Source organism: Salinicoccus sesuvii (genome assembly GCF_042648145.1).
Classification (GTDB): domain Bacteria; phylum Bacillota; class Bacilli; order Staphylococcales; family Salinicoccaceae; genus Salinicoccus; species Salinicoccus sesuvii.
This window is the reverse complement of the sequence record NZ_JBHRWV010000007.1, coordinates 114,443-345,128: the sequence shown is the minus strand read 5'-3', so window position 1 is coordinate 345,128 and position 230,686 is coordinate 114,443. Positions and strand designations below refer to the sequence as shown.

The window sequence follows — 230,686 nt, the reverse complement described above, 5'->3', positions numbered from 1 at the left end:
TTCTTACCGATGGGAGTATTCTGGATTACACTGAGCTTGTGATCAATACAGAGAAATATCAGTATCAATCCATTAGACAAAAATAAAAGAATCCTAAAATGCGGGCCGACATCGGTCCGCATTTTATTATAAATGATAATACAAATTATAATTTGTATTGACAAATTAATGTGCTCTGATATGATGATTTATATGAAAACGCTCACAGCATTTTTCATTACTAAATGATCAATATGTCCATAAGGGATGAAAGGGGATTAATATGAAAGACAAGTTTATGGGTTTTGCACAACAGCTTGGTAAAGCGATTCTTCTACCAGTTGCGATACTGCCGGTAGCCGGATTGCTACTTGGTGTATCAGCAGCACTGTCCGGCACTGCTGTCATCGAGACATATCCGGTTCTCGACAATACAATCTTGCAAGCCATTCTGACCATTATGAATGCAGCTGGTTCCGGCGTATTTGATGCGTTGCCGCTGATTTTTGCTGTAGGTATCACGATTGGACTGGCAAAAAGAGAAAAAGGCCCGGCTGCTTTAGCTGCTGTAGTCGGATACTTCGTGATGATCATTACCGTTAGTTCACTTCTTGAAATTACTGGCCAGCTTGCGCCTGAAGGTGTAGATCCGAGAACACTTGGCCAAGGAGCTCAATTTGGTGTACCGACACTTCAGATGGGTGTCTTCGGCGGTATACTGACAGGTATTGTCACCGGATTAGTACATAACAAATTCTATAACATTAAACTACCGGAATTCCTTGCTTTCTTCGGTGGTTCGAGATTCGTTCCGATTATCAATACTTTCATCTTCCTCATCGTTGGCGCGCTCATGTTCCTCATCTGGCCAGCTATTGGAAATGGCATCGCAAACTTCGGAGAATTTGCAACTGGGCTTGGTACACTTGGTGCTTTCCTTTATGGTCTTCTGCTGCGAATGCTCTACTTGTTCGGTCTGCATCACGTCTTCTATCTTCCTTTTTGGACGACGGCCGCCGGGGGAACAATGGAAGTCAATGGACAAATGGTGGAAGGATTCCAGACAATATTCTTAGCACAGTTGTCTGACCCTGAGACAACAAAGTTCTACAGTAATCTGGCTCTCTTCAACAGTGGGCGCTATCTGCACTTTATGTTTGGTATGATTGGTATTGTTTTGGCAATGTATTCGACCATACCTAAAGGTCCGAGACGTAAGGCGACTTCAGGTTTTCTGATCTCCATAGGGCTTACGGCCTTCATTACTGGTGTCACAGAACCGATATCCTTTGCGCTACTATTTGCATCCCCAATTCTGTTCGTCGCAGAAGCTCTGCTATTTGCCCTATGTTTTGTTGTGGCGAGTCTATTCAATATTACAATCGGTTCGACATTCGCAGCAGGGGTTACCGAATTCCTTCTTTTTGGTGTCTTCCAAGGGAACGAAAAAACGAACTACATCTGGGTACTGGTGCTCGCTATTCCGGTCATACTCGTATATTATTTCGTCTTCAGGACGTTGATTTTGAAACTCAATGCTAAAACACCTGGACGTGATGAAGAGGATGTCGAAGAAGCAGAAAACAATCATAAAGCTTCCTATGATTCCGGAAAGGCGGAAACAATTCTTGCAGGACTTGGCGGTCTTGATAACATCACGGATATTGATAACTGCGCAACGCGGTTGCGTGTCACTGTCAAAAAACCGGACATGATTAATTCCGATACGCTTAAAAGTACTGGTGCCATGAACACGGTCGTCCGTGGGAAATCAATTCAAGTCATCTATGGACCGAAAGTCAACATGGTAAGAAGCGATATCGACGAATACCTCGATAACTCAAACCAACAGATAAAGTAAGGTGCTTCAAAGCATCGCTGAAAGGAGATCCAAATTGAAGAAAAATATCATCTATATCCATACGCACGATAGCGGGAAGGTGTTGAGTCCTTATGGCTATGACGTACCAACCCCGTCACTGCAGTCGTTTGCTGAAGAGTCGACACTCTTCAGGCAGGCTTACTGCGTCGGACCGACATGCTCACCAAGCCGTGCAGGGTTGTTGACAGGCATGTATCCGCACAGCAATGGCATGTACGGGCTATCACAGCGGGGATTCCAACTGCATGACTACAATCAGCACCTTGTGAATTTCTTGAAATCAGAGGATTATTATACCGTGCTATGCGGAATCCAGCACGAAGCAGGTAAATATACTGATCATGCGGAAGCGGCACAAATTATCGGTTATGATCAAAATATCTCAGTTGATAACACGGACATGACAGAGCAGGAACTGGTAGAGTGGGATTATGAAAACGCACATAGTGTCAGCGATTGGTTGAAGAGTGTGGATGACGATAAGCCGTTCTTTTTGTCCTATGGACTTTTCGCAACACACAGGAAGTTCCCGGAGGAAGGATTCGAGGGTCAGCAGTTTGATTCGAAATACGTAATGCCGCCAGCGCCTCTCCCAGAAACCCAAACAATCAGAGAGGACTATACCGGGTATTTGCGCTCTGCCTCATGGTTCGACCGTTCTTTTGAAGTCGTCATAGATACTTTGAAAGCCGAAGGCCTCTATGAAAACTCCATCATCATCTTTACAACCGATCATGGACTTGCCTTCCCATTTGGCAAATGTACATTGTTCGATTCCGGTATCGGTGTTTCACTCATCATGCGCGTACCGGGCAGTGAGATGAATGGTGAGGTGGTGGAGGGTATGGTTTCCCAGGTCGATATATTCCCAACACTCTGCGAACTAATCGGTGCAGATGAGCCTTCCTACCTTCAGGGCGTCTCTTTTGCTGATATGTTCGAGACAAAGGATCTCGAAATACGAAAAGAAGTGTTTTCAGAAATCAACTACCATACTTCCTATGAGCCGGCGAGGAGTATACGAACGAAGCGATATAAATATATTAGATTTTTTGACGAAGACTACTTGAAAGTTAACCGAACAAACATCGATAATTCCACAAGCAAGGTCTTCTTTCATGAAAATGGACTGGATCAGGTTGTGAAACCAAAGGAAGGGCTTTATGATTTGCTCTACGATACAGGTGAGAGAAACAATCTTGCGGATGATCCTGAATATCTGGAAGTGCTTGAGGATATGAGGCGTCGCCTCGATGCTTATCAGAAAAAAACAGATGATCCGATTCTGAGTGGTCATTTCGATGTTAGACCGGGGTGGAAAATCAATAGGAAGGAAACGTACAATCCGAGTTCGAAGAATCCTGAGGACTATGAGGTCAGTGAAAAGAAATGATATAAAGTAATGACAGAAGATCATGGAAACTAATGTGCAATGGATGTGTAAATTCCTTAACCTTATCAATAACAAAAGCAGTGCTCGCTACAAATGGCGAGCACTGCTTTTATCATATAGGTAGATCGAAACTGTTACTGCCTCTCGTACTGGTAGGCCTCGAGTAGAGTGACGACAATATCCAACACAGGAGTTTCGAGATTTCCCTTTTGCCCATGCAAATACTTCTGGATAAATTCGTACTCAGTTCTAGTACCTGAGGTGGCATCATAAAACATGCTTGTTCCCATATCACGATCATAACTCGCATAGATGGATAGCGCCGTGTCGATGAATGCTGGCTCTATGATTTGCTCATCGTGGTTAATGATGGCCAATCCTTCCTCAAGTAGCGATCGGGTCAAATGTATGATTGTATCAAGGTCGAAAATTTTTGCGGTATTTTTGGCCAATGCGGTAACTGAATTGATTCCGAGATTAATCAAAAGTTTTTCATACCGATGGCGAAGGAAGTCATTAGATCTTTCTATTATCAGTTCTGCATCGACACTTCTCTCTAAATCTTCGATAAGTGTAGCCAAGTAAATATAAGATTTGTCTTCCACAAGTAGGCGAGCGTCTTGAAAATGATGAATCATGTGATCATGCTTTTGTCCGCTGATGTAGACGACTGCAGGTATGGGATTATGGAAGAAATGATCGAATCCCATTCCATTCTCGCAAAGGATGATTTCCGTGTTTTTATGGCACATCTTAGAAATGTGTGGACTCAAAGCTTCAAGGGCAGTCGCCTTGGTGGCGACGAAAATGATGTCGAATGATGATCCCTCATATTCATGAAGGTCTAGAATCTGGTAAGGGTAGTAGGTTTTCTGATCATTTTCCAGTATGGTGAACCCTTCTTTTATAGACTTGCCGAAAAGTGTGGTATTATGATTGAGCTTTTTAAGTTCTCGTGCAATGACGCTACCGACAGCGCCGATGCCGATGACTGCAATTTTCATAGATAAGCCTCCTTGAGGTGTATGTAGCGTGTGTAGATAATATGATAGACTAATTATAATATATAACTTCCGAATGGAAAGGAGCAGCATCATGAAAGTGACAAGTGATTGGAAAAAGATGAAAAAAGAAGGTGAGAAGATCACCATGGTCACAGCATATGACTACCCAAGTGCAAAACAGAGCGAAGCGGCAGGTATGGACACGCTGTTGGTCGGTGACTCACTTGGCATGACGGTGCTCGGATATAACAGTACTGTTCAAGTGACAATGGATGATATGGTTCATCATGCCAAGGCAGTCCGCCGGGGCGCCCCTGACACGTACATTGTCGTGGATATGCCTTTTGGGACGTACCACGCCAATGTAGACGATGGTGTGGGTAATGCCATCACTCTCTATCAGAAGACAGATGCCAATGCCATCAAATTGGAAGGTTCTGAATGCATAGACATTATCCGTCGTGCGGTGGGTGCTGGTGTGCCTGTAGTCGGTCATCTTGGACTGACACCACAGTCGGTTGGGGTTACAGGATTCAGGATGCAGGCGTCAGATGAAGCCGCTGCATTGCAGTTGATAGAAGATGCCAAAGCAGTCGAGGCCGCTGGGGCTTCGATGATTGTGCTAGAAGCCATTCCTTCGGACCTTGCGCGTAAGGTCACTTCGGTTCTTGAGATCCCGACAATTGGGATCGGTGCGGGCGTCGATGTAGATGGTCAGGTGCTTGTCTATCACGATGTACTGCAGTACGGCAGTGAGCGCCTGCCGAAATTTGTCAGACCTTTTGCAGATTTCAACACAACCGGCGTAGAGGGATTAAAATCTTACGCTGAAGCGGTCAAAGCAGGAACGTTCCCGGATGCGTCGACAACATATAAGAGAAAGGTTTTTGAAGAATAATGAAAACAGCAAGTACGATAAAAGAAGTACGCAGTATACTCGGTGCAGCAGAAGGACAAACTATCGCCTTGGTACCGACTATGGGATATTTGCACGAGGGTCATATGGCACTGGTCGAGGCTGCTCGGCATAAGGGTGACATTGTAGTCGTGAGCATATTTGTCAATCCGCTGCAGTTCGGCCCGGACGAAGATTTAGACAACTATCCTAGAGATATCGAACGCGACCTTGAAATCTGTCGTAGACATAACGTGGATGTCGTCTTCCATCCATCAGAAACGGAGATGTATCCGAAAAGGCCGGAACTTCTTCTAAGTCTTGAGACCATGGCCTCTATTCTTGATGGTGTCAGAAGGCCCGGCCATTTTGAAGGTGTGGTGACGGTGGTTAATAAGCTGTTTAATATTATTCGTCCTGATTACGCTGTATTTGGAGAGAAGGATCGCCAGCAACTGATGATTATTAAACGGATGACCGAGGACTTCAATCATGACATAAAAATCATTGGTGTACCGACTGAGCGTGAATCTGATGGTCTGGCAAAGAGTAGCCGGAACGTCAACTTATCCGAGGCAGAGCGCAAAGAGGCTGCCGCGATTAATCAGGCACTGCTTTTGGGGAGAGATCTGATTCAGGAAGGTACAACTGATGCTAAAGCTGTTAAATCCCACATTGAAGCGCATATCATGGATCATACTTCAGGGACGATTGACGACTTGCAGATTTTTACGCACCCCGATCTTAATCCTGTTCAAATCATAGCGGGAGATGCTATAATATTCATTGCTGTTAAGTTTGAAAGAACACGGTTAATAGATAATGTGATGGTGATGAAAAATGATCAGAACAATGATGAACGGTAAAATACACCGTGCAGTCGTGACTGAAGCCAACTTGAATTACGTTGGCAGCATTACGATTGATCCGGTACTTCTTGAAGCAGCGAACATTCTGCCAAATGAGAAGGTTCAAATCGTCAATAACAACAACGGGGAACGGCTTGAAACCTACGTCATCGAAGGTGAGAGAGGTTCGAACGAAATATGTTTGAATGGTGCCGCCGCTAGAAAAGTGCAGGTTGGAGATGTCATTATCATTATCAGCTATGTGCAGGTCGAGGAAGCAGAGCTTGCCGGCTTTGAACCAAATGTAGTAATTGTGGACGCGCAGAACAATATTGTAGATCCCCAGTACTTTGAAAAAAGACAAACCGAATATACACATCATGGAAGTAATTAGACATCTGTTTAATTGCTTTTTTTGAACTTTTCTAATGGAGGTGCATTCATGCTCGGCAAACTTTTCTTTATTATTTTCATATATATCGCTTCTACGTTTCTTGCGCCGGTAGTACAGTCCTATGATTTTGAGGATGGGTTCAACCGCAGCTATCTCAGTGGCTGGCTTGAGGAAAACATCTACCCGACGTATGATATGAGCGAAATACAAGAAGTTAATAGTGAACAAACACAAGAAGTGGCAATTAATCTCGGCACCCAATACGAAGTGGAAGATCAGGAAGTGCTGGAGAGCGAATATGCAGGGCAATTTGTGGTTGAGAACGATTACGGTATGTTCCGAATGGTGCTTATCAATGACGGTAAGGTCACAGGTGCCTATACGAACAGCGATGATGTTTCGATTGATACAATCAATATGGAAGGCATGGATCGTGAAAGTGTCAGAGAGATTTACGGAGAGCCGGTGGAGTCGATAAAAAAAGGCTGGAAACGCCTCAGGGTCACAAATGAGGAATACGAAGTCTATGACCTTAAGGACCGTTACGTTTACTTTTTCTATGATTTACACGACTCAGAGAAGGTGAATGGGGTTCTGATGCTTTCAAAAGATGAAATACGTGAAACCGAAACACTTTATAACCATCCTCCTACTGAAGATAATTCCAGAATGAACCACTTGCTGATTAATGCAACGAGATACGAATATGGATTTAACCCTCTGGAAGTAGACCAGCAGGCTGCGGATGCAGCACTTGGGCATAGTGAAGATATGGCTGAGCGGGATTATTTTAATCATGACTCCCCTGATGGAGAGACACTGAAAGATCGTATAGAAGCAGCGGATGTATCTTATAGAATGGCCGGGGAGAATATCGCGATGGGGCACACGTCTACGATCTTTTCTCACCATAGTCTAATGAACTCCTTAGACCATCGTGTCAATACGCTAAAACCTGAATTTACACATCTTGGTGTTGGCACAGCTTATAATGATGACGATATTCCTTACTATACTGAAAACTATGTATATAGGTGATGTGACACCAATGGGGTAAAAGTACTCCATTAAATGCGTTTCGAAATGCGCCCAAGGGGAATCTATCAGTAGACACTGCAGGTGTAATGGAAATGGTTATTACCTTCCTACTACCCATCCTGATAGATCGAGAGAACGAGGGGATGCAATTGAACACTAAAACGCAAGAAAACAATACAAAAGATTCCACAGATATTTTAGAACAAGTCAAAATAATACTTGGTAGATAGAAATCAGCAGTAAAAAACAATTACAGGATGGCATTGGAAGGACATAATAAAAAGGGCGCACAAGCGCCCTTTTAATATGTCCATTTTTATTGCTAGAATGAGCGGAACAGTCCAACGACTTTACCGAGTACCGTGACACTCTCGACAATGATCGGTTCCATGGATGCATTCTCAGGTTGAAGCCTATAATATCCATTTTCTTTATAGAAACGTTTGACTGTAGCTTCATCTTCTTCAGTCATGGCGACAATGATATCGCCGTTATGGGCGATATTTTGTTTGCGCACAATAACGCGATCACCATCATGGATGCCGGCTTCAATCATACTGTCGCCGGATACATTAAGCAGGAAGATTTCGCTATTGTGGTTGGCTGTGAAGTGTTCCGGTAAAGGAAAGTATTCATCAATATTCTCCACAGCTGTGATTGGAAGTCCTGCTGTGACTTTGCCGAGTACAGGGACTTGAATGACTGCGCTGTACTGGTCGTTTTCTTCTGTAATAATTTCAATTGCTCTTGGCTTAGTTGGATCTCTCTTGATGTAGCCCTTTTCTTGTAGTTTCGCGAGATGTCCGTGAACTGTTGAACTTGACTGAAGACCCACTGCGTTTCCAATCTCTCTCACACTTGGCGGATAGCCTTTTTCTTGAACGGTAGTTTTTATAAATTGATATATTTGCTTTTGTCTATCTGTTAGCGCCTTCATATATATACCTCCGACTCATTATATATACGATTTTAACATATCCATCCCCAGGTTACAAACGTTTGTTCGTAATTCTATTGACCCGGAACACGCGTTCTGTTATTATGTTTATACAAACATATGTTCTGGAGGGAATTTTATGACAATGAAGGAATTAAAGCTATTGAGTGCGATTTTTGCATTTGCGCTAGTTGCCGGTCTTATATTCATGTTCGACTCCCATAAAATAGAGAACACACATTCCAATGTAGTGTATATAGATGAGTTTGAAGTAATCACTGAAGAATCGCCTATGGTGGCTGAAGAGGAAACGGATGTTCTGGAAGAACACTATAAGGAACGGACCCCAATCGACCAGATGATGGAATTGATCGGACTAATAGAATAAACCGCCAAGTATGAGAATGGTCTCATACTTTTTTTTATGGTAAATTATAAGGGAGTGGACAGGAGGTTTCAGCATGTTGGAAAAAGAAAAATTACAGCGTATCAACACTTTAGCTGCCAAAAAGAAAACAGGTAGCATTGAAAAGAACGAACTGGAAGAATTGAAGGGCCTAAGGGGAGAATATTTGAAAAACTTCAGGTCATCTTTCAGGGCGCAGGTCGAGAACACGAAAGTGATCGATCCTGAAGGAAACGATGTAACACCTGAAAAACTCAAGCGAATTCAAGAAGATAAAAAACAGTGACTAAAGGAGCATATGAAATGACATTCGATAAAACGGATCAGCTAGCAGTCAATACAATCAGAACACTTTCAATCGATGCGATCGAAAAGGCGAATTCCGGACACCCGGGTCTACCGATGGGTGCAGCACCGATGGCCTATACCCTATGGAGTCGTCACCTGAATTTCAATCCTAACTCAATGGCATGGTTCAACAGGGACCGTTTCGTACTTAGTGCTGGACATGGCTCAATGCTCATATACAGTCTGCTGCATCTGAGCGGTGCGCTTGAAATGGATGAAATCAAGAATTTCAGGCAGTATGAGTCTAAAACACCAGGACACCCTGAGTTTAAACACACAGAAGGTGTAGAAATCACGACCGGACCACTTGGACAGGGATTCGCAATGAGCGTGGGTATGGCAATGGCCGAGAAACACCTGGCTGCCAGATTCAATCGTGAAAACTATGATGTTGTAGACCACTACACTTATGTTGTAGCAAGTGACGGTGATCTGATGGAAGGTATCTCTCATGAAGCGGCTTCATTAGCTGGGCACCTCGCTCTCGACAAATTGATTGTGCTTTACGACTCCAATGACATTTCTCTTGATGGGGATCTTGATAAGAGTTTCTCTGAAGATATTAAAAAGCGTTTTGAAGGATATAACTGGAATTATATTAAAGTAGATGATGGTAACGATGTGGAACAAATCGATCAAGCCATCACAGAAGCAAAATCAGCCAATCAGCCGACGATGATCGAAGTGAAAACAATCATCGGGTATGGTGCGCCTAACAAACAAGGTAAAAGTGCTTCCCACGGCGCGCCACTTGGTGCAGATGAACGCAAAGCAGCGTTCGAATACTATGGTTTTGATCCTGAAGAAACTTTCAAGGTTGATGCTTCCGTCTACGATCGTTTCAGCGAAACGATGAAACAGAGAAGCAATGAGAAGGAAGAAGCTTGGAATAAGATGATGGAAGCATACCAGGAGGAGCATGGTGAGCTCTATAAAGAACTAGATGATGCGATCAATCACCGTCTGCAGGAAGATTATGATAAGGACATGCCTTTCTATGAAGCAGGTGACTCAAAAGCGACACGTGCCACTTCAAGTGAAATGATTCAGGCTCTCTCTAGGAGTGTGCCGACATTGTTTGGCGGTGCGGCCGATCTTGCAAGCAGTAACAAGACAAATGTAGTAGACCAAGAGGACTTCGACCACAATAACTACGGTGGACGCAATGTATGGTTCGGTGTGAGAGAATTTGGTATGGCGGCAGCGCTCAATGGTATGGCGGCACACGGCGGTATCTATCCATATGGCGGTACATTCTTTGTATTCAGTGACTATATGAAGCCGGCAATTCGTCTTAGTGCCCTGATGAAACTGCCAGTGACCTATGTGTTGACACATGATTCTATCGCAGTAGGTGAAGATGGTCCAACACACGAGCCAATCGAACAGCTAGCGGGATTGAGAGCCATTCCGAATCTGAATACAATTCGTCCAGCAGAAGGTAACGAAACTCGTGCAGCATGGAAAGTGGCTATGGAAGCAGAAGATGCACCGACAGCACTCGTGCTCACACGTCAAAATGTCGAAGCACTCGACCTTCCTTACGAGACCATAGAGACAGGTGTCAAAAAGGGCGGCTATCTTGTGTACGACAAAGGTGATGATGCCATTCTTTTCGCATCCGGTAGTGAAGTGCCGTTGGCAGTTAAAGCAGCGGAGCAACTCGAGGCGCAAAATGTGAATGTCAAAGTCGCTTCCATTCCTAACATGCAGCAGTTCTTAAAACAAGATGCAGAGTATATCGAAAGCGTATTGAACACCCATATTGAAAATCGTACAGCGATAGAAATGGCAGCAAGTCTCGGCTGGCATCGCTTCATCGGCATGAACGGTAAAATCCACGCAATCGACACTTACGGTGCCAGTGCACCAGGAGATGTTGTGATTGAGAAGTACGGATTCACCGTCGAGCGTGTATTGGGTACGGTCCTCGATAAATAATCTGTTGAAAACCACCTGCTTTTAATGTAAACTTTATTATGGTCTACGAAGAAAGAGGTGAGCAGTTTGGCTACTTGGATTTGGATAGTAATTGTTACAGTTGCGCTCATCGGTGGCGTTGCCCTTGGATTCTTTTTAGCAAGAAAGTACATGATGGACTATCTTGAAAAGAACCCGCCGATTAATGAGGAAATGCTCAGAATGATGATGATGCAAATGGGACAGAAGCCTTCCCAGAAGAAGATAAACCAGATGATGTCAATGATGAACAAGTCAGCGACAGATACAAAATCGGCTAAAGATCGTATGAAAGCTTCAAAAAAATAAAATTTGACCCGTCTGCATCTGCAGGCGGGTTATTTTTATATGAAGTAATAGATATTATTGTTACTTCATTATGCTAAAAATTCTCATTATTTCGAATAATTATTGAAGCAAGACTGTGGTTCATATATACTTAAATCAGAATAACAAAGGGGGAACTTGAATGACCAGAAGATTTTCAATGATGTTTTTTGTATTAATATTCACCATGCTACTGGCCGCATGTACAAATGATTCAGACGTTGACGATGCAGTGGAGGAGAGTTCGAGTGGCGGAGAAGCTTCCGATAATGCAGAGGGAGAAGAGCAGGGGGCAAGCGGCGATTTGACCATCGCAATGATGGATGACGCTGTCACACTGGACCCTCATGGCAGTAACGATTCAGCATCTGCACAAGTCAGAAGAAATATTTATGAGACGCTGGTACACCAGGGGGTAGATATGGTGCTTGAGCCGGGTCTCGCCGAAGACTGGGAAGCGACAGAAGATGACGTGTGGACGTTCACTTTACGGGAAGGGACAACTTTCCATAACGGTTCCGACTTTACAGCCAACGATGTGAAGGCAACTCTAGATCGTGTTAGAGATACTGCTGTTGCTTCTCAAGTGGCATTTCTCTTCGAAATGATTTCTGAAGTCGAAGTGGTCGGAGATTACGAAGTAAATCTGCGCACCGAATATCCGTTTGCGCCACTCCCAAGTCATTTGGCACATAATACTGCAGGTATTATCAGCAAAGAACTGATTGATGCAGATTACCAAGCGGCATTAGATGCAGGTGGCGTGGATATGACGGCAGATGAGTACTATGAACTGCGTGAAGAAGGCGGTTCTGAATACGAGGAAGTTGCTGAGAGTATCGCTGGGGAAACAGGTAGTGTCATCGGTTCAGAAGCGGACGGTACTAACCACCTAGTATTCGAATCACGGTCACCGGGAGACGAGACAGTACTTCAGAAGTTTGAAGACTTCCAAGGGGGCGACCGCAATTTTGAAACAGTAACGTTCCGTGTCGTTCCTGAGAACGGACCACGCATAGCCGACCTCGAAAGAGGCAATGTTCAGATTGCAGGCGATATCGATTCTACGAGTGCTACAAGAATAGAAGAAGGGGCAGATACTGAACTCGTTGAACAAGAATCTGTCAGAATGTCCTACCTTGGTTTCAATACTGAAAAAGAACCATTTGATGATATCAGAGTCAGGCAGGCCATTTCATATGCTATCGACCGGGATGAGATCATTTCCGGTGTGTATGATGATATGGGAATCAAAGCAGAAGGACCACTGGCGCCTGATGTATGGGGATTTGACGAAAACCTTGAGGGTGTCGAATACGACATGGACCGTGCCAAAGAAATTCTGGCAGAAACGGATGTAGCAGATGGTTTCCAGACCACAATATGGGTCGATGAAGACCCACAGATCAACGATACCGCCGTATATATCCAAGAAAAATTGTCTGAGCTAAACATTGATGTTCAAATTGAGCAGTACGAATGGGGCACATACCTCGATCGCACCTCGCAAGGAGATCATGAGATGTTCATCCTTGGCTGGACAACTGTGACTGCGGACGCGGACTATGGTCTCTATGCGCTCTTCCATTCTGATAGTCACGGTTCAACAGGGAACCGTTCCTTCTACACCAACGAAGAAGTCGACAGACTACTCGATGAAGGACGTACAGAACCAGATGAAGATACTAGATTCGAAGCATACAGCCAAGCACAGGAAATTCTGATTGAAGAAGCACCGGCAGCTTATCTGTTCCATACGAACTTCGCTATCGGTGTCAACTCTAGTGAAGTAAGTGGTGTTGACCTTGATCCAGTCGGCAATATCAGAATTGAGAATGTATCATTCAACTAGTTTAGCAGTAAACAAAGTAAAACCCTTGAGAGAAAATCTCAAGGGTTTTTTAGTCTTATACCTTTTCAACTATATAAGTGCGTTTTTCTTGATAATTGCCACCTTCAAAGCATCCTTTGAACTGATGAACCACTTTATATTCGCGCTTCAAATCGGTAAACAGTTCCTCCTCATTTGAAGAGAGTACCGCAGCATCCGATGTATTGAGAAAGTCTTTAAGCGCTTGTGCTGTATAATGGCTGCCTTGTTCGAGTGAACTCAAGTTGGAATCTGACATGAAAAAGCCTCCTGACTCTAATGTAGTTATTAATTTATTCCCATATTTGAATGTCATAAACACTATTTATTTTTTTCATCCAATACCTTGCTATATTCAGTACCGGGTGTTAATCTATAATTGCTACTGAATATAACACACTAGTTGAGAGGGGAGGAAAAAATGAATACACAACTAAAGAAAGGATCACTTGAGATGTGTGTGTTACGGTTCATTCATAAAGAAGATCAATATGGCTATCAGCTTGCACAGAACGTTTCCGCGTACTTCAGCATCGCAGAAGGTACCTTGTATCCTTTATTGAGAAGACTTGTGAAAATAGGCTATTTAAACACTTACTTTCAAGAATCGAACGAAGGTCCTGCACGCAAATACTACACGTTGACAGAAAGTGGCATAGAACGCATGCATGCACTTGTCGAAGAATGGCAGATATACTCTGCTGCGGTGAATAATATTTTGGCAGACACTAAATAGATGGAGGGATATGGATGGATAAATTTGATTTCATGAGAATACTTGAAAAGCAGCTCGGATCCATGGGGTTCGAGACTAGGAAAGAGATTATGGATGAATACGATCGGCACATTGAAGAAGCGCTAGAAGAGGGTCATGACGAACATGAAATAATTGCTAGACTCGGAGACCCAAAGGAGATTGGCCGTGAAATCATTGAGATGGAAACAGAAGAATCCTCACCGCCTGGACGCTCCCTTACAGATTCGAAGCAATTTAGTGAAATTCGTCCCGAAGAAATAAATTCATTCGATATTAAAGGCAACGATCTCAATATCTATATTGAAAAGGGGAATCACTTCGATATGAATTACCATGGGCAAGATAAACAGGGAGATTTTGATTTCTACCAGCAAGGTAATACATTTGTAATCAAACATTCCAGATCGCAAAGGCGAACATTCAAATCGTTTATTATCAATAGGAAAGTGACGAGCGACTCGGTTCATATTATTTGGCCCTACAGTATCGAAACCCTTCACATTGATACCGATCAAGGCAAGCTATCAGTCAGTGGCATGGATATTGAACATTTGAAGCTCGAATCCGATATGGGGCGTATCAGTGGCAAACATCTCAACTGCAGACAAGCAGACTTTAAATCGCAGATGGGGAGCATACAAATCGAAGACAGCGCCATGAGCCGTATAAGCGCCAATACACAGATGGGCGCCATTACTCTCAAGCGATGCATGGCTGACGAATATGTACTCGATACCCAGATGGGCCGTATCTCAGTTGTGGATATGAACCCAGAAAGTGATGTCAATGCTTCAAGTCAGATGGGTGCAGTGAAAGTACAATATAAAGCACATCCTGTAGAAACACTTGTTTTGGCAAAAGCGAACTTCGGTACTGTAGTAAATGCCTTCGAAGAAAATCGAGTAATGAGTGTCAAGCATACGGCTAAGTTTTCAAGTGAGATGGGTAGCGTTAAAGTGACATGAGTGCATTTTTTAGATCTGTCGTCATGGCAGATCTTTTTTATTTAAATTATTTCATAATTCGAAACATATGGTAGAATTTAAAAGGACTGAGACAACAAGGAGGATCGCAATGAAAGTTTTTAAGAAAATGGGATGGTTTTTCAAGCAGGAATGGCGCAGCTATACGATTGGCGTGATCATGCTAGTGCTTGTGGCATTGATGGAACTTATTCCGCCGCAGGTCATCGGCTGGGTCATCGATCGCATCACCCAAGAAACACTGACCGGCAATCTGCTTATGCAGTATATTCTGCTACTTATCGCTGTCGCTATATTCACATACATATTCAGGTACTTCTGGCGCATCATGATTTTTGGTGCCAGCTATCGACTCGGCAGGATACTACGTTCAAGGCTGTACAAGAAATATGCCGAAATGAGTCCAGCATTCTACCAGAAGCGCCGAACCGGGGATTTGATGGCGCACGCAACGAATGATATCCAAGCAGTACAAGCGACTGCGGGGGCAGGTATCCTAACTATTGCGGATTCTCTAATCACAGGTGGGGCAGTGCTAATTACAATGGCAGTTACAATCAGCCCCAAACTGACACTGCTCGCCATGATTCCACTGCCGTTCATGGTCATACTAACAAGCTACTACGGTAAACTTCTGAATCGGGGGTTCAAAAAAGCACAAGCTGCATTCAGTATGCTGAACGACAAGACGCAAGAGAGCATCTCTGGTATTAAAGTAACGAAAACTTTCGGCTACGAGCAAAGCGACCAGGCGGACTTTCGCAAGATGAGCGATGATGTGGTCGAGAAGAACCTCAAAGTATCGAAAGTGGATGCACTGTTTGATCCAACGATCATGACAATCATTGGCGCAAGTTATTTCATATCCATCTTCTTTGGTGCAAGGATGGTACTGGATAATACGATTTCCATCGGTGAACTTGTCACTTTCACTACCTATCTTGGCATGATGGTATGGCCTCTGCTTGCGCTTGGCTGGTTCTTCAACCTTGTGCAACGGGGCAGTGCGTCCTATGACCGGATCCAGGAGATTATGGATACCAAAAATCAAGTTGGTATCGACTATAAGGTAGAAGGACAGCCAGAAGGCAACATTACATTTAATCTTGGAGCCTTCAACTTCCCTGACGATGAATCGGACGGCTTGAGAGATGTCCGCTTTACCATTAAAAAGGGCACGACTGTTGGTATTGTCGGCAGGACAGGTTCAGGCAAAAGTGCCCTGATCAGACTGCTTTTGCGCGAATTCGATACAGTAAATCCTGAGGACATCATGTATGGTAAACATCCACTGCGTGATTATGAAATCGGTAATTTGAGAAATCGATTCGGTTATGTGCCGCAGGATCATTTCCTATTCTCGACATCCATCCAGAACAACATTGCTTTTAGTAATCCTGAAATAGAAAAAGAAGCAATATATCATGCAGCGAGACTAAGCCATGTCCATGCAGATATTGAAGGGTTCACTGACGGCTACGAAACGGTAGTCGGAGAAAGAGGCGTCTCCGTTTCCGGTGGACAAAAGCAGCGTATCTCGATTGCTCGTGCACTGATTATGGATCCCGAAGTATTAATTCTCGACGATTCATTGTCTGCGGTCGATGCTGAAACAGAGGAGCAGATTCTTGCAAATCTGCAAAACAGCCGAGCAGGCAAAACAAATATCATTACAGCCCACCGGATGAGTGCGGTCAGTCATGCGGACCTTATCATTGTCATGGATAACGGCACCGTCATCGAGCATGGCACTCATCGTGAATTGATGGCAAAAGGTGGCTGGTATCATGATACCTACAATACTCAAGCCTTACGTGAAGCACTCGAGAGTACCCTCGATGACCTTGTCATGAAGGAGGATAAATAAATGGAAAACAACCAATTCAATCTCTCTTTCAATGATCAGAAGAATGTACTTCTGAGACTGATGAAATACACCCTGCCCTTTAAAGGTATATTAGCAATCGGGTTTATCATGTTAATTATTTCAACCATCGCCGGAGTCGCAACCCCATACCTCGTCATGATATTTATCGACGACTACTTGACGCCTGGGGTGTTTCCAGAGAATGAAATCATCTGGCTAGTCGTTGCCTTCCTGTCAGTCCAGCTGATTGGTGCCATCACAACCTATATGCAGATCTATCTGTTTCAGTATCTTGCATTCAAGGTGATCCAACAGCTCAGAATCGATGCTTTCGATAAGATTGGCAGGCTTGGCATGCGATACTTTGATAAAGTGCCAGGCGGCAGTGTTGTATCACGTATCACGAACGACACAGAAGCCATCGTTGAAATGTTCATCGGCGTGCTTGCGACTTTCCTGATGGCGTTTTTTATGATCATATCGAGTTTCATTATGATGTTTGTGCTGAATGTGCGCTTGGCATTCCTAGCACTCATATTCATGCCGGTCATTGTAGTGGTACTTGCCGTATACCGTAGATACTCGGCAAACTTCTTCTCCCATGCCAGGCAGCTGCTTAGTGACCTCAATGCCAAACTTGCAGAATCGATTGAGGGTATGAAAATCATCCAGGTCTTCAACCAGGAGAACCGCCTGAGCCAAGAGTTCAATGAAATCAATGAAATGCATTATAAATATAATATGAAGAACGTCAGGCTGGACGGTCTGTTGCTCAGGCCAGCCATTAGCATGATTTCTGTACTGGCCATAGCGCTTATTCTTGGATATTTTGGGTTGCTCAGTTTTGAATCGACGGTCACTGCCGGTGTAATATTCGCGTTCATTCAGTATATGGAGCGTTTTTTCGAACCGCTCAGTCAAGTCAGTCAGAACTTGAACATCTTTCAGCAGGCATTGGTTTCAGCGAGTCGGGTCTTCGCCTTGATGGATGACGATCGCATGGAACCTACGCAGTCTGAAGATGAGACGTCAAAAGTGGTGGATGGGCAGATCGAGTTCCGGGATGTCACTTTCAGCTACGATGATAAAACAGATGTTCTAAAAAATATCTCCTTTACGGCGAAACCCGGGGAGACCGTGGCACTTGTCGGCCATACGGGCTCAGGAAAAAGTTCGATTATCAACCTGTTCATGCGATTCTACGAATTTTCAAAAGGAGATATTTTGGTGGATGGACATTCTATCAAACAAATTCCAAAGCAAGAACTAAAAGAGAAGGTCGGTCTCGTGCTGCAAGACCCGTTCATCTTCTACGGAACGATCGAGTCCAATATCAGGCTCTACCATCCTACAATGACCTTCGAACAAGTTAAAGCAGCAGCGGAATTTGTATTCGCCGATAAATTTATTTCAAAACTGCCAGATACGTACGAACATAAAGTGCTTGAAAAGGGAAGTGCTTTCTCAAGTGGTGAGCGCCAGCTTTTGGCATTTGCCAGGACCATGGCTATTGACCCGAAGGTGCTGATTCTTGATGAAGCCACGGCCAATATCGATTCCGAGACGGAAGAGCAAATCCAGCGTTCCCTTGAGAGGATGCGCAGGGGCAGAACGACACTTGCCATCGCGCACCGACTATCGACCATCCAAGACGCCGACCAGATACTCGTCCTTAATAAGGGTGAGATCGTGGAGCAGGGTACGCATGATTCGCTGATCCGCTACGGCGGTATTTATCACAAAATGTATCAGCTCCAGAACGGTCAGCAGTAAATGTCATAGAAAGTTCTAAAATAAAGGTTCAAAGAGTGCATCTACCTCCATCATGTCTGTTAAAATGACATCTGAATGGAGGTATTCTTATGGGCAGCGAAGTTACTTTTCTTCTCGCTTTTGGAGCTGGCGTACTGAGTTTTGTCTCACCCTGCGTCCTCCCGGTCTTCCCAGCGTTCATCTCCTATATAACGGGAATGAGCTACAATGAAGTTGAAAGTCAAAAATTCAATTTCCGTGCAATTCTTCATACACTATTCTTTCTCATCGGTTTCAGTCTTATCTACATTGCGCTCGGTTTCGGCACGGCATTCTTTGGCGGACTGCTCATTGAACACTCGAATCTGATTCGTCAACTTGGAGCAATTCTGATTGTTATATTCGGCCTGATTGTCACAGGTGTGCTCAACTTTGATTTTCTGATGAAGGATAGAAAAGTCCAATTTAAAAATAGACCTTCCGGATTCTTTGGCTCGATTTTGATCGGTATGGCATTCGGTGCCGGATGGACTCCGTGCAATGGTCCGATCATCGGGGCTATATTTGCGATGAGTGCAACCGAGCCGAATAATGCGCTGATGCTGATGGTCGTGTACTGCCTCGGGTTTGGTGTACCATTCTTCACGTTGAGCTTCTTCGTATCCAGAACAAGATGGATGCTCAAGTATTCAAATGCCATTATGAAGACAGGTGGCGTTGTCATGATACTGATGGGAATATTGCTCTATTTTGATGGTCTAACGCAAATTATTATATGGATGCAGCCATTCTTTGGCGATTTCCAGGGGTTCTAGCAATGAGTATTGAAACTATACTGTTTACTTTGGCTTCGATCATGGCAGTTGTCATGGGCTTTGTGGCAATCTTCGTCAGACAGAAGGCGGCTAAACGGCCCCTGACGTTGCCAAAGATCGTTATACCCCCAGTCATGATGTCAACTGGTGCACTGATGTATGTATTCCCATACTTCAGACTGACCCCTTTTGAAATTGCGGAGGCCGTTGTTATCGGCCTGATATTTTCAAGCGTACTTATTTATACCACCCGCTACGAAGAAAAAGGTGGGAAGCTCTATGTCAGACAATCCAGAATGTTTCCAGTCATTCTAGTCGGGCTTCTCGTTCTCAGAATCATCTTAAAAGCCATACTATCGATGAGCATTTCACCGGGAGAGATTGGCGGTATGTTCTTCCTTTTGGCATTCGTTATGATTGTTGTGTGGAGAATATCTATGTTCCTCCACTTGCAGACATTTAATAAGCAGCAGATCAAGTCATTTTGATCTGCTGCTTATTTTTTCTGTCTGTTCAAATATGGAGAATTTCTGCTTCTCATCATCTGCATACTGGAAGAGATCCTCATACGGCTTATAGTCGATATCAAGCGCATTCAGTTTCTTCTTCATGAATTTATGGTCTCTTTTTGGTGTTGCGATGATGTAGCCTTTCATGATGTGGTCGAGTGTAATATCATTTGCTCCTTCGTCAAGCGCAATTTTAGATATGCGGCCGGCAATCCGTTCCTTAGCGACATCCCTAAACAGTTCCGGCACCGGTGTGACTAGCTCGTTCAGCAGGTTTCTTGCATCCTTATTCCATAAGGGTAGTGCGCGGTCGATATAGTGCCCCTGCCAATCGAGTTCACTGTAGCCATCTTCTTTTGGCATGCGTTTTAGGAACTTTCTGAACATGAAATAACCGCCGATGAACATAAGACCCACCATGACGAAAGTCCATAGAGCAATAAGCCACATGATTATATCGTTCATTCCCTCACCTCCCAGTCATTATAGAAAATTTATATTCGATTGTCCATTGAATCATTTGTGACGATATATAGAGTGAAGGAGGTGAAAGCTATGCTGAAGAGTACAAACGCAAAGTTCTATTTCTTCGAAGCGGATGAGAGTGGCAAAGAGAAACTCCGTTTCAGATCTGTAAGAAACTTGGACACGACTTCTACAGATGAAGCCATCAACACACTGGCAAGCATCTATCAGAATCTGACAAATGATGTGTACCCGATTGTTGAGAAAGAGCAGACTTACGTTATCAACTAATAGTGAAAAGGAGGAAGGACAATGACTAAAAAACTCGTAATCGTATTCGACACGGATTTGAACCGTCGCTTTACGTTGACACTCAATAATCCGAAGACAGATTTGACCGAAGCGGCACTTATGGCTGAGGCGGAGCGGCTCATAGAGCTGGGTGTCTTAGCACCGATGCAGGGTAGACCGGTATCCGTGTATTCGGCGAAAATCGTAGAGCAGAACGTTACAGAGATCATCTAGCATGGAATGGGTGACCCTAGTCAGCGATGTTGGGTTTCCGGCTGTGATCACGTTCTTTTTGCTCTATCGAATGGAGCAAAAACTGGACGATCTCATCATCTCCATCAGAGAGCTGCACTGAAAGAACCATCCCCAAATTTACTTGGGGATGGTTTTTCTTGTATAATTGGATTCAATGAGGTGGTTTAAATGAAAATTTTACATACAGGAGACTGGCATATCGGAAAGCGTCTAAACGGTGTGGATATGATAGAGGACCAGCGATATATATTGGATCAATTACTTGAGCAAATCGACACATCGTCGGCTGATTTGGTCGTTTTGGCAGGGGATGTCTTCGATAGAAGCAATCCTTCGCAATCAGCATTGAAGCTCGTTAATGAGTACCTTTACAGAATCAATATTGAAAAAGGTGTTCCAGTGCTTGCCATCAGTGGCAACCATGACAGTCGCTCGCGACTTGACTACGGCAGCTATTGGTTTGAAAAAAGCAACTACCATATGCGGACTTCGCTTAAAGACATAACGACCCCTGTCATAATTGACAATCATCATTTCTACATGGTGCCGCATATGGATGTGCTTGAAGCAAAGGTGTTTTATGATGATGAATCAATCAAAAATCACCACGATGTATATCAAAGAATTACAAAAGAGATAGACAAGGTCATGGATAGGGATGCTTATAATGTCTTGATTGGGCATATGTTTATTTCAAACGGTACGGCATCTGACTCCGAGCGTCCGTTATCAATCGGATTGTCAGAGGAAGTGGGAGCAGATCTGTTCGAAGCCTTCGATCTAGTCTTGCTCGGACATCTGCACCATCCGTTTGCGATTTCACACGAGCGTATATTTTACAGCGGTTCACTTATGAAGTATTCCTTTTCAGAAGTGACGCAACCCAAAGGCTTCCGTATAGTAGAGACTGATGTAGCTACGAAATGTACATTCATTCCACTCCAGCAGCAACGGGATCTAGTGCATTACCAAGGGACATTCGAGGAAGTAATTAATGAGACAGTGGTCTTCGAGGACAAAGAAGCCTACTTTAAATTCGAGCTATCCGGCATGTCTCATATCAATGATCCCATGGCCAAGCTCAAGATGATTTACCCGAATGTCATGGAACTGCGACCGCTTGTTGAAAAACGAGACTATGTCCCGACACAAGTTAATGCGCATCAATCGAATGATCGCGAAATATTCGAATCTTTCATTGAAAGCATACGGGGTGAGCCACTGACGGAGTACCAGGGACAGATATTCAATACTTATTTCAAAGGTGATGCAGATGAAGCCGATTCAGATTAATATGAAGTATTTTGGACCCTTCGAGAATCAAACGATAGATTTCGAAGATGTATCTGACAGCATGTTCCTAATCAGTGGTCGGACGGGGTCTGGCAAGACGATGATTTTTGATGCGATCACCTATGCGCTTTATGGCACCCTCTCGACAAGCGATCGGTCAGAAGGCTCGGTCAGAAGTCAATTTGCGACAGACGATGATATCAGCAGTATTCGTCTGTCTTTCGAAATACGCGGTAGAAAATATACAATCGAACGGACATTGTCTTATCAAAAGGCTGGGCGGAAGACCCCTGTACCACCGAAAGCAGTCCTCTACGATAAAGACGGCGAAGTGCTTGAAGGCAGCATCAACGGGGTAAAGTCGATGATCCTTGAGATACTTCAGCTGAACGCTGACCAGTTTAGGCAAATTCTGATTCTGCCTCAAGGTGAATTCAAGCGATTATTGACGTCTTCGAGTGAACAAAAGCAGGAAATACTGAGAACTTTGTTTCGAACAGAGCGTTTTGTTAAGTTCGAACAGAAGCTTAATGAACTGAAAAAGGAGAAGCTAAAGGGCAGTGAGACGGTTGAGACCAAGATTTCTGAACGCTTCAATATGATCACTGGTGAGGAATATCCGGAAGTGGCTGAATTGCTTGAAATAGAATTTCCAACTTTCGCTAGAAGAATGGAGACTATCGATAAGGTTCAGGAAATCATCAGCGAAAAGCAACAAGCAGTGGACGATGTACTTGATGCAAATAAAAATCGGGTAGAGGTACTAAAGAACCAGATTAAACTTAAAGAAGATAATAATGCACGAGTGGAAGAAGTGGAACAGATCAAAGCAGAACTCGCTTCCATCGCTGATAACGCTAAAGATATTCAGAAGCTCGAAACAGAAATTGAGTCTTATCGTGCTATAAAGGAAATGGAGTATGCACTGCGAACTGAGTCTAGTGCTCAGCAGCAGAAGATTCGTATCGAAGCGGAGTTGTCGAACTTTAAGAGTCAAGTTTCCACTGTCAGTGCGTCACTTGATGAAATCGAACAAAGGCAAACCGAACTTCAGGAGAAGCAGGAGTTTTATCAGCGGGCCGAAACGTGGTTGAATGCAACGGAACGCTTTATGCACAATAGCGATGTCGCCAATATTGATGAAACGATGGCTAACCTTAATAAGCGTAAGGCGGATATATCGGAAGAAAACAATACGCTAACAAAAAGAGTTGAATCAATCACCCAGTCACTTGCTACCGAAGGATGGGAGCGTACACAGGCAGACCGCTTAAGGCATGAGCGATATACTATCGATAATGAGATCACCTCACTTGAACAGTCCATCGATGCGGAACGTGAGCTGAGTCAACACGATGCAGAGAAATTAGAGCTAACCAATGCATTACAAGCACTTGATCAGGAATATTCACGTATCGAATCGGAACGTAAGGAGAAAAAAGAGGTGCTCAAGAATCGCTATTCCGTAGAGGATAGTGCACATATCGAACATTTAATCACGCATCTAGAAGTGGGCAAGGCGTGTCCGGTCTGTCAACAGACCGTGCAAGTGCTTCCTGAGTCCCATCAATATCTTTCAGAGGAGGAAGAGGCCGTATTCGAAGCCTTCGAATCGGAGCTCCAAGCCATCGATGCAGATAGAAAAAGTAAGGCGCGTCGCCTAGATGTCTTGGAAGCACTACTTGCCGGAAAGATACGTAAGAATCTAGATGCACTCGAAGCATCACTTAAAACATCGAGCGACCAGCAAAAGGTAATCAAGCAACATATCGAAGAAGAACAGCAGCGTTTTGAAACGCAGCAGGGTCTTCTTAAAGAGCAGAACGATTTGAATACTAAGCTGAATGATAACAAATTGGAAGAAAACAATGTAGATCACGCGCTCAAGCAAGCCGAGACGCTGCTGTCCGAGTTTAAGTCGCACACAAGCTATGATGAATATGGAACGTTCGCTGCCATGCATGATAAGTGCCAAAAGTCTCTTGAAGACTATAAAACACAAGTAAAAGATCAAGAGAACGTCCATCTTGATAAGCGTGAACAGAAATCCAGACTGGAAGAGAAGATATCTTATTCCAACAAACAATTGGATGAAATAGCAAGCCAGCTTGAGAGTCTCTCACCTAAGGTCGATGCTTTCGTTGAGAAGAGCGGAAAAGATCGAGAACAAATGTTAACCCTGCTTGAAGACGCCGATGTAGAGGCCAAAGAAGAGAAAGTAAAGGCCCATCATAACCGGAAGACATTGCTCGAAACACGCTATAACACGCTAGTAGAGACGCTCCAAAGTGAAACGATGCAGGATACCGCATCGGAGCAAGCAGAGATGGAAGAGCTTAATTCAAAGAATGAAATGTTGACAAATCAGAATGCCAAGCTCGCGACTCAATTCGAACACAATCAGAAGACAGCTGACTCGATTGGCAAATTGATTACCGAGTACGAAGCATCACTTGGCGAAATTCAGTCGTTGATTGCACTGGTCGATGCCGTATCCGGCAGAAATGAACAGAAAGTTTCGCTTGAGCGTTACGTACTCACCTACTATCTGGACCGCATCCTCGATATCGCCAATATCAGGCTGCTCGAAATGACGAACCACCGTTATGAACTGAGACGCAGCGTTAATAAAAGTAACCGTAAGACCGGGCTTGATATTGAAGTGTTCGACTTCTACAACAATCGATCGCGTCATATCACTTCACTATCTGGTGGAGAATCCTTTCAAGCTGCGCTGACGCTGGCACTTGCCATGAACGAAGCACTGCAGCAAGAATCTGGCGGCATCAGTCTGGATACGATGTTGATTGATGAAGGCTTCGGTACACTCGATCCAGAGACCCTCGATATGGCGGTAAATACTCTGATTGAGCTTCAGACAAGTGGGAAGATGGTCGGCATCATCTCGCACGTCGAAGAATTAAAAGAGCGAATGGAGAACATACTTGAAGTCAGGGGAGTCAACGAACGGAGTACAGCACGGTTCAAATAATACAATGGGCAACCATGAGGAAGTAGTGAAACGATGCAAATTAAAATGGCCTATAAACCGAGCCAGAAATCAGTACTGATTGCCACATTGATGATAGGATCATTTCTTGTTCTGCTCAATCAGATGTTGCTTGTCACAGTTGTCCCGCCCATTATGGCTGCTTTTGATATTCCCTTTAGTACAGCCCAATGGCTGACGACTGGTTTTTTTCTTGTCAACGGCATAATGATTCCGGTATCGGCGTTTCTGATTCATAAATTCACATCAAGACGACTATATTTGTTTGGCATGATGATATTTATCGTCGGTACCATACTGGCGGCCGTAGCTCCTATCTATCCTTTATTGCTCTCAGGAAGAATATTGCAGGGCGTAGCAGCAGGCATTATGATGCCACTCACTCAAGTCATCCTATTGACACAATTTCCACTGGAGCAAAGAGGTCGGGCGATGGGGTACTACGGTCTTGTGATCGGAGTGGCCCCCGCAATCGGCCCGCCACTTGCAGGATATATTGTCGGTTTTTGGTCGTGGCGTACGCTATTTCTCATTGTTCTGCCTCTTGTCATTGCGAACTTCATCCTAGCTTACTTCTCAATGCGCAATGTCACTCATCAGACGGATCCCAAGGTTGATATCGTTTCGATCGTTTTATCTACGCTCGGTTTCGGTGGACTTTTATACGGATTCTCTGTAGCGGGTACAAGAGGCTGGGTGGACCCACTTGTCCTTACCTCAATTATTGTCGGCATGTTATTGGTGCTTATATTCGCTAGGCGTCAGCTCGGACTAAGCCAGCCAATTCTTGAGATGAGTGTGTTTAAAAACCGTTACTTCCTTATCAGTTCCCTAATTGGGGTTATTGTCTTTACTTCCATGGTCAGTGCCAATAATATCCTGCCGGTCCTAATGCAGGATATGCTCGGGTATACGCCATTTGAATCAGGACTCGCACTTTTGCCCGGAGCACTTATAATGGGTGCAACCATGCCGATTGCTGGAGTATTATTTGACAAGTTTGGCATCAGGCGTCTTACATTCCTTGGTATGGCACTGATTCTTATCACATCAATTTTAATGTCATTTTTAGATCAAGAAACGACTTTCACCTATCTCGCGATTGTTTACACGTTTAGATTACTAGGTACGGGGCTGACACTGATGCCACTTACGACGTTTGCGATGAACGCACTCCACGATGATCTCATCCCGGACGGGACCGCAATGAACAACACCATGCGTCAGATTGGGGGTTCGATATTTACAGCTGTCATGGTTACCATTATGACTGGCGTAGCATTGAACCTATCTTCTGGGACACCTTCAGTTTCCGAAGAAATTACTGGTGTGAACATGTCTTTTGTTTTCTCTGCAGTGATGGCTGGTGTTGGACTTATTCTGACACTTTTCATGAAAGAGCAGGGTAAGTTAGGAGAAGGGTAAGGAAGTACGCCATACTCTTTTCACAAAATAAGCGTTTTTCCGTATTGTTCTCTGAAAATTATTTGTTATAGTTGAAGTCAGAGAACAAGCGGAGGGTTTTAAATGAGAAAGTCGATTGGTATTATACTTATATTAATACTCGCATTATCAGCATGTAATTCCTCCGGAGTCGAAGTCATGTCCCGCTACGGGAACACGATTGATGATTTCGAAGTGACTAACCAGGATACAGAAACTTTCAAGAGGGCAGATATGGAAGGCAAAGTTTGGCTGCTCGATTTCATTTTCACAAATTGTGCAACAGTATGCCCTCCGATGACTGCCAATATGACTCAAGTTGTCAATGAACTTGAATCAAAAGGCATTGAGGACTACGGAGTTCTAAGTTTCTCAGTCGATCCAGAAACAGACTCTCCGGAAGTAATGAGAGACTATCTGTCGTATTACGATGTGCCAGAAGGCACTGAGTGGCAGATGCTCACAGGATACGACTACGATTTTATTCGAGGATTCGCAGAGAATAATTTTAAAACCATCGTAGCGCCACCGCCAAAAGGCAGCAATCAAGTGACCCATGGCACCAGTTTCTATCTAATCGATCAGAATGGTAAGATTATTAAGGACTATTATGGTATTGATAGGGGAGATACGGATTTTGCCCTTGATGAGATCGTTTCAGACGTAGAGACACTTTTAGAGCAATCATCACAGTAGAATATAGTAAATACCTATATAAACGAACGTAAAAAGTACCAAAGCCGTATTATGGCTCTGGTACTTTTTAGTTTGTCTAACATGTATCATATGTTTCCTAAAATAATCCAAGCAGCTACAAAAATAAGAATTATACCTGCCGATGATAGTTTGCTCTTAACACTTCTTTAATTCTTTTTAGGTCTGCGACTTCTATAGGTCTCGTGACCATCAAAAATTAAGCTGCCAATACCTACAATAAGAAAAGCGTTTGCTATTAAAGAAAATCATAAATCTGTCATGATTCTTCTTCTCTAATATACTCAGTTTAATTTATTATTTTTAGAAAAATAAAGTCACCCTTGCGGCTACACATTAAGAGTAAGAAGAAATCCAGAAAGAGCAGGGACCAATACGACGTATCCAATAAGTAGTGCCGGTATAAACATCGCTATATACTTTCTTCTTCCACCTTCACCAATTTTCAGCGCAAAAATGCTTAGAATAAAGCTCAAAAGTATAGAAAGCATTGAAAGAGTGAATAAAGTTGTCACTAAGTGATACAGAAAGCCCTGTGGATTTCCGAGATAAACTAAAAAGCATAGTACCGCTATGATTAGTCCAGGTATGCCTAACAGAACTGACCAACCGCTGAAGCTTTTATTTAATACGATTCTATAACCTCTCCTTGTTTCAGTTTTTTGATGATATCTTACGCATTATAACATTCTTGAAATTCATTTACAGTTACGACGATATACATCCAATTTTTAGGGAAGAGAGGAAGTAAGTTCTTAATTCGAGATTAAAACATCTTAGCAAGGAGTGTTTTCATGCGATTATTTCTATTTTCAGTAATGACTATCTTCGTATTAACAAGCTGCCAATCTAATGAAGCGCCAGAAAATTCATCGGATCACACATCAACTGACGTAGGAGAGGAAGCAGTTCAATCTTCAGGTGACAGTTCAGATATTGATATACCAGAAAACGACAGTGATGATGTATCGTCAGCATCTTCAATAGAAAACACTGACGACAGTACATCCAGTGAGAATGACGCTTCTGAGGTGTCATCTGACGAATCTTCGAGTGAGGATACGAATGATCGTAATCCGACCGCGTTTGACATTCAATCCGAAGACGTTCAAGAAACCTTGTTTGATCCAGCAGGTGTTGAAACAGAAAATCCGACATTTTCACAGGACGCAATTACTCTAGGGATGTCGCAAAGTGAAGTTGAAGCACAGTACGGTGAACCCGATTTTGTGTACCCAGGCCACGGAGGTCCAGTAATCAATTACGGTAACTTAGGACTTAATTATGAAGATTCCAGTGCTTTTCTATCAAACGACAATCGAGAGAGAGACGCTCCGGACCCGGATGAAAATACCGTGATCAATGTCATGTTTTATGCCAATCTTCCTTATGACGAAGTAGTTGATGCGCTTGGATCTCCAGATGTGGATGTATACGAAACAGAGGGCGGTCCAGTGGAAGGGTTGCAGCAGATGAAATATATTATCGAAGAAAGAGAAGAGACAACAATTGAGGGTACATTCTGGTTATATGATAATGAAGAAGGTGAAAAAATCGTTGCAGTAATGACTATGGACGAAGTACCAGACGATGCAGAATCTGTATCAAACAGAGGAATTGAAGGGGACGAAGAGGACAGTGAAGAAGACGAAACTTCTAGCTCCTCCCAAGAGACGGAAGATGTGAGTGAGAGTGAAAAAGAGCGAATAACTGCGTTTATCAACAGCTACGCTGAAGAGCTGACAAACTACTATAACGACGAAGACGAAGTTATAAACACTTTTACAGTGGAAGGATCACCAAATTATGAAAAAATATCAGCCAACAAAGCTACTGGCAACTATCGTAATCATGAAACGTACGATGTCGATGTGACTGATATCGACATTGATGCCCCAGATTACACTGTAACTGTGAGTCGCGACTACGAACACATCTCTTCCAATGGAAGAAGGACCACGGTAGTTGAATATACAATTATTAACACGCCTCGAGGGTTTAGAATCTTCGATTATGAAGAAATTGATAATAGGTCCGCAGAATAGATTTTACTCTGCAACATGCCACAATAGATAATTTAACGAGAAGAATAAACAGAGCGCTAGTTATTACTAGCGCTCTGTTTATGTCTAATTATACAAATTATTGAACCAAGTAAGATGCTAAGAACATTAGATATGGGCTGGTGATAAGCAAAAGGCTTAAAATAATTAAATGTCTCTTTCCTAAGTGCCAAACCATTATTAAACTTGTTATGCCACAAGTTAAAGTGATAGTTGGTGTGTACATATTTCCATATTCTATATTGAAAGTAAATATAAAAAAAAGATCACCTAAAATTAAGAAGGTTTAATAGAATGATTCTAAAACCTTTCTTTTCACATAAATGTCTCCCTTCAGTCGATCAGAAACTTATCCCAAAAGTATCTTACCGAATAGTGAACTAAGAACCATTGCGACTATGACGCCTAACAAGAAGATTAAAACCAATTTTAGAACTCTTGACATTTCGCTACATCCCCTCTGTTGTATTTAATAAAATACTATCAATATCCTACATTTAATGCAAAAAATTGTAAGTGATACAATCATTTGATAAGCCGAACAAAACCAACGAATTCAATGATTCACTAAGCTAATACTCGCAACATCGATCTATCACAACCATATATCTAACCAGCTTAGTCTCTTTAGCGAATACTTCTACTGAATAACAAAGTAAAGAGATAGTAAACGCAGATGACCAATTCTTTTTCCAAATCATTGGTTTCAAACACTTGTATGTAATCTATCTTTCTTACTCCGTCCCGTACTCTCCTAAAATGGGCGAGCTCTTCTTCACGCTCATTTTTCAATACTGTGCTTGAGCCTAAAATGGGATTTTTCATTATGTATGTCTTGTCGTTGTAGCATAGCTGCAAAACTGCCTGCGTTACAGTTGCGTGACCTTCTATCCTCCCGATCCACTCATCGTTATAAAGAACGTCATACTGTTTTCGCCAAAAAGTTTCTCGAAGTGGACGTTGCTGTATATTAAATCTGCACAGTGCACTTTCTATTTGGACATTATTATAGAAATTGCGGTCGATCTCAGAAAGGATCTTTTGGAATCGAGAGCGGTAATACAATTTTAGATGGGCGTATGGAATTTCGTTTTCTTTGTAAACTTGAATTGTGCCTGCACTATTTAAGACAAAAGGTGTTATATAGTGTAGTTGCAAATATATTTCCTCCTACCTATGCAATGCAATTGTGACATTGAAATGATTTGAATAATAGAAGCTTCAGTTCTTTTTCTTTTCAATTTTGTTGGTGACTATTTCACTTAAAGTCGACACGATTAATATTCCAAAACCTACCCACACCGTACTTGAAATATTTTGACTAAAAAAATAAAAGATCAGCATTATCACTAAAGTAGTCACTAGTATATAAATGGTCCTTTTCACTGTCTCGGTCCTCCTTCGTCTATTGATAGAACACTCTACCCCTGACTATCTAAAGTGATACCATAAATCCGTACTTGAATGATAGGGGTGACTTAAATTGAAATAGATATTTTTAAACTCGTCTAATCATTTTGGTTATTGTGTTCTAGGGGTCCCATGGCATAGAATTAATCGGGAGGTGATCATATCAATCAATTAAAAAAAGACTCCGTATTACATAATCCTACCGGCAAAAAACGGTTGGGGCTTGCGTTCCTTTTGGGTTTGCTTGCTATTATGGGCCCATTGAATATTGATATGTACCTACCGAGTTTTCCTGGCATTGCTGAGGATCTCGGCACGAGCACATCCCTGGTTCAGGTCAGTCTGACAGCATGTCTGCTTGGTTTGGCTTTTGGTCAGATCGTTATAGGCCCGATCAGCGATTCAACTGGTAGAAAACGACCGCTCATCATCTACACTTCGCTATTCGTTGTCTCCTCTATTTTCTGTGCACTGTCACCGAACATCTATGTGCTGATCGCAGCAAGGTTCCTCCAGGGGTTCACGGCTGCCGCTGGGGTTGTGTTATCGCGTGCAGTGGTGCGCGATGTATTTAGCGGCAGGGAACTGACAAAGTTCTTCTCACTATTGATGGTCATCAATTCAACTGCTCCGATGGCTGCCCCGATAGCAGGCGGCGCCATACTGTTGTTGCCTTTTGCGAGCTGGCACACTATATTTTTGTTCCTCGGGATTCTTGGTATCATCATTGTCGTCATCATCGGTACGAGCTTAAAAGAAACACTGCCGCCTGAGAAGCGCATTCCGCGCTCGACAAAAGCATCCGTCCGCACGATGGGAGGTCTGTTCACTGACCGTTCCTTTATCGGCTACGCCGTAATTGTCGGTTTTGTACATGGGGGAAGCTTTGCCTACGTGTCTGGTACCCCATTCGTTTATCAGGAAATCTACGGTGTTTCCCCGCAGACGTTCAGTGTACTATTTGGTATAAACGGTATTGCTATCATCATTGGGAGTTTCCTAATTGGTCGTCTGGGCGGAGTCATCCATGAAAGACAACTGCTTAAAACTGCGGTTATGACCGCAGTTGGCGCGACATTACTCTTACTAATCATGACGGTAATCGAAGGACCTCTGGCAATCATCGTCATCCTGATATTTATTTATATGACGACAATGGGCATGACGCTAACAAGCACTTTCACCCTCGGCATGGCAAGACAAGGTCAGCAAGCGGGCAGTGCAAGCGCCGTTTTAGGAATGCTTCCGCTACTGCTTGGTGCTTTATTTTCACCACTCGCCGGTATCAATGAAGCTTCTGCGGTACCGATGGGAGCAATTCTCTTTATTACCTCATCTATCGGTTTAATTGCATTTTTTAAACTGACAGATTAGCAAAATGTAATAAAAATGGCCTCTACATCATTGCTTCAGCTATTCATATATGCAATTTCTATGACACTACGAGTGCTACCATTGAATCTTTAAGTTCAACCTTTATGATGAATATAGAGGTAGGTTCTTATAAGAAATTAGTGGCAGACACTCTGGTGTTTTTTTCCTTTGAGCGCACCTCTGCCAGCCTGCACCCGTACAAAAGCTTTTTAATCGTATCGACACAGCGAGTTTGTTGTATATCTTGCTTTAAGATGTGTGTCTATTAAATGGAAAAGCCGCTTTCTGTTCATTAAAATACAAAAGCCTGTTAAAATGAATTGAAAACTCATGTAAAAGAGGGCTGAAAATGAGCAATAGATATAAGAAGGCACAGATCGCAACGGTCATCGGTATCGTTGTCAATCTGTTACTTGCGGTGTTGAAAACATTCGGCGGAATCTTGGGCAATAGTCGGGCGTTAATTGCCGATGCGGTCCATTCAGCGTCAGATGTTATTAGTTCTATCGCTGTACTCGTCGGCATACGCGCGGCCCAGAAGCCGCCAGATAGTGAGCACCCATATGGTCACGGTAAATCTGAGAATGTTGCGACACTCATTGTGGCCATACTGCTTGTGATTGTTGGTTTTGAGATTATATATAATGCCATCCTGTCGGTGGTCAATGGCACTGTCGAGAGCAACACGTCAATGATTGCGCTTTATATCATCATATTTTCGATTGTAGTCAAAGAAGCCTTGTTCCAGTATAAATTCAGACTGGGCACTAGAATAAAGAGTCCAGCGCTAGTTGCCGATGCTTGGCATCACCGATCCGATGCGATTTCATCCATTGTTGCGCTCTTTGGTATCGGCTTATCCATCATTGGTGCATCTTTTGGCATCCCATACCTTGGCTACCTAGATCCGGCGGCCAGTGCCATTATCGCACTGATCATCATGTACATGGGATATAAGCTTGCCAAGGAAGCGGTCAGCATGAGTCTTGAAGTGGTGCTGAACGACAGCGAGACCGAAACAATGCATGAAACGGTCCTCGCTGTGGATAAAGTACGACAAATCGATCGTCTGATTGCACGCTCGCATGGCTCTTATGTCATCGTCGATATCAAGATTAGCGTTGATGCCGACATTTCGGTTGAAGAAGGCCACCATATTGCACGCGTTGTCAAACAGATGCTGCTTAGAAACCACGAAGAAGTCAAAGATGTGAATGTTCATGTCAACCCATACTGATAATAGGAGAGATTTATCATGACAACTAGAAAAGTAATCTTAGATTGTGACCCTGGACACGACGACGCCATATCCATCATCATCGCTGCTTCCAAGTTGAGTCATCTCGAAATACTTGGAATTACCACAGTGGCTGGCAATGTTGAAGTTGAAAAGAACACCGTCAATGCATTGAAAGTCAAAGACCTTATTGGACTTGATGTTCCTGTAATCCAAGGTGCTAAGAGACCACTCATCAATAAAATGGAAATTGCGACTGAAATACATGGGGAATCCGGTATGGACGGACCTACGCTACCACATCCGAAAAGTACAGCTGACAGTGGCCATGCAGTCGACTTCATCATTGAACAGCTGTCTACAGTAAAAGGCAAAGTAACGCTCGTGCCGACTGGGCCGTTGACAAACATCGCATTAGCTTTGATGAAAGCACCTGAAATCAAGCACAAGATTGATGAGATCGTTCTTATGGGCGGGGGTACTTTCGGCAACTGGACACCAACTGCCGAGTTCAATATATTTGTCGATGCAGAAGCGGCGAAGGTAGTATTTGAGAGTGGTGTGCATGTTACGATGTTCGGTTTGGATGCGACACACCAAGTTATTGCCACAAAAGAAGTGCAGCAACGATTGGCTAAAGTAGACAATAAAGTGGCGAAGTTTGTTTCCGAACTGCTCGTATTCTTTGGTGAGATGTATGAAGACTATTTCGGTTTCGAAGGTGGACCCATTCATGACGCATGTACGACGATGTATTTGCTGAAACCAGAACTGTTCGATTTCAAACATGTCAATGTGGCAGTAGAGACAAAAGGTGAGCTTACCTACGGGGTAACATCGGTCGATCTGCTCAAAGTAACGGGAAAGATTCCGAATACGCATTTTGCATATAAAGTCGATCAAGAAGAATTCTGGAATCTTTTCGAGTCCGTGCTTCAATCATACGATGAGGTGGAGTAGTGTGGACAAATCAAAAATTACAGTAATCGGCAGCATCAATATGGATCTTGTCACTGTTGCCGCAGAGATGCCGGAGCAAGGTGAAACCGTCAGAGGGGAGAGCTTTGAAACATTGCCCGGCGGTAAAGGTGCTAACCAAGCAGTGGCCGCAGCCCGCCTCGGTGGCGATGTTAGATTGATCGGCAAAGTGGGCGACGATCCATTCGGTGCAACGCTTAAAGCAGGTCTCGTGAGCCAAGGGGTGTATACACAAGCCATTACCGTAGCGCCTGGTGTTTCTTCCGGGCTGGCTAACATCATCGTCTCCGATAGCGATAACCGGATTATCATTATCGGCGGGGCAAATGAAGAACTGGACACACTTTATGTGGATAAATTTCGAAGATTGATCGGTGAAAGTAAGTATGTGCTTCTACAGTTCGAGGTACCGAAAGCGACGATTGAGCACGTGCTTACTGTATGCGAGACACTCGGCGTCCCAGTCATTATAAATCCTGCACCAGCGATGCAGCTAGAGGATAAATATTGGGAGAAGGCGGCTTATATTACACCGAACGATCACGAAGCAAAAGCACTTTTCGCCTATGACGGTTATGATTTGCCAAAGTTTCATGAAAAGCTGATCATCACAAACGGTTCAGGGGGCGCAACTTTTTTTAAAAAAGGGGAGCGGATAAACGTCCCTGCCCATAGAGCAGAGGTGAAAGATACTACGGGTGCTGGCGATACATTCAATGGTGCGCTTGCCGTTGCTTTGTCAGAAGAGCAGTCTTTAGAAGAAGCGGTGGCTTTTGCCAATCGCGCAGCATCACTCTCCATCCAGAAGCTCGGTGCACAGAGTGGCATGCCAAATAGAGAGGCAATGAATCAATAATGGTAGCAATGCCTAATTAATTTATAGGAGGAGATAACTTGGCTTTAATACCCCTAGGTGTTGGAACAATAGCTGGATTTATTTTGCTTTTTGTTTCGTTGCTAATTCGTCAATGGCATGGATATTCGGTTTTAGCAAAACTCCCAAGTTATCTGGGCATCTTCGCAAGCTCATCATTGGCTATTATTACATAAGGGGTTTTGAGGGCGCCGCTTATATAATGTGTGCTATTCCAGTATTTATACTAGCGGTTGTTGCATTTTTTAAAACAAGCGAATTACCAAAATGATTTGATTCTTATTTTAGATACTATTTGCGGTTGGAGATCAACTTATTAAGCAGGTAGTTAGTCTATAATTTCTGTTTACGAAAAAACCCATGAATATGGGTTTTTTAATTGTTATCTATATATGTATCCAAGCCTTTTACTATTAGAAAAATTGCCATAACAGCGATGATAGTACGTCCAACGTACTCACTGCTACCGTCTACAGCATAATGATTCGCATTGACTAAAATATCTGGACTGATAAGAAAAATAATTCCAACGAGCAATAGAGCAATACCATATGTGTTTTTCAGCAATAAAGTCATCCTCCATTTTCTTATTAAGTTTATTATCACCCATAAAAGAGATAAGTAAAGAAAAATGTTAAAACCTGAAAACATCGATATTTTATGGATTATCTGCCATAGAAAGATATTTTAATCTTAAGTATATAAAGTTAACATGTCTGGTCTATAAAAGATTCTGTAGTTACTGTAAGAGTCGAAACTAAACAGCTGTAACTACTTAGAGACCGATGTAGTATTTACATTCAGATGTTTCATAGAAAGTTTAATAAATCAGTAGTTTATTAATTTCAGATATTTAAAATTTGTATATGGAAGAAGAGATAAAATCATGAATCAAGAACAAAAAGCCACCAAGTACTGGATCATCATCCTATTCGGCATGCTCACTGCGATCGGACCGTTATCTTTGGACATGTATCTACCAGCACTGCCCATTGTGACAGCAGATTTGGACACGACAGCTTCACTCGCTCAATTGAGTTTGACGGCTTGTCTGATTGGACTCGCAATAGGGCAGCTTGTATTCGGGCCGCTTAGTGATATAAAAGGCAGAAAAGGTCCTTTGTTGTATACGCTAGCCATCTACGCAATCGTCTCGGTATTATGTGCCTTTACAGAAAACATTTGGATTTTCATTGCTTTACGTTTCATTCAAGGCTTCACCGGTGCCGCAGGCATCGTTATTGCGAGAGCGGCAGCACGCGATATGTTTTCAGGAAAAGAACTCACTAAAGCGTTCGCGCTATTGGCCCTCGTCAATGGAGCTGCGCCAATATTAGCACCGATATCCGGCGGGTTTGTCTTAAATTTCGGCAGTTGGCCGGTAGTCTTCCTAATTATAGGCGCAATCGGGCTGCTTCTTTTAGTACTGGTCGCATTACTTTTCAAAGAAACATTGCACTTTGAAAATCGTTCAGAAGGGGACGTATTCGCAGTAGTGAAATCATTCGATGTGCTGTTTAAGGACAAGAGTTTCATGAGCATCGCTTTCGTTCAGGCATTGATTCTGTCGAGCATGTTTGCCTATATAGCCGGTTCCCCCTTCGTACTTCAAAATATATATGAAGTGACGCCTCAGCAGTTCTCGCTCATCTTTGCCTTAAATGGAGTAGGGATTATTATCGCCGCACAAGTAGCAGGAAAACTATCGAGTTACATGGACGAATCCAGAATTCTTCTGATTGGTGTTCTGGTTTCAGTTTTGGGTAGCATCGGACTGATCATTACAATCATACTCAATCTGCCTCTCGCTATGATTATACTGGCGCTCTTCCTTGTCGTCTCCAGTGTCGGTCTCGTTTCCACTACAGCATTTTCTATGGGAATGCAAAATCAGAAAAAATCTGCAGGTAGTGCATCGGCACTGCTTGGACTACTACCCTTTATAGGTGGCGCGCTGGTCTCTCCTTTAGTTGGCTTGGCTGGTGAGCAAGTGGCTTGGCCGATGGGATTGGTCATCATCACATGCAGCATTGGCGCATTGCTGATTTTCACTTTCGGTATCGGAACGAAACACAAACAACAGGTATAGTTTCTATCCAAATGATAGTTCACTTATAGGAGGATGGAAATGTTTCAAGCAATCATACATGGATTCATTTTGGCGCTGGGCCTGATTCTACCGCTTGGTGCTCAGAATGTTTTTATATTCAATCAAGGTGCAAATCATCAAAGTTTCAAGCATACGCTACCTGTCGTCATCACTGCCGGTTTTTGCGATACCCTTTTGATTACTATAGCGGTCCTTGGGGTATCGATCATCCTACTTTCTTTCCCGATGCTGCAGGTTGTACTGTTTACGATTGGCTTGGCATTCTTGCTTTATATGTCATGGTCACTCTGGCGGGAGAGGCCAGATAACATTGAATCCCATCGCACAATGGGTCCGTTGAAACAGATCAGCTTTGCCTTTTCTGTATCCATTTTGAACCCCCATGCCATCATGGATATCATCGGTGTCATTGGGACGAGTGCCACAGCCTATGATGGAATCGATAAATTGGCCTTCACACTGACAACGATAGCTGTGTCTTGGATATGGTTTATCGGACTGGCGATTACAGGGAAACTAGTCGGAAAAATTGATACCAGTGGTAGACTTATCATCTTACTTAACAAAATATCAAGCATTATCATTCTGGTGGTTGCAGTAATCATTCTAAAAAATATCTTTGATTTGCTTCATTAGAGTTAAATGTAAATTAAAAAAGCCATGTACATGATATGATTAGATATCATGTACATGGCCTTTTTATTGAACACAAGTTATAGATTCTTGTCACCTTCGTACAGCTGATCGAATTCTTCCTTCAGTCCAGTGAATTTGCTTTCTAGGAATTCAATCCGTCTGAATGTAATGAAGTTCAGACACCCGATCAGCAGAAGCTGAAAAATAATTAGTCCCATCAAGGTTTTCTTCTCTATAATCCCCATCTCATTCTCCTTCCTCAACGAGTTTCCTCGACTTAGTTCTTGATAGAGCAAGTTTACTATAAAAAATATAAATCGTATATTTCTTTGACGTTCATTTGTCCTCTTTAGGATGGCAAGGGGAGAAGTGAGGCCCATACCGCAAGGCACAAGGCAATGTAGACAGGAGAAAGCGGATTATATTATAGATCAGGAAATGGTTTTCCATACCATACAGGCTGTAAAGGCAACAAAACAATAATTAGCCGAACACTGCATAATAAGCTGACATAACGAGTTTGCTTTTTTAATCTTGATAATTAAAAACTCCTGCAAGCCAGATCAGGGGTCTGAGCCACAGGAGTATGCGTCCATTTAATCACTATTGATAAATTTTTATTTTTTTCCGTTGAACTCGGCAGGATCCGAACCGATACGTTGATCTTTGTTCAAGGCGTTGATTCGCTTCACCTGTGCATCAGTTAAGGCAAAGTCGAAAACGTCGATATTTTCTTCGATTCTTTCAGGTGTCACAGATTTCGGGATAGTGACCAGACCGTTTTCTATATTCCACCTGATAACGACCTGTGCCGGTGTCTTGTTGACTTCTTTGGCAATTTCCTTAATGGTTTCATCTTCCAGGATTTGTGCGTTCATCAGAGGTGACCAGGATTCCATGATGATTTTGCGGGACTCCAGATACAATTTCAATTCGCTTTGAACAAGGTAGGGGTGGAATTCAACCTGATTGATAACCGGTTTGACATCTGTCTTCTGGGAAAGTCTCTCTAGGTGCGAAATGTTGAAGTTACTGACACCAATATTCTTTACCTTATCATCATTAAATAGATGTTCCATTTCATGCCACGTTTCAATCATCAGTTCTTCATCTGTACCTGGCCAATGGATAAGATAAAGATCCAAGTAGTCAAGGTCCAGTTTCTCGAGTGACGTGTTGTAAGCTTTTTCAACATTGCCGTGACCAAAGTCATCCAACCATAGCTTGGAAGTGATAAAGAGGTCGGAACGCTCTATATCTGCATGTTTCATACCTTCCTTGATGCCTTCACCGACACTTTCTTCGTTTTTGTATATCATCGCTGTATCAATACTGCGGTAACCGTTGATAATAGCATGGGCGACCGCATCTTTACATCCTTCTCCGTCTTCTACTCTAAATACGCCAAGTCCGATTTGTGGCATGGTGTTTCCATTATGAAATTCAACTGTATTCATATATTTAATCTCCTTGTTCCTGAGGTTTGGCCTTTTTGGCATGATTCGCTGCTTTTACAGGCTCAGGTGTTCTCTTATTTTCCTCTGCTTGCTGCTTTGTTTCTTCATCACCACAGATGATGTGGTCGAGTCCATTCATCAACGCATCGTAGCCTTGCTTCGCAACTTCTGTTTTTTCATTCTTAATGCTGTCGTCACCAAAATACGTGGAATCCATCCCCGCATTGTGGTGAAAGTCAGTATTCGTCGCACCAGGAAGCATAGCTGTTACATTGACGCCGGTATCTTTAAGTTCCTCTCTGAGTGCTTCTGCAAACATAAAACCAAATGCTTTTGACGGACCATAGACTGTTTCATATGGTGTAGGCAATGTGGCTGACAGAGACGAAACTATAAGAATGTTCCCCTCACCATTTGGGACCATATGATTCACTACTCTCTTGGCAGTGTGAACAGTACCTGAGATATTGATATCGATAAGTTTCAATTCTTCTTCGAGATCATTATCCATAAATGCACCACCAAGGCTGACACCGACATTCAATACAGCAGCATGTAGCTTACGGTTTTTACCCTCTACAAACTTCCAGAATGCTTCGACCCCTTCATAAGTAGATGCGTCAGCCTGAAACGGATAGGCTTCGACACCCAGCTCCTCGATTTCTTTAGCAGACTCATAGATTTTTTCACTAGAACCAGACATCGCTACATCGTAATTGTCTTTTGCGAATAGTTTTGCCAGTTCAAAGCCGATACCAGAAGTGGATCCAGTGATCATTACAAATTTATTTTGAGGCATGATAAAACTCCTTCATAGACGAATAATATCTAAATTCAAAATGCATATTTAATATTACCCACTAGAAGGGAGTTCTAAATAATTAATTGTATATCTTGAGCAGTGAAGATAAATTCTTCAACTGGAAATGGAAGAACAATCGGAACAATTTGTCCGCCTACTTTGTTTATCACGAGAGTCCAGAGGGGATTGATTGAAGATTCCTAGGGTTTGCCTAGAATGATTGACTGGCCAAGGAGTTGGTTAAAACCGTTCATAATGAATTAATTGGATTCATCGCTGTAAGAAGAGATTACATACTAAGTGAACTATTGAACTATTGAACCATCGTCTACCTTTGGAAACTCCTTTAAGTTCATGGATGAGCACGAATGTTTAGCTTATTAGTCCTGCAATAATTGTTAACTGTATAAGATATTGATATTGTTATCTTGAGTATGGTTAATGTTTTACTTCGCTTTACTTGTAAATAGAAGTTTTAATATAGAGTTTAGATTTTTATATTTTTAAGTTGGGAGTTTTCGATATTAAATTGTTAAACTTGCTTTTATACAGTCTGTTATTAAGCATTATATTTACGTTAAGTGCTCAACTACTACTGAATAGCTACAGAATACCAAGAGTATTAGATATGGACGGAAGCACTTATAATGAGTTTCTTTATATTACGATTTTAATATCACCAATTTTGTGTATTCTGCTCACAGTTTACTTTAGTAGAGTACTAGATTGGCAAATATACTTCTCAGTAATTTTATGGCTCCCTTTTTATTTCGCCCACACCTTCTTAATTAGAACTTTTTTTCCGATGGTGCAACACCAAGATGTCTCGCCACCAGTAACAGGACTTCTACTAGTTTTTGGGTCCATTACTATCCAATGTATATTCTTTTAGTAATTATTAGCATAAAGTTTATATATAGATATTTTCATAAAAAGCATTCATTACTACGTTAGTGATTTAAACATACTCTATAAAGTTCTGAGTAATCGTCTTGTAGGCAGGCAATTGTACCAAAGTAATCCACCGCCATTCTATTTTACCTCAGAAGCTTGTAGTAGACGTGCCCGTCCTTATACTCACCGAAGGCATCCTGTGAATAAGCAGGCACTTCACCCACGAGTTGGTAACCTTCTGATAAGTACAAAGCATTTGCGGGACCTTCTTTTTCAGTGTCCAGCATAAGCAACCATCTCTGTTCTTCTATAGCCGCTTGTTCCGCGTGTCTTAATAGTGATCTGGCAACACCTTTTCTCTGTGCTTTAGGATGTGTCATCAGCTTGGCTATCTCCGCACGATGCTGTCCATTCTCTTTATCGCTTAAATGAAGTTGGACAGTTCCTACAATTTCACCATCCAATACCGCAACGAATAAACGATTATAATCGGATAGTACACCGGCCCAGTAGTTCATTGCCGTCTCATAATGCATCGGATGATAGTAGTTCATCGGTGCCCCGGTGGCAACAACAGCTTGGAAAAGCCTTGATAGTGCCGCCTGATCATTATGTATTTCTTGTAATTCTCTAATCTTCATAGTTTTAGCTCCTTTCGTCTCTTTCCATTATAAAGTAAAACAACAATTAAATAACACAGGTTTAGCTTTATGATGATGTGGTAGGTATAAGATAAGTTAAAAATATGTAGGAGGCATTCAAATGAGTGAACTTGATAAGCAGACGTTGATGTCTGACGGTGTAGAACCACAGACTCAGGAAAAGCAACCAGGAGTAGAAAGCGAAATGACACCGGAGCCCGTCTATGAGCTCGAAAGTCATGTTGGGTCCGGCAAGCTGAAAGATAAAGTCGCATTGATTACAGGCGGAGATAGTGGTATTGGTAGAGCGGTCGCAATTGGTTATGCGAAAGAGGGCGCCCATGTTGCAATCGCCTATCTTGATGAACATGAAGACGCTGAGAAGACTAAAGAGCGCATCGAGCAAGAAGGTGTTACATGCACACTACATGCCGGTGACATTGCTGATGAATCATTCTGTTTCAATGTTGTAGAAGAAGTCGTCGAAAAGCACGGCAAGCTTAATATCCTAGTCAACAATGCCGCCCGTCAAGAAGTAAGAGAGAGCGTCGTCGACATCAGTGCAGAACAGTTGAAACGTACATTTGACGTCAACTTCTTCGCGATGGTGCATTTCACAAAAGCAGCGATTCCGCATATGCAGTCAGGCGACACTCTGATTTATACGTCTTCCATCAATGCGTATGTCGGTAATCCATCACTGATAGATTACACATCTACTAAAGGTGCCATAGTCGCATTTGTGCGTTCAGTAGCATTGGAACTTGCAAGCAAAGGCATCCGTGTAAATGGCGTAGCACCAGGTCCAATCTGGACGCCACTGATTCCAGCGACGCTGCCTGAAGATATGCAGGAGTCCTTCGGTGTATCCTCGCCACTCGGACGTCCGGGTCAGCCAGCAGATCACGTTGAACCATACGTCTTGTTGGCGTCTGAAGGATCTGCCTATATGACTGGGCAGTTCATCCACATTAACGGTGGCATGTACACATCCTCATAATCAGTATAAGTAATATAAGTACACCTGCATAAAAGTGGAGCAATCACTTTTATGCAGGTTTTATCATTTTTTTGGAGGAGATCCATATGGAGCAATCAGAGTATAAATCTATAAATTTTAGAGACGAAGCAGAACTTAAGGCACAGATATTCAAGATTCTCAATTTCTATTATCCCGCTTGCATAGACCACGATAAGGGAGGATACATCAACGGATTCCTAAATGACGGTTCAATTAACGATACGTCGACGAAACATCTGGTGGCGACAAATCGCTATATTTATATTTTCAGTGTTGGGGCCATGCTCGGCGGACCTGAGTGGTGCCTTGAATCAGCAAGACACGGCATACGTTTTCTAAAGGAACACCATCAGGATCACATAAATAACGGCTACTTCTTTGAACTCAATGGAGCCGAAGTAGAGAATGATTCAAAGATGGCTTACGGGCATGCATTTACGCTGCTTGCTTCAGCCATTGCGTATGAAGCGGGCATCGAAGAAGCAAAAGAAGTTTTGGATGATGTATATGAAGTACTGGAGACACATTTCTGGGATCCGGACCATGCGCTCTACAAAGATGAGTGGGATGCAGAATGGACATCACTGTCCGCATACCGTGGACAAAATCCGAATATGCATTTGTGCGAAGCAATGTTGACAGCGTATGAAGCCACTGGCGAAGAGAAATACCTGGATCGGGCGCATACTCTAGCGAAGTCTGTAACGCAGAAGTTGGCGGGACGTTCCGGTGGTATGGTTTGGGAGAACTACACACCAGACTGGCAGCCGGACTACGAGTTCAACAAAGGCAATACAAAGGCTGAATTCCGTCCGTATGGCTTTGTACCTGGACATCAGCTCGAGTGGAGCAAACTTCTGATGTGGCTCGATCGCCATCGATCGGAAGAGTGGATGCTCGAGACATCTGAAGATCTCTTCCGTAAGGGATGGGAGCTGGGGCACGATTCCGAATATGGCGGCATTTTGTTTGCGCTCTCTCCACAAAAGGAAGTCATCAATAACGATAAGAACTACTGGGTGGTGGCAGAAGCCATATCCGCAGCTTCTCTCCTGGCTGCAAAGACAGATAACGGTTTTTACTGGGATACCTACGATCAGCTTTGCCAGTATGCTGCAGAACACCTGATGGATCATAAGAATGGTGGTTGGTATGAGCTGCTGAACAGAGAGAATAAACCTTATAGTGATGTGAAAACCTCGCCGCCTAAAACAGACTACCATCCAGTGGCTGCTTATTATCAGACGATATTGGCATTCAGCTAAAACTCAGAATATATCTTTAATCAAACAAAATGCCCTCTAAAGTAGACACTTAAAAAGTGGAAACTTTGAGGGCGTTTTTTAGACATATGGGTTAGATGTCATTCCAATGTTTTCGTTTAATTGAAATTCCGTATCTACTGTACGGAATGAAGTTTTGGAGATTTTTAGGTGCGGATTTCTAGCTAATCTTATTTCATTCAATGATCCGGTTATTTCATCTTCTCTTTAAAAGCAGATGGTTCACAACTATCTTCCGTCAGTAGAATTATAAAATGTCGGGTTATCAGGGAGTTCAACAGGTGTTTCTTTTGCTGTCCCTAATTCTTCCTCTTCAGGCACATCGGCAGCGCCTGCTGTTCCAATTTCTCTATCTTCATCCCATATACCTCGAGGGTCCATTAAAGTAATATACTGCCATGCGGTGGAGGCTACGGCAGGCCATACATGTAGTTTATAAGGGAGAGGGGCATAACCTTGATTGGTATAGGCCAAGCCGCCTTCCGGGTCCGCATTCTGCATGGCGAACATTGAATTTACTAGATGACTCGTATCCTTCCCTTGTCGCATGAATAGGTTGATGACGCCCCAGGTGCCTTCTGTCCAGACGACATCCGGAGCACCGGGATACCCTGCACCATAAGGCTTATAGCCGAAAAGTGGAGCAGAAGTCTGATAAGACATATTATATGAATTCGCATCTCCACTGAGTCGCATGGATGCATTGTTGACTTCAAACCGATCGAGATAAGCTGTAGCTGTTTCGGATAGATCAAATCGTCCTATCGCTTCAAGGAATATTGCGCCCCACGAATTGGTGTCCAGTGCAGCGGATGGATCACCGATTCCCTGATTAAATCGCTCTTCATCGTGGTTCCAATGATGAATCAATAAAGCATTTTGTATTTCATTTGCCGTGTTCATATAGTTTTCATTTCCAGTAAGATAACCAAGATTTCTGAAAAAGAAGTAGGCATCGATGTTGTGCTCGGTGGAATACCACCCAACGTCTGGGCCGCCCCTGATGCTTCCTGTTGTGGGATCCTGCTGCTTCAGCAAGTAATCGGCAATACGAGTCGCCAGTCCCCTGTAAGAAGCATCTCCGAAAGTCTCTTCGTATTTAACAACAGCGTCTCCGACCCATGCGATTGAACCACTTCTTTTTGTCGTATCCGACGGGCCGGAGTAGATATCATAGGAAAAGGCGAGAGAGCCATCTGGATTCTGCAACTGTGTGAGTGAAGAGAGTATGCCAGATGCTCTGCCATAGTCTCCTGACATGGAAAAGGCCATGACCGCCAAAGCATCATCGTAGATCCAGCTTCTGCTGTCTATGCCCGCTGTATTGTCGGGGTCATCCAACGGCACGTGATAGGAGCGGATCAATTGGTATTTAGGCAGTGCCGTTGTTCCGAATACTTTTTCATCTGCAACCCGAACAACTCTCGCAATCTTTTCACCTGCATTGACACCATAGAAAACACCATTTTCCCAGTTATTCGATAGCGTTTCGGTTGAGAAGTTCCCGTTCATCTCAATTGGAACTTTTGCCTGAATGTATGGCATATCCGATACTGAGTAGATCCATACTTCATATTCATTGATGATTTGTTCCTTAGGATTTGAATTTGCGTATGCGATGATATTGTCTTCAGAGTCAACAAGCACAATAGTAGGCTTACCATTGATTCTCAACTTTCCTGTGTTCCAAGTGCCATCGCTCTTCAGTCCGACTCTGGCGATCTCATAATCTATATCCGTCTTATCGTAGACGATGACCGAATAGTTTTCTGGTAACTCGACATTCGCCCAAACACCACTTATTTTCCCTTTATAGCCAGTACTGTAGTTCTGATTAGTCCGTATGAGCGGGACATCCTCTGACATATAATTAGGCAAAGAAGATAGATCAACAGTGCCTGTAACGTGTCCCGTGTAATCGTAACTATAATTTTGCGCAAGTGACAACTGTACCGGATAAGAGGGGGGATCGGTTTGTTTCTGAAGCCAATTGAGGGATTTATAAACATTGCCTTCATTGGCAGAAGCTACAGGTACTGTATAAACAGGCAACAAAGACATAAGCAAGGTGACAATTGGAATTGCAATGATAAATCGCTTATTAATTTTTACTTTCAAGTCGTGTACTCCTCATTTAAGTTTTGACCTCTTAAATTATATACATTTTACATGAAAAAGCATTAAGTTAGTAGATTTATTTTATTGATTCTCCCAAAATATTTAATTATCGGCATTAAAGCTATCACTCTATTAGTATATAGTCTTTGAAATAATCGCTTCTGCCGTAAGGTATTACACTTCTAATAGTTCGAGCGTTACTATAACTACTGCACTCATTATTGGAGTAGATACGTTTATAGTACAAAACATTAAGAATAGTAGGTTACAAAAACGAGAAAGAGAGGAGCGGAATGCTCCTCTCTTTCTCGCTTTCATAACGCAATTGTATGTTCTAATTTATTTAGGTAAGCCTTTGACTTTTTTGGTTTCTTATTAAATCCGTACAATGTGTCAAACAGTAGTACAAAAACCCCCGCTAATTTTACTAACAATATACATAGATAATTATACGTGTTTTTATACTTAAAAACTATATAAAAGTTACTAAAAAATTGCTGCCTGAAATAGTTCAATAAACGGTTGTTTATTGAACTGTTTAAAATATATAGTTCGTAAGTCAATAGAGTGTACGTATATATGTAACTGTTGCGAGTACTTTAGAAAGTTCATAGGAGAAAAAAATCAAAATTATATATTAATATATGCGCACAATGGCCGATATCATTGAATGATACAATTTAGTAAGGTGTTAAGTAACATCATTCTATATGAATTGGAGGCAGAAAATGCATGTTTAAGAAGCAGTCCTTTCAAAATTTCTTTTTATCTAATCTATTTACCCAACTAGCGTCTACACTTTTGGAAGTAGTTGTGATGGTCAAAGTGTATCAGATGACAAACTCAGTGTTTGCCACGTCTATGATTGTTGGTTTAATGGCGATCAGTTCTTTCTTTAGTGGCATGATAGTCACAAAATTTATACATAAGTTTCAATTGAAAAGTATTTTAATCATAAGTTCATTTCTAAGAATATTCGTAATTATAGGTATATATATATTTCTGTCTTTAAATCTCGAAAACGCGTTATATATCGTGTTGCTACTTCTAGTATTTCAGTCATTTTTAGGGGCATGGTCTACACCTGCCAGACAATCGTTAATACCTGCTTTATTCGAGAGATATCAGCTACGTGAAGTGAACACATTTGTTTCTACAACTAATGAAATCGTCCGACTGGTAGGCTGGTCAATTGGAGGTATTCTATCTTATTATCTAAATTTTACTATTCTTGTTGTAATGATTAGTGTCTTATTGTTATTGTCTATTCTTTTCATTTCATTGATTCAGTACAACCAATATATTGAAAGCAGAAAAAAGAAGATTAAAGGATTTCGTAATTTATTTGAAAATAAAGTCGTCTTTTATATCACTTTGGTAGATATGATGGAAAGTGTAGCAAATACGATTTGGACATCTGCTCTACTATTGTCATTTTCTATATACGTTTTAAATTCTGGAGAGATTATATGGGGATACATTAATGCTACCTATTTCTTAGGCTCCATCATTGGGAGTGTTTTTTTGATCACCATATTTAAGAACAAAGATTTTGAACTGTTTAGATTAATCATCATATGCGGATTTGCCATGGGAATGCTCACTTTGACAATGACACTTTCATCAAGTATTCCAGTTGTTTTAATTGCTACTTTCCTGATGGGTCCTATTTATCAAATCAGAAGTATCTATCAAACAACGGCTCTACAAATTTACACATCTGATGAAAATAGAACTAATATTTTTTCAGCAAGATCAGCCATATTAACACCCTGGCATGGAGTTGCCGTCATGGGAATGGGTTTAATGGCTGATTGGGTGGGGATCACCAGCGTCTATTTATTGAGCTCCATATTATATACAATCTCATCGTGTCTAGTTATGTTTTTGTATAAATCAAAATATTAAGTATATATTGAAATTTCAGTTAATTAATACTATAATTGGGTTATATTAGTAAAAGAGAGGTGACATACTTATGCATAAAGTTAAACAAGCAAGACTAAATGTAGTTTACGTCGAAGGCATGGCAACAAAATGGGGCGGAGATGATGATCCGATTCAACCATAAACAATTGACTATGTAGAAGAGTATTAATTATAAAAGCAATATTAAAATGACCTTCATTTTAATATTGCTTTTATTGTGAAAAGGGGGAATTATTATGATAGAAAATAGTTTTGTTGATAGTGATTTTAGGCAACAATATTTAAAAGACATAGAATACATAAATTATGTCGGTTCTTTGGCTTCTTCAATGAAATGGGATAAGAAAAATATAAATATTAATCACTCATTTATAGAGTCGCATATATCTAAATTTAAAGAGCTTAACATAAAAGAAAGTATAGAGTATATGTTTGACTCTTTTTGTTTTCACCCCATTCCTTTTTTTAGAAAATATGCTATAGACCTAGTTAATCATTTTTCGGGATTATCTGTCGCTAATGATGCAATCTTAATATTAATACACGATACAGATGATATTGTATTTAACAGAGCGATTAAAACTGCCGGTGAGAGACGTATCGAGAACTCATTACATCATCTAATGCCTTTAATTGGCCCATTAAGTAATTATCTAGAGACAGGGATTAAGACACCAGTAGGTGTTCCTCACGCTTTAGTTGCGGAGGCAATGATAAAAATATACGGAACAGAGAACATTAGTAGCATAAAAGAAAAAGGAAAAAAACTTTTTAATGATGGTGCTATCAATCCTCAAAGTAACATTACTAAGAAAGAGACGCCAGAAAATATAAATGGTATGATTAAAATTTCTAAAGGTCACTTTATTTCAGGGATAAATGAAGAGAATTTGAAAAACCATAGACTAAGTTATAGAACCTCAATACCAACAGAAGAGCCTTTCTTAGATACATATTTCATTGATGAATTCCCAGTAACTAACAGAGAGTACGATAAATTTGTGGAGGATATAGGAGATAATGATGAGTATTTCAAACATCCAGATCAAAAAGATGGAAAAACACATGTCAGAAATACCATCAACGATGAAAGATTTGAAGATGATCATCCAGTAACTGGAATTGATTGGTACGATGCATACGCATATGCCAAATGGTGTGGAAAAGAATTACCTACAGAGCTTCAGTGGGAAAAAGCAGCTAGAGGACCAGAAGGAAACATATTTCCTTGGGGAAACGAATTTAATTCAGAATTCGTTAACTGTTATGGTGAAAAAGAAATTGACTTAAATGAATGGCGACAAGAACTTTGCAAAACATGTAACTTCTATCCTTCAACGACAACATATCCGATAAATTATATAAAAGAAAATGAAAGCTATTACGGTGTAAAAGATATGGTCGGTAACAATTGGGAGTATACAAGTACAAATTTTTATTCCAAACAACCGATGATGCCGAATTTTAAAGATCTCGATCCCACGCAATTCATTGAAGATGAAGAAGGTTATCCAGTATTAAAAGGGGGCGCATGGAGCTCAATCCCTGATTTGGTTAGCTGTTGGTATCGTGGAAAAGATCTATTAACTGACAGACATTTTGAAATAGGTTTTCGTTGTGTGAAAAATCTATACTAAAAAAAAACGATTCCTTCAGCTCTTTCATCCCTACTTAATTATTGACATGAATAGGTTGGGAAGTAATAGATATAAGCATCAAGGGTACAACTGAAGTTATGCGCACAGTAAACAAACAATACTAGAAAAGAGATGCTCAAATAAGATAGTCTGCCATAAGGTATGACTATCTTTATTTTATATCTTATAAATGCTAAAAATATAGATAAATCTACTATTAATTTATATCCAATAGATAAATTTTTTTATATTGAGTAGACTCTAAATAGACAATACTAAAACATTGATTTCATTGGTTTCGCTTTAAGGGATGACTTGCATAAATTTTAAATTCTATTTTGCATATGATTTAAGAAAAACCAGCAACCTTATTCTAGAAGTTACTGGTTTCAAAATTTAATAATTTATTTATTAGCAACTACCGATCAGTGAGAATATGTAAACTAATTTTTAAATATTTCCTATAACTCTATTTTTGCATAGTCTTTTTAAATTATAGATATTACGATTTTACCGGAAAACTTCCATTGTAGCGTAGCGATTCTCTTAAAACTGCTCGCTATCAGATTCGAAACTAGATGTCTGGAAAGAAAACTCTTGTAGGTTACCTTACGTCACCACTTATGCTGGTATGAGTAAGTTAAAAACCTGGAGGGATACATTTGATAAAAGGCAATTTCAATCAAAACGAAATGTGGAAGTGGCGAGATTTAATTTATATGCTGCTTCTTATATTGGTCCTGGTTCCGATTTTCATTGAAACTGTACTATTTAATTATCTATTGAACGTTTTTCAAAATGAGTTATATGCCGGCACATTGAATGGCTTAATCATGGCTATCATTTTTACAACGGCGCTCTATTTTATCGTTTTAAAACCTAAGGACCAGTCCTGGAAAACTGTCGGACTAAAAACATTTCCATTAAAGCAATGGAAACTCATTGTTGTATGGACGTTTACTCTAATTGTTGTAAGCATCGCATTGGTAACTGTCATGTCTTTTGTAGGGATTGGAACAGCAAACAGTAAAACAGAAAGTCTTCAATCACAAATGACTTTTTTGAACTTTACAATAGGTTTTATTTCGGCCGCTATTATTTCTCCAATCTATGAAGAGATTTTTTATCGTGGCTTTCTTTACCGATTTTTCAATAGCCGCTATGGTATTTTGAGCGGCATGATGATCAGTTCTACCATTTTTACGATCGTACATATTCCTACGTTTAATACTTTACCAGTAAACTTCGTGTCAGGTCTCGTTTTCTCATGGGTCTACCAAAAAACAGGATCGATAATTCCAAGTATACTAATTCATGGAATATTTAACGGCATTGCAGTCATTCTAGTTGCGATAGCATAATCACCATCTCGTCATACTGACGAACTGAGCACATTAGTAAGGGGAGATTTCTTTTTGAGCACCTATTTCTAAAAATTCGATAATAGCTGGGGAGATTGGGTAAAGACCTAGTTCCTCGGAAGCCTTAGGAGATCTACGGACTTTCCAAAAAGTCTCGATCAATTCTGGATCGTCGCCAAACGTTTCTTCTGATAAGATATCAACATCTTCAATAATAAGTTGCCCTTCCGAGGAGGTGGGAGAAACTTCCTTCTCGAGACAAAGCTCAATCCTCTTGATAATATTAATCCACTTCTTAGTTGCCTTATCGCTATTTTCAAGTTTAGGCAATCGACTTTTCAGATAGGATTGCTGTTCCACAGAGAAGTATCGGTTCCAATCTTTTTCCTTCTCTGCATTCGCTACCAAGGATATTAAATCTTCCCAGTGAAGGGTTCGTTTTAAGTCCAGTAGATTCAACAGCGATTGAGTATGCTTCAAAGAAATTGTCAGATGTTCGACTTCTTCTGTCAACAAAGACTGATGGGCATACAGAATATCTGACATTGACTGCTCTGCTAAGATACTCCGACTGTCCTCAAGAGATAGGTTCAATGATTTGAGTAGAATAATCTTTTGCAACCTCAGGATATCCTCTTTGGAATAATATCGTTTGCCGCCGGTCGTTTTCTTTGAAGGGCACACTAACCCAATTTGATCGTAATAACGAATTGTACGCACCGAGACATTCAGGATTTTGGATAACTGGCCTGTTGACAAGTAACTTGCAATTTCTTCATTTTCCACTTCTAATTTACACCCCAAATTTATAATTTTAATAAGCTACGATATATAAATCTAACTTATCAGGTCACTTGACTAATTGGTACATATATTTGTTTAGATTCATCGTTCTGAACTACACCGTTTTCAATCATATGCAATTAAATTAGCCTCTAGAAAAAGCGACTTCAACAAGGCTCGTGGTGATCTCTTCTATTTTGTTTTTGGGGTAAAAAACATTGCTGAGGACAACGACTGTAATTTCAGCATCCATGTATCTTAAAAAGTTCGCGCTAAACCCATGGATTGCCCCACCATGGTGCAAAACTCGCTGACCTTTATCTTTTTTGATCATCCATCCCAGCCCGTGCTCTCCTAAAGCAGGCTGCTGCATTTTTTTAATGCTATCCTGACTTAATAACTGGTTTCTATTGAAAGCCTGACTAAACAGATAAAGATCTTCTGTTGTCGAGTATAAGGAAGCAGCCCCGTATGGATTAGACATGTGGATAGACGGGGCATTGATCAACTCAGTTCCTTTAATACTATAACCGGATGCCCGATGTTTAATGATCCTCTCCTGCTTATCAAAACCAGAGTTTTGCATATTAATGGGGTTGAAGATGTTCTCTTGTAAATATTGTTCGTAAACTTGCCCTGTAATGCGTTCAAGAATGTAACTCAGCAAAATATAGCCGGAATTGGAATATTTATATCCTTGACCAGGTGAAAAATCAAACGGCACATGCTTAAAACGGTCAATTGTTTTTAAGATTGGTGAGTATTTTATTACCCATTCTAGAAAATCGGGTAATTCTGTAAGATTGGCTACTCCAGAAGTATGACTCAGTAAGTGGGAGACTTTAATCTGATTGCCGCTTGGATAATCTGAAATATACCGATCTATCGTGGAATTCAAATCGAGCTGTTGGTTTTCCACCAGTTGCATGATGGCTGTAGCTGTAAAAAGCTTTGTAATTGATCCAATACGATATTTCGTTTTGGAGGAATTAGGTGTATCTAGCTCATAGTTCGACATGCCAAAGCTTTCCTCAAAAATAATGTCGTCTTTCTGAGCGAGGAGTATTGAACCGGAAAAGTCATAGTTTCTCATTAAAAAGTTTAATTCACTTATAATTCTTTTATCAGGATTCTTCATTAATAAGACCCCTCTCTAACATGATGTAGTTCAATTACTAAACTCCATTATCGGATAAATTTATTTTACACTAAAAAGTATAAGTTTTTTGGAATCATTCCTCTTCTGAATTACTCTTTATTAAAACAGTTATAAAAGTACAATTACTCAAGCACAAATAAGAGCAGAAGCTCCGTAAGCTTCTGCTCTTCCGATAATCCATTGATATGTAAACTGGTTTTTAAATTTTTTTAGGTCTGATGACTTCCAATAAATAAGATAGAATATTAAAGATCGATTAGTATTCTATCTTTCTTCAACAATATAATTAACAATATGTGGAGTTAGGCATATCCACATGTGAAATAATTTTGATAATGCCCGAGAAATTACTGATCCAATCAATACTTTTATTACTCTATTGGTTTTATTAATTCAATTTCATCTCGGATGGGGATCCCATCATTGCCAACCAGAGGTATTTCTGGTTTAAATTTTCGTGCGTTTTCGACTGCATTTCTTATGACTTTGGACAATTGAAAATTTCTCTTTTGATAAAATTTCAAGGCCAATAGGTTATCATTTGTAGTTACAAGTTTAATTAGATTACATTGTTTCGTTAACGCAAGTTTTTCTACTTCGTTAACAAGAAGACTTCCTATGCCTTTTCCTTCCTCGTTACTATCTAATGAAATTATTTCGCACTCATTATCTTCAATTACATAAGTAATCAAGCCAATAATACTGTTTTCATTATTTAAAACGGCAAAACCATCTAAGGTGCTGCAGTCATAAATACCGCTAGATAAGACCATTTCTGCGCTTCCCCAATGCTTCGTAAAAAAATCTTTAATTTTGTCTTTTTCTAAACTTCCAATGGCGTAGATTTCCATCATAATATGTTTTCCCTCACTTAACGATTATCGTATAGCATCTACACAAATATAGCATGTACTCCCTTACCTTAAAACTAACACTTGCTACTCTTTAAAGTTTAGTCATTCTTGATTTTCCAAACCGTTCGTAAAAGTACACTTTTATGGACGACTTAAAACCACTGATATCAAACAAATAAAACGTTCGTAAATATTTTAAAATACTTTACGAACGTTCAAATATTTATATGTGCTTTTACGGACGGTTTTTATTCATAGCTAGAAAAATAATCTTCTCATCAACTAATATGCAGAAGTTTTTTCTTTCCTAGGTTTATATTCGAAGTACTGCAATACATTCTTATTCATGCTAGGGGATAAAATGATGGAAAGAAGAAGTTGCATCGCTCCAACAATTATGAAATATACTTTATTCAGTCTGCGCTTAAAAGAACGCAATATAAATTACTATGTAGCACCTCAGAGGGTTAGGAGATAAGTAGTTCGTTTTACCTACGCTAACGGCACGAAATGTAAGCGCTGAAGAACTGAATAGTTGGATCAAGCATTTTAAACAACCATTGCAATGATTGGTGCGGTAATTAGAAGTAATATTAAAAAGTTGGAAATGATTTGTAATTAAATCGAAATTATCATCCCTCACATTTTCACTTTGTTCTTGTTGTAAATAAACACTATTCCAACATCCATATACATTATATCAAGCAAGGTGGATGACTTAAACATTGGTGGAAATCTACAAGTAAAGAATTCAAGGATTACATACGCGAGTGAAGTATACGAAAAAAGGCTCTGAATTTGCCAAGTACAATGCTAAAGACTACGAAAGCGACTAACTCACAGTACAGTGCGCCGTCGTATCTTATAATCTTGAGTTATGCTGCGTATTGAAAAAATGTTTAATAAATAGGTACGGGGCTATTATAAATACCCCAATTTGCATGAAAGTGCTTGGTACTGCTTTCAATTTTTTTACCATTGTATTTTTCTTGAATGCAATAAAAGGGAATAGTACTACGCAAATAGCGAAATAAATTGTGAGTATTAAGTACGGAAGTTTAAATATATTTTCTGATGTAAAATCATTTACGATATAGACGTAAAAACCGAAAATGGCTAAACCAATTATAATGGCTAAAAATCTGAAAAAGGTTTCACTAAAGTTCATTAATCAATACTCCTTTTTTATATCAAAACAGTTGATCAGACCATTGTCTCATCTATCGACGCAAAAAGAAAACACATAGCGAGGAAATCATTGAACTAATGGACGTAGTTGGACAGTTTTTAAATTACGCAGGCGATAAAAAATATCTAGATTATTTTGACAAATATCAATTGCTAATAGTTTAAAGTATTTTATACTAAATACATAAAGTTTTTTGTAGAGGTAATATTTTGTAATTAGGAGGAAATATAATGCATTTAGGTGTAATACTTAATCGTGTATTTAGAACCAAAGGAAATCCACTATTTGATTATGTAGAAAGTCATTCAGATGTAATAGATAAACTATATTTTATTTTACCTATAGAAGATCTGTCTGATGCGTCAGAAGTAAAGCAGAACTATTATTATGACGTAGTAAAAAGTTTTGTACATGTTTTAGAAAAGCATAATATACATCCTTACATCATCCCATACCAAAAGTTAGGTGAATTAGGTGATGAACTAGAGTTATCGCATATATTAGTTGCTAAAGATATTATGAGTTACCACAAGGAATCATACGATTTTAGGCATGTTAAATTGGCATTTCAAAAACATGAGATTGAAGTGATTGGGCAACGCGTGAACCACTATTTCCATCCTTCAACGACATTCAATAAACAAAAACAACCTTACCAAGTCTTTACTAGCTTCTACAAAGAAAACCGGGGGAAATTAAGTCACACCCCACGAAACAACTATCAATTTAAACAGTTAAGTCAATATGCTGAAAAAGGATCAAATCAAAGTGAACTCCAACTGAATACTAATAACGATATGGAGAAATCAGCGCGTAAGTCTTGGACTAGTTTTTTAAGTGATGACATATCAAATTATGACAAGTTGATTGAAGATGTATCACTAGATTTTGTCAGTGGTTTAAGTACATATTTAGCATATGGCTTGCTAGATATCCGTGAAGTAATAAATGATTTACTCGAGGGATATGAAAGTAATGAAAAAAATTATGAAGCTTATATCAGAGAGGTTATGTTCCGGGAGTTTTACTATATATTAATGACCCAATACCCGGAGACCGCAACTAAGTCATTTTCAAAAAAATACCGCAGCATGCAGTGGTCTTATAACAAATCACATTTTAAGGCGTGGCAAGAAGGGGAAACAGGATATCCTATTATCGATGCAGCCATGAAAAAATTAAAACATACTGGATACATGCACAACAGATTAAGATTGGTTGTTTCGCAATTTTTAACCAAGAATCTATTTATAGATTGGTCTTGGGGTGAAGATTACTTTAGAAAGTATCTAATAGATTACGATAATGCGTCCAATGTACACGGTTGGCAGTGGTCTGCATCTACAGGGACGGATGCAGTCCCATATTTTAGGATGTTTAATCCTATGCGTCAAAGTGAGCGATTTGATGCGCAAGGTCATTTTATTAGAAGTCAGCTATCAGTAATGAAGGATGTTTCTAACAAATATATTCACGACCCAACAAAAAATAAAGATAAACTTAAAGAAAATTTTAACATTGAAATTGGTAAAGATTATCCTGAAAAAATTGTAGATCACAAAGAAAGTAGAGATCACGTTATGAGTAAATTTAAACAATTTTAATTAGAACCAATGGTAATTTTTTTGTACTAGCGCTCGAACACGTAACGGTAAGCCGGAATTATGAACAAAAGTAATATGGCTAGAACCAGAAAAATATTGCTGTATAGTATGGATGAATTTTGTTGAACGAGAGGATTGAGTGCAAAATTCTGTGTTCCAGTGTTCAGTACTCTTCCTATAATTGCAGTGGCCGATGCATTTGCAATAAATATAATCATAGATACGAGACCCATTCCAATCCCTGACTGATCTTTTGATAAAGTTTGGGAAATGCTATTCATTATAGCAATCTGCATAAAAGACTGTCCCATCACGCCGAAAATGAGAAAGATGGCTATATACACAGGAGACAAACCAACTAAGGAAGATAGAGATAGGAGTCCGACTAGGAGGAAAAGAGAAGCTACATTAATAAGAAATGAATTTCCTTTCCTGTCAGCCAGTCCTCCTCCTTTGGCGCCTAGTGAGGCTGTAACTACTGCTGAAGGCAGCATGACTACACCAATCAAAGCAGGGGTCATTTGATTAACCGAGGCGAGTAGTTGCGGTATTATAAACGGAAATCCTGAACTGATGGTTGTTGCTGCGAATATTATAATAAGCCCTAATGAATAAGATTTATTTTTAAAAATTTCTGGGTGTATAAACGGTGCCGGTGTCTTATGAATGCGGTAAACAAATATTCCTAACAAACAGACACCAACCACAAATAACAACAATTTACCTTGTGTCAACGTAAGTAAAAAACAAGCGACTGTAGAAGCTAGAACAACACCACCTATAAAATCAATTCGTTTCGATTCTAGCTCTTTGTCGTTCAAAAATTTTTTGTATAGGGGTAAAGTAAAAAGCAACAAGGGGGGGATAACAAACAGTATTCTCCAATTAATTAAAGTTGTCATAAACCCCGCTATGATAGGACCCAGGGCTGTTCCTAACGCCAATCCTACAGCCACGATTCCTAAGGCACGGCCACGTTTCTCAGCTGAGAAGTATCGTACAGGTAGTATCATACCTAAAGCCGGAATAACACCAGCTCCTGTTGCTTGAATCACTCTTGCAATTATAATCATTTCGTAGTTGACTGATACAAGACCCAGAACCGAACCAAGTGTAAGTATTACTATGCCAAAAGTAAGTAATTTTATTATTGTATATTTGTCTGCTAGTTTCCCGTATATTACTGATGCAATAGCGTAAACGATTAAGTAGCTACTAGTAATCCAGCTGACCTGAGAAGGAAAGAGGGCGAACTCTTCGCTAATTGATGGTAGTGCTACATTGAACATCGTCGCATTCATAACGGAAATAATAAGTGTAAAAACCAATACATACATTAACCGTTCCTTTTTATCGTTCATATTATCTTTTGTGTTGACCATTCATTTCTCCTCCAATAACTAATAATGACTGTCAGTACTTACTGTCATTATAGATAAAAAATTAGGGCGTTAACGCCCTAGTAAAAGTATTTATGCTCTCGCTTATAAAAGTTTCTAAAGTTACTCCACCGAAGATCGTATTAGATGATAAATGGTTGAGAAAAGCACCATAATTCATCGCCATAAAGGTAAAAGCAAGATTTTCTGAGTCAGAACTTATGATTTTGTCTTTCTGGAACATCTCTTGAAAATAATTTGTTAGTTGTCCAAACAGAACCTCAGGTGGTTTTTGTAATTTTTCTCGTATTAAGGGGAGATTGTCTCCCTCTTTTATACTAATCATGATCATTTTACGATTACGGTCCATAATCTCATGATAAGTACGACTAATTAGCTGCAGATCTGATTTTAGTTCCCAGACAATCTTTTCTTCAAATATCAAAGATATATCATCTGTATAGTGGAATCGCTCGAAAGCCTTCTCAAGTAGGTTTTGTTTGCTACCAAAGTGCCTAAACAGTGTTTTTTCACTAACTCCGGCATTAGAAGCAATCTCCGCGGTAGTTACACTCTTGTAACCCCTATCAGAGAACAAATCAATCGCAATAACCATCAATTTGTCCGATGTATTTAATTTTTGGTCAACCAAACAATCACCTCAATTCTATTGATTGTCAGTGATCACTGACAATTACGTAGCTTTATTATCTCATGTTCTTGTAATATGTCAATAAAACTATTACATTATATATGAGAGTTGTGAATATCTTCAAAAGTTGTTTAATTAAAATTTTAGTCGAATGCAATAATACAGAAGCAAGCACATAAGAGAATGTTGTTGAAAAAAACGAGAAAACTCAGCCAATTGGTACAATGATAGTTCGAGAGAAGGATAGATTTTCTCAGAAGAGGCGCCAAAATCTATCAGTTCAATGATACAGAGAAGATCCATAATATACAATCAACCATGCAGAAGGCGATGAAGAAGTGTTTGGAAATACATCTAGCCACATTGAAGACATTGACATGAAAAGAATCCGGACTTCGATGATTCATTATTTGAAGGACCAGATAATATTACGGTTGTAGATGGTAAGTTGGAAGACACTATCGCGAACTAATTGGTTTGAGAGCTGGAAAACTCATCGTAGTGACGACATTATAGGGCTTTTACTGTTATAAAAACTTTTGCCTTCAGCAGCTGGTTTTAGCCCCCAGCAACTAAAACTAAACTTAATCTATAAAGTACGTTAAGAACACGCGGGAAACATTTCTATAAGCAGTAGCAATATATAACTGACATAGGGAACTCCCCATTTTTTAATAGTTCTACACTCAGATTTTCTTTTATTGATTGATAACATGAAGAAAGGAGCAATTCTATAGATACCTTTGTTTACGAAGGCGATATCGCACCTGTGGTTGTCGGAGCTGTGGCTTTAATAGTCGTATATTTCGCATTTGAATTATTTTTTTGGATAAGAAAACGGAAAATCACGTTCTATTCGGATATTCTAGCACCCGTCACGGTATTTATTCTTTCTATAATACTCGCTTATCTAGTTCGATCTATACAAGAATGGTCGTACTTATTACCCTTAGTTTTTTTAGTTGGTAGTATTCCTGTCACACTCTTCTTAACGCTCACTAAATTAGGAATATTCTTCATTAAAAAAGAAAGATAAAGACATTATGCAAATTTGCATCATGTCTTTATTTTAGAAACTACTATATTGAGAGTTCTTACATTGTAGTTCTCAAGCGATAAGCATCACGCCGTTACTTATTTTTCATACGTTCTTTCATCAATTGGTGACGTTCCTGCCCTTTGATGATTCTTTTGTTTTCCAAGTATCGCCCATAATAAGCCTCTGAGATAACACCATCATCAATTGCCTTCTTAACAGCACACCCTGGCTCGTGGGAATGCGTACAGTCCCGAAATTTACAATCTTGAGCGAATTCCTGTATCTCTGAAAAAAGTATGTTCTCATCCACTTGGTGAGCTGCACTGATCGTTTTGAACCCGGGTGTATCAATAATATAAGCATCCAGTTCATCGTTATAAAGCATTCTTGTACTTGTGGTAGTATGCTTGCCCTTGCCATCCACACGCACATCTTGAGTATTTTGGTCTTCTTTGGCAAAGAGGGTATTAAAGAGTGTTGATTTTCCGACTCCAGAAGCACCGAGAAGTATAGATACGGTCTTATTTTCAACAAGTGCCTTGAATTTATCTATGCTATTTTCATCAAATTGTGACAGGAGCAATATGTCCATATTTGGGTAGTATTTTAGTATTTCGTTACGGATCTCGTCTGCTTTATCTTCGAAGTCTGATTTGGTGATGATCACACTCAGTTCAATATCTTCTTTTTTGAAGGTTAGAATATATCTCTCCAGTTTCCCAATAGTGAACCTTTGATCTGCTGCGATTAAGATAAATACCGAATCTACGTTTGTAGCTAATATCTGCTCGTCTTTTCTTTCGTGGAATGCTTTTAGTGCTGTACTCGATTCTTTAGACACGAGCGTATTACGTTCTAAAACTTTCGTAATATCTAACGTATCATCCATCGTAGCGACCTGAACAAAATCACCAACAAACACTTCATTGCTTGCGATCTGATTGACTGCCGTAATTTTACTGTAAATACTGTCTTTAAAGTATACGTCGTAATAATATCCGTTCTTTTCTATCACTCTTGCGACCTCATTTGCTTCTAAAGCATGATTTACACAATACTCTTTAATGCCATAATCCATCCATTCACCGTTCCCTTTTATTTTGAGTATAAAGGTAAAAATTATACCTTATGGCAATTATACACAAATATATAGGGCGCAATCACTATCAATTTTAAGTAATTTTCTAAAATGTCAGTTAGTCTTAGCGAGCTAAGGCTCTTTTCTATGTAAGATATAAGTGCTTTAAAGCGAATGATTTATACAAGAACTATTTGTTTCGATCAAGTACAATATCAAAGCGCATATTGAATTGAATGCTTGCCCTGAGAAGTACTTTAACTTATTTTTAGATAACACGTTAGTAGAATGCTCCATCCATAAACGATCATTGCTTATTCTGAAGGTAGAAATGAATGGTACGTAGGGTAGAAGTGCTTGTAAATATGCACTGTCACCAATTTCATAGTGCCAATGTTTTAGTGATGTTTTATAATTGCATAAAAGTTGATCATCTAATAAGGGTGGAAGTAATGGACAATAAGTTTTCAATTGGCGAGATGGCCAAACTACATAATACAACAATCAAGACGCTTCACCATTACCATAAAATTGACCTTTTAGTTCCGATCTACACAGATCAGAACAACGGTTATCGCTACTATTCGACTGAGCAATTTGAACAGTTGAATACTATTACTTATTTAAAAGAACTAGGCTTTTCATTAAGAGAGATCAAACAGCACTTGGAACATAGAGATATAGATGGTTTTCTACTGCTACTTGAAGAACAAAAACTTTTTGCTGAGCAAAAAATAAAGGAATTGGAACGCACTGCACGGAGGGTTGACGATCGAATAACAAATATCCGATATGCAAGGAAGATAGAAGCGCTGATGACGCCACTTACTAAAACGTTGGAAACAAGGCAGATAATCAAACTTGCTGGAAAAATTAGTTCAGAACCAGATTTGGAGATAAACTTAAGACATTTAGAAAACCAGGCAAATTTAAGTGCTTCTCTGTTCATTGGAGGGGTCGGTCTTACAGTAAGCATGCACGATATACTGAATGACAAATTCAATGAATATAATTCAATATTTATTCTAGATGAAGATAGAGATGCCGATACCTCTTTATCTGACGTTTTACCAGGAGGTAAATATGCTTGTGTCTATTACAACGGAAGCCACAGCCATTCATATCATCCCTATAAACAGTTATTAGAGTACATTCATGAGAACAATTATAAAATCACCGGGGATGCTGTAGAGAGGACCATCATTAATCAATATATATCTTCGCAGGAAGAAGATTATTTAACAGAGTTCCAGATTCCAATAGAGAGTTGACCTTCCTCTTACGGGAGGGTCTATATTTTAGTAGGAAACTGAATTAAAGGAGTAATGACAATGTTTGGAACACTGTTTAATGTTGGGATGATACTAGTAGGATGCTTGATCGGGAGTATGTTAAAGAAAGGGTTGAAGGATGAATATCATCAGATTCTCATGCAGGCGATGGGGCTTGTGGCGCTCGGTTTAGGAATAGATGCGCTCGTTCAACATCTGCCCGACAGCAAATATCCCGTCCTTTTTATCGTAAGTTTGGCAATAGGTGGTGTAATCGGTCAAAAAATGCAGCTGGAGTCAAAGTTCAATAAATTGGTCAATAAATACTCGAAGGGCAATTTAGCTGAAGGACTAGCGACTGCAATACTATTGTTTTGTATTGGGACACTATCAATTTTAGGCCCTATCGAAGCTGCTTTAAACGGTGACTATACGTACCTTCTGGCTAACGGAATGCTGGATGGTATTACATCGATTGTTCTAGCATCGACGTTTGGAATCGGCATTGCTATTTCAGGAATTGTTTTATTCCTTTGGCAAGGGTCCATCTATGCGATAGCAACTTTTATCGGTAGCGCCCTTAATCCAGATCTTTTAAATGAAATTACAATTATTGGTGGAATGTTGATCATGGCATCAGGTTTTGGCATTTTAGGTATCAAAAAATTCAACACGTTAAATCTGCTCCCGTCTTTGCTGGTGCCGGTAATTGTATTTGGATTTATCCATCTGTTTAGTTTATAGAAATGACTTTATTTGATTGGATTAAGAAAGTATTAACTAGATTGCATATTCAACTGGTTGAAGCCTATTAAAATATAAAGGGATAGATGATGCAACTAGATTGGCATCTTCTATCCCTTTGTATTATGATGACTGCTTATAAGTGATGATATATAAACTAGGTTTCGATTATTTTCTAAAATGTCGATTCTATGTACTCTTTTTGAATTATAGACATTATTATTTCATCAGAAAAACTTCCATTATAGTATAGGGATTCTCTTAAAACGCCTTCTTTCTTGAATCCTAACTTCTCGTAAGCTCTAATTCCTCGGTTATTGTGACTAAACACTTCCAACTGCAAGCGATTCAACTTAAGTTCTTCAAAAACAAATTTTAAGACAAGTTGAGTGGCTTCTGTACCCAAACCTTTTCCGGTGAGCTCAATAGCACTCATTGAAATTCTAAAGCCAGCTTTGCGACTATTCTCATCAATTTCTAAAATTGATAATTCTCCAATCATTTGACTATTTTCATTTAGACAGATAGCAAAATCATAACGTGATGTATCTTCTTTTGAGTGTCTGATATGTTGTTGGATTTGCTCTAAAGTAAATGATCCTTTTGTACCGGTCATGTATCGAATCTCTTGATTTTCAGTAGTAGTTAAAATTTTTCGGGCATCCGATTCTTCTAATGAACGCAGATAGATTCTGTCAGTTTTTAATTCCATAGCTATTCCCCTCAGTAGATAATATTATACAATGTTTATATTATCATAGAAAAAAACTATTCATAAAATATACTTTTGCAAACAAAGCTGCTAAAAATCAAACTTCTTTACCGTTTGATAAAGTATACTTTTTAAGCTAGAAATAGAGAGAAGACATGACGACACATAAAACCAAAAGGAATGTTTAGTTGATCGTGAAAAGATAAAGAAATTTCTAGAAGATGTGCAATATGATGAATAGTGCAACAAGCATTAAAAGGAAATTAATTTTACTATTCAAAAACGATATGTCTTTATTGAAGACTTAGCGCTTTATGAAGCTTTTTTCGTGGTATAGGTGATTGCGGAATTTCGATTTGAAATAGCACCGTTGAGAGTTAAAGAGCTGTCCATAAACATCTTTTATGATTTTGAAAAAGGAATGCAGCACGACAGGTACATCTGCATTAAAGACCGGCAGAAACTGTAAGACATGCGATTTGTTGTGCAGCCAAAGGCGACATGATTCTATTTACGGACAAGGGGTATGAAGACACCATGTTTATCGGCAGCTGTTATTATCCTCATGGTGATAAAGGAGTTGTCCTCGAACAATTAAACCTTTAAAAAGAGCTGATGGAAGAACTGAATAGAGAAAATAAGTCTTTGTATTTTGGTTGAACAATACTTTTGGAACTTTTCAATGGGCGGGCACTGGTTGCAAATTGGGCATGGTGATATTTGTAGCGTTCAGTAAAGAGGAGATTTCGGGACCATCTTCTAATAATTACCAAGACCCGGCTCACACTAGCCTATGACTTAGTGAATGATTGTAGTCACGTTTAACTGGAGCACTGTTCAACGGTATAAAGACCTCTCCAATCATCGTTAAGATTGGGGAGGTCTTATGAATTTATAGCGTGTCTAAGATTAGTTAAGCACAATCAGTGCCTTCCTGCTTTCGTTCTTCTTTTTTCAATTATAAGAAGTCCTATTAACAATGCCACTGTAGCTAAAACATAAGCAACGATATTAATATAGTCCCATATGAATAGGACCAGCACAACAAACATCAACAACGCAATCAATATATTGTATCTACTAAAAATCATATGGCCATCGCTCCTTTTAGTTTTAAGTTCAATCGACATGCATTATGCAACGGTGCTGTTTTAGCTCGGTGTTATATCGAAAACTTCATATGCTGTTTTGTCTTCTTATAATAACCCAATCGATCTTCGAGCGTACCGGTATGCAGTTCCAATTTATGACCATCCGGGTCAGCGAAGTAGATAGACTTCCTGTCTTCTTCATCTCGCTCTCTTCCTTTAAGTATGTTAACTGCTTTTGATTCGAGCCACTGAAACCATTCGTCAAAATCCGATTCGCTAATGCTGAATGCCATGTGGGTGTACGAATACTGGATTTCGTTTCTAGGTATGTCTTTCTCTTCATTTAATGCAATCCAAAGGCCACCGATCTCCAGATACGCGGTTGTACGCCCTTCAGTTAGTAATTGTCCTTTCATTACATCCCGGTAGAATGCGATGGAGTCGCTGAGATTCGAGACAGAATAGCAGACGTGATTGATGGAATGAATCATTAGATGACTCCTTTAATAGTAAAATGTGGGTACTTATACAGTACTCTTCCTGCATACATATACCATTTCACTGCTTGACTCTGATAACTCCTCTTTCTTCCAAGAACTGTATACCTCTACTATTTCATATCCATTTTGCTTAAGAAGCCTTTGCATCTCAAGTGGATAAACATAACGGAGTGATATTCGGTCCGTTTCTAGATAAGTATCGGTACCATTATCCCGTATTTCACGCGTCGTAGAGCAGTGCAATACTTGGGTTAATGCATTGTATGTTTCAGTAGTATGCTCTGTAACAACTCTTCCAAGATTGTCTATGTAAATTTCTTTAGTTGTGTAGATTTCGGCAAGGTCCTTTAAATTTGGGAATCTGGTGTTAAATATGAAAACACCACCATAATTTAGATGGTTCCATATAGCCTTTAACAAGGCATCCTGAGATTCGTTAGTTAAAAAATGTTGGAAAGAATTGCCGGTCATAAATAACATATTGGATTTAATTTCAAGTGCAAGTTTTGTGCAATCTTGTCTAATCCATTCAATGGGCAGATGCTTCGCTTCTGATTTACTTTTTGCCAGTTCCAACATCTCCTCATGAATATCAACACCGATAAGCCGGTGTCCGTGCTCGGCCAATGGAAGGGTGACTCTGCCAGTGCCGCATGCCAAGTCGACGATAATGCCCCCTTGAACCTTGGCCCACTCAGAAAGAAGGGGAACGTCGATTAGGTAATGTTGGTAAGTATCATCATATGCTTTTGGGTCTACGTATTTTTCCAGGTTATCCATAAAGATATCAGTGTTCAATTTTCACATCTCCTATCCTTCCAAACTTTTACAATAGTATGCTAGTATAAATATACTTGAATTTTTAAATAATTGATAGCTTCTTACTTAAACTCCTATCGCCGGTTTTATCAAATAATGAGAGAGGGGGTGCACCATTAATATATTCGCTTTAATTAGTTTGGTTGGACTATTCTCAATTGTACTCATTCCACTTATATTAAAGAAGGTTAAAACAGACGAAGAAAAGCGGAGCGCGAGGAAAATTCTCTATATTTTACTTGCGGTCATCATCGCTATCATCATATTCAGGATGAGTCTGATCACAGCGTTCATTATCGGTTTTATGGCCATTATTTTTGTTGAAAGAAATAACTATACAAAGAAGCAACTGATTATTTCTACAACTGTTGTGGTGCTTTTGCTCGTTACAACATACTTCATATTGGGAACAAATTCAGCTTTCTTTCAAGACCGTTAAACATTGAGAGCATAAAGTATTTCACAGTGCGTATCCACAGTGAATGTTGCGTATAGAAATTGTAAGGATGGGCACAGTATGTTTAAAAAGGAAGTTGAACTATTTGAATTTCCCACAAGCCTCGGCTTAAGAAAAAAACGTCATGAAATAAGTCCAGGCGTAAAAGACTTGCCCGACTGGTTAAGAACCTTGGGATTTTACCAAGGTATGAACATATATGATACTTTTCACTTGGCTGCCCCTAAGTATCTGATGGACTTTAACGAGACAACAGGCTTATTAAATGCGGATCATGCTATTCAATACGCAAAGGAACAAGCGTTTATTTTACATAAGCAGTTACATAACGATTATTTCAAGTTGATTATTGGGGGAGATTGTAGCGTGCTGATAGGCACGAGTCTTGCTTTGAAGCAAAAAGGCACATATGCACTGTTCTTCCTAGATGGACATACGGATTATATTCCTTCGGAGTGTTCTCAAACAGGGGGCATTGCAGGAATGGATCTGGCTGTGGTTTCAGAGTACGGGGAGGAGAATTTAACGAACATATCAGGGTTAAAACCATACTTTGAAGAAGATTATATCTATTGTGTTGGTAATCGTGAGCTTACACCTTCCTACGTTGCGCCAATACTAAATACCAACATAAACTATTATGATTTAAATGAGACACGCTCTACTGGTACAACCAGTATTACTCAATCATTTCTTCAGATGGCCGAAGATAATGCTCTCGATGGCTTTTTTATACACTTGGATGTAGATGTATTAAGTGATGAAATCATGCCTGCCGTAGATAGTAGGGCCGAGGGCGGACTTACTTACCGAGAACTTGCCAGGTTGATTCGTCCACTCATATATCATCCGCGTTGCACGGGTTTAGAGATTACTACCTTAGATCCTTCTTTAGATACGACGGGTGAGATTACTAGAAGGTTCATCAAATTTTTTTATGATTTATAAAGCTGCTCTGCGATTTAAGGGATAAACGTGTTCTGAAAGAGGGGATTACGTAATGTTTAATACGAAACGATTAATTATTCGACCGCATTAAGAAAAAGATTTGCATGATGTTTACGAAATCTATAGTGAAAAGGACGTGTGCAAGTATTTGTTGCACTCAGAGTGGACTCCTAAAAACAGACAAGAAGAGTTTAACAAAAAGCTGAAAAATCATTCCCTCACGCAAAGCGATACTCTGAGTCTCGCAGTAGTCTGCGAAGGAAAAGTAATTGGTGATTTATCAGCTTGGTATATCAATATGAAAAATACGATGGAAATTGGCTATAGCTTCTCAGCTATATCTGGTGGAAAAGGATACGCAACCGAAGCAGTTGGTAGTCTAGTCAAATATCTGTTCGATGAATACGATGTCCACCGTATTCAAGCCACACTGGATGCAAGAAATGGGGCTTCCCAAAAATTATGTGAGCGTATAGGAATGCGGAAGGAAGCGCACTTTATACAGGACTACTGGAACAAAAATGAGTGGACGGACAGTATGGTTTACGGAATATTAAATTCCGAGCATAGGCAAAAGTAGGGGTGTATCCCGAGTGTTCCTACGTAAATTAGATATCTTTCTTGTCTAAAACACTTAGCTTCATTCATGTATTGGCAATGTTTCTTCTAGAACTGTTTCACTGTTTGAAGAATTGATACATTTCTTCGTAGGTCTCATCCGGTGCTTCTTCCGCTAAAAAGTGGCCACACTCTATGCCACGGCCTTTGACGTCATCCGCCCAATCACCCCAGATCGACAGTACATCATACCACTCTGGCAATTCACCTTGTGCACTCCAAAGCGCAAGTACAGGGCAGCTGATCTTTTTGACCCCGCGATCCGCTTCATCCAGTTCATAATCGACGGTGGCACCTGCACGGTAATCTTCACACATAGCGTGGATGGTAGCCGGCTGTCTGATGCAACGAAAATATTCTGCAAATGCTTCAGGATGGAATATGGATCTATCACCGCGAAAATAGAAGTTGTCTGGGTTCTCACCAATCATACGCTCTGGCAGATCGTATGGCTGTGCCATAAAGAACCACCCCCAAAACTTTGTAGCGAAGTCCTTACCAGTGCGTCTGAATGCTTCTCCAGTGGGAATGATATCGAGCACCCCAAGCTTTGTCACGACATCAGGGAAGTCCAGTGCCAATCTATACGCACAACGCGCACCTCTGTCATGTCCAGCGACTGCGAACTGTTCGTATCCGAGTGTCTTCATCACCGCAATCTGGTCCCTAGCCATAGCACGTTTCGAGTAGGGAGTGTGATCCTTTGTCGTTTCGGGTTTTGAACTATCCCCATAGCCTCTCAAGTCTGGCACGACCACTGTGAATTCCTTAGCCAGAAGCGGGGCGATACGATGCCACATTACATGGGTTTGAGGGTGGCCATGCAATAGAAGCAGTGGCGGACCTTCGCCACCATATCGGAGTCTGATTTCCACTTCCCCAGTGTCTACTGTTTTCGTTTTAAAATTCTCAAGCAGCATATTCTCTCTCCTTAACTTTCACATTTAGGATGTATATACCCTGACCGGGAACAGTAAGAAACATTTAGCAACTACAGGTGAAATCCTCCTTTTAGAAGTATTCTATTGCGAGTTGATTACGAAGTGAGGTGAAAAGTATGGAAAAAGTTTCTCAAAGTGTATTGAATCAAATCAAAATAGGGGTAGATACACTAATAGAGATAATGAATACATTAGAAGAGTCTGATCTCCAAATGAGGCCAACAGCGGGTAAATTTTCGATTGGTGAGCTGCTTGAACACATTGCCTTAATCTGTGAAGCGGATTGGCGGATTTTAAACGGTGCCACACAACAAGATATGCAAACGTTCTACGATCGTTTTTCTCTGACAAGTCTAATCACAATCAAGAAAGTGCTACAAAGCAACTATGAGACTTTAGAGAGGCATTATTTAGGGTTGTCTAACGCACAACTTTTTGAGGAAACTTCTGCATATTGGGGCGTGACTTATACGCGATATGAATGGCTACTGGAAATCCTCGCCCACATTACGCACCACAGAGGGCAACTGCATGCCATGCTAGTGCACTGTTACAAGAAAGATCTCAATATGATGCTCTTTGAATAGTAAACAGGCAGATATGGAAATTAACGTATTATAAAGTGCAGCTTTTGATTCGACTTGCGGAATAAGTGTTCAATCTAATGCATGCTTCGCATTTAATATCTAATGGGAGAGTGACGAATGAAAAACATACTGATTACAGGTGCTTCAGGACGCATTGGTACAAACGTGGCGGAATATCTTAAGAGTAAGCATCATCTGACTTTAGCCGATATACAAGACGAATCGGCTACTGACTCAAAAAGTGATGGAGTAGACACTGTACGCTTAGATATAACCGACATTGAAGCTTGTCGTGAAGCGATGAAAGACATGGATATCGTTATACACCTTGCAGGTGATCCCTCACCGGAGGCAGATTTTGAATCGGTAATGCACATCAATATTGAGGGCACCTATAATGTGTTCAGAGCTGCCCAAGAGGCAGGTATAGAGCGGGTGGTTTTTGCGAGTAGTGTGCATGCAGTAAAAGGGTATCCAGAAGATGCGCAACCGAATCCAGATATGCCGGTGCGACCATTGAACCTGTACGGAGCAAGCAAGGTTTCTGGGGAAGCATTTGCCTCGTACTTCGCCTATCAGGAGAACTTGCCGATCATTGCTCTTAGGATTGGTGGGTATGATGCAGTGGCTCTGACGGACGGCAATCTAAGCGCAAGCAATATGAGCATCTATCTGAGTCCAAGGGATATGAATCATCTGATGGAACAGTGTATCTTGACGCCGATGATCAATCCTTTATAAACCCATTGATGATGCATTTGAGAAATGCGGGTATACATTTGATGGTTGAATAAACTGTAATGAATATAGAAACGCCTACAGAGATTAGAATTCAGAACTGGTTTCTGTAGGCGCTTTATTTAATCTTCATGGTCCAGGCGTAGATTCATTTACATTTGATTATCTGTAGATATTAGGTTTCTGCGAATAAAGTTAGCAGTTACAGGCTCCATGTCCATTTCTCGTGCCCAGATGGAGAGCTGACCCATATGATGGATTTCGTGAGCAATTACGTGATGAAGTATTTCAATGCGTGTAAATTCTTCTTCATCCCATGGGACAGATACAATCCTATCTTCAGTTTCCTTCAAATCGACGTCTAGATGATCCGCAACTTCTTTTCTTAATCTATCCGACAGTTCTTTTACTTTTTCGAGGCTATTGTAGTCTTCGAAGTTGTACATGATATCTTCCTTACCTCGGATACTGCGAATCCAGCTCTGCTCCACATCGATAATATGGAATAAGGTATATAATATGCTACCCGGACCTCCAGTTCGATTTTCCTTCAATATCTCATCAGAAAGATGACTGCACCGATCCATCCACTCATCTCTGACCTGCCAGTTATACTTGAAAAAATGAATCATTAAATCCCTCCCGTCCATCTCCATTATACTCAAATTTACTCACTAGAGAATCAATAAGCAATGAGACGAGTTGCAACTCAGCCGATAGGCATAAGGGTATCCAAGTCGCCTCAATTGATAATGTACGTTCATCCTGCTATAATTGTTTAACGTTGGACAACAAATGTCCGGTTTATATGAAGGAGAGTGATGGGAATGAAGATGAAGACAGGGGTCGAACAGTCAGTTTATGCTGCATTGCTTTTGAATTTGCTGCCGGAGGGTGCGGTGCTCCATAGCGATGAGATCAGCAAACAAATCGGGGCTTCACCGACATATTTCCAGAAACTCCTGAGAAAGATGGCCGGTGCAGAGCTGATCACTTCGGTTTCAGGAACGAAAGGCGGCTTCAAGCTGAAGCGAGACCCTGAATCGATTCGCGTCTATGATATATACGTCGCCATCGAGGGACAGCAGTCCATCTATACGCCGAGCGGCATTTTAGGAGATATGCTGGCGCTGGAAGGGGACGAACGCTGCTGCTTCCTTGGAAACCTGATGACGGAGGCGGAGACATCATGGCAGTCCGTGTTAAAACGCGAGACCATCGCGTCTCTGACCGAGAAAATACAGTCGGATGAATACAAAGAACAGTTGAACGTACTTGAGAGTTGGCTGGATGAGAAAATGGTTATCTAGCAGTACGTATTTCAATAGTACACAGTGGAATCAAATATATGAAAGAAGTGAAGTACAATGATAGTCGGATTGGATCGAATCAATGAATTGGCAAATAAACAGAAATGGCAAGGACTGACGGAGGCGGAAAGAGCTGAACAGATGCAGCTGCGTGAAGATTACATGCGCCAATTCCGTGGACAAGTGCTGGACACTTTCGCGAACTTGACAGTCATAGATCCAGAGGGTAACGATGTCACACCAGAAAAACTAAAAAGAGAACAGCAGATCAACAACCTATTCAACCAATAATTTAAATATAAAGGATGTTTCAAATGAGACTCAGTGTACTGGACCAAGCACCTGTAACTAAAGGCAATACAGGCGTCGATGCGCTTAAAAATTCAGAGGAGCTGGCGGTATTGGCTGATGAACTGGGCTACCACCGTATGTGGATGGCCGAACATCACGGCATCAATTCCGTTGTCAGTTCAGCACCGGAAATTACGGCAGCACGGCTGGCTTCAAAAACTGAAAATCTGCGAATCGGAACGGGTGGTGTGATGATGATGCATTATTCTCCGCTCAAGATGGCAGAAGTGTTCAAGACGTTGAGTGCGTTCTCACCTGGCAGAATCGACTTTGGTGTGGGGCGTGCTCCGGGTGGAGATGGTAATGCGATTTATGCATTATCTGAAGGAATGAGACCCGGCATGGACAATATGTATGAGAAATTCCAGATTGCGATACAGTTGATCGGTGATGAGCAACCGGAAGGTCGTCTCTATGGAACGACACCGGCGGTACCAGAAGGTGTCACACTGCCTGAAGCATGGATGCTTGGATCGAGCGGCAACAGTGCAATAGAAACAGCCAAGATGGGGGCTGGCTATTCATTCGCGCAGTTTTTCAATGGCCAGCTCAGCAAAGGTATCCTTGATGCATACAGGGATAACTTCAAACCATCCACACTGATGGAAAAGCCTGAGATTAAGGTCTGCTACATGGTGACAGTGGCGGAAACGAAAGAAGAAGCAGAATATCAGGCACTCCCGCAAGACATTTCAGGACTCTGGCTGTCCCAAGGCAAGATCGGCCAATCGCTCACACCGGAAGAAGCAAAAGACTATCCGCTTACAGAGATGGATAAGATCAAAATTCAGCAAAGAAGGCCGATGCATATCGTCGGTACTGCCAAGGAAGTTGCGGATACGCTCAGGGCAGAGCAGGAGAAATACGGCTTCGATGAGGCGATGATCGTCAGCATTCCACATGCACAGGAAACACGACTTAATGTATACAGGCTGCTTGCGAAAGAATTACTGCAGTAAAGATAGGGATCGGGATAATAAATTATCCCGATCTTTTTATTTATATAGAAAAACAGCCCGACCACGATGTAGAATATGAGAGAGAGTCAAAAGACAAAAGAGGTTGATTCACATGCAGCAGATACAGCTCGAGAGATATGCAGATGATTTTCTTAAAAAAGCATTTCATATGCCACTCGGCATACGTATTCGGGTTTCGAAACGGATGAAATCAAAACTTGGGGCATTCCATATAAAATATGTTAGAGGTCATAAAGAGCCACAAGACATGGAAATCGTCATGTCCAATGAATTCATCGAGAATAATTCAGAAGATATCGTCTTGGATGTTTTATACCACGAATGTGTCCATTATGCTCTGTTTGTCACTGGTCAGCCGTATAGGGATTCCGATCCTGTATTCATTAGGACACTAGAACGCCTAGGTATCTCCAAAACGCGCACACATATGTATAAAGGTCAAAGTCACATCTATGAATGCAGGAAATGCAAATATCAATTCAGTAAAAATGTGAAAGGGTACGAGAAGCGGTACATCTGTCGCAGATGCCGTGGCAAGTTTAAGTATCTCGGTGTGACTACGCGCTTTTCAACTAATACAAGATGATTCCGCTTAGTACCGGCTTATAAACTCAACCCCTGCTGACAACACGCTATAAACTTCTAAAGGAAAAGAACTTCATTCGAAGTTCTTTTTTATATTTAAAATCACCTTACATAGCCACTTTCGATGCAAGCATGGTGTCGGGGGAGACTATTTCGTTGAATCTAAGCGGCAGTCACATTATTTCTCGTTCGTTTTTTTGATTTCATCCAAATAGCTGTATACCGTCACTCTGGATATGCCAAGCTTTTCAGCTACCTTATCGACTGATCCTTTGATCAAGAAAATTCCCTTCTCATCCATGAATGCGATGAGCTTGATTTTCTCTTTTCTCTTCATGCCTTCTGGTCTGGCGTTGGCAATAATCCGGTCAATAAGATCATCAGCGATCTCGACGATGTTTTCGGTAGGTTCGGTGTTGTCTTCTGTACGTTCTTCACTTACTTCCTGCGTTCCCCCTACAAAATCATCCAAGAACGCTTTGAAATGAATCATGTTCTCCAAATCGTAGTTGACGCACAGTGCACCGATCACTTTATTATTCGAATCCCTGACTAGGGCAGTGGAGGACTTTATTTCCTTTCCTTCATGGGTCTTGATTTTGTAGCCAGCCAAGTAATCATTTTCAAACTCACTGGACAGCAGTACTTGTTTTATCAAGTGGTCGAATGGTTGGCCGACTTGTCTGCCTGTCACATGATTATTAACAGCATAAACAACGGAGTTTTGGGGCACCGTCAAATCATGAATGACCACCTCACAGTTCTTTCCGAAAGTCTTGGCAATCAGATCGGCGATGGGTATATATCTCTTTAACTCTTTGTTATCCATTTAAATGAAAGTTCCTCTCTAAAATTCTCTTATATATTTAAGGGGTTGAAGTGTTAATGTATAATAAATTATTAATTAGTTGACTATTGTATAATTTATTATATAATTTTGATGTAAACTGTATTTTCTGATTATTAGTATTTTATATAATCATTTATATGTCTTTAAAAGTGTACCCTTAATGACTTCACATTACCATGACCAATAATTGATTGCCATTCGCTTGAATCATCGGTCTTAAGCATCAAGCTATAGACGAGATTATATGTTTCTATTACTTCCATATAAAGTTTAAAGGGGTGTTTATGATGAATTACTATGAACTGGATACACCGGCATTGTTGATTGATCGAGAAATAATGATGAATAATCTACACTTCATGCAGAATTACGCCAATGAACATAAAGTGCATTTACGTCCCCATACTAAAACGCATAAAATGCCGCAGCTTGCCAAAATACAGGAAGACCTTGGTGCCACCGGTGTTACGGTCGCTAAGGTCGGCGAAGCTGAAGTCATGGCTGAGGATGGCTTGAAGGACATCTTTATCGCTAATGAGATTGTCGGCAAATTTAAACTTCAAAGAATCAGGAAACTCGCTGAAACCATCGACATCTCATTTGGTATAGACAACACATATCAAGTGGATGAAATTGAAGCGGTGTTTGAAGGTGCAGAGAAAAAAGCACAGGTACTTATTGAGATTGAAGTTGGAGAACAGCGCTCAGGCGTTATTGAAGAAGAAGATTTCAAGGCTTTACTAGACCACGTAAAGACATGCAGCAATGTTGAACTCAAAGGGATATTCTCACATGATGGTCATTCCTATAAGGCGGAAGACATCGAAGCGTGCAAAAAGCTCTATCTTGAAAGTGTGGACCGTACATTGCATTTTGGAAAAATAGCGAAAGAAATGGGAATGACACCTGAGGTCATCAGTATAGGTTCAACACCGCCATTTATGCTTAACTTTGATATTCCCGAAGGTGTTACTGAGATCAGACCGGGCACCTACATTCTGATGGATGCGTCGCAAGCAAACGTCATTGGCACATATGACCGATGTGCAGCATCAGTGCTCACGACAATTATCAGTAAACCAACCCATGAACGGGTAATTACGGATGTTGGTGCAAAAGGAATCACAGCCCAGACGAGAAGCAAAGGCCATACGACAACAAAAGGGCTTGGGCGTATAAAGGAATTCGAAGATGTTTATATCGATGGCGTCTTCGATGAGCATGCAATTATATATAATACCGAATTCCACGATCAAGTGAATATCGGAGATAAGGTCCAAATCATTCCAAACCATATTTGCCCGGTGTGTAACTTGTATGAGAAGGCGTATCTACTTTCTGGGGGAGAAGTTGTCGAAGAAATCCCGGTGGCTGGCCGGGCGAAACTGCAGTAAATGTTCCACCCTTTAAGACCATCAGTTTAACTAACAAATGACTCGTGGATTTTTTTATTATTTCGTTTGTCAAAATAAGCTAGACAGTTTTTTCTCACCCATGTAACTCAAAAAGACTTCCAATGGTGTTCGATCGTTTAACGATTTTCTTGGAATATGGTTCTCCTGGCGGCAACGGATGAAATAAAAGTTTAGTCGACCGTGTTGAAATCCATGCCTTTAGGCAGTCCATCCTTTCTGAGTAGTACGTTGGGATGGTGTTCCCGTGTCGGCAAAGTAGATGGACAGATCGTTCTGATTGCTCATTATTCCCAGCCGTCGTTCTCGTCGAGTGTGGTGTCATCGAGATTGATACCTGTAGCTTCCTCGACACTATACGTTTTGACATCTACGTCTTTAAGCCGTTCTTTGACGATTTGTGCGTCGATGGCGTCTTCCAGCACCTCGATCTCTTTATCCATACGCCCTCACCCTTCTCGGTTTTATTTGATTATAACACGGCTGAGGGGATTTAATGGATTTCTGTCCGCCGGGTGCCATGTTTACCGCTTTCTTTTCACTAAAAATGTATTACAATGTGTTACAAGATAGGAACACTCAAACAGAAAGGGATTGATGCTGATGGGTACAATCACGGTATGTATGAACAAGGATGAGCAGGAAGCGTTTGAGACGTATGCGAAACTCCGGGGCATACCTCTGTCCACCGTTATGAAGCAGACGCTTGAAGAAAAATAGAGGACGAATTTGACCTCGAGGTGCTTAAATCCTACGAAGCCGACGTCAAAAATGATGATGTGACTCTTTACGATCATGATGACGTGAAGCAGATGCTTGGTTTATAGCATGGCGTATCAGGTCGTATATGAAAAGCTTGCTGTAAAAAGCCTGAAGAGTATTGATAAGGGACAACAGCTCATGATTGTCGCTTGGATTGAAAAGAATCTAAAGGGTACAACGCACCCGAAACAACACGGGAAGGCATTGAAAGGCGAATTGAAGGAGTACTGGCGCTATCGGGTCGGGAATTACCGCATCCTTGCTGATATCGATTCGGACGAGATCAAAATTATTGTGGTCGGTATTGGCCACTGTAAAGACATTTATAAATCATAGCGTGTGAATAAAGCAATCAGACCGACAACTCCCACACGGGGTGTCGGTCTTTTTTTCGTCAGCAGATTCATTTTTTTCTGAAATGCCAGATAAACCTTCTATTTATACAATATGAATAGCACTTAAAGCATGATCAGTTGCTAACACCACACCTTCTAAAAGAAAGTTCATAATTTTATAAAACCATTTAATTGAGAAGTATTATCAATTATAGTATATTAGTACCGGATCGATAAAAGCAATGACTGAAGGAGAGAATAGAATGCAAATCTATTGGACAAAGATCAACAAAATAATACAAGAATCACTTGAAGTTAGAACGTATATGATGGAGCGTCCCGAAGACTTCGTATGGGAAGAGGGATCTCACACGCACTTTGCACTGGAAGGATTCAATGCAGACGAGAAACCAAACCGCGATCTGATTCGCCATATGTCGATTTCAACAATGCCGGATGAAAATCTGATTGGTATCACTACACGCATTAAAGCAGAGTGCTCGATATTCAAAACCGCACTTAGGGACCTTGAGGTTGGCAACGAAGTGGCGATCTTTAAAACGCGTTCCAACGTGCCGCTTAAAAGAGAAGATAAAAATGTTTATCTGCTTTCTTCAGGCGTCGGCATCGCAACGTATCGCCCGATTGTACTCAGTTATTTCGAAAATGCAGAAGGAGTCAACCAAATGCATTCCTTGAACATCGACTCTTCCAAAGCTTTCTTGTTTACTGATGTTTTCAAAAACTTAGCTGATAAAAACTTTACGGCTCAGTTTGTCGATACCCGCAACGACTATTATGCGCAAGTAAAGGAACTTGCTTCAGATGAAAATGGGCTCTTTTATGTGATCGGCAGCGACGAATTCCTAGCACATAATATTAAAGTGCTTTTTGAGGAAGGCGTCCAGCCTGAACAAATAATGCTTGATAAGTACGAAGAGTCACGTGCTGAACTCTTATCGTCAGGACTGTCCGTTTAAATACTGACTGCTATAAAGCACATAACCGCGTAAGATATTAGTGCATTCTACTGTCAGATACTAAAGAAATGATGCTGCTATAACATACTCGTTTCTTTGATACTTTTGTTTATATCAATTTACTATTGACCCTCCTCTTAGAGGAGGGTTTATTATATGTAAAGATTCATAAAGATACCAATATAAACATATGATTAAAGGAGAACAATAATGTCAACATTTACAGATTTACTTGAAAAACGTCGTTCAATTTATGTCCTTGGAGCAGAGAGTGAGTATTCAACGCAGGAAATATCCGATCGCATTGGTGAAGTTGTCAAACAAGTGCCTTCGGCTTTTAATAGCCAGACAACAAGAGTGGTTGTCTTATTCGATGAAGCCAATCATGCGTTTTGGGACCATATCTACACTGTTCAAAAGGATATCTTGGAGGGCGAGATATGGGACATGATGTCAGGTGTCATGACAGGCGCTAAAAATGGAGTAGGTACCGTTCTATTTTTTGAAGAACTCGATGCAGTCAAAAAAATGCCGACCAACGTAGTGCGTCAAGAAGCTTACAAGCAAAACAATAACGCAAACGCCCAGTACGCTGTATGGCTGGCTTTGGCAGAAATGGACCTCGGCGCAACGTTGCAGCATTTCAATGTTGGTTATGAGCAAGGTTTCGATAAAGGGACGAAAGCATTGTTCGACCTGCCAGAGTCTTACGAAATGCTCGCACAGATGCCGTTTGGTTCAGTTGAACAAGAAGCGGGTAAAAAAGAACATATTGAGGCAAATGTCCAAACAAGAGTAATTTCTACATTGTCTTAATACTTTTACTCAAAATCGACAAGAAAGAACAATCAAACTGGAGGAATTGTGATGAAATTGATCGAATTGAACAATGAATTGGAAATTCCGGTAGTGGGTACAGGAACAAATACGTACGGCAAAAAAGGTAATGAATTCAAAGGAGAATTAAGAGGAGATACCGATGAAGTTGACTGGGCCGTTGGGAATGGATACCGCCATTTCGATGCTGCTCAAATCTATGCCAACGAAGAAGTCGTCGGCAAAGGACTCAATCAATCAGGAGTCAAACGTGAAGATTATTTCATTACTACTAAGCTGAATACAAATGAAGGATATGTCAGCCGTGATTGGATCGATGCTGAAATTAACAAAAGTCTTGAAAAACTGCAAACGGACTATATCGATTTGTTCTTGATTCATTTCCCTTGGGATAATAGTGATGAAATCGTAGAAGTCTGGCATGTTTTAGAGGAGTATTATAATCGTGGGGTATTTAAATCCATAGGTGTTTCCAACTTCGAAGAAAAGCATTTGGATCTAATCCTTCAGAATGGCACAGTTAAACCAGTCGTTAACCAGATTGAATCTCACGTCGGCAAATGGAACGATGCATTGATTGATTACAATAAATCAAATGATATCGCCACTGTCGCTTGGTCACCGCTTGCTGGTATAGAAGATGATGCGAAGGAAGTTCTAGAGGAAATAGGCGAGCGTTATGGCAAGACCTACGCACAAATCGTCTTGCGCTATCAAATTGAACGAGATGTCATCGTCATTCCAAAGTCCCATAATAAAGAGCGCCAGGCGCAAAGCTTGAATATCTTTGATTTTGAACTCACAGCAGACGATCGTGATCGGATTGCCTCGCTGTAATTATAAAGAGTCTGAAAGTATCCTATCCTAAAAACTGAACCACTAAGTAAGGTATGTCTCCTGGTATAAGGAGACATACCTTTTATTTTATTAGAAAGTATGCCTCTGTTTGTGAATATAAGCATAGAATGTAATTTCAGTGGTGTTCTAATCGCATCTAATAACACATTTTCTCGTTTAGTTCATCTATAATAGATTTAGAGCTTTTTACACTACGTGAAGCGGCATATAGCTAAGGAGAAACTAACATGAATAAAGTAACTGATTTTCCTGTTCTTGAAACGGATCGATTGATACTGAGACAGGTGGTGCCTGAAGATGCCAGCAATCTTTTGAAGTATTTATCCACTGAAGAGGTGACGAGACATATGGGACTGGAGCCATTTAAAACCATTGACGATGCTTTGGAAGAGATTTCATGGTATCACTCAATACTTGAAAAGAGTACCGGAATTAGATGGGGCATTACCTTGAAGGACCAAGGGGAGGTTATCGGAAGCTGTGGTTTTTTGAATATTGCTGCCAAACATCACCGGGGAGAAATTGGATTTGAATTGAGTAAGGACTACTGGGGCCAAGGCATAGCAGGTGAAGCGCTTAAAGCAGTGGTTGGATATGGGTTCCGACAAATAGACTTGCAACGTATCGAAGCATTAATAGAACCGCTTAATATACCGTCTAAAAGCTTACAGAAAGACACAGGTTTGTCAGGGAAGGGTTACTTAGTAGCTATGAATTCACCTGTGGCAAATTTGATGATCTGTATATGTATTCCTTGTTGAAACAGGACTTCAACTTCAGTTAAGTATTGAAAATCATCTACTGAATAGGACTAAGTAAGATTTTTAAGCTTTTTTTAAAATGAGAGAAGAAGGGTGCATTATGAATATCACCGAATTTATGAATCAAAAGTTCCCCGGCCTGGAATTGGAGCCACCTTTGTTTTATAACTGGGATGTCGCTATACGTTTCGAGCTAGGTGTAGACTACAGAAAGACAGATGGAGAGAACAGTGTTTACATAAATAATGTATACATAAGAGCAATCACTCTTTTTAAAACCTTACATTTACCAGAAGATGAGATTTTTATGGTAGTCAATGTAAATGACTTCGGAAATCGTAAAGTATTCTCTCACAGACTGAAAGTCTTCTCTAAATACATAAAAGAAAAACATGTTCTCTACAAGTTGCAACAAGTGACGATTCCTTATGGCTTTCCAGAAGATGTTGAAGAAGAAAAGTATAAAACACACCGATTTAGCCTTAAGTGCAAGACCTCTGATATCAAATACATCTCATTGTTAAAAGCAATCTGTAATCATGACATGGGATTTAAACCGAGTATTTCTTACGATGTGTTCTTTATCAATACTACGAAAGAGACCATTTTCCGTGTTTACGATGATAGGGGTTCTGATCTCCTAGCAAGCTCACCGGATAAAATTAGCCATATCTATGAGCAATATAACGGGTGGATATTGGACTACGACAGAGAACTGATAGATGAGGTATTCAAATAGAATCGAATTTAGTTAAAAGTAAACTTAATTCGCGAGACATAGGTAGATTATAATCCTGGAATTACTAAAGGAGTTAAAAATGAAACCACGAAACACTGTACTAGGTTTAGTTATAAAAGATAATGCACTTCTCCTAGAAGAAAGATGTGGGAAACACTCCCGGGGCGAAGGCATATATTACCGTCCCATTGGTGGAACAATCGAGTGGTCGGAGAGGTCGTCGGAAACGCTTAAAAGAGAATTCATAGAGGAAATCGGAACAGAAATAGATATTATCAATTATGTTGCGTGTTTAGAGAACATCTTTGAAGTAGATAGTATGATCGGACATGAGATCACACAAGTTTATAGAGCAGTATTTAAAGATAAGAGCTTATATGAAATAGAGACTTTTAACGTAATCGAAGGGGGTCAAAGTACGGTTGCCAGATGGATATCTATCAAAGAAATTCTAGAAGGTAAGAAGTTATTATTTCCAGATAAATTGATTGATCTGATATAGATGAGCATTTGATTGACTTATAAAAAATATATCTCATTAATATTAGCGAAGCGAGGACTTGACTGTCTAATCGACTTCGTTATTTTTATTTAATCAACTAAAAACAATGAATACGTAATATTAATTTTATGAAACCCCTTGCAAATTGTAAGCGGTTCCCCTATTATCTTATTTAGATACAACATAAATCTATGTTAAATCTATGTGAGGAGCATATAAATGGATAATAGATTACTACTGACATTTTATGGTGATGACTTTACTGGCTCGACAGATGCCATGGAAGCATTGCATCAATATGGACTAAGAACACTTCTTTTTATGACACCACCTGACAAAGCACTTCTTGATCAGTTTGAAGGCGTACAGTGTATTGGGGTAGCAGGTACTTCAAGGGCAAAGGACACTGAAGGAATGAAAGCAGAATTAACGCCTGTATATGAAGCATTTCAGAAAATGAACCCTTATTTTGTGCATTACAAAGTATGCTCGACTTTCGACTCTTCACCGGCAACAGGGAGTATCGGTTACGCAGCGGATCTAGCTAGAAATTATTTTGGAACGGGTGTCTATCCACTACTGGTGGCAGCACCAGCACTTGGTAGGTATACGGCATTCGGGAATCATTTCGCGAAGTTCCATGGACAAACGTATCGATTGGATCAGCATCCTGTTATGTCGCGCCATCCGGTGACACCGATGGATGAAGCGGATTTGAGTATTCATCTCTCAAAGCAGACCGACCAAGAGGTGGATAAATACTCTATCGCGGATATGAACGAAACAAAGCATTTCGACATAAAAGAAAAGAATGCGATTACGCTGTTTGATGCTGTGGAGCAAAAGCATATGGAAGCGTTTGGCAATATGATCTGGGAGAGCAGGCACGATGAGGCAACTTTTCTGATCGGTTCTTCCGGTGTCGAGTATGCACTTGGTGAAACATGGAAAGACAATGCCGATGTTAACCAAAATAGTCTCGGACTAAAGGCAGATGATATCAACAAAATGCTGGTTGTTTCCGGCAGTGTATCGGACGTTACTAAGCGACAGCTCGAGGAAGCAGAGAGTAATGGTTTCCATACAGAGCGTGTCCCTTATGAATTGCTTGCGAGTGAGGAGATACCGACAGACTACTTAAACGGCATCATCGAACTGATTGGCAATGAGAAAAAAGTTGTACTCTACACAGCGAGAGGTGCAGACGATCCAGTCGTTGAAGAGACAAGAACGTACTTTACAGAAAATAATGTAACCGGTTCCCACGGGAACCATATCGGACAGCAGCTCGGCAAGTGGACGAAGTACATCATGGACCATACGGATATCCGTCGACTGGTCGTCTCCGGCGGCGATACTTCCGGATTTGTGACATCACAGCTCGGCATATACGGTATGGAAGTCATTGAATCCATCGCACCGGGTGCACCGTTATGCTTGGCATATTCCGATCAAGAGCGCTATAACAATCTGGAAATCGCACTGAAAAGCGGACAGCTTGGCGGCGAAGCATTCTACGGAAAAGTTTTTGAAGCAGGGAAAGACACGACAGTCTAGAAGGAGTCAGATAGATGCTACTAAAAGATATTGCCTACGATAGAATCAAACAGAAAATACTGAACGAAGAGTACACGCCGGGTAAATTCTTATCCGAGCGGACGCTCATCGAAGACCTCGATATGAGTAAGACACCGATCAAGAACGCATTGATTCGCCTTGAAACGGAAGGGTTCCTAACAGTGTCTTCAAAGCAAGGCATCTTCATCAATGAATTGTCTGTCGACAAGATTAACGATATGTATAACCTGAGGATTGCGCTCGAAACGTTTAACTGTAAATCACTGCACGGTAGAATTAATAGCTACCAGCTGGACGAACTAAAGCAGATACTGGATACCACAAAAGAAGTGACGGATAACCTTGATATCAACAGTTTTGCTACCTATGATCATGAGTTCCATTTGGCCATCAGCAATATGGCCGGCAACATGGAAATTACTGAGATTTTAATCAACAGACAGGATCATCTGCGTAGAATTACTTTGAAACACCTCAGGAAGGATCCCGAGAGAGTAAAAATATTCTATCAAGATCACTTACAGATATACGAAGCACTGAAAGCGCATCAGATGGAAAGCGTCGAACTGATGGCGAAGCATCTGGAAAACTCGAAATCAATATTGTTCAAATAACAAGGAGGAAAAGACATGAAAGCAGTTTATGTAGACGCACCAGAAAGCATCAAAGTCAAAGAAGTCGAAGTACCGACATTGAAAGATAATGAAGTATTAATCAAAGTGAAAGCTGCAGGTATCTGCGGATCTGACATCCATACGTATAAAGGACTCCACCCATTTCGGAAACCGCCTGTCATCATCGGCCATGAAATTGCGGGAGAGGTCGTTGAAGTCGGCAGCAGTGTAACAGACTTTTCTGCAGGTGATAGAGTCACTGTCGAACCACAGATTGGTACCGGAGAGAGTGAAGGTGTGATGACCGGTAATATCAACTATTCCGACGAAAGGCTTGCACCCGGCATCGGCGAATGGCTCGGAGCGATGGCCGAGTACTTCGTTTCTCCTGAGTCGCAAGTGATAAAACTGCCGGATTCCGTAGATTACGACAGAGGGGTCCTCGTTGAGCCATTGGCTGTCGGTGTCCACGCTGCTTATAAAGCGGACATTAAACCCACAGACAGAGTGGCAATCATCGGTTCAGGTCCAATCGGTCTCTTGACGCTTGCTGCTGTAAAGCACAGAGGTGTGGAAACGACATTGGTTACGGATGTGCTTGACTATTCTCTCGATGTCGCTGAAGAGATGGGCGCAACAATGACTGTCAACAGCGCGCGCGATGGTAACTGGATTGAGAATGCAAAGAGTGCACTTGGGGGCTCGTTTGACAAAGTGTTCGTTACGGCCGGTGTCCGCGGCATCATCGATCAGTCTCTATCCCTCCTGCGTAAGGGTGGTAAAGTTATCACAGTTGCGATGTTCAATGGGTCACAGGAAGTGAATATAGAGAACTTGCAGCAAAACGAAAAAGAGATAATCGGCTGCATGACTTACAACAGACCGGATACAGATGAGGCAGTCCAAATTATTGAAGAAGATAAGATTCCAGTCAATAAAGTGATCTCACATAGACTATCACTGGATGAAGCAGACTATGGTTTTAAAATTGTCGATAAGAAAGAAGATGAGTCCGTTAAAGTATTGGTTAAATTTGATTCCTAAAATGGAGGGGCATAAGTGAATATATTTAAATATAAAATTTTATTGTTCTTGGGGCTTGCCGCCTTGCTGCTGGCTGGTTGTGGCAGCACCAAGGCGGAGGATGTTACTGTTCTTAGAATGGGGCACATTCAAGGTGAATCCCATACTTGGCACAAAGGATCAGAAGAATTCGCAAGACTGGTCGACGAGAAGACGGATGGTTCGGTTAAAGTGGATGTCTATCCGAGTTCTACCCTGGGCTCGGACAGGGATTTACTTGAGGGTATGCAGATCGGCTCGGTCGATTTTGCGCTCGTCGCCGGTGTCATGTCGAACTTCTACGAACCATATGCAATTTTAGAGTTGCCATACTTGTTTGAAGATCAGGATCATTTGGAAACGTTTTTGTACGGCGAAGAGGGGCAGCGACTACAGGATGAAACGTTAGAAGCGACCGGCATTCGTGGCCTTGAATTCTGGCTGCGTGGACCTAGGGAACTGACTAGCAATGTCAGAGTGGAAACTCCCGCAGATTTAAGAGGTCTGAAGATCCGAGTACCGAATATAGAAGCCTCGGTTAAAGGCTGGCAAGCAATGGGTGCCAACCCGACACCAATGAATTTTGGAGAGGTCTACTCATCTCTGCAAACGGGCGTTATTGATGCACAAGAAAACCCATTATCGTTTTCAACCAATGCAAGAATACATGAAGTCCAAGACTACCTGGTTATGACGGATCATGTCTTTGGGTATGTTCAGCTTCTGACAAGTGAAAAAATGTTTGAAAAACTGACACCAGAAGAGCAACAAGCGGTACAAGAGGCGGCAACTGAAGCGACAGAATACCAGAATGAACTTGTGCTCGAGGAAGACGAAGTCGCAACACAGGAATTCTTGGATGAAGGTGTTGAAATCATCGAGGTAGATACAGAACCCTTTATGGAGCTCGTACAGCCTGTGCATGATGAACTTGCCGACAAATACGGAAGAGAACTCTACGACTCGATCATCGATTTGAAATAATAAGGAGTTATTAGATGAAAGCATATATTAGTTTTATGGACACTTTGAATTCAGCTCTGAGATACATCGTTTCTACCTTGTTTATCGTCATGGTCTCACTAGTTTTTCTCCAAGTACTGACACGATTCGTTATCAACTATCCAATCAGCTGGACAGAAGAGATTTCAAGATATCTCATGATCTATATCGTGTTTCTCGGTTCTGCACTGTTAGTGAGAAAAAGTGCGCACATTGCTGTCGATTTTCTATTGGAAGTAGTGAATCCGAAAGCCAAAGGTATTCTGGACATAATCGTTCTCGCTGTAAGTACCGTATTCTTTGGACTGTTGCTGATTTTCGGTGCACAGCTGACTTATATCGTTATCGGACAGGCAACACCAAACTTGCAGTTTTCAATGGCTTGGGCCTATGCAGCTGTACCACTGGGTGGATTATTGATGTTTTTGAATGCGCTTGCAGTACTATTTGAAAAAATGCTTTACAGAGGAAATGAAGGGGAGGAAAAACTTACATGATCGCAATACTCATCGTCTCGCTATTGATTCTATTCCTTCTGGGCGTTCCTGTAGCAATCTCGCTCGGTCTTTCGTCTGCCTTAGCACTCTTCATCGCTGGCGACATGCCACTGGCGACAGTTGCACAAAGAAGTTTCGTCGCACTGGATTCATTCCCGCTGATGGCGATTCCACTATTTATTCTAGCGGGCGTCATCATGGAGTATGGGGGGATCTCACAGAAGCTGATAAACCTTGCTAATGCATTGACCGGGCATGTGACCGGCGGTCTGGCAATCGTCACAGTCGTGACGACATTGTTTTTCGCAGCAATATCAGGTTCCAGTGTCGCAGCAACTGCGGCTCTCGGATCCATACTGATCCCAGCCATGATCAGACGCGGTTACCATAAAGAATTCGCTGGGGGGGTCCAGGCAGTTTCTGGTACACTCGGCATTATTTTGCCACCAAGTATTCCATTGATACTTTATGGTGTCGCAGCAGGTGCTTCTATTGGCGATCTCTTTGTTGCGTCCATGCTGCCAGGCATCATCATCGGACTCGGACTTGTTGTCACTGTTTATCTGATTGCTAAAAGAAGAGACTACACAAAAGAACGTAAAGCAACTGGCAAAGAAGTAATGAATGCTTTTTGGGAAGCGATTCCAGCTGTAATCATGCCTTTCATCATTCTAGGAGGCATATACAGTGGAATCTTCACCGCAACAGAAGCAGCAGCTGTGGCAGTCGTTTATGCATTCATCATCAGTATATTCGTATATAAAGGTATCGGCTTCAGTAATATCCGGACTGTACTTACTACAGCGACTGAAACAACTGCTTCCATCATGTTTATTCTGGCTACGGCAGGATTGTTCAGCTGGATTCTGACGATTGAAAATGTACCGCAACAAGTTGCACAAAGCATTACATCAGTAACGGATAGTACAGTCATATTCCTGTTGCTCGTCGTTGTCCTACTTCTATTTATTGGTATGTTTATGGAGACCAATGCCTCCATCATCATCCTCGCACCGATTCTCGTACCGATTGCTTCTGAAATTGGCGTTGACCCTGTACACTTTGGTGTAGTCATGATTGTTGCGCTGGCACTTGGAATGGTGACACCGCCACTCGGCTTGAACTTGTTCATCGTTGGCAGAATCGGTAAGATAAGAATTGATCAGTTGACGCGTGCACTCATTCCATTCTATATCGCGGTCATCATCGCGATTGCACTCATAACGTTCATTCCTCAGATTGCTTTAGGACCTGTACAACTATTTGATACAAAGTAGGGAGATGGATTTATGGATAAAGAAACATTACTTCATGATTTAAAGAGAACCGGAGAATTCATGGGAAACAATAAACTTGTGTGGGGAACAGCCGGAAACATCAGCGCAAGACTCAATGACAACCAGTTCTATGTGTCCGCAAGCGGGACCTACTTGAGCGAAATTACAGAGGAAGAGTTTTCGCTCTGTGACGAAAATGGGCTCGTGGAAGGCAAGAAGCCATCCAAGGAACACATCATGCACCAAGGCATCTATGAAAACCGTCCGGAGATTAACGCGATACTGCACTCCTCACCATTCTACAGTACCTTAGTCGCAAACTCCGATATAGAATTGCCTTCGAACTACTTCGTCGAAGCTATGTATTATTTGGAGAGAATCGTCAGAGTTCCTTACTACCATCCAGGCAGTAAAGAACTCGCAGAAGCAGTGAAGGAAAAGTCTAAAGAAGGTAATATACTGCTGCTTGAGAACCACGGGATAATTGTTTACGATACTAACCTGAAGGAAGCAAGGATGGCACTTGAAACACTGGAGTACACTTCGAAGATGCACATTACAGCCTTGCAGAATGGTATCAACATGCAAGGGCTATCCCACGGGAATGTAGAAGATTTCTTGAAAAATTCTGGCTATAAGCCAGTGAGAAAATGGCCAGAGTAACAATTAAATAGAAACTTATAAGATGGTAGCTGAAAAATTTAGCTACCATGCTTTGCTTTTAGGATTTTGTATGGAATTAAACTTTTCTTTTCTGTTTGAAATTGGGGCGTGTAAATACAGAAACGTGAATACGGTTTGCTTTTATGCACAGTGTTACTATATCCACCTCAAATTCAACATATTTTCTTTTTTCTGCTTTTTTACAGTACGGAAACTTGTGGGTAATATTACGATAGTAGAGGAGGGACGAAATGATTTGGATATTGCTTTTAGGAGGTATATTAGCATCATTTACGTACGTTATGGTATCTGCCAACAATATTGACTTCTTATACAGGAGAAGCTATTGCGACTCTTGTCACTATACTCTGAAGTGGGTGGAACTCATACCACTTTTTAGTTTTATCTTTCTAAGAGGTAAATGCTCACAATGTGGTGCGAGCATTGATAGGGGGGCTTTCATTTGTGAGGTATTGTTAATCTTTCTGTATAGTTTACCTATATTATATGATTTTTCTTTAAAGGACTTCACATTATATTATCTCGTAATAACGCTTCTCATACCTATTTCAATAAATGATGTAAAAACATATAAAATACCCAATCATATGAACCTTATTTTTCTCTTCACAGGGCTCTATTTAACCGAATTATCATACGTAGATCTTATGGAAGATACCATAATAATCCTTATACTACATCTCTTCTATATTCTCTTCTCTGATTACATAGGATATGGTGACATAAAACTCTTTACTGTAATTACATTGATTACCCCAGTGAATTTCTTCATATATACAATTTTACTTACTTATATAATTGGTGGTGTATTCATTTTTGTCATTCATCTCTACAGAAGTAATATACCGAGCAAAATACCTTTAGTACCATTCATAACCAACGCACTAATCCTCTCGTTTCTTTTGTATGAGGAAATGAACCAAATATACTTCGGAGGTTTTGTATGACTCTTTTAATCAAAGAAATGCACAACGCAGATCGACCAAGAGAAAGATTGATGAACTACGGAGCGGATAAACTTACGAACCAGGAGCTACTTGGCATTATTATCAATACAGGCAATAGAGAAGAGTCTAGTGTTACTGTAGCTAATAGGATAATACAAAATATGAAATCGATAAGAGAGTTAAGAAACTTAACTTATCAAGAGTTAGTCAGTGTAAAAGGTATCGGTGAAGCCAAGGCGATAACAATTCTTGCTGTTATAGAATTGGCAATTAGAATGCACACCCACTCGTTAGAGGAAGATGTGTTCATCAAAAGCCCGGAAGATGTAAGTTATTTTCTCATGGAAAAGATGAGGTACTATCAGCAAGAGCACTTTGTTGTTCTGTACTTATCGACTAAAAATATGGTTATTCATCAAGAGACGATGTTTAAAGGTTCTTTGAACACGAGTATAGTACATCCACGCGAAGTCTATAAGGAAGCAGTAAAAAGGAGTGCAGCGGCAATCATTTGTGTACATAATCATCCTAGTGGAGACCCATCGCCGTCTAGGGAAGATGTAGAAGTGACAAAACGGCTTCACGAATGCGGAGAAATGATAGGAGTGGATTTTCTCGATCACGTTATCATAGGAGCCGGTAAATATGTAAGTCTAAAAGAAATGAATTATATAAAATAAGGAGGACTTCAATGGGACTCGATATGTATTTGTATTTGCAAGAGAAAGAAACCCAAGAAACTATAGAGTATAGTTACTATCGAAAGTTCAATGCACTACAAGGATATTTTGTGAGAAATTATGAAATTGAAAATTGTGGAAAGATTAAGCTTTCAAATGAAGCTATTAATAAACTCTATCTTACATTAAATGAAGTTCGTCATTTTCCAGAAAAGGCAAATCTTTTGATGCCTACCTTTCCAGGCCCTTTCTTCGGTTCTTATGAGTACGATCGAATCTATCATAGTTATATTAATCAGGCGGCTTGTGACTTTTACCATGCGAAATTTTTAGACTTTGTTAAATATGATCTTTTTTATACTTCAGATTGGTAAATAATCCTTTTAAACATTACAAAAAGATTACATCCATGTAATAATTGTAAAATATGTTGAAAACCGAAATAATGTACGTTATGATTTATTTATCTTATAAATTACATAACAAGGAGGACAATTTCATGCTTACAGTAACTAACAACTTTGAAAAACAACTGCATAGTTTTGCCTCCTTCGATAGATTCTAACCGCTCCTGGTTCTAATCTAGATATCATATATATTATTTCTTATCTGTTAGGGGAGGCGAAAGCCTCCCTATTTTTATGCCTGATATCAGTGTGCACATTAATAGTGCACACTTTTTTTATTGTAATTTATAAGAATATTTAGAAAGTAGAGGTATAATGATATGCCAAATTCAAAATTCAAAAGACAGCCTGACGCAAAGACAACAACGACTATTTCAACAAAGACTACCAGGGAATGCTCTCGATTGTAATTCTGGATTGAGTCCCTGGTGAGAACAGGGTGGTGTTATCATGTTTGAGTTTCTATGGAAACTAAAATGGTATTTTAAAGAAAACAAATGGAAGTATACAACAATTATTGGCGTACTATTGATAGCGAATGTACTTGAAGTCTTACCGGCACAGCTAATCGGTCGGACGATCGACTTCATCGGTGACGGAGAAATGACAGAGCGGCTCATGTGGCAGCTGGTCATCATTTTCCTTATCGTCACAATAATGACCTATACGGCGACTTATATATGGTCTTATCTACTCTTTGACGGCGCAAAGAAGATTGAAGGCATCATCCGGATGAAGCTGATGCGCAAATTCCTTCTGCTCTCACCAAGCTTCTATGAAAGGAATAAAACAGGAGATCTGATGGCCAAGGCAACGAATGATTTGCGAAGTGTCAATATGGCCTCAGGTTTCGGGCTACTGACACTAATTGATGCGACATCCTTCATGCTGACGATTATTCTCGTCATGGGCTTTACAATTTCCTGGCAACTGACGCTATTCGCGCTCCTGCCACTGCCAATTCTGGCTATTGTCGAGCAACGTCTTGGCAAAAAAATTAACGCCGCGCACAAAGAAAGTCAGGCAGCATTTGGTCTGATGAATGACTCGGTCTTAGAAATCGTTGAAGGCGTCAGACTGACACGCAGCTATGTTCAGGAGAAAGCGGAGAACAATCGCTTCCGAGGCATGACTGACGATTATCTACAGAAGTTCATGAAAGTAGAAAGGCTGGATGCGTTGTTCAGACCGTTAACCATCATAGTTACAACTTTTAGTTTTATGGTCGCTTTTGGCTATGGTGCAGTATTAGCCAACCGAGGTCTGATATCAGTTGGTGACATTGTCACTTTCAACATCTATTTGAACATGCTAATCTGGCCAATGTTTGCGCTCGGCATGCTGTTTAATGTAATGCAGCGCGGCAATGCATCATTGACTCGAATTGATACTGTACTCGACACCGAAGATGATGTCTTGCATCAGGGTGATATGATGATGACAAACGCAGGAATGGACTTCGATCAGCTGTCATTCCAATATCCACTGAGCACACGGATGAACTTGAAAGATATCACTTTCGAACTTAAAAGTGGAGAAACACTCGGTATCGTCGGCAGGACTGGCAGCGGCAAATCAACGCTTGTCAAACAGCTTTTGAAACTTTATCCGGAAGGACAAGGCGGTCTAGTCATTGACGGCATGAGCATAGCTCAACTGGATAAAACAGCATTGAGGGAGAAGATTGGCTATGTTTCCCAAGAGAACATCCTTTTTTCTAGAACTGTCAGAGAAAATATTCTTTTTGGTAACCCACATGCGACTGTTTCTGAACTCGAAGAAGCAATTAGTCTCAGTGCGCTCGATACCGATCTAAAACGTATGCCTCATGGACTGGATACGATGGTCGGGGAAAAGGGCATCGCTCTAAGTGGCGGTCAAAAACAACGCATTTCCATAGCAAGAAGTCTAATCCGTGATCCCGATATTTTAATTATGGATGACGCACTCAGTGCTGTTGATGCGAAAACAGAAAAACGAATCATCGACGGCATCAAAAGCAACCGTACCAGCAAAACAACCATCATCGTGACTCACAGATTGTCTGCTGTACAGCACGCAGATAAAATTGCGGTGTTGGATGACGGTGAAGTTGTTGAAATGGGCACACATGAAGCACTATCAGCAACCGGTGGCTGGTATAGCCAGCAGAACGACTATTACCGTACTGGGGGTGAAACAACATGAAAGAAATTAAAAGATTAATGGTATATGCCATGGCATTCAAGGGCAGATTCGCACTAGGTATTACATTAATGATACTGATGGTCGGATTTGAATTGCTTGGACCGGTAATCGCAATGATTATCTTAGATCGGCATATCCAAGACGCAGCAGGACAGATTGAAATGTTGCCAATCTATCAGCTACTTGGAGTATTCCTTGGTATCAAACTGCTGCATGCTGTGTTCAGCTACTTCCAAGAAGTGGTTCTGCAAAACTCAGGGGCGCTAGTAGTACAGAAAATGAGGAATGATGTGTTCCAGCATGTCCAGCGGTTGCCAATCCGCTACTTCGATGACCTACCAGCTGGCAAGGTGGTAGCACGAATCACCAACGATACAGAATCAATATTAAATATGTTCTCTGTTGTGTTGCCATTGTTTTTAGTTAGTAGCCTGACTGTTGGCGCGATTACTGTTATTACGCTATTCATTAATATCTGGACTGGTCTGGTCATGCTGCTGTTTGTACCTATTATTATTGTGTGGATGATACTCTACCGTAAATATTCGAACGACTTCAACCATACTAGAAGAGAACGTAATAGTGATATTAATGCGATGATTAACGAATCTATCAGCGGCATGCCAATTATTCAGATCTTCAACCGTGAATCGCAGATAACGCGGGAATTTGAGGAACTGAATAACGATTATCTTAAAAGTACTGGTAGTCTTATTAAGCTGGATAGCGCTTCCGGGCAGAACTTGATGGGAACGCTTAGATCACTTCTTTTTGCAGTAATGGTCTACATTTTTGCGTCTAGTTTCCTTGATGCACAAACGGCGCTTACTGTCGGTACAATGTATATCCTTGTAGACTATATAACACGGTTCTTCAATCCCTTATTCAATATTATTGGACAGCTTGATATATATGAGCAGGCACGCGTTGCTGCGGTAAAGGTATTTGAGCTACTAGACGCAGAAGTTGAAACGGAAGAAGAGGAGCATCTCGGCAATTTCAGCGGACACATTTCATTTAATGAAGTAAGCTTTTCTTATGATGATAAACATACAGTACTCAAAGATATTAGTATCGACGTGTCGCCGGGAGAAACCGTGGCACTCGTGGGCCATACAGGATCCGGTAAGAGTTCAATCATCAACCTGCTGATGCGCTTTTACGATCCGGTTCGCGGAAAGATACTCTTCGATGGTAAAGACACGAGAGAATTTAGCAAGCAGTCTCTACGGCATCATATGTCAATTGTACTGCAGGATCCCTTCATTTACAGCGGATCTCTACTTTTCAATCTGAGACTGAACAACGAAGAAATTTCTGAGGCAGAAGCAAGAGCGGCCCTCGCTAGTGTTGGCGGTGAAGAGATGCTGTCACGGATGGAAGAGGGAATGCATACTGAGTTGACAGAACGTGGATCCACACTATCACTTGGTGAACGCCAACTCATTTCATTCGCACGTGCCATGGTATTCAATCCGAAAGTATTGGTACTGGATGAAGCGACGAGCAACATCGATTCCGAAACGGAACAGATGATCCAGCATGCCATGAAAGTCGTTAGTGCAAACCGCACGACATTTATCATCGCTCATAGACTTTCGACCATCCAGCATGCAGATCAGATCCTGCTGCTTGATAGCGGTCTTATAGTTGAAAGCGGAAATCACGAAGAACTACTTGCCAAAGGCAAGGAGTATGCCAAGATGTATACGATGCAACTTGGACAGCCAGTCAGCATAAATATCTAATAATTAATATTGTGAATGTTGACAATTCTCATTTGCTCATGTAGAGTTATGAACATTCAATTGAATACTTTTATCCAGAGAAGTGGAGGGATTAGGCCCTTTGAAACTTCAGCAACAGGCCCGGAGGGTACTGTGCTAAATCCTACAAGCGACCGCTTGGCAGATAACCGTGAAACCATTTGCCATTTCGGCAGATGGTTTTTTTATTTTACATAGAGGGGTGATTGCATGGCCATTGTATTGGAAGATGTATCAAAGACTTATGAGGTTAAAGGCAGAAAAGTAGAAGCGCTTAAACGGCTTTCGCTGACTGTGGGAGACGGGGAAATATTCGGCATTATCGGATTCAGCGGTGCTGGTAAGAGTACTCTGCTCAGACTAATTAATCTATTGGAAGCTCCGAGCTCTGGTAGTGTTAATGTAAATGGCACGGCACTTGGTAACTTGTCCAGTGAGAAGCTACGAGCGAAAAGACAGAAGATCGGCATGATCTTCCAACAGTTCAATCTCATTGAATCAAAAACGGTATATCAGAATATTGAATTCGTTCTGAAGGCAAGCAAGTATGATAAGAAAAAAGTGAAATCACGCATCGAGGAATTGCTTGCGCTTGTCGGATTGAGTGACAAGGCGGGCAGCTATCCCGGGAATTTAAGTGGGGGCCAAAAGCAACGGGTCGGGATCGCTAGGGCCCTAGCAAACCATCCTGAAGTACTTTTATGCGACGAGGCAACAAGTGCACTCGATCCCGAGACAACGAAGACGATATTGAAGTTATTGAAGAAAATCAACCGGGACCTTGGTATCACTATTGTACTCATCACGCACGAAATGGGAGTCATCAAGGAGATTGCGGACCGCGTTGGGGTGATGACAGCCGGTGAAATAGTTGAAGAAAGTGACGTCTACAGTATATTCAGCCATCCTGAGCATGCTGTAACAAAAGGATTCGTGCAGGATATCTACGACTTTGCTATTCCACCTCATATCGAAATGAATGATCGCTCGGATGTCATTACTATCAAATTTTTAAACGAAAACGCTGAGGCTAATTATGTCAACCAGCTCTATCGTCACTTCGAATGTGACATCAGTATATTGAATGGTCGTATTGAATACATTCAGGATATGCCGCTCGGATTCTTGATGCTTCATGTTCAAGGAGATCCACAGGAAATTTCAAGACTCAAAGCATTTATCGATGAATCAACAGGAATAGAAAGGACTGAAATCCATGCAGAGACTCGCTGAAATTGCACCGCTCTTATATCGTGCACTGCTTGAAACTACACTTATGGTGTCGATTTCCATATTCTTTGCGGTATTAATTGGGTTGCCGCTTGGCATTCTACTTTACATAACGGCAAACCCACTGCTGTTCCGGATCAAGCCGCTTAATCAGGTGCTTGGCGCCATTACTAACGTCATTCGTTCGTTTCCTTTCATTATCCTCATTGTTGCCATCATGCCGGTAGCCACCTGGCTGACTAATAGTTCGCATGGACCAGTTTTTGCGAGTGTCGCACTCTCTATCGCAGCAGTTCCGCTTTTTGCAAGATTGGTGGAAACAAGTTTCAACGGGGTGGGCAAAGGTGTAATAGAAGCAAGTATTGCAGGCGGTGCTTCACTGATACTCATCATTACAGATGTACTCATTCCTGAAGCAAAACGTGGCATCACCCAAGGGATTACTTTGACAATTATTTCTATCATCGCTTTCAGTGCGACCGCCGGTGTAGTAGGGGGCGGCGGTATCGGTGACCTGGCCATTCGTTATGGATATTATCGCTACGATACAGTGACGATGATTGCCACTGTTGTTGCGCTAGTGATCATAGTGCAGCTTGTACAGTTGATTGGGGACTTTTTAACAAGAAGACAGGAGGGGAACTGATATGCGTGGCATAATTATATTTCTAGTTTCGACACTCGCTGTAATCATTGGCACTAGTGCGCTCCTATACGAAGGGGAGGGCGAGGTCATTACGATAGGCGCATCGACCGGGCCATACAGTGACATGGTCAACTTTGCTTTAAAACCTGCGCTCGAAGACCAGGGCTATACAGTAGAAATCGTCGAGTACACAGATTACATCCAGCCGAACAATGCACTCAATAACGGTGACCTGGATGCGAACCTGTACCAGAACAAATCCTTCATGACCGATTTCAATGAAGAGAACGGCACAGACTTCATTAACCTTATTCAGGTGCCGACTGCGCCTATGGGGTTATACTCCAGTCAGTTCGACTCGATTGAAGAAATCGCAAACGGCAGCGAAGTAGCATTGCCGCTTGATCCGGTCAATTCATCACGCGGCTTCCATACGCTGGTCGATGCAGGACTCATTGAAATTGCAGAAGACGCTAACATGCTTGCCGTTGAAGAATCTGATATAATCCAAAATAACAAAAACCTTGAGTTCATCTATCAAGATTCAGGACAGTTGCCGCGGAGTGTAGATCAGATTGGTTTGTCTCTGGTGCCTGGCAACTTTGCACTAGCAAGCGGTATGGACCTGGCAGATGCACTTCAGCTTGAGAATATGAATGAAAACTTCAGAAATCAAATCGTCATCAATGCGTCGGATGCGGACAGCAGCCTCGCCGATGATCTGGTAGAAGCAGTGGAATCTGAGCATTTTGCACAGACAATAGATAGTCAGTTCCAGGGATTTGATAAACCGGAGGGACAATAATGGCCAATAGACTCATTGAGAGTATACCTGAAAGCTACTTTAAAACAGCAATGTCAAGCGACTTGACCTCTGGCCCCTTGCCATTGATTAACTTGGCAGTAGGTATACCGGACGGGCGGACACCGGAAGTGATTCTCGAAACAGTTGCAGCATCGGTATATAAGACAGAGAATCAGCGCTACGTGGGTTTCCGCGGGAAGCCGACCTTAAAGGATGAAATCAAAATCTTCTATAAGAAGCACTACGATGTGGACCTCGAAGACCACAATATTGCATTGCTGTATGGTACAAAAAGTGGACTGGTACAGTTTCCGATGACCTTTATCGAACCAGGTGAGGGGGTATTCTTACCAAATCCAGGATACCCGGACTACGCGCCTGGTGTGACACTGGCGCGTGGGGAAACCTACGAACTACCGTTGCTGCCTGAAAATGGCTACCTCCCAGATTACGATATTCTACCAGAGCACGAACTGCAGAATGCGCGATTGATCTATCTAAACTACCCTTCTAATCCGCTTGGCGCGGTAGCAGATAAAGAATTTTTTGATCGCACTGTGGCACGGTTCAAAGGGACACGTACTAAAATTGTTCACGATTTCGCCTATGCTACTTTCGCTTTCGACAACAGACACCCGAGCATACTCGAAAGCGACAAATCGCTTGAGTGTGCTATTGAAATCTATTCGTTGTCGAAAGGATTCAATATGTCAGGCTTTCGCACCGGTTTCGCAGTTGGCAACAAAGAGATGATTGAGGCAATCAATACTTACCAGGACCATACACAGACAGGTATGTGGGGTGTGACGCAGGATGCCTCTGCGGAAGCGCTCAGGAACGAAGCGGACATACTGCCAAGACAGCAGGAGAAATTCAGACGCCGCAGCATTATGGTAACCGAGGCGTTCACCGAAATGGGTATTCCCATCAATCCGATCAAAGGCGGCATATTCGGCTGGATCAAGGTGCCTGAGGGGTATGATGGTGAAACGTTTAGAGATTTTCTCATTCAGGAACTGTCGATGCTTGTCACACCGGGGCTGCCTTTTGGTTCAAGGGGGAGAGCCTACATCCGTATCTCCCTCGCAGTTGAAGATACAGTTCTCGAGGAAACGATATCTAGGTTCCGTCAGGTACAACATTTATGGTAGTAATTTAAAAAACTAAACAAATTTTCAAAAGTACTTGATATTATCATCCATAGCATGTAACATTGTATATAACATAACAGGTCACGAAGTAATGAATGTCTCATGAAGGTGACCTCCGATAGAACAATGCAACATGTTCTAGATATCATATATATTATTATCTTATCTGTTATAGAGAGGCTGCCGCCTCTCTATTTTTGTTTTACATATGCTTATCAGAGTCGTTTGAGTGTGGTATTCTTTTAATCAGACATTAAGGACTAAATGGAGGCGTTGGATTGTGAACAGGCTTTTCAACCGGAATCGTATGCTGATCATTCTGTTTGGCATTATCATTTTAATTTTACTCATCGGGTTTTCCATGTCGAATCGTGACTCTACGACACGTGCGGAACAGTTCACCGCCGATGCAGCAGCGGGATCCCAGATGATCATCAATGCACCATTCGATTTTATCGGGAATTTATTCGGTACAATCTCCCGCAGCTTCAACGCTGTTGAAGAAAATGAAACACTACGGGGACAGCTCGATATGTTGCCGCAGATGCAGGCGGATATCGAACGTTTGGAATCGGAAAATGCCGAGCTCAGGGAAGCGATGGATGTGAGTTCCAAACAGTCGTACGAAAGCATCAATGCACGACTCATCTCACGTTCGCATGATCAGTGGCTGAACAGCTTTACAATTGATAAGGGAGAAACGGATGGGCTTGCTACTGGTATGGCAGTCATGACTCCTGAAGGACTTATCGGTACTGTCACACGGGCCAATGGTGGCACGAGCTTTGTAGAAATGTTGACGACTTCAGTCTCCCAAAACAACCTGTCTGTCGAAATACTGCACGACGGGACGCCCGTCTACGGTAATGTTCAACAGTATGACAGCGATAGAAATCTGTTGGTCATTGAAAATATAAAGAACCGCAGCGGACTTTCAAGCGGGGACGAGGTATACACAAGCGGACTTGTCGGCAATTATCCGGAAGGGCTGCTTGTTGGTACAGTAGTCGAAGTGGAAAATGATGAATATGGTCTGAGCCAAAATGCTTACGTTCAGCTCGCGAGCAATGCGGATGATATCGATGTGGTATTCGTCATCGAAAGAAGTCCAGAATCGATGGAGGAGTAGCATGAGAGTAATCATTACATTTCTCGTCTCTTTCGTGCTCATGTACCTGGACTTTGCATTTGCAAGGTTCAGTCCGATTACGTTAAACGAAGTTGAAGTCTACTTCGTCCCGCGTGCGCTTCTGATGTTCATTCTGTTACTGTCGATCTACACAGGGTATAGAATGAGCATATTGTTCGCAGTTGTTTTCGGTGTGATGCTAGACCTTTACATAGGTTCGGTATATGGTATCCATGCTTTTGGCATGGTCGCCTTTGTTCTGTTCATGCACACCGCATTTCGTGTGTTCTACAAAGACTTTGTGGCCATGGCATTCGTCGTATTGCTGCTTACGCTGCTCTACGATATATACATCTATCTGCTCTACAGTATTCTTGGTCTTGTAGATAAGCCGATATTTGATTATCTGGCACTGCGTGCGGCACCCAGTCTGCTACTGAATGCACTTCTGTTCATAGTTATATTCGTCATCGCTTTGAAAGTTTCTAGGGTAAGAAAAGAGATACTTCCAAAACATTGACACTAATCATGTGCGCTGATATAATGCAATAGTTGGTGATAATGTAGACATCAACCGCTCAATTACAGGTTAAAGTGATGCAAATCCACCTGTAGATGGCGTGTCTTATTTTATATTAGGAGGTGTAAGTATGTTTGCAATTATCGAAACAGGTGGTAAACAGATCAGAGTTGAAGAAGGTCAGACAATCTATGTTGAAAAGCTAAGCGTAGAAGCTGGAGAAGACTTCACTTTTGATAAAGTACTCTTCGTAGGTGGAGAATCCGTCAAAGTCGGTGTACCTACAGTTGAAGGTGCAACTGTATCCGCTACAGTTGAAAAGCACGGCCGCGGCAAGAAAATCGATGTAGTGAAATTCAAGCGTAGAAAGAACTACAAGCGTAAACAAGGTCACCGTCAGCCTTATACAAAGCTGACAGTTGGAAAGATTAACGCGTAATGATTAATGTTCAATTCAATATAAACGATAAAGGACAAGTGACATCCTTTTGGATGGAAGGTCACGCCATGTTCGATGAATATGGTAGAGACATTGTCTGTGCTGGAGCCTCAGCAGTCGTTTTCGGTTCTGTAAATGCCATTTTGAATATGACCGGATCTAACCCGGCACTTGAAATGGATGAAGAATCCGGTGTACTTCGATTCAAAGCGGATGATCCGGATAATGAAAAAATGCAGATACTGCTTGAAGGTATGATTATTTCATTAAAGACGATAGAAGAAGAATATGGCGAACATATTCAATTAAATTTCAAGTGAGGTGAAAGCAATGCTTAAACTGAATCTTCAATTTTTCGCATCCAAAAAAGGTGTAGGCTCAACTAAAAACGGCCGTGATTCCATCTCCAAACGTCTTGGTGCTAAAAGGCAGGATGGTCAGTACGTTACAGGCGGATCTATTCTTTTCCGTCAGCGTGGTACTAAGATCCACCCAGGTGAGAACGTTGGACGTGGAGGAGACGACACACTTTTCGCTAAAATCGACGGCGTTGTAAAATACGAGCGCATCGGTCGCGACAAGAAACGCGTTTCTGTATACAAGGAAGCAAAATAAAGAATTGAGTGGACATCAGCAAAGCTGGTGTCCTTTTTCATTAAATAGGATAAATGGATTATGCTATAATATTAGAGGATAGAGGTGAGACGATGTTTATAGATCAGGTAGACATATACTTGAAAGCCGGTAATGGCGGCAACGGCATTGTTGCTTACAGAAGAGAAAAGTATGTACCACTTGGTGGTCCGGCTGGCGGCGATGGCGGCAACGGTGCGGATATTATTTTCGAAGTCGATGAGGGACTGAGAACACTAATGGACTTCCGCTATCAGCGCCACTTCAAGGCCAAGCATGGGCAAAATGGTATGAGCGCGAATGCGCACGGTAGGAACAGTGAGCCACTCGTACTTAAAGTGCCACCTGGTACGATCGTAAAGCGCAAAGATACTGAGGAAACACTCGCTGATCTTGTGCATCATGGTGCACAGATGGTCATCGCCAAAGGTGGCCGTGGGGGACGTGGAAATTCCAGATTTGCATCATCACGTAATCCAGCCCCGGACTTCGCTGAAAATGGCGAACCAGGTGAGGAATTCGAAGTAACAATGGAGCTCAAACTGCTTGCGGATGTCGGCCTTGTCGGCTTCCCAAGTGTCGGCAAATCAACAATATTGAGTGCAGTATCAAAAGCGAAAGCGAAGACCGGAGATTATCCGTTTACAACAATTAAACCGAATCTCGGTGTTGTACAGACTGGAGATGGCCGTTCATTCGTCATGGCGGATCTTCCAGGACTGATTGAGGGCGCGTCGGAAGGGACGGGTCTTGGTCATCAATTCCTGCGCCATGTAGAACGCACGAAGGTCATTGTTCATGTTATTGACATCAGCGGACTAGAAGGCCGTGATCCAATTGAAGACTACAGAATCATCCGCGAAGAGATGAGACTTTATAATGAAAGTCTGCTGAAACGTCCTGAGATTATTGTGCTCAACAAAGTCGATTTGGTCGAGGATAATGAAATCTTTGAACAATTTAAAAGTGCAATTGGCGAGGACAAGGAAATCCACGAGATTTCGGCAGCCACTCGTCAGAACTTGGATACAGTACTATATCGCGTGGCGGATCTGCTTGAAGAAACACCAGAAACTGAAGAAATCATCGAAGAAACAGACCATCGTGTCATGTATCGGTACGAGAAAGACCCAGATGCTTTCAAGATTTCAAGAGACGATGATGGCGCATTTGTTGTCACAGGTGAAGCCATAGAGCGCATGTTTAAGATGACGGATTTCAACAGAGAAGCTGCCATTAGAAGGTTTGCCAGACAGATGCGCTCCATGGGCATTGATGATGCGCTTCGTGATCGCGGCATACAAACAGGCGACACTGTAAGAATACTTGGTGGAGAATTTGAATTCGTAGAATGATGGTGATTGGATGTATCAGTATATTATCGGTGTATTGAAAGAAGTAGAGCCACAGTATATCACTGTGGAATCAAATGGGGTCGGCTACCTGCTTATGGTGCCGAACCCGTTTCGTTTTGAACGCGAAAATGAACAGCAGATAAAAGTGTATACCGAACTCATCGTGAGGGAGGATAGCCACACATTATATGGTTTCAGAAACAAGGACGAGAAGACTTTGTTCAAGTCTCTGCTTCAAGTCACAGGTATTGGGCCAAAGAGTGCCCTTGCCATCTTAGCAGCAGCAACACCGTCTGAAATCATCGGTGCCATCGAAGCAGAAGATGAAAAATTCATGCAGAAATTCCCGGGTGTTGGAAAGAAAACAGCCAGCCAAATCATTCTCGACTTGAAGGGTAGGCTTGGCGCTGTGGATATCACATCGCACACGCCGGTGCAAAACGACAATAACCACTTCATCAGCGAAGCGATGCTTGCACTTGAGGCACTCGGCTACAGCAGTCGTGAATTGAAACGTATAGAGAAGCAGCTTGGCAAAGAATCTTTCGAATCAGTGGATGCTGCTGTTAAGCTCGGATTGAAATATTTAGTTCAGTAATGAGGTGCTATTATGGATGATCGCATTTTAGACGAAGAAAAACAGCCCTATGAAGAGAATATGGAGATGTCACTGCGTCCGGAATTTTTGAACCAGTACATCGGTCAGCAGACCCTGAAAGATAACTTGACCATTTTCATAGAAGCTGCACGTATCAGAGAAGAGGCGCTCGATCATGTCATTTTGCATGGCCCGCCCGGACTCGGTAAGACCACCCTCTCCAATATCATTGCCAATGAGCTTGGTGTAAACATGCGGACAACGTCAGGTCCTGCCATCGAACGCGCCGGCGATTTGGCAGCCATTCTCTCAGGTCTTGAAGCTGGGGATGTGCTATTCATTGATGAAATCCATCGTCTCCCCCGTGCAGTGGAAGAAATATTGTACTCGGCAATGGAGGATTTCTTCCTTGATGTAGTCATCGGTAAGGGAGAGGAAGCAAGAAACATCCGCATCGATCTGCCACCCTTTACTCTGGTTGGTGCAACAACCCGATTCGGCAGTCTTTCTGCGCCGCTTAGGGACCGATTTGGCGTGCAGCTGAGACTCCAGTACTATGATCTCGAGAGCCTAATCACTATTGTCAATCGTACTGCGGATATTTTTGAAGTGTCAGTCGACCCTGATAGTGCAAGGGAACTTGCTCGCCGTTCACGCGGTACCCCGCGTATTGCCAACCGTCTCCTCAGACGTGTTCGGGACTTCTCCATCGTAAAGAAGGAATCATCCATTACGCTCGAGACGACCAATCATGCCTTGAAGGTACTCGAGGTCGATCCGAGCGGACTGGACCCGATTGACCATAAAATTATGAATACAATCATCAATACGTATAATGGGGGACCAGTAGGTCTTGAAACGGTTGCTGTTTCGATTGGTGAAGAAGTAATTACACTACTTGACGTCTATGAACCGTATCTCATTCAGCAAGGATTTCTTGAACGGACACCGAGAGGAAGAAAAGCGACGGCGAAGAGCTATGACTACTTCAACGGTGACCCAGACATTGATATATTTAGAAATGAGGAATAGTTTTGAAACTCGAAGAATTTGATTTCGATCTGCCTGAATCCCTGATTGCACAGACGCCGCTTCGGGAGCGGGCAGAAAGCAGGTTGCTTGCGCTCAATAAGCGTACAGGCAGCGTGTCTGATACAAAATTTGAAAATATAACAGCTTACCTCAATCCGGGTGATGCACTCGTACTGAACGATACGAAAGTACTGCCTGCGAGGCTTTTTGGTGTGAAAGAAGATACAGGTGCCAAAATAGAAATGCTATTACTCAAACCAATCGAAGGTGGTTACGAAGTGCTGATCCGTCCCGCAAAACGCGTTAAGCCGGGGACCGAAATCGACTTCGGCAACGGTCTCTTAAAAGCGGTATGTACAGACACATTTGATGAAGGTATCAGGCACGTTTCCCTCCATCACGACGGACTCCTTGAAAATGTATTGGATGAACTTGGTGAGATGCCTTTGCCACCCTATATCAAAGAGACGCTTGATGACAAGGATCGGTACCAGACAGTATACGCTAAACATACAGGATCGGCAGCAGCACCGACAGCAGGTCTTCACTTTACAGAAGCACTGCTTGATGAAATCAGGCAGAAGGGTGTACATATCACTTATATCACCCTTCATGTCGGCCTCGGCACATTCCGTCCAGTCAGTGAAGATAATATTGAAGACCACCGCATGCACTCGGAGTTTTATATCATGACCGAAGAGACTGCATCGACACTCAACACCGTCAAAGACAACGGGAGAAAGGTAGTCAGTGTAGGCACAACGAGTACACGAACACTTGAAACGATCATGCGAGATCACGGTGAATTCGTCGAAGCAAGTGGATTTACAGACATATTCATCTATCCGGGCTTCAAATATCAGGCAATTGATGCGCTGATCACGAATTTCCATCTGCCGAAGTCATCGCTGATGATGCTTGTCAGTGCATTCAGCGATAAGGAGACGATTATGAGCGCCTATCGTCATGCGATTAGTGAAGAGTACCGCTTCTTCAGCTTTGGAGATGCAATGATTATATATGAGGATGAAGAATAGATGGCAATCAGATATGAACACATAAAGACATGCAAACAGACAGGCGCACGTATCGGCAAGCTCCATACACCGCATGGCACAATCGATACACCTATCTTTATGCCTGTTGGTACATTGGCGACAGTCAAAACGATGACGCCTGAAGAACTGGCGGATATCGGCAGCCAGATCATTTTAAGCAATACCTACCACCTCTGGTTAAGACCGGGCAGTGACATCATTAGGGAGGCAGGCGGACTTCACAAGTTCATGAACTGGGATAAGCCGATTCTGACCGATTCCGGTGGCTTCCAGGTCTTCAGTCTCAGTGATAGGCGGAAAATCGAAGAGGAAGGTGTCCATTTCAGAAGCCATCTCGATGGGTCCAAACTGTTCTTGAGCCCGGAGAAGGCAATGGATATACAACATGATCTCGGATCCGATATCATGATGGCGTTCGACGAATGTCCACCATTTCCTGCTGAGAAGAAATACGTCAAGGATTCAATCGAGCGGACAACCCGCTGGGCGGAACGTTGCCTTGAGCATCACGTCAAAAGTGGTCATGATAAACATCAGGCGCTGTTTGGTATCGTACAAGGTGGCGAATATAAGGACCTCAGGGCGCAGAGTGCTAAGGATCTCGTCTCTATGGATTTCCCTGGATATTCCATCGGCGGACTGTCTGTCGGCGAGCCGAAACCAATCATGTACCGTGTACTTGAAGAGACGATTCCCTACCTTCCTGAAGACAAACCGCGCTATCTGATGGGTGTCGGTTCGCCCGATGCATTGATTGAAGGTGTCATTCGCGGTGTCGACATGTTCGACTGCGTATTGCCGACTCGTATCGCAAGAAACGGCACAACGATGACTTCAAAGGGGCGCGTCGTTGTTAAAAACAAGAAATTTGAACGTGACTTCACACCACTTGATCCAGCATGTGACTGCTACACATGCCGCAATTATACAAAGGCCTACTTGCGCCATCTGTTTAAAACAGATGAAATTCTCGGTTTGAGACTTACCACTTACCATAACCTATATTTTCTGCTAAAATTGATGGAAGATATTCGAACTGCGATTTTAAATGATCAGTTAATGGATTTTAAAGAAGCATTTTTCGAATCCTACGGATTGAATGTTGAAAATCCGAAAAATTTCTAATAGAGGAGAAGATTTTTAGATGGAATTTATCGTAGGTATCCTGCCGTTTCTGGTAATCATTCTAGTAATGTACTTTTTGATGATTCGTCCGGCACAAAAGAAACAGAAGAACATACAAGATATGCAGGCGAACATGCAAAAGGGTGATGAAATCATCACAATCGGTGGACTACATGGAACTGTTGAGTCTTTCGACCAGAAACATATGTACATCCGTACAGATGCAGCCGGCAGTGCAGTACTTAAATTTGAGCGTGTCGCGCTCAAGGAAATCGTAAAATAGTAGTGCAGAGAGCTGACTCCATGAGTCGGCTCTTTTTTTAATTTTAATTTATCGTGTCAACAGTTATAATTGAAACGTTGAGGATTTCCAAAATAATCGAGGTGTGTTTTTTTGAAAGTAGAAAAGAGTAGAATCATTATCACCATTTTGCTGGTTATCGGCATATTGACGGCTGTCGGTCTGACGGCAAAGGATCTTGTCAAAGACGTCAATCTCGGACTGGACCTGCAAGGTGGGTTTGAAGTACTGTACCAGGTTGAGCCACTTGATGAAGGCGACCAGATCGATGACTCCGCAGTACGGAGTACCGCACAGACACTAGATTCAAGGGTCAATGTACTCGGTGTCTCCGAACCGAATATACAAATAGAGGAAAATAACAGGATCCGCGTCCAGCTTGCCGGGGTTGACGATCAGAACCAAGCCCGCGAGCTACTCAGTACTCAAGCTGAACTGACGATACGGGATGTCGATGATAACGTCCTCCTATCCGGCGGTGATCTGGTGCAGGGTGGTGCCAGCCAGAACTTCGACGAGAGAGGTCAGCCGATGGTCTCTCTGCAACTGAAAGATCCGAGTAAGTTCCGTGATATTACCGAGGAGATTTCACAACGGCCGATTGGTGAGAATCTAATGGTCATATGGATGGATTTCGAGGAAGGCGAAGACAGCTTTGAAGCGGAAATTCAAAAGGAAGACCCGAAATTCATATCTGCTCCGAGTGTTTCGGGGCCAATTAATTCGTCAGACGTCATGATCTCCGGTGGTTTTAACGGAGAGGATGGGCTCGAGCGTGCACAAAATATTTCGGCACTTCTTAATTCCGGCGCACTGCCAGTTAGACTGACTGAAATATACTCCAACTCGGTGGGCGCTCAGTTTGGTGCACAAGCACTCGATGAGACGGTCACTGCCGGTCTGATTGGTGTTGCATTGGTATTCATATTCATGATTGTCTTCTATAGATTACCTGGACTTGTAGCAACAATTACGTTGACCACATACATCTACTTGACGATTCTTGGTTTCAATATGATCAGCGGGGTTCTTACTTTACCTGGTATCGCAGCCCTGATTCTCGGAGTCGGGATGGCAGTCGATGCCAATATCATCATGTACGAACGCATAAAGGATGAACTCCGAATCGGTAGAAACTTAAAGCAAGCCTACAAACGGGCATCCGCCGCATCGCTTTGGACCATCATCGATGCGAATATCACAACGATGATCGCCGGCATTGTACTATTCATCTTCGGCACAAGCAGTGTCAAAGGTTTCGCGACTATGCTGATTTTGTCCATACTGATGAGTTTCATCACCGCTGTGTTCCTAACACGCATCATACTCTCATTACTCATTAGATCAAACTTCTTTAATAAACGACTCAGCTGGTTTGGTGTGAAGGAGTCCGACAGGTTCAATATCAATGAAGGCAAGGACATTGAACATCTATCAACCCCGTGGGACAAACTGGATTTCGTTGGTCACGCAAGAAAATTCTTTGCATTAAGTCTTGTACTCATCTTGGCTGGACTTGTTGTTCTGTCCATATTCAGATTGAATTTGGGTATCGACTTTACATCCGGTACAAGAGCAGATATCCAAACAGATGGCCAAGCAACAGTAGAGCAAGTCGAAGAAGAACTGGTTGCCATGGACATTCCGCCTGACAGCATCACAACTTCAGGGGAGGATATGGTGGTCGCGCGTTATACTGAAGATTTACCACAAGAAGCCGTGACAGAGATGCAAGGTACTTTCGAAGAACAGTTCGGCACTCAGCCGGCAATCAGTACGGTGAGTCCTGTAGTTGGCCGCGAGCTTGCAAGAAATGCTATGATTGCGCTCGCCATCGCATCACTCGGTATCATCGTATATGCTTCCATTCGCTTCGAGTGGCGCATGGCGCTACCAAGCGTATTAGCCTTGATCCATGATGCATTCATCATGATTGCCCTGTTCTCTATATTCAGGTTGGAAGTGGACATCACTTTCATCGCCGCTGCACTGACTATCGTTGGTTACTCGATTAACGATACCATCGTCACATTCGATCGGGTGAGGGAGAACTTGAGAAAGGTTCGAATAATCCATGAGGAATCGGAAATTGATACGATCATCAACCGTTCCCTCAAACAGACCTTGACCCGCTCGGTCAACACGGTACTGACGGTCATCATCGTCGTTCTGTTGCTTGTGTTTATGGGCAGCACTGCCATACTGAACTTCTCGATTGCATTGCTCATCGGTCTCGTGAGCGGTATCTATTCATCGCTCTTCATTGCACTACAGCTGTGGGGGATATTGAAGAAGCGCCAGTTTAGAAAATCAGAAGGTAGCCTGGTTGTTTACGAAGAGAGAAAGAAAGACGACGAAAAAATACTTGTATAATTCTAGAACGCCCGGTGCCCCCGGGCGTTTTGCAAAGGATGTAATATATGTACCAGTCAAAATATGAGTGGAAAGTACGTCGGAAAAATTCCGATATGCCAGATGCACTGATAGAAAAGTTCAAGCTCAATCCGCTCGAACAGACGATACTTGAGAACCGGGGATACACTACTGAGGGTGATCTTGAGAAAATTTACCATCCCAAAACGTACGATGCTGGACTTGTGTACAGAATGTCTGAGGCAGTATCACGTATCGAAGATGCTTTTTCTAAGGACGAGCGCATACTGATTTATGGTGACTTTGATGCAGATGGAATCACCAGTACAGTTCTATTGTTGAATGCATTGAGAAGAAAGAGCGAGAACGTCGATTATTTCATTCCAAGTCGTATAGAAGACGGTTATGGTCCGAACATGGCGGTATTTGAAGAACTTGTAGTAGGCCAGTATGATCTTGTGATTACAGTGGACAATGGCATTTCAGGAGGCAGCGAGGTCGCGTTCTTGAAGTCTGAAGGCATCGACACCATCGTTGTCGATCATCATGCGTTTGGCGACAATGTGCCCGAAGGTATCGTCATTCATCCAGCACATCCCGACGGTACCTATCCATTTCCATCATTGGCCGGTGTCGGCATTACCTATAAGCTCGTCCAGGCGCTCGGTCTTGAAGAGAAAGGAGATATCGGCTGGGTAGCCATCGGCACAGTTGCTGACCTTGTACCCATGATTGATGAAAATAAGAAGCTGGTCATCGAAGGTTTGAGAAGATTAAATGATACTCCGCCGGTCGGTGTGCATACGCTGCTCAGAAGTGCGGGTCACGATGGGCAGATGGATGAAGAGACGATCGCATTCACATTAGCACCCCGCCTCAATGCCACAGGACGACTTGGTGAGGCGGAGATTGCTGTTGAGCTCCTGCTTGAATCGGATACCAACACAGCCTATGAACAAGCCATGGTTGTCGAGAGCATGAATCTTGAACGCAAGCAGCTGGTTGAGACCATATTTGGCGAGGCAAAAGAACAGGTGGATCCTGAAAAACAAATTAATATTGTCTACCAAGAAGGCTGGCACCCAGGCGTACTCGGAATTGTCGCATCTAAAATTGTAGAACAGTATGGCAAGCCTGCAATCGTACTGACACTGGATAACGACATATATCGGGGATCAGGACGGTCAATCGAAGGAGTAGATCTGCATGGTGTACTCACGGCGCATTCAAATTTCCATCATCGTTTCGGTGGGCATGCACAGGCACTCGGTGTAGAAGTTGAATCATCCGATATTGAGTCCTTTGAACAAGAACTGTCAGAGTACTTTGAACAACTGCAGTTGGATTTAAGACCGGTTAAGTATATCGACTATCAAATCCGTCAGGGCAATATGACGATGAAGGCTTTTGAGCGATTCGACCGGCTCAAACCTTTCGGTCAATCATTCCAGTCCCCTGTATTTCTGATTAGCAACGAAAGTATCAGTACAATGCGGCAGGTCGGTAAGGACAAATCGCACATTAAACTTTCAATGGCACAGATTGGCATGGATGTTATCGGATTCGGTTATGGGCACCTAGTTAATGAAGTGTCTCAAGGAGACGCCATTAGCCTGGTCGGAACGGTCAATGTCAATGTGTTTAACCAGAGCCGTACGCTCCAGATGATGTTACAGGACGTTGGCGTCGACAGTGTCCAGCTCATTGATATGAGAAGCCGGAGCGACCAGTGCTTTGACATCATCTCACCGAATGATATCTTTGTCATTGCAGAAGGCCGGGAGAAGAAAGGGGAGAATTACTACCATTACGGTGAGGTACTCCCCTTCACATCGAAGACGGTCGTTTTGCGTGATTTGCCGGAGCGTGTAGACAATCTGGCATACTCCTTAGGCGGCATCCATGCATCGAAGATCATCTCCATTTTTAATCAGAAAGATGAGCTTTTCTTTACAGGCATACCAAAAGACGACACCCTCGATCGCTTAATGCAGCTAGTACGAGCTGCCGAAGATGGCTCAATCAACTTAGCAAAACATGCACCGGCACTCGCCGAGCGTATCGGCATAAAGATGAAATTACTCAAAATGTCGATAGATATTATGATAGATTTAGAGATTATCCGGGTGGAAGATGGTATAATATACAAGGATCAAGAAGATAGCACGTGGAAGCTCGAAGAATCAGTGTACTACCGAGCCCTTAAAAATCAGCTTGAAGCGGAGAGACTTTTGAAAATGTCTTCTTCATCTGAGCTGAAAGACTATCTCAGAACATTAATTTCGAATTGATTGGTGGAATTTAAATGGATTTAAAGCAATATGTATCAGAAGTACCGGACTGGCCTAAAGAAGGCGTCAGCTTCAAAGATATAACGACAATAATGGATAATGGACCAGCCTATAAATACGCAACAGATCAGATTGTGGAATACGCACGTGAGAAAGAAATCGATATCGTTGTCGGTCCTGAAGCACGTGGATTCATCATTGGCTGTCCAGTGGCCTACAGCATGGGGATCGGTTTTGCTCCCGTAAGAAAAGAAGGCAAACTGCCCCGTGAAGTCATCAAGCATGAGTACGACCTCGAGTACGGCTCCAATATATTGACGATGCACCGTGATGCCATTACTCCTGGTCAGCGTGTACTGATTACAGATGACTTGCTAGCAACCGGTGGCACGATTGAAGCAACGATCAAACTTATCGAATCACTTGGCGGTGTCGTGGCAGGAATTGCATTCCTGATTGAACTTGAATACCTTGATGGCATGAAACGTCTCGATGGATATGATACACTTTCACTGATTACCTACGAAGATTAGTCCACTTAAAAGTCTGTGAAAACAGGCTTTTTTTGTCATTTATTTAATTGAAAGAGGTTTTATAGTATGATGATTCTAACTAGTGTAGAGGGAAAGCGGTGAGGTCATGAACAAGGAGTATCCATACAGCAAAGACGATGTCATCCGCATGTGTGATTCTTATATGAATGAATCGGACATGGAGATGGTCCAAAAGGCATATGCTTTGGCACATGAGGCGCACGATGGACAATATCGCAAGAGCGGGCAGCCTTATATCCTGCATCCCGTCCAGGTCGCAGGTATACTGGCAGAGCTGAAGCTCGACTGTCCGACAATCATCGCCGGATTCCTTCATGACGTCGTCGAGGATACGGAGTATACTTTCGACGACTTGAAGTCCATGTTCAACGAAGAAGTTGCGCTAATTGTCGATGGTGTGACAAAGCTCGAGAAAGTCAAATACCGTTCACGACAAGAGGAGCAGGCCGAGAACCATCGCAAACTGTTTATTGCCATTGCTAAAGATATCCGGGTAATTCTAGTCAAGCTCGCTGACCGTTTGCACAATATGCGTACATTAAAAGCTATGCCCGAAGACAAACAGATCCGCACGTCCCAGGAAACGCTCGAAATCTATGCACCTCTGGCACATCGTCTCGGTATTTCGAGCATTAAATGGGAGCTTGAAGATACAGCGCTTCGTTATATCGAGCCGCAACAGTATTTCAAGATAGTAAGTTCCATGAAAAAGAAACGGAGCGAACGTGAGGTGGTTATCAACCAAGCCATCGACCGCATCCAATCCGAGATGGACCACACGGGCATCGGCGGCCAGCTTTCCGGGCGGCCAAAGCACATATACAGTATCTATAAAAAAATGACGAAACAGCATAAACAGTTCGATCAGATTTTCGATCTGCTCGCTGTGCGTGTGCTTGTGACGAGCATTAAGGACTGCTACGCGGTCCTCGGTGTCATCCATACCATCTGGAAACCGATGCCGGGTCGCTTTAAGGATTACATTGCCATGCCGAAGCCAAACATGTATCAATCGTTGCATACGACGGTCGTTGGTCCGAATGGGGACCCATTAGAAATACAAATCCGGACGTTTGAGATGCACGAAATAGCTGAGCATGGTGTCGCTGCCCACTGGGCGTATAAGGAAGGCAGAGAAGTGCAGAAAGAACCTTTCCTTGATAAGCGCATCAATTGGTTCCAGGATCTCATCGATCAGGAAAATTCTGCTTCAGATGCAGAAGAATTCATGGAATCATTGAAAAGCGATCTCCTGAGTGACAAAGTGTATGTGTTTACACCAACAGGAGATGTCGTCGAGCTACCGAAGGGCGCGGTTCCTATAGATTTTGCATATCAGGTGCACACTGAAGTCGGCAATAAGATGATTGGTGCAAAAGTAAATGGCAAGATCGTCTCCATCGACTACGAGCTCTCAACAGGTGAAATTGTTGAGATACGTACAAGTAAACAGTCCTATGGACCGAGCTTAGACTGGCTAAAACTCGTCAAATCATCCGGAGCAAAACATAAAATCCGGGCATTTTTCAAAAAGCAGGATCGTGCAAGCAATGTGGAAAAAGGCCGGTTCGCTGTAGAGCATGAAATCAAGAATCGCGACTATAAGCCAGATGATGTTTTGAAGTCCCAGTACATGGATCCTGTTCTTGAGCGATACAACATCAGTCACGAAGATGATCTGTATGCTATGGTCGGTTTCGGTGGTGTCACGGCTCAACAGGTGACCAATCGTCTGATGGAAAAATTCAAGGTCGCAGAAGAGAAGAGCAATGTAATAGAAGAAATCGACAGAACCCACCACTATAAGGAAATATCGACAGAATCCGGTGTTTATGTACAGGGCATGGACAATATGCTGATCAATCTATCGAAATGCTGTAACCCACTGCCGGGTGATGATATCATCGGTTTCATCACGAAAGGGCATGGTGTGAAGGTCCATGTTGCGACCTGCCCGAACATCAGAAACGAGACAGAACGCCTGATCGATGTCGAGTGGGTAAAGAACAAGAACAAGGATCGCAAGTATCAGACGGATCTCGAGATCACGGGCTATGACCGCCAAGGTCTTGTCAACGAAGTGCTGAATGTCGTCGCTAGCACGAAATTCCCGATCACTCGTGTCAATGGTCAGGCCGATGTGGATAAGCATGCTAAGATCAGTCTATCAGTCATGCTACAGAATGTGTCTGACCTTTACAAAGTGGTCGATAAGATAAAGCAACTTCCTGATATATACAGCGTAGAACGCGTCTTTAAATGAGGTGTAGAAAATGAAAATCGTATTGCAAAGAGTATCTAGTGCGACCGTCTTAAGTAACGAATTTTTTAACGAAATCGGCGTGGGCTACTGCCTATTGGTCGGCGTATCTGAATCTTCAACAGAAGAGGATGCGCGGAAACTGGCAGAAAAGATTGCAGCCAGTCGCAACTTCGAGGATGAATCTGGAAAGATTAATCTATCCATCAAGGATGTCGAAGGTGAAGTGCTGAGCATTTCCCAATTTACGCTTTATGCAGATGTCAGGAAGGGGAATCGCCCGAGTTTTTCGCAGGCTGCTGGCAAGGAACATGCAAATAATCTATACAAGCAGTTCAATGCGCATCTTCAGTCATTCGGTCTCACTGTTAAGGAAGGATTCTTTGGTGAAATGATGCAGGTTCAAATCAACAATGACGGACCCATTACGATACTGTATGAATCCATAGACGGAAAGATTCAGTAATGGGGCAATCCGAAAGACGACCGGGCGGTCTCGTGCAGAACATTATAGATTTCTTCAAGCGCAAGAAGCATCTATATGTAGCACCAATTTTTTTCCTGTTTATTGCTGCAGGCATCATTTTTGCCTCTGGTTTACTCTATGACCGTTTTCTAGACCCGACACACGAGCCAGTCGAAATGGACCTGAGTGCCCCGGATTATGATTTCAGCGGTCAAACAATCGTCATTGATCCCGGCCATGGGGGTAAGGATCCCGGGGCAACGAGTATCTCTGGTGTAACGGAGGATCAGATAGTCTTCAGTATTGCAGAGGAACTGGAATCTATACTTACTTCAAATGGGGCTAAGGTCATACTGACACGCGACAGGGATACATTTGCCTCTCTTGACGACAGGAAAGTCGAGGGAGATCTATTTATCAGCCTGCACAGTGATGCGATGGATGATGCCTCGATATCAGGCTTCACTACATATTATACGCATCCCGAGCAGCAGGCGTTCGCTGAATCCATCAATAACGCGCTCGACGCACATTCCTATTTCTACAATCGTGGGGTCGGGACGATGAACTTCCAGGTCACTTGGCAGCTTGATTACCCGGCTGTACTGATAGAACTCGGTTATCTGAGCAACACTGTCGATGATATGTCATTGACTGAAACCAGGTACCAGAGCATGATGGCAGCAGGTATCGCCAAGGGAATTAATAATTATTTGAATTGAGTGCTTGACTTGATTGTCATTAGACCATATCATATTAAATAATCAAAAAAATGATTTCAGTAATCCGTTGAGGTGGATAGGATGATTTCCAGAGAGACCTGCCGTGGCTGTAAGCAGGTTAATCATCCGTATCCAAAACCGACACTTCGGTAGAACCCTGCAGTGCAGGCGGTGGCAGCCGTTAATATGCGAGAGGGCCTATTAAGGCTGAATCAGGGTGGCAACGCGATTTACTCGCCCCTTATATCCATACGGATATAAGGGGCTTTTTTATATTTCAGGAACGGAGTGGAGCAGATGATACAAATTCCAAGAGGTACCCAGGACATACTACCAAAAGACACGTACAAATGGCAGTACATTGAAGATAGACTGCACAAAATTGCACAGAACTACAACTACAAGGAAATCCGGACACCTGTATTCGAGTCGACAGAGCTTTTCGTACGAGGTGTCGGAGGATCGACGGATATCGTCAATAAGGAAATGTATACCTTCAAAGACAAAGGTGATCGTAGTATGACTTTGAAACCTGAAGGCACGGCACCTGTAGTCAGAAGCTATATTGAAAATAAGATGCAGCACAATGTCGAACAGCCGGTGAAAGTATACTACGAGGCACCAATGTTCCGTTATGAGAGACGTCAGAAGGGCAGATACCGTCAATTCGTCCAATTCGGCATCGAAGCAATTGGTGTAGAGGATCCGTTGATCGATGTGGAAGTGCTAAGTATGTTGATGCACATTTACCAGTCGTTCGGACTTAATAATCTTAAGCTCTACATCAATTCGATCGGTGATCAGGATAGCCGAGCAGCCTATAATCAGGCACTCGTCAACCACTTTAGGCCATCAATTCACGAGTTTTGTTCGGATTGTCAGGTGCGGATCGATACCAATCCGATGCGGATTCTTGATTGTAAGAAAGACAGGGAACACCCGCTTGTTCAGAATGCACCGGTAATCTATGACTACCTGAATGAAGAATCAAAAAACTATTTCGAAGAAGTGAGGCAGAACCTGGATGCCCTCGGTATCCCTTACGAAGTCGACTATAATCTTGTCAGAGGACTCGACTATTACACACACACTGCGTTCGAATTGATGAGCGATGCCGAAGGTTTTGGGGCCATTACAACACTTTGTGGTGGCGGCCGCTATAATGGATTGCTTGAATTACTCGACGGACCTTCGGAAACAGGCATCGGCTTTGCCCTCAGCATTGAAAGGCTTCTTTTGGCACTTGAAGCGGAAGGTATCGAACTGCCTGAGCCACAAGGTATCGACTTGTATATCTGTACGCTCGACGAAGCAGCGAGTACCGCAGCTGGAAGACTTGTGCATAAATTACGTACCTCAGGCGTCAGCTGTGATATGGACTATAAACACAGGAAGCTTAAAGCGCAGATGAAGGATGCAGACAGAAAGGGTGCTGCCCACACGATTGTCATCGGCGAAACGGAGCTTGATTCCGGTAAAGCGGAACTGAAGAATATGGCAACAGGCGAATCGCAGAAAATCAGTCTTGATGATGTAGAAAAAATCCGGACGATAATTGAGGAGAAGTGAACATGAGGAAATATACAAAAGAAATTACAGAAGCATTGACAGGAGAGACAGTCCATCTGAAAGGCTGGGTACAGAAGCGGCGCGACCTTGGAGGGCTGATCTTCATTGATTTGAGGGACCGTGAAGGTATTGTTCAGGTCGTTTTCAATCCGGAAGTATCGCAAAAGGCACTTGAGACTGCTGAACGTATCCGTTCTGAATTTGTAGTTGCTGTCACAGGCAAGGTATTGGAACGTGATCCGTCCCAGTACAACGAAAATATACCGACCGGCAAAATTGAAATTATGGCTGATAAGCTGGAAGTGCTGGCGAAGGCTGAAACACCACCATTCCAAGTCATGGACGAAACAATCAGTGAGGATGTCGGACTCAAATATCGCTACCTAAACCTCAGAAAACCAAAACTGCAGAACATACTAAAGCTGCGCCACAATCTGAACCGTAGTGTTAGAAACTTCCTTGATAACGAAGAGTTCATCGACATCGAAACACCTGTACTCTCCAAATCTACACCGGAAGGTGCAAGAGACTATCTAGTGCCCTCCCGTGTGCATGAAGGTGAGTTCTATGCACTGCCGCAGTCACCACAGATCTACAAGCAGCTGCTAATGCTCTCAGGTATGGAAAAATACTATCAGATCGTTAAATGCTTCCGAGACGAAGACTTGCGAGCCGACAGACAGCCTGAATTTACGCAGATCGATATAGAAATGTCCTTTACTGATGAAGAGCAGATGCTTGAGATGAACGAGCGGATGATCAGTCAAGTGATGCGTGATGTTAAAGGTATTGAAGTTGAAACACCTTTCCCAAGGATGACCTATCATCAAGCGATGGCCGAATACGGTGTGGATAAGCCGGATACAAGATTCGATTTGAAGCTGCACGATCTCAATACATTCGCCGAAACTGTGGACTTTAAAGTTTTCCGCTCTGCTGTGGAAAACGGGGGCATGGTTAAAGCGATTGTTGTAAAAGGAGAAGAAAGCCGCTTTTCCAGAAAAGATATCGAGAAGCTCGAAAGCTATGTAAAAACGTATGGTGCTAAAGGACTGGCATGGTTGAAGGTTAAAGAGGATGCATTGAATGGTCCAATCGCCAAATTCTTCAGCGAACAGAATCAGGCGGATATATCTGAAGCACTGTCTCTTGAAAATGGAGATCTTGTACTGTTTGTTGCAGATTCCGAAAAAGTTGTCCACGCATCGCTTGGCAACCTGAGAAACAAACTTGCCAAGGACCTTGATCTCATATCAAAAGACCAGTTCAACTTCCTATGGGTCACCGACTGGCCACTGTTTGAATACGACGAGGAAGCCGGTCGTTATTTCGCAGCGCATCATCCGTTCACGTCACCTAAAGCGGAAGACATCGAAAAACTTGAAAAGGCACCGGAACAAGTGCTGGCCAACGCGTATGACATCGTACTGAATGGTTATGAACTCGGTGGCGGCTCGATCCGTATACATGACGCATCGCTCCAGGAGAAGATGTTCAAGGCGCTTGGTTTCACAGATGAGGAAAGGGATGCACAGTTCGGATTCTTAATTGAAGCCTTCAAGTATGGTGCCCCACCACATGGTGGCATCGCCTACGGTCTCGATCGCTTCGTCATGTTGCTTGCAGGTACGGACAACATTCGTGACGTCATTGCTTTCCCTAAAACAGCAAGTGCCGGAGACCTAATGATGAACGCGCCATCAGAAGTCTCCGCAGCTCAGCTTAAGGAGCTTCACATAGATTTGGATATATAAAAAAGAAATGCCATGGAAATCAATATTTCCATGGCATTTCTTATGTTTACCACATTCTAAATCCTTTTGCACCTGGTATATTCTCCGTAAAGATCTGCGTAATTGGTACGGTATATGCGATGAGTATCAGCAGAGCTGTGACAACAATGAGAAATCGCCAGTTTTCAACGAGCCGGTGTGCTGGCTGATACTCATCAAGCATTTCTGCAACGGGGAAGGACTCTCTCATATCTGATTTTGGACCAGTCATCAATGAGATGAAAAGGATTACGGCAATAATGATGGCAATGAAAAGGAATGTTCCCCCAACAGCTTGCAGCAACTGGTATGCAATCCAATCCTCTGCTACTGCTGCGCCACCATATTCGGAAAAGGTGGAACGTCTTGGTGCGCCGGAGAGACCTACAATGTGCATTGCAGTAGACATGATGCCCATTCCGAAAGCCCAAGTATAGGCTAGGAAAAGTCCCATCCTGTTAAGTTCTTTTGTGATGCTACGTCCTGTGCAGTGCGGAATCAGAAACATCATTGTACCGAAGTAGGTTAAAACGACAGGTGCACCCACAGTAATATGGAAATGTCCAACGACCCAAATAGTGTTGTGGACGACCTGGTTCATCTGTCCTGATGCATTGATGACACCACCAATACCCCCAGGAATGAAAAATAGCATCCCGACAAAGGGAAGGACAAATCTGGCATCTTTCCAAGGGAGTTTCTTGAACCAGTCTAACAGACCTGATGCCCCTTTTTTTCGTCCGTAAGTTTCAAAAACTGCAAACAGACTGAAGGCCGTCATGAGTGAAGGTATAATAACCATGAATGTCAAAACGACCTGGAGCCCTTTCCAGAATGCATCAATGCCGGGTTCGACCAGTTGGTGGTGGAGTCCGACTGGAATACTGAAAAACAGAAAGAGCATGAAACTCATGCGAGCGAGGTTATCGGAAAAGCCTTTTGTGCCAAGTACCTTTGGAATAACAACATACCACGTCATATAGGCGGGCAGGAGCCAGAAATACACGAGTGCATGACCAAAGTACCAGAACAATGTTCGGCTTAGTGAGACGTTGATCCGTTCTGTAAATCCGAGTGACCAAGGAACAAACTGGAATAATACCGTTGTAGCAACACCAATTGTACAGACAATCCACATAACGTTGTTGATTGATGCCATATAAGAGAGCAGTGGTGTTTTCTCACCGGGATGTGCTTTTTTCCATCTTGCGTAACGCATCAGCTGACCGACGGCAGAAATCCATGAACCGACAATGACTAGTGCGAGACCTATATAGAATAAGACATGTGCTTGAAGTGGTGCATAGAAAGTATAGAGAACTGATGCTTCATTCGTAGCAATCATTGCTGCAGCCATCAGTGTACCTACGGTCATGACGAAATAACCGATCCATCCGAGCTTTCTTTCAGTATCAGTAAACGCCCCGCAAGTTTTTGATAGGGAGGCAATCTGATATCCCATAATGAAGTATGTCGTCATAACCAGAGCAAGGATGACACCGTGGAGCGTAAGTAATTGATAGTACCCAATACCAAACGGCAACTCGAACTGCCCGGATCGAACCAATGTCTGGAGTAATCCGGCAGTACCGCCGATGGCGAGCGCAAAGATGACCCAATACATATGTGCCATGACCAGCTTGGCATCTTTTCGAGTGATGGGACCTGCATTTCTAACTGTTCTATTCAACTACATCCACCACCTTTATCATTGATATCATATCGGCATGTCCAACACCGCAGTATTCGTTGCAGATGATCAGGAACTCACCGGTTTTATTGAAATTGGCAGTATATGTCGAAACAAGACCTGGTTCCACCATCATATTGACATTTGTACCTGCGACAGAGAAGCCATGAATGACGTCTTTAGTTGCTGCCTGTATTCTGACACGTGATCCTTTTGGAATCTCGACTTCACGTGGCTCATACATGAACGCGCTGGCTGTGAAGTATAAGTCGTAGTCGTAGTCTCCAGAATCGGATTCATATAATCCTGGATTGCCAAACCGCGAGTCACTTTCCACAAAATCTGGATTGATTGTCTCTATGCCACTTGCTGCTGGTGTGTGACCTGCATGTACAGATGATATACCGAGTATAGCCAGGAAGATGGCAAGAGAAGCAGATCCAAGTGTCATCCATATTTTTTCGTACTTGTGCATTAGTTGTTCCTCCTTACATTCTTTCCATGAATAGCATGAATATACCGAACCAGCTGACTACCATCAAAGCGCCGAGTGCCAGCACCATAGCAAGTGTACCGCGGAGATCGAGATTATTATGATCGTCTTCATGAGGTATCACCGGTTTATTTTTATTGGACATTTCTTCACTCCTTGAACGTGACTTTATAATGTTGATGATACTGAATATGTTCTCGAAAAAAAGTGATAAAAATCACATTTTATGATAAAATTTACTTAGGAAGTCGGGGTGAGGATAATGGAAAGCAACACTCTATTTAGACCTTTGGAGATTATTGGACTACTCAAATCGCATGGGAAAAGTACGAAGGTGAATAAAGGGGAATACATCTACCATTCTGGAGATCGTGCAGGATGGATACATATGGTCATCGAAGGGGAAGTATTTATCAGTAGGATGCATGAAGAGGGCAAGGAACTCGTCACAAGCTTGCTCGTCCAGGATGGGATATTTGGGGCCACTTCTCTTTTTTGTGGAATAAAGGAGCACACTACCTACGCACGAGCAAAGACGGATTGCGTTATCCAAAGTTTCGAGCGAGAGAGTTTTGAGATGAAAATATTGTCTGATCAAGCGCTGATGGCGGAGTGGATGCAGTGGCTAGATATCGATGGTAGTCGCCAGGCCACAAAACTCAGAGATCTTTCCATGTATGGCAAGAGTGGTGCACTAGCATCCATACTGATCCGGTTATGTAATTCCTTTGGCACTAAGACTGGGCAAGGGATTACGATCACAACACAGTTGACCAATCAGAATCTTGCAGCCATGTGCGGAACTTCAAGGGAAGGGATTAATCGTATGATGACTGAGTTGAAGCAAGAAGGGATACTGTCAATCGACCGCAAACAGATTACAGTGCATGATATAATAGCGCTGAAAAAGCAGGTAAACTGTGAGAACTGTTCGCTGGATATATGCCAGATATTTTAGATGAGATAATCAAGTGTTTTTTGTTTCTTTTTTTGGGGTAGTATGCTAATATATTCGTAACAGGAATATCTGGGAAGTGCGTGATGTGTTGAATTATATTTTGACCTAACACTTTTTTTAACGGGAGCCCGGTTGTTTTCCTACAAAAGACATGCCTGCTTGACAGGACGTCTGGAGTAGGGAATAGGGCACCCACCTGCAAATAGCAGGCCAAAATAATCAACAAATACACACGGCTTACGCCTGGATATTTCGAAATAAGTACCGAATTTTATAATTCGGTGCTTATTTTTTTATAGTTTTTTTAGTTTGTCATATATTTCTGCAAGTTGCTTCTCGTATTTCGAAACATCAGACTTCTCATAATAGGAGGCATTAACAAGCGGATCGGGCAGATACTGCTGATTGACTACATGGTTTGGATAGTTATGGGGATATTTGTAACCAATAGCGTTTCCAAGCTTTTCAGCACTCTTATAGTGTCCATCGCGTAAGTGTTTCGGAATGCTGCCTGTTTTCTTTTTGCGGATGTCGGCCAATGCACCATCGATACTTTTGATAGCACTGTTCGATTTAGGAGAAAGCGATAGTTCGATTACGGCCTGTGATAGCGGTATGCGTGCTTCCGGGAAACCAAGTCGCTCAGCTGATATAATGGCGTCGAGAGTTCTCGAAGCAAGTTGTGGATTGGCAAGCCCAACATCCTCATAACTGATGACGAGAAGCCGTCTGACGATTGTAACGAGATCCCCAGCTTCAACTAGCCTGGCGAGATAATGTAGGGCAGCATCGACGTCACTGCCACGAATCGACTTTTGAAAAGCACTCATAACATCATAGTGCTGGTCCCCATCTTTATCGTAGAGGAGGTCAGATTTTTGCATGCATGCTTTGGCATCATCGAGGTTTACATAGATTGTACCGCTTTTGTCTGCTTCAGTACTAAGCACTGCAAGTTCAAGTGCATTGAGTGCACTTCTGACATCCCCTTGACTTGTTTGCGATAAATATTTCAGTGCTTCTTCGGAAATATTTACCTTCATCTTACCGAGTCCACGATCCGTATCATCAATCGCACGATGTAGGGCGGACTCTACTTCCTCAGGATCAAGCAGTTCTAGTTCGAATATTTGGCACCTGCTCCTGATTGCCGGATTGATGGCGTGGTATGGATTGGAAGTGGTTGCACCGATAAGAATGATACTGCCGTTCTCAAGATGTGGGAGGAGGAAGTCCTGCTTTGCTTTGTCCAAACGGTGGATTTCGTCGAGCAGCAAAATGACACTGCCGCTCATTTTACCTTCTTCTGCTACAATTTGCATATCCTTCTTCGTGTTGGTCACAGCATTCAGTACTCTGAATTTAAAGTTTGTGGAACCCGCAATGGCGCTCGCTATGCTCGTTTTACCGATACCGGGTGGACCATACAGTATCATCGAAGATAGTCTTTTCGCTTTAACCATCCGTCTGATAATGCTGCCTTCACCGACCAGGTGGCTCTGACCGAGTATCTCATCTATGGACTTGGGACGCATTCTATAGCTTAAAGGTTGGGTAGTCATATTTTCACCTGTTTCAGTGTTATGGTATATTTATTAATACTATAATATAAATAGAAATGAACTTAAACTAAGAGGTGCTTTATGAAAATTACGACAAGAGGAAGATACGGACTTTATTTCATGCTGGCTCTTGCCAGGAACTACGGGGAGAAGAAAAGAAGTGTAAAATCGGTTGCCGAGGAAAGAGGGATCAGTGATCTTTATTTAGAGCAGATTGTCTCAAGTCTCAAGAAAGCAGAACTCATCAAAAGTACGCGCGGCGCATATGGTGGGTACGAACTGAATCTGGCACCCGACGCCATCACTGTCGGTCAGATCTTCCGGACACTCGAAGAGAACATTGTCGCGGTCGAAGGCGACGAAAAAGATACAGATACTGAGCGCTATCTATGGGGTCGAATCCGTGATGCACTTCGAGATGTGCTAGATCATACCACACTCTCCGATATGCTCGAGCATGACCAAGATGAAGTTGACGATTACATGTTCTATATTTAAAAAGCCTTTGGAGATTTCTCCAAAGGCTTTTTTCAAAATCTTCCGGAACGGAATATAGAATACAGCATTCCAACAAACATAATAATGGCGACGGTCGATCCGATTTCTATAGCAGGAAAATTGAATAATATGGTCGATCGGTCAGAGAGGGCTGAGCTCATGATTAGTCCAGCCATGATAATGCTGAAAGATAGCAGCACGATACTGAAAGTCAGCCGGTTACCAATGCCGTCGATGCGTTTCATGAACTGCTCACTGCGGCGCAATTGAATTTCGACAGGTACCTTCTTATCCTTCAGGCCTTTTGAAAACTCATGCAGATTGTTTGAAGTATCCTTCAAGTCATCACTCAGACCAAGCCACTGATGCCATGCCTGGTCTGCGATATTCTTCGGATCGAACCTTTCCTTCAGCAACTGCTTTCCAAATGGTTCGGCTACATCGACGATACTGAATTCCGGGTCAAGCTGCCTGACGATGCTTTCTAAGGTCAGGATGGTCTTGCCGAGCATGGTGAAATCTGTCGGCAACTTGATCCGGTGGGTGTTCGCGATGCCGAACAGGTCTTGTACTGCTTCGCCGAGATTCATACGGCTAAGTGGGATATCATAGTACTTGTCTCTTAGAAGCTCGGCATCTTTTTTGAGTGATTTCATGTCTACATCATCCGGTACTACACCCATCCGCGTGATAGCTCTGACTACACCGTCCGCATCCTTGCGCATCATGGCAATCAGTAGGGAACCGAAATTCGATTTCATTTCCTTTGTCATCTTGCCGACCATGCCGAAATCAAGAAAACCGATGGTTTCTCCTTCCATGATGGTGATGTTTCCTGGGTGTGGGTCACCATGAAAGAAACCTTCTATCAGTATCTGATGAAAGATTGCATGTGTCAGTCTCTCAGCGAGCCGCTCTCTGGAGTATCCTTTGGCATCCAAAGCGTCCAGGTTGCCGATCTGGGTGCCCTCAAGGTATTCCATGACCAATACATTCTTCGTCGTCACATCCCAATACACTTTTGGTATATGGACTGTGTCGTCAGTATCAAATTGCTTGCCAATCTTTTCAACGTTCCTGCCCTCGATGGTGTAATCAAGTTCTTCGGCAATCGCACGTGAAAACTCATCAATCATATCAACCAGCTGGTACTGTCTGGCCCATTGCATACGGGATTCTGCGAGTAGTGCCAGCTGGTTAAGTATCTCCAAATCGTTTCGGACCGTTCGTTCTATATCGGGGCGCTGCACTTTCACAGCCACTGCTTCACCAGTGACGAGCGTTGCTCTATGCACCTGTCCGATGGAGGCAGAACCGATCGGTGCCTCTTCGAAAGTGTCGAATATATCGCTGATTTTTGCCCCGAGTGCTTCCTCTATCGTTGTTTCGACCTTTTCGTATGAGAAGGGGGGAACGTGATTTTGGAGTTTTGATAATTCATTGATGATATCCTCAGGGACAAGGTCAGGGCGCGTGCTGGCCACTTGGCCAATTTTGATGAAAGTCGGTCCCATTTCTTCAAGGAAGAGCCGGATACGTTCTCCTCTAGTCTTTTCAATATGCTCTTCATCACGTCTCAAAAGCAGCCTTTTCGGCAAAGACAAGACCTCGTCCAGACCAAGTTCCTCGACAATATAGCCGAATCCACTCTTTGAGGATGCTAAAGCAATCTCTCTGTAGCGTTTCATATGCTGCAATCGTTTTTCAAATAACATGCTGCCCCTCCCATTTCTTCATACAGTATCTCTATACTAGTATACCCTTTGGGGCAGATTCAATCATCTAATTACTATCCTTTGATTTCGCTGAAGTAGTTGCTGTAGATGGCACGGAGCGCTTTATGCGCATCTTTAATATCCACCGCAAACATCATGCTGATTTCAGAGGCGCCCTGGTTAATCATGCGGATATTCACGTCGTTCTCACTTAGAGCAGTTGTCGTTTTAGTTGCAATACCAACGTGCTCCTTCATTCCTTCACCGACAATAACGACAAGTGCCAGATCATCTTCGACATAGACGGCATCCGGTTCCAGTTTATCATTGATGTCGGCTATCACATCCTCAAGTTTCGAGTTACCATCAAATTGCCGGGTGCGTAGAATAACAGAAAGGTTATCAATACCTGAGGGGACATGCTCGTAAGATAGGCGGTGATCTTCAAGAATTTGCAGCAGTCTTCTTGTGAATCCGATTTCCCGGTTCATCAAGTATTTGTTCATTGTAATTGAAGTGAAACCTTCATCACAGCTGATGCCGATGACGGGCATTTCCGGAATGAATTCTCGTTCTGCGACAATTTTCGTCCCTTCGATACCGGGGTCGTTCGTGTTTCTTATCATTACCGGAATTTCTTTTTTAAATACTGGTGCGAGTGCTTCATCGTGAAAGACACCGAATCCTGCATATGACAGTTCGCGCATTTCTCGGTAAGTAATCTCCCGAATCGCATGGGGCTCTTCAATGAGTCCAGGGTGTGCCGAGTAGATGAAGCTGACATCTGTGAAGTTCTCATAGAGGTCTGCTTCCACACCGCGCGCAACGATGGCTCCCGTAATATCAGATCCACCCCTTGGAAATGTGACTATGTCATCATTTTCAGAAGCGCCATAAAAGCCGGGAATGATTAGTACATGCTCACTTTCCTTCAAGTGATTCAATTTATCATAGGAGGACTCAATCAGCTGGGCATTGGATGGTTCGTCCGTGACCAGTATGCCGGCTTCTTTAGGAGACATGTATGCTGCTCGGACACCAATCTGATTCAGATAGGCACTGATCAATTGAGCATTAAAATCCTCACCACATGATTTCAGTGCATCCAGCAGCCGGTCACGGCTTTTGATGGTGTCGAGGTGGTGGATTAATGTCTGTTCGAACTGATCAAGAAGCCCGGCGTCGATTTCGAGGCCGTTAATGATGGATTGATAGCGATCGATGATACGGCTGATAGCATCTTTAGTATCTAATCCAGTTGTATGGTTGACGTGTAGCGCAATTAGCATGTCCGTCACCTTTGTATCATTGGCTGATCGTTTGCCCGGTGCAGAGACGACCGCAATCCGTCGTTCTGCATCACTTTTGATGATGTCAGCTACTTTTTTTATCTGTTCTGCGCTGCACAGTGAACTGCCGCCAAACTTGACTACTTTCATCTTCTCACACCTTAATTTTTGAAATTTAAAAATAATAATACAGGATAGCTAGAAACTTGTGTACCTTTTTTTAAATTATTTCTTGAATTTTGAGAGTTTTCTCTCTAATATATAGTCTTATACTATTAAATCTATGCAGGAAGGTGTGCACACTATGAATTTGGCGATACTTGGAATGGGGACTGTAGGATGTGGCGTCGTCGATGTACTCTCGGAGAATAGGGAGAAAATTACAGGACTCATCGGCGAAGAAATTACCATCAGTCACGTATATGTCAATAATGTTGATAAAGAGCGGAGTGTGGATCTCGGTGGTGCTATCATAACTGATGATATTAATTCCCTGCTCGATTCTGACGACATAGATACTGTGGTAGAAGTAATGGGTGGCATGGAAGCAACGCGGGATATCCTTACTAAGTTCCTCAAAAAGGGTATTCATGTCGTGAGTGCAAACAAGGATATGCTCGCAAAATATATCGATGAACTATCCTTGGTTGCCGAAGATAATGGTGCCAGTCTACTCTACGAAGCAAGTATTGCCGGCGGCATACCGATTGTAAACGCAATAGAGTATGGTCTCAATGCCAACCGGATACATAAAGTCATGGGTATCTTGAACGGCACGACGAATTATATTCTGTCTAAAATGACAAAAGACGGTTGGGATTATCAACAAGCACTTGAAGAAGCAACGGAGAAAGGCTATGCAGAAGCAGATCCAACGAATGATGTAGATGGCTTTGATGCCCAGCGAAAGATTGTTCTGCTGTCGCGCCTCGCGTACGAACGTAAAGTGGACATTGACGAAGTGCCGGTCACAGGTATCCGCGATGTCCAATTGAAAGATATTAAAAATGCTAAGGCGGCGGGCTTTAGACTGAAGCTTGTCGGCAAGAGTGAATTCGACGGTGTTGGTATGTCGATTGAAGTTGCACCTGTGCTGCTGCCAGCTGACCACCAATTGGCCTCAGTGGAATATGAAAAGAACGCCGTCTATGTGATGGGCAATGCTGTCGGTGAGACGATGTTCTACGGCCCAGGTGCCGGGGGTATGGAAACAGCTTCGGCAGTGGTCTCCGACTTGATCAACTGCATGAAAAATCAAAACGTTGCCTGCAAAGGGCCGAGGCCGGATCAGTTTGCTCAAATGAAAATGTCGGATCAGCCATGTAGGTACTACATTCGTTTCGATTCAGATATCGGTGGATATTTAGAAGAGATGGATATCGACTACAGCCCGGTTGATTCTACAGACGATACGACAGTAATAACAGAACCGGTTGGACAGGCACTGCTCAAGAAGCTTAAAAGTAATGAAGCATACAATATTAAAGCAATATACCAAGTGGAAGGGAATTGATGGCATGGTAAACTGGCAAGGTCTGATTAATGAATATACTGAACTGCTTCCCGTAAATGAGAATACACCGAGGCTCTCACTGCATGAAGGAGATACACCGCTGATCCGCTTGGATACACTGAGTGAGAAATTTGAAGCGGAACTATATGCCAAAGTCGAAGGCGTCAACCCAACAGGATCATTCAAAGATCGGGGGATGGTCATGGCAGTTGCCAAGGCTAAGGAAGCTGGCGCCCATACAGTCATCTGTGCGTCCACGGGAAACACTTCAGCATCTGCTGCAGCATACGCCTCCCGTGCAGGGCTCAACACAATCGTCGTCATTCCGGAAGGTAAGATTGCGCTCGGCAAGCTTGCTCAAGCGATGATGTACGGTGCAAAAATTGTTTCTATAGAAGGCAACTTCGACGAGGCACTTAGAATTGTCCGAGGCATTGCTGAGAAGCGGGAAGATATTACACTGGTTAATTCAGTTAATCCGTACAGGCTCGAAGGACAGAAGACGGCCGCGTTTGAAGTGGTTGATGCACTTGGCAAAGCGCCGGACTACCTGACAATTCCAGTCGGCAATGCAGGGAATATCTCGGCCTACTGGAAAGGATTTAAAGAATACGATGAAAAGTATGCATGTGGCCTCCCTAAAATTTACGGATTCCAAGCTGAAGGGTCAGCAGCCATTGTCAGAGACGAAATCATTCCACAACCTGAGACGATCGCCACAGCCATCCGGATTGGTAATCCAGCAAGTTGGGCACTGGCTGTCGCTGCCCGAGACGAATCCGGAGGCGCAATAGAAGCAGTGACGGATGAAGAAATTCTTGAAGCATATGAGCTGCTTGCTGGTACGGAAGGCATCTTTGCAGAACCAGGATCTAACGCAAGCGTCGCCGGCATGCTCCGTTCTTTAAGATCAGGTAGAATTGAGAAGGGATCGACAGTTGTCACTGTATTGACAGGCAATGGATTAAAAGACCCTGAAACTGCGATCGACCAGATTATCCAGAAACCGAAGGTGTTGCCAAATGATGAAAAACAGATCATCGAATACATTGAATCCATCTCACAAGATGCCAGTCCATCAGTTTAGAGTACCGGCAACCAGTGCGAATCTTGGACCAGGTTTCGATTCAATGGGACTTGCACTCGGTAAGTTCCTCTATATTGATGCTGAAGAAAGCAATCAGTGGCAGATTGCTTATGAGAATGAATTTCTTAAAGTGCTACCATCCGACGAGAAGAATCTCGTGATTAAAACTGCCCTCTGGACTGCCAAGAAATACGGTAAGGTGATGCCGCAACTCAAAATAAAAATGGGAAGTGAAATTCCTTTGACGCATGGCCTTGGCAGTTCTGCTTCCGCTATCATCGCAGGTATTGAACTGGCCGATCGCTTCTGTAATCTTGAATTGTCGGACTTCGATAAGGTGCTGTGCGGGAGCGAATTGGAAGGACACCCCGACAATGTCGGGCCAGCCATTACAGGTGGCATGTTCGTCGGTTTCTATGGTGCAGGCAGACTCTACTATCATACAGTGGCATTTGAAGGCCTTACAGCGATCGTCAGTGTTCCGCCATATGAAATCGATACGAATGAGGCAAGAGCGGCATTACCTGCGACCTATGACAAGCGGGATGCGGTTAATCAGAATGCCATTAATAATGTCATGCTGTTATCGATTGTGAATGGTGACTATCAATCGATGGGTGAGTTGATGATGCGTGATTTGTATCATGAACCATACCGCAGGCCGCTGATCAATGAATACGATGAAGTGCAGAAAATAGCGCTTAGGGAAGGGGCCTATGCTACTGTTATCAGCGGAGCAGGCCCAAGTCTTCTGACGTTATGTGATGTTGCCGATGCAGACAGAATTATCGATGCGCTTGCGGTAGTTTCAGGATGTCTACATGAAAAAGTAGAGATACACAGTTTATAATAAAAGGAGGGGGTTCATTGGAATGGATCGAGCTTTTTATGATGTTCCTATGTACTCTAGGCGTCTCCATCTCTGTCAATTTCCTTAATCGAGATGACAAAAGGCTTCCGTGGAGAAATGTGCTTATATTTGTCGCCATATCCATGACGCCTTTTGTTGTAATATCCATATTATCAGCGTAAAAGCGCAGTGCAGATGAAAATCTGCACTGCGCTTTTACAGTTTATAACTGAATTATAGTAATTCCGAAAAAATATTCTATTTTGTGCCATTATACTTAGCTACGACGCGTTCAAAAATATCGTAAGAGTGCTTCTGTGCATCTGTATCATATATATAGCTTACTGCCATGATTTCGTCAGCACTGTACTGGTTCTGGAATAGTCGCAGTTTTTCAAGTACTGTATCTTCCGATCCCATCAGTGCTACAGGGAACCGGCTTTCAACAATCTGCTGCTCGTGCGGGCGCCACAGCGGTGACATGTCATCTACCGGCGGCTGCAGTTTATTCCTGCCGCCGCGCACGACGTTAAGGACGAACTGAGACATCGTTGTCGAGAGGTATTTAGCTGCATCATCTGTATCTGCACAGATGACATTCAAGCACGCAATCTTATAAGGGCTGTTAAGCTGCTCGGAGGGTTCGAATTCCCGCTCGTATATCTTGAATGCTTCTTCCATGTGATCTGGTGCGAAATGCGCTGCAAATGCATAAGGTAAACCCAGTCGCGCAGCAAGATGTGCAGAATCGGTCGATGAACCGAGTATATATAATGGGATATTCGTACCATGGCCGGGGAAAGCAGTGACTTTGGTCGGTTCATCAGACAAGTATTGTCTGATCTCCTCGACCTCTGAGCCGAACGTATACACCCCGTCGTGGTTGTTCCGACGGATGGCGCCTGCTGTAAGCATATCAGTCCCCGGAGCACGCCCAAGTCCGATATCCAGTCGATCACCGAATAAGGCATGCATCGTACCGAATTCTTCGGCAACGATCAACGGCGAATGGTTCGGAAGCATAACACCGCCACTGCCGACACGCAGATGTTCCGTGTGGTGCAGTATATGATGGATGAGCTGTCGTGTCGCAGAGGAGGCGATTGAAGTAGTATTATGGTGCTCCGCCACCCAGTATCTCGCATAGTCGGATTGATCGACATGCTTTGCAAGATCAATCATATCACTGAATGCTTCACTTGCACCCGTACCTTCACGTACAGGGACAAGGTTCAGTATGGATGGTGTCAGTTTTTTTGGCATTGATAATTCCTCCTGTCTGGCAATAATTATCGGCCATCCGAATTATTTTGTCTAATAAACGGTTTGGAAAGTATAAAAATTTCATGTGGCATGTTAAAATGCTATATTGTATTAAGAAAGCTATTTCGGAGGCAGGGTGATAAAAGTGGCAGTTTATGCAGACTATGCAGCAACAACGCCGGTGGATAAGGAAATTCTGAGAAAGGTGATCGAGGGTGCAGATGAGTTCGGAAACCCCTCGAGTATTCATAAGGCGGGCAAGCGTGCCAAAGCAAACCTTGAGAAGTCGCGACGCGAGGTTGCGTCACTACTTAATGCATCCCCTGCCGAAATCATATTTACGAGCGGTGCAACCGAAGCGAACAATATGGCAATTCGGGGCATTGTCGCACGTCATCACAGGCCGCATATTATAACGACAGAAATCGAACATGCATCAGTACTCAATACATTTAAGGCCCTTTCTGCAGATGTCGATGTGACCTGTCTGCCTGCGCGTGAAAATGGCACCATCGATACCGAAGCGCTTAAAAGCGCGCTTCGGGAAGATACGGCACTTGTTTCAATCATGCTCGTTAACAATGAAACGGGTGTTATGCAACCGATCTACGAAGTAAGAGAAATTCTCGCCGGGCACGATGCACTGCTTCATATTGACGCAGTACAAGCATTCGGCCATATGGCTGTTAATGTCAAGGATCTTGGTGCAGACCTGTTATCTCTGAGTGGTCATAAGATCTATGGTCCAAAAGGGATCGGTCTACTCTATAAGTCGAAAGATGTCAGGCTTGATCCGATGATAACGGGCGGTTCCCAGGAGCGCGATGCAAGAGGAGGAACTGAGAACGGACTGTGGATTGAGGCGATGGCGGAAGCGATGAAGCGTGCCAAGGATACGTCGAATGTAAGAAGTCTTAAGGAAATGCAACTGAAGGAACGTTTTCTAAACGGATTAATTTCAGCGGAAGTGCCTTTTGAAGTGAATGGGGATGTGAATCAGTCCGTGAGCCACATTATAAACATCCACTTTCCTTGGTCGCAGGCGGAATTCCTCCTGACGGCATTAGATATGGCTGACATTTATTTATCTGCAGGCTCGGCGTGCCACGCGGGGACGCTCGAACCTTCACACGTGCTGGAATCAATGTACGGTAAAACAGAAAGAAGTACCAAATCCATCCGGTTCAGCTTTTCTTACCTGATGGAAGATGAAGATATAGAGCATATTGTAGAAGCCCTAAAAGATATTTATGAAAGATTGATGAAGTAATTGGAAAGGGATGATCTGATGGACAATTCAAATATCACTGTCGTCGTTGGCATGAGTGGTGGGGTGGACAGTTCAGTTACAGCTAAACTGCTCAAAGACCAAGGCTACAATACCATTGGCATTTTTATGAAGAATTGGGATGATACCGACGAATTCGGTATCTGTACCGCAACGGAGGACTATGAGGATGTTAGGCTTGTTGCCGAGGAGATTGGTATACCATACTACTCGGTAAACTTCGAGAAGGAGTACTACGACCGTGTATTCCAATATTTCCTCGACGAATACAAAAAAGGCAGGACTCCCAACCCAGATGTCATGTGCAATAAGGAAATTAAATTTAAAGCATTCCTGGATCATGCGATGAAGCTTGGTGCTGATTATGTTGCAACCGGCCACTATGCCCGGGTGACCCATGATGAAACCGGCACGACTATGCTGAGAGGGGTCGACCGCAATAAGGATCAGACATACTTTTTGAACCAGCTGTCTCAAGAACAGCTCTCTCGTGTCATGTTTCCACTTGGCCACATGGATAAAAAGGAAGTCAGGAAGCTCGCACATGAATACGATCTTGCAACGAAGGATAAGAAAGACTCAACCGGGATCTGTTTTATCGGCGAGCGCGATTTCAAGGAGTTCCTGAGCGGGTACTTGCCAGCAAATCCAGGTCGTATGATCAATATGGACACGGGTGAAGACAAGGGGCAGCATGATGGTCTGATGTATTACACAATTGGCCAGCGTCAAGGTCTTGGCATCGGTGGAGACGGTGGGCCGTACTTTGTAGCCGGTAAGAACCTTGAAACGAATGAACTTTATGTTGTATCAGGTTACCATAATGAGGCATTGTATTCCTCAAGCCTGGAAGCATCCGACATTAATTTTATCACTGAAGTACCGGATCGCTTCGAATGTACCGCAAAGTTCAGATATCGTCAGGAAGATGAGCCGGTCACTGTGACGAAGATGGACAACGGCACACTCCACGTCGCGTTCAAAGAAGCGGCTCGTGCAATCACACCCGGTCAGGCGGTTGTGTTTTATGACGGCGAAATCTGTCTCGGCGGTGCAACCATAGATCGCGTCTACAAGGAAGCGAAAGAACTGGAGTATCTTGGATAATGGATATCGGTTATGAACAGCTGATCAAGGAAGGTAGAATCGAAGAAGCACTCGCCGAAATCTTTAAGGAGATAGATACGAACCCAGACCAAGAAGCGCATCATATTAATGCTGGTAACTTGCTGCACCAAATTGGACGAGATGAGGAAGCGGAACGCTTCTTGCAGAAGGCGATTACACTTAACCCAGGTAGTACGAGTGCATATTATACACTCGCTAATATCTACTACGACAAGGAGCGGTTCGAAGAAGCGGTACGCCTCTATCTACTTGCATATAGCCGCAATCCAGGCGATGCTGACCTCAATTTCATGCTTGCCATGTCACATGTACACCTCGGTGAGACTGAACGGGCCCTTCAGTTTTTCGAAACAGCGCACAATGAACGGCCAGAAGATCTTGAGGTCGCATTTCAGTACGGGCTTCTATGCTGCCAGATCGGTCTATACGACCCAGCAGAAACATTGCTCGATAAAGTATTGAAGAGTGGCGGAAATGCCGATGCCGAATATAATATGGGACTCCTAGCAGTTATGAAATATGATGATAGGCAAAGGGCGCTTGAACATTTTCACAACGCAATAGAGATACAGAGTGACCATCATCTTGCTCATCACGCCATCAGTAGGTTCGCAAAGGAAGATCAGCACCAGGGACGGTGATTTCAATTGGCACAATCAACAATATATGATGAAACCTATATCGTAGGAGAGGTGGAGCGCGTCATTTTCTTAAGTGAACAGACGCGCTTTACTGTACTTAAAGTACTGGTTGCGGAGACAAATACACATTTCAGTGACGAGGCGATTGTTACTGGCTATTTCCACACTATTTCAGAAGGCGAAACCTATCGTTTTATCGGCAAGATAACAAGTCACGCAAGGTTCGGCGAGCAGTTCAGTGCAGAAACTTTCAAGAAAGAACAACCTACGACTATACGCGGCGTCATCCAGTATCTCTCCGGGGAAACATTCCCTGGTATTGGGGAGAAGACAGCAAAGAAAATCGTCGAGACGCTCGGTGTAGAGGCACTGCAGAAAATTGCCGATGATCGTACTGCACTTAAGGGAATCGAAGGGTTGTCTTTAAAGAAGCAAGAGATGATTCATAACAGAATCCTAGAGAATAGCCAGACGGAGCGATTGGTCATTAAACTGACCGAGTATGGATTTGGAGCACGTATGAGTGCCAAAATCATGAAGACTTATCAGGATCAGGCGTTGCACGTCATTGAGAAGGATCCTTATAGGCTCGTCATGGATATAGAAGGCGTTGGTTTTCAGACCGCCGACCGCATTGCTTATTCCGCCGGCATCGCAAGGAATGACCAAGCCCGCCTTCAAGCGGGAATTATGTACATTATGGAAGGCATTGTCATGTCTGACGGCCATACCTATATGGATTACAACACGCTCTCTGAAATGACTGGTGATTTACTTAATCAGGATGGTCAGGAATATTTCACGCAAAAAGATATCGGTGCCACAATTGATGCGCTATCAGATAATGACAAGCTGGTACAATATGAAGACCGTGTCTATATCCCTTCGCTGTTCTATTCGGAGTATAAGTCTTCGGAGCAAATATACCGCATGATTAATGATCGTACGGACATCGCTGCTAGCGAAGAGAAAGCCGGGGAAATCGTTGGGGCCGTCGGCGAACGGTTCGACATCCACTATAATGCTAAGCAGAAATCCGCGATGATTGCTGCATTAACAGAGAAAATTTCCATCATTACGGGTGGACCCGGAACAGGCAAAACGACAATTGTTAAGGGTATCATCCGTGCATATCACCAACTTCATGATCTAAAAGACCACGACGAGTATGAAAAAGATGAATACCCCATCCGTCTTGTGGCACCAACAGGTAGGGCATCGAAACGGCTCAGTGAGACCGCCGGTATCCCGGCATCGACCATTCACCGCATGATCGGTTGGGGAATGGATACTGAAAAAGACGAAATGATCGACGCTGAAATCGACGCTGATCTAATCATCATAGATGAAATGTCCATGGTCGACACGTGGCTTTTCTATCAATTGATGAGAAATGTACAGCCTCACACAAGCCTCGTGTTCGTTGGAGACCGTGACCAGCTTCCGTCAGTTGGGCCTGGAACTGTCTTTAAGGATTTAATTGAATCAGAAATCATTCCGGTAACTGAACTAGATACCATATACCGGCAAGGGGAAGGCTCTTCAATCATCCGTCTTGCTCATGAAATCAAGGAACGCCGGAAAATGGATATTACACAGAAGTTCAAAGATCGTTTGTTCATTCCAGCAAAAGTGAACCAAATTCCCGATCTTATTGACAACGTTGTCAATAAAGCAGTTGCCAAAGGTTATGATATGCGTGATATCCAAGTGCTTGCGCCCATATATAAAGGTAACGCAGGGATTCTGAAACTGAATCAGATACTTCAGTCCATTCTTAATCCAGAGGACGAAGATAAGAATGAAATTGCTTTTGGCGACGTTATCTTCAGAGAAGGAGATAAGGTCATCCAGCTCGTCAACCGGGCCGAAGACAATATCTTCAACGGAGATTCTGGAATCATCGATTCCATTCTTTTCAAAGATCAAGATCAGGCTGAGAAGGATTCCATACTCGTCGACTATGATGGTATCCATATTGCTTATGAAAGAAAAGAACTGACCGAACTGGCGCACGCCTACTGTACAAGTATCCATAAAGCACAGGGGAGTGAGTATCCAATTGTCATTATGCCGGTAGTGAGAAGTTATCGGCACATGCTGATGAAGAATATCGTTTATACAGGTATCACCCGTGCCAAAGAATCACTAATCCTTTGTGGCGATTCAGACGCCTTTTACGACTCGCTCGAAAAGGAAGGGATCGAACGCCGGACTTCGCTCTACGAAATGATTCGTATACTATTTGGCAGAACCTCTGAGTCATCAACTGAAACGGATGTTTCACCAGAGATGCTGCGCGAGGAGACCATGTTTAATATACCGGCCATGATTAATATGGATGGTGTCACTCCCTACGATTTTAATTGACATATGAAGTGAATATTTCTATAATCAAAGCAAGTTTGATCAAGAGGGAAACTTAAACGAGTGCTATGCGTATCCAGAGACATTGTGGTTGGTGAAAACAATGACGCATCCATTCGTGTGCTACTTTCTACTTTATGCAAATATTCTATGAGTGATGACGATGTCATAACTTGGGTGGTACCGCGGTAAAGACCGTCCCATTATTTTGGGAAGGTCTTTTTATTTTTTCAAAAAATGAGGAGTGACAGTAATGAAACGACTGACAGGTAACGAAATCAGGGAACTATTCATCAAATACTTCAATGAAAATGGACATATGGTCGAACCAAGTGCACCACTTGTGCCGATTGACGACGATTCTCTGTTGTGGATCAACTCGGGTGTGGCGACATTAAAAAAGTATTTTGACGGCAGAGTCACACCGGACAATCCAAAGATTGTAAACGCGCAGAAGGCAATTCGTACGAACGATATCGAGAATGTCGGTTTTACAGCCCGCCACCATACATTCTTTGAAATGCTTGGTAATTTCTCCATCGGAGATTATTTTAAAAAGGATGCAATCAAGTATGCTTGGGACTTTTTGACCAACGATGATTGGATCGGTTTTGACGCAGACCTGCTCTATGTCACGGTGCATCCAGAAGATGAAGATGCATACGAACTTTGGAGAAATGAAATTGGGTTAGCACCAGAACGTATCATCCGTATCGAAGGAAACTTTTGGGATATTGGTGAGGGGCCATCTGGTCCGAACAGTGAAATCTTCTATGACAGAGGACCCGAGTTCGAATTTGATACACCCGCTGAGGAGATGTATCCAGGAGGAGAGAATGAAAGATATCTTGAAATCTGGAACCTTGTGTTCAGTGAATTCAACCACAACAAGGACGGTTCATATACGCCACTGCCGAATCAGAATATAGATACCGGTATGGGGCTAGAGCGTATGGCGAGCATTACTCAGGAAGTGCCGACCAACTTTGATACGGATTTGTTCACCCCGATTCTTGCTCGCATTGAAGAGATCAGTGGCTACACTTACGGAGAAGATGAAGGTAGGGATGTGGCATTCAAAGTTATCAGTGACCACATTCGTACGGTCAGCTTTGCCGTAGCAGATGGTGCACTCCCATCAAACGAAGGACGTGGCTATGTTTTGAGAAGACTGATCCGTCGTGCAGTGCGATTCAGTAAGGAACTAAATATTGCCCGTGCATTCATGTATGAATTGGTAGATCCGGTAGCGAACGTTATGCATGTTTTCTATCCAAATGTCGACGAACGCAGTACATTTATCAAGGAAGTCATCAGAAAAGAGGAAGAGCGGTTCCTCTCGACACTAGATGAAGGTATCCAAATCTACGATCAGGTTAAGCAAAAGGCGGCAAGTGCAAACGGTGTCATTAGTGGTTCGGATGCTTTCAGACTGTACGATACTTACGGTTTCCCATACGAACTCACAAAAGAATACGCTGAAAACGATAACCTTACAGTCGATGAGGCTGGATTTAAACAAGAAATGCAACAACAGCGTGAGCGTGCCAGAAATGCACGCAAATCGGGGGACTCTATGCAAGTCCAATCGGAGACACTTTCCGAGATTTCTGATGTGAGTGTATTTACTGGGTATCAATCCCTATATGAAGAAGCAAAGCTGCTCCATATCATCCAAGACGACAGTTCAGTCGGGCAAGCAGAAGCGGATGCACGAGTCGAACTGATATTCGATCGTACACCTTTCTATGCAACAAGTGGGGGGCAAGTTGCCGACAAAGGGCGTATCGTAAGCAATGAAGCATCGCTTAGTGTGGAATCGGTCTATAAGGCACCGAACGGTCAGAATGTACACGTGGCCACAGTCGAATCAGGTACGTTAGTTGCGGGTGAGACTTACAGCCTCGAAGTACTCGAAGAAAGCCGTAACTTTATTACCAAAAACCATACAGCAACACACCTGCTCCATCAGGCGCTTAAGGATGTACTCGGAGAGCATGTAAATCAGGCAGGGTCTCTTGTGGAGAAAGAACGACTACGTTTCGACTTCTCCCATCTAGAAGGTCTAACAACCGAAGAAATTGACAGAGTTGAGTCAATTGTTAACGAAAAAGTATATAGAAATATGCGTGTTGACATAGCTGAAATGCCGATCAGCGAAGCCAAGGCGAAAGGCGCAATGGCCCTTTTTGGCGAAAAGTATGGTGATATTGTTCGAGTAGTCGACATCAATCAGTATTCCGTCGAACTTTGTGGTGGAATCCACGTGCGTAGTACGGGTGAAATTGGATTGTTCAAAATAGTATCTGAAACTGGCATCGGTGCTGGTGTACGAAGAATTGAAGCTGTAACTAGCCGCTACGCTGTTGATCTCTATAAGAAGAAGGAAACGGTGCTTCAGTCTATTGCAGAGCGGCTTAAAGTAAAAGAAAGCCAGGTAGACAGACGTGTCGATGCATTAGTTGCAGAGAAGAAAGAACTTGAACAGCAAATCAAAAAACTCAAGGAATCCGATCAGGCAGGCAGTCTTGCGGAATTGACCAACGATGTGAAAGATATCGGAGGCATCAAAGTACTATCCAAAGAAGTGCCGGCAAACGATGCCAAAGAATTGCGCGAAATGATGGATAACCTAAAATCCCGTGCACAAGATACGATTATCGCTCTCGGTGCAGTTAATGACGGAAAAGTGTCGCTCGTCGTCACAGTGCCAAAGACGCTGACAGATCGTTTTAAAGCTGGGGAAATCATGAAGGGCATGGCTTCAACAGTAGAAGGTAAAGGTGGCGGCAGGCCGGATATGGCGCAGGGCGGCGGCACGAGCCCTGAGAATATAACAAATGCATTACAGTTTGTTGAAGACTATATTAAAAGTTCTCTGTAAACTGTAATGAATGTTATAATATACGGAAAGGCAAGCAACGATGGGAGTGCTGGATTTGAATCAATTTGATGAGACCATGAAGTTTAGTGTCGACGACACTAAGGCATACAACGTAAAGGAAATTATGACGACTGTCTACAACACACTCGAAGAACGCGGATACAATCCAATCAACCAGATTGTAGGGTATCTGCAAAGCGGAGACCCGGCCTACATTCCGAGACATAATGAGGCCAGGAACAAGATTCGTCACATCGACCGTGACGAAATCATGGAAGTGCTTGTCAGAACGTACATCGAGAAGGAGATTCATGAATAGGATACTCGGGCTCGACGTCGGAACTAAGACCGTGGGTATCGCATTAAGCGACGCACTCGGGTGGACAGCACAGGGGCTGACCACACTCAAGATTAATTATGCTGAGGAATCTTACGGTATTGAAGAAATTGCTCGGATTGTCAAGGAGAATAACGTCAGCAAAATTGTGGTTGGTCTACCTAAGAACATGAACAATACAGTTGGTGAGAGTGGCGATAGATCCATCCATTATAGTAAATTGCTTGAAAAGAAACTGCCAGATGTTAGAATAATACTATGGGATGAGCGTCTTAGCACTATTGGCGCAGAACGATCGCTCCTCGAAGCCGATCTTTCCCGGAAAAAAAGAAAAGCTGTAATCGATAAAATGGCCGCAGTATTCATATTGCAAGGCTATCTCGATAATCCAGTTAAAGGAGACTGAATTATGAGCCAAGAAATGGATTTTAACAACGAAGAAGAGCTTCTAACGCTGTACGATGAAGAGGGCAATGAAGTTCTTTACCGCAAGATGCTTGAATTCCACCACCCAGGATTCGAAAAAGACTATGTGATTCTTGCTGAAGAAGGTAATTTTTCAAACGATGATGAAGAAATAGAGCTCATCCCAATGATCAACATGCCAGATGAAGATGGCGAAGGCGGCAAGTTCATGCCAGTTGAAACTGATGAGGAATGGGACATGATTGAAGAAGTGGTCAACACTCAGATGGATGAACCTGAAGAGTAGAGTCGTCAATGAATAGGGAATGGCTTCCAATTTAAATTGGAAGCTATTTTTGAGATAGGAGTAATGTATGAGTAAATACGATGATATTAGATTTTCAAAAACTGTTTCATCCTACCTTTCAATATTCATTATTGCGGCGATGGCTGTACTTTTCATATTAGGTGCTTTCTTCGTGTACATGTACATTAAGTCGGGATCAGAACCACTCGACCCGAATTCTACTGAAGTGAAGGAAGTGACAATCGAGCAGGGGGCTTCTTCAGGCATGATCGGTGACCAACTCGAAAATGAAGAGATAATCAGAAATGGCAGGATGTTCGAATTGTATCTTAAGTTGAACAGTATATCGGATTACCAGGCAGGTGCGTATGATCTTTCGCCATCTATGGATTTCGAACAAATATCTAAGACGCTTGAAACCGGAAGAGTTTTTCAGGAGGTTCTCGGTCGCCTGACAGTCCCTGAAGGATTTACCATTGATCAGATTGCTACTCAAATGGCCAATCAGGAGCAGTTAAGCGGTGAGGAAGATCGTTTCCTAGAGCTGATGGAAGACGAGTCGTTTATCAATACATTAATTGAAGACTATCCGGATATGCTATCTGATGAAATACTTGACGAGGATGTTAAATATGCGCTCGAAGGATATCTTTATCCGGCGACATATGATATTACTGAAGAAGAGCCAAATATCGAGAACTTAATCAGACGAATGCTCGATGCAACAAGAAACAACACCTATAATGTATTCCAATCTAGCGACGGTTACACCATCACATTTGAAGGGGAAACTGAAGATCTCTCGTTCCATGAATTTCTGACGCTTTCTTCACTGATTGAGAAGGAGGCAACGTCACTAGCGGACCGTTCGAAGATTGCAAGTGTCTTCTTAAACAGAATGTCTGAAAGTCCAAGTATGCCGCTTCAGACCGATCCGACCATTGCTTATGCAATCGGAGAGCATCAGGAACGCATTCTTTTTGAAGATCTTGAAGTAGAGGATCCATACAACACTTATATAAATACGGGTCTACCACCTGGACCGATTGCGTCCCCGGGAGAACAATCCGTGCAAAGTACTATGAATCCATCGAACACCGACTTTTACTATTTCCTAGCGGATAGTGAAGGGAATAATCACTTCGCTAGAACGTTCGAAGAACATGTTGAAAATAGGGAACAGTATATAAATAACCAGTAATGTATAAAAGCGCCTTTTCTTTCAAAATAATTTGTGCTACTATAAATTGTGATAAATAAGGCAACTGATAACGCTTGTTATCAGTTGTACTTTTTTGTATATGGTGGGTACTATGGATATTTATGAATACATTAGAAATATGAATGCGCATCCAGAGGCATTTCCGGAGATGCTGGCGCATGCCAATGCGCACAATGTGCCGATCATGGATGAAGATGCATTGAACGTATTGAAGCACTACATGAAGGTAGCTCGGGTCAGGAAGGTACTTGAAATTGGGACTGCAATTGGTTATAGTGCCATGCATATGCTATCTGTAGATGATGACGTGTCTGTAGTTACAGTTGAAAAGGATGAAGATACGCATCGCATAGCAAATGCATTCTTTCAGGAACATGAAGTTTCTCACCGTGTGTCAAGTATACTTGGCGATGCCAAGGAGATTCCCTTGGAAGCACTCGGTGAAGAATCTTTCGATCTGTTGTTCATAGATGCTTCCAAAGGAAACAATCAACGTTTCTACGAACGGTACTTACCTCTCGTAAAAACGGGAGGTCTGATTATAGTGGACAATATCTTAATCCGTGGGCTTGTCGTCGAAGATAATGTCTCTTCACGGGGCGCTCGCAGAATGAAAGAGAAGGTCGATGCATTCAACAGGGCCATTGCTAGCTCTGCAACACCTTCTGCCTTTCTGCCGGTTGGAGATGGTCTGCTTGTGGTTATCAAAGATGAAAAGGAAGAGCATAAATGAAAAGACCAACAGTCATAGGTATAGCTGGAGGATCCGGGTCCGGCAAGACTTCGGTTACACGTAAGATCATGGAAGCGCTCGATGGTCACAGTGTTGTTCTGATCGAGCAAGACTACTATTATAAAGATCAGAGCGATAAGACGTTCGAGGAGAGGTTGCGTACCAATTACGATCATCCTTTTGCCTTCGATAATGATTTGCTAATTGCCCATATACGGCAGCTAATTAGCCGTCAGGCAGTGGAAATTCCTACATACAACTATGAAATCCACACAAGAAGTGAAGAAACAATAGAAGTGGAACCGAAAGATGTCATCATTTTGGAAGGTATCTTCGCTTTGGAGAATGAAAAGCTCCGAAACTTAATGGATGTCAAACTTTATGTGGACACCGATTCAGATATCCGCATCCTTAGGCGTTTACAACGGGATATTGAGAAGCGTGGACGCACAATGGATTCGGTTATCAATCAGTATTTGAGCGTCGTTCGGCCCATGCATCTTCAGTTCATTGAACCGACTAAACGGTTTAGTGATGTCATCATCCCTGAGGGTGGGGAGAACAATGTAGCGATAGACCTCATTACAACTAAGATTCGCACACTGCTCGACGCATAAGCAACTTGGAGTATACTTTACTAAACCACAAAGGAGTACGATGGATATGCAAAAAGAATTCCCAATGACACAGAGTGGATATGAACAACTGCAGGAAGAATTAGAGCACCTTAGAACTGTCAAACGTCCTGAAGTTGTAGAAAAAATAAAAGTAGCAAGAAGCTTCGGCGATCTCTCAGAAAACTCTGAGTACGATGCTGCGAAAGACGAACAAGGCTTTGTGGAACAAGAAATTACAAAGATTGAGGACATGATTCGTCATGCTAAAATCATCGAAGACAGCAATGACAATAACAGTGTGCAGATTGGTAAAACTGTAACATTTAAAGAACTGCCTGATGGTGACCAGGAAACATATCAAATTGTCGGTAGTGCAGAAGCAGATCCATTTGAAGGAAAAATCTCAAACGAATCCCCAATCGCTAAATCACTTCTCGGTGCAAGACTCAATGATTCAGTTAACGTTCCGCTCCCGAATGGCAATGACATGAAAGTAGAAATCGTTTCCATTGACTAAGGGTGTCATCGGTATCATCGGTGCTATGAAATCTGAAATAGATATCCTCTTGGAGTGGATGGATGTCGAATCAACAGACTCACTTGCACATGCAAAGGTGTACCAAGGTAAACTCGAGGGCCAGGATGTAGTACTGGTCGAAAGCGGCATCGGTAAAGTTAATGCAAGTATGATTACAGCACTTTTGCTGGAACGTTATTATGTCCGTATCATCATTAATACTGGAGTGGCCGGCGGACTGTCGGATGCACTCCAAGTGACGGATATGGTTGTCAGCACCTCTGTACTCCATCACGATGTGGATGCAGTGGAGTTCGGATACGAACTTGGACAGGTGCCGGGCATGCCAAAATTTTATATCGCTGATAAAGGGCTTGTGAAACTATCGTTGGAAGCAATATCCGATAATCCAGATGTTAGTGGACATGGCGGCCTCATCGTCAGTGGCGATTCGTTCGTCAGCAGCAAGGAACAAAAAGACGTAATCATTCGCAATTTCAGAAACGCTTATGCTGTAGATATGGAATCTGCGGCCATCGCCCAGACTTGTTATCAGTACTCCACTCCATTTGTCATCATTCGTTCGATTTCCGATAAGGCGGATGACACAGCGGATATGACTTACGAAGAATTTCTATCCAAAGCTTGTGTTCATTCATCGGAAGTTGTAAAATCATTATTGAAGGATTTGTAATCTGGAGGGGAAAAGCATGCTTGTTCTTATGATCTTTTCAATCGTCATTACAGTCGTTATCGGTTTTCTCATCTATAATGATACTGATGTTGAGGATAATGAAATCAATGAATAACCCAAAAAGCGCCTTAATCTTTAAGGGGCTTTTCTTTTTGTGGTAAAATATAAAAAAACTCATTAGGAGTGCGTATATTGAAAGTGCTAGAAAAATACTTTCTACCGAGTGACTATTTCAGAGAATTCCATAGCATTACACCACAGTATCTCAAGGATCGTGGCATAAAAGCTGTCATTACGGATCTCGATAATACACTTGTAGGCTATGATGAACCGGACGCAAATGAAAGTGTACTCAAGTGGTTCAAAATGATGAATGAAAATGGTATCAAGGTGACAATCGTGTCTAATGGCAGCAGGAACAGAGTCGGCAATTTCTGCGATCCCCATGACATCGAATATATCTTCAGAGCAAGAAAGCCGCTCGGTAGTGCCTACAAAAAGGCTGTAGCAATGATGGACGAAAACAAAGATGAGACAGTGATGATCGGTGACCAACTCATGACAGATGTTTTCGGCGCCAACCGTGTCGGTTTGAAGAGCGTTCTCGTTTTGCCAGTCAAAAGTAAGGATGGGTGGGCGACAATTGTTAATAGAAAAATCGAGCGGATTCTTATGAATTACTTTGACCGGAAAGGTCTAATCCAGTGGGGGGACTAATATTTGGAAGCAATAAAATGTATCGGTTGTGGTGCGGAACTGCAATCTGAAGATAAAAATAAACCGGGCTTTATACCGGCAAGTGGTATGGACAAAGAAAATCCGATATGTAAACGATGCTATCGGCTGAAACACTACAACGAAGTCATGGACATAGACATCGATTCTGGTGAGTTCCTGACCATGCTTAATGCACTGTACGAAACGGATGGACTAATCGTTAAAGTTATCGATGTGTTCGATTTCCATGGTAGTCTGATTCCTGCATTCAATAGAATCGTCGGAGACAAAAATGTCGTTGCAGTCATCAACAAGATTGATCTCCTGCCGAAGTCCGTTAATCGCAGTCGCATCGTCCACAGAGCGAAGCAGATGCTTAGTGAGGCTGGCATCAAAGCCATTGACACTGTTGTCGTGAGTGCTATGAAAAATGAAGGTATGGAAACGCTTGTTAACAAGCTTTCGCATTACTCGAACGGCAAAGATATCTATGTTGTAGGTACGACAAACGTAGGTAAATCGACGCTAATCAATCGATTGATAGAGAATACATCAGGGGATAAGGAAGTTATTACGACCAGTAGATTTCCAGGTACTACGCTTGACCTCATTGATATCCCGCTGGATGATAATGCGTTTATCTATGATACACCTGGTGTTGTTATGGAATCACAGATGGCGCACTATGTGGAGTCAGAGAACTTAAAATTCATCTCGCCGACTAAGGAAATAAAATCTAAAACGTTCCAGCTTGAAGCACCGCAAACACTGTTCATCTCAAACCTTGCCAGAATGGATTTTGTGGAGGGTGGCAGAAACAGTTTTGTCGTCTACGCCAACCATGCACTTAATATCCATCGGACCAAGACGGAAAAAGCGGATGATTTCTACGATAAACATTTCAATACACTTCTAGCACCACCTGAAATATCCAAGCCGTACTTGAGTGAAGATTATGAAGTGTTTTCTTACAATATTGAAGAAGACAGCGATATTTCGATTAGTGGACTCGCATTCATCCGTGCTGGAGCTGGGGCACAAGTAGTGGTCAGAGTACCAAAGGGGATCGATGTCACGCTGCGTCCGACAATCTTTAAGGGAGGGCAATGATGGGTAGATATGCAGTGATAGGGTATCCGATTTCGCATACACTTTCTCCGCTTATACACAGTGCCAACTTCGAAGCTAAAGGTACGGCGGACCATTATTCAGCGATTGAGATCCTTCCTGATCAGCTCTCGGATATAAGAGAAATTATCAGATCGAATGGGCTTGATGGTTTTAATGTGACGATTCCGCATAAAGAAAAAATTATCGCACATCTAGACCACGTAGATACTGATGCAGAAAAGATTGGGGCCGTGAACACAGTGTTGGTTGATGGAGACGTACTAACCGGCTACAATACAGACGTCACAGGTTATCTTGATGCATTTAACCATGCGTTTGGCAAAGCGGAGAGACATATATTGATTATCGGTGCCGGTGGTGCCGCCAAAGCAGTTCACAGGGCCCATGTAAACAATGGTGATAATGTGACAATCGCTGCCCGGCGCATGGAGAGTTTTCAAGTTTTTAAAACAAGCGATTTCAAAGCATTACTTGTTTCAGATCTTTCCGATACTGAATCTTACGATGCCATTATCAATACCACACCGGTCGGTATGAAGTACGAGGATCTGTTTGAGGAAATGAACATTCCAAGATCAATAATCTCCGAAGATACACTTGGAGTGGATTTGATTTATCAACCCAAGAAGACAAAGTTTCTCGAATATTTTTCAGAAAGCAATTATATAAACGGTATACCAATGCTCATCCATCAAGCCATGGATGCCTATACGCTATGGACAGGGGAGCAGGGGGATGTCGGCGCAGTGAATGCTAAATACAACGCACATATCGGAGGTAAATCATGAATAAATTAACTTCACGTCAGGTGAAGCAGCTAAAATCTAAAGCACATCATCTCAACCCGATTTTCCAGGTTGGAAAGAATGGCGTCAACGACAATTTCATTGAACAGATCGATGACGTACTGGAGAAGAGGGAACTGATCAAGATATCCATTCTTCAAAATTGTCTCGAAGACAAAGATTCGGTTGCCCAACAAATCAGCGAAGGGACGAACGGCCATATTGTTACAGTTATCGGTAATACGATAATTCTTTATAGAGAATCTAAAGAAAATAAAAAGATTGACCTGTCATGAAGATAGGTCTTTTTGGCGGGACTTTCGATCCTGTTCATCCAGGTCACGTACACGCCCTCGTGGAAGCATATATTGCACTGGGCTTGGATAAAATAATCTGTATACCCGCCAAACAGTCGCCATTAAAGGTGGATATGCCGTCGAGTGACCACCATCGTCTAAAGATGCTCGAGTATGCTGTTGGGAATTATGATTTTATCGAGATAGATACATGGGAAATGTCGCAAAAGGGTGTTAGCTACACTTATGATACGGCTGTTCACCTAAAGACAAAGTATCCAAATGATACGCTTTATTTCCTGATTGGAACCGATCAGTATAGAAGTTTCGAGAAATGGTATCGCCATGATGAACTCTTGAAGATGCTAAGCTTTGTAGTGATGGACCGGTATTCTGACTCGGTTGTACAAGATGAGCGTTTCATTACAATCAGCCAGCCCGTACTTGAAATTTCGTCTACTGTAATCAGACAGCGTATCAGGAATGGGACGGAAGTCAGACATCAGCTCGATCCTGAAGTATACCAGTATATAAAGGAGAATCACCTGTATGAAGCATAAATCAGCCATCAAACTGGCAGAGGATAAATTGCCTGAAAAGCGCTACAGACATTCGAAACGTGTCGCAGAAACTGCAATGGACATGGCAGAAATTTACGGTGGTGACAAGAACAAGTGCTTTTTGGCCGGAATGCTCCATGATTTTTCAAAGTATGATGAACTTAGTGAGATGTATCAATATGTAACGCGCTATAAACTTGATCCTGAGCTTTTAGAGTATAAAAGTGAGGTCCTTCACGGTCCTGTGGCAGCAGTCAAAATGCGTGAGGAGCACGGGGTAGCTGATGAAGAAATATTTAATGCAATCATGCACCATACTACCGGCAGAAGCCAGATGTCCCTCAATGAGAAAATCATCTATGTTGCCGACTATATAGAACCTGAACGCACACAACCAGGTGTTGATAGAATAAGAGATATTGTCTTTGAGATACAGAACCTGGATAAAGCAGTATACGAAATTACTAAAGCGAACATACTTCACCTGGTCTCAAAGGACCGTGCTGTATATCGTAGAACACTAGAGTGCTTGAACTACTACAATATGGTTAAGGAGTGACTGTATGAATACAGAACAACTAGTCGATCTTCTGGTCGAAGCATGTGATAATAAACGTGCTGAAGAAATTATGAAATTTGATGTTAAAGAAACAAGTAGTGTCACAGACTGCTATCTAATCTGCCACGGCAACTCTGATAGACAAGTGCAGGCGATAGCTGACGAAGTCATGGACTTCTGCAAGGAGCGCGAGATGGAGTACTTGGTCGAAGGTTATAGAGAGGCCAAATGGGTACTTATAGATGTTAACAACGTTGTCGTCCACGTCTTCCACAAGCCAGAGCGTGAATACTACAACCTTGAACGTCTGTTCAAGTACGGTGAGCGCGTTGAAGTCTAGCCCGACCTACCAGCTTTTCAGTCATTACTACGATGAGCTGACATACGATATCCCCTACACTCTTTGGCTTGATATCATCAATCACTATGGAGTCGACAAAAAATCAGTCCTTGATATCGGCTGCGGGACGGGCCGGCTGACGCATCAGCTCCAGTTCGATAGCGTCACCGCCATGGATCATTCGAACTTGATGCTCGATGTCGCACGCAAGAATGTCTCACCGAATATTGACTATATCCAAGGGGATATGCGTGACTTCAAACTGGACCATTCATTTGATATGGTTACTGCTACCGTGGATGTTCTCAATTACTGTAGCACCCCTGAAGAAGTGCTTCAAGTACTAAAGGGAGTATATAATCATCTGAATCCCGGCGGTATATTCATTTTTGACATTCATAGTGTGTTCAAGATGAATAACGACTTCGATGACATCACCTACAGTGATGAGACAGAACACATCACTTATATCTGGCATGCGTTGCAAGGGGAAGCCCCACTGTCTGTAATCCATGATATGACATTCTTTGTTGAAGATAATGCTGATTCAGGTCTCTATCGAAAAATTGAAGAGACCCATCACCAACGTACCTATACACACATGGAAATGCTTCAAATGATTAGTCAGTCTGGCTTTATCATTGATGCTGCATTCAGTGACTTTAACAGAGACAACCCTGTTACTGAAGTATGTGAGAGGGTATTTTATGTCCTTAAAAAGTAGAAGTGATCTGACTCAATCAGTCAGGTCATTTTTATTTCTCGAGTTTTATTATTTATTTATCAAAGAAAAAATCAAAATCGTCATTTTACTCCATATATAAAGAAAGAGAGTTTTTTAGGAGGAATTGTCGTGACAGATTTGACGGCCATCTGGCAAAAATACCGTTTCATAATCGTTAGTGCAGGGGCATTGGCATCTCTGGTATTGTTATTCTTTTTGTTCTCACCAAAAGGAGCGGTTGAAGTAATGGCTCATGAGCCGGAAGAGATGTATGGACTTCCTTCTGTAGATGAGGAAGAATCTGTCGAGAATGCCCGAGAGACAAGTATTTTTGTCGAGGTGAAGGGTGCAGTCAAGTATCCCGGTGTCTTTGAACTTCCCGCTGATGCGCGTGTCAAAAATGTAATCGAGATGGCTCAGCTTCAACCAGAAGCGGATCTACTTACAGTCAATCAGTCGATGAAAGTTGTTGATGAGATGGTGATATACATCCCGCGAACGGGTGAGGTAGTTGATACGCTAGATACGCCAGGTTCAGTAAGAGAAAGCGATTCGGATGAAACGAAGATAAATATCAATACTGCGACGATGGAAGAACTGATGACACTAAACGGTATTGGTGAGAAAAAAGCTCAACTTTTTATCAACTATAGAGAAGAAAATGGGTTATTCATGAAAACCGAAGACATCAAGAATATCTCTGGTATCGGAGACAAAACATATGAAAGTTTGGAGCCTTATATTACAATAGATGAATGATGAAGAGGAGGGTGAACATGAGAATTGATTGGCATCAGTACTTTTTAGCACAAAGTCATCTGCTGAGTCTGCGTTCCACGTGCGAGCGCCTCAAAGTAGGCGCAACCATAGTTAAAGATAATCGAGTGATCGCTGGTGGGTATAATGGTTCCGTTTCAGGAGAAGCTCATTGTATCGATGTCGGGTGTCTAATTGAAGGAAAGCACTGTATTCGGACGATTCACGCAGAAATTAACGCGCTACTTCAGTGCTCGAAATTCGGTGTTTCAACAGAAGGGGCAAGCATATACGTCACACATTTCCCTTGCGTACACTGTACAAAATCGCTGATACAAGCAGGTATACACTACATATACTACGCTGAGGACTATAAAAACCATCCTTATGCAATTGAGCTTCTAGATAAGACCGGAGTTTACTACGAGCGTATTGCGTTCAACAGAGGTCAAGTCGTCGACGCACTAAAGCAACAGCCATGATTCTCTTTCTTATCTTACTTGCAATTTTGAATGGATACATCTTTGAAAGTGTTCCAATCATAGGGCTATTTTTTATCGCTGTTACCAGCCTGATATGCTACAGAAAACTGGGGAACCTCTTTTTGGTTCTTAACTGTCTAGTGACAGCCATCGTATCGATGGCTGTTTTTATGTGGTCTGAAAAAATACCTGTTGAGAGCGTTCCTGCTTTGACCATAACTGGATACAAATATTATCAGGACAGTATTGCACACATCGCCAGCTTCGACGGTAGACAGTATGACCTCTATCTTGAAGCCCCGGTAAAGCTTCCGGTAGGTGCCAGGTGTACTGGACTATTTGAAGTGCACGTACCAAAGGAGAACCGGAACTTCATCAAGATGGATGAACGTGTGACGCTGCAAATCAATGGTATAGATGGACGCATATATGAACCGAGTATTAATCCTGCTGAGTGCGATCAGACTCGTAAAACGGCTGAAATGTACCTGAACGAGATTAGAGATAGTTATATGGAACGTGTGCTCAGAATAACAGAGCAAGATTATAGATTCGATATATTGACATTATCGATAGGAAACAAGTCTTATATAACCTCTGATTTCTTTGATGCACTACAGAAGCTTGGTATTTATCACCTTTATGTCATTTCAGGCACTCACATTGCGTTTATCAGCGGTATTCTGTTTTATACGCTTAACCGACTGAGACTCGATATTACAGCCATTAAACTCGTTATGATGGCAACTTTAATTATGTTTCTTTTCCTCAACTTTTTCAGCCCGAGTGTCTTCAGAGCGGTGTTTATGACCGTCGTCTTAATTGCGACTTCTTTTACAAGGCACAAGCCATATCTGTCAGTCATCTCTTTATCCGCAATCATTCAAATCATGTTCAATCCTTGGATCGTTTATCATGCGGGTTTTCAGTTGTCATATACGACTACGTTTTTGATTATCCTGAGTCGAAACTACTGGAGCCACTATGGTTTTTTTATTCAGTTGCTTGGTATTACACTGATTGCAGAAATATCGACGCTGGTCGTTCTCTTACATCAGTTTAACGAATTGAGCATCAGCGGTATCGTGATGAATCTCATATTCGTTCCCTTATTCACGTTCCTCATATTTCCAATGGTTATCCTTTTCAATGTACTTACCTTCACGCATCTTCCTGCAATAGTGGATGTGTTCTATGCACAGGTCTTCAGCATGCTGCGGCATTTCATCGTTGTAATGGCAAACGGCATGAATCACCGAATAGCAGTTGGCAATCTTAATTCTTTCTGGTTTATTGTACTCCTCGTATTAACGTACTGGATGATTCGTTCGCTCTGTCTAAAGCAATTGAGGCGTTTCGTTATTCTGACAGGCTGTTTCGGTATCTCCATTCTTTTAATTGATGCTTACTCTTATAACGATTACACCGTAACAATGGTGGATGTTGGACAGGGGGATGCTTTCGTCATCGAAGATCATATAAATAAGAAAGTCATTCTGTTAGATACGGGCGGTCAATTCTATTTTAAGGAGACTGGAAGAAAATTGTCTGATAGAACGGTACTGCCTTATTTAAAGGAACTTGGTATAAATCGCATCGACATGCTCATCATCTCTCATTTTGATTTGGATCATATGGGTGAGAGCCATCATATTATGACAAAAATACCAATCGACCATATCTATCTCAATGTGAACGATCCTGGATTTGCTCAATGGCACGATAGCATTAAATCACAATTTCACGGTAAAATTGTAAATGCACTTGAAGCTCAAGAAATTAAAGTGGGCAATATTATGATTGAAAGGCTATTTCCAGATAATTCGTTGCAAGAAGAAGATGCAAATAGGAATTCACTGGTACTAAAAATGCAAGTCGGCAATTTCAGTTTTCTATTCACTGGAGATACGGATAAGAAAATGGAAGAGAAGATAATTAAAGAAAGAGGTAAAATTCGAGCGGATGTATTGAAACTTGCCCATCATGGTTCGGACACATCGACAGGTGAGCATTTCCTCAGTAATACGGCATTTACATATGGACTTATTTCAGCTGGTGTGGACAATCGGTTTGGCCATCCCCATCCTGAAGTGTTGGAAAGAGTCGAAGATCTTAGGTTGCTGGACACCACAGAGCACGGCATGGTACGCTTTACCATCAAGAATAATAAAATGTGCGTAGAATCTAAACTCAATGCTCCTTTAAATCACTGTATAAAAAAAAGAGCTGAATAATCAGCTCTCTAGACGCCAGCAACAATCTGGAAGACCTGGGCAACGACATAAATAACTGTCAGGCCCGAGAATGCAACGGCGAAAGCAATTGCGCAATCAGAAATATCATTGTTCTTGGATTGTACGTGCTTTTCGAACTTATTCATGAGATAACCTCCTAAACATATCCCCTACAGTATAGGATATTTTCACAAAAAAAGCTATAATGGATTTACAATCAATACAGGAGCGACGCTATAGATGGAAAAACTACAACTTATATATGGCAGCAATACTATGAGAATCACAGAAAAAGCGAAATCTCTCGCACAGAACTTTGTTGATGAGCCAGATGCGTTCAGTATCGTTACACTGAACTATAAAGAGACATCAGTTGAAGGAATTATTGAGGAGGCGCAAACACTGCCATTTCTGTCTGACAGGAAAGCAGTGATTGTAGATGATGCTTTCTCATTTACCGGTGCTAAGGTACGTTCTGAGGTTGAACATAACATCGATTTGCTTGTTGAATACTTTAATAATAAGAACGACGACACACTGCTCATATTCAAGGTTTTCAACGAACAGCTCGACAACCGTAAAAAAATCACGAAACTGATTAAGAGTAACGGAGCAATTACAGAGATCAGTGAAATGACTGAGCAGGAAATCCGTAGCTATATTAAAGACGAACTCAAGGAAGCGGGAGTACAGATGGACGACTCTACGCTTGATCTGTTCATTCAGCTTGTAGGCATCAAGTATGAGCACGTATCGAATGAGCTGCAGAAGGTATTGCTCTATGTCGAAGATTCCGTTTCTGAAATCGATGTTCATGAGATTGTCAGCATTAGTCTTGAGCAGAATATATTCAAATTGACAGATCTGATCTTATCAAATAAAAAGTCGGAAGCAGTCAAGTTGCTACGTGATCTCATTCTTCAGAATGAGGAGCCTATGCAACTTCTGCATCTGATCATTAGCCAACTAAGATTGCTCTATCAGGTCAAACTGATGCAACAAGAGGGTTATCAGGGCGACTATATCGCAAAAGCGCTCAAAGTCCATCCTTACAGGGTAAAACTTGCACTTCGTGAAGTTCGAAAGTATCAGCAAGCTGACCTCGAACGCAAGATGGTTAAGTGTCGCGATATCGATTACAAGTTCAAGTCCAGTTATCTTGATCGGGAAACACTGTTTGAGCTTTTTGTGTTGGAAATATAACGGTGCTGTATAGTAGAACCATCGTACGAACTGCCTCTACTTTTAATGGCGACCATGGTATTGTAACTTTCATTACTCATGTAGGATTCCTTGATTTGTAAATGACAACCTAAAGGAAATATAGTGTAAGGGCGGGTACCAAATGAAAAAAATCATTGCAATGATATTTACCATGGTGGCTGGTTTGGTACTTATGGCCTGTAACCAATCAGAAAAGCAAATGCGTCTCGGCATTTATGAAAACCACGAGGGGCAAGCAGGTATTTTGTACGTTGAGGATGTATCAGATGCAGGTGAGTATGACGGTCTGAAGAAAGTTTTAATGAACGAAGAAATACAACTCGAGAATGCTCCTGAACCAGACAAAGCGTTGTATGCTCTTCATTTTGATAAGCCACAGGAGAATATACAGGAGTTGGCATTTATATTTTATCTGGTAGACGGCAATGTTTTGTATCAATATGAGGGTGACGTATTCGGGTACGATGCTGACGAGCCAACTTATAAACTGTCTAAGGAAGATAGTAATAGACTTATAAATAATTTTCGCGAAGAGTTATTGTCAAATTAAAGTACCCCTAAAGTCAAATTTTGACGTTTGACTTCAGGGGTGCGGATTGAGGCTCAAGAAGCACTCTTCGACATACTTATATAAAAATCTGTATAAATAAAAAAACCTTCCGGAAGAAGGTTTTATTTTGTCATAAGTTGAGATTTCACACGTGCCGCTTTGTTAGTGTGGATCAAGTTCTTTTTAGAAGCTTTGTCTACGTGTTTAACAGCATTGGAAATAAGTGACTCAACGTTTTCTGCATTATTTGTTTTAGCAGTCATCGCACGCTTAACAGCAGTACGCATTTCGTTTTTCTGAGCAATATTTTGGCTATGAGCTTTTTCCGTAGTTTTCACTCTTTTAATAGCTGATTTAATGTTAGGCATCAATTTCACCTCCATCTTATAGTTGTACAACTTTAATTGCAACAAGATGTATTTTATCAAATGTACGCAGGTTATGCAATATAAATAGAAAATGAATTGAATGAAATTCCTATTATTGCTATAATACAACCATTGTCATTAAGAGAAAGTTGGAAGATAAATGAATGATCAAGAGCGTTTGAAACGTCAGGATAAAATAAGGAACTTTTCAATCATCGCCCATATTGATCACGGCAAGAGTACACTCGCAGACCGTATTCTTGAAAACACCAAATCCGTCACATCAAGAGAAATGAAAGAACAGCTTCTCGACTCGATGGATCTGGAGCGTGAACGTGGCATTACAATCAAACTGAACGCGGTTCAGCTGAAATACACAGCTAAAGATGGCGAGGACTACATCTTCCATCTGATAGATACACCGGGACACGTCGATTTTACATACGAGGTTTCTCGATCACTTGCAGCATGCGAAGGTGCGATACTTGTTGTAGATGCTGCTCAGGGTATCGAGGCTCAAACACTGGCGAATGTCTATCTGGCACTTGATAACGATCTGGAACTGATTCCAGTCATCAACAAGATCGATCTGCCTGCAGCAGATCCAGAACGGATTGCACAGGAAGTTGAAGACGTCATTGGTCTGGACAAGGAAGACGCAATCATGGCTTCTGCAAAAGCAAATATTGGCATTGAAGAAATTCTCGAAAGTGTTGTCAAAACTGTGCCTGCACCTGCAGGAGATCCTTCAGCACCACTTAAGGCGTTAATATTCGATTCCATATTCGACCCATACCGCGGTGTCATATCCTCCATTCGGATCATGGAGGGGACAGTCAAACCAGGAGATAAGATTAAAATGATGGCAACCGGCAAAACATTTGAGGTGGCTGAGGTGGGCATCAATACACCAAAACCGTTGGCTGTCCAGGAATTGACAGTCGGTGATGTTGGTTATCTTATGGCTTCTGTCAAGAACGTCAGCGACTCACGAGTCGGTGATACCATCACGCTCGCTGACAACCCCGCAGAGAATCCACTCCAAGGTTATAAAAAGATGACACCCATGGTTTATTGTGGTATCTATCCGATTGACTCTGGAAAGTATAATGATTTACGGGAAGCACTTGAAAAGCTTGAATTAAATGATTCTGCTCTTGTATATGAACCTGAAACATCTCAAGCACTCGGTTTCGGGTACCGTACGGGCTTTCTTGGATTGCTCCACATGGAAATTGTCCAAGAACGTATCGAGCGCGAATTCGGCATTGAACTAATTGCGACAGCGCCATCTGTAATATACGAAGTGTTCATGACGGATGGTTCTAAAGTTATCGTCGATAACCCTGCTGAAATGCCAGACCCTCAGAAGATTGATCACATCGAGGAACCTTACGTAAAATCGACAGTTATGGTGCCAAACGACTATGTCGGTTCTGTCATGGAACTGTGCCAGAAGAAGCGCGGCAATTTTATAACAATGGATTACTTGGATGATATCCGCGTCAATATCGTCTATGAAATTCCGCTATCGGAAGTCGTATTCGACTTCTTCGATCAGCTTAAATCTCAGACTAAAGGGTACGCCTCCTTCGACTACGAACTGATTGGCTATAAGGAAAGCAGGCTCGTTAAGATGGATGTCCTGCTCAATAGCGAAAAGGTCGATGCACTGAGTATCATCGTTCACCGGGATTTCGCCTACGATCGCGGCAAGGTCATCGTAGAGAAGCTTAAAAATCTCATCCCACGTCAGCAGTTCGAAGTGCCTGTACAGGCGGCAATTGGACAGAAAGTCATCGCCCGTACGAATATTAAGTCAATGGGTAAGAATGTACTATCGAAATGCTACGGTGGGGATATTAGCCGTAAGCGTAAACTGCTCGAGAAGCAAAAAGAAGGTAAGAAAAAAATGAAAGCAGTCGGAAGTGTGGAAATTCCCCAAGAAGCATTTCTTGCTGTACTTAAAATGGACGAAGAATAAAAGCCACTGCATAGTGGCTTTTCGTTTTGAATGGAGTGTTCTCATGGCTGAAAGCCTATATATTCATATTCCCTTTTGCAACCGCATATGTACTTATTGCGACTTCAACAAAGTGTTGATCAACAATCAACCGGTTGATGGGTACCTGGATGCATTGATCAGTGAGCTTAGAGACATCGAACCACAGAGTCTGAGGACTATCTTTGTAGGAGGCGGGACACCAACGGCCTTAAGTGAATCACAACTCTCAAGACTGCTTGCAGCAGTTACAGATCGTTTTCAGGTCACTGAAGAATTCACGTTCGAGGCGAATCCCGACGAGTTGACACCGGGCAAGCTTGACGTTCTGAAAAATTATGGAGTAAATCGTATCAGTCTTGGCGTCCAGACATTTAATGAGGATCTGCTCAATGTACTCGGACGGTCCCACGGTTATAACGACATATTCAATGCCATCAATCATATGGAGAAGATTGGTCTTAACAACTATTCGCTTGATCTAATGTACAATCTACCAGGAGAAACTATGCAAGATCTAGATGACAGCCTCAAGCATATCCGTACGCTATCGCCAAAGCACATCTCATGGTATTCGCTGATCATCGAACCTCATACGGTATTCTACAATCAAATCAGGAAAGGCCGGATGAAAGTGGATGACGATGATGTGGAAGCCCGCAAATATCAACGTGTTATAAATGGCCTATCTGAGCTCGGCTACCCGCAATACGAAATTTCGAACTTCTCGCAACCGGCCTTTGAATCTGAGCACAATAAAACGTACTGGAAAAACGAACCTTATTACGGCGCTGGAGCCGGCAGTCACGGCTACATTGACAATACCAGATACTACAACATCAAACCGATCAATCATTATATCCAATCCATGGAAGAGACAGGTTCCGTGGTCAAAGAGACACTCGCACTTGACCAGAAGGCGCAGATGGAGGAGGAGATGTTCCTCGGTCTAAGAATGAACCGCGGTGTTGATACTGCACGGTTTGAAGAGAAATTCGGTCGTTCCATGGATGAAGTTTATGGTACAGTCATTAATCAAGAAATTTCAAAGGGTCACATAGAAGCTAGCAAAAGTCGTGTTGCACTTACAGAAAAGGGGCGCATGGTCGGCAACACGGTCTTCATGGAATTCCTGCTTTAGAACGGGAATCAAATATTAATTAATCATATGGATTGACATACTTTGACCATTTTGATAAATTAATATTGGCACTTGAGGATAAAGAGTGCTAATGAGGTGATGTCAATTTTAACCCATAGACAGGAAATCATACTATTTTCAATAGTCGACGATTTTTTGAAGGTCATGATGCCCATCAGTTCGAAGCATCTTATTGAAAAGTACAAGCTCGACATCTCTTCAGCAACAGTGAGAAATGAAATGGCAAAGCTCGAAATAGATGGTTATCTGACTAAGCCGCATACGTCGGCCGGAAGAATACCATCACGCAAGGCCCTGAGGTTTTATACCAGGATGCTAAGTGCAGAGCTTGGCGGTTCAAAAAGTCAAATGAATTTCGATTTTCATCCCGAAGTTGAGGAGATGGACCGAAGTGATATGACACGCTCACTGGCCGATGTGGTCAGCAGTACAACACAATACCTGACACAGGTTTCATTGACTGAAGAAGATGAAGTTATCAAAGGTCTTTTTCTGACGCCCATCACCACAAATACACTACTTCTCATCATCGTCCTCGAGTCGGGAACAATCAGGAAGATTCCAGTCGAAAGCGATGACGTTGTCACTGTTCCGGAACTTGAAAAGCTCGGCAACGAAATGAATGCCTTGTCATACGGACAGCCGCTTAGCAGTCTGCCATCGATTATTCAGCAGATGCAAACTGCCGCGACGCTTAGCACACTGAAAGCGAATATACGCCGATCAGTTGCGGACGGCATTAGCGAACCGCAAAAGGTGGTTGGGCATTCTGGCTTCAACCATCTGATTCACCAGATCAGCTCTGATATCAGTACGCTCCAGTTACTGTATGACGATATGGAATCAGATCAGTTGAATGATATCATCGATCTCAATACAATAGATGGGGTCGACGTATACTTCAGCGACGAGCTGAATAGGGATTATGATTCGATTTCTGTCATTGCGACGAATTTTAATTTCAATGGCATGAATGGAAACCTTATGATAATCGGTCCTGAAATGATGGGGTACAAGGAAGTCATACGACTCATGTACGCTATACGGAACCAGGAAATGAAAAGGAGTGAACACAGTGACGGAAAATAAAACGAACGAAGAAATGGATCAGCAGAAAAATGATCAGCCAGTCGAAGCGGATGTCGAACAGGAAGAAGTAGTGAGTGACTCAGACGCTGAAGAAAATGTGTCTGAAGATGAATCTTCTGAGCCGACTGATCCAAAAGATGACGAAATCGCGGCATTGAAACTGCAAGTCGAAGCAGAAGAGAACAAATACTTGAAGCTTTATGCAGAGTTTGACAACTTCAAACGTCGGAACCGGCAGGAAATGGAACTCAACAACAAGTACAAGCATCAGAAGATTGTCGAGGACCTGCTACCGATCATCGACAACCTCGAACGTGCGCTCAAGATTGAAGGAGAATCAGAAGCCTTCGACTCACTGCTAAAAGGTGTAGAAATGGTGTACAATGATCTTGTCAATACACTGATGAAGCACGATGTGAAGGAAATCGAGAGCACAGGACACGCATTCGATCCGAACTTCCATCAAGCAGTAATGACGGAAGCTTCTGACGAAGCGGACGGCACAATTCTCGAGGAGTTCCAAAAAGGCTACATGTTGAAGGACAGAGTCATCCGTCCGAGCATGGTCAAAGTAAGCGAGTAGCTCGATAGACTGAATGAATATTTTCTATAATGGAGGAATTTTATCATGAGTAAAGTTATTGGTATAGACTTGGGAACAACAAACTCTGTTGTATCAGTATTGGAAGGCGGAGAGCCGAAAGTCATCCAAAACGCAGAAGGTAACCGCACGACACCTTCAGTCGTTTCATTCAAAGATGGCGAAAAACAGGTTGGTGAAGTTGCAAAGCGCCAAGCAATTACTAACCCGAACACTATCATGTCTATCAAAAGACATATGGGTACCGACTACAAAGAAACAATAGATGGTAAAGACTACACACCACAGGAAATCTCTGCGATGATTCTTCAGAATCTGAAAGAAACTGCTGAGAGTTACCTTGGCGAAAAAGTATCCAAAGCTGTTGTTACAGTACCAGCATACTTCAACGACTCTGAACGTCAGGCGACTAAAGATGCAGGAAGAATTGCAGGACTTGAAGTAGAACGTATCATCAACGAGCCGACTGCGGCAGCACTAGCATACGGTCTTGATAAGCAGGAAAAAGACGAAAAAGTACTTGTATTCGACCTTGGTGGCGGTACATTCGATGTCTCCATCCTTGAGCTTGGCGATGGCGTATTTGAAGTACTTTCAACTGCTGGTGACAACCGTCTTGGTGGAGATGACTTCGATAATGTCATCATTGATCACCTTGTTGACACATTCAAGAAGGAAAATGGCATTGATCTTTCTAAAGACAAAATGGCAATGCAGCGTCTTAAAGATGCAGCGGAAAAAGCGAAGAAGGACCTCTCTGGTGTGTCTTCTACTCAAATTTCACTGCCATTTATCTCTGCAGGAGAAGCAGGTCCATTGCACCTTGAAACTACACTCACACGTGCGAAGTTCGACGAGCTTTCAAATAGTCTTGTAGAACGTACAATGGGACCAACACGCCAGGCGATTAAAGATGCTGGCATCGATAGAAATGAGATCGATCAAGTTATCCTCGTCGGTGGTTCTACACGTATCCCATCAGTACAAGAAGCGATTAAGAAAGAAGCTGGCAAAGAGCCAAATAAGAGTGTCAACCCGGACGAAGTTGTAGCGATGGGTGCAGCAATTCAAGGCGGCGTACTTTCTGGTGACGTTCAGGATGTTGTCCTTCTAGACGTTACACCACTCTCTCTCGGTATCGAAACAATGGGTGGCGTATCTACGGTCCTCATCGAAAGAAATACAACAATCCCGACAAGCAAGTCCCAAGTATTCTCAACAGCTTCAGATAACCAACCGGCAGTAGATATCCACGTACTGCAAGGCGAGCGTCCAATGGCGGCAGACAATAAGACGCTTGGTAGATTCCAACTGACGGACATTCCACCAGCACCAAGAGGGGTGCCTCAAATTGAAGTAACATTCGATATCGATAAGAATGGTATCGTTAATGTTACAGCTAAAGATCAGGGTACTGGTAAAGAGCAGAAGATTACAATAGAATCTAGCTCAAATCTCTCAGATGACGATATCGACAGAATGGTACAAGAAGCTGAAAAGAACGCTGAAGCGGATAAACAGCGCCGCGAAGAAGTAGATTTGAGAAATGAAGCAGACCAGCTTGTATTCACGACTGATAAGACAATCGAAGATCTTGGCGATAAGGTCGAAGCTGAAGAGAAGGAAAAAGCGGAAAGTGCTAAAGAAGAACTGAAGCAAGCACTTGAAGGTTCCGACATGGATGACATCAAATCTAAAAAAGAAGCACTTGAACAGATTGTCCAAGGTATGTCCATGAAGCTTTACGAACAGATGGCACAGGAGCAGCAGGCTCAGGAAGGTTCTGAGAATACACAGTCATCTGACGATGATGTAGTGGATGCCGACTTCAAAGAAGTGGACGACGAAGATAAGAAATAATAATGATATCAACTTTTAATTGATAGAAGTCAAAGCCAACCGCATTGGCTTTGACTTTTTTAAATGATATAGTATACAGGTTGGAGGCGATAGAATGGCAAAAAGAGATTACTATGAGGTGCTTGGCGTCAGCAAGGATGCTTCAAAAGACGAAATAAAGAAGGCATACCGTAAGCTGTCAAAAAAGTATCACCCGGATATAAATAAAGATGAAGGTTCTGATGCGAAATTTAAGGAAGTATCAGAAGCCTATGAAGCATTGAGTGATGATAATAAACGTGCACAGTACGATCGTTTCGGTCATGAAGGCATGAACCAGCAGTTCGGTGGCGGTGGCGGATTCAGCGGCGCCGGCGGATTCGGTGGATTTGAAGATATCTTCAGTTCATTCTTCGGTGGCGGTGGAAGAATGGATCCAAATGCACCAAGAAAAGGTGACGACCTTCAATATACAATGACAATCAATTTTGATGAAGCTGTCTTCGGTGTTACTAAGACGATTAACGTCAAAAAAGAAGTACAGTGTGATGTATGTGACGGAAATGGTGCAAAACCGGGCACTTCAAAGTCTACGTGTAAGATGTGTTCAGGTGCTGGTCGTGTTGCTGTAGAGCAGAACACACCATTTGGCAGAATACAGACCGAACGTACATGTCCGACATGTAGCGGTACAGGTGAACAGATTGAAAATCCTTGTGATAACTGTAAAGGTGCTGGTACTGTAACGAAGGATGTCGAAATTGAAGTGACTGTACCTGAAGGTGTCGATAATGGCCAGCAAATCAGGCTACAGGGTAAAGGCGAGCCAGGTATCAATGGCGGCCCAGCGGGTGATCTGTATGTTGTCTTCCGTGTCAGACCGGATACGCGATTTACAAGAGATGCAGATGATATTCATTATGAACTACCGATTTCATTTGCTCAGGCTGCGCTTGGCGACGAAGTAAAAGTGCCAACTATGAGTTCTGAAGTCGTACTGACTATTCCGGCCGGGACACAATCCGGCAGAAGATTCCGCCTTAAGGAGAAAGGTGTCAAAAACGTTCACGGTTATGGTTATGGCGACCAGTTTGTTACAGTAAAAGTCGTGACGCCAACGAAGCTTACAGAGCGTGAAACAGAGCTCTTCCGTCAGCTCGCAGAGCATGGTGGAGAAGATATCACTGAGCAGAACGAAAATTTCTTTGATAAGACGAAAAGATTTTTTAAGGGTGACTGACTATGAAATGGCATGAAGTATCCATTCACACTAAAGAAAGCAATGAGGAAATGCTTTCAGGTTTTCTCAACACAATTTCCAAGGGCGTGTCGATTGAACACTCCCTCGATATTCTGAAGAAGAAGATCGACAATTTTGATGATAAGTACCGTCTCGACCCTACTGATTATCCGGAGAGTGATATCCGCATAATCGTCTACTTCGATGAAACAGCTGATATCAGCGGTAAACTCCAGGAAATCCGTGATTTTATCGGCAGTAATCCACTTGATGCCCGTGACGATATTAACATCATTACAAGAGAAATTGATGAAGAGGACTGGGAGAACGAATGGAAGAAGTATTTCCACAGTTTCCGGGTATCCGAGGAGTTTGTCATCGTGCCGTCTTGGGAGCTTGAAGATTATGAGTTTCGAGAAGACGACAAACTGATCAAGCTTGATCCTGGCATGGCATTTGGTACTGGTGATCATCCGACGACAAGCATGTGTCTAAAGATGGTGGAAGCTACCGTAAAACCCCATCATAAAATCATCGACGTTGGGACCGGTTCAGGTATTCTGACCATCGGTGCTCACTTGATGGGCGCAAGAGACCTAAAAGCGACAGATATAGATGAGCTTTCAATTAAGGTAGCGCGTGAAAACTTTGAATTGAATGCCTGTGTCAACGATGTCGTATTAGAAACTGGGGATCTGCTTAAATCAGAATCCGGTCAGTATGATATTATCATCGCCAACATATTAGCGCATATCATCGACGAAATGATTGACGACGCTTATACACGTCTGAATACAGACGGCAGTTTCATTGCTTCTGGCATCATTACGGAAGCGCGTGACGGTATTGTCGACCATATGACACGTGCAGGATTCGAAATCAAGGAAATACTTGAAGACAGTGGCTGGGTCAGTATCCATGCCGTAAAAGGGTAGTCCGATGCAGAGGTATTTTATAGACCAAGTGCTATCTTCTGGCCAATTCTTCAAAATCACTGCCGATGATGCCCATCATATGAAGAATGTAATGCGATTTCGCCCAGCAGATACTTTTCATGTTGTTGATCGGCAAAAGTCTACTTATTTATGTGAAGTGACAGAAGTGGATGGAGACATCAACTGCCGTGTATTGAGTACTGTTGAGGAATCACCTGAACTGCCAGTCGAAGTATCCATATATTGCCCATTACTCAAAGGAGAGAAGTTCGACTGGATGATACAAAAGTCGACCGAACTCGGCGCCCATGAGTTTATGATATATGAAGCAGACCGTAGTATTGTGAAGTTGGATGATAAAAAGCAGAAGAAGCGCCTTGAAAGATTTAGTAAAATCGTCAAGGAAGCGAGCGAACAGAGCAGACGACAGATGATTCCAAATATCCGTTTTGTTCCTGCTGTTAAAAGTCTCGACTTCAATACTCACGATCGTCTGCTGTTCGCTTTTGAAGGCAACGCACTCAACCCAGCGACAAGCTTACAAAATGCGCTTTCTGATCTAGCTCCTGGCAGTCGCATTGCTTTCATTTTCGGACCGGAAGGTGGATTTAGTGATGCAGAAACAGAATTACTCTTAAAACATCATTCCGTCCGCCTCGGCCCGCGGATACTTCGTGCCGAAACAGCTCCTTTATATGCACTGTCGGCGATTAGCCACAGTTTTGAAACGCCTGCCCTTGATTGAAGAAAGGGGCAGGCTATGCTATTATATGGAGCGTATGGACCATAAATTTATGAAGAAAGATCTGATTTATATGAGCAGAAGAACAATTGCATTTCAGACATTGGGCTGTAAGGTGAATCACTACGAAACAGAAGCGATGTGGCAGCTCTTTAAGAATGAAGGCTATGATCGTGTTGAATTCAGCCAGAATGCAGATGTGTTTGTCATCAATACATGTACCGTTACAAATACAGGCGATAAAAAAAGCAGGCAGGTCATTAGACGGGCCATCAGAAATAATCCAGACGCAGTAGTCGCCGTCACAGGATGCTACGCCCAAACCGCGCCAAAGGACATCATGGACATTCCAGGTGTTGATATCATCATTGGTACTGAAGACCGGGACAAGCTGATTGGCTACGTGGACCAGTATCACGAGGAGCGCCAGCCGATCAATGGTGTCAAAAACATCATGAAGAAGCGTACATACGAAGAGATGGATGTCCCTTATTTTACTGATCGTACACGTGCAACTCTGAAAATACAGGAAGGCTGTAATAATTTCTGCACTTTCTGCATCATCCCTTGGGCGCGTGGCCTCATGCGTTCGCGTGACCCTGAGAAAGTCGTCGAACAGGCGCAGCAGCTTGTAGATCAGGGCTATAAGGAGATCGTACTGACTGGAATTCACACTGGCGGATACGGCGAAGACCTGAAGGACTATAACCTTGCTCAATTGTTACGAGACCTGGAGGAAGTGGATGGTCTTAACCGTTTGCGTATCTCAAGTATCGAGGCGAGTCAACTGACGGATGAGGTAATCGATGTCATCAATGATTCAAACAAAATTGTGCGTCACCTGCACATTCCAATACAGTCTGGTAGCGATACTGTCTTAAAACGGATGCGTAGAAAGTATACGATGGAATTCTTTGAGTCCCGTATCATAAAACTTAAAGAAATCATGCCAAATGTAGCAATCACAAGCGATGTCATCGTCGGATTTCCGGGTGAAACCGAAGAAGAGTTCAAGGAAACATACGATTTCATCAAAAAGCATCATTTCTCAGAGCTTCATGTATTCCCGTACTCCATCAGAACAGGTACACCAGCAGCGAGGATGACTGATCAGATTGATGAGAATATAAAAAATGACCGTGTCCATCAATTAATCGAACTGTCCGACAGTCTGGCACAATCCTATGCGGATCAGTTCAAAGATGATGTACTCGAAATCATCCCGGAAGAAGAGAAGGATGGCTTGCTGATTGGACATGCCGACAACTATATGAAAGTGGAGGTTGAAGGGGATTCGTCGCTTACAGGGGAATTGGTAAAAGTCAAAGTGACTGAACCAGGCTACCCAATAAGCAAAGGCGAAATCGTCAAAGTTCTTGAAAAACCGATGGTTAAGGCATACGCGTATCTAGAACGATCAATGCATTAATTACAGATCGAAGCTAGAAAGAGCATCAAGCAAAAGACTATAAACTATTATGGAGTGATAGCGATGGAACTTTCGAAATATATTGATCATACACTGCTCAAGCCAGAAGTGACTCAAGACCAAATCTTTGAATTGTGCCAAGAAGCAATGGAATATGATTTCTGCAGTGTCTGTGTAAATCCAGCGTGGGTGTCGACATGTAAAGATTTGCTCAAAGATAGTGATGTTAAAGTATGTACGGTCATCGGCTTCCCGCTCGGTGCGACTACGAGTGAAGTCAAAGCATTTGAAACAATGAATGCCATCCAAAACGGCGCTGACGAAGTCGATATGGTCATCAATATCGGTGCGCTTAGATCAGGTAACGAAGATCTTGTTTTTAACGATATTAAAGCCGTATGCGATGCTGCTGGTCAGGAAGTCCTGGTTAAGGTCATCATTGAAACAGCACTTCTCGATAGCGATGAAATTGTTAAAGCGTGTGAATTGAGCAAAAAATGTGGAGCAGATTTCGTCAAAACATCCACGGGATTCAATGGTGACGGTGCCAAGGCAGAAGATGTCACTCTGATGCGTATGACAGTTGGGGAAGACATGGGAGTCAAAGCAAGCGGTGGTGTACGTTCCTTCGAAGATGCCAAAATCATGATTGAAAGTGGCGCAACAAGAATCGGTGCATCCAGTGGTAAAGCCATCATCAGCGGCGGAACGAGCGAAAGTTCTTATTGAATTAGCAGTTGACCGGCTTTTTACAATATATTATAATGTGTGAGTACATAGTATTAACTATGTAAATGTAAGGTTTTTGTTATCCGGAGGGAGGGAAGACGATGTCTAAAACAGTAGTTAAACAGAACGAACCTATTGAAGACGCGCTGCGTCGTTTCAAACGCACAGTTTCTAAAAGCGGTACGATTCAGGAAGCTCGTAAGAGAGAGTTCTACGAAAAGCCTAGCGTAAAGCGTAAGAAAAAATCTGAAGCTGCCCGTAAACGTAAGTTTAAATAGGTTGTACTCCCTCTGATAATTCAGATATATTGACAGCACATTGTGCTGTCTTTTTTTTATCAATCATTTCAATATTACTAATATTTAATGTATAATGAAGTTAATGGAGGGGATTCATATGGCGACCGAAACATTTTTGATGGGAAACGTTTTATATACATTCAGAGATGTTGTAACAATGCCAGTAATCGCCTTTATATTACTACTAGTCTTTTTCCTCGGCGTTATCTATCAGCTGTTTTCCGAAGAGATTAACATCATCGGCGTACTGGCTTTTGCATCCATAATAATCTTTTACTCAGGCCACCTTTTAATTGGTGATTATAATGGCGTTTCGCTGGTTCTTTTTGTAACCGGTATCGCGCTCATCATAATCGAGTTTTTTGTAATTGGAGCGATTCTTGGCATCATGGGCGGGCTACTGCTGCTCTTAAGTATATTGTTAGTGAGTGATAATATGGCAGTCTTTGGTCTCTACTTAATGGCCATTATTTTTCTGGCACTAATCGAGTGGGTGATATTTGTGAAATTCAAGAAAAGAAAGATACCAATACTAAGCCGCCTGATACTTAATGATGCGACTGATGCAGAATCAGGATACACGTCTTTTGATGATCGTTCCTATCTGATTGGACAGACAGCGAAGACATCTACACCTCTGCGGCCGTCAGGCACGATAAGACTCGGTGACGAGCGTATTGATGCAGTAGCGGAAGGGTCTTATATTGCAGGTAACGTAGAAGTAAAGATAATACATGTCGAAGGAACACGCGTAGTAGTAAGACCGAAAGAAGATTAACCTCAAAGGAGCGTTTTAAATGGATCTAATGTTTATCACAGGATCATCATTGATGATAATTTTTCTTATCGTCATTGCATTCATCGTCATCTCATTCCTTCTGTCCTTCGTACCGATTGGACTATGGATATCTGCCATTGCAGCAGGTGTTAATGTAGGTATTTTCTCACTCGTCGGTATGAGATTGAGACGTGTCAAACCAAAACGTGTAATCGAACCAATGATTAAAGCACATAAAGCTGGGCTTAAAGTTACAACAAATCAGCTTGAGTCCCACTTCCTCGCCGGAGGTAACGTGGACCGTGTCGTTGATGCTCTGATCGCTGCACAGCGTGCGGACATCAATCTTACATTTGAAAGATGTGCAGCCATCGATCTCGCCGGTCGTGATGTACTTGAAGCCGTTCAAATGAGCGTTAACCCCAAAGTTATTGAAACACCATTCATTGCCGGTGTGGCAATGGACGGAATCGAAGTAAAAGCTAAAGCTCGTATCACTGTGCGTGCTAACATCGAGCGTCTAGTCGGTGGTGCTGGAGAAGATACTATCGTTGCTCGTGTTGGTGAAGGTATTGTATCCACAATCGGTTCTTCCGAAAAACACACTAAAGTACTTGAAAATCCGGATATGATCTCTCAAACAGTTCTTTCAAAGGGACTGGATTCCGGTACTGCATTTGAAATTCTCTCCATCGATATTGCCGATGTAGATATCGGTAAAAACATCGGTGCCGATCTTCAGACGGAGCAAGCCGTAGCCGATAAGAACATCGCGCAGGCAAAAGCCGAAGAGCGTCGCGCAATGGCCGTTGCCCAAGAACAGGAAATGAAAGCACGTGTCGAAGAAATGAGAGCAAAAGTTGTGGAAGCAGAATCCAAAGTGCCGCTCGCGTTTGCGCAAGCACTTGAAAGTGGAAACATTGGAGTCAGCGATTATTACAACCTCAAAAATGTCGAAGCGGATACTAACATGAGAGATTCCATCAACAAGATGACGGATCCGACACGCGAAGATAATGACGAATAGGCTGTGATATTATGGAAATAATCCCTCTGCTTATCTTTATCGGCGGAATAATCTATACAGCAATTGCCGGACAGAAGAATAAAGAGAACAAAGAAGAGCGGAATATTGACCCAAGCAAGATGGATCGGCCAACCGGTCAATCTGCTCCAAGAAGAAGGCAGGAAGAAACGCGCGATCGTCCTAAGGGACTCTTTGATGATCTGATGGGTGAAGTCGAACGCCGCCTTTCTGGAGAAGAACAACAGACTCGCCAGGAAGCAAGCCGGCCTGCAAAGGAAACTCAGCAGAGACCTGTCGCAGAAAAGACTCAACGTCAGTCGACTCAACGTCCAATGACGGAACGCTCCTTTGGTCGTAGTCTTGAAGAAAAGGCTAAAGAAACTAATGTAGGTAGACGCGCAATGAATACTTACGATGAGAAATCCAAAGAAGTTAAGAATTCAGACTGGGCCCAAAGAACAAAAGAAGAAATACAATCTGGTGGCCGAAAATTGGATGAAACCCGTCGATCTGAAATTCAGACGAGCGGCCGAGAGTCAACAAGAAGAAAACCAGAGCCACAGAAGCCGAAACAGAAAGTGCGTAGAGAAGCCCTATCTTTCGGTCGAAAGGATATTGTCAACGGCATTATTTTCTCAGAAATCATTAATAAGCCGAAATCACGCAAATAGCGTCAGCAAATGCTGGCGTTATTTTTTTATATTTTATGATTGTTTTTGATTGTTAATGATTGACTCTGATTAAATTATGTATTATATTATGTGAGAAGAAGGTGATGAAATGCTGACCAATCAAAGACACGAGAAAATAATGGATCATCTTAATGAAAATGGAACTGCATCAGTCAGCGAACTTGTCGATATTACTTTCAGCAGTGCTCCTACAATTCGTAGAGATTTGACGCACCTCGAAGAAAAAGGTCTACTTGAACGGGTACATGGGGGCGCAGCAATCAATCATATCGAGCACGAGGAAGATTACAGAGATAAGGCAGTAAAAAACCTTTCTAAAAAGATCAAAATCGCTCAGACAGCTGCGAGTTTTATTCAAGATGGAGATATCATCTTTATAGATGCAGGCACAACAACATACGAAATGCTTCCTTTTATCTCACAAAATGATCTGACCATTGTCACTAACAGTATTACGCTGATTGAACAGCTTGTCAGAAATGGTCATAAGACACATGTCTTAGGAGGCAGGGTCAAGCCATCCACTAAAGCAGTTGTGGGACCGGAAGTGATAGATAAAATCAGCAGGCTATCGTTTGATAAATGTTTTGTTGGTGTAAACGGCATTGACACAGCACATGGTTTATCTACGCCGGAAGAAGAAGAGGCATATATTAAGAGCCGGGCCATCCGCCAATCGAGAAATGCATACGCATTAGTTGATAGTACCAAGTTCAACCGATCAGCATTCATACAATTTGCAGATATAGAAGATGCATCAATAATTACTGATGACATCAGCCACAGTTTTATGGAAAAAATTAAATCACGTACTGAAATATACGGAGGTGGAAAACAGTGATTTATACAGTAACATTCAACCCTTCGGTCGACTATGTAGTCAGGCTAGATACACTTGAAATTGGGGAACTGAACCGTACGTCAGATACAGCAAAGTATGCCGGCGGTAAGGGGATTAATGTTTCGAGAATACTGAGTGCGCTTGATGTACCCTCGACCGCCCTTGGTTTTGCAGGCGGCTTTACAGGAGAATTCATCCAGCAAACATTGAAAGATCAGAACATACAAAGTGATTTCATCACGGTAGATGGAGATACGCGCATCAATGTCAAACTGAAGACTGGTGAAGAAACTGAAATTAACGCTTCTGGGCCTTCGATTACGGACGTGGATATTGATAAGCTTAAGGCGCAATTGTCCACTATGACGTCAGAAGATCATGTCGTATTCGCGGGCAGTGTACCTTCCGGTTATGATCATCTTTATGAAGAGTTAGCCAAACTGCTGCACGATAAAGGTATTGAATTCACAATCGATGCCGAAGGGTCGAAATTGACGTCAACTTTGCAGTACGAACCCTATCTGATCAAACCGAATCAGTTTGAACTGGAAGGCATTACTGGCAGAACTCTTGGAACGACAAACGAGATGATAGATGCTGCGCATGTGCTTATTGATCAGGGTGCTAAGAACATTCTATTAACATTGGGTGAAGGTGGCGCACTTTTCATCAATCGTAATCATGAGTATTTCATTCCGTCACCGGAAGGGACACTTAAGAACTCCGTAGGGGCAGGCGATTCGACAGTGGCAGGATTTATCAGCAGAAAAGAAAGTGGTGTAGAAGAACAGCTTAAATACGCCATAGCTTGTGGCAGCGCAACAGCGTTCAGCGATGATCTTGCGACCAGAGCCGACATTGAAGTACTGCTAGATAAAATTGAAGTTCAATCAATAGAAGAGGTGAAATGATGAGAATAACAGAACTTTTAACAAAAGACACAATCAATATGAATGTCCGTGCTTCGAGCAAAGATGCAGTAATTACTGAACTTGTTGATGGACTTTTTAAAGCAGGTAAGATTTCTGAGAAGGACGGTTTTGAAGCTGCTATCCATAAAAGAGAATCGCAAAGTACAACTGGTGTCGGTGATGGTATCGCAATTCCACACGCACAAACAACAGAAGTACTCGAGCCAGCCATCATGTTCGGTAGAAGCCAAGATGGTATCGATTACGATTCAATGGATGCCCAACCAGCTTACCTGTTTTTCATGATCGCGGCACCGGAAGGACAAGCGACCACGCATCTCGACGCCCTAGCCAAACTATCTACCATCCTAATGAACGATGATGCTAGAAAACAACTGATGAATGCATCATCAAAAGAAGAAATTATAGAAACAATTGATGCATTCGATGAATCGGAGGCGACTGAGGAAGTTGACTCCGCCCCCTCCGATCGCCCGTATATCGTTGGTGTCACTGCCTGTCCGACCGGCATCGCTCACACTTATATGGCTGCCGATGCGCTGAAGAAGAAAGCGGCAGAACTCGGATATGACATCAAAGTTGAAACAAATGGTTCAGCCGGTGTCAAAAATGCACTGACCAACGAAGATATCGCACGTGCTGCAGGTGTTGTTGTTGCGGCAGACACGAATGTCCAAATGGCAAGGTTCGACGGGAAGAATGTTGTGGAATCCCCAGTTGCGGATGGTATTAAACGTCCAGCAGAACTACTCAACCAAGCACTCGATACAAAACGCGCGCCATATCGTGCATCAAAATCGAAACAGGAACTTGAAGACGGAGAACAGTCGTCCAAAGGCAAGTCTTCGATTTACAAGCACCTGATGAACGGTGTATCCAACATGCTACCATTCGTCGTTGCAGGTGGTATATTGATCGCTATCAGTTTCATGTTCGGTATTAACTCGGCAGATCCAGAAAGTGTTGAATATAATCCGATTGCCGAGATGATTAACTTTATAGGCGGTAATGCTTTCCAATTGATAATCGCCATTCTTGCTGGCTTCATCGCAATGAGTATTGCTGATAGACCCGGTCTTGCTCCAGGTATGATCGGTGGACTTATGGCTTCGACGATGGGCTCCGGATTCCTTGGTGGCCTGATTGCTGGTTTCCTCGCAGGTTATTTGATGCTCGGCATTAAGAAAGTGCTTGAAAACCTTCCACAAGCCTTTGAAGGTTTGAAGCCTGTACTGCTCTATCCGTTGATTGGCGTATTCCTGACAGGTGTCATTATGTACTACATCGTCGATCCACCAGCATCAGCATTGAACGAATGGATGAATACAACACTTAGTAACATGAGTGGAACGAATATTGTTCTGCTTGGTGCGATTGTCGGTGGTATGATGGCAATCGATATGGGTGGCCCAATCAATAAGGCAGCCTATGCATTCGGTATTGCAGCACTTTCTGCAAATAATCCCGAACCAATTACAGCTGCAATGATTGGTGGTATGGTGCCACCACTGGCTATCGCAGTTGCAACATTAGTGTTCAGAAACAAATTCACAGAAGTTGAAAGATCTTCAGGTCCGACAAATGTAATCATGGGTGCATCGTTTATCACAGAAGGTGCCATTCCATTTGCAGCAGCTGACCCGCTCAGAGTCATTCCGTCTATGGTCGTCGGTTCTGCTACAGCAGGTGCACTCGCCATGGCGTTCGCAACATCCATCAATGCACCACATGGTGGTCTGTTTGTTGCTCTGACAATCGGTGAAGGAAGAGTCATGTTCCTTGTCTCACTTCTCATTGGTACAGCCATTGCAGCACTAATGCTCGGTCTACTGAAAAAGCGTATCACTCAATAAAACCAACCCCGCATGAAATATCATGCGGGGTTTTACTGTAAACATCCATAAGTTTACTATTTTCTATAGGTAAATAGTCTGACGATGAATCCAAGTGCGGCCACGATGGTGATTGCGCCGAGTCCAACAAGAGCAAGAATCTGTCCTCTACTCGGCGTGCTATCATTCATAAGGCTAAGCAATCCTGTAATTGCAGCAATCAACACTATACCTATGAGAATATACATCACACTCTTATTTTTAGACATTGTATCCTCCTTCATCATCTCAGTGTTCCACTTTTTATCATATATCCACCTTATCATACTCAAAACATCATATAAAATGTACATGTACTCTACATATATGGGATTTAATTTAAGTAACTTTAAAAAAAGTGGACGAACTCCGACTAAGCACTGGCTATTGCCACTCTATGAATTTAAGCCCGTTTCAAAAGTGGACATCTATGATGATATTGATCTCGGCATCGACTCTCGATTCGACTCCTAATTCTCATATATATTTGACACAACGCTATAGGAAATGATCTAGGCTCAACTATGACACTAAAAGAATCAGAATATATCATTATAGTTTGACTTTTCAATATGTATTCATTAGTATTTAAAATAATCGAATAGCAATACCACTAGGGGTGCGATTTTGCTGAGACAGCCACAAGGCTGATCCCTTTGATCTGATCTGGATAATGCCAGCGTAGAGAAGTGGTTTGGTTGAATACACCATCTCTTTCTACTAAACCCACTTCCTATGCTGGAAGTGGGTTTTTAATTTATAAGAGGAGAGATTAATATGCTGAGTGAGATTTTAAAGAAAGAAACCGAACCGATGATTGAGGCCATCTATAGTGATGCGTTCATACAGGGACTGATCAGAGGAGACATTGATGATGCCGCAGTTGCACATTATCTGCGTGCAGATTCATTATACTTAGATGAGTTCGCAAAACTTTATGCGTTGCTGATATCGAAAACAGAGTCTAAAGAGACAGTCAGATTTCTGATGGGGCAAATGGCTTTTTTAATGGACGGTGAAAGCGAGGCGCATGAAGTCCTGGCACATGCGATAAACAGATCGTATGCCGATATAATAAAGGATGGGGAATGGTATCCTTCCGCAGACCATTATATAAAACATATGTATTTCAATGCTTTTACTAGAGAGCATATTGCGTACGCAATCAGTGCAATGGCGCCTTGTCCATATGTATATCGGAGAATCGCCGATATGGCCCTTGCGCGACATACATTCGAAACGGATCATCCTTATAGGAAGTGGTTTGAGTTCTACGTCAATGATATGGATGACACGATAAATGTCATGTTCGATATTATGGATGATGCCGCTAGATCCATGACCGAGAAGGAGATCGACGTACTCAAAAAGAATTATATAGAAAGCACAGAACATGAGAGACGTTTCTTTAATATGGCAGCGACAAAAGAAGAGTGGACTGGAGTGGGTACACATGCCTAAGTTTCCAATTGCATTGACCATAGCCGGCAATGATCCAACAGGCGGTGCAGGCATTTTAGCTGACAGTAAGACATTTCACGCACGCGGGGTATATGGCATGGCGGCTGTAACATCGCTGACTGCGCAGAATACTATGGGGGTCCAGGATGTCTTTAATGTTCCTGCCGAATTTCTTGAAAAGCAACTGCATAGTATTTTCTCCGATGAATTGCCACACGCGATGAAAAGTGGCATGATCGCAACAGTAGATATGATGGAAATCGTTGCACAAACTGTAAAGAATCATGATATCCCCTATGTTATCGATCCCGTCATGATTGCGACGAGTGGCGATGCACTGATAGAGGAAGCGGCAATTAATTTTCTAAGGGACACACTTATTCCCACTGCCATAAGCGTGACCCCGAACATCCATGAAGCAGAGAAGATAGCGGATAAAAAAATAGAAAGTACTGAAGATGTAAGAAGCGTCGCCAATATTTTCTTAAAAGAGCTTGGTGTTCAGAGCGTCATCATTAAAGGCGGTCACCTTGAGGGAGATGCTGTGGATTATCTATTCACGAGAGATGCTACGATGGAGCTAAGTACACCGCGTATTGAAACATCGAATACGCACGGTACAGGTTGCACGTTCTCTGCAGCAATTACAGCAGAACTTGCCAAAGGAAAGTCACTCGAAGAGAGTTTCAGTGTTGCAAAGAAATATATCAGTTCGGCAATCGAACATAATCCTGGAATTGGTAAGGGCAACGGTCCCGTAAATCATTTCAGCTATAAAGGAGAATAGCATATGAAGCGTATAGAGAAATTAAGGACAGAAAGTCCATTGGTTGTCTGCATCACCAATGATGTCGTCAAAAACTTCACTGCCAATGGTATGCTGGCTATAGGCGCATCTCCCATCATGAGTGGAGAAATATCAGAAGCGGAAGACCTGATGAATGTGGCTTCTGCACTGGTCGTCAACATCGGTACAGCAGATCATGCGAAGGTGGCATTGATGCATGGTATAATGTCAGCAGCCAACGAAAAAGGCAAACCGATCATATTCGATCCGGTCGGATACGGTGCTTCCAGTTTCCGAGTCAATACTACGGAAGATTTGCTTAGCCGTCACGAGGTTTCGCTTATTAAAGGCAACGGTGGTGAGATGCTTGCACTATCCGGTGCAAAAAGCAGTCTTAAAGGTGTTGACTCCACAGAGCAGACAGATACAGCGGAGATTGCCAAAGCGGTATATAATAGGTTCAACGTTCCTGCTCTTGTTACCGGCAAAGTTGATGCCCTTGCAACAGAGGATGGTGTAATCACTATGTTCAATGGCCATAGTCTGCAAGGAAAGATTACAGGATCAGGATGTTTGCTTGGTGCACTGACGGCTGCTTTTATTGGCATTGAAGATGATTTCAGTGCCGAAGCAGTAGTCGATGCGGTCAGTTACTACAACCTATGCGCAGAATGTGCTGCTGCCCAGATGAACCGTCCAGCACCGGGAAACTTCATAAGTCATCTGATCGACGAACTCTATCTCAGTGAGGATGCGCTCCTTTTGGACAGGAATGTCAAAGGTCTATGATGAAGCGGGAGACTCTGAGGCTCTATTTCATCTGTGGCAGCAATAATGTGGAGGGCGATCCACTGTCAGTCATTGAATCCACACTTATGCATGGAGTGACCATGTTCCAGCTGAGAGAAAAGGGAGCAGATGCACTAAAGGGTGAAGCACTCATTGATTTTGCGACAGAAATTGGATCACTCTGCAGAAAATATAATGTGCCTTTCATCGTGAATGATGATACGGTACTTGCGGAGACGGTTGGCGCCGATGGCATTCATCTTGGTCAGGATGACCAGCAGATCGCATCGTTGTCATCGTATTTCGATGATAAAATCATTGGGCTATCTGTCAGAGATCAGATTGAACTTGAACAGAGTGATGTCTCGAATGTCGATTATATCGGTACTGGGCCGGTGTTTCCGACGAATTCTAAAGACGATGCAGGCAGTACCATCGGTGTCGAAGGACTTAAAGAAATGAGAAGCAGGATCGGTGAACTGCCAATGGTGGCCATCGGTGGCATCAATTCTGAAAACTTCAGTTTGTGTCTCGAGAACGGTGCAGATGGCGTCTCTCTCATATCGGCTATCGCCGAAGCCAAAGATGTGGGCCGAACAGTAGTCAGTTTCTTGAGTTAAAAAGCAATACAAATTAGTGACGGATATTCAATTACTGCTGAACAAACACAGTCCTTTAAATGGAGTAATTACGCTCCATTTGAAGGACTTTTTATATATCAAGAGTATTACAATTTAACAAGAAAATTCCTCCAATTTCTTGCTTCACCAAACTAAAATGAGTATGAAGACAATAAAAACTAAATGATGATTTTAAAGAAACCAGGGCTACATTAGACTTCTTTAAATTTGATAAACGCTTTAAGTAGCTGATGTATATCGTAAAAAATATTAAAGTTGCATATAAACTATGAGGATAAACAATGTAGAACAAAAGAGGGGAAACGCGGATATTAATTTTATGCGATCTATTACAATATTGATGGATAAAACTGCAACTTTAGATTTTCTAACAAGCCTCATTATTTTCATCCATGAAATGTTGAGCTACATTTGTTTCAATTATATACTAACTTATATATGTTAAATTTTTCAAAATATAGATAGAGGGTGACGTATTGAATATAAAATATGGATATGAATCTTACCTTAAAACTATTGGTCAGATGAAGAGCGATACGAAAAAAGAGCAATGGTTTGAGTACTATTTAATCTACAAAGATGTCTTTGATACTATATTCAAATACTTATACATGAAACCTGTCGATTCGATGCTTGAAATTGTGGAGCACACTAACTTTAGCAAGATTACTGTGCAAGCAGATTTTGGCATACACAACAGTGAATTGTTAAGGTTAGAAGAAACTCTTAAAGCATGTAGCAATTATTACGAATTTAAAAAAATATTTAACCTCTATGTTCTTGTCGGAATTGGTCATATAGATGGCACGGCGCTACCATCTAAAACGCCTTTTATTTATCTCGGATTAGAGCGGCTTCAAGATAGAGATATAGAATTACTGATTCAACACGAATTCAATCATATGGTTAGATTCTGTGATAGTAGTGAATTTATGACTGCCACTAAACTGACAGTAGGCCAATTGGTAGTTGCGGAAGGTCTTGCAACGTTAGCTCCTCTTGCGATGAAAAACGAAATATTATCTGAAGAAGCCCTCGCAAAGGCGCTTTTTATGAAAAATATTGAATATGAAAAGTTGAAAAACAATTATAATAATATTGAGAGAAGTATTATCCGGGACTTCGATAAAGAACTCTCACCTAAACTTATGTCAAAATACTTCATGAAAAATGGGGGAGAATTTGATAGAGCCGGTTATTTTTACGGTATGACTATCATAAAGACTTTAATGGATAAAAAGAAGTCCTTACCCGAGCTGACTTACATGGATACACGTACTATAATGTACTATTTTTCTAAAAATTGAAGATAGATTTAAAATTTAAGTTTTATTTTTTGGCCGTTAAGCTTAATCATCTACGTGAATAATCGATTCAATTAAGCGTTATGTTTTGATTTAGATAGTAACGCGGCCTCTTATTACGATTGGATGTAGTTAATCAATACTAAAAGTTTGATTCTAAAATACTGCATTCGCCATAGTATAAATATTTACTGAAATTAGTTGAGACTAGGAAACTCACTTCCATAAGAGGTGAGTTTATGTATATAAATAAAATATTGATCAATCCGTAAAAATGTTTAATATTTAACATCTTTCAAATAAAAATTCAAGTGAATACATAATATATTAAGAAAATACTATTATAGTTAATTAAAAGCAAAAATATGAATAAATTATATTTATATAATCATATTGTTAAAACCTACTTCTAAAAATAGAAGTATTTAAAAAGGGGAGCAACAATATGATTTTATGGGCAATACCTTTAGGGATTGTAATTGGCATCATGTCGGGTTTTTTTGGGATTGGTGGAGGATTCATACTTACTCCTGTTTTAATGTTGATGGGCTTTTCTCCAGTTGTAGCTATCACAATTAGCTTACTTTACACCATAAGTACTTCTTTATCCGGAGCTTGGGTTCATTTTAAATTTAAAAATATATACTGGAAAGCAGTTTTATTTTTATCGATAGGTGGAGTTGCTGGGACTCAAATAGCGCGCCCAATTGTAATATGGCTTCAAAATAGAGGAATAGATGAACTTGCGATACCTATTATCTACTTAGTTTTGCTCGCATATTTTAGTATTTCGATGTTCACTAGTAAAAATAAAGATCAGGGCGATTTAAATAATAACACGCCAAGATGGATATTTTTAATGTTAGGTATAATAGGTGGTGTTGCTTCATCAACTTTGGGAGTGGGTGGAGGTTTCATTATGGTTCCGCTACTAATTACTTTAGCCAAAATCCCACCTAAATTGGCGGTAGGAACCTCTCTAGTAAGTATTACTTTTATCGTTGCTATTGGCTTCATCTCCTATGCTTCAAGTACACCAATAGATTACATACTTGCATTATATTTAATAATTGGCGCGTTGATCGGAACTCAAATTGGTCCGAGACTTACAAAAGTCTATTCTAATACCCAAATTCAACATTTATTGGGTGGGCTCTATGTAGTAACGTTCATAAGTGTATTATTCAAATTAATAAACTTAAGTCTAGTCGGATTAGTTGTTCTATTATTTTACATTGCTATGGTTTTAGTTTTGTTCATCTTTAAAATTTTTAGACAAAAGGAAAATAAGGTGGCCAATTTAAGTTAGTTTTATTTTTAGATTATTCAAAATTACTGAAAAATGGATTTAATATTAATAAATTGCTAAAAAGACTAATTAAAAGCAAAAAAATAAAAGGTCTAGAAAATATAATATGTTTATTCGTTTTAGTAAGCGCTTTCTAAAATAAGTATCTATTTTTATAAGACTGCTAAAAAACGATCTTCGTTATAAGGGATAACAATTTACAGACACCTTTAGAAGAAAAGACAAATTAAGGGGAGGCTCTATTTAACATGTTTAAAATAGACCAGGTTTCATTAAAAGAACGATTGAGTTACGGTTCAGCAGCATTTGCATCTAATTTGATTTTTGTTATGGTTTCTACTTATTTACTTTATTTCTACACTGACGTTTTTGGAATTAGTGCAGGTATTGTGGGCACTTTATTCCTGCTCGTAAGATTTCTAGACGGATTTACAGACCTAATAGCTGGATATACGATTGATAAGACGAAAACAAGGTGGGGGAAATGTAGACCTTATTTCTTATGGCTCGCGGTTCCTTTTGCTTTTGTTGGGGTGCTTGCTTTTTCAAGTCCAGACTTAAGCGAATCAGGAAAGATCGTTTTTGCTTACGTTACATACATTCTGCTTACTTTGGTTTACACGTTTATTAATCTACCCGTTTCTGCTATGCTTCCGAGTATGTCGAACAACCCTGCAGAACGACATGAAGTGACATCGATACGAATGATATTTGCTCAGGGTGGTGGATTTATTGTCTCAGTTTTCACATTGCCTCTAGTAGCTTATTTAGGTGGCGGAGATGATGAAAGAGGATTTATGCTTACTATGGCTGTCTTCGGTGTAATAGGGTGTATATTATTCTTTATTGCCTTTAAAAATACCAGAGAAAGAAATTACTACGATAGTAAAGAAGATGTTACTGTGCGTGAAGGGTTTAGAGCCTTCAATTTGCCATGGCTGATTATATTCATTGCCAAAGTATCTTTTTTCTTTATCTTTATTATTCGAAATCAAGCAACAGTGTATTATGTCAAATATGCTTTTAATAGAGAAGATCTTGTGCCGGTTATCATGGCTTTGAACTTTTTAACTATTATATCTCTCTTATTCATACCTATTATTACCAAGCGAATTGGTGGTAAAAAAACAATGCAATTGGGGATAGTTATCGCAATCATTGGCTCACTTGTCGTTTATTTAAGCTCAACGATAATGTCCATTCCACTATTGTTGATTGGAACAGGTATCAGTGGCCTAGGCATGGGACTAGTTCCGAGTCTTCTATTCTCACTTGTTGCCGATACAATTGATTACGGTGAGTGGAAATCCGGGGTACGTGCAACTGGTCTATTGTATTCAGGATCAACTTTCGCCAGTAAATTCGGAATGGGTATAGGCGGTGCTGCTGGGGCATGGTTGTTAGCACTCGGCAGTTACGACCCGAGTGCCGCAGTACAATCAAGTTCTGCTATGCTGGCGATAGAAGTTAGTTTTATATGGTTCCCGGTTGTAGCCATGGCACTCGTTTTGCTTCTGTTAAATTTCTATAAGTTAGATAAGATCCATCCACAAATTATTAAGGATCTGGCAGAGAGAAAAAATAAGGATAGCGGAGCTACAGGGACAAACGCTCTATAAAATATTTATCTTTACTTCCTAAAAAACCTTTCTATACAATTTTTAATAAGAGAGCGAGGCGTCAAAATTATGAAATCAATTGTTATACTACTTGATACGCTTACTCGTCAAAATTTGAGTATGTATAATCAAGAATCATCATTAAAAACACCTAACATTTCGAGGTTAGCTGAGAAATCAGTTATTTTTGATAACCATTGGGCAGGTTCACTTCCATGTATGCCGGCACGAAGAGACTTGATGACAGGTAGACTGGACTTCTTACAGCGAGGATGGGGCGGAATAGAGCCTTTTGATATCACTCTCACTCAAGAATTGAAAAGGAACAGTATATTCTCCCATATAGTAACAGACCACTACCATTATTTTTCTACAGGTGGAGAAAATTATTGTCAGTCATTTGGTTCATGGGATCTACATCGAGGACAAGAAGGAGACCCTTGGGTATCAAGGGTGAACACTCCTGAGTTACCCGAAAAATATTTAGGACGAGTACAAGAACAATACGAAAAGAATAGAAGTCAATTTAAAAACGAAGAAGACTACCCCGGGCCGCGCACGATGCAAGCAGCTTGCGAATGGCTGAAAAATAACGAAGATGCAGATGATTACTTTCTTATGGTAGAGGCATTCGACCCTCATGAACCTTTTGATTGCCCCGACCATTATTTAGATATGTATGATGATAATTACGATGGTCCAAGGTTTGATTGGCCTAAATATGGAGAAGTAACGGAGCAGCCGGAAGAAATGAATCATCTGAAGAAAAGATATGCTGGTACTTTGACAATGATAGATCATTGGTTAGGAAAGCTTCTAGATGAAATGGACAGACAGAATCTATGGGAAGACACGATGGTTATATTTACAACAGATCATGGTTTCCTACTTGGTGAACATGATTATGCCGGGAAGAACTTTATGCATGCGTTTAATGAAGTCTCCCACTTGCCACTGATGATACATGTACCAGGACTGGCAGAAGGAGAAAAGCGTGTTTCTGCACTAACACAAAATATAGATATAATGCCGACAATTATGGATTACTTCGGTTTACAACCACCTTCTGTGGTCCAAGGTGAAAGTTTGTTAGAACTTATTCAAGAGAAAAAAGAAGTGATTCGTAGCGAGGCAATATATGGAGTTTTCGGTATGACTGTAAACATTACGGACGGCAAATATACTTACTTGAAATCTTCAGCTAGTGAAGATAATTATCCATGTAACGTATATACAGCAATGCCAACTTCTTTCCGGACCTTCCATGGTACTAACGCTCCTGAGCAAATAGAAACTGGTCGTTTCCTCAATCATACTAACTATCCGGTGTTTAAAATTCCAGTTAGTGAAAAAGGAGTGCCTTTCAAACTAGCAATGCATGTACAGAAATCTCTTCTCTTTAATATAGAAGAAGATTACTATCAGCAAGAACCAATTACAGATGAATCGCTGATTGAACACTATAACCAACGCTTGGTAAGTAACATGAAACAGTTCGACGCACCAACAGAACAGTTTATTCGACTGGGTTTGACCCACACTTAAAAAAATGGTTAATAATTATCGATAAGAATAGAGTATTCAAAAACCTTAGAAACAAAAAGCTTGTTATGGTATAGCAAAGCTGCCCCTCTAACATACAGATGAAATAAAATGTATGTTAGAGGGGCGGTTTTTATAATTAGCCGAGAACTCGGTTTTAGGGATTTGTTTAATATATACTAGAAAATTGATTGAAGCTTAAATCTAATAGATACTCTGAAATTACTTTAGCTGTTTTCTCTTAAACATATAAGGGACGGTAGCTTCTTATTAATTTATTGAGCAGTATTCAGCTATTAATTGCTAGAGAGCAAGGGAAATTTTTAATGGGTAAGCATTGGGTACTCGATTCATAATTAACAATGTTAATCAGTTTAAAAATTCAATATTTCAAATAATAAAATATTGAATAAGAAATTCTCTTTCTTATTCCACTAGATTGTAGTAGTATATTGCTAATACCTAAAGTGATGAAGGGAAAAAGTACAAATAATGATGCATAACAGAAAACTCCGTTAGCTGAGAGGGAGGATGTTCAGTTATTTGGAAACAAGTCCTGGAACTGTATATTGGATGTCGTTTCGGTGATTGATGGTATACCGGGTTCTCCCGATACAGAGATGGAGTATATTCTATATTTACAGACGTACTCGAGAGGTTCATATGGTGATGTATGGACAAAATGAGGTGGCACCGCGATCTTCTGAATTCTGGGAGTCCCGCCCTCAAGTATCAATACTTGGGGGTGGGACTTTTTGTTTTAATCAAATCCAATTCAGGGGGCTTTTAAATGTCATCTTATTTAAGATTTAAACATGCTTTTCTGTTGTTGCTGAGTGTCGGTGTTTCGAATCTGGGTGCTTGGATCTATCTAATTGCACTTAATTTAATGGTTTTAGATATGACTGGCTCGGTCCTCGCTATCTCACTGCTTTATATAATGATGCCCATCGCAGCACTGTGTACTAACTTCTGGTCTGGCAGCTTTATTGATCGGTTGAATAAAAGAACGATAATGATTTTTCTTAATCTGATTAGAGCGTCGCTGGTGTTTTTCCTTCCTCATATGGACTCTATCATTTTCATATACGTACTTGTTTTTGTCATCAATATCGCAGTCTCTATATTTGAACCAACTTCGATGGTTTATATGACAGAACTGATACCCAAAGAAGATCGTATTAGATTCAATGCGCTGAGAAATTTTATAAATTCGAGTGGGTTCATATTGGGGCCATCAATTGCCGGCTTCCTATTTATTATCGGCTCTCCTGAGACAGCCATAAAGATTAACGCCGTTGTTCTAGTGATTTCTACGCTGTTTTTACTCTGTTTACCAAGTATAAACAGTGTGGAGGAAGATACTGAGAAGATTGGTTTTACGCAAGTGGTCAAGGACTGGGCGGCAGTGGTTACTTTTGTCAGAGCGAATTTATACACCGGATTAATGTACTTCTTTTTTAATATGATGATTGTATTTATGACAGCCTTAGATTCTTTGGAAGCAGCATTCGCAACTACAGTTCTTTTACTATCGGAGAGTCAATACGGTTTTCTTGTAAGTGTGGCAGGAATTGGCGTTATATCGGGGTCATTGACCATTGCTGCTCTAGGCAATCGTATTAGTACCCGTTTAATGATAAGCTTCGGTGCTTTTACTACACCTATCGGTTATATGATATTCGGCTATTCCCAAAATTTTATTTGGGCTGCCATCGGCTTTTTTATACTTACGTTTGCATTATCTTTTGCCAATACCGGGTTCTTAACTTTCTATCAGAATAGTGTTTCGACAAGTATTATGGGTAGATTCTTGAGTATGTTCGGTATGGTGGAAGCGCTCATGATCATCGTATTTACAGTCACCTTAGGGATGGCTGCAGATCAGTTTGATATTCGCCTTGTATATATCATTGGTACCTTCTCTTTTCTATTTTTAGGTATCATTGTAAACATTCTTGCGATGCTCAGATCAGATTACTTGAAAGAGGGCAGTTGAATATATTGTTGAAGAAGAGAGACTGTCCTTTTGACACTCACATTAGAAGTTGCTAATATGTATGTGACGTATTAAGTATAACTAATATGAGGAGGACCGATATGCTGACAGTGGATATGGATACTAAAGTGAAGTTGATACATGGCTTCTCGAATAGGACACGACTGCAGATACTTGAGTCTATAAAAATGAATGAAAAAACGGTATCTGAAATTGTGACCGATATCGGAGCTAGCCAATCGAGCATCTCACAGCACCTTTCATGTCTCAGGGACTGTGGCATCATCATCGGCAGACAACAAGGCAAGTACATATATTACGCGCTACGGAACCAACACATGCGAGATTTGCTGTCTATGTTCGATACGGTGCTTGAAGATGTTGGGGAAAATGTAGCATTGTGTGAAAATCATATAGATGGGTGTGATGTCTGATGTCTGATACATGTTGCAGTCGATCAAAAGAAAAAGTGGCAACACATAGTGGGACATGCTGCGTTACGGAAGTTGGAAAGATGACAGACCAGGTGAACGACACAAGCTCTTGTTGTGGCGACGATGGTACAGGTGACCTAGATGATGATCTTGAAGGCTGTTGCAGTAGTTCTATATCCGACAGTGAAATAACAGCCACGAAGGGTGAACAGAAAGTATATCGTATACAAGGAATGGATTGTCCCTCTTGTGCGATGACTATCGAAAAAGGCGTAAACGCTCTAAACAATATTGTCGAAGCTAAGATTAATTACAGTACTGCCAAACTGCAAGTTGTCGGTACGGATCAATATGCTTTTGACGATGTGGAGCGTACGGTTAGGAAGCTCGGTTTTGATATTGAAATGCCGCAACAGAGTGAAACTACGAGAACTTATATAGTTGAAGGTATGGACTGCAGCAGCTGTGCTAAGAGCATAGAGAATCATCTAAACAGACTTACACATGTTAGACGTGCTGAAGTGAGTTTTTCTACAGGCAAGATGAAAGTAGAACATGAAAATGCTGTTGAGGATATCACTTCGGAAGTATCAAAACTCGGCTATCATGCTTCGCTCGTCGGAGGTAGTAATTCAGGCAGTAGCAGAAAACCACGGAGTGAGTACCAGAACATCCTTATTACAGGTGCTCTAATTGCGACAGGATTTATTGGCGCTTACGTTGGTGTGCCGGAGATATTGAGCAACATCCTTTATGCTATTGCGATTGTAGTGATCGGATTTAAACCAGTCAGGAGTGCGTACTATGCTCTAAAGAGCCGTTCACTGGATATGAATGTACTCATGTCGGCAGCGGTGATCGGTGCAGTGATCATTGGTGAATGGTTTGAGGGGGCCACTGTTGTATGGCTCTTCGCACTTGGGATTGCACTGCAGAACCAATCGCTTGAACGGACGAGAAAATCGATCAGCAATCTCATGGAGCTCGCGCCCTCTGAAGCGTGGGTGAAGATTGAAGAAAAGCTTATCCAGAAATCAGTCAGTGAAATTCTTGTCGGTGAAACGATAATCATCAAACCAGGCGATAGGGTACCGCTTGATGGTGAGGTAATGAAAGGTGAGACCAGTATCAACCAGGCACCAATCACCGGAGAATCCATGCCTGTAGATAAGATTGTAGGCGATACGGTTTACGCGGGTACGATCAATGCGCACGGCTCTATTGAAGTAAAAGTGACTAAACTCGTTGAGGATACGACCATCTCAAGAATCGTCCACATGGTGGAGGAGGCTCAGGAACAACGTGCACCGACTCAAGCGTTTATTGATAAGTTTGCAAGCATCTATACACCGATTGTCTTCGCATCGGCCCTAGCTGTCATCGTCTTCCCACCGCTTATTGGGATGGGTACTTGGAGTGAATGGGTATATAAAGGACTGGCACTGCTGGTTGTTGCTTGTCCGTGCGCGCTTGTAATCTCCACACCTGTCGCCATTGTTTCGGCAATTGGTAATGCTGCGAAGAACGGTGTTCTGATTAAAGGCGGTACATTTCTTGAAAAGGCGGCGCATATCAAGGTCGTTGCTTTTGATAAGACTGGTACATTGACAGAAGGCAAACCTAAAGTGACTGGTGTCAATGCATTCTCGACCTCTGAAGAAGAATTGATTTCCATCGCCTATACGCTAGAAGACTATTCTACGCACCCAATTGGCAGAACCATTGTCGATTATGCAAAAGGTCGAGGTATTCCGGTAAAGCAAGGCGAACGTTTTAACAATATCGTCGGCAAAGGTGTAGAAGCGACAATCGAAAACCGTATATACTATGCCGGCAGCAGAAAGCTGTTTAATGAAGCAGGTGTTCCACTGGATGCTTACGAAAAAGATATAGCCGACATAGAAAATCAAGGAAAAACAGTCATCATTGTTGGTACAAAAAACGAAGTCCTTGGTGTGATTGCTGTATCAGATACAATCCGTGAGACAACCGCAAATGCACTGAGTGGATTAAAACGTGCGGGTGTCGATCAGGTAGTGATGCTCACTGGTGATAATGAAGGAACTGCAAAGCGTATAGCTTCAGAAGCTAACGTCAATCGCTATTTTGCACAACTGCTTCCGGAAGATAAGGTAAATGCGGTCAGACAACTGCAGGCAGAAGGGCACAAGGTAGCAATGGTTGGAGACGGTATTAACGATGCACCTGCATTAGCCTTGTCTGATATTGGTGTTGCCATGGGTGGTGCAGGAACAGATACAGCAATGGAGACTGCAGATATCGTTTTGATGGCTGACAATCTCGAGAAGCTGCCACATACGATGAAGTTGAGCAGAAAAGCACTGAGTATCGTCAAGCAGAACATCTGGTTCTCTCTTATCATCAAAGCAATTGCGCTAATCTTCATTTTTCCCGGTTGGCTGACACTATGGATGGCAGTATTAAGCGATACAGGGGCGGCAGTTATCGTCATTTTGAATGCACTTCGTCTGTTAAATGTAAAAGAGTAATATTGAAGGGGTATGGCTGTGTTAGTCATACCCCTTCAATATTGCATAGACATACTTGTTGTGTTGATCACGGAGCTACTTTTTCATAACTTCATTCCTCAAGTTCAAAACGCAGATTGACTGGCTCATTAGACAAATCTGCCGACATATCCATATTAGTCGTTGGTGTTTTGTCATCTACTGTTACGAATTCAAAGTCATCAACCCAGACTTTACCTTGACCGATAAGTAAAATACCAAAAGAGATAGAAACACTGCTATCGGGTACATCAAGAACTATTGAATAATGGTTCCAGTCAGTTGTAGCATGAATTGGCCGGTCATTCATATTGTCGAATTGTAGAACATCTCCGAAACCATCATCGACTCTCATCCATAGAGCACAGCGTTCCAGTACTTCTTCTGTTTTTATATAACATGAAAGCTTTAATCTTTCGCTTTTATAATTGTCGGCTTTAAACGTCTGCATCATTGTAGCGAATTCACTTCCGCCTTCTATAGACATGGATTTTAAATAGCCGGATGCGTGTCCCTGATGATAAGTATTGTAATCAAGCCCCATCTCGAAACTGTTCGGGTGTGAACCGCTTAATACCCAGCCGTTGATCGCATTTTTATTCTCCATTGATACATCCTCCTTGTGTGAAATAATACTCGTCATCATTTTTCTGTATTTTGCGGGTGGCAGTTCATAAATTTCCTTAAATGCTCTTGTGAATGATTCTTGAGATTGGAATTGAAAGTATAAAGCAATATTTAAAATATCCATTTCGGTTTCTAGCAGGAGTACTGAAGCCACTGCAATCCTTCTGTTTCTTAAATAGGTGGAAGGTGTTATTCCAACTTCAGATTTAAAGAGTCTTAGAAAGTGGTATTTGGAATATCCACAGTATGCGGAGAGTGATTCTAGTGTAAGTCTTTCATTAAGGTTTGCTTCCATGTAGCTGATGCACTCTTGAACGGTTTTGTTTCTATTCATCAAACGATCCTCCTTCATATTTCAATCATACCAATAGACATGCACGTTTTTTTGATATAGATTGCTGACTGCGACTATAGTATATTTATAAACATATTGATTAAGAGAATAATAAAAGAAATGGTTGATTGACCGATTAACCATTTAAATGGGCCGATCTTATGAAAAGGTGGGATTTTATTGAGAAGACATAATCTTAACGATGGCAGTTGGCAGTGGATTGAAATGGATTTCGGTGATCGGACAGCTATGGAAAAGCAGCTTGTCGACTATTCAGTAGATAAAGTTTGGCTTGAACAGGCAAATCAAATGGATGTAAATAACCTGCAGATGGATACGACCTATAAGGGCAAGGAAGTTCTGTGGGGCTCTCTCATATATGATCATAACTTGTCTGATTCGGACTCAGAGAAAATTTTTCATTTCTGTCTAACACGTAATTTTCTTTTGACGGACTACCTGAAATTTGAAGTATTTCATAGTATAAATACAAGTAATACAATGACCAAGATGAATCATACACATACACCCATTGAAGGGTTCATGGTCATCATCAATATCATTCTCAACAACTACCTTCAGAAAATCGATGTATTCGAAAAGAGGATCAATGATCTGCTTTGGCGGCTTGAAAAGAAAAACAATGAAGCAGTGCTAGAGCAGATTATGAACTGTCGACATCAGTTGATTGTTCTGAAAGGCCTCATCCTTCCGCTGAAAGAAATCGAACTTGGCGTCCCTGAGGCATTTGGCGAAGAGACGAAAAATGGAACCATTTTCTATAAAATGCAGCAACGTATTGATCGCGCATATACACTGGTCAGTGAATACAGCATTGAAATAGGAAATATGGCGGAGCTTGAAAGTGTCAAAGCAGATGTCAGAGGAAATGAAATTATGAAGACCTTGACGATTGTTACGGTGCTTTTCACACCGCTTATGGCCTGGAGCGCACTCTGGGGAATGAATTTCACTCATATGCCCGAGCTAGACTACAAGTACGGTTATCTATTTGCTGGACTACTTATTACTGTAAATACCATCGCAATCTATCTCTTTTTGCTCAATAAAGGGTGGATGGGCGACTTGCTGAATAGCGCGAAGAAATCAAAAAAGAAAAAAAGTAATTCAACTTACTAAATCTCCTAATTAAATTTCTGTAAGAGGGATTCTATTCTAGAAAAGGAAGTGATTGTTTGATTCGATATCCTATTTTAAAAGAGCATGCATCAATCGGAGTTACAGCGCCTTCTTCCGGTGTTCCTAAAGAACTACATAAGCTGTTGGTCGGTGCCAAAGATAGAATGGGTGAGAGAGGGTACAAATCTGTAATCGGTGACACCGCATGGACCCAGGACAAAGCCGTATCTGCGCCGGCTCAAAAACGTGCAGAAGAACTGAATGCAATGATCCGGGATGAGTCGGTGGATCTGATTATTCCACCATGGGGTGGGGAACTACTGATAGAAATCCTAGAATATATTGATTTCGAGCAGATGCCAGCCAAATGGATACTTGGCTACTCTGATGTCAGCATGTTGCTTTTAGCAGTCACGCTCAATACGGGAATTGCTACGGCACACGGAACCAATCTGATAGATCTACGTGGTGAAAGAACGGATGTAACTACGGCGATGTGGGAAGCGGTCTTATCGACCGGGGAAAAGGAGACTGTTACTCAGTATTCATCTGATATGTATCAAAAGGTATGGGATTTCGAAAATCCGACACCGCATATTTTTAATTTGAGTGAAAAGACAGAGTGGAAGACAGTGCCGAACGGAAATACAGAAGTGGCGGGGCGCCTCCTCGGCGGTTGCATTGATGTCATCCATCATTTGATTGGCACACCTTATGGAGACGTCGCTAAGTTCAGAGAATCATACATACCTGATGAACCGGTTATCTGGTACTTTGAGAATTGTGAAATGTCGACAACCGACCTTAGACGCTGCCTAGTACAGATTAAACTTGCTGGTTGGTTCGATAATGTGTCGGCCATACTGTTTGGAAGAAGCCCGGCAAATATGCCCGTTGAGAATCATAAGGTCGAGGATGTTTACGCTGCATTATCGGAAGAGCATAAGGTACCGATCATATACGATATAGATTGCGGACACCTTCCACCCCAAGTCATTCTTATCAATGGTGCTTATGCCAATATCGAAGTGAAAAAAGGCAAAGGCAAGATCGTTCAGACATTCAAGTAACTACATGAAATCGACTGACTCAGAGTATTTTAAATATATAACTTCAAAAAACGAAGGAGCAATCAATGAATAAAGACGCACAAGCCTACTGGGACGCATACTGGCAAGGACAGATACAACCGCAATCGGTGACTGCTTGGCAGTTTGGGGCGGATCCAGATTACTTAGCTCAACTTGTCGTGGACGGCATAAAAACCGCCACTTGTTCAGGACACATCTTCTACGAAGTGGAGAAAGAACCATTACCGTCGGAAGGAGAATACAGCATCGTACTCAACAGTAATGACAAACCAACTTCAATCATTAAGACGGTAGAAGTTACTGTTACGCCCATGAATGAGGTGAGTGAAACGTTTGCGATTGCAGAAGGAGAAGGGGACAGAACTTACCAATACTGGTGGGATGCGCATGAGGCTTTCTTTACAAAAGAGCTGAAAAGCATAAATCAAGAGTTCTCCCGGGATATGTTGCTGGTATGTGAACGCTTTGAAGTAATTCATGTGAAAGAAGAGTAAAGTACGCCATTTAAAATTGATGATGAAATATCGAACTGCCCCCAAAAGTTAAACACATTCAACATTGAGGGCAGTTCAATTCGTCTTATAATTTATTTTAAATACATAGCTCACTTTTTCGTAATGCATTCTATCCTCGTAAAAGCTGTGCGCCGCTTCCCTTGATAACCCAGAAGAGAGTGCCACACTGGTATAACCATTCTGCTTGGCCCATTCGTGAACAAAACGTAAAAGCTTCTCGCCATAACCTTTTGATCTTAAGTCTACATCCGTCACTAAATCGCATACCCATACAAACCTTCCGTAGTAGAGCGTGATCATCGGTTTGAAACCGACAACTGCCGCAATTCGATTATTGTTAAAAAGTGCGTACATCACATAGTTGTCCGTATCTTTTGCTTCTTTGATTAGTTCTACGTAGTCTGGTTCGTTTAAATGTGTTCTCAGTTGGTGCATCACAGGGAAAGCAAGCCTAATCTCCTCTTCAGTATCCAACTCTGCTATATGAAGATCGTTCATTCTCAACCTCCGATCATGGGGCTATTGTTGTTTTAATAAAACGATTAAACTTTTCCTCTTCTTCTATATCAGGATTGTGGTTGCTGTATTCAAAAGTAGTCAATGAGCTGTTCGGCATCAAGTCAGCGGCTTCTCGACTAAAGACGTGGGGGCATTGTGCATCGTGCCTACCTGAATAGATAAACCCCTTTACTGGTGTATTTCTTAATTCTTTGCGTACATCATAGTCACTCAATTCATCAGTAAAGAAATCGATTTTATCCATAAGCGTTCTGCCACTTTCCTTACGCTCAAGCAGTTCGTAATAAGCATTTTTTCTATATAGCGACATCATAAGCCATTCTTTCGATAATTCAATGCGTCGCTCTCTTGGCGTCTCAGATTTACGCAGCTCTGAAAATATCTCTTTCATTCTGGAATTGTTTGGATTATCCACGCAATAGATGCTAGCCGGATGCTTCATATATTCATACGATGCACAAAGTCCACCCGCAATAACCTTATCGAGCTTATCAGGATACATGACAGCATATTTCAAGGCTAGGAAACCACCAGTCGAGTGTCCGGAGAACGTCCAACTCGTATAACCGAGTGCTTCCCGTACTGCTTCTATATCATGAACCGCATCATCCATACTGTATGTATAGTGCTTTGTCGGACCATCACTCCTGCCAGCTCCTCTTAGATTGATGACATAGACAGTGTAATATTCCGCTAATGCTCGAGACATCGTATTACCATTTTCATTGAACTCACTATAAAGGTGGGTGAATGCCAGCGGTGGGCCGTATCCGCGTTTGAACACTTCTAAGTTCCCTCTCGATGTTTCAATCAATTGTGGTTCGAACACCTGTATCCCTCCTTTAAAATTATTTCTAGTGTCAAAAAATTCAGTTATATTTAGTATAGTACTACTATAACAAATAATTGCATACAGTTGAAAACATATAAAAGGAGGGAGACACGTCGATGTATATAAGAGACCTCAGCGTAGAGGATGCTGCGTGTTTTATTGAACTGAATAAAAAGCTTGATGCTTCCGGATTCATGCTTTATGGGCCTGGAGAGAGACAGACTACAATCGAAGCTCAACAGGCGGCCATTAAGAAATTTGAACGAGATGAATCGGTCAAGTTTCTAGTAGCAGAAGATCAAGGGAAACTTGTCGCCCAAATGGCAGCATTTAAAGGAAAATTAAAGCGTAAAGCACATTCTGCTTATCTCGTTCTGGGTGTAGACGAAGCATATCGCGGGCAGGGTGTCGCTTCAGAACTTTTTCAGGAAATATTCGGTTGGGCTCAAAGGCAAAGTATTTCAAGGTTGGAATTAACGGTTATTAAAACTAATATCCCTGCACTTAATCTTTACAAAAAGATGGGGTTTAGTATAGAAGGAGAAAAAATTGATTCACTGATGATTGATGGACAGCCGGTCGATGAATATTATCTCTACAAACGATTGTAGACAACGAAACTTGCCTTCAATTTTCTATAGTTTCTGAATCGCTTCGACTACTGTCTGCCATTCGTCAGTATCCGGATTAACTATTTTAAAATGCTCAGCTTCCGGCAAGATGATTAATTCAATGTCTTCATCCACTGATGATGCTTTATCATGATATCCAATACTGACATCAACAGGAACGTGCTGATCAAGCTTACCGTGGATCAGGACTTGCTTGACGTTTAGTGGGAGTTGCTCGATCGGTGAAGCAGAATGGTAATCATCAGGAACCTCTTTTGGCGTTCCGCCGACGAATGTGGAAACAGGACTGTCAGTATTGTTCTTAGTGTGTATAGTCCACATTTTACCGAGGTCAGCGACGCCAGCCAGGCTAACGACCCCTTTAATAGGTGTAATGAGTCTTTTTTTGTATTCTGCATTGCTCATATCAATACAAGAAGCAGCCCAAAGTGCAAGATGACCGCCAGCTGAGTGACCAATTAATATTACTCTGGATAAATCAAGTGAGTACTCATCTTGGAGTGTATCGAGGTGATTAATCGCATCAATGACGTCTTCACACGTATCTTTCCATGTCTCAATTTCGTCTGTACGTCGGTATTCTATGTTCCAAGTCGCGTATCCGCGTTCTGTCAAATCTATAGTTAAAGGGGTATTTTCGTCCAGGTCGTACTTTTGACGCCAGAAACCACCATGTATTGACACAATTACTGGAGAATTTCTTTGGTGAGATGGCGCCCTTAGGACACCGTATTGCGACGGATGGTTTCCGTATTGTATTTTGTGTGAATCGCTCAAAGTAAGCACTTCCTTAAGAGTTTGTATTCATTTATTGTACCAGTTGAGGCAAGTAGACCCCCCTCAATGACCCACATATCATACATGAGTTATAAAAGGGGGGTCTAATTTACTTGATTAGTTTTTTAGATAACGGTGCAACGCCTAAACTTTGAATGACTAATGATGCTACTACAGCAGCAAAAGAAAGCGAGACAATGAGGTCTTGTTCTCCTGAGTTCATCGAATAAAGACTCAGTATCAGGAAGACAGACATCGAGCCTTTGAGTCCGGCCCACGTAATGACAGTCGATTCCCGCCAGCTGATCCGGTTTCGCCACTTGGAAAAGGCTTGAGTACTTCCCATCACAATAACAAAGCGTACAACGACCGATAGAACAAAGATAATGAGAGCAAACACCCAGCCATCAAATAAGAGAAACTCTTTGGCTTCTATTCCGATGACCAGAAAAAGCAAAGAAAGTATCGATGGTTCTACAATCGTCCAGAAACCATCAAGATTCTTTTTGAATGCTTCTTCTTTTTTAGAACGCGCAAATTCGAATGAAAGCATAATACCAGCAGATACAGTCGCTAGTACACCAGATACGCCGATTGCTTCTGCAATGTTGAAAATGCCATATGCCAAAATGATACTCAACATAACGTGGTATTCCTGGTGGTGTGAAATGTAAACAGCCTTGCTCATCAGCCAGCCGAAAGCGACACCGAGTAGCGTACCCCCAAGAGAAACAAGTAAAAACTCACCGAAGAAAGTCGCAATGCCTGCAGACTGGCTTTGTACAAGCATACCGGAAAGTGTGCTGAATATGACGATACTCGTCCCATCATTCAGCAGTGATTCTCCTTCAACTACATCGGCAATGGTTTCGTCCCCCGCAGCTTTCTTGATGATTGAAACAACGGAAACAGGATCAGTCGGAGTCAGAATGGCAGCGATGACCAACGCACCAAGAAATGAAATGGAGACAAACGGTCCACTGACAAGGTATATAAGCGATCCTAACAATCCGACAGTCAATATTATGCCAATGGTGGCCAAGAACGTAATGATCCCAGCATTCTTTTTAAAGTCTCCTGCCGAAAACTGGTAGGCCGATGTAAACAGTAATGCTGGCAAGAAGACGTGGTAAATCGTATGTTCTGTCACTTCTACGTTGGAAAAGTAGGGGATGAATGAAAGAACGATACCAATCCCGACCAATATAACCGGTACAGGGAAGTTGTCTTGCTTTTTATCGATGGTAAAGACTATGTAGCCGATAAAAAGCAGTAATATAATTTGTGAAATAGCCATCTCAATCCCTCCTGTGTGAGTGATAGTGATGTCTTCCCTTCGCTAAAAATACTAAACTTCGAAACTAAATTTTATTTTCACTGAAAAGCTCAGTACACTGATAGTTTTAAATCAAACGAGTGCTAATTGTCTAATAAGAGGGTTTTGCGAAATATTAATTCAAGTTGTGCTGCTTTAAATTAGCACAGTTGATCTTTCCCTTACTCACACTGTAAGATCGTTTCGCTTTAAGTGTACTCGCTAATACTGACTGGTGTATTGCTAAATTAGATTTATCAGCATTTAACGAATCACATTCTACTGATGAAGAAACTGTGTTCAGTTCATTCATGTAATTTTAATGCTTATTTGGCAAACCATTTAGGAATACGCGATAGACACTAAAACGACTACGAGTAAAACCATGCTTGTCAGAGTTGAAATCAGCAGTTTTTCGGGAAATGGTTTCGCTTTTAGAAAATAAGAGATGAATTCTATTGATAGCGCAAACAAAAGTACACATGTCGTTATAAGCATCAGAAAAGCAACTAAGTTAATAGTCATGGTTTCCATCCCTTCAGTATATATTTTCAATTATTCAACGGTTTGAGTTAAGATTAACATAACATGATGGAAAATTAAGGAGGAAATAATGGTTGGTTTCGTAGAAATAGACGAGAATAATTTTTATGAAGTGGTAGCACTCGAACTTAAAGAAGATCAACGCAAGTTTGTTGCACCGAATGTACGCTCCATTGCAGAGTGCTATCTTTATAGAAATGATAATGATGTTTTTCCATATGCCATTCAGGATGGTGAGAAAGTTGTAGGGTTCATCCTTATAGACCTAGATGAAGACGCACATGAATTCATGATTTGGCGCATGATGATAGATAAGAAGTATCAGCATTTAGGCTATGGCAGGGCCACAGTCGAGATGGCATTAGAGATGGCGAAAAAAGAAGGCAAATACGACACTTTCATTGCAGATTACGTAAAAGGTAATGACATTATGGGACACATGCTTGAATCCTTGGGATTCGTTAATCATTCGTTTGATAACGAAAATAATGAATACGTAATGCACTTCAAATTGAATTAGTACATAAAATTTAGACTAACAGGAGCAATTGAAATGAACAAAGCAGTGTTTTTCGATATGGATGGCACATTGTACAAAACAGAGCTTATACTAGGAGACGCATTAAATCAGACATTGAATAAACTGGATACACTGAATATCCGCTATGTTGAACAGCCGATGAATAAATACAAGAAAATAATGGGGGTGCCGATGACGGAAGTCTGGAATCAGCTATTGGTTACGCGGAGTGAAGAAGATATCAAATCAGCAAATGGTTTACTTCAAGAGCATTTGATTACAAACATCAATGATGGAAAAGGGGAGTTGTATCAAGGAGTAGAAGAAGTGCTGAGCCATATAAAAGAGCAACGCTATAATATTTATATTATCAGTAATGGCGAAAAAGCATATCTGGATGCGATATGCGAACACCATAATCTAGAAGGATTAGTTGATGGTGTCTACAGCATTAATTTAATTAACACTTCCGATAAATCTGATCTTGTAAAAAAAGTGATCGAAGAAGAATCGGTAAAAGCCCACTACATGGTGGGAGACAGAGCATCCGATTTTAAAGCAGGAAAGGATAATAATATCGAAATCATCGGATGTCGATTTTACTTTTCTAATGATGAGGAACTAAAAGAAGCAGATTATACCGTAGATTCCTTCAGAACAATTAAGCAAATAATCAATTGACTTTCTATGCAGCACCCTGAATGTTAGCTGAACCAACAGTATTAATCGGCATATATAGTAATTATTGAATGCAAGTTGTTACTCGAGTGAATCGAAATATAAGTTCTACTTAAATATATAAAAACATTGAATACATCGGAACATCTATTTATGGTGATTCCGATGTTTTTTCATTAACTGCCAACTGGAAACAAATAATCTGAAGTATGATTTTTGCTCCCTCTATTTTTTTGGAATACTTAGGTGAATTATAAAACACGACTTAAATAATTCAAAGTTCTAACAACTTCACATTTTATCTATCAGATTCTTAGTTGTTTTAATACAAAAAATGGATTATTTATATATATATGTTATTTATAAACTGACGAGGGTAAAAGTTGATTAAGCCATTATCAGCTGAGTGGAAAAGAGGAAACCGGGTGTGGGAAGAAGTGCCGGACAGTTGACACTCTATCGCTTTTCAAAGTTGATATTCCTATTCACTCTGTACCTCTCATTTTTAGTTTATGTTTTCTGTAATCTTTTTATTTGATGACGGTTGTGTACTCAATAGTTCGACGTGCATTGATTTAGGAAGGGGGAGATCTGATGAAGAAAACTAGTTTTATTTTAATTGGACTTTTATTGCTTTTAGCACCGGGATGCTCGAATGGAGACGTACTCTCAGAACGTGTCTACAACATTAAGGTAGATCTCGAATTTGAAGAAATGCAGGACAGTAGCCTTACATTTCCTGTCGCATTTGAAAACGGGAACATCGAAGTTCAAGTCGGAGACCAACCAACAGGAAAGTATTCGCTCGGAGAAAATGTATTGGATATGAGTTTAAGTGAAGCGGATGGAAATATGGAATTTACCATTACCGAACTCGAAGCTCAAGACGAAGAAGCCAGAGAGTTAGAGGGTGTACTATCAGAATTTGAATTTGACTCAATAGCTCAAGAAAGCGAGTTGGCTTTGAACATGATAAGAAACGGTGCAACCGGTTCTACAGTCAGAATGACAAGGATTGATGATGAGTAATACATTCATAAATAAAAAGGGGTATGAGCTATCTTATTAAGTCCTCATACCGCCTTTTTTATTTTCTTTTCCATGAGGCCAGTATTTGAAAATATTCGGAGCGGATATTAAGATGATGAACATCCAAAAGTCGAAATTGGTATAATCCCAAACCCTACTATTTGGCGTGCCATAAATGGCTTTTAGACTTACTACTAAAGCAATCAAATACACAGGAATGAACAACACAATTTTAAGATCAGATGTGTCGTCATCCTCTTCCTTCTCCTCGTCTGTCTTGTCATACTCTCCTATTTTAATATTTTTAGACCTTACATCCATTAAAGCGGCTATCAATCCCACTACTATAGTTAGTATGATGGGACCAAACTGCACATACCAGATCATTACAGGTATGTGGTAAAGAAAGTCGCATACGATAGCCCAAGTTACAATGAATATTAGCCAGGGTCTAAACAGAAATTGCCACATCATTTATATGCCTCCATTTCTTTAGTATAATATTAACAAATTATGAATAATTTATAAATTGTGTGGGAGGTATTTTATGAGTTTGGGCATTGAGCGTGGGAAAGTATTTTTAGTTGATTATGATAGAAATTGGGCTAGAGAATACGTTGCAATCAAAAATAAAATTGTTGAAGCAACAATTCTTAGAGATTCTCAAATCGAACACGTTGGAAGTACTTCTATACGTGGTTGCCGTGCTAAGCCTATCATTGATATTTTAGTTGGTGTGGAGGACTATAAGAGTTTAGACAAGGATTTCTATAAGCAAATGCAGAATATTGGATATTATCGCCTCCAAGTTTCAAGAGAAGACTCTATTGTCATGGCAAGCTTTAAAGATAATGATTTTTCTATACATACATGTTTCATTCACCTTGCAAACTATCCATCATTAAAATGGGAGGAAATGATAAAGTTTAGGGATATATTGAACAGTAATGTTGTTCTGCGTGATGAATACATCTTTCTAAAAAACCATCTACAAGAACAGTATTGGGATGATCGATCCACGTATACCAAAAGAAAGGGAGTCTTCATCAAAAAAGTATTAGAAAATGCATCATCTGATTGACTCGTAAGATTCGAATAATGATTAGGTATCTAGCGCAATAACCCTGCATAATCCTTTAAAAAGAGTAGACGATCCGATGGAGTGTCTACTCTTTTTAAAGGATTATCTAAATTGGTTGAACTGGTTATCGCCTTTTTCTTGGTGTAGTTGTTTTTCTACATCAGGTGTTTGACCTTGTGTTTCAACTTGTTTTGCCTCATCTTTTGATTTTTCATCGCGATAGTCACTTTGCTTGGCTTGGGCTTTTTCCTTCATTTGTTCAGCCTGCTTCTTACCGTCATGCGCCTTCTGTTCAGCTTCTTCCTTCATCAGTTCTTGCTGACTTTTCTTTTCGTCTGCCATGATTTCACACTCCTTGTATTTTTCCTTTAATTGTTTTTACCTTTCTTGATGGATATTTAAACAATTGTAGGTTGAATAGGAATCATCATAAGATACTAAAATTGCAGCATCCACTTCTTAAAAAACTAAACTATGTAAGTTACATATAAAAAATGGATACGGGTATTAGAATTAATGACAGACATTATATTTCGTCTATGAAATCGATGTCGTAAGGGAGGATAAAATGGAAAACTGGCTTACCTATATTATGAATAATTTCGGCTATATCGGGATTACGTTCTTGATGGCTCTAGAAAATATCTTCCCACCAATACCCTCTGAAGTAGTCCTGACTTTCGGTGGTTTTATGACAACCCAGTCAAGTTTGAGTATTGTTGGTGTTATCCTTTCGTCGACTACAGGGTCGGTTGGTGGCGCTATTGCATTGTATTATTTCGGCATGTACCAAGGACAGAAAAGGATTGAGAAAATTGTCGATAAGTGGGGGCATATCCTCCGTTTGAATAAGGAGGATATCGATAAATCGAACAATTGGTTCAGCAAATACGAATCATGGGCGGTGTTCTTGTGTCGCTTCGTTCCCCTGATGCGCAGCATCATCTCAATCCCTGCGGGAATGGCTCATATGAACATTCTGTTGTTCCTCGTATTGACGACCATAGGCACACTGATCTGGAATACTGTCCTTGTGTATCTTGGTGCTTCTGTCGGTGGCTCCTGGCAGACTATCGTAGGATATATGGATATCTATTCGAGAGTCATGTACGGCATCCTCCTACTAGTGATAATTGTTTTGATTGTTGTATTGATAAGAAAGAAAAAGAAACGATAAATTCATCGTTTCTTTTTACATAGAGTGAGTTTAATTCTAAAAGCGACGTTCTTCTTGGAATTCAATTTTTTCTAAGCGAAACTGCTCAAATGCATATTCTGCTACTAAAGCGTAAATTAAAAATCCTAGATATGAAAACAGTCTATAGGGTTCATTCTGAACGCTATAAGTGACAACAATAAGCAAAATAATAAAGATAATCATAGAAACTGATCGCCATAAGCTGGAGCGAATTTCGACATAATCTCCATCATTTACAGTGATTTTACTTTTTTTAGAAAGGAATTGAGAAACACTCAATTCAGCGACAGGACTATTAATTTCAATTTCTTTCTCTTCCTCATGAAATACCTTATCGACACGTTTTCCATCTATTCTAATTCTTATCGGCAGTGCTACCCCAATAAAATTTGTACTTCTCTTAATAGTAATTGACATTACTGTCTCCTTTAATAACTGGTAGTGTATGTAAACCAGTATAACAAAATTGGTATATTTTGCATTATAACGTGTAAAAAGAATAGAACTATGTTAGTGTATTAACTGTATTAATTATAGAAGTACAGATAATATAATGACTAAGGAGTGAACACAGATGTCTGAGTCAGCAATGTCAATCAAAGGTTTACATAAGACAATCGGCCGTAAGAAAATCATCAAAGATTTGAACTTTGATATTCGTCCTGGTGAAGTTTATGGATTCATAGGACCCAATGGGGCAGGGAAGACGACGACCATACGTATGATGGTTGGATTGATTGGTATCACATCAGGAGACGTTGTGATTAAAGGAAACAGCATCAGAAAGAATTATAAAAAAGCCATCAGTGAAGTCGGCGCGATTGTAGAGAACCCAGAGATGTATCCATTCATGACTGGCCGGCAGAACCTCAAACATTTTGGACGTATGACAAACGGGGTCTCTAATGCACGTATTAAAGAAGTCATAGACCTGGTTGGTCTTGAGAATGCGATTAACACTAAAGTCGGTAAATATTCCCTCGGCATGAGACAGCGTCTTGGAATTGCTCAGGCATTGTTACATCGCCCCTCTGTCTTAATATTGGATGAACCAACAAATGGACTAGATCCGGCTGGGATACGGGAGATAAGGCAGTATATCCGAAAACTTGCAGTCGAAGATAATGTCTCTGTCATTGTTTCAAGTCATTTATTAAGCGAGATTGAACTGATGTGCGATCGCATCGGGGTCATCAAAAATGGTGAGTTGATTGCCGTTAGGAATCTGCATGAAAAGACGGATAGTGAACAGAGAATCGTTCAGTTAGATGTGCATCCAATGGATCAGGCACTCGAAATTATACAAAACGAACCCAATATCAAAGTGCTGGAGACGAATGAACAGCTTCAGATACAAATCAACCGCAATGATGTCCCCCGCCTTGTAACGACATTGGTTGATAAAGATGTTCAGATCTATGGCGTCAGCGTTTTAAAATCTACCTTGGAAGACCAGTTCCTTGAAATGATTGGAGAGAATGTCATTGGCTAACTTGTTCAACCTTATTAGAAACGAACTTGGAAAAATATATATCATGAAGTCCACCTGGGCCATGTACATATTTCTAATTGCATTTGTTATTCTCATTTTAGTTCTAAATACAGTAACTGATTCGGTTGATTCGGAAACGACTTATACTGATGATTGGCAAACTGAATTACAGGAAGAAAACCAAGCACTAACTGAGGAAATCGATACAGCCGGTGAAAATGATCCGTTCATTGAATCGGAAAACATGAGTCGCATTCAGCAGAATAATTATTTGTTAGAAAATGATATTAGGCCTTATGGTTATCATGCTGGCAGCTTTGTTCTCGAAAATGTATTTACATCATCACTTGTCAGCTTATTCGTCATTATCATTGCTGGCGGAATCGTAGCTAATGAATTCAGGTGGGGAACCATCAAGCAACTCTTAATCCGCCCAATTTCAAGGAGCAAGATACTGCTCTCGAAGTACATTGCTCTGCTGCTGTTTACATTCTTTACCGTTGTATTTTTGCTCGTTGTTAATACTATTGTAGGAGCAATATTCTATGGTGTTCCTGTCATTAACCCAGAAGTCATTGTTGATCGACCAGATGGTATGGAAAGTAATACTTTACTCTCTGAAATTTTTATGCAGTATGGTTTCAGGGTACTGAACATCATTGTATTGGCAACATTTGGTTTCATGATCTCTAGCATATTTAGAAGCAGCGCGCTCGCAATTGGACTGTCTATGTTCTTGATGTTTATTGGAACAACAGTGGCGCAAGCCATGTCACAATATGAGTGGTCAAAATATATACTATTCGCAAACACGGATCTTTCAGTCTATTTTTCTCCGTTTGGGCCGATCAGAGAAGAGATGACCATTGGATTCTCGATAGCTGTTATAGCGGTATATATGATCGTCTTTATTGTTGCAGCATGGAGCATATTCACAAAGCGTGATGTTGCATAATAAAAAAGTGGGATGACAGCTATTGTCATCCCACTTTTTTAGTGGCGTTTAGCAAATATTACCAGAGATATAAACAGAGTCGATATTACTAACGAAGCAAAAATTTGAAAAAGTTCAAATGGCGGCCAGCTGATGAAATCAAACTGAGTAACAGTCATGAAAATCATGAGATAGATAAAAACCCCAAAGAGAGTTACCATCGTCGCTTTATGCCTTATCAATTTCATTCGTTCGTCTTTTTCCACAAACTGAGGATGCAAATACGCCATACAAAAGCTTAAGATTGTCATTGAAGCAGAGACGTAGAACAATGGAGTAGGTCTCGAATCTGATGCAACCGCGGTGAACGTGAAAAGAAATGTCAGAGCGAGAAAGAATACACCTAGAATCAGGTAAGTTTTTCTTGAAGATTTCACCATCAATTCCTCCAAAATCTATTTACTTATAGTCGTTTTCTTCGAGGGTAAAAATCGTTTCTACGGGCGTTTTAAAAAATTCTGCTAAGATCATCGCCAAGGGCAGAGAAGGATTGTACCTGCCTTTTTCAATAGATATAATTGTCTGCCTTGAAACCCCCAATTTCTCAGCTAGATGATCTTGGGAGTATCCATATTGTTTTCTAAGCTCAGAGACACGGTTTTTCATATGCATCCACCTCTGAGTAAAGACTAAGGTAAAGTTTGTTTTACGTCAAGTAAACTTTACAATACATCATTGTGATTACAATTTTTTTATCAGAGAGTGGCAAATTTCAGTCTTATATAAATTTATACGTTGGTGCTTTGTCGCTTAGTCTTTGATAAGTTGATTAAAACAAAGTGATATTTATCAATAACAATTTAGGAGGAATTTAGATGAGCATCGAGAACGATCTATATCAAGCGGCAATAGATTTGATTGTAAGAAGATATCCTAAAGGGTGGGGTGGAGCTGCGGCAATGTATACAGAGGATGGAGAAATTCTAACGAGTGTAGCCCCTGAGGTGCTTGTTGCTTCGACTGAGCTATGTATTGAAACAGGGGCGATTATTGAAGCGCATAAACTCAATACGAAGGTTACTCACACAATTTGTGTTGCTAGAGAAGACGAATCTTCCGAATTTACGATTCTATCGCCGTGCGGTGTTTGTCAGGAGCGGCTATTCTACTGGGGTGAAGACGTGAAGGCAGCTGTAACCAACCCAAGTAATGCACTCATCTACAAAACACTTGGCGAATTACAACCGCATCACTGGTACAAAGCTTATAGTGAGTGAATAATTACTTTATAAGTCTATCTGCATTTCTTTTCCACTCTGTCTTATCTATTATTTCCAAAGAATATTGATCAAGGCTAAGCATAAGCAACAATAAAGTTAAGACAATCCCAATATATAACCAAATGTTTTCAAGTACAATGTTCGAGAATATGCTAGTTATAATCAAAAGAAAGAAGAAAGCGCACATTATGATATGGCTCGTGACTGAAGTTTTGATTACAAGTATATCTCCATCATCGACTAAAACTTTATTGCTGGAAATGCCGTATTGGGTTGCATGCAATGTCATTTCATTGCTAGGCACTTCAATTTCTACTTCTTCTTTTGTTTCCACTGCACTTACCTTTGTTCCATCTAACATTATATTAATAGGCATTAGTGATCCCGCCCAACTGGTTCTTCTTAAAATTTTAACAGTCATTTACAATTTCCTTTCTAAAGATTGTCGATGATGTATAGGCCACCGCAATGAGAAATTTGGTGGTAATGATAATTGCTGATGGAGGACAGGTCCGGATCAAGCTCACCATTGATAAAATAGTACTCATCAGTATCCCAAATACGGTCGTTATCGAGACGACAGGCATCATGACTTTCTCTGTCCTCAAAAGAGATATCCCCAATCAGTATTTTTCCATTATCTTTGAGTCGTGCCAGTAGACGCTTGAGAATGTCTATCTTTTCTTCATCGTCAAAGTGGTGCAGTGTATAAGTACTAATGATGAAGTCGTAGCTATTGCGGTTGATTTCAGCAGGCAGTCCTTTGGCAATATTCCATTCAATCAGATTAGCATCTTCCATTTTTGGTTGTGCAATTGATAGCATCTCCCTAGAAAAATCAATGCCATCAATATCATGACCATGCTCATATAATCGGGTTGAGAGTACCCCTGTTCCAATACCGATATCAAGTATTTTTGCATGTTCTTTCTTCATTATCTCTTGGAATATCATATTCATTATTTCTTTATAGCCAGCAAAAGGATATGAATCGTCTTGCGAACTAATTTGTACCGTTCTATCGTAGTCGTTTGCCCATAAGTCAAAACCTTCATTGTTCAGCATTAATTTTCCTCCATGTTTTAAACTTGCATAGAATTGTTATACATATTATATAATCCTACCATTCCTTCTATATATTTCAATAAAGTTATTGGAATATTATGATAGAATCGATATTAACAAAGATTAAAAGAGGGGTACGAATGGATAACAGAGATAATAATTTAGAAAAGGATAAGAAACAGTCGAAGCCAGAGGTACTCATTGTAGGAACTTTCCATTTCACAAAAGGTGGGGACCTAGTGGATAGTAGCACGGCAGTCGATATTCAGAGTGATGAGGAACAGATTAAAGAACTGGTTTCAATACTTGCGCAATTTAGTCCTTCAGCACTCGCGGTAGAAATCACTAAAGATAGGAACGAAGCATTGAATAAGGAATACCAAGAGTACTTAAAATATGGAGATAATTTCGAAAGGAATGAAGTTCATCAAGTTATGTTCAGATTAGGAAAGCAACTTGGACACTCTAACATTCATGCTTTGGACTGGATGGAGTCCGTTGGAAACAGAGGAATCGGAGACGTTGCCGAATGGGCAAAAGAATATCAAAAAGATAAGTTCGATAGTGTGATGAAAGTATTTAATGACAATCCGATCCGTTCGGATAACAGCATTTTAGATAATCTACAGCTTATCAACGACCCCACATACCAAAATCGTGAGCATAGAGGATATATGAATCTTGCACAAATTGGTGAAGGAGAGGAATACGTTGGTATAGACTGGTTGCGGTGGTGGTATCAGCGCAATTTGACTTTATACAAAAACGTGGTGGACATTATTCACTCTGGAAATGAAAAGGTCCTCCTTCTCATTGGCGCAGCACATGTATATTTGCTAAAACAGTTTATCGAGGAATCGGGTGAAGCCAATGTCATCATCTTTAATGATTTTTTAAATGATATATAAAATCTTTAAAGACTCTTGAGGATTCAGGTAGACCATGCATTATATCAAAAGTATATGTTCTAAATGTATCTTTAATGTAGATGTGTTGTAAAACACTATTGATATGTGCATGGGACAATTTTAAATGTTGTATATCTATCTTGTTTTTCTTTATATACTTGGTATAAAGGAGGTAGTGCATATGAAAATCAAGCTATTAAGTTTACTGGTTATTTTCATGATCATACTCGGAGGTTGTTCAAATAACAGTAGTGAATTGGAAGGACAGAATTTCAAAGTTTTTTCATGGAGTCCCGATATTTCCCCTGAAGACGTTGCAACAGATAATTTCAATCTATATTCAGCCTTGGAACTTGAGTTTAAATCGTCCGATAATGTTGAGGTAAAATCAGGTGCAGAGCTTTTTAAAGGTAAGTATACATTCGAAAATAACATACTTAGTATGCAGCTAGAGAGCGAGACCAACGAAGAAGCGTTAGTGTTAAGCATTAGTGATGTAACAGAGCACGATCAGAATGAGAATCTATATACTGGTACCATTTCCGAATTGAAAATCGAGACTGGCCAGTACAATAGTATAGGCAATAATTTCTTTTTGGGTGAATATATAGGCCTTCACACGGGGCGTTGAAGCAATCGAATATATGAGTGACTGGTAAAAGGGTAGTACGTTTTAAATGCAAAATGACTCTCTTCACCTCTATGGATGAAGAGAGTCATTTTTTATGAAGCATGATTAGTCGTAGCGAGATTTATTGTGCTAGAGCAGCCATCCACATTGATAACTGCGGTACGAATGCAATCAGTATGAGACAAATAATCATGACGATGATGAAAGGAATCACCGCGACTGTCGTCTTCTCTATTTGAACTTTACCGACACTTGAAGCGACGAACAGATTGACACCAAGCGGCGGTGTAACAAACCCAATTGCGAGAGCAACGACAAGAATGATGCCGAAGTGGACTGGGTCGACTCCAACTGCAGTAACCACAGGCAGCAAGATTGGTGTAAGTACGACGAGTGCTGATATTGTATCGATAAACATCCCGACGACGAGTAGGAACAAAAGGACGACAGACAGGATGATAAATGGATTAGATGATAAGTCTGTCAAGAACGTTGCGATACTGCTCGGTATTTGCTCAAGTGTCATAAAGAATGCAAACGATACGGAGAAGCTGATGATGATCATTGTTGTTGCATTGATGATAATCGTTTCCATAAAACCTTCGTATACAGATTTAAAATCAAGCTCTTTATGTATAAAAATACCGACAATCAGAGCGTAGACGACAGCTGTGACGGCTGCTTCTGTCGGAGTGAATATTCCGCCATAAATGCCACCGAGTATGATAATCGGAATGAGCAATGCCCATTTTGCTTCATTCAATGCTTTGAGAACATCTTTGAAATGAAAGGATTGGGTTTTTTCGGAAGGCTTATATCCTTTTGCTTTGGATATGAAGTACGCAGTCAGCATGATTGCCACACCTACTAGCAAGCCAGGTAAGATGCCTGCCATAAAAAGCGCCCCTACAGAAACATTACCCACCGCTCCGTACAATACAAGTGGAATGCTGGGAGGAATGATGACACCAATTGAACCTGCAGTAGCAGGCACAGCGGCGGAGAACCCTTGATCATAATTTTTGGCAACCATAGCGGGAATCATGAACCCCCCGATTGCTGCCACTGTAGCTGGACCTGAGCCGGCGATGGCTGCAAAGAACATGCATGCAACGATAGTGACGAGAGACAATCCACCGGTCATCCACCCGACAAGCGTAGAGGCAAGATCCAACAACCTTTTAGATATGCCACCTTTGCCCATCAGTACACCAGCCAGTATAAAGAAAGGGATGGCTAGCAGTGGAAAGGAGTCGAGAGAAGTAAAGGCTTTCTGTGCAATGAGATTGATTGGTAGATCAGTGCCGAACCAGATAGCTGCCAACGCAGAAACTCCAAGAGAAATAGCAATCGGTACACCAATAAGGAAACAGATGATGAAAACACCAAATAAAATCAATACCGTCATTGTACTGCCTCCTCAGAAGAATCGTAGTCTTTCCTGTAAATATCGATCATTTGTTGCACAAGTCTCACCATCATGCTCAATGCACCGAGTGGTACAGCAAGATAGGGCAGCCAGAACGGGATCTGCGTGGCAGGGGTGACTTGTCCATACTGCAATGTCGTCAATACAAGCTGTGTGCCGAAAATCGCGACAAATAAGACCAGTAAAAACCATATAACAAGTGCTAACATGTCGATAATTTTTCTTGTTGTACCTTTGAACAGATCGATGAACGCAGTCACTTTAATATGCTCCCGTAGCTTCACTGCATAGCCAGCACCAATCCACACTTGGAAGATGTGGACGTACCTTGCTGCTTCCTCGGTCCAACTTGGCGCACTTTGGAAGATATACCGACCGATCACTTGTCCGAAAATAAGCGCCACCATCAGGATGAGGGTACCGATAAGGAACCCTTCCTCAATTCGATTCATCTTTTTAATCATTGTCATGCTCCTTTTGTGGATGCTACTCGAACAATCTATTCATCTTTAGCTTCGAATAGTTCATCTAATAGATTGTTGCCGAGTTTCTCATCGTACTTTTCTAGTACAGGTTCAGCCGCTTCGACAAATGCCTGACGTTGCTCATCGGTAAGTTCATTCACCTGGACGCCTTCATCTTTTAGTACTTGCAAATACTCCTCATCTTGCTCGCGCGCCAATTGGCGCTGCTCATCCCGGAACATGATGGAAGCCTCCATGACGACCTCTTGCAAGTCTTCAGGCAACTCCTGATAGAAGTCATTGTTCATAAGTAAGGCTGTCGGCATATAATAGTGATCACTTAGTGTCATATAGTCTTGTACTTCATACAGGTTGCTTGTGTAGTAGAGTGAAATGGGCCCCTCCATTGCATCATAGGTACCTTGCTGAAGTGCAGTGTACATCTCTCCGAAAGCAAAAGGTGAAGCATTGGCACCAAATGCTTTAAATATGTCGGTCTGTACCGGACTTTCAAGCGTCCTAAACTTCAGTCCTTCAAGATCAGATGGTGTATGTATTGGCCGCTCATTGTTTGTGATATGGCGAAATCCATTTTCTGCAAAAACAAGACCTTTCAAGTTATCTTCCTGCAAATCATCCAGTAGACTCTGACCAAATTCACCGTCTAGAACTTTATAGGCCTCTTCGTGGCTATCAAAAAGGAACGGTAAATCGAGTAGCATAAAATTCTGATTAAATGAAGAAACCACTGCAAGTGCTGGTATCGTCATCTCCACGTTGCCAAGCTGGACAGCTTCGACCGCTTCACGGTCAGAAGGGAAGAGTGAGCCACTTGGATATAGTTCGACCTCAAGCCTGCCACCTGATTCTTGCTCCACTTGTTCAACGAATTTTTCCGCGACGATATGGGAGGAATGGCTTGGAGAAACGAGATAGGCCATACGTATGATGGTTTTGCCTGAAGATTCATCGGCATTCGGGCGGCCGCATGCAGCGAGTATCGTCGTCATCGCAAGTAAAAGATAAATGATTCTTTTCATAATGAACACATCTTTCCATTTAGAAAATATTAGCTCCAAATCATTATTCGAAATTAAATTATAATGACTAATCTGATAAATGCATATGTAATCAATATAATATATAAATATGCTATAGTATTTCAGTAACTTTGTAAAGGATGCATATAAAATATAAGCAGGGAGGAATAACTATGAAATTCATCGGAATCGATCTTGCTTGGACCTATAAGAATGAGTCAGGTATATGCGTACTTAATGAATCCGGGGAAGTCGAGCGATTGGATGCCGCTGTTTTCAGTAACACGGATATCACCGATATCATAATGGCATACCGAGGGGAACCTATGACTATAGCAATAGATGCTCCACTTATCGTCAATAACGTGACAGGTGGAAGAGGGGCTGAAAGTGCCTTGATGCGTGCCAGAATAAATGGCCACAGACTGTTCGCTTTCAACTCGAGTAGAAGTTTTCTTACAAAGCGTTTTGGTGATATTCGCGGTGAAATACTCACAAATGAAATTAAGAGCGTCTTGCCGGAAGTAGAGATTGGTTACAGACATAACGAAACAAATATTGTAGAAACGTTCCCAACCGGGATATGTTGTGGACTTTTCCCGGACATGTTTCCAATCAGATATAAAAAGAAGAGAAGGGTATCTTTTAAAGAGTCCTGTGAAGAAATGGAACGACTGATTGAACGGTTCAGTCGGATAGAGGACGCTGGTGAAGTTAGAGGACTTATGACTAAGCTCTCTAGGGAAGAAAAGGGCTATACGCGTAGATTGCACAAACATTTAGAAGATAAGATCGATGCATTTCTTTGTGCATATGGAATGTATACTATATATAAAAAGCAATCCGGAGTGAACATATACGGTGACGAACAAGATGGTTTCATTCTGATTCCTGTCAAAATAGATAAAACTTTAAATTAATTTTACAGATACTACTAAATGCATTGACTGAAAATTCTGGAAGGTATAATATGGTGGTTAAGAATACGCTTACATATTAATTTATATGATTCGGCGCATTCAGTAAAGGAGACTCACTATTAAGCGGCTTTGAACTTGCCACATCAAATGCAGTTAGAGACAATTTTGAAACCGTAAGAAAACAACATCAACAGGAGGGGTAAAATGCAAGGGAATCGTGGAGTAGTTTACACTGGAGCAGGTAGCGTTGAAGTAAGGGACATCGAGTATCCAGATCTCGTGCTTAAAGCAGGACCGGGGGTTCCGGAATCGAATGTTGGTCGTAAATGTGAACATGGCGTCATTCTTAAAGTCATTACAACCAATATTTGCGGAAGTGACCAACACATGGTTAGGGGACGGACGACAGCACCAGAAGGATTGGTACTCGGTCATGAGATCCTTGGAGAAGTTATTGAAGTCGGTAGAGATGTGGAATTTGTTAAAAAGGGAGATATTGCCTCTGTACCGTTCAATATTGCATGTGGCCGATGTGTCATGTGTCAGGAACAGAAAACTCATATTTGTCTAAACACGAACCCTGAGCGTGCAGGTGCGGCGTATGGATACGTTGACATGGGTGGCTGGGTAGGCGGCCAATCCGAGTACGTGATGGTGCCATATGCAGATTTCCAGCTACTGGTTTTCCCAGATCGCGAAATGGCCATGGAGAAAGTGCTTGATCTGACCATGCTTTCCGACATCTTCCCAACAGGATATCACGGTGCGTACACAGCAGGCGTAAAAACAGGTTCGACTGTGTATATTGCTGGCGCAGGGCCAGTCGGACTTGCTGCTGCACACTCAGCGCAACTGCTAGGTGCTTCGAGAGTTATCGTCGGTGACCTTCAGGAAGATCGTTTGAAGCAAGCAGAGAGCTTTGGTTGTGAAACGGTGAATGTATCGAAGCACGATCGCCTTGGTGAACAGATTGAACAGATACTGGGTACTTCCGAAGTGGATTGTGCTGTAGATGCTGTTGGATTTGAGGCATCCGGCCATGGTGGGGGCGAGCAGCCAGCTGCCGTACTCAACAGCATCATGGACATCACAACAGCAGGCGGAAAGCTTGGTATCCCTGGTCTTTACGTTACAGAAGACCCAGGCGCAGAAGATAAGGATGCACAGCAAGGGACATTGAAAGTCCGACTCGGACTGGGCTGGGCAAAAGCACATACATTTGTTACTGGTCAGACACCAGCAATGAAGTATAACCGTGACCTGATGAAGTCTATCCTTTCCGGCCGTGCAAATATTGCCAAAGCAGTTAATGCCACTGTGATCAGTCTTGATGAAGCGCCAGACGGCTATAGAGACTTCGATAAAGGGGCTGCTAAGAAATTCGTTATCGACCCACATGGCTACTTGAAGTAACATATTAAGGTATTACACTGTAGTTGCCGGACTTTAAAGTCCGGCAACTATATACATAAGTTTAGGAGAATTAGATGAAGTGGTTCAGGAACAGCCTACCCTTTTTTGTGATTGGTTATGCTATTATTTGGTTCGTTGTCATTTTAAATATAACAGAAGAACCTCCTTTTTTAGCGCCGCTTGCCGTCATGATACTGGGTGTTGTTTTCACCTCTGATATTGATGATTTGTCCGACGATGCTAGAAAAATTGATTCGTTTTTAATACGCAGTCTTTTTTCAGTAGTGATGGTTGGTTTATTCATCAATGAGATAATCACCAGTATTACTTTAAACCAATTTGGTTTAGTTTTTTTAGGTACCTATTTTACTTTGGAACTATCAATTCATAAGATAAAACCTTTGAAGAATCTAATCATCAGCGTATTTGGATCGAACGCAAAAGACTAAACCCCCCGCAAAACCGTTTCTCGGTTTTGCGGGGGTTTAGTTAATCTTCTATAAATCTGCTCAAGAATTGGCGATCTTCAAGATTCATGAAGTCCACACCGAAGAGTACAAGAAGGGATAAACCGAGTGTCCATGCAATGACACTGATTGTCACCCATAGAAAAGTTGCTTTCTGACTGCCCCCAAGCATTAAAGCCATCAGTGCAGTGAAGTGGCTGCCCACAAAAAAGGGACCGATAAGTGCGAGACCAGGTAGCCCGAATCGGTTCCAGATTTTTTCTGCACGTTGTGACTTCCTGCTCTTCTCCTGGCCTTTTTGCTTCTGGCGTTCAAGGTACCATTGCTTTATGCGGTCGACCAGCACAATAAGCAGCAGTAGGGTCACAAGATTACCCAGGACACCGATGATTAGTGTCATCGTGAAGTTCATACCCCCAAGAATGCCAACAGGCACCACGACAAATGCTTCAAATAGAGGGACTGCGGAAAGTAAAAAGACGACAATGTAGGCAATGATCAGCGAGGTATTCATTCTTATCCTCCAAAAGTAGGTTTTTTTCTAGTCTAACACAAAGTATCTCCAGGAGAGTTCAGTTATATGTTTGAAATACTTGAGAACGTCTATTAACAACTATACGAAAATGTAACAGGAGGAAATAGATATGGATATTAAAAAAGGTGACAACTTATTTTTTGTCGGGGAAGATGAACTAAATCCAGACGCAAAAATTGTCTACAGTGTAGATGATGATGGAGACTACGTCATCGAGGAAACTCACGTCAATGATGAACTGGAAGGACAAGGGGTCGGCACTCAGCTTGTAGAGACAATGGTCGAATTCGCTAAGCAAGAAGATAAGAAGATCGTGCCCCTTTGTCCATTTGCCAAAGATGTAATGGAGAAAGATGACAATATGAACCAACTAATTAAATAATGATTTTATACCAGGGGATGAACATCCTCTGGTTTTTTCTGTATAATGGCTTACAAAAGTGTTTTGATTTTGAAAGGGTGAAGTTGTTTGTCTAAAAGTGTAGTACTCGCGGAAAAACCTTCTGTGGCCAGAGATATCGCAAAAGTATTGAACTGTCACAAGAAAGGAAATGGGTTTATAGAAGGGGATCGTTACATTGTAACTTGGGCCTTGGGGCACCTAGTGACGCTTGCCGACCCTGAAAGCTATGACAGTAAATATAAAACGTGGAAGCTCGAAGATCTTCCGATGCTGCCAGATCCTCTCAGACTGACGGTCATTAAAAAGGCAGGGGGGCAGTTTAATGCGGTTAAGACGCAACTGCTCAGAAAAGATGTCAATAAAATTATCATCGCTACAGATGCAGGTCGTGAAGGGGAGCTCGTTGCCCGCTGGATTCTTAAGAAAGCAAAGGTGAATAAACCAATTGAACGCCTATGGATTTCTTCAGTTACTGACAAAGCAATCAAAGAGGGATTCCAAAACCTTAAACCGGGAAAAAATTACGAGAATCTATACGAAGCTGCAGTTGCACGTTCTGAAGCTGACTGGTATATCGGATTGAATGCGTCGCGCGCACTGACTACAAAATTTAATGCCCAGCTCAACTGTGGTCGTGTTCAAACACCGACACTTGCGATGATTGAAAGCAGGGAAGAGGAGATAAGAAACTTCAATCCAAAGACTTACTACGGTGTTGAAGTGGTAGCAGACGGACTGAAACTCACATGGCAGGATGAGAAAGGTAACAACAGAAGTTTTGATAAAGAAAAAATTGATACCATTGCCAGTAGCACGGACGGTAAGGAAATGGTGGTTGAGGCTGTAGAGAAAAAACCGAAAAAAACCTTCGCACCCGGCCTATACGACCTCACCGAACTTCAGCGTGACGCCAACAAGCAGTTCGGGTTTTCTGCTAAAGAAACACTGAACGTCCTTCAAGGTCTATATGAACGTCATAAGGTAGTCACATACCCAAGAACAGACTCAAGGTATCTTTCGCAGGATATCGTCCCTACTTTGACTGAAAGGCTAAAAGCATGCGGCATCGGCAATTATCGTGCCATAGCGACAAAAATACTGCGTGGTAAAATCCAGAGCAATAAATCGTTTGTCGATGACACTAAAGTCAGTGATCACCATGCCATCATTCCGACTGAAAATCATGTGCATATAAGCGACTTCAATGAAAAAGAGCGGAAGCTATACGATCTAATCGTCAAAAGGTTCCTTGCAGTCCTCTTACCGGCACATGAATTCGAGCAAGTCACTGTAAAAGCTAGAGCTGACAAGGAAGTGTTCACTGCCAGAGGTAAAACCGTTCAAAAAGAAGGCTGGCGAGCTGCATATTCGAACAATTATGAAGACGACGTGCAGGATGATATTAAAGATCAGCAGCTCCCCCAACTTAAAAAGGGGGATGTCCTTAATGTAAAGCACATCAATGGGACAAGTGGTCAGACAAAAGCACCTGCACGTTTTACTGAAGCAACGTTACTTTCGGCCATGGAAAACCCTGCGAAATACATGGAAGTACAGGACCGGAAATTAAAAGAAATATTGGATTCCACTGGTGGTCTTGGAACGGTAGCAACACGTGCAGATATCATTGATAAGCTCTTTAATTCATTCATGATCGAGAAGAACGGTCAATCAATCAGAATTACTTCAAAAGGGAAGCAGCTTTTGGACCTTGTACCAGATGCGCTCCGATCACCTGCAACAACCGCAGTGTGGGAACAGAAACTTGAAAGTATTGCCAAAGGCCGTCTTAAAAAATCGGTATTCATTGAGGAAATGCAGTCGCACACCAAAGAGATTACAAAGGAAATTAAAAATAGTGACAAGAAGTATAAGCACGATAATATCTCTGGCAAGTCATGTCCTGATTGCGGTAAACCGCTCCTTGAAGTCAATGGTAAAAAGGGTAAGATGCTGGTTTGCCAAGATAGAGAATGTGGGCATCGTAAAAATGTAGCCAGAGTGACCAATGCACGCTGTCCAAAATGTAAAAAGAAGATGACTTTGAGCGGAGAAGGAGAAGGTCAGATCTTTACGTGCAGATGTGGCCATAGAGAAAAACTTTCTGCATTTGAGGCGAGAAGAAAAAAAGAAGGGCGCGGTAAAGTCGACAAGCGCACTGTTAACAAATATATGAAAGAACAAGAAGCCGAGGCGCCGATTAACAATGCATTGGCCGAAAAGCTAAAAGCATTGAACCTTGATAAACAGTAAAGTGAGATGATTTCAATGAAACAGTATTTAGCTGTAATGTCCAGTTTCATAGCAATATTCTTAGTCAGTTTGTTTATAGTCAACATGATTTCTACATTATTCATGCCTACTATGGTCAGCGATCCGTGGGCGGCTGCGGGTCAGAATGAAGCGACCCTTGTTATTTATAGTGGATTCACGACAATACCTGTACTTATTTCTGGAATGATTGCACTTAGTGTCAGTTACATTCTTTTTAGACGGTTTGCAGTAAGCGCCTAACAGATACATTAGTGGACAGCAGCATGTGTATTGTATTTTCAATAATCCTATGGCATAATGTTTCGACCAGGTGGAACGCATAGACGATGTTGCCACTTTGGAAAAGGAGAGGTATTTTGATACGCTGTAGCAGTTGTCATGAAAGTTGGAACATAAGAGCAGTGCTCAAGCGATGCACTACGCTGAGTCCCGGTATGGAGTGTCCATCATGCGGTCAAATGCAGTATCTGTCTGATAGATACAGGGAACGCAGTCTGATGATTATGATGCTTATACCACTGCTGATGCTCATTCCTGCTTTCTTTGATATTCCGATCATGGCCATGTCAATATTGATTTTCGCTACGTTCATTGTAATTGGAATTATCCATATATTTACAATAGAGCTCGTCAGCGAGGCGGACATAGGTCATCAAAGTTTCTACTAAATACAATTGAATATATATTAAGGGCTGTCCGTTGGACAGCCCTTGTTTATTTATTCACAAAAATGTCGTTTCCCTTCCTGTACCTCCTCTGACACTTGTTCTATCATGAAGTTAAGAGGTGATAGTATGAAATTTAAGAAGCAGAATCAACATGGTGCATGGGCGATGGTTTTCATGCCGCTCCTTATCGGTATTGCGGCAGGTGGGTTTCATCCGGCTCAGCTGAGTTACATGTTGGGCTGGCTGATGATGTTCTTCATGGCCGACCACATATTGTTCTTCATCAAAAAGCGCCGCAAGAATACATATGGCTATCTATACGCGGCAAGTTTGTTCTTTTTATTGTCCGTAGTGCTGTTTATCTATCCATTGGTTATCGAATACCGTATCTTCTACTTCTTTTTAGCAATGCTGCCCTTTGGCGCAGTGAATGCCTACTTCTCTTACCAGAAGAATGAACGGAATATTATCAATGATCTTTCCGCCATCATAATTTTCAGCATCGGGGGAGGCGGCATTGCTTTCCTCAACCTACACACATTCAGTTGGCCTGTAATGTTTGTGATTGTACTCAGCGCCTTGTTCTTTACGAGTACTGCTTTGTTCGTCAAGACGATGGTCCGGGAAAAGAAAAATCCCAAGTATCAAATCGCATCATTTTTATATCATGTAATAGTGTTTACCGTAATGCTCTTGGCACACTGGATACTCGGATTGGCATTCCTCTTCAGTTTGCTCCGCGCGATTTTGGTATATGGACGGGAATGGAAAATGAAACAGATCGGTATATTAGAAATTATCCACGCCACTTGGGTGACCGTCTGGACAGTCATGCTGCTAATTGTAGTTGTTTAGGGTCTGAATGAGGTGAATTATACTCACTTTTCTTGATATAGTTATGACAAGCGTCAAATATCCAACCATTGAACGCCCTACAAGCAAATATACCGGGAAAAAATAATCTAAGGAAAAGGTGAGAAGATGGCACATTTCAATGAAATTAATACGACGGCCCAAGGCAATACGAAAAGACTTCAGAAAAGTATTCCAGATACGATGAAAAGTTTCAAAGATCTTCAGGATGCTGCTTATGCGCCCGGTGCACTTGATAAAAAAACTAAAGAGTTTGCAGCTCTGTCTTACGCAATCGCAGATAAGTGTGAAGGCTGCATCGGCAATCACGTCAATAAGCTCATCAAACTCGGTGCCTCGCGTGATGAAATCGCCGAAATTGCTGGTGTTGCCATTGTAATGGGAGGCGGACCTGGTAGCGTATACGGTGGCAAAGCGCTTCAGGCATATGATGATGCCATGGAAAACCAATGATCCGACATGCCCAACAAGAAGACGTAAAGGCGCTCTTGGCACTTGCCATCAAACTCTGGCCCGGTCATAGCGATCAAGAGCTGGAAAACGACTTCAAAAGGTATATTCAAGCAGACAACGACTCAGTATTTATTGCAGAGATAAGTAGAACTGTAGTCGGCTTTGCCCACTGCAGTCTCCGTATCGACTACGTTGCAGGTGCAAGCAACTCTCCAGTCGCTTTTCTTGAAGGCATCTATGTTGAGGAATGTCATCGGTGTAAAGGGTATGCAAGAAAACTTGTCGAAGCATGTGAACAGTGGGGGAGAGAAAAAGGGGCTTCCGATTTCGGAAGTGACTGTTTGCTTGATAATGAGACAAGTATAGAGATGCACCATCATCTTGGTTTCAAAGAAATCGAACGCACGATCTCTTTTCATAAAAGGATATAAGTAGATAAAAAGGCCAGCAGAAGATTGTGATCTGCTGGCCTTCGGTTTATCCTCTGTATGCTTTTTCCAAAGTAGCAATATCGAACTTCTTCATTTTTAAAAAGGTTTGCGTCACTCTGTTTATTTGCTCTTTTGAGCCAGTTCTCAGCATCTCCTCCATAACTGTCGGATAAATCTGCCACGAAACACCGAATTTATCCTTCAACCAGCCACATTGTTCACTTTCCGGAACGAACGACAATCTTTCCCAATAGTAGTCTATTTCTTGCTGATCGCTGCATTGGACGATGAGGGATATCGCTTCATTAAAACTGAAATTATGTTCCAAAGCGCTGTCCATAACAGAAAACCATTGCCCGCCTAGCTTGAAACTACCATGCATAACGGTGCCTTCTTGGTGAGGCGAGTGATCAGCCGGATAATAGGCAATATCCCCAATTTCGGAATCTTTGAAGACAGAAACGTAGTACTCAATCGCTTCTTTAGCACTTCCGTAGTTATTTCCTACGAACATCAGGGTCGGAACAATGTTTGCTCGAGTTTGTTCTGGATGTTCCGAGAGCATCAATTGCCAAGTGATGCCATATTTATCTTGTACCCATCCATATTTACTGCTGAAGGGATAGGAGTCAAGAGGCATCAATGCCGTCCCGCCGTCTATTAATTTGTTCCAAGTGGTTTCAAGTGCTTCATTGGCTGCCATATCTGATATAGAATTGAAATTGAGCGTGAATGAGATGGATGGATTAAACAGGAAGTAGGGACCTGCACTGATTGCCATGAATTTATAGTTTATAAGCTCGAATGAATATAGTGGAGTATCACCTGAAGGTGTATCCTCCAGGAAAGCATTCATATGTTTTTTTGATTTCGGAAATATGGAAGTGTAGAAATCGACTGCTGCTTCTGCTTGCGTGTCGAACCACAGATGCGGAACAATAAGCTGGTTTTCCATGTCATTCATCTCCCTACTTTTTTACCATCATACCATTAAAGTGGTAAAAATACACCTTTGTATGACATCTGCAGTGGCCAGATAATCGTTTTCCTTACGTAAATCTTTCGATAGATGCACAATATAGTATCACTGGACTATGGGCTAGAGAGGTGCGCATTTACTTATGAACTCGCTTGACAACCGCATTAATTCGTTGCAGTAGCAGTGTCTTAGTGGTAAATTTAATGAGAAAGAGACTTTGATAAAAGGGGATTATGCATGCCTAATATTATAAATATCGATAGCCTGGAAGAGGCTCAGGCACTTATCGGTGCAAACGATCAGCACATTACATTTCTGGAAGAGGAATTTGATGTCACCATTCATACACTCGGCAATGAGATCACCGTGGACGGTGAGAGCGATGAAAATGTCGAATTGACAGAAGATGTGCTGATCAATCTGCTGAAGATCATTCAGAGAGGGATGTCCATCAATCTTAGGGATGTCCAGTCTGCTGCAATGATGGCCAGAAAAGGTACAATCGAGTATCTGGCAGATCTTTATAATGAAGAAATCGCCCGGGACGTCAAAGGCAAAGGCATCCGTGCCAAGACGACTGGACAACGCCTCTATATCGAAAATATTAAGCGAACCGATCTGACTTTCGGCATTGGTCCGGCAGGCACCGGCAAGACGTTTCTTGCGGTAGTTTTGGCATGCCAAATGCTTCGTGAGAACAGTGTGAAACGCATCGTTCTCACACGTCCTGCTGTCGAAGCAGGAGAGAACCTCGGTTTCTTGCCGGGTGATTTAAAGGAAAAGGTTGATCCTTACTTGAGACCGCTGTACGACGGCCTCCATACTGTCCTCGGAGCAGAGCAGACAGACCGTCTGATTGAACGGGGCGTTATAGAGGTTGCACCACTTGCTTACATGCGTGGCCGAACATTGAACGAGGCGTTCGTTATTCTCGATGAAGCGCAAAACACAACTGAGATGCAGATGAAAATGTTTTTAACACGCCTCGGTTTCGGTTCGAAGATGGTGGTTACAGGAGACGAGACTCAGATCGACCTTCCAGGTTCCACGAAAAGTGGTCTTGTGGAGTCAGTGCGCCTGTTGAATAATGTGAATGGTATCTCTATAAATAAAATGGATGAGTCCGACGTTGTACGTCATCCACTTGTATCTAAAATCATAAAAGCATATGAAAAGGAGTGAGATACTTGATCACTATCGATTTTCTGGATGAAGATGGCTTTGTCAACGAGCAAGAGAAGAACGAGATCGAATCACTGATCCAGTTCGCATATGACCATCTCGAAGAAGCGGACGATGCGGAAGTCAGCATTTCGTTCGTTGACCAAGAGGAGATTCGCACTATCAATCGAGATTACAGAGATAAAGATGCAGTAACGGATGTCATCAGTTTCGCGATGGAGGACGAGGAGGACAACGTGATTCACGAAGAGGCATTACGTACCCTCGGAGACATCATTATCTGTACGGATCGTGCGAGTGAGCAAGCTCAAGATTACGGACATAGCTATAAACGCGAATTAATGTTTCTCAGTCTGCATGGATTTCTTCATCTGCTTGGATACGACCATATGGAATCAGAAGAAGAGAAGGAAATGAACAATCTGCAAGACGAGATACTCACAGCTTTCGGTGTCACCAGAGAAGATTAAGATGAAGCAGCTCAATAGATTCAAGTATGCCATGATGGGCATACGCTGGCTGGTCTTCAAAGACAATCATTTCATCATCCATTTTCTATTAGGAGTTGTTGCGGTGGCTGTTAGTGCGATTCTAGGGATTGAGCGCATCGAATGGGTATTTATTGTCAGCGCAATTTTTATGGTTCTGATTGCTGAAGCTTTCAATACTTCCATCGAAGCAGCTGTGGATCTTACAACGAGCACGTATCATCCATTGGCAAAAGCGGCCAAGGATGCTGGTGCCGCTGCGGTGTTACTTTCTTCACTCTATGCGGTTATCGTCGCATTAATTATTTTTTTACCCTATTTGTTCTAGCGAGGAGATGTTGTCATGCAAGACGGAATTTTTAAAGAAGAATGGCTTGATGAGGTTAAGGTAGCGCAGAGTAGGGCATATACGCCGTACTCTAATTTTAATGTAGGTGCATTACTTGTTACAGCAGACGATCAGTATATATATGGTGCTAATATAGAAAATGCTGCTTACCCGGCGACCATCTGTGCAGAACGCAGTGCGTTGGTAAGTGCCTACTCGAACAATATAAAGCAATTCAAAGCCATAGTGGTCATCACGGATTCAAAAGAACCCTCCAGTCCATGCGGTACCTGCAGACAGGTAATGAAGGAACTCTGTGAAGACGACATGCCTGTGTACCTCGTCAATCACGTCGGCAAAGTAATCAGGCGGACTGTAGATGATCTGCTGCCGCTTGGTTTCTCAGGAAAGGATATGGAATAATGACAGAAAAAGATTTTAAATCAGGTTTTATCAGTATCATTGGACGTCCGAATGTCGGTAAGTCGACATTCATGAATAAAGTGCTGGGTCAAAAAGTGGCTATTATGTCAGATAAGCCCCAGACTACAAGAAATAAGATCCAGGGCGTTCATACGACTGACACAAGCCAGATGATTTTCATTGATACGCCAGGTATTCATAAACCGAAGCACCAGCTTGGGGAACATATGATGAAGGTGGCTAGGAACACTCTCAGGGAAACTGAGGCCATCCTGTTTCTCGTCAATGTTTCAGAAGAAATTGGACGTGGTGATGAATATATCATTGAGATGCTCAAAAACACCCGCACGCCAATCATATTGGTGCTTAATAAGATTGATCTTGTTCACCCCGACAAATTGATCGAACAAATTGAAGTCTACAAAGACAAACTACCTTTCTCAGAGATCGTACCAATTTCGGCGTTACAGGGCAACAACATCGATAAACTTCTCGAAGTACTAGAATCTTATCTGCCAGAAGGACCGATGTACTACCCTGAAGATAGGATCACGGATCATCCTGAGCACTTCATCGTCAGTGAACTAATACGTGAAAAGGCACTCCATTTGACGAGCCAGGAGATTCCACACGCAATTGGTGTTGAAGTGGAGCGGATGAAAGAGAACGATCAAGGCTTGATCCATGTACAAGCGACCATATATGTCGAACGTGATTCACAAAAAGGCATGGTCATCGGCAAACAAGGCAAGATGCTTAAGGAAATTGGCCAGCTTGCCCGTATGGATATCGAAAATCTTCTCGGCAGCAAGGTCTACCTGGAACTATGGGTCAAGGTACAGAAAGACTGGCGCAATAAATCACAATTCATCCGTTCACTCGGCTATCGGGACGAGGAGTATTAAGAAGCGGAATGATATATCAGCAAAAAGGGGTAATGATCCGGCAGGCCAGCTACAGCGAGTCCAGTCGGATCATTACCGTATTGACAGAAGATGGCAGCCAGGTGCCTCTAATGTCGCGAGGCTTCAATAAGCCCAAAAGTCCATTCATCGTTCTTAGACAGGGTATAAAAGAAGCGCTGTTCACTTATAACCGTTTTAAAGGCATGGGTACGCTCAATGAAGTTGATGTCATTGAACCTTTTAAAAAATTAAATGGGAACTTCACGGTGTATACTTATGGATCCTACGTCATGGAGCTTATTACACGTGCATTGGAAGAAGGTATGAAACAGGACAGTTTCTATCGTCTTCTGATCCGATCTCTAAAACTGCTGGAAGAAGAAAGTGAACCGTCAGGTGTCACAGCTTTTACTGCCATCAAAATGTTGCCCTATTATGGTGGTCAGATTAACGTTGATGAATGTGCCGTGTGTGGCACCCGAGATCGATCACTGTTTACGCATTACTCATTCAACCATCACAGCGTCATTTGCTCGCGCTGTATCAATGATACGTTGAGGAGCGTTGTGCCAGTCAGTAACCGTGTTCTTTATCTGGCTGGTTATATGAAGCATGTACCGATTGATAACGTTGAATCCATCAACATTTCAGAAGAGAATGGCAAACAGCTTCTCTCATTCATTGAAATGATCTACGACGAATACACCGGTGTCTATTTTAAATCAAGACGGTTGATCCGATCTATGGGAGATGCCGATAGCACATGATAAAGAAAATAAGGAATCCGGTTTTTCCGGATTCCTTATTCTTATTAATATTTAATTTTTTGTTTCAGGAAGTCGTTTAATTCGTCTATTGCTACGCGTGTTTGCTCCATTGAGTCACGGTCTCTTACTGTCACCTTGTTATCCTCTAGAGAATCAAAGTCGAATGTAATGCAGTATGGTGTACCGATTTCATCCTGACGTCTGTAGCGCTTGCCAATGGACTGGGATTCGTCGAACTCGACGTTGAATTCACCGGCAATCTTTTCGTAAACTTTGATTGCGTCTCCACTTAGTTTCTTGGACAGTGGCAGTACAGCTGCTTTGAATGGCGCCAGCTGTGGATGGAATCTGAGCACTGTACGTGTTTCACCATTGTCCATTTCCTCTTCGTCGTATGCGTCGCACAAGAACGCGAGAGCGACACGGTCGAGACCGAGAGAAGGTTCTATACAATATGGAATATATTTTTCACCCGTCTCCTGATCGTGATAGGTGAAGTCTTCATTTGAATGCTCCATATGTTGGCGCAAGTCGAAATCGGTACGGCTTGCGATGCCCCAAAGTTCACCCCAGCCGAACGGGAATTTATATTCGATGTCTGTAGTGGCATTGGAGTAGTGGCTTAATTCTTCTGCATCATGCTCACGCAATCTGGTGTTGTTATCTGACATATTCAAATCACTCAGCCATTTGACCGCGAAATCTTTCCAGTAGCTCTGCCACTCCATCTCAGTTCCTGGCTTGCAGAAGAACTCAAGTTCCATCTGATCAAATTCACGTGTTCTAAATGTGAAATTGCCTGGAGTGATTTCGTTACGGAAGGATTTACCCACTTGTCCAATGCCAAAAGGCAACTTCTTACGCATTGTACGCTGTGCATTTTTATAATTGACGAATATCCCTTGCGCTGTTTCAGGTCTCAGGAAAATTTCGTTTGTAGAGGACTCAGTTACCCCTTGGAATGTTTTGAACATCAAGTTGAATTGTCTGATATCAGTGTAGTTGTGTGCTCCACAGATTGGACATGTGATATTGCGCTCTTCAATGATGCGCTTCATTTCTTCGAAGCTTAATCCATCGGCGACAAAGGAATCATCTTCCTGTTGGATGACATCTTCAATGAGTTTATCTGCACGATGACGGGATTTACATTCCTTACAGTCGATCATTGGATCGTTAAAGTTGCCAAGGTGTCCCGATGCTTCCCAAGTTTTCGGGTTCATAAGTATCGCTGCATCAAGACCAACATTGTACGGGGATTCTTGAATAAACTTCTTCCACCATGCCTGCTTTACATTATTCTTCAGTTCTACACCAAGTGGACCATAGTCCCACGTGTTGGCGAGACCACCATAGATTTCACTGCCCGGGAAGACAAAACCTCTTGTCTTCGCCAGGTTCACAATTGTTTCCATTTCCATTTTATTCGACTCCTTACGTTTGAAATAGGGTTAAGTATGGTCGATAAATAACAAACGTCCCCGGATAACAGTACTGTTATCCGGGGACGAGCATAGCCCGCGGTTCCACCCCAATTAGTGTAAACACTCCGCTTTTATATTTATCTGTAAGATTATATGCCAGTTGTGTGTTAAGCTCGCACCATCCTTAACTCGCTTCACTAACATTATAGCCACTGTCCAACTATTGTGCAATCATTTGTCGATATTTCTTTATTGGTTTGAATGTATTATAATTAAGTATGTTGGGAGTGAGGGCATGGAACTGAATGAGAGACAAGAAAAAATACTCAAAATCGTAAAACAGCACGGGCCGATAACTGGCAGTAAGATTGCTGAGCAACTGTCTCTAACACGTGCAACACTGAGACCGGACCTCGCAATACTTACCATGTCTGGTTATCTCGATGCACGTCCGCGTGTCGGTTATTTCTATACCGGTAAGGAAACTGAGGAGATTATGACTTCGAAGATCCGCAACATTCTGGTGAGCGAAGTACAGAGTGTACCGATTCTGATCAAAGAAGATACTTCCATCTACGAAGCGCTCGTTAAGATGTTTCTTGAAGATGTCGGCACACTATATGCCATCGATGAAGGAAAGGGACTGGTCGGTGTAATATCACGTAAGGATTTGCTCAGGGGCACAATGGGTGGAAACGATATAGAGAAGACGCCAGTTAGCGTCATTATGACACGCAAGCCGAACATAACTATCTGCTATCCGGATGATCTGCTTGTATATGCTGCCAATCAGCTGATAGAAAAGCAGATTGATTCGCTACCCGTAATCGAAACAGTAGATGGGGTCGACCAAGTGATCGGAAGAGTAACCAAGACGACCATTGCACGGGTATTTGTCAATCTCATGGAATAAGGAAGTGTTTTAATGTCGAATATCAAAGTGATTATCGCTTCGGATTCAGTGGGTGAAACGGGTGAACTTGTTGCAAAGGCATGCCTTTCACAATTCAATATTGAAGAATCCGATGATGTGCTAATCAGATACCCATATATAGAGAGTGAAGAGAATGTGGATGATGTCATAGATCTTGCAAAAAGCAAGAAGGCGATTGTCGTGTTTACCATCATCACGCCCGAACTCAGAAAGTACATCAAACAGGAACTGATCGCTGAGAATGTGCCGTCAGTCGATATCATGGGACCGCTCATGAATATTCTGGAGGGACAGTCAGAAGAAGCCCCGTACTATGAACCCGGCCGGGTACACCGTCTAGATGAAGACTACTTTAAGAAAATTGAGGCCATTGAATTTGCAGTCAAGTATGACGACGGTAAAGATGCCGGAGGCTTGGATAAGGCCGATATTGTCTTGATTGGTGTGTCCAGAACCTCAAAAACGCCGCTCTCACAGTATCTTGCACATAAGAAATACAAGGTGATGAATGTGCCGCTCATGCCTGAAGTGACACCAGCAAAAGAACTTTTTGAAGTGGACCGGAAAAAATGTGTGGGACTCAAGATCAATCCACTATCTCTGAACAAGATCAGAAAAGAGCGGCTTGCACAGCTGGGATTGAAAGATACCGCAAGCTATGCCAACGATCAGCGTATTCAGGAGGAACTCGATTATTTCAATGAAATCGTAGGAAAGATTGGCTGTCCGGTCATTGATGTGTCCGAGAAGGCCATTGAGGAAACAGCGAATCAGATTATGGACTATATCGAAGGTCGATCAGATATTAAGGGATGATGTGATTGAGAATATCAGATGAAACAGTAGAAGCAGTAAAAAAGGGGACCGACATCACCGAACTGGTTTCCAGTTATATTAAACTGGAAAAGCGCGGGCGAAATTATGTCGGTCTCTGCCCGTTCCATAACGAAAAAACCCCGTCATTCACGGTCAGTCCGGATAAGCAGATATGTCACTGCTTCGGCTGCAAAAAGGGCGGCAATGTACTTCAGTTCTACATGGAAGTTGAGAATGTATCTTTCGCCGAAGCTGTGCGAAAGCTCGGTAAGCCCCTCGGTGTCGAAGTCGCAGCTTCTGAAGAAGGCGCGAGTGACAGTGAAATGCAGCTCATTAAAATACATGAATATATGACGGATCTCTATCATCATATTCTCATGCACACAAATGAAGGCGAGAGTGCGCTCAAATACCTTGAGGACAGAGGATTTACCCCGGATATTATACGCAAGGAAAAAATCGGTATTGCACCGGATATGCGGGATTTTACAAAAAATGCACTGTCAGATAAAGGTTTCAGCCTGGAACTTGCCTTTCAGGCTGGAATCATCTCCAGAAATGAAGAGAACTTCTCTTACTATGACCGGTTCAACGGCAGGATAATGATTCCAATTCGTAATCACCAAGGATATATTGTGGGCTACACAGCGCGCAGCGTGGATGGTCGAGAGCCAAAATATCTCAACACCCCAGAGACGTCCATTTTTCAAAAAAGACGGCTTCTCTATAATTTGAGTGATGCTCGCAAGGATATAAGAAAACAGGACGAAGTCATCCTTATGGAAGGTCATCTTGATATTGTAAAAGTCAAAATGACAAGTGTAGGTAATGTCATTGGCCTGATGGGCACAGCGCTCAGCGAGCAGCATATTCAGTCATTACATCGTTTAGCGTCTAATGTAACGCTGATGTTCGATGGGGACGATGCCGGGCAAAATGCACAGTTATCGCTTGGCTCAAACTTGCTTGAAGCCGGACTCAATGTCTATATCGCTGCCATGCCTAAAGGGATGGATCCAGATGAGTACATCGAAAAGAATGGTAAAGAAGCTTTCGAGAATTTAGTCAAAAATGAGAAGAGACACTATGTCCACTTTAAAGCAGAATCTCTGCTTAAAGAGAGCATGAACAACGATATGGCGTTCTCTAATAACATTCGCACGCTAACCGAGCACCTTAAATATGTCAAAGATCAGGTGACAAAAGATCGATTAATACAACATATAAGTCAACTCTACAAAATCGATCGTCAGTCAATCGAACAAAATGTGCCTGCTCCTGCGAGTGGGTATACACAGACTGCGAGTCCACAACCACGACCTCAACAGCTACCACTCCGAGAACGGAAAGAACGCTATCTTCTACGCACACTGATGAAAGACAAAAGGCTTTTAGTAAAATTTCAGGAGAATATAAGCGAAGAAGTATTAACCACACCTGTTTATTATGTTATATTTAGAGGGTTGTGCAGATATTTTGACAAGTATGATGGTTTTGATTTATCATCATTCAGCCACTATATTGAAGGAGAGCATTTTAGTACCGCGATGGAAATCGATGCTCTAGCCATTCATGATGATATCACGACTGAGGAAGTCAATGATTATATAGAAGACTTAAGTGGTATTAGGAATAGTGAGAAAGAGAAGCAGCGTCTGCTTCTCAAGCTTCAAGATGCAGAGAACAGCAATGACTATGAACTCCAAGCAAAATTGGTACACCAATTGAACGAAATCAACAGTCGCTTTAAAAGGTGAGTGTGAAGTCTGAATAGGAGGGCTTTAAATGGCAGACAAAAATATACAGACAACTGAAACAAAAGATGTTGAACTGTTCACTTCAGTAGAACAAGTCAAAAATCATCTCGTAGAGAAAGGAAAGACGCAAGGTCATCTATCCCATGAAGAGATTGCAGATAAACTATCCAGTTTCGAACTGGACGCTGATGCAATGGATGAGTTTTTTGATGAAATCAATGAAAATGACATCCAACTGATCAATGAAAAGGATGCAACAGATGCAGACGAGAAACTTAACCTGCATGATATGAGTGCGCCACCAGGGGTAAAGATTAATGACCCTGTGAGAATGTACCTTAAAGAAATCGGTCGGGTAGACCTTTTGAGTGCACAAGAAGAAATAGAATTGGCAAAACGTATCGAGCAAGGCGACGAAGTTGCGAAGAGTCGTCTGGCTGAAGCCAACCTCCGTCTTGTGGTCAGCATCGCCAAGCGTTATGTGGGCCGCGGTATGCTATTCCTTGATTTGATTCAAGAAGGGAACATGGGTCTAATCAAGGCAGTCGAGAAGTTCGACTTTTCCAAAGGCTTTAAATTTTCCACGTATGCCACATGGTGGATTAGACAGGCGATTACGCGTGCCATTGCAGACCAAGCACGTACAATCCGTATACCTGTTCACATGGTTGAAACAATCAACAAACTGATTCGTGTGCAACGCCAATTGTTGCAGGACCTTGGTCGTGAACCGATTCCTGAAGAAATCGGTGAAGAGATGGACCTGCCTGCTGAGAAGGTTAGAGAAATCCTTAAAATTGCACAAGAACCTGTATCTCTTGAAACACCGATTGGGGAAGAAGACGACAGCCACCTTGGTGACTTTATTGAGGACCAAGAAGCGCAAAGTCCGTCAGATCATGCAGCCTATGAATTGCTTAAAGAACAACTTGAAGATGTCCTCGATACGCTTACAGACCGTGAAGAGAACGTACTGAGACTCAGGTTCGGTCTGGATGATGGCAGGACTCGCACACTTGAAGAGGTTGGAAAAGTATTTGGAGTCACTCGTGAGCGGATCAGACAGATAGAAGCAAAGGCCCTTAGAAAGCTGAGACATCCAAGCAGAAGCAAGAGACTGAAAGATTTCATGGACTGATAAAGCTGCTTTAACAGTGAAATTTTTCAGAAAAAATCTTTTGACTTTACTCATATTTAATATACAATTAAATATGTGAATGTGCATATGGATATATTAGGGAGGTTGTTTTATGAATCGTAATCCGATCGTGCCTTTTATACTTATCATCTTTCTAGGCATCGGACTTGTCTTCTTGCTCTCCTCTCAAGGAGCGACTTCTCATGATGAAGGCGAAGACGAAGATGTTGCAAGCGAAGAAGGTAGTGAAGGTGGAGAAGGCGGCGAGGAAGCTGCTTCTGGAGATTTTGACGCTGAAGGCTTTGCTCGTGACAACTGTGCATCTTGTCATGGTCAAGACTACTCAGGTGGCATGGGTCCTGCACTCGCAGGCACTGGTCTTTCCGATGAAGAATTCCATGATACCGTTAGAGAAGGTCCTGGTTCAATGCCTGCGTTCAGCGAAGATCAAATCGCAGATGAAGAACTCACTGCATTGCATGATTTCTTCTCAGAACAATAATCAACTTTAAACTTCCACACACTGTGTGGAAGTTTTTATTTATATCGTAGGGAGGAAATTGAATGCTAGATACTAGATTAAAGAGAGTTTCAGATTTTATTATCGGAGACCGTCTGCTCGATGTCGGTTCAGATCATGCATATCTACCCATTGAAGCAGTAGAGAAAGGCATCGTGCAATATGCTATCTGTGGGGAAGTAGTCAAAGGCCCCTATGAATCCACGGTGAGGAATATCGAAAAGGAAAACATGACAGCCAAAATCGAGGCACGTTTCGGTTCAGGACTTGAAGTCGCAAAACCTGAAGATGCTATCGATACAGTAACCATATGTGGAATGGGTGGTCCACTCATTGCAGATATATTACAAAGTGGATTCAGTCATCTTGGAGGTTTTCCAAGACTTGTCCTTCAAGCAAACACCTATACATATCCGATCAGGAAAGTGCTTGTTTCCCTTGGATATAAAATTGTTGATGAAACGGTAATACAAGATGGGCACCATTTCTACGAGATTATTGTAGCCGAAAAAGGTGAATCGGATTATAACGAAGCATCGCTCATTTTTGGGCCAGTGCTCCTACAGAAACGTGAAACAGCGTTTATACAAAAGTTGCAGAGGGAACTTGAACACCAACAGAATATTTATCGCAGCCTTACAGAAAATTCCTCTGATATAAAAAGGGTTTGCGAAGTATCTGATACAATCAATGCA

At 42.0% G+C, this 230,686-nt stretch carries 242 protein-coding genes, 1 other RNA gene, 3 pseudogenes, 2 riboswitches and 2 other annotated features (2 of these 250 cut by a window edge); of the genes and pseudogenes, 192 read left to right on the top strand and 54 right to left on the bottom strand.

The window, feature by feature from the left end; translation table 11 throughout:
- From ACFOJ8_RS07535 to ACFOJ8_RS07525, 3 genes are all read left to right on the top strand, one after another.
- Window positions 1-86, top strand: the final stretch of a protein-coding gene (locus ACFOJ8_RS07535) for a GntR family transcriptional regulator (protein ID WP_380654741.1). The gene continues 637 nt to the left of window position 1, outside the view; the window shows 86 of its 723 coding nt (coding positions 638-723); its start codon lies off the left edge, out of view; the stop codon is at window positions 84-86.
- Between the two features lie 176 nt (window positions 87-262).
- On the top strand, window positions 263-1,840 hold the full coding sequence (locus tag ACFOJ8_RS07530) for a PTS transporter subunit EIIC (RefSeq protein WP_380654738.1): 1,578 nt from the start codon (window positions 263-265) through the stop codon (window positions 1,838-1,840).
- A 34-nt stretch (window positions 1,841-1,874) separates the two neighbouring features.
- Window positions 1,875-3,254 (top strand): sulfatase family protein, encoded by a 1,380-nt coding sequence (locus ACFOJ8_RS07525; RefSeq protein WP_380654735.1) that lies wholly within the window; start codon window positions 1,875-1,877, stop codon window positions 3,252-3,254.
- A 134-nt stretch (window positions 3,255-3,388) separates the two neighbouring features.
- Here the strand turns inward: ACFOJ8_RS07525 and ACFOJ8_RS07520 are convergent, their stop codons facing one another.
- Window positions 3,389-4,258: a 2-dehydropantoate 2-reductase N-terminal domain-containing protein gene (locus ACFOJ8_RS07520; RefSeq protein ID WP_380654732.1), complete on the bottom strand. Its 870-nt coding sequence runs from the start codon at window positions 4,256-4,258 to the stop codon at window positions 3,389-3,391.
- 91 nt (window positions 4,259-4,349) lie between these two features.
- Between ACFOJ8_RS07520 and panB the strand changes: the two genes are divergently transcribed.
- The 5 genes from panB to ACFOJ8_RS07495 all read left to right on the top strand — a co-directional run bounded on the left by panB (window position 4,350) and on the right by ACFOJ8_RS07495 (window position 7,663).
- A complete protein-coding gene (gene panB, locus ACFOJ8_RS07515; RefSeq protein ID WP_380654729.1) occupies window positions 4,350-5,156 on the top strand; it encodes a 3-methyl-2-oxobutanoate hydroxymethyltransferase in 807 nt (268 codons plus the stop codon).
- Window positions 5,156-6,019, top strand: a complete 864-nt coding sequence (gene panC, locus ACFOJ8_RS07510) for a pantoate--beta-alanine ligase (RefSeq protein ID WP_380654726.1) — start codon at window positions 5,156-5,158, stop codon at window positions 6,017-6,019. Before panB ends, panC begins: the two co-directional genes overlap by 1 nt.
- Entirely contained in the window at window positions 5,994-6,395 is a 402-nt protein-coding gene (panD, locus tag ACFOJ8_RS07505) for an aspartate 1-decarboxylase (RefSeq protein ID WP_380654723.1), read from the top strand. Before panC ends, panD begins: the two co-directional genes overlap by 26 nt.
- A gap of 48 nt (window positions 6,396-6,443) precedes the next feature.
- Complete coding sequence (locus tag ACFOJ8_RS07500) at window positions 6,444-7,433, top strand: CAP domain-containing protein (RefSeq protein WP_380654720.1); 990 nt, start codon at window positions 6,444-6,446, stop codon at window positions 7,431-7,433.
- Between the two features lie 92 nt (window positions 7,434-7,525).
- Entirely contained in the window at window positions 7,526-7,663 is a 138-nt protein-coding gene (locus tag ACFOJ8_RS07495; RefSeq protein WP_380654717.1) for a hypothetical protein, read from the top strand.
- A gap of 92 nt (window positions 7,664-7,755) precedes the next feature.
- Here the strand turns inward: ACFOJ8_RS07495 and lexA are convergent, their stop codons facing one another.
- Window positions 7,756-8,370 (bottom strand): transcriptional repressor LexA, encoded by a 615-nt coding sequence (lexA, locus tag ACFOJ8_RS07490; protein WP_380654714.1) that lies wholly within the window; start codon window positions 8,368-8,370, stop codon window positions 7,756-7,758.
- A 139-nt stretch (window positions 8,371-8,509) separates the two neighbouring features.
- Here lexA and ACFOJ8_RS07485 point away from each other — a divergent pair, with 139 nt between their 5' ends.
- From ACFOJ8_RS07485 to ACFOJ8_RS07465, 5 genes are all read left to right on the top strand, one after another.
- The gene (locus tag ACFOJ8_RS07485; protein ID WP_380654712.1) at window positions 8,510-8,758 is read left to right on the top strand and encodes a hypothetical protein; all 249 of its coding nucleotides are present in this window, start codon (window positions 8,510-8,512) and stop codon (window positions 8,756-8,758) included.
- A 73-nt stretch (window positions 8,759-8,831) separates the two neighbouring features.
- The gene (locus ACFOJ8_RS07480; protein WP_380654709.1) at window positions 8,832-9,062 is read left to right on the top strand and encodes a DUF896 domain-containing protein; all 231 of its coding nucleotides are present in this window, start codon (window positions 8,832-8,834) and stop codon (window positions 9,060-9,062) included.
- Window positions 9,063-9,079: 17 nt separating this feature from the next.
- A complete protein-coding gene (gene tkt / locus ACFOJ8_RS07475; RefSeq protein ID WP_380654706.1) occupies window positions 9,080-11,065 on the top strand; it encodes a transketolase in 1,986 nt (661 codons plus the stop codon).
- 66 nt (window positions 11,066-11,131) lie between these two features.
- Window positions 11,132-11,392, top strand: coding sequence for a YneF family protein (locus ACFOJ8_RS07470; protein ID WP_380654703.1), 261 nt, complete (start codon window positions 11,132-11,134; stop codon window positions 11,390-11,392).
- 160 nt (window positions 11,393-11,552) lie between these two features.
- The gene (locus ACFOJ8_RS07465) at window positions 11,553-13,262 is read left to right on the top strand and encodes a glutathione ABC transporter substrate-binding protein (RefSeq protein ID WP_380654700.1); all 1,710 of its coding nucleotides are present in this window, start codon (window positions 11,553-11,555) and stop codon (window positions 13,260-13,262) included.
- A gap of 55 nt (window positions 13,263-13,317) precedes the next feature.
- On the opposite strand, the gene ACFOJ8_RS07460 is transcribed toward ACFOJ8_RS07465, so the two are convergent.
- Window positions 13,318-13,539 carry a hypothetical protein gene (locus ACFOJ8_RS07460; RefSeq protein WP_380654697.1) on the bottom strand — a complete coding sequence of 74 codons (222 nt, stop codon included), beginning with the start codon at window positions 13,537-13,539 and terminating at the stop codon, window positions 13,318-13,320.
- 162 nt (window positions 13,540-13,701) lie between these two features.
- Between ACFOJ8_RS07460 and ACFOJ8_RS07455 the strand changes: the two genes are divergently transcribed.
- From ACFOJ8_RS07455 to ACFOJ8_RS07430, 6 genes are all read left to right on the top strand, one after another.
- The gene (locus tag ACFOJ8_RS07455) at window positions 13,702-14,016 is read left to right on the top strand and encodes a PadR family transcriptional regulator (protein ID WP_380654695.1); all 315 of its coding nucleotides are present in this window, start codon (window positions 13,702-13,704) and stop codon (window positions 14,014-14,016) included.
- 14 nt (window positions 14,017-14,030) lie between these two features.
- Window positions 14,031-15,002, top strand: coding sequence for a DUF4097 family beta strand repeat-containing protein (locus ACFOJ8_RS07450; protein ID WP_380654692.1), 972 nt, complete (start codon window positions 14,031-14,033; stop codon window positions 15,000-15,002).
- A 109-nt stretch (window positions 15,003-15,111) separates the two neighbouring features.
- Window positions 15,112-16,887: an ABC transporter transmembrane domain-containing protein gene (locus ACFOJ8_RS07445; RefSeq protein ID WP_380654689.1), complete on the top strand. Its 1,776-nt coding sequence runs from the start codon at window positions 15,112-15,114 to the stop codon at window positions 16,885-16,887.
- Complete coding sequence (locus tag ACFOJ8_RS07440; protein ID WP_380654686.1) at window positions 16,888-18,660, top strand: ABC transporter ATP-binding protein; 1,773 nt, start codon at window positions 16,888-16,890, stop codon at window positions 18,658-18,660. It begins immediately after the preceding gene.
- An 89-nt stretch (window positions 18,661-18,749) separates the two neighbouring features.
- Window positions 18,750-19,454: a cytochrome c biogenesis CcdA family protein gene (locus ACFOJ8_RS07435; protein WP_380654683.1), complete on the top strand. Its 705-nt coding sequence runs from the start codon at window positions 18,750-18,752 to the stop codon at window positions 19,452-19,454.
- Between the two features lie 2 nt (window positions 19,455-19,456).
- Window positions 19,457-19,942, top strand: a complete 486-nt coding sequence (locus tag ACFOJ8_RS07430; RefSeq protein WP_380654680.1) for a CcdC family protein — start codon at window positions 19,457-19,459, stop codon at window positions 19,940-19,942.
- On the opposite strand, the gene ACFOJ8_RS07425 is transcribed toward ACFOJ8_RS07430, so the two are convergent.
- The gene (locus tag ACFOJ8_RS07425) at window positions 19,934-20,428 is read right to left on the bottom strand and encodes a DUF2621 family protein (RefSeq protein WP_380654678.1); all 495 of its coding nucleotides are present in this window, start codon (window positions 20,426-20,428) and stop codon (window positions 19,934-19,936) included. The genes ACFOJ8_RS07430 and ACFOJ8_RS07425 overlap by 9 nt on opposite strands.
- 90 nt (window positions 20,429-20,518) lie before the next feature.
- Here ACFOJ8_RS07425 and ACFOJ8_RS07420 point away from each other — a divergent pair, with 90 nt between their 5' ends.
- The 8 genes from ACFOJ8_RS07420 (at window position 20,519) to ACFOJ8_RS07385 (ending at window position 29,479) form a co-directional block, all read left to right on the top strand.
- The gene (locus ACFOJ8_RS07420) at window positions 20,519-20,719 is read left to right on the top strand and encodes a DUF1659 domain-containing protein (RefSeq protein WP_160651588.1); all 201 of its coding nucleotides are present in this window, start codon (window positions 20,519-20,521) and stop codon (window positions 20,717-20,719) included.
- Window positions 20,720-20,740: 21 nt separating this feature from the next.
- A complete protein-coding gene (locus ACFOJ8_RS07415) occupies window positions 20,741-20,953 on the top strand; it encodes a DUF2922 domain-containing protein (RefSeq protein WP_380654675.1) in 213 nt (70 codons plus the stop codon).
- A 1-nt stretch (window position 20,954) separates the two neighbouring features.
- Window positions 20,955-21,074: a YvrJ family protein gene (locus ACFOJ8_RS07410; RefSeq protein ID WP_380654673.1), complete on the top strand. Its 120-nt coding sequence runs from the start codon at window positions 20,955-20,957 to the stop codon at window positions 21,072-21,074.
- Between the two features lie 68 nt (window positions 21,075-21,142).
- Window positions 21,143-22,267, top strand: coding sequence for an exonuclease SbcCD subunit D (locus ACFOJ8_RS07405; RefSeq protein WP_380654671.1), 1,125 nt, complete (start codon window positions 21,143-21,145; stop codon window positions 22,265-22,267).
- Entirely contained in the window at window positions 22,248-25,259 is a 3,012-nt protein-coding gene (locus ACFOJ8_RS07400; protein WP_380659910.1) for an AAA family ATPase, read from the top strand. Before ACFOJ8_RS07405 ends, ACFOJ8_RS07400 begins: the two co-directional genes overlap by 20 nt.
- Window positions 25,260-25,292: 33 nt before the next feature.
- Window positions 25,293-26,702: a DHA2 family efflux MFS transporter permease subunit gene (locus ACFOJ8_RS07395; RefSeq protein ID WP_380654666.1), complete on the top strand. Its 1,410-nt coding sequence runs from the start codon at window positions 25,293-25,295 to the stop codon at window positions 26,700-26,702.
- 102 nt (window positions 26,703-26,804) lie between these two features.
- The gene (locus tag ACFOJ8_RS07390; protein ID WP_380654663.1) at window positions 26,805-27,416 is read left to right on the top strand and encodes an SCO family protein; all 612 of its coding nucleotides are present in this window, start codon (window positions 26,805-26,807) and stop codon (window positions 27,414-27,416) included.
- Window positions 27,417-28,228: 812 nt separating this feature from the next.
- Window positions 28,229-29,479: a hypothetical protein gene (locus ACFOJ8_RS07385; RefSeq protein ID WP_380654660.1), complete on the top strand. Its 1,251-nt coding sequence runs from the start codon at window positions 28,229-28,231 to the stop codon at window positions 29,477-29,479.
- A 645-nt stretch (window positions 29,480-30,124) separates the two neighbouring features.
- Here ACFOJ8_RS07385 and ACFOJ8_RS07380 read toward each other — a convergent pair.
- Entirely contained in the window at window positions 30,125-30,655 is a 531-nt protein-coding gene (locus ACFOJ8_RS07380) for a tubby C-terminal domain-like protein (protein ID WP_380654658.1), read from the bottom strand.
- A gap of 414 nt (window positions 30,656-31,069) precedes the next feature.
- Between ACFOJ8_RS07380 and ACFOJ8_RS07375 the strand changes: the two genes are divergently transcribed.
- From ACFOJ8_RS07375 to rbsK, 4 genes are all read left to right on the top strand, one after another.
- Entirely contained in the window at window positions 31,070-32,281 is a 1,212-nt protein-coding gene (locus ACFOJ8_RS07375; protein WP_380657069.1) for a Bcr/CflA family efflux MFS transporter, read from the top strand.
- A gap of 349 nt (window positions 32,282-32,630) precedes the next feature.
- Window positions 32,631-33,518, top strand: a complete 888-nt coding sequence (locus tag ACFOJ8_RS07370; RefSeq protein ID WP_380654656.1) for a cation diffusion facilitator family transporter — start codon at window positions 32,631-32,633, stop codon at window positions 33,516-33,518.
- Window positions 33,519-33,536: 18 nt separating this feature from the next.
- Window positions 33,537-34,478 carry a nucleoside hydrolase gene (locus ACFOJ8_RS07365; RefSeq protein ID WP_380654654.1) on the top strand — a complete coding sequence of 314 codons (942 nt, stop codon included), beginning with the start codon at window positions 33,537-33,539 and terminating at the stop codon, window positions 34,476-34,478.
- 1 nt (window position 34,479) lies between these two features.
- Complete coding sequence (gene rbsK / locus ACFOJ8_RS07360; protein WP_380654651.1) at window positions 34,480-35,352, top strand: ribokinase; 873 nt, start codon at window positions 34,480-34,482, stop codon at window positions 35,350-35,352.
- 393 nt (window positions 35,353-35,745) lie between these two features.
- On the opposite strand, the gene ACFOJ8_RS07355 is transcribed toward rbsK, so the two are convergent.
- Window positions 35,746-35,937, bottom strand: a complete 192-nt coding sequence (locus tag ACFOJ8_RS07355) for a hypothetical protein (protein WP_380654648.1) — start codon at window positions 35,935-35,937, stop codon at window positions 35,746-35,748.
- Window positions 35,938-36,256: 319 nt separating this feature from the next.
- Between ACFOJ8_RS07355 and ACFOJ8_RS07350 the strand changes: the two genes are divergently transcribed.
- Both ACFOJ8_RS07350 and ACFOJ8_RS07345 read left to right on the top strand, forming a co-directional pair.
- On the top strand, window positions 36,257-37,459 hold the full coding sequence (locus ACFOJ8_RS07350) for a multidrug effflux MFS transporter (protein ID WP_380654646.1): 1,203 nt from the start codon (window positions 36,257-36,259) through the stop codon (window positions 37,457-37,459).
- Window positions 37,460-37,498: 39 nt separating this feature from the next.
- Window positions 37,499-38,116 (top strand): LysE/ArgO family amino acid transporter, encoded by a 618-nt coding sequence (locus ACFOJ8_RS07345; RefSeq protein ID WP_380654644.1) that lies wholly within the window; start codon window positions 37,499-37,501, stop codon window positions 38,114-38,116.
- A 77-nt stretch (window positions 38,117-38,193) separates the two neighbouring features.
- Here ACFOJ8_RS07345 and ACFOJ8_RS07340 read toward each other — a convergent pair whose 3' ends face one another.
- From ACFOJ8_RS07340 to ACFOJ8_RS07325, 4 genes are all read right to left on the bottom strand, one after another.
- On the bottom strand, window positions 38,194-38,361 hold the full coding sequence (locus ACFOJ8_RS07340; RefSeq protein WP_380654641.1) for a hypothetical protein: 168 nt from the start codon (window positions 38,359-38,361) through the stop codon (window positions 38,194-38,196).
- A 372-nt stretch (window positions 38,362-38,733) separates the two neighbouring features.
- A complete protein-coding gene (locus ACFOJ8_RS07335; RefSeq protein ID WP_380654638.1) occupies window positions 38,734-39,573 on the bottom strand; it encodes an aldo/keto reductase in 840 nt (279 codons plus the stop codon).
- 4 nt (window positions 39,574-39,577) lie between these two features.
- Window positions 39,578-40,372 (bottom strand): SDR family NAD(P)-dependent oxidoreductase, encoded by a 795-nt coding sequence (locus ACFOJ8_RS07330; protein ID WP_380654636.1) that lies wholly within the window; start codon window positions 40,370-40,372, stop codon window positions 39,578-39,580.
- A gap of 1,040 nt (window positions 40,373-41,412) precedes the next feature.
- Window positions 41,413-41,910 (bottom strand): GNAT family N-acetyltransferase, encoded by a 498-nt coding sequence (locus ACFOJ8_RS07325; RefSeq protein ID WP_380654633.1) that lies wholly within the window; start codon window positions 41,908-41,910, stop codon window positions 41,413-41,415.
- A 121-nt stretch (window positions 41,911-42,031) separates the two neighbouring features.
- Between ACFOJ8_RS07325 and ACFOJ8_RS07320 the strand changes: the two genes are divergently transcribed.
- Together ACFOJ8_RS07320 and ACFOJ8_RS07315 are read left to right on the top strand one after the other, a co-directional pair.
- Entirely contained in the window at window positions 42,032-42,910 is an 879-nt protein-coding gene (locus ACFOJ8_RS07320; RefSeq protein ID WP_380654630.1) for an SDR family oxidoreductase, read from the top strand.
- An 86-nt stretch (window positions 42,911-42,996) separates the two neighbouring features.
- Window positions 42,997-44,196, top strand: a complete 1,200-nt coding sequence (locus tag ACFOJ8_RS07315; protein ID WP_380654628.1) for an AGE family epimerase/isomerase — start codon at window positions 42,997-42,999, stop codon at window positions 44,194-44,196.
- 246 nt (window positions 44,197-44,442) lie between these two features.
- Here ACFOJ8_RS07315 and ACFOJ8_RS07310 read toward each other — a convergent pair whose 3' ends face one another.
- Window positions 44,443-46,332: a hypothetical protein gene (locus ACFOJ8_RS07310; RefSeq protein ID WP_380654626.1), complete on the bottom strand. Its 1,890-nt coding sequence runs from the start codon at window positions 46,330-46,332 to the stop codon at window positions 44,443-44,445.
- 732 nt (window positions 46,333-47,064) lie between these two features.
- Between ACFOJ8_RS07310 and ACFOJ8_RS07305 the strand changes: the two genes are divergently transcribed.
- The 3 genes from ACFOJ8_RS07305 to ACFOJ8_RS07295 all read left to right on the top strand — a co-directional run bounded on the left by ACFOJ8_RS07305 (window position 47,065) and on the right by ACFOJ8_RS07295 (window position 51,259).
- Window positions 47,065-48,240 carry an MFS transporter gene (locus ACFOJ8_RS07305; protein ID WP_380654623.1) on the top strand — a complete coding sequence of 392 codons (1,176 nt, stop codon included), beginning with the start codon at window positions 47,065-47,067 and terminating at the stop codon, window positions 48,238-48,240.
- 257 nt (window positions 48,241-48,497) lie between these two features.
- Window positions 48,498-49,898, top strand: a complete 1,401-nt coding sequence (locus tag ACFOJ8_RS07300) for a formylglycine-generating enzyme family protein (protein ID WP_380654620.1) — start codon at window positions 48,498-48,500, stop codon at window positions 49,896-49,898.
- Between the two features lie 692 nt (window positions 49,899-50,590).
- On the top strand, window positions 50,591-51,259 hold the full coding sequence (locus ACFOJ8_RS07295; protein WP_380657066.1) for a CPBP family intramembrane glutamic endopeptidase: 669 nt from the start codon (window positions 50,591-50,593) through the stop codon (window positions 51,257-51,259).
- A gap of 33 nt (window positions 51,260-51,292) precedes the next feature.
- On the opposite strand, the gene ACFOJ8_RS07290 is transcribed toward ACFOJ8_RS07295, so the two are convergent.
- The 3 genes from ACFOJ8_RS07290 to ACFOJ8_RS07280 all read right to left on the bottom strand — a co-directional run bounded on the left by ACFOJ8_RS07290 (window position 51,293) and on the right by ACFOJ8_RS07280 (window position 54,052).
- The gene (locus ACFOJ8_RS07290; RefSeq protein ID WP_380654618.1) at window positions 51,293-52,045 is read right to left on the bottom strand and encodes a MerR family transcriptional regulator; all 753 of its coding nucleotides are present in this window, start codon (window positions 52,043-52,045) and stop codon (window positions 51,293-51,295) included.
- A 142-nt stretch (window positions 52,046-52,187) separates the two neighbouring features.
- The gene (locus tag ACFOJ8_RS07285) at window positions 52,188-53,180 is read right to left on the bottom strand and encodes a serine hydrolase domain-containing protein (protein ID WP_380654615.1); all 993 of its coding nucleotides are present in this window, start codon (window positions 53,178-53,180) and stop codon (window positions 52,188-52,190) included.
- 392 nt (window positions 53,181-53,572) lie between these two features.
- Window positions 53,573-54,052, bottom strand: coding sequence for a GNAT family N-acetyltransferase (locus tag ACFOJ8_RS07280; protein ID WP_380657063.1), 480 nt, complete (start codon window positions 54,050-54,052; stop codon window positions 53,573-53,575).
- A 1,422-nt stretch (window positions 54,053-55,474) separates the two neighbouring features.
- On the opposite strand from ACFOJ8_RS07280, the gene ACFOJ8_RS07275 reads away from it, so the two are divergent.
- Window positions 55,475-56,848 carry a cryptochrome/photolyase family protein gene (locus ACFOJ8_RS07275; RefSeq protein WP_380654613.1) on the top strand — a complete coding sequence of 458 codons (1,374 nt, stop codon included), beginning with the start codon at window positions 55,475-55,477 and terminating at the stop codon, window positions 56,846-56,848.
- Window positions 56,849-56,874: 26 nt separating this feature from the next.
- Here ACFOJ8_RS07275 and ACFOJ8_RS07270 read toward each other — a convergent pair whose 3' ends face one another.
- From ACFOJ8_RS07270 to rsgA, 3 genes are all read right to left on the bottom strand, one after another.
- Window positions 56,875-58,230 (bottom strand): MFS transporter, encoded by a 1,356-nt coding sequence (locus ACFOJ8_RS07270; protein ID WP_380654611.1) that lies wholly within the window; start codon window positions 58,228-58,230, stop codon window positions 56,875-56,877.
- Between the two features lie 61 nt (window positions 58,231-58,291).
- Window positions 58,292-58,879 (bottom strand): TetR/AcrR family transcriptional regulator, encoded by a 588-nt coding sequence (locus ACFOJ8_RS07265; RefSeq protein ID WP_380654609.1) that lies wholly within the window; start codon window positions 58,877-58,879, stop codon window positions 58,292-58,294.
- A 1,130-nt stretch (window positions 58,880-60,009) separates the two neighbouring features.
- On the bottom strand, window positions 60,010-60,996 hold the full coding sequence (gene rsgA, locus ACFOJ8_RS07260) for a ribosome small subunit-dependent GTPase A (protein ID WP_380654606.1): 987 nt from the start codon (window positions 60,994-60,996) through the stop codon (window positions 60,010-60,012).
- Between the two features lie 335 nt (window positions 60,997-61,331).
- On the opposite strand from rsgA, the gene ACFOJ8_RS07255 reads away from it, so the two are divergent.
- Entirely contained in the window at window positions 61,332-62,267 is a 936-nt protein-coding gene (locus ACFOJ8_RS07255; protein WP_380654603.1) for a MerR family transcriptional regulator, read from the top strand.
- A 60-nt stretch (window positions 62,268-62,327) separates the two neighbouring features.
- Window positions 62,328-63,011, top strand: a complete 684-nt coding sequence (locus ACFOJ8_RS07250; protein ID WP_380654601.1) for a DUF554 domain-containing protein — start codon at window positions 62,328-62,330, stop codon at window positions 63,009-63,011.
- Window positions 63,012-63,186: 175 nt separating this feature from the next.
- Here the strand turns inward: ACFOJ8_RS07250 and ACFOJ8_RS07245 are convergent, their stop codons facing one another.
- The 4 genes from ACFOJ8_RS07245 to ACFOJ8_RS07230 form a co-directional block, all read right to left on the bottom strand.
- Window positions 63,187-63,723 (bottom strand): GNAT family N-acetyltransferase, encoded by a 537-nt coding sequence (locus ACFOJ8_RS07245; protein WP_380654598.1) that lies wholly within the window; start codon window positions 63,721-63,723, stop codon window positions 63,187-63,189.
- Window positions 63,724-64,646: 923 nt separating this feature from the next.
- Window positions 64,647-64,814 carry a hypothetical protein gene (locus ACFOJ8_RS07240; RefSeq protein WP_380659909.1) on the bottom strand — a complete coding sequence of 56 codons (168 nt, stop codon included), beginning with the start codon at window positions 64,812-64,814 and terminating at the stop codon, window positions 64,647-64,649.
- A 71-nt stretch (window positions 64,815-64,885) separates the two neighbouring features.
- Window positions 64,886-65,305, bottom strand: a complete 420-nt coding sequence (fosB, locus tag ACFOJ8_RS07235) for a metallothiol transferase FosB (protein ID WP_380654595.1) — start codon at window positions 65,303-65,305, stop codon at window positions 64,886-64,888.
- A 33-nt stretch (window positions 65,306-65,338) separates the two neighbouring features.
- A complete protein-coding gene (locus ACFOJ8_RS07230) occupies window positions 65,339-66,112 on the bottom strand; it encodes a class I SAM-dependent methyltransferase (protein ID WP_380654592.1) in 774 nt (257 codons plus the stop codon).
- A gap of 160 nt (window positions 66,113-66,272) precedes the next feature.
- Here ACFOJ8_RS07230 and ACFOJ8_RS07225 point away from each other — a divergent pair, with 160 nt between their 5' ends.
- The 3 genes from ACFOJ8_RS07225 to ACFOJ8_RS07215 all read left to right on the top strand — a co-directional run bounded on the left by ACFOJ8_RS07225 (window position 66,273) and on the right by ACFOJ8_RS07215 (window position 68,118).
- The gene (locus ACFOJ8_RS07225; protein WP_380654589.1) at window positions 66,273-66,572 is read left to right on the top strand and encodes a hypothetical protein; all 300 of its coding nucleotides are present in this window, start codon (window positions 66,273-66,275) and stop codon (window positions 66,570-66,572) included.
- A gap of 78 nt (window positions 66,573-66,650) precedes the next feature.
- A complete protein-coding gene (locus tag ACFOJ8_RS07220; RefSeq protein WP_380654586.1) occupies window positions 66,651-67,538 on the top strand; it encodes an arginase family protein in 888 nt (295 codons plus the stop codon).
- 100 nt (window positions 67,539-67,638) lie between these two features.
- A complete protein-coding gene (locus tag ACFOJ8_RS07215) occupies window positions 67,639-68,118 on the top strand; it encodes a GNAT family N-acetyltransferase (RefSeq protein WP_380654583.1) in 480 nt (159 codons plus the stop codon).
- A gap of 97 nt (window positions 68,119-68,215) precedes the next feature.
- Here the strand turns inward: ACFOJ8_RS07215 and ACFOJ8_RS07210 are convergent, their stop codons facing one another.
- Window positions 68,216-69,076, bottom strand: a complete 861-nt coding sequence (locus ACFOJ8_RS07210) for an alpha/beta fold hydrolase (RefSeq protein ID WP_380654580.1) — start codon at window positions 69,074-69,076, stop codon at window positions 68,216-68,218.
- Window positions 69,077-69,213: 137 nt separating this feature from the next.
- Between ACFOJ8_RS07210 and ACFOJ8_RS07205 the strand changes: the two genes are divergently transcribed.
- Both ACFOJ8_RS07205 and ACFOJ8_RS07200 read left to right on the top strand, forming a co-directional pair.
- Window positions 69,214-69,684, top strand: a complete 471-nt coding sequence (locus ACFOJ8_RS07205; RefSeq protein ID WP_380654577.1) for a DinB family protein — start codon at window positions 69,214-69,216, stop codon at window positions 69,682-69,684.
- 117 nt (window positions 69,685-69,801) lie between these two features.
- Window positions 69,802-70,425 (top strand): NAD-dependent epimerase/dehydratase family protein, encoded by a 624-nt coding sequence (locus tag ACFOJ8_RS07200; RefSeq protein WP_380654574.1) that lies wholly within the window; start codon window positions 69,802-69,804, stop codon window positions 70,423-70,425.
- A 149-nt stretch (window positions 70,426-70,574) separates the two neighbouring features.
- Here the strand turns inward: ACFOJ8_RS07200 and ACFOJ8_RS07195 are convergent, their stop codons facing one another.
- Window positions 70,575-71,054, bottom strand: coding sequence for a DinB family protein (locus ACFOJ8_RS07195; protein ID WP_380654571.1), 480 nt, complete (start codon window positions 71,052-71,054; stop codon window positions 70,575-70,577).
- Between the two features lie 195 nt (window positions 71,055-71,249).
- Between ACFOJ8_RS07195 and ACFOJ8_RS07190 the strand changes: the two genes are divergently transcribed.
- The 4 genes from ACFOJ8_RS07190 (at window position 71,250) to ACFOJ8_RS07175 (ending at window position 73,649) form a co-directional block, all read left to right on the top strand.
- Window positions 71,250-71,732, top strand: coding sequence for an RrF2 family transcriptional regulator (locus tag ACFOJ8_RS07190; RefSeq protein WP_380654568.1), 483 nt, complete (start codon window positions 71,250-71,252; stop codon window positions 71,730-71,732).
- A gap of 57 nt (window positions 71,733-71,789) precedes the next feature.
- The gene (locus tag ACFOJ8_RS07185; protein WP_380654565.1) at window positions 71,790-72,023 is read left to right on the top strand and encodes a DUF896 domain-containing protein; all 234 of its coding nucleotides are present in this window, start codon (window positions 71,790-71,792) and stop codon (window positions 72,021-72,023) included.
- A 23-nt stretch (window positions 72,024-72,046) separates the two neighbouring features.
- On the top strand, window positions 72,047-73,042 hold the full coding sequence (locus tag ACFOJ8_RS07180) for an LLM class flavin-dependent oxidoreductase (RefSeq protein ID WP_380654562.1): 996 nt from the start codon (window positions 72,047-72,049) through the stop codon (window positions 73,040-73,042).
- Between the two features lie 112 nt (window positions 73,043-73,154).
- Window positions 73,155-73,649, top strand: a complete 495-nt coding sequence (locus ACFOJ8_RS07175; protein ID WP_380654559.1) for a SprT-like domain-containing protein — start codon at window positions 73,155-73,157, stop codon at window positions 73,647-73,649.
- Between the two features lie 177 nt (window positions 73,650-73,826).
- Here ACFOJ8_RS07175 and ACFOJ8_RS07170 read toward each other — a convergent pair whose 3' ends face one another.
- A complete protein-coding gene (locus tag ACFOJ8_RS07170; RefSeq protein ID WP_380654556.1) occupies window positions 73,827-74,477 on the bottom strand; it encodes a helix-turn-helix transcriptional regulator in 651 nt (216 codons plus the stop codon).
- 308 nt (window positions 74,478-74,785) lie between these two features.
- Between ACFOJ8_RS07170 and ACFOJ8_RS07165 the strand changes: the two genes are divergently transcribed.
- On the top strand, window positions 74,786-75,892 hold the full coding sequence (locus ACFOJ8_RS07165; RefSeq protein WP_380654554.1) for a D-TA family PLP-dependent enzyme: 1,107 nt from the start codon (window positions 74,786-74,788) through the stop codon (window positions 75,890-75,892).
- Window positions 75,893-75,961: 69 nt separating this feature from the next.
- Here ACFOJ8_RS07165 and ACFOJ8_RS07160 read toward each other — a convergent pair.
- Window positions 75,962-76,198 (bottom strand): annotated as a pseudogene (locus tag ACFOJ8_RS07160) (IS30 family transposase); the annotation flags it as partial.
- Window positions 76,198-76,353: a hypothetical protein gene (locus ACFOJ8_RS07155; protein WP_380654552.1), complete on the bottom strand. Its 156-nt coding sequence runs from the start codon at window positions 76,351-76,353 to the stop codon at window positions 76,198-76,200. The gene ACFOJ8_RS07155 and the pseudogene ACFOJ8_RS07160, both read right to left, overlap by 1 nt.
- A 154-nt stretch (window positions 76,354-76,507) precedes the next feature.
- Between ACFOJ8_RS07155 and relB the strand changes: the two are divergent.
- The 43 genes and pseudogenes from relB to aspS all read left to right on the top strand — a co-directional run bounded on the left by relB (window position 76,508) and on the right by aspS (window position 118,396).
- Window positions 76,508-76,737 (top strand): annotated as a pseudogene (relB, locus tag ACFOJ8_RS07150) (type II toxin-antitoxin system RelB family antitoxin).
- A 1-nt stretch (window position 76,738) separates the two neighbouring features.
- Complete coding sequence (locus tag ACFOJ8_RS07145; RefSeq protein WP_380654549.1) at window positions 76,739-77,008, top strand: type II toxin-antitoxin system RelE family toxin; 270 nt, start codon at window positions 76,739-76,741, stop codon at window positions 77,006-77,008.
- Between the two features lie 262 nt (window positions 77,009-77,270).
- A complete protein-coding gene (locus ACFOJ8_RS07140) occupies window positions 77,271-77,987 on the top strand; it encodes a dihydropteridine reductase (RefSeq protein WP_380654546.1) in 717 nt (238 codons plus the stop codon).
- A 210-nt stretch (window positions 77,988-78,197) separates the two neighbouring features.
- Complete coding sequence (locus ACFOJ8_RS07135) at window positions 78,198-78,803, top strand: nitroreductase family protein (protein WP_380654544.1); 606 nt, start codon at window positions 78,198-78,200, stop codon at window positions 78,801-78,803.
- Window positions 78,804-78,854: 51 nt separating this feature from the next.
- Window positions 78,855-79,661 (top strand): aldo/keto reductase family protein, encoded by an 807-nt coding sequence (locus ACFOJ8_RS07130; RefSeq protein ID WP_380654542.1) that lies wholly within the window; start codon window positions 78,855-78,857, stop codon window positions 79,659-79,661.
- Between the two features lie 248 nt (window positions 79,662-79,909).
- Window positions 79,910-80,466: pseudogene (locus ACFOJ8_RS07125) on the top strand (GNAT family N-acetyltransferase).
- Window positions 80,467-80,561: 95 nt separating this feature from the next.
- Window positions 80,562-81,182, top strand: a complete 621-nt coding sequence (locus tag ACFOJ8_RS07120; RefSeq protein ID WP_380659908.1) for a DUF3885 domain-containing protein — start codon at window positions 80,562-80,564, stop codon at window positions 81,180-81,182.
- Between the two features lie 79 nt (window positions 81,183-81,261).
- Window positions 81,262-81,684, top strand: a complete 423-nt coding sequence (locus tag ACFOJ8_RS07115; protein WP_380654538.1) for an NUDIX hydrolase — start codon at window positions 81,262-81,264, stop codon at window positions 81,682-81,684.
- A gap of 219 nt (window positions 81,685-81,903) precedes the next feature.
- A complete protein-coding gene (locus ACFOJ8_RS07110) occupies window positions 81,904-83,241 on the top strand; it encodes a four-carbon acid sugar kinase family protein (RefSeq protein WP_380654535.1) in 1,338 nt (445 codons plus the stop codon).
- 14 nt (window positions 83,242-83,255) lie between these two features.
- Window positions 83,256-83,876 carry a GntR family transcriptional regulator gene (locus ACFOJ8_RS07105; protein WP_380654532.1) on the top strand — a complete coding sequence of 207 codons (621 nt, stop codon included), beginning with the start codon at window positions 83,256-83,258 and terminating at the stop codon, window positions 83,874-83,876.
- Window positions 83,877-83,891: 15 nt separating this feature from the next.
- The gene (locus tag ACFOJ8_RS07100) at window positions 83,892-84,920 is read left to right on the top strand and encodes a zinc-dependent alcohol dehydrogenase (protein ID WP_380654529.1); all 1,029 of its coding nucleotides are present in this window, start codon (window positions 83,892-83,894) and stop codon (window positions 84,918-84,920) included.
- A 15-nt stretch (window positions 84,921-84,935) separates the two neighbouring features.
- Window positions 84,936-85,922 carry a TRAP transporter substrate-binding protein gene (locus tag ACFOJ8_RS07095; RefSeq protein WP_380654526.1) on the top strand — a complete coding sequence of 329 codons (987 nt, stop codon included), beginning with the start codon at window positions 84,936-84,938 and terminating at the stop codon, window positions 85,920-85,922.
- Between the two features lie 14 nt (window positions 85,923-85,936).
- On the top strand, window positions 85,937-86,437 hold the full coding sequence (locus ACFOJ8_RS07090; protein ID WP_380654523.1) for a TRAP transporter small permease: 501 nt from the start codon (window positions 85,937-85,939) through the stop codon (window positions 86,435-86,437).
- Window positions 86,434-87,714: a TRAP transporter large permease gene (locus ACFOJ8_RS07085; protein WP_380654520.1), complete on the top strand. Its 1,281-nt coding sequence runs from the start codon at window positions 86,434-86,436 to the stop codon at window positions 87,712-87,714. Before ACFOJ8_RS07090 ends, ACFOJ8_RS07085 begins: the two co-directional genes overlap by 4 nt.
- Before the next feature lie 12 nt (window positions 87,715-87,726).
- The gene (locus tag ACFOJ8_RS07080; protein ID WP_380654517.1) at window positions 87,727-88,377 is read left to right on the top strand and encodes a class II aldolase/adducin family protein; all 651 of its coding nucleotides are present in this window, start codon (window positions 87,727-87,729) and stop codon (window positions 88,375-88,377) included.
- A gap of 251 nt (window positions 88,378-88,628) precedes the next feature.
- Window positions 88,629-89,345, top strand: a complete 717-nt coding sequence (locus ACFOJ8_RS07075) for a prepilin peptidase (protein ID WP_380654514.1) — start codon at window positions 88,629-88,631, stop codon at window positions 89,343-89,345.
- Complete coding sequence (gene radC / locus ACFOJ8_RS07070) at window positions 89,342-90,025, top strand: RadC family protein (protein WP_380654511.1); 684 nt, start codon at window positions 89,342-89,344, stop codon at window positions 90,023-90,025. The genes ACFOJ8_RS07075 and radC overlap by 4 nt, the downstream gene beginning before the upstream one ends.
- Window positions 90,026-90,036: 11 nt before the next feature.
- Window positions 90,037-90,399 (top strand): hypothetical protein, encoded by a 363-nt coding sequence (locus tag ACFOJ8_RS07065; protein WP_380654508.1) that lies wholly within the window; start codon window positions 90,037-90,039, stop codon window positions 90,397-90,399.
- A 483-nt stretch (window positions 90,400-90,882) separates the two neighbouring features.
- Window positions 90,883-92,619, top strand: coding sequence for an ABC transporter ATP-binding protein (locus ACFOJ8_RS07060; RefSeq protein ID WP_380654505.1), 1,737 nt, complete (start codon window positions 90,883-90,885; stop codon window positions 92,617-92,619).
- Window positions 92,616-94,367 carry an ABC transporter ATP-binding protein gene (locus ACFOJ8_RS07055; protein ID WP_380654502.1) on the top strand — a complete coding sequence of 584 codons (1,752 nt, stop codon included), beginning with the start codon at window positions 92,616-92,618 and terminating at the stop codon, window positions 94,365-94,367. Before ACFOJ8_RS07060 ends, ACFOJ8_RS07055 begins: the two co-directional genes overlap by 4 nt.
- 67 nt (window positions 94,368-94,434) lie before the next feature.
- Window positions 94,435-94,537: riboswitch (SAM riboswitch) on the top strand.
- A gap of 58 nt (window positions 94,538-94,595) precedes the next feature.
- Entirely contained in the window at window positions 94,596-95,618 is a 1,023-nt protein-coding gene (locus tag ACFOJ8_RS07050; protein WP_380654500.1) for a methionine ABC transporter ATP-binding protein, read from the top strand.
- Window positions 95,602-96,261, top strand: coding sequence for a methionine ABC transporter permease (locus ACFOJ8_RS07045; protein ID WP_380654497.1), 660 nt, complete (start codon window positions 95,602-95,604; stop codon window positions 96,259-96,261). Before ACFOJ8_RS07050 ends, ACFOJ8_RS07045 begins: the two co-directional genes overlap by 17 nt.
- A 1-nt stretch (window position 96,262) precedes the next feature.
- Window positions 96,263-97,066, top strand: coding sequence for a MetQ/NlpA family ABC transporter substrate-binding protein (locus tag ACFOJ8_RS07040; protein ID WP_380654494.1), 804 nt, complete (start codon window positions 96,263-96,265; stop codon window positions 97,064-97,066).
- Window positions 97,066-98,217, top strand: a complete 1,152-nt coding sequence (locus ACFOJ8_RS07035) for an aminotransferase class I/II-fold pyridoxal phosphate-dependent enzyme (RefSeq protein WP_380654491.1) — start codon at window positions 97,066-97,068, stop codon at window positions 98,215-98,217. The genes ACFOJ8_RS07040 and ACFOJ8_RS07035 overlap by 1 nt, the downstream gene beginning before the upstream one ends.
- A 280-nt stretch (window positions 98,218-98,497) precedes the next feature.
- Window positions 98,498-99,346 carry a rod shape-determining protein MreC gene (gene mreC, locus ACFOJ8_RS07030; protein WP_380654488.1) on the top strand — a complete coding sequence of 283 codons (849 nt, stop codon included), beginning with the start codon at window positions 98,498-98,500 and terminating at the stop codon, window positions 99,344-99,346.
- 1 nt (window position 99,347) lies between these two features.
- Window positions 99,348-99,866, top strand: coding sequence for a rod shape-determining protein MreD (gene mreD, locus ACFOJ8_RS07025; protein ID WP_380654485.1), 519 nt, complete (start codon window positions 99,348-99,350; stop codon window positions 99,864-99,866).
- Between the two features lie 42 nt (window positions 99,867-99,908).
- Window positions 99,909-99,982: a sequence feature (ribosomal protein L21 leader region), on the top strand.
- 14 nt (window positions 99,983-99,996) lie between these two features.
- Window positions 99,997-100,305, top strand: a complete 309-nt coding sequence (gene rplU / locus ACFOJ8_RS07020) for a 50S ribosomal protein L21 (protein ID WP_380654482.1) — start codon at window positions 99,997-99,999, stop codon at window positions 100,303-100,305.
- Complete coding sequence (locus tag ACFOJ8_RS07015; protein ID WP_380654480.1) at window positions 100,305-100,625, top strand: ribosomal-processing cysteine protease Prp; 321 nt, start codon at window positions 100,305-100,307, stop codon at window positions 100,623-100,625. The genes rplU and ACFOJ8_RS07015 overlap by 1 nt, the downstream gene beginning before the upstream one ends.
- A 10-nt stretch (window positions 100,626-100,635) precedes the next feature.
- Window positions 100,636-100,920: a 50S ribosomal protein L27 gene (rpmA, locus tag ACFOJ8_RS07010; RefSeq protein ID WP_380654477.1), complete on the top strand. Its 285-nt coding sequence runs from the start codon at window positions 100,636-100,638 to the stop codon at window positions 100,918-100,920.
- A gap of 92 nt (window positions 100,921-101,012) precedes the next feature.
- Window positions 101,013-102,293: a GTPase ObgE gene (obgE, locus tag ACFOJ8_RS07005; protein ID WP_380654475.1), complete on the top strand. Its 1,281-nt coding sequence runs from the start codon at window positions 101,013-101,015 to the stop codon at window positions 102,291-102,293.
- A 10-nt stretch (window positions 102,294-102,303) separates the two neighbouring features.
- Complete coding sequence (ruvA, locus tag ACFOJ8_RS07000; protein ID WP_380654472.1) at window positions 102,304-102,891, top strand: Holliday junction branch migration protein RuvA; 588 nt, start codon at window positions 102,304-102,306, stop codon at window positions 102,889-102,891.
- 12 nt (window positions 102,892-102,903) lie between these two features.
- Entirely contained in the window at window positions 102,904-103,923 is a 1,020-nt protein-coding gene (gene ruvB, locus ACFOJ8_RS06995; RefSeq protein WP_380654469.1) for a Holliday junction branch migration DNA helicase RuvB, read from the top strand.
- 2 nt (window positions 103,924-103,925) lie between these two features.
- On the top strand, window positions 103,926-104,960 hold the full coding sequence (queA, locus tag ACFOJ8_RS06990) for a tRNA preQ1(34) S-adenosylmethionine ribosyltransferase-isomerase QueA (RefSeq protein WP_380654466.1): 1,035 nt from the start codon (window positions 103,926-103,928) through the stop codon (window positions 104,958-104,960).
- Entirely contained in the window at window positions 104,961-106,106 is a 1,146-nt protein-coding gene (gene tgt / locus ACFOJ8_RS06985; RefSeq protein ID WP_380654463.1) for a tRNA guanosine(34) transglycosylase Tgt, read from the top strand.
- 19 nt (window positions 106,107-106,125) lie between these two features.
- Window positions 106,126-106,389 carry a preprotein translocase subunit YajC gene (gene yajC, locus ACFOJ8_RS06980; RefSeq protein ID WP_380654460.1) on the top strand — a complete coding sequence of 88 codons (264 nt, stop codon included), beginning with the start codon at window positions 106,126-106,128 and terminating at the stop codon, window positions 106,387-106,389.
- A gap of 111 nt (window positions 106,390-106,500) precedes the next feature.
- A complete protein-coding gene (gene secDF / locus ACFOJ8_RS06975) occupies window positions 106,501-108,780 on the top strand; it encodes a protein translocase subunit SecDF (RefSeq protein ID WP_380654457.1) in 2,280 nt (759 codons plus the stop codon).
- A gap of 47 nt (window positions 108,781-108,827) precedes the next feature.
- A complete protein-coding gene (gene recJ, locus ACFOJ8_RS06970) occupies window positions 108,828-111,071 on the top strand; it encodes a single-stranded-DNA-specific exonuclease RecJ (protein ID WP_380654454.1) in 2,244 nt (747 codons plus the stop codon).
- 14 nt (window positions 111,072-111,085) lie between these two features.
- Window positions 111,086-111,604, top strand: coding sequence for an adenine phosphoribosyltransferase (locus tag ACFOJ8_RS06965; RefSeq protein WP_380654451.1), 519 nt, complete (start codon window positions 111,086-111,088; stop codon window positions 111,602-111,604).
- 106 nt (window positions 111,605-111,710) lie between these two features.
- On the top strand, window positions 111,711-113,888 hold the full coding sequence (locus tag ACFOJ8_RS06960; RefSeq protein ID WP_380654448.1) for a RelA/SpoT family protein: 2,178 nt from the start codon (window positions 111,711-111,713) through the stop codon (window positions 113,886-113,888).
- Between the two features lie 10 nt (window positions 113,889-113,898).
- Window positions 113,899-114,351 (top strand): D-aminoacyl-tRNA deacylase, encoded by a 453-nt coding sequence (gene dtd / locus ACFOJ8_RS06955; RefSeq protein ID WP_380654445.1) that lies wholly within the window; start codon window positions 113,899-113,901, stop codon window positions 114,349-114,351.
- On the top strand, window positions 114,351-115,073 hold the full coding sequence (locus ACFOJ8_RS06950) for an N-acetylmuramoyl-L-alanine amidase family protein (RefSeq protein ID WP_380654443.1): 723 nt from the start codon (window positions 114,351-114,353) through the stop codon (window positions 115,071-115,073). Before dtd ends, ACFOJ8_RS06950 begins: the two co-directional genes overlap by 1 nt.
- 297 nt (window positions 115,074-115,370) lie before the next feature.
- Window positions 115,371-116,642: a histidine--tRNA ligase gene (gene hisS / locus ACFOJ8_RS06945; RefSeq protein ID WP_380654440.1), complete on the top strand. Its 1,272-nt coding sequence runs from the start codon at window positions 115,371-115,373 to the stop codon at window positions 116,640-116,642.
- Window positions 116,643-116,644: 2 nt separating this feature from the next.
- Window positions 116,645-118,396 carry an aspartate--tRNA ligase gene (aspS, locus tag ACFOJ8_RS06940; protein ID WP_380654437.1) on the top strand — a complete coding sequence of 584 codons (1,752 nt, stop codon included), beginning with the start codon at window positions 116,645-116,647 and terminating at the stop codon, window positions 118,394-118,396.
- Window positions 118,397-118,442: 46 nt separating this feature from the next.
- Here the strand turns inward: aspS and ACFOJ8_RS06935 are convergent, their stop codons facing one another.
- Genes ACFOJ8_RS06935 through ACFOJ8_RS06925 form a run of 3 tightly spaced genes read right to left on the bottom strand, consistent with a single transcriptional unit; the run spans window position 118,443 to window position 120,742 of the window.
- Complete coding sequence (locus ACFOJ8_RS06935) at window positions 118,443-120,047, bottom strand: b(o/a)3-type cytochrome-c oxidase subunit 1 (protein WP_380657060.1); 1,605 nt, start codon at window positions 120,045-120,047, stop codon at window positions 118,443-118,445.
- A 49-nt stretch (window positions 120,048-120,096) separates the two neighbouring features.
- Window positions 120,097-120,579: a cytochrome c oxidase subunit II gene (locus tag ACFOJ8_RS06930; RefSeq protein ID WP_380654434.1), complete on the bottom strand. Its 483-nt coding sequence runs from the start codon at window positions 120,577-120,579 to the stop codon at window positions 120,097-120,099.
- A gap of 13 nt (window positions 120,580-120,592) precedes the next feature.
- On the bottom strand, window positions 120,593-120,742 hold the full coding sequence (locus tag ACFOJ8_RS06925) for a cytochrome c oxidase subunit 2A (protein ID WP_380654431.1): 150 nt from the start codon (window positions 120,740-120,742) through the stop codon (window positions 120,593-120,595).
- A gap of 117 nt (window positions 120,743-120,859) precedes the next feature.
- On the opposite strand from ACFOJ8_RS06925, the gene ACFOJ8_RS06920 reads away from it, so the two are divergent.
- Together ACFOJ8_RS06920 and ssrS are read left to right on the top strand one after the other, a co-directional pair.
- On the top strand, window positions 120,860-121,555 hold the full coding sequence (locus ACFOJ8_RS06920; RefSeq protein WP_380654428.1) for a Crp/Fnr family transcriptional regulator: 696 nt from the start codon (window positions 120,860-120,862) through the stop codon (window positions 121,553-121,555).
- 63 nt (window positions 121,556-121,618) lie between these two features.
- Window positions 121,619-121,809, top strand: a non-coding RNA gene (gene ssrS / locus ACFOJ8_RS06915) — 6S RNA.
- A gap of 39 nt (window positions 121,810-121,848) precedes the next feature.
- Here the strand turns inward: ssrS and ACFOJ8_RS06910 are convergent.
- Window positions 121,849-123,117: a replication-associated recombination protein A gene (locus tag ACFOJ8_RS06910; protein WP_380654426.1), complete on the bottom strand. Its 1,269-nt coding sequence runs from the start codon at window positions 123,115-123,117 to the stop codon at window positions 121,849-121,851.
- 81 nt (window positions 123,118-123,198) lie between these two features.
- On the opposite strand from ACFOJ8_RS06910, the gene ACFOJ8_RS06905 reads away from it, so the two are divergent.
- Window positions 123,199-123,615 (top strand): RrF2 family transcriptional regulator, encoded by a 417-nt coding sequence (locus ACFOJ8_RS06905; RefSeq protein WP_380654424.1) that lies wholly within the window; start codon window positions 123,199-123,201, stop codon window positions 123,613-123,615.
- Between the two features lie 32 nt (window positions 123,616-123,647).
- On the opposite strand, the gene ACFOJ8_RS06900 is transcribed toward ACFOJ8_RS06905, so the two are convergent.
- Window positions 123,648-125,330 (bottom strand): ABC1 kinase family protein, encoded by a 1,683-nt coding sequence (locus ACFOJ8_RS06900; protein ID WP_380654421.1) that lies wholly within the window; start codon window positions 125,328-125,330, stop codon window positions 123,648-123,650.
- Window positions 125,331-125,404: 74 nt separating this feature from the next.
- Window positions 125,405-126,769, bottom strand: coding sequence for an aspartate kinase (locus ACFOJ8_RS06895; RefSeq protein WP_380654418.1), 1,365 nt, complete (start codon window positions 126,767-126,769; stop codon window positions 125,405-125,407).
- A gap of 154 nt (window positions 126,770-126,923) precedes the next feature.
- On the opposite strand from ACFOJ8_RS06895, the gene ACFOJ8_RS06890 reads away from it, so the two are divergent.
- The 4 genes from ACFOJ8_RS06890 to ACFOJ8_RS06875 are packed head-to-tail and all read left to right on the top strand — an operon-like array spanning window position 126,924 to window position 130,251.
- Window positions 126,924-128,132 carry a homoserine dehydrogenase gene (locus tag ACFOJ8_RS06890; RefSeq protein WP_380654416.1) on the top strand — a complete coding sequence of 403 codons (1,209 nt, stop codon included), beginning with the start codon at window positions 126,924-126,926 and terminating at the stop codon, window positions 128,130-128,132.
- A 4-nt stretch (window positions 128,133-128,136) separates the two neighbouring features.
- Entirely contained in the window at window positions 128,137-129,219 is a 1,083-nt protein-coding gene (gene thrC, locus ACFOJ8_RS06885; RefSeq protein ID WP_380654413.1) for a threonine synthase, read from the top strand.
- Window positions 129,158-130,069 carry a homoserine kinase gene (gene thrB / locus ACFOJ8_RS06880; RefSeq protein WP_380654410.1) on the top strand — a complete coding sequence of 304 codons (912 nt, stop codon included), beginning with the start codon at window positions 129,158-129,160 and terminating at the stop codon, window positions 130,067-130,069. The genes thrC and thrB overlap by 62 nt, the downstream gene beginning before the upstream one ends.
- Before the next feature lie 17 nt (window positions 130,070-130,086).
- Window positions 130,087-130,251, top strand: a complete 165-nt coding sequence (locus ACFOJ8_RS06875) for a hypothetical protein (protein WP_380654408.1) — start codon at window positions 130,087-130,089, stop codon at window positions 130,249-130,251.
- Between the two features lie 76 nt (window positions 130,252-130,327).
- Here ACFOJ8_RS06875 and ACFOJ8_RS06870 read toward each other — a convergent pair whose 3' ends face one another.
- Window positions 130,328-131,332, bottom strand: coding sequence for an LLM class flavin-dependent oxidoreductase (locus tag ACFOJ8_RS06870; RefSeq protein WP_380654405.1), 1,005 nt, complete (start codon window positions 131,330-131,332; stop codon window positions 130,328-130,330).
- 145 nt (window positions 131,333-131,477) lie between these two features.
- Between ACFOJ8_RS06870 and ACFOJ8_RS06865 the strand changes: the two genes are divergently transcribed.
- The 24 genes from ACFOJ8_RS06865 (at window position 131,478) to ACFOJ8_RS06750 (ending at window position 153,056) form a co-directional block, all read left to right on the top strand.
- A complete protein-coding gene (locus ACFOJ8_RS06865) occupies window positions 131,478-132,602 on the top strand; it encodes a cysteine desulfurase family protein (RefSeq protein WP_380654402.1) in 1,125 nt (374 codons plus the stop codon).
- 18 nt (window positions 132,603-132,620) lie between these two features.
- Window positions 132,621-133,727 (top strand): tRNA 2-thiouridine(34) synthase MnmA, encoded by a 1,107-nt coding sequence (mnmA, locus tag ACFOJ8_RS06860; RefSeq protein ID WP_380654399.1) that lies wholly within the window; start codon window positions 132,621-132,623, stop codon window positions 133,725-133,727.
- The gene (locus tag ACFOJ8_RS06855) at window positions 133,727-134,389 is read left to right on the top strand and encodes a tetratricopeptide repeat protein (protein ID WP_380654396.1); all 663 of its coding nucleotides are present in this window, start codon (window positions 133,727-133,729) and stop codon (window positions 134,387-134,389) included. Before mnmA ends, ACFOJ8_RS06855 begins: the two co-directional genes overlap by 1 nt.
- A 6-nt stretch (window positions 134,390-134,395) precedes the next feature.
- Window positions 134,396-136,759: an SF1B family DNA helicase RecD2 gene (gene recD2, locus ACFOJ8_RS06850; RefSeq protein WP_380654394.1), complete on the top strand. Its 2,364-nt coding sequence runs from the start codon at window positions 134,396-134,398 to the stop codon at window positions 136,757-136,759.
- A gap of 250 nt (window positions 136,760-137,009) precedes the next feature.
- Window positions 137,010-139,640, top strand: a complete 2,631-nt coding sequence (gene alaS, locus ACFOJ8_RS06845; RefSeq protein WP_380654391.1) for an alanine--tRNA ligase — start codon at window positions 137,010-137,012, stop codon at window positions 139,638-139,640.
- A gap of 55 nt (window positions 139,641-139,695) precedes the next feature.
- Window positions 139,696-139,959 (top strand): IreB family regulatory phosphoprotein, encoded by a 264-nt coding sequence (locus ACFOJ8_RS06840; protein WP_380654389.1) that lies wholly within the window; start codon window positions 139,696-139,698, stop codon window positions 139,957-139,959.
- Window positions 139,952-140,383 (top strand): Holliday junction resolvase RuvX, encoded by a 432-nt coding sequence (gene ruvX, locus ACFOJ8_RS06835; protein ID WP_380654387.1) that lies wholly within the window; start codon window positions 139,952-139,954, stop codon window positions 140,381-140,383. Before ACFOJ8_RS06840 ends, ruvX begins: the two co-directional genes overlap by 8 nt.
- A gap of 3 nt (window positions 140,384-140,386) precedes the next feature.
- A complete protein-coding gene (locus ACFOJ8_RS06830; RefSeq protein WP_380654385.1) occupies window positions 140,387-140,689 on the top strand; it encodes a DUF1292 domain-containing protein in 303 nt (100 codons plus the stop codon).
- A 67-nt stretch (window positions 140,690-140,756) separates the two neighbouring features.
- Window positions 140,757-141,890: an endolytic transglycosylase MltG gene (gene mltG / locus ACFOJ8_RS06825; protein ID WP_380654383.1), complete on the top strand. Its 1,134-nt coding sequence runs from the start codon at window positions 140,757-140,759 to the stop codon at window positions 141,888-141,890.
- Between the two features lie 112 nt (window positions 141,891-142,002).
- The gene (locus ACFOJ8_RS06820; protein ID WP_380654380.1) at window positions 142,003-142,644 is read left to right on the top strand and encodes an O-methyltransferase; all 642 of its coding nucleotides are present in this window, start codon (window positions 142,003-142,005) and stop codon (window positions 142,642-142,644) included.
- The gene (gene udk, locus ACFOJ8_RS06815) at window positions 142,641-143,261 is read left to right on the top strand and encodes a uridine kinase (RefSeq protein ID WP_380654377.1); all 621 of its coding nucleotides are present in this window, start codon (window positions 142,641-142,643) and stop codon (window positions 143,259-143,261) included. The genes ACFOJ8_RS06820 and udk overlap by 4 nt, the downstream gene beginning before the upstream one ends.
- A 40-nt stretch (window positions 143,262-143,301) precedes the next feature.
- Window positions 143,302-143,778 carry a transcription elongation factor GreA gene (gene greA, locus ACFOJ8_RS06810; RefSeq protein ID WP_380654374.1) on the top strand — a complete coding sequence of 159 codons (477 nt, stop codon included), beginning with the start codon at window positions 143,302-143,304 and terminating at the stop codon, window positions 143,776-143,778.
- The gene (locus tag ACFOJ8_RS06805; RefSeq protein ID WP_380654371.1) at window positions 143,771-144,472 is read left to right on the top strand and encodes a 5'-methylthioadenosine/adenosylhomocysteine nucleosidase; all 702 of its coding nucleotides are present in this window, start codon (window positions 143,771-143,773) and stop codon (window positions 144,470-144,472) included. The genes greA and ACFOJ8_RS06805 overlap by 8 nt, the downstream gene beginning before the upstream one ends.
- 192 nt (window positions 144,473-144,664) lie before the next feature.
- On the top strand, window positions 144,665-145,189 hold the full coding sequence (locus tag ACFOJ8_RS06800; protein ID WP_380654368.1) for a YqeG family HAD IIIA-type phosphatase: 525 nt from the start codon (window positions 144,665-144,667) through the stop codon (window positions 145,187-145,189).
- A 3-nt stretch (window positions 145,190-145,192) separates the two neighbouring features.
- A complete protein-coding gene (yqeH, locus tag ACFOJ8_RS06795; RefSeq protein WP_380654365.1) occupies window positions 145,193-146,299 on the top strand; it encodes a ribosome biogenesis GTPase YqeH in 1,107 nt (368 codons plus the stop codon).
- Window positions 146,299-147,108, top strand: a complete 810-nt coding sequence (gene aroE / locus ACFOJ8_RS06790; RefSeq protein WP_380654362.1) for a shikimate dehydrogenase — start codon at window positions 146,299-146,301, stop codon at window positions 147,106-147,108. Before yqeH ends, aroE begins: the two co-directional genes overlap by 1 nt.
- Window positions 147,105-147,401: a ribosome assembly RNA-binding protein YhbY gene (gene yhbY, locus ACFOJ8_RS06785; RefSeq protein WP_380654359.1), complete on the top strand. Its 297-nt coding sequence runs from the start codon at window positions 147,105-147,107 to the stop codon at window positions 147,399-147,401. The genes aroE and yhbY overlap by 4 nt, the downstream gene beginning before the upstream one ends.
- Window positions 147,398-147,961: a nicotinate (nicotinamide) nucleotide adenylyltransferase gene (gene nadD / locus ACFOJ8_RS06780; RefSeq protein WP_380654356.1), complete on the top strand. Its 564-nt coding sequence runs from the start codon at window positions 147,398-147,400 to the stop codon at window positions 147,959-147,961. Before yhbY ends, nadD begins: the two co-directional genes overlap by 4 nt.
- Window positions 147,951-148,520, top strand: coding sequence for a bis(5'-nucleosyl)-tetraphosphatase (symmetrical) YqeK (yqeK, locus tag ACFOJ8_RS06775; RefSeq protein WP_380654353.1), 570 nt, complete (start codon window positions 147,951-147,953; stop codon window positions 148,518-148,520). The genes nadD and yqeK overlap by 11 nt, the downstream gene beginning before the upstream one ends.
- A gap of 4 nt (window positions 148,521-148,524) precedes the next feature.
- Entirely contained in the window at window positions 148,525-148,860 is a 336-nt protein-coding gene (gene rsfS / locus ACFOJ8_RS06770) for a ribosome silencing factor (protein ID WP_380654350.1), read from the top strand.
- Window positions 148,841-149,584: a class I SAM-dependent DNA methyltransferase gene (locus ACFOJ8_RS06765; protein WP_380659907.1), complete on the top strand. Its 744-nt coding sequence runs from the start codon at window positions 148,841-148,843 to the stop codon at window positions 149,582-149,584. The genes rsfS and ACFOJ8_RS06765 overlap by 20 nt, the downstream gene beginning before the upstream one ends.
- 129 nt (window positions 149,585-149,713) lie before the next feature.
- Window positions 149,714-150,343, top strand: coding sequence for a helix-hairpin-helix domain-containing protein (locus tag ACFOJ8_RS06760; RefSeq protein ID WP_380654345.1), 630 nt, complete (start codon window positions 149,714-149,716; stop codon window positions 150,341-150,343).
- 17 nt (window positions 150,344-150,360) lie between these two features.
- Window positions 150,361-150,822 carry a ComE operon protein 2 gene (locus ACFOJ8_RS06755; RefSeq protein ID WP_380654343.1) on the top strand — a complete coding sequence of 154 codons (462 nt, stop codon included), beginning with the start codon at window positions 150,361-150,363 and terminating at the stop codon, window positions 150,820-150,822.
- 122 nt (window positions 150,823-150,944) lie between these two features.
- Window positions 150,945-153,056, top strand: coding sequence for a DNA internalization-related competence protein ComEC/Rec2 (locus ACFOJ8_RS06750; protein ID WP_380659906.1), 2,112 nt, complete (start codon window positions 150,945-150,947; stop codon window positions 153,054-153,056).
- An 8-nt stretch (window positions 153,057-153,064) separates the two neighbouring features.
- Here ACFOJ8_RS06750 and ACFOJ8_RS06745 read toward each other — a convergent pair whose 3' ends face one another.
- Window positions 153,065-153,202, bottom strand: a complete 138-nt coding sequence (locus ACFOJ8_RS06745) for a YqzM family protein (protein ID WP_380654339.1) — start codon at window positions 153,200-153,202, stop codon at window positions 153,065-153,067.
- A gap of 94 nt (window positions 153,203-153,296) precedes the next feature.
- Between ACFOJ8_RS06745 and holA the strand changes: the two genes are divergently transcribed.
- Together holA and ACFOJ8_RS06735 are read left to right on the top strand one after the other, a co-directional pair.
- Window positions 153,297-154,259 (top strand): DNA polymerase III subunit delta, encoded by a 963-nt coding sequence (gene holA, locus ACFOJ8_RS06740; protein ID WP_380654337.1) that lies wholly within the window; start codon window positions 153,297-153,299, stop codon window positions 154,257-154,259.
- Window positions 154,260-154,401: 142 nt separating this feature from the next.
- Window positions 154,402-154,830, top strand: a complete 429-nt coding sequence (locus tag ACFOJ8_RS06735) for a hypothetical protein (RefSeq protein WP_380654335.1) — start codon at window positions 154,402-154,404, stop codon at window positions 154,828-154,830.
- 122 nt (window positions 154,831-154,952) lie between these two features.
- On the opposite strand, the gene rpsT is transcribed toward ACFOJ8_RS06735, so the two are convergent.
- Complete coding sequence (gene rpsT / locus ACFOJ8_RS06730) at window positions 154,953-155,198, bottom strand: 30S ribosomal protein S20 (protein WP_160651934.1); 246 nt, start codon at window positions 155,196-155,198, stop codon at window positions 154,953-154,955.
- Between the two features lie 160 nt (window positions 155,199-155,358).
- On the opposite strand from rpsT, the gene lepA reads away from it, so the two are divergent.
- From lepA to ACFOJ8_RS06645, 17 genes are all read left to right on the top strand, one after another.
- Window positions 155,359-157,182: a translation elongation factor 4 gene (gene lepA / locus ACFOJ8_RS06725; protein ID WP_380654333.1), complete on the top strand. Its 1,824-nt coding sequence runs from the start codon at window positions 155,359-155,361 to the stop codon at window positions 157,180-157,182.
- A gap of 43 nt (window positions 157,183-157,225) precedes the next feature.
- On the top strand, window positions 157,226-158,341 hold the full coding sequence (gene hemW, locus ACFOJ8_RS06720) for a radical SAM family heme chaperone HemW (RefSeq protein ID WP_380654331.1): 1,116 nt from the start codon (window positions 157,226-157,228) through the stop codon (window positions 158,339-158,341).
- A gap of 99 nt (window positions 158,342-158,440) precedes the next feature.
- Window positions 158,441-159,451, top strand: a complete 1,011-nt coding sequence (locus ACFOJ8_RS06715) for a heat-inducible transcription repressor HrcA (RefSeq protein ID WP_380654329.1) — start codon at window positions 158,441-158,443, stop codon at window positions 159,449-159,451.
- A 13-nt stretch (window positions 159,452-159,464) separates the two neighbouring features.
- Window positions 159,465-160,034, top strand: a complete 570-nt coding sequence (gene grpE / locus ACFOJ8_RS06710; protein WP_380657058.1) for a nucleotide exchange factor GrpE — start codon at window positions 159,465-159,467, stop codon at window positions 160,032-160,034.
- Window positions 160,035-160,079: 45 nt separating this feature from the next.
- Window positions 160,080-161,912, top strand: coding sequence for a molecular chaperone DnaK (gene dnaK / locus ACFOJ8_RS06705; protein WP_380654327.1), 1,833 nt, complete (start codon window positions 160,080-160,082; stop codon window positions 161,910-161,912).
- Window positions 161,913-162,006: 94 nt separating this feature from the next.
- On the top strand, window positions 162,007-163,131 hold the full coding sequence (dnaJ, locus tag ACFOJ8_RS06700; RefSeq protein WP_380654325.1) for a molecular chaperone DnaJ: 1,125 nt from the start codon (window positions 162,007-162,009) through the stop codon (window positions 163,129-163,131).
- Window positions 163,132-163,133: 2 nt separating this feature from the next.
- A complete protein-coding gene (gene prmA / locus ACFOJ8_RS06695; RefSeq protein WP_380654323.1) occupies window positions 163,134-164,066 on the top strand; it encodes a 50S ribosomal protein L11 methyltransferase in 933 nt (310 codons plus the stop codon).
- Between the two features lie 4 nt (window positions 164,067-164,070).
- Window positions 164,071-164,811, top strand: a complete 741-nt coding sequence (locus ACFOJ8_RS06690) for an RsmE family RNA methyltransferase (RefSeq protein ID WP_380654321.1) — start codon at window positions 164,071-164,073, stop codon at window positions 164,809-164,811.
- A gap of 70 nt (window positions 164,812-164,881) precedes the next feature.
- A complete protein-coding gene (gene mtaB / locus ACFOJ8_RS06685) occupies window positions 164,882-166,237 on the top strand; it encodes a tRNA (N(6)-L-threonylcarbamoyladenosine(37)-C(2))-methylthiotransferase MtaB (protein WP_380657056.1) in 1,356 nt (451 codons plus the stop codon).
- 63 nt (window positions 166,238-166,300) lie between these two features.
- Window positions 166,301-166,966, top strand: a complete 666-nt coding sequence (deoC, locus tag ACFOJ8_RS06680) for a deoxyribose-phosphate aldolase (protein WP_380654319.1) — start codon at window positions 166,301-166,303, stop codon at window positions 166,964-166,966.
- 101 nt (window positions 166,967-167,067) lie between these two features.
- Entirely contained in the window at window positions 167,068-167,244 is a 177-nt protein-coding gene (gene rpsU / locus ACFOJ8_RS06675) for a 30S ribosomal protein S21 (protein WP_380654317.1), read from the top strand.
- Between the two features lie 118 nt (window positions 167,245-167,362).
- The gene (locus tag ACFOJ8_RS06670) at window positions 167,363-168,043 is read left to right on the top strand and encodes an NfeD family protein (RefSeq protein WP_380654315.1); all 681 of its coding nucleotides are present in this window, start codon (window positions 167,363-167,365) and stop codon (window positions 168,041-168,043) included.
- Window positions 168,044-168,077: 34 nt separating this feature from the next.
- Entirely contained in the window at window positions 168,078-169,070 is a 993-nt protein-coding gene (floA, locus tag ACFOJ8_RS06665; RefSeq protein WP_380657054.1) for a flotillin-like protein FloA, read from the top strand.
- Window positions 169,071-169,081: 11 nt separating this feature from the next.
- Entirely contained in the window at window positions 169,082-169,741 is a 660-nt protein-coding gene (locus ACFOJ8_RS06660) for a hypothetical protein (RefSeq protein ID WP_380654313.1), read from the top strand.
- A 109-nt stretch (window positions 169,742-169,850) separates the two neighbouring features.
- Window positions 169,851-170,603, top strand: a complete 753-nt coding sequence (locus ACFOJ8_RS06655) for a DeoR/GlpR family DNA-binding transcription regulator (RefSeq protein WP_380654311.1) — start codon at window positions 169,851-169,853, stop codon at window positions 170,601-170,603.
- On the top strand, window positions 170,600-171,514 hold the full coding sequence (pfkB, locus tag ACFOJ8_RS06650; RefSeq protein WP_380654309.1) for a 1-phosphofructokinase: 915 nt from the start codon (window positions 170,600-170,602) through the stop codon (window positions 171,512-171,514). The genes ACFOJ8_RS06655 and pfkB overlap by 4 nt, the downstream gene beginning before the upstream one ends.
- Window positions 171,514-173,388, top strand: coding sequence for a PTS fructose transporter subunit IIABC (locus ACFOJ8_RS06645; RefSeq protein WP_380654307.1), 1,875 nt, complete (start codon window positions 171,514-171,516; stop codon window positions 173,386-173,388). The genes pfkB and ACFOJ8_RS06645 overlap by 1 nt, the downstream gene beginning before the upstream one ends.
- A 56-nt stretch (window positions 173,389-173,444) precedes the next feature.
- On the opposite strand, the gene ACFOJ8_RS06640 is transcribed toward ACFOJ8_RS06645, so the two are convergent.
- A complete protein-coding gene (locus tag ACFOJ8_RS06640; protein ID WP_380654305.1) occupies window positions 173,445-173,636 on the bottom strand; it encodes a hypothetical protein in 192 nt (63 codons plus the stop codon).
- Window positions 173,637-173,733: 97 nt separating this feature from the next.
- Between ACFOJ8_RS06640 and ACFOJ8_RS06635 the strand changes: the two genes are divergently transcribed.
- The 12 genes from ACFOJ8_RS06635 (at window position 173,734) to ACFOJ8_RS06580 (ending at window position 187,801) form a co-directional block, all read left to right on the top strand.
- A complete protein-coding gene (locus ACFOJ8_RS06635; RefSeq protein WP_380659905.1) occupies window positions 173,734-173,880 on the top strand; it encodes a hypothetical protein in 147 nt (48 codons plus the stop codon).
- A 131-nt stretch (window positions 173,881-174,011) separates the two neighbouring features.
- Window positions 174,012-174,111: riboswitch (TPP riboswitch) on the top strand.
- A 72-nt stretch (window positions 174,112-174,183) separates the two neighbouring features.
- Window positions 174,184-174,867 carry a thiaminase II gene (gene tenA / locus ACFOJ8_RS06630; protein WP_380654303.1) on the top strand — a complete coding sequence of 228 codons (684 nt, stop codon included), beginning with the start codon at window positions 174,184-174,186 and terminating at the stop codon, window positions 174,865-174,867.
- A complete protein-coding gene (thiD, locus tag ACFOJ8_RS06625) occupies window positions 174,860-175,654 on the top strand; it encodes a bifunctional hydroxymethylpyrimidine kinase/phosphomethylpyrimidine kinase (protein WP_380654301.1) in 795 nt (264 codons plus the stop codon). The genes tenA and thiD overlap by 8 nt, the downstream gene beginning before the upstream one ends.
- Window positions 175,655-175,657: 3 nt before the next feature.
- Window positions 175,658-176,443, top strand: coding sequence for a hydroxyethylthiazole kinase (gene thiM / locus ACFOJ8_RS06620; protein WP_380654299.1), 786 nt, complete (start codon window positions 175,658-175,660; stop codon window positions 176,441-176,443).
- Entirely contained in the window at window positions 176,440-177,063 is a 624-nt protein-coding gene (gene thiE, locus ACFOJ8_RS06615; RefSeq protein ID WP_380659904.1) for a thiamine phosphate synthase, read from the top strand. Before thiM ends, thiE begins: the two co-directional genes overlap by 4 nt.
- 497 nt (window positions 177,064-177,560) lie before the next feature.
- Window positions 177,561-178,391: a DUF2268 domain-containing putative Zn-dependent protease gene (locus ACFOJ8_RS06610; protein ID WP_380654294.1), complete on the top strand. Its 831-nt coding sequence runs from the start codon at window positions 177,561-177,563 to the stop codon at window positions 178,389-178,391.
- Between the two features lie 442 nt (window positions 178,392-178,833).
- Complete coding sequence (locus ACFOJ8_RS06605; RefSeq protein WP_380654292.1) at window positions 178,834-179,697, top strand: sulfite exporter TauE/SafE family protein; 864 nt, start codon at window positions 178,834-178,836, stop codon at window positions 179,695-179,697.
- A gap of 248 nt (window positions 179,698-179,945) precedes the next feature.
- Window positions 179,946-181,316, top strand: coding sequence for a glycoside-pentoside-hexuronide (GPH):cation symporter (locus ACFOJ8_RS06600; RefSeq protein WP_380654289.1), 1,371 nt, complete (start codon window positions 179,946-179,948; stop codon window positions 181,314-181,316).
- Window positions 181,317-181,385: 69 nt separating this feature from the next.
- Window positions 181,386-182,861: a sulfatase gene (locus tag ACFOJ8_RS06595; RefSeq protein WP_380654286.1), complete on the top strand. Its 1,476-nt coding sequence runs from the start codon at window positions 181,386-181,388 to the stop codon at window positions 182,859-182,861.
- A 458-nt stretch (window positions 182,862-183,319) separates the two neighbouring features.
- Window positions 183,320-183,588 (top strand) — a binding site (T-box leader).
- 60 nt (window positions 183,589-183,648) lie between these two features.
- Window positions 183,649-184,857 (top strand): MFS transporter, encoded by a 1,209-nt coding sequence (locus ACFOJ8_RS06590; RefSeq protein ID WP_380654283.1) that lies wholly within the window; start codon window positions 183,649-183,651, stop codon window positions 184,855-184,857.
- Window positions 184,858-184,958: 101 nt separating this feature from the next.
- Entirely contained in the window at window positions 184,959-185,291 is a 333-nt protein-coding gene (locus ACFOJ8_RS06585; protein WP_380654280.1) for an ArsR/SmtB family transcription factor, read from the top strand.
- Window positions 185,291-187,801 (top strand): heavy metal translocating P-type ATPase, encoded by a 2,511-nt coding sequence (locus ACFOJ8_RS06580; RefSeq protein ID WP_380654277.1) that lies wholly within the window; start codon window positions 185,291-185,293, stop codon window positions 187,799-187,801. Before ACFOJ8_RS06585 ends, ACFOJ8_RS06580 begins: the two co-directional genes overlap by 1 nt.
- Window positions 187,802-187,892: 91 nt before the next feature.
- Here the strand turns inward: ACFOJ8_RS06580 and ACFOJ8_RS06575 are convergent, their stop codons facing one another.
- Window positions 187,893-188,780 carry a helix-turn-helix transcriptional regulator gene (locus ACFOJ8_RS06575; RefSeq protein ID WP_380654274.1) on the bottom strand — a complete coding sequence of 296 codons (888 nt, stop codon included), beginning with the start codon at window positions 188,778-188,780 and terminating at the stop codon, window positions 187,893-187,895.
- 180 nt (window positions 188,781-188,960) lie between these two features.
- Between ACFOJ8_RS06575 and ACFOJ8_RS06570 the strand changes: the two genes are divergently transcribed.
- The 3 genes from ACFOJ8_RS06570 to ACFOJ8_RS06560 all read left to right on the top strand — a co-directional run bounded on the left by ACFOJ8_RS06570 (window position 188,961) and on the right by ACFOJ8_RS06560 (window position 191,505).
- A complete protein-coding gene (locus ACFOJ8_RS06570) occupies window positions 188,961-189,920 on the top strand; it encodes a magnesium transporter CorA family protein (RefSeq protein WP_380654271.1) in 960 nt (319 codons plus the stop codon).
- A 56-nt stretch (window positions 189,921-189,976) separates the two neighbouring features.
- Window positions 189,977-190,990 (top strand): S66 family peptidase, encoded by a 1,014-nt coding sequence (locus ACFOJ8_RS06565; protein WP_380654269.1) that lies wholly within the window; start codon window positions 189,977-189,979, stop codon window positions 190,988-190,990.
- 65 nt (window positions 190,991-191,055) lie between these two features.
- Window positions 191,056-191,505 carry an ASCH domain-containing protein gene (locus ACFOJ8_RS06560; protein ID WP_380654267.1) on the top strand — a complete coding sequence of 150 codons (450 nt, stop codon included), beginning with the start codon at window positions 191,056-191,058 and terminating at the stop codon, window positions 191,503-191,505.
- Window positions 191,506-191,580: 75 nt separating this feature from the next.
- On the opposite strand, the gene ACFOJ8_RS06555 is transcribed toward ACFOJ8_RS06560, so the two are convergent.
- On the bottom strand, window positions 191,581-192,024 hold the full coding sequence (locus ACFOJ8_RS06555) for a GNAT family N-acetyltransferase (RefSeq protein WP_380654265.1): 444 nt from the start codon (window positions 192,022-192,024) through the stop codon (window positions 191,581-191,583).
- 13 nt (window positions 192,025-192,037) lie between these two features.
- Complete coding sequence (locus ACFOJ8_RS06550) at window positions 192,038-192,874, bottom strand: alpha/beta fold hydrolase (RefSeq protein WP_380654262.1); 837 nt, start codon at window positions 192,872-192,874, stop codon at window positions 192,038-192,040.
- A gap of 119 nt (window positions 192,875-192,993) precedes the next feature.
- Between ACFOJ8_RS06550 and ACFOJ8_RS06545 the strand changes: the two genes are divergently transcribed.
- Window positions 192,994-193,488, top strand: coding sequence for a GNAT family N-acetyltransferase (locus tag ACFOJ8_RS06545; RefSeq protein WP_380654259.1), 495 nt, complete (start codon window positions 192,994-192,996; stop codon window positions 193,486-193,488).
- A 24-nt stretch (window positions 193,489-193,512) separates the two neighbouring features.
- Here the strand turns inward: ACFOJ8_RS06545 and ACFOJ8_RS06540 are convergent, their stop codons facing one another.
- The 3 genes from ACFOJ8_RS06540 to ACFOJ8_RS06530 all read right to left on the bottom strand — a co-directional run bounded on the left by ACFOJ8_RS06540 (window position 193,513) and on the right by ACFOJ8_RS06530 (window position 196,126).
- Window positions 193,513-194,286 (bottom strand): alpha/beta hydrolase family protein, encoded by a 774-nt coding sequence (locus ACFOJ8_RS06540; protein WP_380659903.1) that lies wholly within the window; start codon window positions 194,284-194,286, stop codon window positions 193,513-193,515.
- Window positions 194,287-194,395: 109 nt separating this feature from the next.
- Window positions 194,396-195,583 (bottom strand): cation:proton antiporter, encoded by a 1,188-nt coding sequence (locus ACFOJ8_RS06535; protein ID WP_380654253.1) that lies wholly within the window; start codon window positions 195,581-195,583, stop codon window positions 194,396-194,398.
- A 360-nt stretch (window positions 195,584-195,943) separates the two neighbouring features.
- The gene (locus tag ACFOJ8_RS06530) at window positions 195,944-196,126 is read right to left on the bottom strand and encodes a hypothetical protein (protein WP_380654251.1); all 183 of its coding nucleotides are present in this window, start codon (window positions 196,124-196,126) and stop codon (window positions 195,944-195,946) included.
- 88 nt (window positions 196,127-196,214) lie between these two features.
- Here ACFOJ8_RS06530 and ACFOJ8_RS06525 point away from each other — a divergent pair, with 88 nt between their 5' ends.
- The 3 genes from ACFOJ8_RS06525 to ACFOJ8_RS06515 all read left to right on the top strand — a co-directional run bounded on the left by ACFOJ8_RS06525 (window position 196,215) and on the right by ACFOJ8_RS06515 (window position 198,371).
- Complete coding sequence (locus tag ACFOJ8_RS06525) at window positions 196,215-196,664, top strand: GNAT family N-acetyltransferase (RefSeq protein WP_380654249.1); 450 nt, start codon at window positions 196,215-196,217, stop codon at window positions 196,662-196,664.
- A 33-nt stretch (window positions 196,665-196,697) separates the two neighbouring features.
- Complete coding sequence (locus tag ACFOJ8_RS06520) at window positions 196,698-197,345, top strand: HAD hydrolase-like protein (protein WP_380654246.1); 648 nt, start codon at window positions 196,698-196,700, stop codon at window positions 197,343-197,345.
- A gap of 591 nt (window positions 197,346-197,936) precedes the next feature.
- Window positions 197,937-198,371, top strand: coding sequence for a hypothetical protein (locus tag ACFOJ8_RS06515; RefSeq protein ID WP_380654243.1), 435 nt, complete (start codon window positions 197,937-197,939; stop codon window positions 198,369-198,371).
- A gap of 36 nt (window positions 198,372-198,407) precedes the next feature.
- Here the strand turns inward: ACFOJ8_RS06515 and ACFOJ8_RS06510 are convergent, their stop codons facing one another.
- Window positions 198,408-198,845, bottom strand: coding sequence for a hypothetical protein (locus ACFOJ8_RS06510; RefSeq protein ID WP_380654241.1), 438 nt, complete (start codon window positions 198,843-198,845; stop codon window positions 198,408-198,410).
- A gap of 73 nt (window positions 198,846-198,918) precedes the next feature.
- Here ACFOJ8_RS06510 and ACFOJ8_RS06505 point away from each other — a divergent pair, with 73 nt between their 5' ends.
- On the top strand, window positions 198,919-199,452 hold the full coding sequence (locus ACFOJ8_RS06505) for a GrpB family protein (protein WP_380654238.1): 534 nt from the start codon (window positions 198,919-198,921) through the stop codon (window positions 199,450-199,452).
- A 102-nt stretch (window positions 199,453-199,554) separates the two neighbouring features.
- Here ACFOJ8_RS06505 and ACFOJ8_RS06500 read toward each other — a convergent pair whose 3' ends face one another.
- The gene (locus ACFOJ8_RS06500) at window positions 199,555-199,794 is read right to left on the bottom strand and encodes a hypothetical protein (RefSeq protein WP_380654235.1); all 240 of its coding nucleotides are present in this window, start codon (window positions 199,792-199,794) and stop codon (window positions 199,555-199,557) included.
- A gap of 226 nt (window positions 199,795-200,020) precedes the next feature.
- Here ACFOJ8_RS06500 and ACFOJ8_RS06495 point away from each other — a divergent pair, with 226 nt between their 5' ends.
- Complete coding sequence (locus ACFOJ8_RS06495) at window positions 200,021-200,629, top strand: DedA family protein (protein ID WP_380654232.1); 609 nt, start codon at window positions 200,021-200,023, stop codon at window positions 200,627-200,629.
- A 36-nt stretch (window positions 200,630-200,665) separates the two neighbouring features.
- Here ACFOJ8_RS06495 and ACFOJ8_RS06490 read toward each other — a convergent pair whose 3' ends face one another.
- Window positions 200,666-201,067 carry a hypothetical protein gene (locus ACFOJ8_RS06490; protein WP_380654229.1) on the bottom strand — a complete coding sequence of 134 codons (402 nt, stop codon included), beginning with the start codon at window positions 201,065-201,067 and terminating at the stop codon, window positions 200,666-200,668.
- Window positions 201,068-201,224: 157 nt separating this feature from the next.
- On the opposite strand from ACFOJ8_RS06490, the gene ACFOJ8_RS06485 reads away from it, so the two are divergent.
- Both ACFOJ8_RS06485 and ACFOJ8_RS06480 read left to right on the top strand, forming a co-directional pair.
- Window positions 201,225-202,142 carry an ABC transporter ATP-binding protein gene (locus tag ACFOJ8_RS06485; RefSeq protein WP_380654227.1) on the top strand — a complete coding sequence of 306 codons (918 nt, stop codon included), beginning with the start codon at window positions 201,225-201,227 and terminating at the stop codon, window positions 202,140-202,142.
- Window positions 202,129-203,097, top strand: coding sequence for an ABC transporter permease (locus tag ACFOJ8_RS06480; protein WP_380654225.1), 969 nt, complete (start codon window positions 202,129-202,131; stop codon window positions 203,095-203,097). The genes ACFOJ8_RS06485 and ACFOJ8_RS06480 overlap by 14 nt, the downstream gene beginning before the upstream one ends.
- A 438-nt stretch (window positions 203,098-203,535) precedes the next feature.
- On the opposite strand, the gene ACFOJ8_RS06475 is transcribed toward ACFOJ8_RS06480, so the two are convergent.
- Window positions 203,536-203,742: a helix-turn-helix transcriptional regulator gene (locus ACFOJ8_RS06475; protein ID WP_380654223.1), complete on the bottom strand. Its 207-nt coding sequence runs from the start codon at window positions 203,740-203,742 to the stop codon at window positions 203,536-203,538.
- A 209-nt stretch (window positions 203,743-203,951) separates the two neighbouring features.
- On the opposite strand from ACFOJ8_RS06475, the gene ACFOJ8_RS06470 reads away from it, so the two are divergent.
- Window positions 203,952-204,353, top strand: coding sequence for a cytidine deaminase (locus ACFOJ8_RS06470; RefSeq protein ID WP_380654220.1), 402 nt, complete (start codon window positions 203,952-203,954; stop codon window positions 204,351-204,353).
- Between the two features lie 4 nt (window positions 204,354-204,357).
- Here the strand turns inward: ACFOJ8_RS06470 and ACFOJ8_RS06465 are convergent, their stop codons facing one another.
- Both ACFOJ8_RS06465 and ACFOJ8_RS06460 read right to left on the bottom strand, forming a co-directional pair.
- Window positions 204,358-204,717 carry a hypothetical protein gene (locus ACFOJ8_RS06465; RefSeq protein WP_380659902.1) on the bottom strand — a complete coding sequence of 120 codons (360 nt, stop codon included), beginning with the start codon at window positions 204,715-204,717 and terminating at the stop codon, window positions 204,358-204,360.
- 74 nt (window positions 204,718-204,791) lie between these two features.
- Window positions 204,792-205,421 carry a class I SAM-dependent methyltransferase gene (locus ACFOJ8_RS06460; RefSeq protein WP_380654215.1) on the bottom strand — a complete coding sequence of 210 codons (630 nt, stop codon included), beginning with the start codon at window positions 205,419-205,421 and terminating at the stop codon, window positions 204,792-204,794.
- A 140-nt stretch (window positions 205,422-205,561) separates the two neighbouring features.
- Here ACFOJ8_RS06460 and ACFOJ8_RS06455 point away from each other — a divergent pair, with 140 nt between their 5' ends.
- Both ACFOJ8_RS06455 and ACFOJ8_RS06450 read left to right on the top strand, forming a co-directional pair.
- On the top strand, window positions 205,562-206,329 hold the full coding sequence (locus ACFOJ8_RS06455; RefSeq protein ID WP_380654212.1) for a DUF5694 domain-containing protein: 768 nt from the start codon (window positions 205,562-205,564) through the stop codon (window positions 206,327-206,329).
- Window positions 206,330-206,510: 181 nt separating this feature from the next.
- Window positions 206,511-206,960 (top strand): hypothetical protein, encoded by a 450-nt coding sequence (locus ACFOJ8_RS06450; protein WP_380654210.1) that lies wholly within the window; start codon window positions 206,511-206,513, stop codon window positions 206,958-206,960.
- 121 nt (window positions 206,961-207,081) lie between these two features.
- Here ACFOJ8_RS06450 and ACFOJ8_RS06445 read toward each other — a convergent pair whose 3' ends face one another.
- Genes ACFOJ8_RS06445 through ACFOJ8_RS06435 form a run of 3 tightly spaced genes read right to left on the bottom strand, consistent with a single transcriptional unit; the run spans window position 207,082 to window position 209,893 of the window.
- Window positions 207,082-208,368 (bottom strand): TRAP transporter large permease, encoded by a 1,287-nt coding sequence (locus ACFOJ8_RS06445; protein WP_380654207.1) that lies wholly within the window; start codon window positions 208,366-208,368, stop codon window positions 207,082-207,084.
- Window positions 208,365-208,853 carry a TRAP transporter small permease gene (locus tag ACFOJ8_RS06440; RefSeq protein ID WP_380654205.1) on the bottom strand — a complete coding sequence of 163 codons (489 nt, stop codon included), beginning with the start codon at window positions 208,851-208,853 and terminating at the stop codon, window positions 208,365-208,367. The genes ACFOJ8_RS06445 and ACFOJ8_RS06440 overlap by 4 nt, the downstream gene beginning before the upstream one ends.
- A 35-nt stretch (window positions 208,854-208,888) precedes the next feature.
- Window positions 208,889-209,893, bottom strand: a complete 1,005-nt coding sequence (locus ACFOJ8_RS06435) for a TRAP transporter substrate-binding protein (RefSeq protein ID WP_380654202.1) — start codon at window positions 209,891-209,893, stop codon at window positions 208,889-208,891.
- A 173-nt stretch (window positions 209,894-210,066) separates the two neighbouring features.
- Here ACFOJ8_RS06435 and ACFOJ8_RS06430 point away from each other — a divergent pair, with 173 nt between their 5' ends.
- The 3 genes from ACFOJ8_RS06430 (at window position 210,067) to ACFOJ8_RS06420 (ending at window position 212,675) form a co-directional block, all read left to right on the top strand.
- Window positions 210,067-210,813, top strand: a complete 747-nt coding sequence (locus ACFOJ8_RS06430; RefSeq protein WP_380654199.1) for a DUF429 domain-containing protein — start codon at window positions 210,067-210,069, stop codon at window positions 210,811-210,813.
- Between the two features lie 204 nt (window positions 210,814-211,017).
- A complete protein-coding gene (fdhA, locus tag ACFOJ8_RS06425; RefSeq protein ID WP_380654197.1) occupies window positions 211,018-212,226 on the top strand; it encodes a formaldehyde dehydrogenase, glutathione-independent in 1,209 nt (402 codons plus the stop codon).
- Window positions 212,227-212,300: 74 nt separating this feature from the next.
- Entirely contained in the window at window positions 212,301-212,675 is a 375-nt protein-coding gene (locus ACFOJ8_RS06420; protein WP_380654195.1) for a hypothetical protein, read from the top strand.
- A 40-nt stretch (window positions 212,676-212,715) separates the two neighbouring features.
- On the opposite strand, the gene ACFOJ8_RS06415 is transcribed toward ACFOJ8_RS06420, so the two are convergent.
- Window positions 212,716-213,207 (bottom strand): small multi-drug export protein, encoded by a 492-nt coding sequence (locus ACFOJ8_RS06415; RefSeq protein ID WP_380654192.1) that lies wholly within the window; start codon window positions 213,205-213,207, stop codon window positions 212,716-212,718.
- Window positions 213,208-213,337: 130 nt separating this feature from the next.
- Here ACFOJ8_RS06415 and ACFOJ8_RS06410 point away from each other — a divergent pair, with 130 nt between their 5' ends.
- From ACFOJ8_RS06410 to aac(6'), 7 genes are all read left to right on the top strand, one after another.
- Window positions 213,338-213,610, top strand: a complete 273-nt coding sequence (locus tag ACFOJ8_RS06410; RefSeq protein WP_380654189.1) for a GNAT family N-acetyltransferase — start codon at window positions 213,338-213,340, stop codon at window positions 213,608-213,610.
- Between the two features lie 87 nt (window positions 213,611-213,697).
- Complete coding sequence (locus tag ACFOJ8_RS06405) at window positions 213,698-215,884, top strand: DNA topoisomerase III (RefSeq protein WP_380654187.1); 2,187 nt, start codon at window positions 213,698-213,700, stop codon at window positions 215,882-215,884.
- A 15-nt stretch (window positions 215,885-215,899) separates the two neighbouring features.
- Window positions 215,900-216,145 (top strand): hypothetical protein, encoded by a 246-nt coding sequence (locus ACFOJ8_RS06400; RefSeq protein ID WP_380654184.1) that lies wholly within the window; start codon window positions 215,900-215,902, stop codon window positions 216,143-216,145.
- 116 nt (window positions 216,146-216,261) lie between these two features.
- Complete coding sequence (locus ACFOJ8_RS06395) at window positions 216,262-216,573, top strand: TIGR04104 family putative zinc finger protein (protein ID WP_380659901.1); 312 nt, start codon at window positions 216,262-216,264, stop codon at window positions 216,571-216,573.
- Window positions 216,574-216,699: 126 nt separating this feature from the next.
- Window positions 216,700-217,428, top strand: a complete 729-nt coding sequence (locus ACFOJ8_RS06390; RefSeq protein WP_380654178.1) for a YwiC-like family protein — start codon at window positions 216,700-216,702, stop codon at window positions 217,426-217,428.
- Window positions 217,429-217,554: 126 nt separating this feature from the next.
- Window positions 217,555-217,899, top strand: coding sequence for a carboxymuconolactone decarboxylase family protein (locus tag ACFOJ8_RS06385; protein ID WP_380654175.1), 345 nt, complete (start codon window positions 217,555-217,557; stop codon window positions 217,897-217,899).
- Complete coding sequence (gene aac(6'), locus ACFOJ8_RS06380) at window positions 217,896-218,330, top strand: aminoglycoside 6'-N-acetyltransferase (RefSeq protein WP_380654173.1); 435 nt, start codon at window positions 217,896-217,898, stop codon at window positions 218,328-218,330. The genes ACFOJ8_RS06385 and aac(6') overlap by 4 nt, the downstream gene beginning before the upstream one ends.
- Before the next feature lie 46 nt (window positions 218,331-218,376).
- On the opposite strand, the gene ACFOJ8_RS06375 is transcribed toward aac(6'), so the two are convergent.
- The gene (locus ACFOJ8_RS06375; RefSeq protein ID WP_380654171.1) at window positions 218,377-219,285 is read right to left on the bottom strand and encodes a VOC family protein; all 909 of its coding nucleotides are present in this window, start codon (window positions 219,283-219,285) and stop codon (window positions 218,377-218,379) included.
- 261 nt (window positions 219,286-219,546) lie between these two features.
- Here ACFOJ8_RS06375 and ACFOJ8_RS06370 point away from each other — a divergent pair, with 261 nt between their 5' ends.
- The 6 genes from ACFOJ8_RS06370 to recO are packed head-to-tail and all read left to right on the top strand — an operon-like array spanning window position 219,547 to window position 223,402.
- On the top strand, window positions 219,547-220,491 hold the full coding sequence (locus tag ACFOJ8_RS06370; protein ID WP_380654168.1) for a PhoH family protein: 945 nt from the start codon (window positions 219,547-219,549) through the stop codon (window positions 220,489-220,491).
- Between the two features lie 5 nt (window positions 220,492-220,496).
- Complete coding sequence (gene ybeY / locus ACFOJ8_RS06365) at window positions 220,497-220,961, top strand: rRNA maturation RNase YbeY (protein WP_380654165.1); 465 nt, start codon at window positions 220,497-220,499, stop codon at window positions 220,959-220,961.
- Between the two features lies 1 nt (window position 220,962).
- Complete coding sequence (locus tag ACFOJ8_RS06360; RefSeq protein WP_380654162.1) at window positions 220,963-221,307, top strand: diacylglycerol kinase family protein; 345 nt, start codon at window positions 220,963-220,965, stop codon at window positions 221,305-221,307.
- Between the two features lie 15 nt (window positions 221,308-221,322).
- Complete coding sequence (gene cdd, locus ACFOJ8_RS06355) at window positions 221,323-221,730, top strand: cytidine deaminase (protein ID WP_380654160.1); 408 nt, start codon at window positions 221,323-221,325, stop codon at window positions 221,728-221,730.
- Window positions 221,730-222,635, top strand: coding sequence for a GTPase Era (era, locus tag ACFOJ8_RS06350; RefSeq protein ID WP_380654158.1), 906 nt, complete (start codon window positions 221,730-221,732; stop codon window positions 222,633-222,635). Before cdd ends, era begins: the two co-directional genes overlap by 1 nt.
- An 8-nt stretch (window positions 222,636-222,643) precedes the next feature.
- Window positions 222,644-223,402, top strand: a complete 759-nt coding sequence (recO, locus tag ACFOJ8_RS06345; RefSeq protein ID WP_380654156.1) for a DNA repair protein RecO — start codon at window positions 222,644-222,646, stop codon at window positions 223,400-223,402.
- 44 nt (window positions 223,403-223,446) lie between these two features.
- Here recO and ACFOJ8_RS06340 read toward each other — a convergent pair whose 3' ends face one another.
- A complete protein-coding gene (locus ACFOJ8_RS06340; RefSeq protein WP_380654154.1) occupies window positions 223,447-224,823 on the bottom strand; it encodes a glycine--tRNA ligase in 1,377 nt (458 codons plus the stop codon).
- A gap of 298 nt (window positions 224,824-225,121) precedes the next feature.
- Here ACFOJ8_RS06340 and ACFOJ8_RS06335 point away from each other — a divergent pair, with 298 nt between their 5' ends.
- The 6 genes from ACFOJ8_RS06335 to ACFOJ8_RS06310 form a co-directional block, all read left to right on the top strand.
- Complete coding sequence (locus ACFOJ8_RS06335) at window positions 225,122-225,739, top strand: helix-turn-helix transcriptional regulator (RefSeq protein WP_380654151.1); 618 nt, start codon at window positions 225,122-225,124, stop codon at window positions 225,737-225,739.
- A 12-nt stretch (window positions 225,740-225,751) separates the two neighbouring features.
- On the top strand, window positions 225,752-226,576 hold the full coding sequence (locus tag ACFOJ8_RS06330) for a pyruvate, water dikinase regulatory protein (protein ID WP_380654149.1): 825 nt from the start codon (window positions 225,752-225,754) through the stop codon (window positions 226,574-226,576).
- Window positions 226,577-226,581: 5 nt separating this feature from the next.
- Window positions 226,582-228,333, top strand: coding sequence for a DNA primase (dnaG, locus tag ACFOJ8_RS06325; RefSeq protein WP_380654146.1), 1,752 nt, complete (start codon window positions 226,582-226,584; stop codon window positions 228,331-228,333).
- Window positions 228,334-228,361: 28 nt separating this feature from the next.
- Window positions 228,362-229,471: an RNA polymerase sigma factor RpoD gene (rpoD, locus tag ACFOJ8_RS06320; protein WP_380654143.1), complete on the top strand. Its 1,110-nt coding sequence runs from the start codon at window positions 228,362-228,364 to the stop codon at window positions 229,469-229,471.
- A gap of 112 nt (window positions 229,472-229,583) precedes the next feature.
- Complete coding sequence (locus ACFOJ8_RS06315; RefSeq protein WP_380654141.1) at window positions 229,584-229,973, top strand: c-type cytochrome; 390 nt, start codon at window positions 229,584-229,586, stop codon at window positions 229,971-229,973.
- 62 nt (window positions 229,974-230,035) lie between these two features.
- On the top strand, window positions 230,036-230,686 hold the 5' portion of the coding sequence (locus ACFOJ8_RS06310; protein WP_380654138.1) for a tRNA (adenine(22)-N(1))-methyltransferase. The gene runs 24 nt beyond the window's last position; 651 of the gene's 675 nt are visible here — the first part of the coding sequence; its start codon is at window positions 230,036-230,038; its stop codon lies off the right edge, out of view.

What these genes read in the sequence shown, in the direction of transcription:
- ACFOJ8_RS07530 (WP_380654738.1), top strand. Translation starts at nt 263, where the DNA reads ATGAAAGACAAGTTTATGGGTTTTGCACAACAGCTTGGTAAAGCGATT.
- ACFOJ8_RS07520 (WP_380654732.1), bottom strand. Translation starts at nt 4,258, where the DNA reads ATGAAAATTGCAGTCATCGGCATCGGCGCTGTCGGTAGCGTCATTGCA.
- panB (WP_380654729.1), top strand. Translation starts at nt 4,350, where the DNA reads ATGAAAGTGACAAGTGATTGGAAAAAGATGAAAAAAGAAGGTGAGAAG.
- panC (WP_380654726.1), top strand. Translation starts at nt 5,156, where the DNA reads ATGAAAACAGCAAGTACGATAAAAGAAGTACGCAGTATACTCGGTGCA.
- panD (WP_380654723.1), top strand. Translation starts at nt 5,994, where the DNA reads ATGATCAGAACAATGATGAACGGTAAAATACACCGTGCAGTCGTGACT.
- ACFOJ8_RS07500 (WP_380654720.1), top strand. Translation starts at nt 6,444, where the DNA reads ATGCTCGGCAAACTTTTCTTTATTATTTTCATATATATCGCTTCTACG.
- ACFOJ8_RS07495 (WP_380654717.1), top strand. Translation starts at nt 7,526, where the DNA reads ATGGTTATTACCTTCCTACTACCCATCCTGATAGATCGAGAGAACGAG.
- lexA (WP_380654714.1), bottom strand. Translation starts at nt 8,370, where the DNA reads ATGAAGGCGCTAACAGATAGACAAAAGCAAATATATCAATTTATAAAA.
- ACFOJ8_RS07485 (WP_380654712.1), top strand. Translation starts at nt 8,510, where the DNA reads ATGACAATGAAGGAATTAAAGCTATTGAGTGCGATTTTTGCATTTGCG.
- ACFOJ8_RS07480 (WP_380654709.1), top strand. Translation starts at nt 8,832, where the DNA reads ATGTTGGAAAAAGAAAAATTACAGCGTATCAACACTTTAGCTGCCAAA.
- tkt (WP_380654706.1), top strand. Translation starts at nt 9,080, where the DNA reads ATGACATTCGATAAAACGGATCAGCTAGCAGTCAATACAATCAGAACA.
- ACFOJ8_RS07465 (WP_380654700.1), top strand. Translation starts at nt 11,553, where the DNA reads ATGACCAGAAGATTTTCAATGATGTTTTTTGTATTAATATTCACCATG.
- ACFOJ8_RS07460 (WP_380654697.1), bottom strand. Translation starts at nt 13,539, where the DNA reads ATGTCAGATTCCAACTTGAGTTCACTCGAACAAGGCAGCCATTATACA.
- ACFOJ8_RS07455 (WP_380654695.1), top strand. Translation starts at nt 13,702, where the DNA reads ATGAATACACAACTAAAGAAAGGATCACTTGAGATGTGTGTGTTACGG.
- ACFOJ8_RS07450 (WP_380654692.1), top strand. Translation starts at nt 14,031, where the DNA reads ATGGATAAATTTGATTTCATGAGAATACTTGAAAAGCAGCTCGGATCC.
- ACFOJ8_RS07445 (WP_380654689.1), top strand. Translation starts at nt 15,112, where the DNA reads ATGAAAGTTTTTAAGAAAATGGGATGGTTTTTCAAGCAGGAATGGCGC.
- ACFOJ8_RS07440 (WP_380654686.1), top strand. Translation starts at nt 16,888, where the DNA reads ATGGAAAACAACCAATTCAATCTCTCTTTCAATGATCAGAAGAATGTA.
- ACFOJ8_RS07435 (WP_380654683.1), top strand. Translation starts at nt 18,750, where the DNA reads ATGGGCAGCGAAGTTACTTTTCTTCTCGCTTTTGGAGCTGGCGTACTG.
- ACFOJ8_RS07430 (WP_380654680.1), top strand. Translation starts at nt 19,457, where the DNA reads ATGAGTATTGAAACTATACTGTTTACTTTGGCTTCGATCATGGCAGTT.
- ACFOJ8_RS07425 (WP_380654678.1), bottom strand. Translation starts at nt 20,428, where the DNA reads ATGAACGATATAATCATGTGGCTTATTGCTCTATGGACTTTCGTCATG.
- ACFOJ8_RS07420 (WP_160651588.1), top strand. Translation starts at nt 20,519, where the DNA reads ATGCTGAAGAGTACAAACGCAAAGTTCTATTTCTTCGAAGCGGATGAG.
- ACFOJ8_RS07415 (WP_380654675.1), top strand. Translation starts at nt 20,741, where the DNA reads ATGACTAAAAAACTCGTAATCGTATTCGACACGGATTTGAACCGTCGC.
- ACFOJ8_RS07410 (WP_380654673.1), top strand. Translation starts at nt 20,955, where the DNA reads ATGGAATGGGTGACCCTAGTCAGCGATGTTGGGTTTCCGGCTGTGATC.
- ACFOJ8_RS07405 (WP_380654671.1), top strand. Translation starts at nt 21,143, where the DNA reads ATGAAAATTTTACATACAGGAGACTGGCATATCGGAAAGCGTCTAAAC.
- ACFOJ8_RS07400 (WP_380659910.1), top strand. Translation starts at nt 22,248, where the DNA reads ATGAAGCCGATTCAGATTAATATGAAGTATTTTGGACCCTTCGAGAAT.
- ACFOJ8_RS07395 (WP_380654666.1), top strand. Translation starts at nt 25,293, where the DNA reads ATGCAAATTAAAATGGCCTATAAACCGAGCCAGAAATCAGTACTGATT.
- ACFOJ8_RS07390 (WP_380654663.1), top strand. Translation starts at nt 26,805, where the DNA reads ATGAGAAAGTCGATTGGTATTATACTTATATTAATACTCGCATTATCA.
- ACFOJ8_RS07385 (WP_380654660.1), top strand. Translation starts at nt 28,229, where the DNA reads ATGCGATTATTTCTATTTTCAGTAATGACTATCTTCGTATTAACAAGC.
- ACFOJ8_RS07370 (WP_380654656.1), top strand. Translation starts at nt 32,631, where the DNA reads ATGAGCAATAGATATAAGAAGGCACAGATCGCAACGGTCATCGGTATC.
- ACFOJ8_RS07365 (WP_380654654.1), top strand. Translation starts at nt 33,537, where the DNA reads ATGACAACTAGAAAAGTAATCTTAGATTGTGACCCTGGACACGACGAC.
- ACFOJ8_RS07350 (WP_380654646.1), top strand. Translation starts at nt 36,257, where the DNA reads ATGAATCAAGAACAAAAAGCCACCAAGTACTGGATCATCATCCTATTC.
- ACFOJ8_RS07345 (WP_380654644.1), top strand. Translation starts at nt 37,499, where the DNA reads ATGTTTCAAGCAATCATACATGGATTCATTTTGGCGCTGGGCCTGATT.
- ACFOJ8_RS07340 (WP_380654641.1), bottom strand. Translation starts at nt 38,361, where the DNA reads ATGGGGATTATAGAGAAGAAAACCTTGATGGGACTAATTATTTTTCAG.
- ACFOJ8_RS07335 (WP_380654638.1), bottom strand. Translation starts at nt 39,573, where the DNA reads ATGAATACAGTTGAATTTCATAATGGAAACACCATGCCACAAATCGGA.
- ACFOJ8_RS07330 (WP_380654636.1), bottom strand. Translation starts at nt 40,372, where the DNA reads ATGCCTCAAAATAAATTTGTAATGATCACTGGATCCACTTCTGGTATC.
- ACFOJ8_RS07325 (WP_380654633.1), bottom strand. Translation starts at nt 41,910, where the DNA reads ATGAAGATTAGAGAATTACAAGAAATACATAATGATCAGGCGGCACTA.
- ACFOJ8_RS07320 (WP_380654630.1), top strand. Translation starts at nt 42,032, where the DNA reads ATGAGTGAACTTGATAAGCAGACGTTGATGTCTGACGGTGTAGAACCA.
- ACFOJ8_RS07315 (WP_380654628.1), top strand. Translation starts at nt 42,997, where the DNA reads ATGGAGCAATCAGAGTATAAATCTATAAATTTTAGAGACGAAGCAGAA.
- ACFOJ8_RS07305 (WP_380654623.1), top strand. Translation starts at nt 47,065, where the DNA reads ATGTTTAAGAAGCAGTCCTTTCAAAATTTCTTTTTATCTAATCTATTT.
- ACFOJ8_RS07300 (WP_380654620.1), top strand. Translation starts at nt 48,498, where the DNA reads ATGATAGAAAATAGTTTTGTTGATAGTGATTTTAGGCAACAATATTTA.
- ACFOJ8_RS07295 (WP_380657066.1), top strand. Translation starts at nt 50,591, where the DNA reads ATGTGGAAGTGGCGAGATTTAATTTATATGCTGCTTCTTATATTGGTC.
- ACFOJ8_RS07285 (WP_380654615.1), bottom strand. Translation starts at nt 53,180, where the DNA reads ATGAAGAATCCTGATAAAAGAATTATAAGTGAATTAAACTTTTTAATG.
- ACFOJ8_RS07280 (WP_380657063.1), bottom strand. Translation starts at nt 54,052, where the DNA reads ATGGAAATCTACGCCATTGGAAGTTTAGAAAAAGACAAAATTAAAGAT.
- ACFOJ8_RS07275 (WP_380654613.1), top strand. Translation starts at nt 55,475, where the DNA reads ATGCATTTAGGTGTAATACTTAATCGTGTATTTAGAACCAAAGGAAAT.
- ACFOJ8_RS07270 (WP_380654611.1), bottom strand. Translation starts at nt 58,230, where the DNA reads ATGGTCAACACAAAAGATAATATGAACGATAAAAAGGAACGGTTAATG.
- rsgA (WP_380654606.1), bottom strand. Translation starts at nt 60,996, where the DNA reads ATGGATTATGGCATTAAAGAGTATTGTGTAAATCATGCTTTAGAAGCA.
- ACFOJ8_RS07255 (WP_380654603.1), top strand. Translation starts at nt 61,332, where the DNA reads ATGGTACGTAGGGTAGAAGTGCTTGTAAATATGCACTGTCACCAATTT.
- ACFOJ8_RS07250 (WP_380654601.1), top strand. Translation starts at nt 62,328, where the DNA reads ATGTTTGGAACACTGTTTAATGTTGGGATGATACTAGTAGGATGCTTG.
- ACFOJ8_RS07245 (WP_380654598.1), bottom strand. Translation starts at nt 63,723, where the DNA reads ATGGAATTAAAAACTGACAGAATCTATCTGCGTTCATTAGAAGAATCG.
- ACFOJ8_RS07240 (WP_380659909.1), bottom strand. Translation starts at nt 64,814, where the DNA reads ATGATTTTTAGTAGATACAATATATTGATTGCGTTGTTGATGTTTGTT.
- fosB (WP_380654595.1), bottom strand. Translation starts at nt 65,305, where the DNA reads ATGATTCATTCCATCAATCACGTCTGCTATTCTGTCTCGAATCTCAGC.
- ACFOJ8_RS07220 (WP_380654586.1), top strand. Translation starts at nt 66,651, where the DNA reads ATGTTTAAAAAGGAAGTTGAACTATTTGAATTTCCCACAAGCCTCGGC.
- ACFOJ8_RS07210 (WP_380654580.1), bottom strand. Translation starts at nt 69,076, where the DNA reads ATGCTGCTTGAGAATTTTAAAACGAAAACAGTAGACACTGGGGAAGTG.
- ACFOJ8_RS07205 (WP_380654577.1), top strand. Translation starts at nt 69,214, where the DNA reads ATGGAAAAAGTTTCTCAAAGTGTATTGAATCAAATCAAAATAGGGGTA.
- ACFOJ8_RS07200 (WP_380654574.1), top strand. Translation starts at nt 69,802, where the DNA reads ATGAAAAACATACTGATTACAGGTGCTTCAGGACGCATTGGTACAAAC.
- ACFOJ8_RS07195 (WP_380654571.1), bottom strand. Translation starts at nt 71,054, where the DNA reads ATGATTCATTTTTTCAAGTATAACTGGCAGGTCAGAGATGAGTGGATG.
- ACFOJ8_RS07190 (WP_380654568.1), top strand. Translation starts at nt 71,250, where the DNA reads ATGAAGATGAAGACAGGGGTCGAACAGTCAGTTTATGCTGCATTGCTT.
- ACFOJ8_RS07185 (WP_380654565.1), top strand. Translation starts at nt 71,790, where the DNA reads ATGATAGTCGGATTGGATCGAATCAATGAATTGGCAAATAAACAGAAA.
- ACFOJ8_RS07180 (WP_380654562.1), top strand. Translation starts at nt 72,047, where the DNA reads ATGAGACTCAGTGTACTGGACCAAGCACCTGTAACTAAAGGCAATACA.
- ACFOJ8_RS07175 (WP_380654559.1), top strand. Translation starts at nt 73,155, where the DNA reads ATGCAGCAGATACAGCTCGAGAGATATGCAGATGATTTTCTTAAAAAA.
- ACFOJ8_RS07170 (WP_380654556.1), bottom strand. Translation starts at nt 74,477, where the DNA reads ATGGATAACAAAGAGTTAAAGAGATATATACCCATCGCCGATCTGATT.
- ACFOJ8_RS07165 (WP_380654554.1), top strand. Translation starts at nt 74,786, where the DNA reads ATGAATTACTATGAACTGGATACACCGGCATTGTTGATTGATCGAGAA.
- ACFOJ8_RS07155 (WP_380654552.1), bottom strand. Translation starts at nt 76,353, where the DNA reads ATGGATAAAGAGATCGAGGTGCTGGAAGACGCCATCGACGCACAAATC.
- ACFOJ8_RS07145 (WP_380654549.1), top strand. Translation starts at nt 76,739, where the DNA reads ATGGCGTATCAGGTCGTATATGAAAAGCTTGCTGTAAAAAGCCTGAAG.
- ACFOJ8_RS07140 (WP_380654546.1), top strand. Translation starts at nt 77,271, where the DNA reads ATGCAAATCTATTGGACAAAGATCAACAAAATAATACAAGAATCACTT.
- ACFOJ8_RS07135 (WP_380654544.1), top strand. Translation starts at nt 78,198, where the DNA reads ATGTCAACATTTACAGATTTACTTGAAAAACGTCGTTCAATTTATGTC.
- ACFOJ8_RS07130 (WP_380654542.1), top strand. Translation starts at nt 78,855, where the DNA reads ATGAAATTGATCGAATTGAACAATGAATTGGAAATTCCGGTAGTGGGT.
- ACFOJ8_RS07120 (WP_380659908.1), top strand. Translation starts at nt 80,562, where the DNA reads ATGAATCAAAAGTTCCCCGGCCTGGAATTGGAGCCACCTTTGTTTTAT.
- ACFOJ8_RS07115 (WP_380654538.1), top strand. Translation starts at nt 81,262, where the DNA reads ATGAAACCACGAAACACTGTACTAGGTTTAGTTATAAAAGATAATGCA.
- ACFOJ8_RS07110 (WP_380654535.1), top strand. Translation starts at nt 81,904, where the DNA reads ATGGATAATAGATTACTACTGACATTTTATGGTGATGACTTTACTGGC.
- ACFOJ8_RS07105 (WP_380654532.1), top strand. Translation starts at nt 83,256, where the DNA reads ATGCTACTAAAAGATATTGCCTACGATAGAATCAAACAGAAAATACTG.
- ACFOJ8_RS07100 (WP_380654529.1), top strand. Translation starts at nt 83,892, where the DNA reads ATGAAAGCAGTTTATGTAGACGCACCAGAAAGCATCAAAGTCAAAGAA.
- ACFOJ8_RS07090 (WP_380654523.1), top strand. Translation starts at nt 85,937, where the DNA reads ATGAAAGCATATATTAGTTTTATGGACACTTTGAATTCAGCTCTGAGA.
- ACFOJ8_RS07085 (WP_380654520.1), top strand. Translation starts at nt 86,434, where the DNA reads ATGATCGCAATACTCATCGTCTCGCTATTGATTCTATTCCTTCTGGGC.
- ACFOJ8_RS07080 (WP_380654517.1), top strand. Translation starts at nt 87,727, where the DNA reads ATGGATAAAGAAACATTACTTCATGATTTAAAGAGAACCGGAGAATTC.
- ACFOJ8_RS07075 (WP_380654514.1), top strand. Translation starts at nt 88,629, where the DNA reads ATGATTTGGATATTGCTTTTAGGAGGTATATTAGCATCATTTACGTAC.
- radC (WP_380654511.1), top strand. Translation starts at nt 89,342, where the DNA reads ATGACTCTTTTAATCAAAGAAATGCACAACGCAGATCGACCAAGAGAA.
- ACFOJ8_RS07065 (WP_380654508.1), top strand. Translation starts at nt 90,037, where the DNA reads ATGGGACTCGATATGTATTTGTATTTGCAAGAGAAAGAAACCCAAGAA.
- ACFOJ8_RS07060 (WP_380654505.1), top strand. Translation starts at nt 90,883, where the DNA reads ATGTTTGAGTTTCTATGGAAACTAAAATGGTATTTTAAAGAAAACAAA.
- ACFOJ8_RS07055 (WP_380654502.1), top strand. Translation starts at nt 92,616, where the DNA reads ATGAAAGAAATTAAAAGATTAATGGTATATGCCATGGCATTCAAGGGC.
- ACFOJ8_RS07050 (WP_380654500.1), top strand. Translation starts at nt 94,596, where the DNA reads ATGGCCATTGTATTGGAAGATGTATCAAAGACTTATGAGGTTAAAGGC.
- ACFOJ8_RS07045 (WP_380654497.1), top strand. Translation starts at nt 95,602, where the DNA reads ATGCAGAGACTCGCTGAAATTGCACCGCTCTTATATCGTGCACTGCTT.
- ACFOJ8_RS07040 (WP_380654494.1), top strand. Translation starts at nt 96,263, where the DNA reads ATGCGTGGCATAATTATATTTCTAGTTTCGACACTCGCTGTAATCATT.
- ACFOJ8_RS07035 (WP_380654491.1), top strand. Translation starts at nt 97,066, where the DNA reads ATGGCCAATAGACTCATTGAGAGTATACCTGAAAGCTACTTTAAAACA.
- mreD (WP_380654485.1), top strand. Translation starts at nt 99,348, where the DNA reads ATGAGAGTAATCATTACATTTCTCGTCTCTTTCGTGCTCATGTACCTG.
- rplU (WP_380654482.1), top strand. Translation starts at nt 99,997, where the DNA reads ATGTTTGCAATTATCGAAACAGGTGGTAAACAGATCAGAGTTGAAGAA.
- ACFOJ8_RS07015 (WP_380654480.1), top strand. Translation starts at nt 100,305, where the DNA reads ATGATTAATGTTCAATTCAATATAAACGATAAAGGACAAGTGACATCC.
- rpmA (WP_380654477.1), top strand. Translation starts at nt 100,636, where the DNA reads ATGCTTAAACTGAATCTTCAATTTTTCGCATCCAAAAAAGGTGTAGGC.
- obgE (WP_380654475.1), top strand. Translation starts at nt 101,013, where the DNA reads ATGTTTATAGATCAGGTAGACATATACTTGAAAGCCGGTAATGGCGGC.
- ruvA (WP_380654472.1), top strand. Translation starts at nt 102,304, where the DNA reads ATGTATCAGTATATTATCGGTGTATTGAAAGAAGTAGAGCCACAGTAT.
- ruvB (WP_380654469.1), top strand. Translation starts at nt 102,904, where the DNA reads ATGGATGATCGCATTTTAGACGAAGAAAAACAGCCCTATGAAGAGAAT.
- tgt (WP_380654463.1), top strand. Translation starts at nt 104,961, where the DNA reads ATGGCAATCAGATATGAACACATAAAGACATGCAAACAGACAGGCGCA.
- yajC (WP_380654460.1), top strand. Translation starts at nt 106,126, where the DNA reads ATGGAATTTATCGTAGGTATCCTGCCGTTTCTGGTAATCATTCTAGTA.
- recJ (WP_380654454.1), top strand. Translation starts at nt 108,828, where the DNA reads ATGTACCAGTCAAAATATGAGTGGAAAGTACGTCGGAAAAATTCCGAT.
- ACFOJ8_RS06965 (WP_380654451.1), top strand. Translation starts at nt 111,086, where the DNA reads ATGGATTTAAAGCAATATGTATCAGAAGTACCGGACTGGCCTAAAGAA.
- ACFOJ8_RS06960 (WP_380654448.1), top strand. Translation starts at nt 111,711, where the DNA reads ATGAACAAGGAGTATCCATACAGCAAAGACGATGTCATCCGCATGTGT.
- dtd (WP_380654445.1), top strand. Translation starts at nt 113,899, where the DNA reads ATGAAAATCGTATTGCAAAGAGTATCTAGTGCGACCGTCTTAAGTAAC.
- ACFOJ8_RS06950 (WP_380654443.1), top strand. Translation starts at nt 114,351, where the DNA reads ATGGGGCAATCCGAAAGACGACCGGGCGGTCTCGTGCAGAACATTATA.
- hisS (WP_380654440.1), top strand. Translation starts at nt 115,371, where the DNA reads ATGATACAAATTCCAAGAGGTACCCAGGACATACTACCAAAAGACACG.
- aspS (WP_380654437.1), top strand. Translation starts at nt 116,645, where the DNA reads ATGAGGAAATATACAAAAGAAATTACAGAAGCATTGACAGGAGAGACA.
- ACFOJ8_RS06935 (WP_380657060.1), bottom strand. Translation starts at nt 120,047, where the DNA reads ATGGCACATATGTATTGGGTCATCTTTGCGCTCGCCATCGGCGGTACT.
- ACFOJ8_RS06930 (WP_380654434.1), bottom strand. Translation starts at nt 120,579, where the DNA reads ATGCACAAGTACGAAAAAATATGGATGACACTTGGATCTGCTTCTCTT.
- ACFOJ8_RS06925 (WP_380654431.1), bottom strand. Translation starts at nt 120,742, where the DNA reads ATGTCCAATAAAAATAAACCGGTGATACCTCATGAAGACGATCATAAT.
- ACFOJ8_RS06920 (WP_380654428.1), top strand. Translation starts at nt 120,860, where the DNA reads ATGGAAAGCAACACTCTATTTAGACCTTTGGAGATTATTGGACTACTC.
- ACFOJ8_RS06910 (WP_380654426.1), bottom strand. Translation starts at nt 123,117, where the DNA reads ATGACTACCCAACCTTTAAGCTATAGAATGCGTCCCAAGTCCATAGAT.
- ACFOJ8_RS06905 (WP_380654424.1), top strand. Translation starts at nt 123,199, where the DNA reads ATGAAAATTACGACAAGAGGAAGATACGGACTTTATTTCATGCTGGCT.
- ACFOJ8_RS06900 (WP_380654421.1), bottom strand. Translation starts at nt 125,330, where the DNA reads ATGTTATTTGAAAAACGATTGCAGCATATGAAACGCTACAGAGAGATT.
- ACFOJ8_RS06895 (WP_380654418.1), bottom strand. Translation starts at nt 126,769, where the DNA reads ATGAAAGTAGTCAAGTTTGGCGGCAGTTCACTGTGCAGCGCAGAACAG.
- ACFOJ8_RS06890 (WP_380654416.1), top strand. Translation starts at nt 126,924, where the DNA reads ATGAATTTGGCGATACTTGGAATGGGGACTGTAGGATGTGGCGTCGTC.
- thrC (WP_380654413.1), top strand. Translation starts at nt 128,137, where the DNA reads ATGGTAAACTGGCAAGGTCTGATTAATGAATATACTGAACTGCTTCCC.
- thrB (WP_380654410.1), top strand. Translation starts at nt 129,158, where the DNA reads ATGAAAAACAGATCATCGAATACATTGAATCCATCTCACAAGATGCCA.
- ACFOJ8_RS06870 (WP_380654405.1), bottom strand. Translation starts at nt 131,332, where the DNA reads ATGCCAAAAAAACTGACACCATCCATACTGAACCTTGTCCCTGTACGT.
- mnmA (WP_380654399.1), top strand. Translation starts at nt 132,621, where the DNA reads ATGGACAATTCAAATATCACTGTCGTCGTTGGCATGAGTGGTGGGGTG.
- ACFOJ8_RS06855 (WP_380654396.1), top strand. Translation starts at nt 133,727, where the DNA reads ATGGATATCGGTTATGAACAGCTGATCAAGGAAGGTAGAATCGAAGAA.
- alaS (WP_380654391.1), top strand. Translation starts at nt 137,010, where the DNA reads ATGAAACGACTGACAGGTAACGAAATCAGGGAACTATTCATCAAATAC.
- ruvX (WP_380654387.1), top strand. Translation starts at nt 139,952, where the DNA reads ATGAATAGGATACTCGGGCTCGACGTCGGAACTAAGACCGTGGGTATC.
- ACFOJ8_RS06830 (WP_380654385.1), top strand. Translation starts at nt 140,387, where the DNA reads ATGAGCCAAGAAATGGATTTTAACAACGAAGAAGAGCTTCTAACGCTG.
- mltG (WP_380654383.1), top strand. Translation starts at nt 140,757, where the DNA reads ATGAGTAAATACGATGATATTAGATTTTCAAAAACTGTTTCATCCTAC.
- ACFOJ8_RS06820 (WP_380654380.1), top strand. Translation starts at nt 142,003, where the DNA reads ATGGATATTTATGAATACATTAGAAATATGAATGCGCATCCAGAGGCA.
- udk (WP_380654377.1), top strand. Translation starts at nt 142,641, where the DNA reads ATGAAAAGACCAACAGTCATAGGTATAGCTGGAGGATCCGGGTCCGGC.
- greA (WP_380654374.1), top strand. Translation starts at nt 143,302, where the DNA reads ATGGATATGCAAAAAGAATTCCCAATGACACAGAGTGGATATGAACAA.
- aroE (WP_380654362.1), top strand. Translation starts at nt 146,299, where the DNA reads ATGGGTAGATATGCAGTGATAGGGTATCCGATTTCGCATACACTTTCT.
- yhbY (WP_380654359.1), top strand. Translation starts at nt 147,105, where the DNA reads ATGAATAAATTAACTTCACGTCAGGTGAAGCAGCTAAAATCTAAAGCA.
- nadD (WP_380654356.1), top strand. Translation starts at nt 147,398, where the DNA reads ATGAAGATAGGTCTTTTTGGCGGGACTTTCGATCCTGTTCATCCAGGT.
- yqeK (WP_380654353.1), top strand. Translation starts at nt 147,951, where the DNA reads ATGAAGCATAAATCAGCCATCAAACTGGCAGAGGATAAATTGCCTGAA.
- rsfS (WP_380654350.1), top strand. Translation starts at nt 148,525, where the DNA reads ATGAATACAGAACAACTAGTCGATCTTCTGGTCGAAGCATGTGATAAT.
- ACFOJ8_RS06755 (WP_380654343.1), top strand. Translation starts at nt 150,361, where the DNA reads ATGAGAATTGATTGGCATCAGTACTTTTTAGCACAAAGTCATCTGCTG.
- ACFOJ8_RS06745 (WP_380654339.1), bottom strand. Translation starts at nt 153,202, where the DNA reads ATGAATAAGTTCGAAAAGCACGTACAATCCAAGAACAATGATATTTCT.
- holA (WP_380654337.1), top strand. Translation starts at nt 153,297, where the DNA reads ATGGAAAAACTACAACTTATATATGGCAGCAATACTATGAGAATCACA.
- ACFOJ8_RS06735 (WP_380654335.1), top strand. Translation starts at nt 154,402, where the DNA reads ATGAAAAAAATCATTGCAATGATATTTACCATGGTGGCTGGTTTGGTA.
- rpsT (WP_160651934.1), bottom strand. Translation starts at nt 155,198, where the DNA reads ATGCCTAACATTAAATCAGCTATTAAAAGAGTGAAAACTACGGAAAAA.
- lepA (WP_380654333.1), top strand. Translation starts at nt 155,359, where the DNA reads ATGAATGATCAAGAGCGTTTGAAACGTCAGGATAAAATAAGGAACTTT.
- hemW (WP_380654331.1), top strand. Translation starts at nt 157,226, where the DNA reads ATGGCTGAAAGCCTATATATTCATATTCCCTTTTGCAACCGCATATGT.
- ACFOJ8_RS06715 (WP_380654329.1), top strand. Translation starts at nt 158,441, where the DNA reads ATGTCAATTTTAACCCATAGACAGGAAATCATACTATTTTCAATAGTC.
- grpE (WP_380657058.1), top strand. Translation starts at nt 159,465, where the DNA reads ATGGATCAGCAGAAAAATGATCAGCCAGTCGAAGCGGATGTCGAACAG.
- dnaK (WP_380654327.1), top strand. Translation starts at nt 160,080, where the DNA reads ATGAGTAAAGTTATTGGTATAGACTTGGGAACAACAAACTCTGTTGTA.
- dnaJ (WP_380654325.1), top strand. Translation starts at nt 162,007, where the DNA reads ATGGCAAAAAGAGATTACTATGAGGTGCTTGGCGTCAGCAAGGATGCT.
- prmA (WP_380654323.1), top strand. Translation starts at nt 163,134, where the DNA reads ATGAAATGGCATGAAGTATCCATTCACACTAAAGAAAGCAATGAGGAA.
- ACFOJ8_RS06690 (WP_380654321.1), top strand. Translation starts at nt 164,071, where the DNA reads ATGCAGAGGTATTTTATAGACCAAGTGCTATCTTCTGGCCAATTCTTC.
- mtaB (WP_380657056.1), top strand. Translation starts at nt 164,882, where the DNA reads ATGAGCAGAAGAACAATTGCATTTCAGACATTGGGCTGTAAGGTGAAT.
- deoC (WP_380654319.1), top strand. Translation starts at nt 166,301, where the DNA reads ATGGAACTTTCGAAATATATTGATCATACACTGCTCAAGCCAGAAGTG.
- rpsU (WP_380654317.1), top strand. Translation starts at nt 167,068, where the DNA reads ATGTCTAAAACAGTAGTTAAACAGAACGAACCTATTGAAGACGCGCTG.
- ACFOJ8_RS06670 (WP_380654315.1), top strand. Translation starts at nt 167,363, where the DNA reads ATGGCGACCGAAACATTTTTGATGGGAAACGTTTTATATACATTCAGA.
- ACFOJ8_RS06660 (WP_380654313.1), top strand. Translation starts at nt 169,082, where the DNA reads ATGGAAATAATCCCTCTGCTTATCTTTATCGGCGGAATAATCTATACA.
- ACFOJ8_RS06655 (WP_380654311.1), top strand. Translation starts at nt 169,851, where the DNA reads ATGCTGACCAATCAAAGACACGAGAAAATAATGGATCATCTTAATGAA.
- ACFOJ8_RS06645 (WP_380654307.1), top strand. Translation starts at nt 171,514, where the DNA reads ATGAGAATAACAGAACTTTTAACAAAAGACACAATCAATATGAATGTC.
- ACFOJ8_RS06640 (WP_380654305.1), bottom strand. Translation starts at nt 173,636, where the DNA reads ATGTCTAAAAATAAGAGTGTGATGTATATTCTCATAGGTATAGTGTTG.
- ACFOJ8_RS06635 (WP_380659905.1), top strand. Translation starts at nt 173,734, where the DNA reads ATGGGATTTAATTTAAGTAACTTTAAAAAAAGTGGACGAACTCCGACT.
- tenA (WP_380654303.1), top strand. Translation starts at nt 174,184, where the DNA reads ATGCTGAGTGAGATTTTAAAGAAAGAAACCGAACCGATGATTGAGGCC.
- thiD (WP_380654301.1), top strand. Translation starts at nt 174,860, where the DNA reads ATGCCTAAGTTTCCAATTGCATTGACCATAGCCGGCAATGATCCAACA.
- thiM (WP_380654299.1), top strand. Translation starts at nt 175,658, where the DNA reads ATGAAGCGTATAGAGAAATTAAGGACAGAAAGTCCATTGGTTGTCTGC.
- thiE (WP_380659904.1), top strand. Translation starts at nt 176,440, where the DNA reads ATGATGAAGCGGGAGACTCTGAGGCTCTATTTCATCTGTGGCAGCAAT.
- ACFOJ8_RS06605 (WP_380654292.1), top strand. Translation starts at nt 178,834, where the DNA reads ATGATTTTATGGGCAATACCTTTAGGGATTGTAATTGGCATCATGTCG.
- ACFOJ8_RS06600 (WP_380654289.1), top strand. Translation starts at nt 179,946, where the DNA reads ATGTTTAAAATAGACCAGGTTTCATTAAAAGAACGATTGAGTTACGGT.
- ACFOJ8_RS06595 (WP_380654286.1), top strand. Translation starts at nt 181,386, where the DNA reads ATGAAATCAATTGTTATACTACTTGATACGCTTACTCGTCAAAATTTG.
- ACFOJ8_RS06590 (WP_380654283.1), top strand. Translation starts at nt 183,649, where the DNA reads ATGTCATCTTATTTAAGATTTAAACATGCTTTTCTGTTGTTGCTGAGT.
- ACFOJ8_RS06585 (WP_380654280.1), top strand. Translation starts at nt 184,959, where the DNA reads ATGCTGACAGTGGATATGGATACTAAAGTGAAGTTGATACATGGCTTC.
- ACFOJ8_RS06580 (WP_380654277.1), top strand. Translation starts at nt 185,291, where the DNA reads ATGTCTGATACATGTTGCAGTCGATCAAAAGAAAAAGTGGCAACACAT.
- ACFOJ8_RS06575 (WP_380654274.1), bottom strand. Translation starts at nt 188,780, where the DNA reads ATGAATAGAAACAAAACCGTTCAAGAGTGCATCAGCTACATGGAAGCA.
- ACFOJ8_RS06560 (WP_380654267.1), top strand. Translation starts at nt 191,056, where the DNA reads ATGAATAAAGACGCACAAGCCTACTGGGACGCATACTGGCAAGGACAG.
- ACFOJ8_RS06555 (WP_380654265.1), bottom strand. Translation starts at nt 192,024, where the DNA reads ATGAACGATCTTCATATAGCAGAGTTGGATACTGAAGAGGAGATTAGG.
- ACFOJ8_RS06545 (WP_380654259.1), top strand. Translation starts at nt 192,994, where the DNA reads ATGTATATAAGAGACCTCAGCGTAGAGGATGCTGCGTGTTTTATTGAA.
- ACFOJ8_RS06535 (WP_380654253.1), bottom strand. Translation starts at nt 195,583, where the DNA reads ATGGCTATTTCACAAATTATATTACTGCTTTTTATCGGCTACATAGTC.
- ACFOJ8_RS06530 (WP_380654251.1), bottom strand. Translation starts at nt 196,126, where the DNA reads ATGACTATTAACTTAGTTGCTTTTCTGATGCTTATAACGACATGTGTA.
- ACFOJ8_RS06525 (WP_380654249.1), top strand. Translation starts at nt 196,215, where the DNA reads ATGGTTGGTTTCGTAGAAATAGACGAGAATAATTTTTATGAAGTGGTA.
- ACFOJ8_RS06520 (WP_380654246.1), top strand. Translation starts at nt 196,698, where the DNA reads ATGAACAAAGCAGTGTTTTTCGATATGGATGGCACATTGTACAAAACA.
- ACFOJ8_RS06515 (WP_380654243.1), top strand. Translation starts at nt 197,937, where the DNA reads ATGAAGAAAACTAGTTTTATTTTAATTGGACTTTTATTGCTTTTAGCA.
- ACFOJ8_RS06510 (WP_380654241.1), bottom strand. Translation starts at nt 198,845, where the DNA reads ATGATGTGGCAATTTCTGTTTAGACCCTGGCTAATATTCATTGTAACT.
- ACFOJ8_RS06505 (WP_380654238.1), top strand. Translation starts at nt 198,919, where the DNA reads ATGAGTTTGGGCATTGAGCGTGGGAAAGTATTTTTAGTTGATTATGAT.
- ACFOJ8_RS06500 (WP_380654235.1), bottom strand. Translation starts at nt 199,794, where the DNA reads ATGGCAGACGAAAAGAAAAGTCAGCAAGAACTGATGAAGGAAGAAGCT.
- ACFOJ8_RS06495 (WP_380654232.1), top strand. Translation starts at nt 200,021, where the DNA reads ATGGAAAACTGGCTTACCTATATTATGAATAATTTCGGCTATATCGGG.
- ACFOJ8_RS06490 (WP_380654229.1), bottom strand. Translation starts at nt 201,067, where the DNA reads ATGTCAATTACTATTAAGAGAAGTACAAATTTTATTGGGGTAGCACTG.
- ACFOJ8_RS06485 (WP_380654227.1), top strand. Translation starts at nt 201,225, where the DNA reads ATGTCTGAGTCAGCAATGTCAATCAAAGGTTTACATAAGACAATCGGC.
- ACFOJ8_RS06480 (WP_380654225.1), top strand. Translation starts at nt 202,129, where the DNA reads ATGTCATTGGCTAACTTGTTCAACCTTATTAGAAACGAACTTGGAAAA.
- ACFOJ8_RS06475 (WP_380654223.1), bottom strand. Translation starts at nt 203,742, where the DNA reads ATGAAAAACCGTGTCTCTGAGCTTAGAAAACAATATGGATACTCCCAA.
- ACFOJ8_RS06470 (WP_380654220.1), top strand. Translation starts at nt 203,952, where the DNA reads ATGAGCATCGAGAACGATCTATATCAAGCGGCAATAGATTTGATTGTA.
- ACFOJ8_RS06465 (WP_380659902.1), bottom strand. Translation starts at nt 204,717, where the DNA reads ATGTTAGATGGAACAAAGGTAAGTGCAGTGGAAACAAAAGAAGAAGTA.
- ACFOJ8_RS06460 (WP_380654215.1), bottom strand. Translation starts at nt 205,421, where the DNA reads ATGCTGAACAATGAAGGTTTTGACTTATGGGCAAACGACTACGATAGA.
- ACFOJ8_RS06455 (WP_380654212.1), top strand. Translation starts at nt 205,562, where the DNA reads ATGGATAACAGAGATAATAATTTAGAAAAGGATAAGAAACAGTCGAAG.
- ACFOJ8_RS06450 (WP_380654210.1), top strand. Translation starts at nt 206,511, where the DNA reads ATGAAAATCAAGCTATTAAGTTTACTGGTTATTTTCATGATCATACTC.
- ACFOJ8_RS06445 (WP_380654207.1), bottom strand. Translation starts at nt 208,368, where the DNA reads ATGACGGTATTGATTTTATTTGGTGTTTTCATCATCTGTTTCCTTATT.
- ACFOJ8_RS06440 (WP_380654205.1), bottom strand. Translation starts at nt 208,853, where the DNA reads ATGATTAAAAAGATGAATCGAATTGAGGAAGGGTTCCTTATCGGTACC.
- ACFOJ8_RS06435 (WP_380654202.1), bottom strand. Translation starts at nt 209,893, where the DNA reads ATGAAAAGAATCATTTATCTTTTACTTGCGATGACGACGATACTCGCT.
- ACFOJ8_RS06430 (WP_380654199.1), top strand. Translation starts at nt 210,067, where the DNA reads ATGAAATTCATCGGAATCGATCTTGCTTGGACCTATAAGAATGAGTCA.
- fdhA (WP_380654197.1), top strand. Translation starts at nt 211,018, where the DNA reads ATGCAAGGGAATCGTGGAGTAGTTTACACTGGAGCAGGTAGCGTTGAA.
- ACFOJ8_RS06420 (WP_380654195.1), top strand. Translation starts at nt 212,301, where the DNA reads ATGAAGTGGTTCAGGAACAGCCTACCCTTTTTTGTGATTGGTTATGCT.
- ACFOJ8_RS06415 (WP_380654192.1), bottom strand. Translation starts at nt 213,207, where the DNA reads ATGAATACCTCGCTGATCATTGCCTACATTGTCGTCTTTTTACTTTCC.
- ACFOJ8_RS06410 (WP_380654189.1), top strand. Translation starts at nt 213,338, where the DNA reads ATGGATATTAAAAAAGGTGACAACTTATTTTTTGTCGGGGAAGATGAA.
- ACFOJ8_RS06400 (WP_380654184.1), top strand. Translation starts at nt 215,900, where the DNA reads ATGAAACAGTATTTAGCTGTAATGTCCAGTTTCATAGCAATATTCTTA.
- ACFOJ8_RS06390 (WP_380654178.1), top strand. Translation starts at nt 216,700, where the DNA reads ATGAAATTTAAGAAGCAGAATCAACATGGTGCATGGGCGATGGTTTTC.
- ACFOJ8_RS06385 (WP_380654175.1), top strand. Translation starts at nt 217,555, where the DNA reads ATGGCACATTTCAATGAAATTAATACGACGGCCCAAGGCAATACGAAA.
- ACFOJ8_RS06375 (WP_380654171.1), bottom strand. Translation starts at nt 219,285, where the DNA reads ATGGAAAACCAGCTTATTGTTCCGCATCTGTGGTTCGACACGCAAGCA.
- ACFOJ8_RS06370 (WP_380654168.1), top strand. Translation starts at nt 219,547, where the DNA reads ATGCCTAATATTATAAATATCGATAGCCTGGAAGAGGCTCAGGCACTT.
- ACFOJ8_RS06360 (WP_380654162.1), top strand. Translation starts at nt 220,963, where the DNA reads ATGAAGCAGCTCAATAGATTCAAGTATGCCATGATGGGCATACGCTGG.
- cdd (WP_380654160.1), top strand. Translation starts at nt 221,323, where the DNA reads ATGCAAGACGGAATTTTTAAAGAAGAATGGCTTGATGAGGTTAAGGTA.
- era (WP_380654158.1), top strand. Translation starts at nt 221,730, where the DNA reads ATGACAGAAAAAGATTTTAAATCAGGTTTTATCAGTATCATTGGACGT.
- recO (WP_380654156.1), top strand. Translation starts at nt 222,644, where the DNA reads ATGATATATCAGCAAAAAGGGGTAATGATCCGGCAGGCCAGCTACAGC.
- ACFOJ8_RS06340 (WP_380654154.1), bottom strand. Translation starts at nt 224,823, where the DNA reads ATGGAAATGGAAACAATTGTGAACCTGGCGAAGACAAGAGGTTTTGTC.
- ACFOJ8_RS06335 (WP_380654151.1), top strand. Translation starts at nt 225,122, where the DNA reads ATGGAACTGAATGAGAGACAAGAAAAAATACTCAAAATCGTAAAACAG.
- ACFOJ8_RS06330 (WP_380654149.1), top strand. Translation starts at nt 225,752, where the DNA reads ATGTCGAATATCAAAGTGATTATCGCTTCGGATTCAGTGGGTGAAACG.
- rpoD (WP_380654143.1), top strand. Translation starts at nt 228,362, where the DNA reads ATGGCAGACAAAAATATACAGACAACTGAAACAAAAGATGTTGAACTG.
- ACFOJ8_RS06315 (WP_380654141.1), top strand. Translation starts at nt 229,584, where the DNA reads ATGAATCGTAATCCGATCGTGCCTTTTATACTTATCATCTTTCTAGGC.